The organism is Allobosea sp. 67-29 (assembly GCF_001898115.1).
Classification (GTDB): Bacteria; Pseudomonadota; Alphaproteobacteria; order Rhizobiales; family Beijerinckiaceae; genus Allobosea.
On record NZ_MKSQ01000007.1, the window covers coordinates 223324 to 449687 of the forward strand.

The window sequence follows — 226364 nt, forward strand, 5'->3', positions numbered from 1 at the left end:
GTAACGCCATGAAATTGCGAAGGAAATTTTTGCTTGGACAGAGACGGCTTTTGCTGGCGCGAAAGGCCGGAATAGGGTAGCCAGAAGCCTGAAAACGAACAGGAATCGGGATAGTCCCAGTTGAGCGACGAGAACGACGACAAGCGCGACGACGCCCCGGATTTCGGCGGCGACATCAAGCCGATCGCAATCACCGACGAGATGAAGAAGAGCTATCTCGATTACGCCATGAGCGTGATCGTGAGCCGCGCTCTGCCCGATGTCCGCGACGGCATGAAGCCCGTCCACCGCCGCATCCTCTATTCGATGTGGGAGAACAACCACACGCCGGACCGCAAGCACGTCAAGTCGGCGAACATCGTCGGCGCCGTGATGGGTCAGTATCACCCCCATGGCGACCAGGCGATCTACGACGCCCTGGTGCGCATGGCGCAGCCCTTCTCGATGCGGCTGCCTCTGGTCGACGGCCAGGGCAATTTCGGCTCGATCGACGGCGATCCGCCGGCGGCGATGCGCTACACCGAAAGCCGGCTCGACAAGTCGGCGATGCCGCTGCTCGACGACCTCGACCGCGACACCGTCGATTTCCAGCCGAACTACGACGACAGCCGCAGCGAGCCGAGCGTGCTGCCGGCGAAGTACCCGCAGCTCCTCGTCAACGGCGCCGGCGGCATCGCAGTCGGCATGGCCACCAACATCCCGCCGCACAATCTCGGCGAGGTTATCGACGCCTGCGTCGCCTATATCGACGATCCCGAGATCTCGATCGAGGACCTCAACGAGATCATCCCGGGTCCCGATTTCCCGACCGCCGGCCAGATCATGGGCAGGAGCGGCATCCGTTCCGCCTACCAGACCGGGCGCGGTTCCATCGTGATGCGGGCCAAGACCCATATCGAGGAGCTGCGCAAGGAGCGCGAGGCGATCATCGTCACCGAGATTCCCTATCAGGTGAACAAGGCGACGATGGTCGAGAAGATCGCCGATCTCGTCCGCGAGAAGCGGATCGAGGGCATCTCCGACCTGCGCGACGAGTCGAGCCGCGAGGGTATCCGCGTCGTCATCGAGATCAAGCGCGATGCCGTCGCCGACGTCGTGCTGAACCAGCTCTACCGCTTCACCCCGCTGCAGACCTCCTTCGGCGCCAACATGGTGGCGCTGAACGGCGGCCGCCCGGAGGTGCTGAACCTCAAGGACTTCATCGTCGCCTTCGTCGAGTTCCGCGAGGAGGTGGTCTCCCGGCGCACGCGCTTCCTGCTCAACAAGGCCCGCGAGCGCGCTCATGTGCTTTGCGGCCTCGCCACCGCCGTCGCCAATATCGACGAGGTCATCCGCCTCATCCGCACCGCGCCGACGCCGGCCGACGCGCACGAGTCGCTGATGGCGCGGGATTGGCCGGCCGATGATATCGCGCCGCTGATCGCTCTGGTCGACGATCCGCGCCACCCGATGAACCCGGACGGCACCTACCGGCTTTCCGACGCGCAGGCGAAGGCGATCCTGGAGCTGCGCCTCGCCCGCCTCACCGCTCTGGGCCGGGACGAGATCGGCGACGAGTTGGAGAAGCTCGCCAAGGAGATCGCGGATTATCTCGATATCCTGCGCTCGCGCGTACGCATCCAGGACATCGTCAAGGCCGAGCTCGCGGAGGCCAAGGCCGCCTTCGCCACGCCGCGGCGCACCGAGATTCAGGATTGGGGCTCCGATCTCGACGACGAGGACCTGATTGCCCGCGAGGACATGGTCGTCACCGTCAGCCATGGCGGCTACATCAAGCGTGTGCCGCTCTCGACCTATCGGGCGCAGCGCCGCGGCGGCAAGGGTCGCTCCGGCATGTCGACCAAGGACGAGGATTTCGTCTCGCGCCTCTTCGTCGCCAGCACGCACACGCCGGTGCTGTTCTTCTCCTCCGAGGGACAGGTCTACAAGGAGAAGGTCTGGCGGCTGCCGCTCTCGGCGCCGAACGCCCGTGGCAAGGCGCTGGTCAACATGCTGCCGATCGAGGCCGGTGAGCGCATCACCACGATCATGCCGCTGCCGGAGGACGAGGCGAGCTGGGAGACGCTCGACGTGATGTTCGCCACCGCCTCGGGCGGGGTGCGCCGCAACAAGCTCTCCGACTTCGTCAACGTCAACCGCGCCGGCAAGATCGCGATGAAGCTCGACGAGGGCGACCACATCGTCGACGTGCAGATCTGCACCGAGAACGACGATGTGCTGCTGACCACCGCCGACGGCCAGTGCATCCGCTTCGCGGTGCCGGAGGTGCGCGTTTTCAAGGGGCGCGATTCGACCGGCGTGCGCGGCATCAACCTGGCCAAGGGCGACGAGGTGATCTCGCTCGCGATCCTGCGCCATCTCGATGCCACGCCCGATGAGCGCGCCGCCTATCTCAAGCGGGCGGCGGCGGCCCGCCGGGCCCTGACCGGCGAAGTCGAGGAAGGCTCCGAAGCTGCGGCTGTGATCGAGGCCGATACCGAGGAGAGCGCGGGCGATATCGAGCTCGGCCAGGAGAAATACGCCGCCATGGGCGCGGCCGAGCAGTTCATCCTGACGATCTCGGAACGCGGCTACGGCAAGCGCACCTCGTCCTTCGAGTACCGGGTGACCGGGCGCGGCGGCAAGGGCATCGTGGCGATGGTCGTCAACGACCGCAACGGCAAGCTCGTCGCCTCCTTCCCGGCCATCGACTCGGACCAGTTGATGCTCGTCACCGATGGCGGCCAGCTGATCCGCGTGCCGGTCGATGCCGGGTCGGACAATCGCATCCGCATCGCCGGCCGCTCGACGCAAGGTGTGACGGTGTTCAACACCGCCAAGGACGAGAAGGTCGTGTCGGTCGAGTGCATCAACGACGATGGCGAAGGCGATGACGAAGCCGGCGACGAGCCGGCGGGCAGCGAACCGTCCGAAGGCTGATCGGGACGGTGCCGTCCAACCTCATTCCCGGGCGAAGCGAAGCTTCAGCCCGGGACTCTCGAGCCGGATGAGGCGATGCCCCCGGCCAAGCCCGGCATGATGGACCGGCATTGCGCTTCCGTTTGACTTAAGCCCTGCTGCGCGTTCCCATCCTTTCATGAAAGCCCGCTCCGTCCCCGTGCGCACGCCCGCCATCACGCCGGAGATCATGCTGCGCGCCTACGCGGCCGGCATCTTCCCGATGGCCGAGACCGCCGACGATCCCGGCCTGTTCTGGGTCGAGCCGGAATGGCGCGGTGTCATCCCGCTCGACGGCTTTCATCTGTCGTCGCGGCTCGCCCGCACCCTCCGTTCCGACCGCTTCGAGGTTCGCGTCGACAGCGATTTCGCGGCCGTCATTGCGGCCTGCGCCGAGGAGCGGCCGGACCGGCCGGAAACCTGGATCAACCGCCGCATCCGCGAGATCTTCGGCGAGCTCTTCACGCTGGGCCATGCCCACACGGTCGAGTGCTGGCGCGAGGGGCGGCTTGTTGGCGGACTCTACGGGCTGTCGCTCGGCGCGGCGTTCTTCGGCGAGAGCATGTTTCACCGCGAAACGGATGCCTCGAAAGTGGCGCTCGTCCACCTCGTCGCGCGTCTGCGGCACGGCCGTTACCAGCTGCTCGACACCCAGTTCCAGACCGGCCATCTCGCCCAGTTCGGCACCATCGAGATCCCGCGCGACGCCTATCGCCTCAGGCTGGAAGAGGCGCTGCAGCACCAGGGCAACTGGTTCGCCTGGCCCGCCGCCGCGACCGTGACGGGAGAAGAGGCGCTGGCGGCGCTGCGCGACGGTCCCGCCTGAACCTCAGGCGATGAAGCGCGCCAGCAGGATGACGAGGATCGCGCCCAGTACCGCCATTCCGGCATCGTCGAGGAAGCCGTAGCCTGTGTTCAGCCGCCAGCCGGTCAGGCGCACGATGCCCTGCCCGACCAGCATGCCGAGCACGCCGACCACCGCATGCCGGATCAGCCCGCCGCCGCCGACCACGAGGCTCGCAATGAAGCCGATGACGGTTCCCGAGGCGACCGTCGGCACGATGACGCTCCAGTCGAGCGGCAGGGTTCGGCGCGGCGGCAGGATCTCGACCTCTTCATCGCGGACGACGCGGTCGGGCTTGGGCGATTTGCGGGTGCGTGGCGGCATCGGCGCAATATGATGGCGGGCGCCTTGCTCGCCAAGCGCCGGGAGCCATCATTCTCGGGGCGAAGCGAAGCTTCGACCCGAGAATCTCTGGCCGGATGGGCCTCCGGAGCCAGCTTGTCGCGGGACGCTCGGGTCCAGGTCGAGCAAGACGCGCGTCGAATCAGGCGTTCAGCACCTTGCCATAGGCGTCGAGCACGCTTTCCTTCATCACCTCCGACAGGGTCGGATGCGGGAAGATGGTGTGCATCAATTCTTCCTCGGTGGTCTCGAGGTTCATCGCGACGACGAAGCCCTGGATCAGCTCGGTGACTTCCGGGCCGACCAGATGGGCGCCCAGCAGCTTGCCGGTCTTGGCGTCGAAGATCGTCTTCGCAAGCCCCGAATCCTCGCCGAGCGCGACCGCCTTGCCGTTGGCGACGAAGTTGAAGCGACCGACCTTGATCTCGTGGCCGGCGGCCTTTGCCTTCGCCTCGGTCAGGCCGACGCTGGCGATCTGCGGGTGGCAATAGGTGCAGCCCGGGATCATCAGCTTGTCCATGGGATGCGGATGCAGCCCCTTGATCGCCTCGACGCAGATCACCGCCTCGTGCTCGGCCTTGTGGGCCAGCATCGGCGGGCCGGCGACGTCGCCGATCGCGTAAATGCCCTTCACATTGGTCCGGCAGAAATCGTCGATGACGATGCAGCCGCGATCGGTCTTCACGCCGAGCGTCTCGAGCCCGATATTCTCGATATTGCCGACCACGCCGACAGCCGAGATCATCCGATCGGCGGTGATCGTCTGCTTGCCGCCCTTCTCGTCCTCGATATGGGCGGTGACGGAGTCCGCTGATTTCTCGACCTTCGTCACCTTGGCGCTGGTGATGATCTTCATCCCCTGCTTCTCGAAGGCTTTTCGCGCGAAGGCGCCGATCTCGGCATCCTCCACGGGCACGACCTGCGGCAGCACCTCGACCACCGTCACATCGACGCCCATCGTCCGGTAGAACGAGGCGAACTCGATGCCGATGGCGCCGGAGCCCATCACGAGCAGGGATTTCGGCATCTTGGCCGGAACCATCGACTCGAAATAGGTCCAGATCAGCTTGCCGTCGGGCTCGAGGCCGGGCAGCGCACGCGGCCGGGCGCCGGTGGCGACGATGATATGGTCGGCGGTATAGCTGCCCTCGCCCTTGGCGCCCTTCGGGATCGGCCCCTGCGGTTGCATCGCCGGCTTCTTGGTCGGCGCAACCGTGATCGTGCCGGGCTTGGCGAGCTTGGCCTCGCCCCAGATCACGTCGACCTTGTTCTTCTTCATCAGGAACTGGACGCCGTTGTTCATCCTGACCGCGATGCCGCGCGAGCGCTTCACCACCGCTTCCAGATCGGCCTTGAAGGAACCTTCCAGGACGAGCCCGTAATCCTTGGCGTGCTCGCCATAGTGCAGGATCTCGGCCGAGCGCAGCAGCGCCTTGGTCGGGATGCAGCCCCAGTTCGAGCAGATGCCGGCGAGATGCTCGCGCTCGACGATCGCGGTCTTGAAGCCGAGCTGCGCAGCCCGGATCGCCGCGATGTAGCCGCCGGGGCCGGAGCCGATGACGATGATGTCGTAGTCAGCCATGGTCTCTCTCCCGCAGCCTCAGACCAGCATCGCCATGGGCTTCTCGATATAGCCCTTGAACGCCTGCAGCAGCTCGGCGCCGAGCGCACCGTCGACGGCGCGGTGGTCGGTCGAGAGCGTCACCGACATCACCGTCGCGACGGCCGGCTGCCCGCCCTTGACGATGACGCGCTGCTCGCCGGCGCCCACCGCCAGGATGGTCGCATGCGGCGGGTTCACCACCGCGGCGAAGTCCTTGACCCCGAACATGCCGAGATTGGAGACCGCCGTCGTGCCGCCCTGATACTCCTCGGGCTTCAGCTTGCGGGCCTTGGCGCGGGCCGCCATGTCCTTCATCTCGTTGGAGATCTGCGACAGGCTCTTGTGGCAGGCATCGCGGATGATCGGCGTGATCAGCCCGCCGGGGATCGAGACGGCAACGCCGACATCGGCATGCTTGTGCTTGAGCATGGCGCTTTCGGTCCAGGAGACGTTGGCATCCGGCACGGCCTTCAGCGCCAGAGCCAGCGCCTTGATCACCATGTCGTTGACCGAGAGCTTGTAGGCCGGCTTGCCGTCCTTCTCCGGCGCCGCCGCATTGAGTTCCGCACGCAGCTTCAGCAGCGCGTCGAGCTCGCAATCCACGGTGACGTAGAAATGCGGAATCGTCTGCTTGGCTTCGGTCAGACGGCGCGCGATCGTCTTGCGCATGCCGTCATGCGGGATCTCCTCGTAGGATCCCGGCTCGAACAGCTTCTTGACCTGCTCGTCCGAGGGGCCGGCAGCCAGCGGCGCGGCCGCAGGCTTAGCCGCCGCCGGGGCGGCAGCGGCCGGGGCGACCTTGGCACCGCCACCCTTCTTGGCCGCCTCGACATCCTTCTCGACGATGCGGCCATGCGGGCCGGAACCCGCGATGGCGGCGAGATCGAGCCCGGCCTCCTTGGCGATGCGGCGTGCCAGGGGCGAGGCGAAGGCGCGGTTGCCGTCAGCCTTCGCCGGAGCGGCGGCCGGTGCCTCGGGCGCCTTGGCGGGAGCGGGAGCCGCTGCCGGCGCGGCTTCGGCCTTTGCAGGCTCGGACTTGGGAGCCTCAGCCTTCGGAGCAGCGCCGGCGGCCGGGGCGGAGACGCTCTTGGCGTCCTCGCCCTCGCCGGCGATCACGCCGATAATCTCGTTGACGGCGACGTCTGCCGTGCCTTCCGGCACCACGATCTTGGCGAGCACGCCCTCGTCGACCGCCTCGACCTCCATCGTCGCCTTGTCGGTCTCGATCTCGGCGATGATGTCGCCGGACTTGATCGTGTCGCCTTCCTTCTTCAGCCACTTGGCGAGATTGCCCTTCTCCATCGTCGGAGAGAGCGCGGGCATCAGGATGTTCGTCGGCATCGGTCAGCCCCTTCTCAGCGATAGCAGACGGCCTTGGCCGCCGCGACGACCTCGCCGATATTCGGCAAGGCGAGCTTCTCGAGGTTCGCGGCGTAAGGCATCGGCACGTCCTTGCCGGTGACGCGGGCGACGGGGGCGTCGAGATAGTCGAAGGCCGCCTCCATGATCTTCATGCCGATCTCGGCGGTGACGCCCGACTGCGGGAAGCCCTCCTCCACCGCGACGCAGCGATTGGTCTTCTGCACCGAGGCGACGACCGTCTCGATATCCATCGGACGGATGCTGCGCAGGTCGATGACCTCGGCCTCGATGCCCTCCTTGGCCAAAGCCTCGGCGGCGCCGAGCGCATAGGTCATGCCGATGCCGAAGGAGACGATGGTCACGTCCGTGCCGGGACGCACCACCTTGGCCTTGCCGATCGGGATGAGGAAATCGTCGCCCTTCGGCACGTCGAAGGACTTGCCGTACATGATCTCGTTTTCGAGGAAGATCACCGGGTTCGGGTCGCGGATCGCGCTCTTCAGCAGGCCCTTCGCGTCCGACGCGCTGTAGGGCATCACCACCTTCAGGCCCGGTACGTTGGAATACCAGGCGGCATAGTCGTGGCTGTGCTGGGCGCCGACGCGGGCGGCCGCGCCGTTGGGACCGCGGAAGACGATCGGGCAGCCCATCTGGCCGCCGGACATGTAGAGCGTCTTGGCGGCGGAGTTGATGATCTGGTCGATCGCCTGCATCGCGAAGTTGAAGGTCATGAACTCGACGATGGGGCGCAGGCCCGACAGCGCCGCGCCGACGCCGATGCCGGCGAAGCCGTGCTCGGTGATCGGCGTGTCGATGACGCGCTTGGCGCCGAATTCCTGCAGCAGCCCCTGCGTGACCTTGTAGGCGCCCTGGTACTCCGCGACCTCCTCGCCCATCACGAAGACGTCCTTGTCGCGGCGCATCTCCTCGGCCATCGCGTCGCGCAGGGCCTCTCGCACCGTCTGGCTGACGATTTCGGCACCGGCCGGGAACTCCGACGAGGCGTCATAGGACTTGGCCTGCGCCGGCACGGCTTCGGGCTTGCTGGCAGCCGGGGCGGGCTCGCTCGTGGCGGCCGGCGCTTCCGCCTTCGGCTCCGCCGGCTTTTCCGGCGCGGACGCCGAAGCGGCGCCGCTGGCCGCAGCGCCGACATCCTCGCCCTCGGCCGCGATCACGCCGATCTTGGTGTTGACGGCGACATTCTCGCTGCCGTCCGGGATCAGAATCTTGGCGAGGATGCCTTCATCCACTGCCTCGACCTCCATCGTCGCCTTGTCAGTCTCGATCTCGGCGATGATGTCGCCCGCCTTGACCTGATCGCCTTCCTTTTTCAGCCACTTGGCCAGTTTTCCTTCCTCCATGGTGGGAGAAAGGGCAGGCATGAGAATGTCGATCGGCATGAACGCACCCGGATTCGTAAGACGCGGGGAAAGGCGGAAGCGGCGGCGGCGCGGGCGTCAGCCCTGCGCCGGCTCCAGCAGGATGTCCGTGTAGAGCTCGGACGGATCGGGCTCGGGATCATGCGTCGCGAATTCGGCCGCGTCGTTGACGATCTCGCGGACCTTGGCGTCGATCGCCTTCAGCTCGTCCTCGCCGACCTTGAACTCGCGGATCAGGCGTGCGCGGACCTGCTCGATCGGGTCGTGCTCCTCGCGCATGCGCTGGACCTCGTCCTTGGAGCGGTACTTCGCCGGGTCGGACATCGAATGGCCGCGATAGCGATAGGTCTGCATCTCCAGGATGTAGGGGCCCTTGCCGGAGCGGGCATGCTCGATGGCGCGCTGGCCTGCCTCGCGTACGGCCCGGACATCCATGCCGTCGACCTGCTCGCCCGGGATGTTGAAGGAGATGCCGCGGCGCGAGAAATCGGTCTGCGCCGAAGCGCGGGTCACCGCGGTGCCCATGGCGTAGCGGTTGTTCTCGATCACGAAGACGACCGGCAGCTTCCAGAGCTCGGCCATGTTGAAGCTCTCGTAGACCTGGCCCTGGTTCGCGGCGCCATCGCCGAAATAGGTCATCGAGACGGTGCCGTCGCCGCGATACCAGTCGGCGAAGGCCAGGCCGGTGCCGAGCGAGACCTGCGCGCCGACGATGCCGTGGCCGCCATAGAAATTCTTCTCGCGGCTGAACATGTGCATCGAGCCGCCCTTGCCGCGCGAATAGCCGCCGCGCCGGCCGGTCAGCTCCGCCATCACGCCGCGCGATTCCATGCCGCAGGCCAGCATATGGCCGTGGTCGCGATAGCCTGTGATGACCTGGTCGCCGTCCTTCGACGCCATCTGCATGCCGATGACGACGGCTTCCTGGCCGATATAGAGATGGCAGAAGCCGCCGATGAGGCCCATGCCGTACATCTGGCCCGCCTTCTCCTCGAAGCGCCGGATCAGCAGCATCTCGCGATAGGCGTGGAGATCTTCGTCCTTGCTGAAGGGAGTGACGTTGCTGGGGGCCGGAGCCGCCTGTCCGGCTCCCTCCTTGGCCGAGCGGGCCTTCGCCGGCTTGGCGGCCGCTTTCGATGGGGCGGGAGCTTTCGATTTACGCGCAGCAACAGCCATAGACGATCCTCCAAGGGCCTTCGACCTTTGTTGTAGAGGATCGAAAAAACCTTGGCGAGCACGCTGTCTCGCAGTGCAGCATTAGCTAAGTCACTGTCTTATATAGAGATTCAGATCGTAACTGATTTCGAGTTAATTGATACGACTGGAACTAAAAGCCGGCTTTCCCGCTGGTGTGCGTTCCGCGCGCGAGGGTGCCTCTGCGGCCCCATCGCCCCCGGCGTGCGAGTTTCTGCAACATGGGTTCCAACAGGCGGCCCCATGGGGCGGGCAAAGCGGCACGGCGTTCGCGCCGCCGGCCGATCGAGAGATGCGCCGGAACGCGCTACGGGGTCAGCGCCCCATGATCACCACGTCGTTCTTGTGGGTCCGGCCGAGCATGGCCCGCGTCGTCTCCTCGAGGAGGTCGCGGTCGATCGAATCGTCCCGGACCAGCGTGAGTCTCTGTTCCCAGGATTTGCGCTCGGCGGTCAGCGCCGCCAGTTCGACCTCCATCTCCCGCAGCGATTCACGGATCGCCCCGCGCGCCTCGAGGCCGCGTGCGCCGTGCTGCGCATGGAACAGGAAATAGCTGACCGCCAGCGCCGACACCGCGTACAGTGCGAGCGTCACGAAGACGGAGCGAAGACCGCGACGGATGACCATGGTCAGACGCTAGGACGACGTGGTTTCCGGCCGGTTAACGTTTTTCGCAAACCGCCTTGCATAACGCCGCGGTCGTGGCGTCGCCTGCACCGAACATGTTGACCCCTGCCCCGCTCCTCCGTATGTCAGCGGGCCTGTGAGGGCGGGTAGCTCAGTGGTAGAGCACGTGACTTTTAATCATGTGGTCGTGGGTTCGATCCCCACCCCGCTCACCAGCACAGCCCGGGTCCGGATCGCGGCACTCCCCGGCCCGGCCGGTGGCCGGTGCAAGCTTTCGCGGGCCTGAGGAAGAAGCAAGCGCGCTGCGCCCATGAGCTGACGCGCCCCGTAGCCTGTCAACTCCACGGCCCCTGCTGGAAGCTCCAGCCGTCCCGCACCAGCCTTTGCGCGCCCTCGATCAGGCCCTGCAACGGGTTGTCTGACAGGATTTCGAGAACGACGGGCCCTTCATAGGCCTGCCGCCTCAACTCGCCGCCGATCGCGGTGAAATCGATCTCGCCGCTGCCGATCGGATCGTGACGCCACTGGCCGAGCGGGCTGTCGGACAGGTGCACCGCGCGCAGCCGCGGGCCGAGCGTCGCGAGCCCCGCGACCGGGTCCTCGCCGATGGCGACGGCATTGGCGACATCGTAGATCACGCCGACGTCCCGATACTCCTCCGCATCGAGGAAGCCGCGAATCGTTGCGGCATCGGCGAGCAGGCCTTGCGGATGATTCTCGAGGCCCACGCCGAGGCCGCGGCGTCGCGCCTCCGCGACGATCGCCCGGAATGCGGGCCGAAAGCTCTCCATGAGCCGGTCGTTGGCTCGGGCCAACAGCGCGTGGCGGCGGCCGGAGCCGACGCAGACGTCGACGGCCCCCAGTTCGGCACAACGCGCGACGAGCCGGCGGTAGGCGTCAACGGCGAAACTCACGACCTCGCTGGACGGGCTTGCCAGATTGATGTCGCTGCTGGCGAGGTCGCCGGCCACGACCCGCAGCCCGTAGCGCGCGATGACGGCGCGCAACCGTGTCGTGCGGGGGGCGTCGTCGCGCCAGGGGTCGAAATGCGGCGGCGCGGCCATGAGCTGCACGTCGCGGAAGCCGGCCGCCCCGAGCGTCTCGAACGCGGCCTCGGCGCTGTCCTGCCAGACGAAGCCGAAGGTGTGCGCGGCGAGTTGCATCGGATCACAGGCTTCCATCGCGATAGAAGGTGAAGGTGCGCGCGATGCCGTCCCGCAGCGGCGTGAACGGCACGTCGGGAAGGACATCCCGCAAGGGTCCCTCCGCGATGTCGGGGGCAGAGGGCATCGCTGCGCCGCCGGTGCGGATGTCGCAATCCGGCGCAAACTCGCGCAGCGCCGCGATGACGTCCTCGGGCGTCGCCTGCTCGCCGATCATGTTGAAGACATGGGCTCCGGGAACGTCGTGCCGCAGGGCGCTCTCATAGGCTGCGGCGACGTCGTCGACATAGACCAGCCCGGCCGCCCCTTCATAGGGAAAGACATAGGCCTCGCCCCTTGCCGCGGCGCGGCAGGCCAGGCTCGGCCCCGCGCTCAGGCCGCTCTCGCGCCCGGGGCCGTAGACGACATAGGGCCGGAAACCGATGCTCGAGAGCCCGTGATCGGCGAAATAGGCGCGTGCGCTGCCCTCGCAAGCGAGCTTGAATGCGCCGTACTGGGAGACCGGAACCGGATTCTCGCCGCTCTGCGGGCCGTAGACGCCGGCGCTGCTGGTATAGACGACCTTTGGGATGCCGTGGCGCAAGGCGGCCTCGAAGACGTTCAGCGTGCCGATCAGGTTCACCGCGGCGCCGCGGATCGGGTCCTCCTTGCAGGCCAGCGTCAGGATGCCGGCCAGATGGATGATCGCGTCGCAGCCGCGGGCGGCCGACGCCACCGCCTCGGCGTCGGTGATGTCGCCATGCACCCACTCGCAGTCGGCCGCGAACCGGGCGCCGGCGATCGCCGCCAGGAGGTCGCCGCTCCCGGCACGGTCGAGGATGCGAACGCCGTCGCCCTGGCGCGACAGGCGGCGGCAGATCCAGGCGCCCAGGAAACCGGCACCTCCGGTCACGAGAATCTGCAAGCGAACCTCCTCCTTGAGCCGTCGATCCTGCCCGACGCGACGCCGATGGCTCAACCGAAGAACGGGTCCTGCGACCGCCCTCGCGCCAGGCCGGGGCTCGCCGCCATGGCCAGCGACAGTTCGCGCGCAGCGCTCAGCAATTGCGGGGACAGCGACAGCATCTTGTCTTCGGTCAGCCTGATATGCGGGCCGGCGATGACCACGGCGCCGACAACCTCGCGCGTCTGCGGATGGCGGATCGGCGCCGCCGTCGCGTTCATCCACGGCGAGTAGGTCTGGACGACCAGTCCGAAGCCGCGCTTGCGTGCCTGGCGCAGATATTTGAGCAGCGCGGCTTGCGTCTGCGGGGCACGCGGCCCGAACTCCTCGCGCGAGCCGTAGCCTTGCCGTTCGACCAGGGCGATCGCCTCCTCCTCGGGAAGGCAGGAGAGCCAGGCATGCCCGCTCGCCGAGCAGGAGAGCCGGCCAACCTGCCCCATGTCGGGATCGTAGCGCAGGCCGAAGGGCGAGCCCTGCGACTTGGCCACCCAGACGAGATCGCGGCCATCGATCAACGCGAGACGGACGAGTTCCGCCGATTCCCGCGCGAGACGGTCGAGGATCGGCTGGGCGAGGTCCGAGACGCCCGCTCCGGCCAGGAAGGTAAAGGCGAGCGAGGCGATCTTGGCCGTCAGCTCATAGGTGCCGTGATGGCGCTCCTGTCGCACATAGCCGTGCTCGGCGAGGCTGGCCAGCACGCGATGGGTCGCGCTGCGAGGGATCTTCAGGCGCTCCGCGATCTCGAACAGCGGCAGCCCGCGCGCGTTCATGGCGAGCAGCTCGAGGACGCCGAGTGTGCGCTCCAGCAGACCGCTCGGCGCGGTCTCCGTCGCCTCCGGCGGGACTTCTTCCTCGATCTGCTTCACCATGGTCCTATCCAAAATCCATCTCCAGTCGTCGTCTCTGGCGCGCCGCCTCCTGAACGGCAAGGGTGACTGTGAGCGTCCGGGTGGCGTCGGCGGCGTCGATCAGCGGCCGGACACCATTGCGGGTGACGTCGAGCAGATGCCGAAGCTGGCGCCGGTAGGGGCTTTCCGGCTCGACCGGCAGCACCGCGTGCGTGAGGCCGGCGAACCAGCTCTTCTCACCGTCGTAGCGCCAGTGTTCCAGCGACGGCAACGCGAGCGAGCCTTCGGTGCCCGAGATGAAGTGCGAGTTCACCGGCTTCGCCTGCGGGGGGTAATTCGGCAGTTCGCCGGAAGCCAGGTCCCAGCTCCAGGGCGTCACCGCCGTGTCCGAGAGGCTGATCGTGACCAGGCCACCGTTCTCCAGCTCGAGCAGCACGGCAGCAGTATCCTCGACCGGCAGCCCCCTGACCTTCCCGGACGTAACCGCCTGCACGGCGGCGACCTCGCCGCAGACGAAGCGGATCAGGTCGATCTCATGGATCAGGTTGATCAGCACCGGCCCGCCGCCCGGCTCGCGGCGCCAGGCCAGGTCGAAATAGGCGTCGTGCTTGTAGAATGTGTACAGCACGGTGGCATTCGTCAGCCGCCCGAGCGCACCGCCCCGCACCATCTCGCGGGCCTTTGCGATCACCGGATTGTGCCGTCGGTGATGCCCCACCAGCACCGGTACGCCGGCGCTGGCCGAGGCGGCGGCGAGCGCCTCGCCTTCAGCCACGGTAACGGCGACGGGCTTCTCGATCAGGGAGGGAAGACCGCGGTCGATCGCGGCGAGGCCGATGTCCAGATGGGTCTGGTTGGGCGTCGCGACGATCAGGGCCTCGATTCCGCCGGCATCGAGCAGTGCGCCGTGGTCGGGATACCAGGCGAGGCCGCGCTCCCTGCAGAACTGGCGGCCCGCCTCGGTCGGGTCGGCGACGCCTGCGACCGTCGCGAAGCCGCTCCCGGCGATCACCTCCGCATGCATGCGGCCGATGGCCCCTGCCCCGACGATCCCGATCGACAGTGGGTTCATGGCATTCCTCCCGAGGCATTTATGCCGTGGCGGCGCAGCCGCCGTCAACTGATAATGGAATCCGATTCCAATTTTGAATTTTGAAGTGGAATCAGATTCCATTTATGCTACAGCCCTGCTGCCGGTCGGCCCGCTGCAACGGACGGGAAACAAGAAATCGGCTCCGGCAAGGGAACGCCACAGCAAGGGAGGACGTCGTGACCGACGCTCGCAAACCAATCCTCAATCGTTCGATCGGGCGCCGCAGCCTGCTTCTCGGCGCGGGCTCGCTCGGCGCCGCCGGCCTGATCGCCCCCCGGCTGGGCATGCCGTATATCGGCAACGCCGCCGCGGCCGAGCCGATCAAGATCGGCATGATCTGGGCCAAGACCGGCAATATCGTCGACCAGGCCGAATATCTCGCTCAGGGCGGCATGCTGGCGCTGGAGCAGCGCAACAACATGCTGCTCGGGCGCCCGGCCGAGCTCGTCTGGCTCGACGAGCCCAACCCGCAGGGCGCGCAGCAGAATGCCGAACGGCTGGTCGGCGAGCACAAGGTCGCCGGCATCGTCGGCGGCGCACTGTCCTCCTTCGCGCTGGCGATCTCCTCCGTCGCCAACAAGGCGAAGGTGCCCTATGTCGCCGCGAACGCCGCGGCCGGCGAGATCACCGGAAAATCCTGCAACAAATATACCTTCCGGCTGCAGCCGCCGGTCGAGGTGCATACCCGCGTTCTCGCGCCCTATTGCAAGGACATCGGCAAGAAATGGTACCTCCTGACGGCGGCTTACGCCTTCGGCCAGGACATCAAACGCTCGTTCGAGGAATATGCCAAGGCCAACGGCATCACCATCGTCGGCGCCGACGAGGTGCCGGTCAGCACGCCGGACTACTCGTCCTTCATCCTGAAGATCCGCGCCGCCAAGCCCGATGTCGTCATCGGCGGGCTCTCGGCCAGCGACCTGACCACCTATCTCAAGCAGTGGAACGAGCTCGGCATGCGCGGCAAGATCCCCTTCGCGGAGATCTCGGTCGGCAACACCGATCTGTGGGGCGTCGGGCCGGAGGCCGCCGACGGGCTCTACACCCTGACCTGGTACTACAAGAACCCGAACAATCCGCCCGAAGAGCAGGCCATGGCGGCGGCCTATGAGAAGAAATACAACCGCCCGGCCGCCGACAAGGCCTGGATGGGCTGGCTCGGCATGAAGTCCCTGCTCGACTCGATCGAGGCGGCCAAGTCCACGGACTCCGCGGCGATCGTCGCCGCGCTGGAGAAATGGCACGTCAAGCGCGGCGATCTCGACACCGGCTACCGCCCCTTCGACCACCAGATGGTGAACCGCCTGCTGGTCGCCGGCATCAAGCCGAAGATCACCGACAAATGGGACTACTTCGACATCAAGGCGGAGCTGCCGAAGACCCAGGCCGACATCGACGCGGCCTTCGGCAGCCAGGCCGACAGCGCCTGCAAGATGACGGGCTGACGCCCCGCGACCCGTCGGCCGGGGTCGATGCGATCCCGGCCTCCCTTTCTTCGCGCCTTCGCGGGAGCGTCCGCCATGCTGGACATGATCCTGTCCCAGACCGTCAACGGTCTGGTTCTCGGCTTTCTCTACGTTCTGATCGCGGTCGGGCTGTCGATCATCTTCGGCCTGCTCGGCATCGTGAATTTCGCCCACGGCGCCTTTTTCGCGCTCGGCGCCTATTTCGCCCTGGTCCTCGCCCGTGAGTTCGGCTGGTGGGCCGCTCTGCTGGCGCCGCTTCTCACCGGCGCGGTCGGCATGATCGTCGAGGTCGTGCTGATCCGCCATCTCTACGGCAAGGAGCCGCTGCTCGGCCTGATCCTGACCTTCGCGCTGGCGCTGCTGATCGAGGCGATCCTGCGCATGGTCTTCGGCGGGGCGCCCCTGCCCTTCAGCGCGCCGCGCTTCCTCTCGGGCTTCGTCGAATACGGTCCGATCCTGCTGACCAAATACCGGCTCTTCGTGCTCGGGGTCACGGTCGCGGCACTCGTCGCCTTCTGGGCGTTCCTGACCTACACGCCCTTCGGCCGCATCATCCGTGCCGGCTCGCGCGATGCCGAAATGGTCGGCCTGCTCGGCATCAACCTGCCGGTCGTGTTCAGCTTCGTCTTCGGCATCGGCTGCCTGCTGGCCGGGCTCGCCGGGCTGCTCGCCGCCCCGCTCTGGACGGTGACGCCCTCCATGGCGGCGAGCGCGATCATGCCGGCCTTTGTCGTGGTCACCATCGGCGGTCTCGGCTCCTATGCCGGGGCCATCATCGCCGGCCTGCTCGTCGGCATCACCACCGCGATGACCATCCAGTTCCAGCCCGAATGGGCCGGTGCGGCGATGTATGTGCTGATGGCGGCGATCCTGCTCCTGCGCCCGCGTGGCCTGTTCGGCGAAAAATGGGAGCGCTTCGAATGAGCCTTCGCGCCCTGCTCACCCATCCGGTCCTCTGGGTCGGCCTCGTCCTCTGCGGCCTGACGGCGCTCTGGCTCGCGCTCGGCGCGCCGGTCGGCCTGATCACCCAGATCGCGATCTACACGCTCTACGGCATGGGGGTGAACCTGCTCGTCGGCTATACCGGGCTGGTTCCCTTCGGCGCCTCCGTCTTCTTTGGCTGCGCCAGCTATGCCGCCGCCTTCTTCGTGCTCGGGCGGATCTCCGGCGACCTCGGCGGCATCGTGCTCTCCACCGTATTCTCGCTGGCGCTCGGTCTCGTGCTGGGCGCGCTGATCCTGCGCCGCAAGGGGCTCTATTTCTCGCTGCTGACGCTGGCCTGCTCGCAGATCGCCTTCGAGGTCGCCTTCAAATGGACAGCCGTGACCGGCGGCGAGAACGGGCTCCAGGGCGTGGCGCGCCCGAGCTTCCCGAGCGATCTCGGCTTCCACGGCTTCGTCATCGCCTGCGTCCTGGCGGGCGTCTGGCTGCTCTGGCGCATCCTGCATGCGCCCTTCGGCCGGGCGCTGCAGGCCGTGCGCGACAACGAGCAGCGCGCCCGCAGCCTCGGCTTCAACGTCTATCTGCTGCGGCTCGGCGCCTTCGTGCTGATGGCGGGCTTCGTCGGCTTTTCCGGCGCATTGCTGACCTTCCTGCTCCAGGGCGTCTACGCCAACAATCTGAGCTGGCAGCATGCCGGCGACGCGTTGCTGATGACCGTGCTCGGCGGCGTCCACCATTTCCTCGGCCCGCTCTGGGGCGCGATCGGCTTCATCATCCTGGAGAACCGGCTTTCGGCCGTCACCGAGAACTGGTGGTTGATCTTCGCGCCGATCCTGATCCTGTTCGCGCTGCTCTCGCCGGAGGGCATCACCGGGCTGGCGCAGCGCCTCTTCGGCCGCCAGCGCTGGACGCTGACGCGCAACACGATTCCCCCGCGCCCGGCCGTGATCGAGCCCTATGTCAGCGCCGCGCAGGCGATGGACCCGGACAGGCCGATCCTGGAGACGCGCAAGCTCTCCAAGCAGTTCGGCAGCCTCGTCACCGCCAGGGAGATCGACCTCCAGGTCCGACCCTTCGTGCTGCACTCGATCATCGGCCCCAACGGCGCCGGCAAGACGACCTTCTACAACATGCTGACCGGCGTGCTGCCGCCGAGCGCGGGACAGGTCTTCTTCGAGGGACGCGACATCACCAGGCTCCCGATGCATGCCCGTGCCCGGCTCGGCATCGCCCGCTCCTTCCAGATCCTCTCGATCTTCCCGAACCTGACCGTGTTCGAGAATGTCCGGATCGCGGTGCAGGCCCAGCGCCGCGGCGCCCGTGGCCTGCTGCGCGACGCCCATGCCGATGCCGAGGTCAACGCCCGCACCTGGTCGCTGCTCGATGCGGTCGGCCTCGTCGACCACGCAGCCGAGCCGAGCCAGGACCTGCCGCACGGCGCCAAGCGCCTGCTCGAGATCGCGGTGACGCTGGCGATCGAGTCGAAGCTGCTGCTGCTCGACGAGCCGCTCGCCGGCCTCGCCGAGGCGGACCGCATCGTCGTCGCCGACCTGATCCAGCGGCTGGCGCAGCGCCATGCCGTGCTGCTGATCGAGCACGACATCGACCGGGTGCTGGCGATCTCCGACCGCATTTCCGTCCTGCATCAGGGCCGGATGATCGCGGACGGCAAGCCGGCCGACGTCGCGCGCAATCCCGAGGTGATCGCCGCCTATCTCGGCGCCGCCAAGGATGGCGAGCGGGCGACCGCTCCCGCCGTGGACCGCTCCGGCGCGAAGACCGACGCCGTGCTGCTCGAGGCGAAAGGCATCGCCGTCGGCTATAGCGGCAGCACCGTCCTCTCCGGCGTCGACATCGCGATCCGCGAGGGCGAGGCCGTCGCCCTGCTCGGCCGCAACGGCGTCGGCAAGACGACGCTGCTGCGGGCGCTGACCGGCAGCCTGCCGCTCGACGCAGGCTCGATCCGCTTCGCCGGAACCGACCTGCGCAGGCTCAAGCCCTTCGAGATCAACCGGCTCGGCATCTCGCTGGTGCCGGAGGGGCGGCGCCTGTTCCCGAACCTGACCGTGACCGAGAACCTGCTGCTCGCCCAGCGCCCCGGTGGGATCAGCCTGGAAGAGGCCTTCGCCCTGTTCCCCCGCCTCAGGACGCGCCAGGCGGCGAAGGCGGAGAACCTGTCCGGCGGCGAGCGCCAGATGGTGGCGATCGCCCGCGCGCTGATGGTGCCCAGCAAGCTCGTTCTGCTCGACGAGCCTTTCGAGGGGCTGGCGCCAGCCGTCGTCAACGAGGTCATGGAAGCGCTGGTCAAGCTGCGCGGCCGCGTCGCCATGGTCATCGTCGAGCACCATGCCGAGCTCGTGCTGCCGATCGCCGACCGCGCCTATGTGCTGGTCAACGGCCAGGTCGCATTCGAAGGCGAGGCAACCGAGCTGGAGCATGACGAAGCGACGCAGGCCCGCCTGCTCGGCGTCGTCGAGACCGAACCGCAATGCGCCGCCTGAACGGCGGCGCGTCAGCATCCGAGGACAACGCCATGGACTTCCAGATCACCGGGGCGACCCGCCTCAACGTCATCGTCGGCGAGCCGATCGCGCAGGTGAAATCGCCCGGCGGCATGACCGCGGCCTTCGCCGAGCGCGGCCATGACGGCATCGTCGCGCCGGTCCGCGTGGCGCCCGATCATCTCGAGGCCTTCCTCAAGGCCGCCGACCACGTGCCGAATCTCGATGGAATCATCGTCACGGTGCCGCATAAGTTCGCCTGCCATCGGCACTGCGTCAGCGCGACCGAGCGCGGCGATTTCCTCGGCGCGGTCAATATCATGCGACGGCGCAAGGATGGCGGCTGGCATGGGGAGATGGTCGACGGCGTGGGCTTCGTCGGTGCGGTCAAGGCCAATGGCGGCCAGCCGCAGGGCAAGCGCGCACTGCTGGTCGGTGCCGGCGGCGCGGGCTCGGCCATCGCCCTCGCGCTCGTCGATGCCGGCGTCAGCGAGCTTGCGATCCATGATGCGGACACCGCCCGCCGCGACAGCCTGATCGAGCGGCTGAACAGCAAGGGCAAGGCGAAGGTCTTCGCCGGCTCGCCCGACCCGACCGGATTCGATCTCGTCGCCAATGCCACGCCCGCCGGCATGAAGCCGGGCGACGCGCTGCCGGTCGAGGTCGACAAGCTCTCGCCCGAGACCTTCGTCGGCTGCGTCATCACCGTTCCGGCGATCTCGCCGCTGATCGAGGCGGCCCGCGCCCGCGGCTGCCGCACCTCGACCGGCACGCAGATGTATCAGGCGCTGCAGAACGCGATGGTCGAGTTTCTGCTCGCGGGCGAGCGCATCGGCTGAGGCAGGTCAATGTTCACGACCCTGAAGAATGTGCCGGAGCAACCGGAATACGATCTCGTCGTCGTCGGCTCGGGCGCCGCCGGGCTGTCCGCCGCGGTCTTCGCCGCGATCGAGGGGCGCTCCGTCCTGGTGATCGAGCGCACGGACCATGTCGGCGGAACCAGCGCGCTCTCCGCCGCGACGACCTGGGTGCCGAACTCGCTGCATGCGGAGAAGGTCGCGACCGGCGACAGCATCGAGCAGGCCGCCCGCTTCCTCGACGGCGTCGTCGGCAACCGCACCTCGTCCCGCTTGCGCGACGCCTTCCTGCGCGCCGGCCCCGAGGCGATCGCCACGCTCGAGAGCCGGACCGACGTACATTTCCGGCCCTACCCGACGCATCCCGATTATGAATCCGATGTCGAGGGCTCGACCTTGCGCGGGCGAGCGCTGGAGCCGGTGGCCTTCGACGGCCGGCAGCTCGGCGCCGACATCGACCGCATCCGCCCGCCGATCCCGGAATTCACGCTGTTCGGTGGCATGATGATCGACCGCACCGATATCGGCCACCTGCTCAACCTGCGCAAATCCTGGGCCTCCTTCCGGCATGCCGCGGGCATCATCGGTCGCTACGGCGTCGATCGCCTGCGCAAGCGGCGCGGCACGCGCCTCGTCATGGGCAACGCGCTGATCGGCGGCCTGCTGCTGACCCTCAAGAAGCATGGCGGCACGGTCGTGACCGCCTGTTCGGTCGACGAGCTCCTGACCGGGCCGGAAGGCGTTATCGGCGTGAATGCCGTCCAGGGCGATCTTCGCCGCGAGATCAGGGCCCGGCTCGGCGTCGTGCTCGCGGCCGGCGGCTACAATCGCCATCCGCAGCGGCGCGCCGAGATGCTGAACGAGCCGGTGCCGTCCTTCAGCCCGGCCGCGCCAGGCCATACCGGCGCGATGCAAGATCTGGCGCTCAGGCTCGGAGCGCGCTTCGGCGAGAGCAATCTCGACAACGCCTATTGGGCGCCGGTCTCGACCCGCAAGCGCTCCGACGGCACCACCGCCGTCTTCCCGCATTTCGTGCTCGACCGTAGCAAGCCGGGCACCGTCTGCGTCGACCAGGGCGGGAGGCGCTTCGTCAATGAATCGACCTCCTACCACCTGTTCAGCCGCGCGATGTTCGAGGCCAACCGCAGCCGGCCGACCATCCCCTGCTGGATCGTCACCGATGCCGACGGATTGCGCCGCTATGGGCTCGGTATGGTCCGCATGGGCACGAAGAACCTGCAGCCCTTCCTCGCCGACGGCTATCTCGTCGAGGCGTCCTCGATCGTCGAGCTCGCCGGCAAGATCGGCGCCGATCCGGCGGCGCTGTCAGAGACGATCGCCCATATGAACGACTACGCCCGCACCGGCGTCGATCCGGAGTTCGGTCGCGGCACCACCGACTATCATCGCGTCAATGGCGACGCCTCGCGCGGCCTTCCCAATCCGACGCTGGGACCGATCGCGACCGCGCCCTTCTACGCGGTCAAGCTGACCCCCGGCGATATCGGCGCCGCAACGGGGCTCGTCATCGACGAGGATGCTCAGGTGCTGGGTGAAGGCGACCGTCCGATCGGCCGGCTCTATGCCTGCGGCAACGAGGCGAACTCGATCATGGGCGGCACCTATCCGGGCCCGGGCATCACCATTGGCCCGGCGATCACCTTCGCCTTCCGCGCGGTGCGCCATGCGCTGGGCTCTCCGGTTTCGTCGCGGGCTTCCGCGCCCGGACAGGCCGCCTGATGAAGCAAACCCTGCCGCAATCCTGCGACCTGCTGGTGATCGGCTCGGGCGCTGGAGGCCTTGCCGCGGCCGTGACCGCGGCGGCGCTCGGCCTCGATGTCGTCGTCGTCGAGAAGGAAAGCCGGTTCGGCGGTACGACCGCCTGGTCGGGCGGCTGGATGTGGCTTCCTTGCAACCCGCTCGCCCGCGCCGCCGGCATCGAGGAGGATGAGGAAACCGTCCGCACCTATCTGCGGCACGAGCTCGGCGCGGATTACGACGAGGCCCTCGTAACGACGTTGCTGGAACAGGGGCCGCGCATGGTCGCCTTCTTCCAGCGCGAGACGGCCGTCGACTTCATCGACGGTAACCAGATCCCGGATTTCCACGGCAAGAGCCCCGGTGCCGGCACCGGCGGCCGCTCGCTCTGCGCCAAGCCGTTCGACGGACGCGCGCTGGGCGCACGGCTCGAGGATCTGCGACCACCGCTGGAGGAAGTCGCCCCCTTCGGCATGAATATCGGTTCGGGCGCCGACCTCAGACATTTCCTCAATGCCACGCGCAAGCTGCCGTCCTTCCTTCATGTCCTGCGTCGTCTCGCCCGGCACTTCGCCGATCGTGCGCGGCATGGCCGCGGCCGGCATCTGGTCAACGGCAATGCGCTTGCGGCACGGCTCCTGAAATCCGCCGACGATCTCGGCATCGTGCTGCAGAACAACACCGCGGCCATCGAATTGCTGCGTGACGGAGACCAGATCGCCGGCGCGATCGTCGAGATGGGCGGACGCCGGCAGGCGATCCGCGCCTCGCGCGGCGTCGTGCTCGCCACCGGCGGCTTCCCGCATGACACGGCGCGGAAGGCTGCGCTGTTCCCGCATGCGCCGACCGGGCGTGAGCACTGGTCGGCCGCTCCTTGCGCCAACACCGGCGACGGCATCCGGCTCGGCGAAAGCGTCGGCGGCCATCTCGAAGCCGATCTGCCCGACGCCGGAGCCTGGGCGCCTGTCTCGCTCGTTCCGAAGCCAGGCGGCAAGACCGGCCGCTTCCCGCATCTGATCGAGCGCGCCAAGCCCGGCGCGATCATGGTGCGTCGGGACGGGCGCCGCTTCTGCAACGAGGCGGATTCCTATCATGACGTGATGCAGGCACTTTTCGCCGCCACGACATCCGACGAGCCGGCGGAGTGCTGGCTGGTCTGCGACCATGCCTTCCTGCGTCGTTACGGGCTCGGCCGGGTCAGGCCCCGCCCCTTCCCGATCGGGCCGTGGCTGCGCAACGGCTATCTGAAGCGCGGCGACACGCCCGCGGCGCTGGCCCGGGCCTGCGGCATCGACGCGGCCGGGTTTTCCGCGACGCTCGCCAGCTATAACCGCGACGCCGCGCGGGGGCTCGATCCCGCCTTCGGCCGCGGCGACACGCCCTACAACCGGGTGCAGGGCGATCCGGAGCACCAGCCCAACCCTTGCGTCGCGCCGATCGGCCCCGGCCCCTTCTATGCGGTCAAGATCGTCGCCGGCAGCCTCGGCACCTTCGCCGGCTTGAAGACGGATGCCAGCGCCCGCGTGCTCGGGCCGGGCGATGCGCCGATCCCGGGGCTCTATGCGGTGGGCAACGACATGTCGAGCATGATGGCGGGGCGCTATCCCGCCGGCGGCATCACGCTTGGGCCCGCCATGACCTTCGGCTACGTGGCCGCCCATCACGCCGGCGGCGTGCCCCTGACCAACAACCGCTCCTGAACGACGGGAAGACAGATCATGCGCTATGAAATCGCCACCCTCACCGTCCGCCTCGGCAAGGCGGCTTCCGTGGTCGCCGCCATCGACGCGGCGCTGAAGGAGAGCGGCGCGAAGGGGCAGCTGCTCGGCTGCTGGACGAGCGAGATCGGCAGGCTCAACCAGATCTTGGTGTTGCGCGGCTTCGCCGACGAGCCCGAGCTCCGGCAGGAGCGCGAGCGCATGCTCGCCGGCAGCAATCCCTTCGGCTGCGGCGAGGATATCGAGGCGCTCGCCTTCGACAGCTATGCGCCCTTCCCCTTCCTGCCCCCGGTCGCGATCGGCAAGTTCGGTTCGGTCTATGAGATCCGCACCTACAAGCTGAAGCATGGCGGCGTACCGCCGACCATCGCCGCCTGGGAGGCCGCCGTGCCGGCCCGCGTCGCGCTCTCGCCGCTCGTCATCGCCATGTATGCGCTGGATGGGCCGCCGCGCTTCACCCATATCTGGCCCTTCGCCAGCCTCGACCAGCGCGCCGCTGTCCGGGCCGATTCCGTGGCCAAGGGCATCTGGCCGCCGAAGGGCGGGCCGCAATGGCTGACCGGCGAGATGTATTCGACGATCGCGCTGCCGACCGCGATCTCCCCCCTCGCCTGAGCCGGAACGCGACGATGCCGACGATCTCGCTCGCCTATCTCACCACCGTACCGCTGCCCCCGCCCGAGGCCATCCGCCTCGCGGCCGAGCTGGGCTATCACGCCGTCGGCCTGCGCTCCCTGCCGGCGGCGCCGGGCGGCGATGCCAGCCCGCTGATCGAGGATGCCGCCTTGAGGGCCGAAACGCGCCGGGCGATCGCCTCGGGCGTGCCGGTCTTCGACATGGAGATCGTCCGGCTTGGGGCCGACTTCACGGTCGAGAGGTTCCGGCCTTTCCTCGATCTCTGCGGCGAACTCGGCGTCCGCGCGATCCTGACCGCCGGCGACGACCCGGATGAATCTCGCTTGACCGCCTCCTATGCGGCCTTCTGCGAGGCCGCCGCCGCCTACGATCTCACCGCCAATCTCGAATTCATGCCCTGGACCCGTGTACCGGATGCACGCGCGGCCCTGCGTATCGTCGAGGCCGCCGGACAGCCGAACGGACGCGTCCTGGTCGATGCGCTCCACGCCGGACGCTCGCGCACTACACTGGCGGACCTCGCCGCCATCCCGGCCGGCCGGTTGAGCTATGCCCAGATCTGTGACGCTCCCGGCGAAATTCCGGCGACCGACGAGGGCCTGATCCACACGGCCCGGCAGGCACGGCTGCTGCCCGGAGAAGGCGGCATCGACCTGGTCGGCATCTTCAGCCAGCTGCCCGCCGAATTGCCGATCAGCGTCGAGGTGCCGCATCTCGAGCGGACGGCGCGGCTGGGCGTGCGCGAATGGGCCCGGCAGGCCCTGGATGCGGCGCGCGCTACTCTCGACGCCCGTGACGAAGCGGTCGTCGGCGGCGCCTCGCTGCGCCAGAAAGAAACGACACGATGAACGCGATCGACCTGAACCGGCGCATCGCCCTTTTGACCGGCGGTGGCGGCGGCATCGGCCGCGCCGTGGCCGAACGCTTCGCCGCCTCCGGCGCGACCGTGATCGTCTGGGACCTGGCCGGCCCGGCCGACGAGCGCATCGACGTCACCGACGAGGCGGCCGTGACGGCCGCGATGCAGCGCCTGCTCGCCCGCCATGGCCGCCTCGACATCCTGGTCAACTGCGCGGGCATCACCGGCCCCAATCTGCGGATCGAGGACTACCCGCTGGCAGACTGGCAGCGCACCGTCGACATCAGCCTGAAGAGCACCTTTCTGTGCTGCAAGGCCGCCGTTCCGGCGATGCGGGCGCAGAACAGCGGGCGCATCGTCAACCTCGCCTCGATCGCGGGCAAGGAAGGCAACGCGACGATGACGGCCTATTCCGCCGCCAAGGGCGCCGTCATCGCGCTGACCAAGGCGCTCGGCAGGGAACTGGCCGACACCGGCATCCGCGTGAACTGCGTGGCCCCGGCCGTGATCGCCACGCCGATGAACCAGCAGATGACGCCGGAGGCCTATGCTGCGGTGGTCGCGAAGATTCCGCTCGGCCGCCCGGGCCAGCCGGAAGAGGTCGCGGCGATGATCGCATGGCTGGCGTCCGACGAGTGCTCGTTCTCCACCGGCGCCTGCTTCGATTTGTCCGGCGGTCGCGCTACCTATTGAGTCGCCTCGCCTCGTCGTCCGGGCTCCCTGCCATCGGCGCGGGCCGGAGACGAGACGCGCCCGAACGTCGGCTCATGGAGACAAACCTTGCCCAAGCTCTGCCAATTCACCTCGCCGCGCGACGGCAAGCCGGTCTATGTCAATCCGGACCGTGTCAGCGTGGTCTACACCCACAAGGGTGAGCCGCCCGATACGATCATCGGTTTCGGCAAGGACTTCATGCTCGGGGTGCAGGAAAGCCTCGAGGAGACCGTCCGCATTCTCCGGTCGGTCGAACCGGCCGGCGACAAGGACTGAACCGTCAGCGGGTCATATCGGCCAGCGCCTGGCGCATCGCCACGCTGCGGATGCCGAACAGGCCGCGATAGGGCTCGGCCAGATCGACGATGACGAACATCACGCTCGCGACGCTGATCACGCCGATCCCGAGCACGATGCCGCTGAGCCGGCGCCGCGGAACCTGCAGGCCGAAGCTCAGGAAGACCAGCGCCAGCCAGAACCCGATGATCCCGACGAACACCCCGCCCTGCGGCCCGTTTCCGTCCTCGATGACGGCCCAGCGCCGCCCCTGCACAGCCACGTAGTCCGCCTGACAGCGCGCCGAGACCGCTGCCCGGCCCGGCGCCGGCGCGCCCGTGTCGATCGCGAGGCCGACCGCCTCCATCATCCCGGCCAGCACCGCATCCTCGCCGCGGATCGCCATGCCGCGGACATCCGGCATGCCGGGCACGGCCGGCGCCGGCTCCAGGGGCCACGTACTGGCGATGACCGCGGCGACGTAGCGGCGCAGGGTCTCGCGGCTCCCGGCCAGCTCGGGCCCCATGTCCCGCAGGCAGCGGTCGAGCCGGGCGAGCTGGGCTGCATAGAGCGAGCGATTCCGGGCCGTCGTGTCGAATGTGGCCCTCGCGGTCGACAATTGCAGGCTCAGCACCAGGGCGGCGAAGGTGACGAGCAGCCCGGTCACGAGGCGAACCGCCTCCATGTTCTCCTTCGACAGATGCTCCTCCGGCAGGCGCGCCCGCAGCGCGATCCCCGCCAGCGCACTCAGGCCGAACAGCAGCAGGAAACCGAGACCGTAGAGAAATTCCATGGCGTCGCCGTTCAGGGCCGGTTGCCCGCGCGATGCTCTCACGGTTGGGGCGGCGAAGCGAGCCCTCCGCCAGGCTCCGTGTCAGCCGAGGCGGCGCGTCACGCCCTTGCCGGGCAATCGGCCATGCGGCGGAGGGGCTGCCGGCAGCAGATAGGCGCCGCCGGCGTGCGGAAGCGCCGGCCAGCCCGGATCGGCATAGCCATTCAGCTCCCAGCAACGCAGCTGCTGGCGTTCCATCTCGGTCGTGGCGTCGGAACAGCGCGACACCTGCGAGCGCTGCCAGAAGGCAGCGGCCGGCTGGGCAGCCAGGATTGCCGCCGCGAGCGAGGCCCCGGCGAGAAACCGAGCCATGATCATCCTCCTCCCGACAGGTCGTGGCCATTCATGCGCGCCCTGCCTTGCAGAAAGCTTAAACGGGCGAGGAACAGCAGACGCCCTTGCGGGTAGTCCTGTTGCAGGCAGAGCAGGGAGACGCCCGATGCGATCGAAGGTTCGGCATGGCGCCAACGCCGGCGAGGATACCCGCCCAGTCTTCGAGATCGAGACCGCAGCGGATCACGAGAGCGCGCGCCATCGCATACGCAGCCTGCGGGACTCGACACGCGACGAGGACGAGGAGCATGAATTGCAGGCTCTCCTCGAAGCGGTGCGGCGCTGGGATGCGCGGCGCCCGGCTGCGATGGACGGAAAGCGGAGGAAGACGCCGTGAAGACACCGATCGTCGTCCACACCGACGAGGACTATGAGCGGGCGCAGCAGCGCGTCGCCGAGCTGAATGCGATGGCCGACAGCGCCGAGAAGGACAAGGAGCTGCAGGCGATCGCCGATGCCATGCTCGCCTTCGAACTGCGGCGCGACGAGCCGGAGGATTGAGCGCATCGTCCTTGGGGCCCGGCGGACTCAGGAATCGTTGCTGGCGTTGAGCTCGTCGGGACGAAGGCCTTCGTCCGGCGTCCCGGAAGCGTCAGGCCGCTGCGCCCGGGCCCAGCGTGCCGCAATCTCCGCCATCACCTCAGCGCGCGAATGTCCCGGGCGCTCCGCCGCGATGTAGCGGTCGAGCGTCGCAGCCACCTCGTCGCCCAGCAACACTGTCACGGAAGTCGGCATCTGATTACTCCATGCGGAACGGGAACAACATCGTTTGCAGGGTGTTGTTCGAACGCAGCATCCGATCACGTCATCGCGATGCAAGCAAGTCGGCAGATCGAATACACCCGTTTTTCGGGTGACGGTCGGAATAACGTCACCTGACGGAATTTCGACGGGCACTCCCGCGGCCGATGACAGACAGAAACTCGTTTAAACTGTCGATTTCGTCACGGCTCTGCCGTGAAGACTATGACAAGGAGGACAAGATGCTTTCACGTCACGTTGCACTGACCTCTGTCGGCTTCGCCCTGCTGACAGCGACCGCTCTCGCGCAGACCAGCGCGCCCACTCCGCCGTCCTCGACCACGAGCCCGGCTCCGGCGGCGAAAGCGGCCAACCCGCCCGACACCAACCTGGCCGGCCAGGGCAAATGGCGGACCAGCAAGCTGATCGGCGTCGACATCTACGGCCCGGACGACAAGAAGGTGGGTGATGTCACCGAGCTGATCGTCGACAAGATGGGCAAGGTGGAGATGGTGACGGTCGGCGTCGGCGGCTTCCTCGGCATCGGTTCGAAGGATGTCGCCATCCCGTTCGATCAGGTGACCTGGAGCGATCAGCCGATGGCGGCTGCCGCCCCGGCCCCCGCCCCGGCGGGCAGCGCCAGCAGCACGGGCACGGCAGGCGGCGGCATGGCTTCGCCGCCGGCGGCATCGGCACCCAAGGCGCCGGCCATGTACCCGGATCACGGCAAGATCTCCATGACCAAGGACCAGCTGAAGGCGGCGCCCGCCGTCAGCTATTCCGGCAGCTAGTTCGCCGGCTCGAAACCGCCCCGGAAACGGGGCGGTTTTTATTGGTCGATATCAGCGTCCCAGCAGTTCACGCAGGAGCGCCGGCACAGCTGGCGGCAGGTCGTCAGCGATCAGGCCGAAGCCGAGCTTCTCGCCGGCGCGGCCATGCATCCAGACGGCCGCGCAGGCCGCCTCGAAGGCCGGCATTCCCTGGGCGAGCAGTCCCGCCACCAGGCCCGCCAGCACGTCGCCGGAGCCGGCGGTCGCGAGAGCCGGCGAACCCGTTGCATTGACGGCCGCCCGCCCATCCGGACTGGCGATGACAGTATCCGCCCCCTTGTAGGCGATGATTGCACCCGTGCGTTCCGCCGCCCTGCGGGCGCGCTCGATCTTGGAGCGCTCTCGCTCGATCTCGGGCTGCGCCGCGAAAAGGCGGCGGAACTCGCCCTCGTGCGGGGTCAGAACGGTTTCCGCCTGCCGCTGCCGCAGCGCCGAGGCCAGCGCCTGATCCGCGGACAGGATGGTGAGCGCATCGGCATCGAGCACCAGCGGCTTGTCGCTGGCGACGATGCCGGCGACGAGTTGCCGCGCTCGAGCGTCGAGGCCGAGGGCCGGCCCGGCGAGGATGCTCGACAGGCGCGGGTCCCCCAGCACCGATTCCAGCCCGGCCTCGTCCGCCAGCGAGCGCTGCATCAGGGCGTCCGGCCCCCTGGACGCATGGGCGATCAGCGCCGCCGGAGCGCAGAGGACCGTGGCGAGGCCAGCGCCGACGCGCAAGGCGGCATGGGCGCCGAGCCGGGGCGCGCCGACGCCTGCGACACCGCCTGCCAGCACCGCCACCGCGCCGCGCGCGAATTTATGCGTGCCGCTGCCATGCCGCGGCAGGCGGCTGCGCCAGAGCTCAGGCTGATTGGCGAAGCTAAGGGGCCGCAGCGCGGCGAGCGCCGTCGCCGCCGGGATCCCGATATCGGCCAGCGTCACCGTTCCGCAGAGATCGCGACCGGGCAGCAGCAGGTGTCCGGGCTTCAGCCGAAAGAATGTCACCGTCTCGACGGCGCGGATGACCGGACCCTCCGCCCGCCCCGTGTCGCCGGAGAGCCCGCTGGGAACGTCGACGGCGATCACCGACCGTCCGGACGCGTTGACCGCCGCGACGGCGTCTGCCGCCTCCCCGTCAAGCGGCCGGCTCAGTCCGGCCCCGAACAGGGCATCGATGAACAGGCCGCTCTCCCCGGTGCTCGCTGCCGGAAGCGGCAGGACCGGCCCGGCCCAGCGCGCCGCGGCGATGGCGGCGTCGCCGCGCAGCGCCGCCGCATCGCCGAGCAGGCCGACCACCACCGCGCATCCCTGCTCGCGCAGCAAACGCGCTGCGACGAAGCCGTCGCCGCCGTTGTTGCCCGGCCCGCAAAGCACCGCGACCTGCGTCGCCGCCGCGCCATGGCGCTGCGCCGCTGCGGCGACCGCGGCCCCTGCCCGCTCCATCAGTTCGATGCCGGCGGAGCCGACGGCGATCGCGATGCGATCCGCCTCGCGCATCTGGTCGGTGGTGAGCAGGGCGAGATCGCTGAAGGGCGGCGCGGCGGGCGGGGTGGAGCCGGATGTCATGGCCCATCATGGCGACAGGTCGCGTCGGCCGACAACAGCCGCCTATCCCGGACATGTCCATTTAATAGGCCGTTGCCGTTTTTTTATGCTGTTTTTTGCCTCATGATCAGGCCGGAGATTGCCGCCTGCCACATGGCGGGGTGCAATCGCCGATGCTATGAGCAGTCATGATGTCCTGCGGAGGCGGGGAAGCGGCAAGCCGCCCCGGTTCCGACGGGCGCGAGCCGGCTTCGGCCGGACCCTGGGGGCGCAAAGGAGGCCGGTCGGCGCATGAAGAAGATCGAAGCGATCATCAAGCCCTTCAAGCTGGACGAGGTGAAGGAAGCGCTTCAGGACGTCGGGCTTCAGGGCATCACCGTTCTCGAGGCCAAGGGCTTCGGCCGCCAGAAGGGCCACACCGAGCTCTATCGCGGCGCTGAATACGTCGTCGACTTCCTGCCCAAGGTGAAGATCGAGATCGTGCTGGCCGACGACATGGTCGAGCGCGCCATCGAGGCGATCGTCAAGGCCGCCCAGACCGGCCGCATCGGCGATGGCAAGATTTTTGTATCGAGCATCGAGGGTGCGATCCGCATCCGTACGGGCGAGACGGGCGCGGACGCGATCTGACGTTTTTTCCGCATCACGGGAATCGAGAGCTGCCGGATGATTTGGACCCATCCGCAGCGCGCGAGTTTGAGAAACTGCTGGCAAGAGGAATGCTGAAATGAAGAGCGCCAAGGATGTCCTCAAGGCGATCAAGGACAACGACGTCAAATACGTCGACTTCCGCTTCACCGACCCGCGCGGCAAGTGGCAGCACGTGACCTTCGACGTCACGATGATCGACGAGGACATCTTCGCCGAAGGCACCATGTTCGACGGCTCCTCGATCGCCGGCTGGAAGGCCATCAACGAGTCCGACATGCTGCTGATGCCGGATCCGACCACCGCCGTGATGGACCCGTTCTTCTCGGCTCCCACGATGGTGATCAACTGCGACGTGCTCGAGCCCGCCACCGGCGAGCCCTACGGCCGTGACCCGCGCGGCATCGCCAAGAAGGCCGAGGCCTATCTGAAGTCGACCGGCATCGGCGACACCGCCTTCTTCGGCCCCGAGGCCGAGTTCTTCGTCTTCGACGACGTCAAGATCGCGGCCGATCCGTACAACACCGGCTTCAAGCTCGACAACGTCGAGCTGCCGATCAACGGCATGACCGAATACGAAGGCGGCAATCTCGGCCACCGCATCGCCACCAAGGGCGGCTACTTCCCGGTTCCCCCGCAGGATTCGGCGCAGGACATGCGTGGCGAGATGCTGGCGGCCATGGCCTCGATGGGCGTCGCCGTCGAGAAGCACCACCACGAGGTCGCCTCGGCCCAGCACGAGCTCGGCATGAAGTTCGACACGCTGGTAAAGACCGCCGACCTGATGCAGGTCTACAAGTACTGCATCCACAACGTCGCCCAGAGCTACGGCAAGACCGCGACCTTCATGCCGAAGCCGATCTTCGGCGACAACGGCTCGGGCATGCACGTCCACCAGTCGATCTGGAAGGGCGGCAAGCCGGTCATGGCCGGCAACAAATACGCCGACCTGTCGCAGGAGTGCCTGTGGTACATCGGCGGCATCATCAAGCACGCCAAGGCGCTGAACGCCTTCACCAACCCCTCGACCAACTCCTACAAGCGCCTCGTCCCGGGCTATGAGGCTCCGGTGCTGCTCGCCTATTCGGCGCGCAACCGCTCGGCCTCCTGCCGTATTCCGTGGACGACCTCGCCGAAGGCCAAGCGCGTCGAGGTCCGCTTCCCCGATCCGATGGCGAACCCCTACCTCGCCTTCTCGGCCATGCTGATGGCCGGCCTCGACGGCATCGTCAACAAGATCGACCCCGGCCCGGCGATGGACAAGGACCTCTACGACCTGCCGCCGCGCGAGCTGAAGAAGATCCCGACGGTCTGCGGTTCGCTGCGCGAGGCGCTGGAGTCGCTCAAGAAGGACAACGCCTTCCTCAAGGCCGGCGGCGTCTTCAACGACGACTTCATCGAGAGCTATATCGAGCTCAAGATGCAGGATGTGGCGCGCTTCGAGATGACGCCGCACCCGGTCGAGTTCGCGATGTACTATTCCTACTGAGGGCTCGGCCGGCTCCCGCAGGAGCCGGCCACGGATTCCTCCCGGCCGCAGCGACGCGGCGACCTTGCACCGGGGCGGCGACGCCCCGGTTTTTTGTCGGGCTGTATTGCGACGGGTCAGGCCGGCCTAAAGATAGCGATTATGGCCGAAGGTGACGCTGCCGACGGTGGTGGCGAGATCGTTGCCGTATTCGGCGGTGCCATACCGATTCCACCACGTACCATCGAAGACCGTGGGCACGATACCGCCAACGCTAGCGCTTCTCACGATGTTGCCGGAAACGACTACCGATCGCCCGCTCGCTGATACAGCATAGTTCGACACGCCCACACCGATCTGTGCGCTCCGAATCAAATTTCCAGTGATAACAAGATCTCGGGCGCCTTCATTGGTGCCGGCCTGAATGCCGCCTTTGCCAACATTTTCAATCAAATTACCTGATACTACGCAATCTTGCTCAACAACAATCCCGTTACCACTTTCGGTTATGTTTGAAATTCGATTTCCTTCTACAACTACACTACGAGAAATACCATCATTATAATATCCAGAATTTGCAACATAAACACCGCCGCCTGCTCTATCGACACTGTTATTGGAAACGATGCAACCAGTTAGGTCGACTCCTGCGCCAGGCGCTTCGATAAAAATAGCCACCTCTTCTGCGGAGTAGATATTATTGTTTCCAACATTACACAAACCACCGCCATTACATCGCACCGCGGAATATTTAACATTGAAGACCTTGTTGTCAGTGATCGTGACACCGATAGCTCGGAATACACTGATGCCATTGCCGTTCTGCCCGCTGCCGCCGGCCGCCGCGGCAACGCCATTGATCAGGTTCCCGGTAATCGTAGAGCTATCGCCAGAGACTGCGTCACGCCAAACGGCAATACCGTTATTCTGCACATTGGCAATCGTATTATTCAAAGCTTTGATATTGCCATTCTCACTCCAGATTCCAACTAAATGATTAAAAAAATTACAAGAGCTAATAACAGCATTCGCGCTCCTCACATAGACACCAACTCCCGTCGAATTTATAATTTCACAATTTTCAAAGTAAATTTCCTGTGCATTATCTACGACAGAAATAAAAGCTGGGCGACCGGACTCGTTATTCGTCAAAATTCTGTCTTGTCCATCGAAGGTAACGCCATCGAAATAGACATAGCGCTGCCCACCAATTCGTAAGAACCCGTCTGTTCCGATAAAGCGCAACACTACCGAACCGGGAATTGCTCTTACGAAGAGCGGCTTTCCGTCCCCATTACTGGAAAGAACCGTAACCGTATCAGAATCATAAACGCCGGGCTGAAAAAAAAGAGGCCTCCCCTGACTGCGAGCAAAATTAAAGACGGCCTGAAGGCCGGTGAAATCGGTCCATCCGGAGGTGGCCGCATCTGTCCGTACAATCACAACATCGTCGAACAACGCAAAAGAAGGCATAAAACGATCTCCTCTTGAACAAAACAAGAACATCATTAATGAAGGATTATAATCCTGTCAAGAGACATTGAGCCTACCTGTGGAAGCGTGATACAGAGTGAGAACAGATCGGACCGGGATTCATCGCCCTTGGCCCGACAGCACCGGCTCGCGGCAAGCTGCGGCCCCGGTGGCGTAGCAATCTCAATTTCAATGGATCAAGAGCACGCTTCTGCATGCCTTTAGCCGAGGAGATGGCGGTAGCTCTCCAGCGTGCGCTCGACGTGTCGGACGGTCGTCAGCGGATCGGCCCAGTAACGGCGATAGGCTGCGGTGCCCATCTCATTCGCGCAGGCATCGTCCTTCAGCCGGGCGAGTGCGGCCGATAGCCCGGCGACGTCGCCACCGTCGACAAGAATGCCATCTTCCCCGTCGACGATCCAACTCGCCGGTCCTGTCGTTCGCGCCAGCACGACCGGCACACCGAGCGAACGCGCCTCGGCGATGACCAGCGGGCCGGGTTCGTACCAGAGCGAGGGCAGCACCAGGCAGCGCGCCTGCGCGATCTCGTCGAAAACCCGCTCGGCCGGCACCCAGCCGCGAATCTCGGCCTGTGGATTGATCCGCGCGATATCCCCGGCGAGCGGTCCCTCTCCGACGAAGCGCACCGGCATGCCGGCATCGGCCGCGGCCTGTGCCAGTACGTCGCCGGCCTTTTCCTGAGTGAAGCGCCCGAGGAACAGCGCATGCCGGTTGGCGGCTACGTCGGCGGGCTGGCGCCTCGGCGCCTCCATCATGTTCTCGACAACGACATGGTGTGCCCGCTTCGGCAAAAAAGGTTCGGCGAAGCGGCCGGCGAAATCGCTGACATGGATAAAGAGCGGAGCCTTGAGCTTGCCCATCGCCTCGTCGAAACGCCATTGCCGCGCCACCCGGACGAGCTTGTGAAGATAGGACGCTCGGTCGCAATGGCTGCTGATGCAGCCGGCCGACATCGGCTTCCGACGGCATGGCGCGTTGGCCTTGAAATCGAAATAGCCGCCGACCGGGCAGAAGGAGAAATAGTCGTGCATGGTGATCGCGACCGGCAGCCCGCTTTCGCCGGCGGCCGCGATGGCCGCCGGGCTGAAAGCCTTGGTCCACTGATGCAGGTGTACGAGCGTATCATGGCGCGGCTGGCGCGCGAGAAGTTCGCTCAGGAAGCGATAGGCCCGCGCGTTCCAGATGCCCTGGCGCGCTGCGGCGATCTTGCTACCGACCTGCCAGATTTCCTCCCCCGCGAATTGTTCAACCCTGATCAGGGGATGGAGGAGTCTTTCGGAAACCGGACCGATCGCGCAAGCGAACACGATCTCGACGCCCGCCCCGGCCAAGCCGCGGGCACTCTCGATTGCGACCTTGGCGGCGCCCCCGTTGACCGAACCGAAATCGCTGATGATGACGGCGCGCATGAAAACTCCCTGGTGGTCGCTCCGGCGCATATGCAGAACCGCCGGCGGCCGAGCTAGCTCAGCCGAGCGTCAGGATGCGGCGCGGATCCAACCGCCCGCGAAGCAGGTCCAGTAGCGCAACCAGATTGCCCTTCAGACGCCCGCGCCGATCGACCTGACCTTGGGGGCCCAAGCTGCCGAACAGATTAGCCGCGACATTGCCGAACAAGAACCGCACACCTCGTGGCCAGCGCATCGTACCCTTCCGAATCACATAGACCGGATTGGCAATCTGCGAGTAGCCGAAGCGCAGACCTGAGTTGCGGCCACGCTTTACGCCACAATGCACCCCACGCAGCGCCGTGGAGTGCACGATCCGCCCCCACCCGGCGAGCTGTCCCGAAAAATCAACGTCTTCGTGCCAGCCGTAGAGCGGTAGGTTTTCATCAAAACGCGCCCCGGCGCGGCGGATTGCGGCCATGCGAAACGCCATGTTGCAGCCATGGGTGATCTCGACCGAGGACAGCTTCCCATTTTCCGGCGCCGTGTCGCCCGCCAGGATCGCCAGGGCTTCCGGCCGCTCGATTCCGGGGCCGCGGATGCCGTCGGCCAGGAGAAGGCCTGTTGCCCCGACGACATCCGGGTTCTCCCGAAACAGCCGCTCCGTCTCGGCCAGGAAACGCTCCGCCGGCAGGTAGTCGTCGTCGAGGAACACGATCAGATCCGCATCGCCCGCCGCGTCGAGGATTGCGTTGCGCTGCGCGGTCAATCCCTTCGGACCCGTGACGCGCTCAGCCGGCACAGCCAGCCCCGCCGCATGGTCCCAGTCGACATCGTCGCCGGCGGCCGGGCAGATCAGGATGCGATCCGGCCGGCGCTGTTGGCGGTCGATCTGCGCCAGCGTGTCGCGCAGCACCTCGCGGCGGCCGCTGGTCGCGATTCCGACCACGATGTTCATTGGCTTCGTCGGGGATGTGTCGGTCATGCAGCCTCAGCGTGCGATCCAGCGGACGAGGACGAGCAGCGGCCGGGCGCTGAGGGCCGCGGCCACGGTGAGTGCCAGGCCGGCCGAGACCAGCGGATGCCCGGTGGCGAGCCAGCGCGTCGTCAGCCAGGCCAGCAGCAGCGCCGCCGCCGGCAGCAGTACCGGCTGCCAGGGCATGGCGAAGGAGCGCCAGTGCAGGATCAGGAGGCCGGCCGCAGCCGCCGCGCCCGCACCGGCCGCCGCTCCGGCGACGATGGCCAGATCCGCGCCTCCGGACAGCGACGCCGCGACAAAGGCTCCCGCGCAGGTCAGCAGGCAGTCCAGCGTCGCGAGTCCCAGAATGACGGGCAGTCGTCGTTGCAGATGCGCCGGCGTCGGCAGCACCGTTTGCAGGAAGGCGCGTAGCATCGCCATCATCATCACGAAAGGCGCGGTCCGCAGGAAGGACTCACGCAGCGGCGCCGGGATGACGGTCTCGGTCGCGAGGCCGAGCACGGCGATGATGCCCGCGGCGGCGATCAGCGAAAGGCCGACCAGCAGCGCGTAGTAGCGACCGAGCTCGCCCTGGATCGCGTGCGGGTCGCCCTTGCGGTCGAACTGCGCCACGAGCTCCGGAAAGCGGATCGCCTGGAGCGATGAGGTCACCATGACGAAGGGCCTCTGCAGCAGGTCGAGCGCCAGCATGGGGCCGGCCGCCGCGGAGCCCAGAGAGGCGAGCAGCACCGATTTGAGGCCGAGCGGCACGAGCAGCGTCGCCACGCCCGCACCCGCTGAAATCCCGCCATAGACGAGATTGCGCCTGGCGATCTCGCCCGACCAGCGCGCGGTGAGCGGCATCACCCGGCGCGAGCGTATCCAGGCTGTGACGCAGTAGATGAGGTTTCCGGCCAGCACGCCGGCGAGCACATGGGCGAGGTCGGCGCTGACCGCCGCACCCGCGATCGTCGCGCCTGCGACGATGGTCGCCCGCGCGCCCTGAAGCCAGGAGAACAGCCTGAATTCCTGCCGGAAGCGCAGCATGGTCAGGTGGAGCTCACCCGCGCCTTGAAGGATCGCCGCGAGGGCCCCGATCAGGCCCAGGCCGACGGAGGCGCCGAAGAGCGGGGCGAGCAGGGCCGCCAGCAGGCAGATGCAGGCGCTGCCGGCAAGCTCCGCGACGATGACGCCGCGCTCGACCGTCTCGTTCGCCTCGATCGGCCCCGGATAGAACCGGCTGGAGGCGGCACGGATCCACTGGAAGCAGACGATATCGGCAAACTGGACGATCGAGACGAACAGCGAGTAGGCGGCGTAGTCCGACGCCGGCAGCAGATTGGAGACGACGATCAGCAGTCCGAAGGCGAGCAGCGACTGGTAGAAGTAGGCGCCCAACGCAGCGATCTTGGCCATCAGCGGGCCGCCTTGTCAGAGGCAGGCCCGGCCAATCCGCTTGCTGCCGCGTCTGAGCCAGTGCCGGAACGCATGAACCCTCCCCCCATCGCCAAAAAGGGCTTAGGGCAAAAAGGTTGATACTTCGCGGCTATGGCTCAGGAAAAATGCAGCAGGACCAGCCCCGCCCCGGCGGCGGTGGCGGCCAGCCACCAGAGGCCGCGGGTGTGGAGCCAATCGAGACCGGGCTCCGCCCCGATGCGGGCATCCTCGTAACCGAAGGATTCGCCTGCCATGCGCGCGGCGCGCTGAAGCCCGGCCATTCTCGTCACAGGAACCGACTGACGCGACACCACGACGCCCTCCCCCTTAGGCTAATCCTAGCACGTTGCGAATCGCCGCATAGGCCCGATCACAGGCCCATCCTCGACCCCGGCCCTTAACGCGGCCTGAACGATACCGGTTCCTCCGGATATCGGCTCGCTCGATGACCGGTCCATGACGATCTCGGCGGCGACGCTGCTGACAGATGTGGAAGGCGCGGTTTTTATAGCGGGCGGGGCCGTCTATAAGCGGTGGCGCAGCGCGGTCCGGTCCGGAATGCGCTAGAGTTTCATGTTGCGAATCAGGAAGAACGGCGCGCGATGGCGGATGACGGCGATCTTTTCGGCGTAGGAATGGAACGGCCGGCCCCGGCCGGGCCGAAGCCGGAAGCGCGCATGCCTGCCGAAGCGCCGAAGCTCTCGCGCTCCGGCGCCGCTCCGGCTCGCAGCGGCACGCTCTCCGAGGCCGGCTACGATGCCTCCGCCATCGAGGTCCTCGAAGGGCTAGAGCCCGTTCGCCGCCGGCCGGGCATGTATATCGGCGGCACCGACGAGCGCGCCCTCCACCACCTCTTCGCCGAGGTGATCGACAACGCCATGGACGAGGCGGTGGCCGGCCACGCCACCTTCATCGACGTCGAATTGCTGGAAGATGGATCGGTCGCAGTGACCGATAACGGCCGCGGCATCCCGGTCGATCCGCATCCGAAATTCCCCGGCAAGTCGGCGCTCGAGGTCATCATGACGACGCTGCACGCCGGCGGAAAGTTCGACTCCAAGGCCTATGAGACCTCCGGCGGCCTGCACGGCGTCGGCGTCTCGGTGGTCAATGCGCTGTCGGACCGGCTCGAGGTCGAGGTCGCGCGCGGCAAGACGCTCTATCGCCAGCTCTTTTCGCGCGGCCTGCCGCAGGGACCGCTGGAGACGGTGGGCGCCGTCGCCAACCGCCGCGGCACCCGCGTCCGCTTCCACCCGGATGCGCAGATTTTCGGCGAAGGCGCCCATTTCTCCCCGGCCCGGCTGTTCCGCATGGCCCGGTCGAAGGCTTATCTCTTCGGCGGGGTCGAGATCCGCTGGAGTTGCGCACCCGCCCTGCTCAAGCCCGAGGGCGACGTCGCGGCCGAAGCCGTGTTCCGCTTTCCCGGCGGCCTGCGCGACTATCTCGCCGGCGAGATCGAGGGCAAGGACCTCGTCGCCGAGCCGATCTTCTCCGGCAAGATCACCCGGGAGGGCAGCCACGGCTCGCTCGAATGGGCGGTCGCCTGGCTCGCCACCGGCGAGGATGGCTTCGCCTCCTCCTACTGCAACACGATTCCGACGCCGGAGGGCGGCACCCACGAACAGGGCCTGCGCATCGCCCTGCTGCGCGGCCTGCGCGATCACGCCGAGCGGATCGGCCAGTCGAAGCGCATGGCCCAGGTCACGTCGGACGACGTGATGGCGACCTGTGCCGCCATGCTGTCGGTCTTTATCCGGGAGCCGGAGTTCCAGGGCCAGACCAAGGACAAGCTGGCGACGCTGGAAGCATCCCGCATCGTCGAGGGCGCGGTCCGCGACGCCTTCGACCACTGGCTCGCGGCCGCGCCGCAGCAGGCCCTGCGCCTGCTCGACTGGTCGGTGGACCGCGCCGAGGAGCGGCTGCGCCGGCGCCTCGAGAAGGAGGTCTCGCGCAAGACGGCGACGCGCAAGCTCCGCCTGCCGGGAAAGCTCGCCGACTGCTCGAATGCGGGCGCGGCCGGCTCGGAGCTCTTCATCGTCGAGGGCGATTCGGCCGGCGGCTCGGCCAAGCAGGCACGCAACCGCGCCAACCAGGCGATCCTGCCCCTGCGCGGCAAGATCCTCAACGTCGCCAATGCGACGCGCGAGAAGCTGAACCAGAACCAGCAGCTCGCCGATCTCATCCTCGCCCTCGGCTGCGGCATCGGCACCCAGTTCCGCGAGGACGACCTGCGCTACGAGAAGGTCATCGTGATGACGGACGCCGATGTCGACGGCGCCCATATCGCCTCGCTGCTCGTGACCTTCTTCTGGCGCCAGACGCCGAAGCTGATCGAGAAGGGGCATCTCTATCTCGCCGTGCCGCCGCTCTATCGGCTCCAGCACGGCGGCAAGAGCGTCTATGCCCGCAACGACGCCCATAAGGACGAACTGCTCGAAACGGTGTTCAAGGGCAAGAAGCCGGAGATCTCGCGCTTCAAGGGCCTCGGCGAGATGATGCCGCAGCAGCTCAAGGAAACCACGATGGACCCGAGCAAGCGCATCCTGCTCAAGGTCATGGTGGACCACGAGACCAAGGAGGAGACCTCCGAGACGGTCGAGCGGCTGATGGGCAACAAGCCCGAGGCGCGATTCACCTTCATCCAGGAGCGGGCGGCCTTCGCCGGCGAGCTGATCGACCTGTGAACCGCCGCGAGCCCCGCATCTCTGCAGGGCTGCACGCCATCGTCGCCGGGCTGCCGCAAGGCGTTGCGGCTGGCAGGGTTCGCGCATGTCGAACCCTCTCCGCTTCCTGGACCAGCATGACCGCCAGAACCGCTCGCCCCTCGCCGATTGGCCCGTGACCGCGTGGCTGGGGCTCCTCCACCTGCCTCTCGACCCGATGGCGGCCTCGCGGCAGCGGGGCGGGCCTCATGGGACGATATCCGGATCTTCAACGCCATCGCCGTCGGCGGATCGATGGCCGTGGCGGCGGCGCGGCTGGCCCTGAGCGAGGCGACCGTGACGCGCAGGCTCAAGGCCCTCGAGAAGGACCTGGGCCTCCAGCTCTTCCTGCGCGAGGCGAACCGGCTCGTGCCGACCGCGGTCGGGCTGGAGCTGGCCGCCGAAGCGAGCGCGATCGAGGCTGCGGCGCAGCGCTTCGGGCTGCGCGCCGAGGCCGCCCGCACCCTGGCGGACGCCCCTGTCCGGATCACCGCGACGACCTCGATCAGCCTGTTCCTCACCATGCACGCGACTACCGTCTCGCGCGACGCCGGCGGCATCGAGATCGTCATCATCAGCACGCGCAGCCGGCTGAACCTCGCCCGCGGCGAGGCCGACATCGCCCTCAGGATGAGCAAGCCGCCGCAGGAGCCCGGCTACTACGCCCAGAAGATCGGCCGGCTGATGCAGGCGCTCTACTGCCGCCGCGACGTCGACCCCGCCACGGCCCCGATCATCTCGGTCAATCGCGAGACGTCCTCGCGCATCGACAACCACATCGTGGCTTTCGCTGCGGGCCGCCCCATCGCGGCGCGCGTCGGCGATTCGGCGGCGCGCTACGAAAGCATCCGCTCGGCCGGCGCGTTGTCGATGGCGCCCTGCTTCATGGCCGATGCCGATCCCGGCCTGCGGCGCCTGGAGCCGCCGCCCGAGGCGACCGGCGACGACATCTTCCTGCTTTCGCATGACGTCTCGCGCCAGCGAGCCGGAGTGGGCGCAGTGCTGGCGGCGCTGCGGAAGCTGTTCCGCCAGCACTGCGCCCGGCTGGAAGGGCTACCGCTCGAAGACGGTCCCCCGTCGTGACAATTGTCCGTGTCGCAGAAAGCCCGGGCTAACCAAGCTTTTACCGCTGCTGGCGCATCTTCACCCCGTCCCCGTGCAGTCACGGGATGGGAGAGCGCGATGCGCCTGTTCGAACTGTTCTGGAAGAACAACCGCGGCACGATGGCGGCTGACATCGCCAAGGCCGCCGCCGCTATCGCCTTCCTGTCGGTCATCGCCGCCAACTTCGTCTCCAGCCGCACCGTCGGCCTCGACCGGACCGCCCTTGCGCAAGCGAGCCTTCAGGCCTCGAAGCGCCAGCCCGTGGACCCGATGGTCACGGGCTCGATCGGCGGCACGGCCAACGCCACCCGCCTCGATCCCTGCGCCCTGCCCCGCTGATCGGACGCAGGCGTCAGGAGAGCCAGCCGGTCAACTCGTCCGTCACCCGGTCGGGTGCTTCGAGCGTCGACAGATGGCCGCAGCCGGGAATCACGGCGAGCCGCGCCGTCGGCCCGGCCAGCCCTGCAATCTCCTGCGCTTCCGCGACCGGCGTGATCACATCCTCCGCACCGACGAGGACCAATGTCGGCAGCGCGAGCCCCGCCAGTGCCGGCCGCGAATCCGGCCGCTGCATGATAGCCTTCTGCTGGCGGACGAAACCATCGGCGCCGATCTCGTCGGCCATCCGCCGCACCAGCAGCCGCAGCGGCTCGTCCGTCAGCCGGCCCGGCGCCACCAGCCGTTGCCAGAGCAGCGTGGTGACGTTGTCGTAGGCGCCCTTCTCCGCCAGCTCGATCATCTGCGCGCGCGGCTCGTTGCTGTCCGGGGTCGCGGGCTTGGCGCTGGTGTCGAGCAGGGCGAGACGGGTGACGCGATCGGGCGCGCGGCGCAGCACCTCGAACGCGATATAACCGCCCATCGACAGCCCGCAGAGCGCGAAACGCGGCGGCGCGGCGGCCAGAAGGCGCTCGGCGATCGCACCGAGGCTGTCGTCGAGGCTGTGTTCAGCGACGAGAACGAGGCGGCCATCCGCCAGGGCAGGCCATTGCCGGGCATACAGCGCAGCCGTGCAACTGAGGCCGGGAACGAGAACGAGCGGGTCCTTCATCGGGCAAAAAGCGTCCTTTTCTGGCTACGTGATTGACTTTGCCGCATTTTCTTTGCATTCCACACGGGTCCGAAGGCGCGCAGGTCCTGATGTCGCGCCAGCGTGGCGGTTGATGAGCTCATCCCGCCGCGTGTCACCGCCTCTGAAGAAGCGCCATACGCGATGTCATTTGCCGAACTCGGCCTGAGTGAAAAGGTTCTGACGGCTGTCACGGCCGCCGGCTATAGCACGCCAACTCCGATCCAGGCCCAGGCGATTCCGCATGTGCTTGCCCGCAAGGACGTTCTGGGCATCGCCCAGACCGGCACGGGCAAGACGGCGGCCTTCACCCTGCCGATGCTGACGATCCTTGAGACCGGCCGGGCCCGGGCCCGGATGCCGCGAACGCTGATCCTCGAGCCGACGCGCGAGCTCGCCGCGCAGGTCGAGGAGAACTTCACCCGCTACGGCGTCAATCAGAAGCTCTCGGTCGCCCTCCTGATCGGCGGCGTCTCGTTCGGCGACCAGGACGCCAAGATCACCCGCGGCGTCGACGTGCTGATCGCGACGCCCGGCCGCCTGCTCGATCATGTCGAGCGCGGCAAGCTGCTGCTGACCGGCGTCGAGCTCCTCGTCATTGACGAGGCTGACCGCATGCTCGACATGGGCTTCATCCCGGACATCGAGCGGATCTGCAAGCTCGTCCCGTTCACGCGGCAGACACTGTTCTTCACCGCGACCATGCCGCCGGAGATCACCCGCATCTCCGAGCAGTTCCTGCACAATCCGGTCCGGGTCGAGGTCTCGCGCCCCGCGACCGCAGCCACCACCATCACCCAGCGTTTGATCGCTTCCAATCCCCAGGATTTCGAGAAGCGCGAGACACTGCGCCGCCTGATCAAGGGCGCGACCGACCTGCAGAACGCCATCGTCTTCTGCAATCGCAAGCGCGATGTAGCAACGCTTCACAAGTCATTGCAGAAGCATGGCTTTCCGGCCGTCGCCCTGCACGGGGACATGGACCAGTACGCGCGCATGGCGGCGCTCGAATCCTTCCGCACCGGCGAGAATCCGATCCTTGTCGCGTCCGATGTCGCCGCCCGCGGCCTGGACATCCCCGCGGTCAGCCACGTCTTCAATTTCGATGTTCCGACCCATGCCGAGGACTACGTCCATCGCATCGGCCGCACCGGCCGAGCCGGTCGCGAAGGCGCCTCCTTCACGATCGTCACCCGCCATGACGACAAGCTCGTCGCCGCCATCGAGAAGCTGACCGGCCAGAGCATCGCGTTCGAGGGCCCGGGCCTCGACGCCCTGCCGCCCGGCGAGCCACGCGAGGAACGTCGCGGCCGGCGCGACGACAAGCGCTCGGGCTCGTCGCGCGGACGCAGCGAGCGTGGCCGCGGCCGGGGGGATCGCCCGCAGCGCGGCCATGCCGAGGCCGAGCCGTTGCCCACCCCGGAAGCCGCCGAAGCGCCCCGCGACGCCGTCCGCCGCCAGCGCCCGCGAGACGAGGCCGAACCCGTCCGCCCCGGCGCCCCGGAGCGCGAGGTACGGCGGCGCCATCGCGACGACGATGACGGCCCGCAGGTCAAGGGACTCGGCGATCATGTGCCGGCTTTCCTGCTGCGTCCCGCCCGCATCGGTTGACGTTGCGGCATAAACCCGATTTTAACGGGCAATACTTGATATCTGTGTGGTCGCGGCGTGATTGCGTCGCGATGGACGGGCGCATGCCGCCGTAGATACGGACAGGATGTCCCGCTTCGATTGAATGATCGAAGCTGACGTGGCCGAAAGCCGCGACCCGCTTCGCACGGGATGGCATGACATGGACGAGGCTCCGGATTCCGCCCATCACGATCTGGCCGAACGTGTCGTCGCAGCCATGCGACAGCACGGCTCGCCGAGCTATCCCCGGGCCTTCGAGGTCTGGTACGCCCATCTCAGCGACGAGATGCCGGCGGTCACGCTGGCGCTCAACGCCATCCTCGCCGGCAACGACGGCAAGGTGACCGCCGCGGATATCGACAGTCTCTACGAGCGTTTCATCAACACCGAGCGCTTCTCGCGCCAGGCCGAGCGCACCAGCCTGCAGGTGCTCGGCGAAATCGACGCGATGATGGCGCTCGTCGACAAGGCGCTCGGCTCGAGCGAGCTCTATCACGGCCGGTTGACGGCGATGTCCGAGGAGGTCCCGCCCACGACCGACCGGCAGAAGCTGCGGGAATGGGTCGAGGCTCTCGTGCTGTCGACCCGCGAGGAGGTGACCCGCAAGGCGCAGCTCGAGGCCGAGCTGCGCAACAGCTCGAACGAGATCCGCAACCTGCGCGAGGCACTGGAATCCACGCGCGCGGAAGCCCTGACCGACCCGCTGACCGGGCTGGCCAACCGCCGCCATTTCGAAGAGATGCTGCAGAAGTCGATCGATCAGGCGACGCTGCGGCGCGAGCCCTTCGCACTGGTGATGGCCGATATCGACTTCTTCAAGCGCTTCAACGATGCCCACGGCCATCTGACCGGCGACCAGGTGCTGCGCCTCGTGTCGCGCACGATGAAGGACAAGTTCAAGGACAAGGCCATCATCAGCCGCTTCGGCGGCGAGGAGTTCGCGATCATCCTGCCGGAGGCGGATGTGATCGCCGGCAAGTTCGGCGCCGAGACCGTGCGTCAGGCCCTGCTCACGCGCGAGCTGATCAAGCGCTCGACCAACGAGAACCTCGGCCGCATCACCATATCGCTCGGCGTCGCCATGTACCGGCGCGGCGACACGGCCGGCTCCCTCGTCGACCGGGCCGACCAGGCGATGATGCGGGCCAAGCGCGACGGCCGCAACCGCACGGTCACGGAGGAAGCGGTCGAGGTCGCGAGCCGCGTCGCCTGAGGCGCGCACTGTCCAGCGCCGCCTGAACGGCCAGCTTCGTCCAGCGCGCCAATTCGTCGGGGTCGTCCAGCGCGGCCTCCGGCAGACGCCAATAGCCGAGGTCGCGCTCCCGGCCGCGGCCCCGATAGACAAAAGCGTCGCTTCCCGCCGCGGCGAAGTGCGCTCGCGTGGCCGGCGTCGTCTTGAGGAAGAACGTGCCGTCGAAGACGAGCGCGAACATCATCTCGCCGTCGAAAACGCCGAAGCCGCCGAACATCCGGCGCACGCGGACAGGAATCACCGGCGAGAAGATGTCCTGGATCGCCTGCGCGTCCACCGCCGCTCAGGGCGCTGCCGCCGCCTCCGTGCGCGGCCTGATCTCGACCGATTCGCCGCAGCCGCAGGCCGAAACCTGGTTCGGGTTGTTGAAGACGAAGGTCGAGGAAAAGCGATCGGTTTTGAAGTCGAGCTCGGTGCCGAGCAGGAACAGCACCGCCTTCGCGTCGACGATCACGGTCGCGTCCTTCTCGGTGACGACCTCGTCGCCCTTGTTGACCTCGCGGGCGACCTCGAAGGTATATTCCATGCCGGCGCAGCCGCCCTTCTTGACGCCGACCCGAAGGCCGAGCGCCGGCGCCGCCTCGCCCGAGGTCTGCGCCATGATCTCGCGGATGCGGGCAGCGGCTGCATCGGTCAGCGAAATGACCTTCAGCCCGGGAATCGAAAACATCGTGACATCTCCTCGACCGGGTTCAAGGCCCGGTGAAGCGTGATCCTGACGGATAAGATAGGGATTGCCGGCGCTTCCGTCGAGATGCTCTGCGCAGTCGTGCTGCGCCATGCATCGCTGAGCCGGCATCGTCCCGCCCGGCGCATTGCGGTTCCGGCGCCATCATGCACTCTGAGGCGTCTTCGACCTCAGCGCCAGGGAAGCCATGCCCCACCGCCTGCACCGCCCGGAAGCCCTCCGTTCCCTGATCCGTGACATGGTCACCCGAGCCGGCTGGAGCGAGGCCGAGGCGCAAGAGACCGCGGATCATCTCGTGCTTGCCAATCTGAGCGGTCACGACAGCCACGGCGTCGGGATGATCCCTCTTTATTTCCAGTCTCTTGCAGATGGAAACCTCAAGCCCGAATCGAAGGGGACCACGCGCCTCGACGCAGCGCCCTTCCTGATCATCGACGGCAATGTCGCGCTCGGCCAGCCGAATGCGCGCAACGCCGTCGACCGGGCCGTGGCCATGGCCGGCCAGGGCGGCGTCGCCATCGTGAACCTGCTCGATTCGCATCACATCGGCCGCATCGGCCACTATGCCGAGGTGGCGGCCGCGGCCGGCTTGATCTCGTTCTTCTGGGTCAACGTCGCCGGCCGCCCGCCGATCGTCGCGCCCTTCGCCGCCAAGGAGGCGCGCTTCGGCACGAACCCGCATGCGATCGGCATTCCCGTTCCCGGCGGCGAGCCCCTGATCCTCGACTTCGCCACCAGCCGCATGGCGCATGGCAAGGCCCGCGTGGCGCTTAACAAGGGCGAGCAGGTGCCGCCCGGCTACATCATAGACGGCGAAGGCCGCCCGACGACCGACCCGGCCCATGTCTTCGCCAGTCCGGACCACCCGCTCGGCGCGCTGCTGCCCTTCGGAGACCACAAGGGGGCCGGCCTCTCGCTGATCGCCGAACTGCTCTCGGCCGGGCTGATGGGCGCCGCGCGCATCGACCAGAAGCCGCAGAAGAGCTGGATCATCAATTCGCTCTTCGGCGTGCTGATCGACCCGGCCCGGCTCGAGCCCGATGCCGATCTGCGCAAAGGCCGTATAGACAGCTATCTCGCCTTCGTGCGCGCGGCAAAGCCGCAGGATCCTGCCAATCCCGTGCTCGCGCCGGGCGACAAGGAGCGCAAGGTCCGGGCCGAGCGCGGCGCCGCCGGCATCCCGCTCGACGACGAGACCTGGTCGCAGATCAGGGCCGCTGCGGCGCGGCACGGCATCGACGCCGAAAGCTACTGAGACGATGTCGCCCGCCGCCTACAACGCCTTCTGCGCATCGCTGCCGGCCGCGAGCCATGTCGTGCAATGGGGCGGCGCCGATGTCTGGAAGGTCGGCGGCAAGGTCTTCGCCATCGCGCGGGCGCAGGAGGATGGCGAGATGGCAGTGAGCTTCAAATGCTCGCCGATGGCCTTCGATATCCTGAGCGAGCAGCCCGGCCTCAGGCCCGCGCCCTATCTCGCCTCGCGCGGCATGAAATGGATCCAGTGGCTGACGCCGGAAAGCATGCCGGACGATGCCCTCCAGGACTATCTGCGCGAGAGCCACCGCCTCGTCGCCGCCGGGCTGACGAAGCGGGCGCGCGCGGCGCTCGGGCTCGGCTAGAGCACGACCTCGCCCCGGAACATCGGTGCGCAGGCGCCGCCGACGCGCGAGCGGCAACCATCGGCCGCCCGGCGCGAGGTCACGTTCAGCAGGCTCGCCCGGCCCATCTCGACGCCTTGCGTGATCGTGTAGGCCGCTTCCTCGCCGCCATCGAGCGAGAGCAGCAGAGCGCCGAGCGTGGCGCTGGCGCTGCCGGTCGCGGGATCCTCCCAGGTGCCGGCGAGCGGTGCGAACATCCGCGCCCGGATCCGGTTGCCGTCGCGCGCATAGAGGAAGAGCGACAGCCGTCCCTGCAGCTCGGCATGCTGGCGTTCGAGCGCGCGGAAGGCGGCGAGATCGGGTCCGGCACCAGAGAGCGCATCCGGCGCGACCTGCGCCAGGACGAACTTGACGCCGAGCGAAGCCTGGACGGGAGGATGGGCGGCCGTCAGGATGTCGGCGGGCTTCAGCCCTGCGCAGGCGGAAACGCCGGCGACAGGCAGTTCGATCCCGAGCGAGAGCGCCTGTGGCGCGGCGATCACCGCGCCGCTCACCGCGCCGTCCGCATCGCGCTCGACGGCGATCTCGACGAGCCCCGCCATCTGCTCGAAGCGCAGCACGCCGTTGCGGTCGCGCCCATGCCGCGCCAGCACGCAGGCCGTGCCGACATTGGGATGGCCGGCGAAGGGCATCTCCGCGGTGCGGTGGAAGATGCGGACCCGTGCATCGTTCGCCGGATCGTCCGGCGGCAGCACGAAGGTGGTCTCGCTGTAGTTCATCTCCGCTGCGAGCGCCTGCATCTGTGCATCGCTGAGACCGCGCGCATCGGTGAAGACGGCAAGCGGGTTGCCGCCGAACGGCTTGTCGGTGAAGACGTCGACGGTCTCGTAGGGAAAGCTGGGCATGGCGGCTCCGCGCACTCGTGGCGCGCTATTCCTGCCAGCGAAGCTGCATCAGCACCAATGAAGCGATGAGATGCGTTCCATCACCGCCGCGTGCGGCCGGGCATGACCCGCTAGCCGAGAGCCTGGCTGGCGAGCGCGATGCGACGCGGGCCGCCCGGCACCGCCGGCATGTAGGGCGCCTGTCCGAGTCCCATCGAGGTCGCGCTGTCGTGGATCTGCATGCCGTTGGCGGTCAGGAAATGCGTGTAGGCGACGTTGCAGGCCGGCGTGTCGGCGCGCAGGAAATGGCCGGCGTGCGCCTCGACATTGGGGCGCGAGACGGCGATGGCGTCTTCCTCCGTCGCGGCGACGACCGGTCCGATGACGTGCCCCCGTCCGAACGGCCGGCACAGGGCGAAAGCGACGATCTCGCCGTTGCGGACGAGGACGTATCCTCGCGATACCGGCAACAGACTCTGGAACACGCGCGAGCGATCATGGCCGATCGCGAGGCGATCCAGCCGGATCAGGCTTTCGTGATCGCCGGCGACGGCGGCGCGGACCACACCCTCAAACCTGTTCGAGCGCAGGACGCCCGCAGGACCGGGCGCCTCCGGCGCGGCCTCGCCCTGGCATCGCAGGATCTTCTGCTCGTAACCGTAGCCGAGCGAGCGATAGAGCCGTCTGGCCTCCCGGGTGGCGGTCAGGCCGAAGGCGGCGCCGCGATTGAGTTCGTGCGCCTTGTCCATCAGCCAGCGCCCCGCGCCCTGTTCCTGCAGGCGCGGCAAGGTGATGAGCATGCAGACCATCGCGAAGTCGGGTTCGTATCGGAGCCACATCACCGTGCCGACGACCCGTCCGATCTCGTCGACGGCCGCGACGCCCTGGCCGAGCTCGAGCAGCATCTGCCAGTCCGTCTCGCGATGCGGCCACCTGACCGCGACGGAGAGCGCGTGGAGCTGCGCCGGGTCGATCTCCTTGATGTCGCGCAGGGTCAGCTCGAACGTGTCGAGATGCAGTCGAGCGATCGTCTCCAAATCGCAGCCTCCGCCGTGCCCACGGCCTGCCCCGCCGTCGATCCCGGCCGGGGTACCGGCCGGTTCTAGCCCAATCCCGCAACAGGAAGCACCGTTCTTTAGCCGCAATTCGGCAGGGATCGCTGCATGACCCTGCCGAAACGACGCGACCGGCGCCGCGCCTGCCTTATCCTCTCGTGAACGCAGCCAGCGCGGAGCCGCCCGTGACGCCGGAAGACATCCTGACCGAGCTGATCGCGTTCCGCTCGGTCGTGGGGCAGCCCAACGCCGCCATTGCGACCTGGATCGCGGATTATCTCGGGCGATGCGGCGTCGAGGCGCAGCTTCTCCCCGGCCCGGAGGGCGACCGTTCGAATCTCTTCGCCACGATCGGCCCCCGCAATGTCGCGGGCCTGGTGCTGTCGGGCCATATGGATGTGGTGCCGGCCGAGGAACCGCAATGGAGCGCCGATCCGTTCCAGCTGCGCGCCGAGAGAGACAGGCTGTTCGGCCGCGGCACCAGCGACATGAAGGGCTTTCTCGCGGCGGCGCTCGCGATCGTTCCGTCGCTCGTCGCGTCGAAGCCCGTCCGGCCGATCCATCTCGCCTTCTCCTATGACGAGGAGGCCGGCTGCCGCGGCGTCCCTCACCTCATCGCGGCGCTGCCTTCGCTCTGCGCACGGCCGGCGGCCGCGGTGATCGGCGAGCCGAGCGGGCTGCGGCCGATCCTGGCGCATAAGGGCAAGGCCGCAGCGCGGGTCGAAGTCCACGGCAAATCCGGGCACTCCTCGCGTCCCGACCTCGGTCTCAACGCCATTCATGCGATGGGGCGGGTGATCGCAGCGGCCGACGAAGCCGCCGCGCAAGCCAGCATCGGCCCGCTCGATCCGGTCTTCGAGCCGCCCTACTCCACCGTCCAGATCGGCACGATCCGCGGCGGCGAGGCACTGAACGTCATCCCGGAACGCTGTGTTGTCGAGATCGAGGCCCGCGCTATCGCCGGCGCTTCGCCCGACCTGCTGCTCGAGCCGGTGCGGAGCACCCTTGCAAGTCTCGAGCGGCAAGGCTTCCGCACCGTCTGGCAGCCGATTGCCGCTTATCCAGCCCTGTCGCTGGAGGCCGAGGCGCCGATCGCGCGGCTGCTTTCGCGGGTAACCGGCGAAGCGCCACTGGCGGCGGTGAGCTACGGCACGGAGGCTGGTCTCTACCAGGCGGCGGGGATCGACGCGATCATCTGCGGGCCGGGCGATATCGCGCGCGCCCACAAGCCCGACGAATACATCACACGCGGCGAGCTTGCGGCCTGCGCCGACATGCTCGAACGGCTCTGCATGCAATTCGCGCGGGAACCATCCTGATCTGCCGGTCACCAGGAGTTCGCCTTGACCTTCCTTTTCAACTCGACCGACGAACGGGCGCAGGTATTCGCCGAGCGCTTTGCCGCGGAGCTGCCCGATATCCGCTTCATCCGGAGCAGTGATCCCCACGATCCCGCCGATATCCGCTACCTCATCACCTGGACCGCGCCGGAGAACCTCCATCGCTATTCCAATCTGGAGATCCTGTTCTCCATCGGGGCCGGCATCGACCAGATGAACACCGACGGCCTGCCCGCGGGCGTCCTCGTCGTGCGCATGGTCGAGGAAGGCATCACCCGGATGATGCAGGAGTATGTCACGCTCGGCGTACTCGCCCTGCACCGGCAATGGCCGCTCTACATCGCCCAGCAGAAGGCAGCGCATTGGCAGCCCTACGACCTCGCATCCGCCCCGGACAGGCGGATCGGCATTTTGGGGCTCGGCATGATGGGATCGGCCGTCATCGAGCGCCTGAAGCCCTTTGGCTTCCCGATTTCGGGCTGGAGCCGCTCGCCGCGAACGATCGACGGGACACGCTGCCTGCACGGGTCGGCGGGCCTCTCCACGCTGCTCGCCGAAACCGACATCCTTGTCTGCCTGCTGCCGCTGACCCCGGAGACGTCGGGCATTCTGGATGCGAAGCTCTTCGCACAGCTGCCTGCCGGCGCCGGTCTGGTGCATGTCGGTCGCGGCCGGCATCTCGACCACGCCGCCTTGCTGGATGCCCTGGACAGCGGCCATCTCTCGGCCGCCGTCCTGGATGTCACCGAGCCGGAGCCGTTGCCGGCCGATCACCGCCTGTGGAGCCACCCCAGGGTGATCCTGACGCCGCACATCGCCAGCAAGGTCGAAGCCGCGCCCGCGGCCAGGGCCGTCATCGAGAACCTCCGCCGACACCGCTCCGGCCTGCCGCCGATCGGCGTTGTCGATCGCAGCCGCGGCTACTGAACTGCTTCAACCCGAACGAAAGGCTTTGCCATGTCCCTCCTCGTCAAGCTCGACCTCGCTCCCACCAGCGAGCCCAGGCATTCCAAGGCGGCGCCGGATCGCCTGATTTCCGGCGATCCCTCGTACAAGACTTGGGCGCAGGACGAGTCGCGGGAGGGCGTGGGGAAGGTCCGTACCGGCGTCTGGGAAGCAACGCCGGGCGAGAACCACTCGATCAAGGGCGAGACGATGGAGTTCTGCTACATCCTCTCGGGCGTCATCGAATTGACCGAGCAAGGTCAACCGCCGCGGATCTTCCGTGCCGGCGACAGCTTCGTGATGAAGCCCGGCTTCGTCGGCGTCTGGAAGACGATCGAGACCGTCCGCAAGATCTACGTGATCGCCGGCTGACCCGGGCACGCCGAAGAATCGGCCGCCCGGAACGCCGCAAACAGGATTTCCGGTCGGTCGGGCGGCCTTCACAGGCGCAAACTTCGGGTCCGGCGGAACTAGGCTCGGACGGTCACCATCCGGAGATGCGCCCGTGTCGCTGAGTTTCGATCCCGCTTCCGTCACGCTCCCGCGCGGCCATTTCATCGCAGGCGAATGGGTCGGCGATAGGGACGGCATCGATCTGCGTCGCCCCTCCGACGCGGCCGCCTTCGCCACCTGCCCCGTCGCCGATGCCGACCTCGTCGACCGCGCCGTCGCTGCAGCCAGGCGAGCGCTCGCGACGAGCGGCTGGGCGCGCATCGCGCCGCGCGACCGCGCCCGCGCGCTCCACCGCTGGGCCGATCTGATCGAGGCGGAGGCGGAGACGCTGGCGCGGCTGGAGGCGGTCGCCTCGACCCGGCCGATCTCCGAGCTCATCGCGGGCGATGTTCCCGTGACGGCCGAGCAGATCCGCTTCTTCGCCGAATTCGCCGACAAGGAAGGCGGCGAACTCGTCCCGACCGGCTCCGACAGCTTCGGCATGATCGCGACCGAGCCCTATGGCGTCGTCGGCGCCATCACGCCCTGGAACTTCCCGCTCAACATGGCCGGCTGGAAGCTGGGCCCCGCGCTCGCAGCCGGCAATGCCGTGGTGCTGAAGCCGTCGGAGATGACGCCCTTCTCGACGCTCTATCTGGCGCAGTTGTCGGTGCGGGCCGGGTTGCCGGCGGGGCTGATCAATATCGTGCTCGGCGATGGCCGCACGACCGGCACCGCGATCACCGGACATCCCGACATCGCCAAGGTGAGCTTCACCGGCTCGACCGCCGCCGGGAGCGCGATCATGGAGAATATCGCCCGCACCGGCATCAAGCCGATGACGCTGGAGCTTGGTGGAAAGAGCCCGCAGCTCGTCTTCGCCGATGCCGACCTGCCGCAGGCAGCCGCCGCCATCGCCCGCAGCATCCTCGGCAATGCCGGCCAGGCCTGCGTCGCCGGCTCGCGCCTGATCGTGGCCGAGAGCGTCGCGGAAGAGTTGGTCGGGCTGATCGTCGAGCGGATGCGCGCCGTCCGCCCGGGACCGACCTGGGATGCGGCGAGCGCCTATTCGCCGATCATTTCCGAGCGGCAGATCGGCCGCATGGCCTCCATCGTCGATGCGGCGGTGGCGCAGGGCGCCAGGTGCCGGCTTGGCGGCGAGCGGCTCGACCATGCGGGCTACTTCTACGCGCCGACCGTGCTGGAAGCGGTCGATGCCGCCTCGCCCGCGGTGACCGAGGAAATCTTCGGACCGGTCCTGACCGTCCAGAACTTTCGGGAGGAAGAGGAAGGGCTCGGGCTCGCCGATCACCCGACCTACGGGCTCTGCGCCGGCCTTTATACGCGGGATCTTTCGCGGGCCCTGCGCGCCATCAACCGCCTGCAGGCCGGTACCGTCTGGGTCAATCGCTATGGCCGCTCCCGCGACCACATCCTGCCGACGGGCGGCTACAAGCAGTCCGGCCTCGGCAAGGACCTTGGGCGCGAGGCCTATCTCGCGAACCGCAAATCGAAAAGCGTCCTGATCGCCCTCTGAGGAGCCCTCCCGTGAAATCCTACAAGATCGCCCTGATCCCGGGGGACGGCATCGGAACCGCCGTCACCGAGGCCGCCTGGGAGGTGCTCGCCCGCGCGGCTCGCGGCGCCGGATTCGGGCTCGACGGCACGAGCTTCCCCTGGTCGTGCGACTTCTACGAGAAGACCGGCGCGATGATGCCGGCCGACGGCATCGAGACCTTGCGCGGCTTCGACGCCATCCTGCTCGGCGCGGTCGGCTGGCCGAAGCGCGTGCCGGATTCGGTCTCGCTCCATGGGCTGCTGCTGCCCATCCGCAAGGCCTTCGTGCAATACGCCAATATCCGCCCGCACCGCCTGCTGCCGGGGGTCGAGGGGCCGTTGCGCGCCGGCAGCTTCGACATCCTGTGCATCCGCGAGAACACCGAGGGCGAATATGCCGGAGCCGGCGGGCGCGTCCATAACGGCACCGCCGACGAAGTCGCCGTCGAGACCTCGATCTTCACCCGCAAGGGCGTCGAGCGCATCCTGCGCTTCGGCTTCGAGCAGGCGCGCAAGCGCCGCGGCAAGCTCGCCTCGGTGACCAAGTCGAATGCGCAGAAATACTCGATGGTGTTCTGGGACGAGATCACCGCAAGACTCGCCGCCGATTATCCGGACATCGAGGTCGCCAACTACCATATCGACGCGATGGCGGCGCGCATGGTGATGGCGCCCGAGAGCCTCGACGTGGTCGTCGCCTCCAACCTGTTCGGCGACATCCTGACCGATCTCGGCGCTGCCATCCAGGGCGGCCTCGGCTTCGCCGCCTCCGCGAACATCAACCCGGAGCGCAATGTGCCCTCGATGTTCGAGCCGGTACACGGCTCGGCGCCCGATATCGCCCATCTCGGCATCGCCAATCCGATCGCGGCGATCTGGTCGGGCGCGATGATGCTCGAGCATCTCGGCGAGGCCGGCGCGGCAAAGGCCGTGATGACGGCGATCGAAGCCGCCACGGCCCGCGGCATCGGCATCGAGCCGGGCAAGCACAAGACCGAGGACATCACTGCCGCCATACTATCGGCGCTCGGCTGAAGGAGACTGCACGCATGACCATTCAAGCCCTTCATGACCCCGCTTTGCTGCGCGAGGCCTGCCTCATCGGCGGGCAATGGCGGGCCGCCGGTTCCGGCCGCACGCTCGACGTGATCGATCCCGCCACCCAGGAGGCAATTGGTGCCGTGCCGGATGCCGACGGCGCCGATACCCGTGCCGCGGTCGAGGCCGCGGCTGCGGCCTTCGGCGGCTGGCGCGCCAGGACGGCTGCCGAGCGCGCCGCGCTGCTGGAAGCCTGGCACGCGCTGATGCTGGAGCATGTCGAGGACCTCGCGCTGATCCTGACGCGCGAGCAGGGCAAGCCGCTGGCCGAGGCGCGCGGCGAGATCCGCTACGGCGCGTCCTTCGTCAAATGGTTCGCCGAGGAGGCCCGCCGTGTCGACGGCGCGACGATCCCGGCCCCGACCGCCGACCGGCGCATCATCGTGATGAAGGAGCCGGTCGGCGTCTGCGGCATCGTCACGCCCTGGAACTTCCCGAACGCCATGATCACCCGCAAGGTGGCGCCCGCCCTGGCCGCCGGTTGCACGGTGGTGATCAAGCCCTCCGAGCTGACGCCGTTCTCGGCGCTGGCGCTCGGCGTCCTGGCCGAACGGGCCGGCATCCCGCCCGGCGTCGTCAACATCGTCACCGGCATGCCGGCCGCGATCGGTGCCGAGCTCACCGGCAACCCGACCGTCCGCAAGATCTCCTTCACCGGCTCGACACGAGTCGGCGCCCTGCTGATGCGGCAGGCTGCCGACGGCATCAAGCGGCTCAGCCTGGAGCTCGGCGGCAACGCCCCCTTCATCGTCTTCGACGATGCCGATCTCGACCTCGCCATCGACGGCGTGCTCGTCTCGAAGTTCCGCAATGGCGGTCAGACCTGCGTCTGCGCCAACCGCATCCTGGTGCAGGACGGCATCTACGACCGCTTCGCCGACAAGCTCGCGGCCCGCGTCGCGGCGATGAAGGTCGGCCCCGGCACGCAGGACGGCGTCGATATCGGCCCGATGATCAACCGGGCGGCGATCGAGAAGATCGAGCGCCATGTCGAGGACGCGCTGTCGAAGGGCGCCCGGCGCCTCGCGGCCGCGGCCGACATGCCGAACGGAGCGCAATATGCGACGCCGGTCGTCCTCGGCGGCGCCACGACCGAGATGCAGCTCGCCGAGGAGGAGACCTTCGGCCCGGTCGCCCCGCTGTTCCGCTTCAGCAGCGAGGCGGAGGCGATCCGCATCGCCAACGGCACGCCGTTCGGGCTCGCCTCCTATTTCTTCACGCAGGACATGCGGCGCTCCTGGCGCGTCGGCGAGGCGCTCGAATTCGGGATGGTCGGGCTCAACACCGGCGCGATCTCGATGGAGGTCGCGCCGTTCGGCGGCGTCAAGCAGTCGGGGTTGGGCCGCGAGGGCTCGCGGCTCGGCATCGAGGAATATCTCGAAGTGAAAGCCTTCCATATCGGCGGGCTCGGCTGACCCGCATGGAAAAAGGCGCCGGAGCTCATCCGGCGCCTCGCGGCTGGTCGGGGTAGAGGCGGCGACCTACTGAATGCGGTCGAGCGCCTTGTAGTAGAGCCCGACCAGCGGCAGGAACCAGGGCTTGCCGAAATGGCCCGGCACCGCCGGCCAGGCGAGACCTTCGAGCGGATTGCGATTGGGGCGGCCGAGGATCGCGTCGGCCATGATCATGCCGAGATGCGTCGACATCTGCGCGCCATGGCCGGAATAGCCCATCGCGTACCAGACGCCGTCCTCGTAGCCGGCGCGCGGATAGCGATCCTTGGTCATGTCGACCAGCCCGCCCCAGCAATAGTCGATCTCGACATCCCTGAGCTGCGGGAAGATGCCGGCGAGGCTCGCGCGCAGGATGGCGCCGCTCTTTGCGTCGGAGGTCTGGTCCGACGTGGCGGAGAAGCGAGCCCGCCCGCCGAAGACCAACCGGTTGTCCGGCGAAAGGCGGAAGTAGTTGCCGATATTGAGCGAGGTCACGGCCGTGCGGTTGCCGGGCATGGTCGCCGCGACCTCGGCCTCGCTCAAAGGCCGCGTCGCGATCAGGAACGAGCCGACCGCGATGATCCGGCGCCGGAACCAGGAGAACGGCCCGGATGTGTAGGCGCCGGTCGCCACCAGCACGTCCTTCGCCGAGACGCTTCCGCGCGGTGTGCGGAGGACATGCCGCCCGCCCTCCTGCCGCCGGTCGGTGACGGGCGCGTGCTCATGGATCACCGCGCCGTGCCGGGCGGCCGCCGCGGCCAGGCCTGAAACGAAACGGCCCATATGCATCATGGCGCTCTTCTTCGAGAGCATCGCGCCATGGAACGCGTCGGAGCCGATCTCGCCCGCAAGCTCGGCCCGGCTCAGCATGGCGGTGTCGGGATCGGCCTCGCGATGCAGCACCTCGAAATTGCGGGTGAGCGAGGCGACATGTTCCGGCTTGGAGGCGAGCTTGAGCTTGCCGGCGCGCCGGAAGGAGCAGTCGATCCCCTCCTCCGCGACGATCCGCTCGACCGTATCGACGGAATTGTCGAAGGCCCTGTAGAGGGCGACCGCGCGCTCGCTGCCCAGCGCCGCCTTCGCCGCGATGAAGCTATGCGCCAGGCCGTTGTTGAGGTGGCCGCCATTGCGGCCCGAGGCTCCGTAGCCGACGCTTTCCGCCTCCAGCACCACGACCCGGGCGCCGGCCATGGCAAGCTGGCGCGCGGCGGCAAGGCCGGTGAAGCCGCCACCGACGACGGCCACGTCGTAGGAGCCCTCGACCGGCCCCTTGGCGGCGCCGGTGAAGCTGTCGGCCGTGTCATGCCAATAGGATTTGAACTGCATCGGCCGGGGCCTCAGAGCCCGAACACGCCGGGCAGGCCGCCGATGTCCTTGATCTCGGTGTAGCCGTAATAGGGATTCGCCGGCTCGTGACGGCGATTCACCCAGACCTTGTTCCTGATGCCGAGGTCATGCGCCGTCATCAGGTCGTAGCGGAACGATGACGAGACGTGGCAGACGTCCTCCGGCCCGCAGCCCAGCATGTCGAACATGTATTCGAACCCCTTCATGCGCGGCTTGTAGGAGCGGGCTTGCTCGGCCGTGAAGACGGCGTGGAACGGCGCGCCGAGCCGGGCGACATTGTGCGGGATCTGGGCGTCATCCGCATTGGAGAGGATGACGAGCGGGATCTCCTTCGCCACCTTGGCGAGGCCTTCAGGTACGTCCGGATGCGGGCCCCAGGTCGGGACCTGCTCATAGACCCAGCGCGCATCCTCGGGGCGGAAGGCGACGCCGTTGCTCCGGCAGGTCCGCTCCAGCGAATTGTAGACGACCTCCTCGTAGGGCTTCCAGTCGCCGAGGATCTCGTCGAGCCGGTAGGCCGAGAAGTTCGTGATGAACTGCTGCATCGCCGGCTCGTCGAGCTTGTCGCCATAGAGCGCGCGGGCAGCCTTATCCATCGCGAAGTAGATCAGCGTGCCGTGGCAGTCGAAGGTCACGAATTTGGGCTTGAAGACGGTCATCCGCGGAGATCCCCTGTGGCGAAACGGTTGTGTCCGTTGGCGAGGATCATAGCCGGCGCCGGATCGGCGCGAGCACCGCATTGCCCGCGGCAGGAAGCACAAACTGCCGTCCGTCCATGAGGCTATGGCAGAGAGTTGCGCCCGCATCGCCACTCTGCCCGCCATGCCCGCTGGTCGCCGGCTTCTCCTTGGCCGCCGTGGCATTCCATGCGGTCGCCGCGCATTCCTACGGCCGAAGATATCGCGACGGACCGTTCCTCGGGAGCAACTGCGCCGGCCCAGCGCCTATCCATGATGCAACGGATACGAAGCGAAGAATCTCATGGGCCAGGAAACGATCGATCTCGTCGCATTCGACGAAAGCCATCTCGGCGGCGCCGTCCTGCTCTCGCGAGAGGTCGGGTGGCCCCACCGGCGCGAGGACTGGGCGATGCTCCTGACCCTCAGCCACGGCTTCGTCGCGCTGGAGGGCGATGCCGTGGTCGGCACCGCGATGCTGACGCCGTTCGGTGACGATTGCGCAACCGTCAACACGGTGATCGTGACAGCGCGGATGCGCGGGCGGGGCCTTGGCCGAAAGCTGATGGGTGCCGTCCTGCAAGCCTGCGGCTCGCGGGAATGCCGGCTCACCGCGACCGCAGACGGCCTTCCCCTCTACGAAAAGCTCGGCTTCGCCGCGACCCACGAAATCCGCCAGCACCAGGGCATTCCCGCGCCGCTGCCGGTGGATGCGGCGCGCGATGCCATCGATCTGGGCTGGGTCGGCCCGGAGAGCTTCCCCGCGATCGCCGCTCTCGATCTGGAAGCGCATGGGATGGATCGCCGCCCGCTGCTCAGGCTTCTGACCGAGGCCGGCCGAATGGTCGTGCTGCGGGAAGCCGGACGGACCGTCGGCTACGCCGCGCTGCGCCCCTTCGGCCGCGGCGAGGTGATCGGCCCGGTCATCGCGAGCACGCCGGAACAGGCACGCAGCCTCATGAGCTTCCTGATCGCCAGCCGGCCCGGTGCCTTCCTGCGCGTCGACACGGCCGAATGGCAGACGCTGTCGCCATGGCTGTCCGCGCGCGGTCTCGTGGGCGTCGGCGGCGGCATCGCCATGCGCCGCAACGCGACCGGCCGGTTGCCGCCCGGCCCCGCCAAACCCTTCGCTCTCGCCAGTCAGGCGCTCGGATAGTCTGGAGAACCGCCATGTTGAGCAATTCCCTGATCGAACTCGATCGCGAGCATTGGATTCATCCGGTCGCCTCCTATCGCGGCCATGAGAAGGCGGGAGTGCGCGTGCTGCGCTCGGCCAAGGGCGCGACCATCACCGACAGCTCCGGCAAGCAGCTCATCGACGGTTTCGCGGGCTTGTGGTGCGTGAATGCCGGCTACGGCCAGGACAGCATCGTCGAGGCCGCGGCGAACCAGATGCGCGAGCTGGCCTATGCGACGGGCTATTTCGGCCTCGGCTCCGAGCCGGCGATCCGGCTGGCGGCCGAACTCGCCGAGCGTTCGCCGGGCGACCTCAACCGCGTCTACTTCACGCTTGGCGGCTCCGACGCGGTCGACAGCACGGTCCGCTTCATCCGCTATTACCAGCAGGCCCGCGGCAAGCCGCAGAAGGACCAGTTCATCTCGCTCGAGCAGGGCTATCACGGCTCCTCGACCGTCGGCGCCGGTCTCACCGCCCTGCCCGCCTTCCATGCCGGCTTCGGCGTGCCCTATGACTGGCAGCACAAGATTCCGTCGCATTATACCTATCGCAACCCGGCCGGCTCGGAGCCGGCTGCGGTCATCGCCGCCTCCCTGGCGGCGCTGCGCGCCAAGGTCGAGGCACTCGGCGGAGCCGACCGCGTCGCCGCCTTCTATTGCGAGCCGATCCAGGGTTCCGGCGGCGTGCTCGTGCCGCCGCCGGGCTGGGTCAAGGCGATGCGCGAGCTCTGCCGCGAGCTCGATATCCTTTTCGTCGCCGACGAGGTCATCACCGGCTTCGGGCGCACCGGCCCGCTCTTCGCCTGCGAGGACGAGGATATCGTCCCCGACCTGATGACCGTCGCCAAGGGGCTGACCTCGGGCTATGTGCCGATGGGCGCCGTGCTGATGTCGCAGAAGGTCTACGACGTCATCGCGGACGGTGCGGGCGCGGCGGCGGTCGGCCACGGCTACACCTATTCCGCCCATCCGGTCAGCGCAGCGGTCGGCCTCGAAGTGCTGCGCCTCTACGAGAACGGGTTGCTCGAGAACGGCCGCAAGGCCGGCGCGCGCCTGATGGCCGGCCTCGAAAGCCTCGGCGATCACCCGCTCGTCGGCGAGGTGCGCGGGCGCGGCATGCTGGCCGCCGTCGAGCTCGTGACCGACAAGGCGAGGAAGACGCCGCTTCCTGCGGCTTCGGTGCCGGCCCAGCGCGTCTTCGACCGGGCCTGGAACCACGGTCTCGTCATTCGGGCCTTCGGCAACGGCGTGCTAGGCTATGCGCCGCCGCTGTGCTGCACCGAGGCCGAGATCGACGCGATCGTCGAGCGGACCCGCGCGACACTCGACGAGACGCTGGCCGACCCGGATGTCCGGGCCGCGATGGCCTGAGGATCGCAGGCTCTGCGAGGGCGGAGCGGAAGCGAGGGTCGCATCTCTCCCCGCTCCCCGAGCCGAGATTCCGCCAAGGCTGCGAATTCGGAATTTTGTGCCGCCGGGTTTTGGACATTCAGCGTATCCGGCGAGCCTGCCGTGGGAAACTCGCTTATGGCCGACGCAGAGCGGCCGGGGAACACAGCGCAGCCGTCGCGACCAGCGACCGAATGAGCCGAAGGCGACGCGACCACGCTCGCCGAGGACGACGAGTACCCGCACGCGACAGGCGGGAGAAGCGGAGAGGCGATGGCTCAGGGTTTCAACGACTTCCGCTACATGACATTCGACGTCGTCGGCACGCTGATCGATTTCGAGGGCGGCCTCATCGGCAGCCTGGCAGCCATCGCCCGCGAGGCCGGCGTGCCGTTCGACGGCGAGGAAGCGCTGAGCCTCTACCGTGCCGCACGCTATATGCCCGGTGTCGGGCGCTTTCCCGACGACCTCGTCCGCGTCTACGGCGTCATCGCGCCGAAGCTCGGCCTGCCCACCGGAGAAAGCCAGGGCAGGCGCCTGCGGGATGCCGTCAAGGACTGGCGCCCCTTCCCGGACAGCGCCGACGCGCTGGCCCGCCTGTCGAAGCGCTACAAGCTCATCGCCATGACCAACGCCCAGCGCTGGGCCTTCGAGCATTTCTCCCGCGCTCTCGGCAACCCCTTCTATGCTGGCTTCACCGTCGACGACACCGGCACGGAAAAGCCCGATCCCGCCTTCTTCGAGCAGGTCTTCGCCTTCGTCGAGACGGATGGCGGCTCGCGCGAGCAGATCCTGCATGTCGCGCAGAGCCAGTACCACGACATCGGAATCTCCCGGGAACTCGGCCTGACCAATTGCTGGATCCAGCGGCGCCACGCCCAGCCCGGCTATGGCGGCACGATCGAGCCCGAACGCTTCACCGAGCCCGACTTCCACTTCACCTCGATGGGCGCGCTCGCCGACGCCGTGGAGGCCAGTCTGGTTGCCTGAAGGAACCCGAACCGAAGAAGACCAACGCCGGCACAACGGCGCAAATCAGAACAGGGGAATGAGCATGACCGACAAGATTTCTTCCAGCTGGACGAGCGCCGACGACGCCATCGTCGAGAATGCGATCCGCCGCGGCGCCAGCCGCCGTGATCTCCTGCAGATGCTGATGGCCGGCGGCCTTGCCGCCTCCGCCAGCAGCCTCGTTCTGGCCCGGGCCACCTCCGCGCTCGCGGCGACGCCGGTCAAGGGCGGCAACCTGAAGGCTGCCGGCTGGTCGTCCTCGACCGCCGATACCCTCGACCCGGCCAAGGCCTCGCTGTCGACGGACTATGTCCGCTGCTGCGCCTTCTACAACCGCCTGACCTTCTTGGGCACCGACGGCAAGCTGCAGATGGAGCTCGCCGACAAGTTCGAGACCAAGGACGCCAAGGTCTGGACCGTCACGCTCAAGAAGGGCGTCACCTTCCATGACGGCAAGCCGCTGACCTCCGCCGATGTCATCTACTCGCTGAAGCGCCATCTCGACCCCGCCGTCGGCTCGAAATCGGCCGCGCTGGCCAAGCAGATGACCGGGTTCAAGGCTGTCGATCCGCTGACCGTCGAGATCACCCTCGCAGCGCCCAACGGTGACCTGCCGACCATCCTGTCGACGCATCACTTCATGATCATCGCCGACGGCACGACGAACTTCGCCAAGGCGAACGGCACTGGCGCCTTCACCTGCGAAAGCTTCGAGCCCGGCGTGCGCTCGATCGCCGTCAGGAACAAGAACTACTTCAAGCCCGGCGGCGCGAACCTCGACTCCTTCGAGTTCTTCGCCATCACCGACGACACCGCCCGCGTCAACGCGCTGCTCTCCGGCGACATCCAGCTGGCCGCCGCGATCAACCCGCGCTCGATGCGTCTGGTCGAGAGCCAGCCGGGCGTCGCCCTGTCGAAGACCACCACCGGCAACTATACCGACCTCAACATGCGCCTGGACATGGCGCCCGGCGACAAGGCAGGTTTCGTCGAGGGCATGAAATATCTGCTCAACCGCGAGCAGATTCAGAAATCGGCGTTGCGCGGCCTCGCCGAGATCGCCAACGACCAGCCCATCCCGCCGATGAGCGTCTACCACAACAAGGACTTGAAGCCGAAGGCGTTCGACCCCGAGCGGGCCAAGTCGCTCTTCCAGAAGGCCGGCGTTCTCGGCCAGACGATCCCGATCGTCGCCTCGGATGCTGCCGGCTCCTCGGTCGACATGGCCGTGCTCGTCCAGCAGGCCGGCAACGCGATCGGCATGAAATTCGACATCCAGCGCGTTCCCTCGGACGGCTACTGGTCGAACTACTGGCTCAAGGCCCCGGTCCATTTCGGCAACATCAACCCGCGGCCGACGCCGGATATCCTGTTCTCGCTGCTCTACGCCTCCACCGCGCCGTGGAACGAGAGCCAGTACAAGTCGGAGAAGTTCGACAAGATGCTGCTCGAGGCCCGCGGCTCGCTCGACGAAGCCAAGCGCAAGCAGATCTATGGCGAGATGCAGGTGATGGTCGCCGACGAGGCCGGCACCGCGATCCCGGTCTACATCTCCAATGTCGACGCGATCTCGAACAAGCTCAAGGGGCTGCTTGCGAACCCGCTCGGCGGCATGATGGGCTACGCCTTCGCCGAATACGTCTGGCTCGAAGCCTGATCCTGGGTACTCCTGCGGGCCGGGCGCGTGCGCCCGGCCCCCATTTCGTGCCACACTCCTGTCGGAGGTGTCAGCTGCGGGAGCGTCGATGAACCTTCACCTGTTGTCCCTGCTGGGCGGACGGCTGCTCGTCGCGCTGCTGACGCTGCTGATCGTTTCCTTCGTGGTGTTCTGCGCCACCCAGATCCTGCCCGGCGACGTCGCCGAGATCCTGCTCGGCCAGGCCGCGACGCCGGAGGCCGTGGCCGGGCTTCGCACGGCGATGCACCTCAACGACCCGGCGATCCTGCGCTTCTTCCGTTGGCTGGGCGGCATGCTGACCGGCGATCTCGGCATCTCCTACGCCAACAACCGGCCGATCGCGGAGCTCATCGCCGGGCGCCTGGGCAATTCGCTCCAGCTCGCGGCCGCGACGGCGTTGTTCTCAGTCCCGATCGCGCTCGCGCTCGGCATCACCTCCGCCATGCTGCGCGGCTCGCTCTACGACCGCTCCGTCACCATGGCGACGATCACGGTGATCTCGGTCCCGGAATTCATGATCGCGACCTCCGGCGTGCTGATCTTCGCCGTCTGGCTGAAATGGCTGCCGGCCTTGTCCTTCGCGCGGGACGTCCACTCCTTCGGCGAGATGCTGCGCATCTATGCGATGCCCGTCTTCACGCTGAGCTTCGTCATCTCCGCCCAGATGATCCGCATGTCGCGCGCGGCCGTGGTCGAGACCCTCAACACGCCCTATGTCGAGATGGCCCAATTGAAGGGCGCTTCCCGCACCCGCGTCGTGCTGCGCCATGCGCTGCCCAACGCGCTCGGCCCGATCGTCAACGCCGTGGCGCTGTCGCTCTCCTACCTGCTCGGCGGCGTCATCATCGTCGAGACGATCTTCAACTATCCCGGCATCGCCAAGCTGATGGTCGATGCGGTCGCGACGCGCGACCTGCCGCTCATCCAGAGCTGCGCGATGATCTTCTGCGCCGTCTATCTGTTGCTGATCACGACGGCGGACATCATCGCCATCCTGTCGAATCCGAAATTGCGCTGACATGGCCACCGACGCCACCACCACGTCCCCGTCCCCGCGCCGCGCGGGCTACCGCTTCAACCTCACCGGCCTGGTCAGCCTCGTGATCGTCCTGGCATGGGCTGCGATCGCGATCCTGGCGCCCTACATCACGCCGCACGGCGTCAGCGACATCGTCGACACCGACTATTTCGGGCCGATGAGCCAGTCGTTTCCCCTGGGCACGGACTATCTCGGGCGCGACATGCTCTCGCGCATCCTGTTCGGGGCGCGCTACACCGTCGGCATCTCGCTGGCGGCCACGTTGATCGCTTGTACCATCGGCGTCACGCTCGGCATGGCGGCAGCCGTGACCGGCGGCTGGTTCGATACGGCGCTGAGCCGCTTCATCGATGCGCTGAGTTCCATTCCCAGCAAGCTGTTCGCGCTCGTTGCGGTCGCCGGCGTCGGCTCCTCGATTCCCGTGCTGATGCTGATCCTCGGCATCATCTACACGCCCGGCTCCTACCGTTTCGCCCGGGCGCTCGCGGTCAACGTCAACACCACCGACTTCGTCACGGTCGCGCGCATCCGCGGCGAGAGGCTGAGCTACCTGATCGGCGCGGAGATCCTGCCCAACATCATCGGGCCGGTGCTCGCCGATGTCGGCCTGCGCTTCGTCTTCATCGTACTGCTCCTGTCCGGCCTGTCCTTCCTCGGCCTCGGCGTGCAGCCGCCGGAGGCCGACTGGGGCTCTCTGGTGCGCGAGAACATCGGCGGCCTGCCTTTCGGCGCCCCCGCGGTAATGGCGCCGTCCTTCGCCATCGCGAGCCTGACGATCGCCGTCAACCTGCTGATCGACAACCTGCCGCAGAAGATCCGGGACCGGAGCGAATGATGGGCCCTCTCGTCGACATCCGGGACCTCAAGGTCGAGGCGACGACAGATGCCGGCCGCCGCGTCGAGATCATCAGGGGCGTGAGCTTCGAGATCGCGCCCGGCGAGATCGTCGCGCTGATCGGCGAGAGCGGCTCGGGCAAGACCACGATCGCGCTGACGCTGCTCGGCTATACCCGCACGGGCTGCCGCATCACCGGGGGCAGCGTCCGGGTCGACGGCCGCGACATGGCCGCACTGTCGGAAAAGGAGCGGGCAAAGGTCCGCGGCGTCGCGGTCTCCTATGTGCCGCAGAGCGCGGCCGCCGCCTTCAATCCGGCGCAGCGGATCATGGACCAGGTGATCGAGATCACCCGCATCCACGAGCTGATGCCTCGTGCGCAGGCCGAAGCCAAGGCGATTGACCTGTTCCGTGCGCTCTCCCTGCCCTCGCCCGAGACGATCGGCGGGCGCTATCCGCACCAGGTTTCGGGCGGCCAGTTGCAGCGCTTGTCAGCGGCCATGGCGCTCATTGGCGATCCGAAGGTGGTGATCTTCGACGAGCCGACGACCGCTCTCGACGTCACCACGCAGATCGAGGTCCTGCGCGCCTTCAAATCCGTGATGCGCCAGAGCCGGATGGCCGGCGTCTACGTCTCGCACGATCTCGCCGTCGTCGCCCAGATCGCAGACCGCATCGTCGTCCTCAAAGGTGGCGTCATCCAGGAAATCGGCGCAACAACGCAGATATTGTCGGCACCGAAGCATCCCTACACACAAGAACTGCTGGCCGCCTTCGCGCCGCCCGGCCGCGCCCCCGCGCAGGTAGCGAGCCCGGAAGGCGCGGCTCCCCGCCCCGTGCTGGAGCTTGCGTCCATCAGCGCCGGCTATGGCAAGCTGCAGGCCGATGGAACGCCGCTGATCCTGGCGGTCGACAAGGTGAGTTTCAGGCTGGAGCGCGGACGCAATCTCGGCATCATCGGCGAATCCGGCTGCGGGAAATCCACGCTCGCGCGCGCCATCGCCGGCATCATCCCGCCCTCCTCCGGCACGATCGCCTTCAACGGCAAGCCGATGGCACCGCGGGCACAGGACCGCAGCGCCGACGAGTTGCGCAAGCTGCAGATCGTGTTCCAATCGGCGGATACAGCGCTCAACCCGGCCAAGTCGATCGAGGACATCCTCGGCCGTCCTCTCACCTTCTACCACGGCCTGCGTGGCGCGGCCCGCGATGCACGCATCGACCGGCTGCTCGAGCTGGTGCATCTGCCGCGCGCTCTGAAGCACCGGCTGCCGAGCGAGTTGTCGGGCGGGCAGAAGCAGCGCGTGAACCTGGCACGCGCGCTTGCCGCCGACCCCGAGCTGATCCTCTGCGACGAGATCACCTCGGCGCTCGACACCGTGGTCGCCGCCGCCATCATCGAATTGCTCAAGGACCTGCAGCGCGAACTCGGCCTGTCCTATCTCTTCATCAGCCACGACCTGACGACGGTGCAGGCGATCTGCGACGAGGTCGCGGTGATGTATCGCGGCGTGAAGGTGGAGCAGTTGCCGGCCGACCAGGTCGGCAAGGCTGGCGGCCACCCCTATGCGCGGCTGCTGATGTCCTCGGTGCCCAAGCTAGACCCGAGCTGGCTGGACAAGCTCGAACGCGACCCGGAACTTGTCGCAGCCTTCTCGAAGCGCTGACGTAAGCCCTAGCTCGTCGCCGTGACCGGGAACAGGCTGGTCAGCGGCATATGCGGCTTCACGATCGGCGACTTCAGCACCACGAAGCTGAAATACTTGTCGATGCCGATATCCAGGTCGATCAGCCGCTCCATCAGCGTCTGGTACTCGATGATGCCGCTGGTCACGAACTTGACCAGATAGTCGTAGCCGCCCGAGACCAGATGGCACTCGATCACTTGGTCGAGCTTTTCGATCGCGGCCAGGAAGCGGGCAAAGTCGATCTGCCGGTGGTTCTTCAGGGTGATCTCGGTGAAGACCGTGAGCGTCTGCCCGAGCTTGGCGATGTTGATCCGCGCGGAATAGCCAGTGATGTAGCCGTCCTGCTGCAGCTTCTTGACGCGCATCAGGCAAGGGCTCGGCGAAAGGTTCACCAGCTCGGCCAGCTCGACATTGGTGATCCGGCCGTTCTTCTGCAGCTCGTAGAGGATCTTGATGTCGATCTGGTCAAGCTTCATCGGAGTTCCTCGATCGACAGACAGCCGCGCCGCCAAGGCCTGGGGCCTGCAACCCGACAGCAGATTATGCCGCGAACAGCGTGCCGAGTCTAACAGGGTTGAAGCGCAGATGACGGCAGAATCCGGCCGTCGAAACCGAAGGAAATGCCGCCACGATCGCAACTGCAGCGCACTTTCCTGCGCGTGGTCGCTAACCTTGCCTCCGCAAGGAGAGTGTCATGCCGGCGCCGCTGTTCGAGATCGAGACCAGTCCCATTTTGCCCGATCGCGCCGACGTCGTGGTCATCGGCGGCGGCATCGTCGGCGTCAGTGCCGCCTACTACCTCGCCCGCCGCGGCGTGACGGTCGCGCTCGTCGAGAAGGGCCGCATCGGCGCCGAGCAGTCGAGCCGCAACTGGGGCTGGTGCCGGCAGCAGAACCGCGATGCCCGCGAGCTGCCGATGGCGACGGAAAGTCTGTCGCTCTGGGATCGTCTGGCGGGAGAGATCGGCGAGGATCTCGGCTTCCGCCGTTGCGGCCTGCTCTATCTGAGCGACGACGACGCCCAGCTCACGGCCTGGGCGAAGTGGCGGGATTTTGCCGTCGGTGAGGGTGTCGTCACCCACATGCTCTCGTCCGAAGAAGCCTCGGCTCGCGGAAGCGCGACCGGCAAGCGCTGGAAGGGAGGCGTGTTCTCGCCGACTGACGGCACCGCCGATACCGCCCGCGCCGCGCCGATGATCGCGCGCGGCATCATCGCGGCCGGCGGCAGCGTTCATCAATTCTGTGCCGCGCGCGGCCTCGAGACGATGGGCGGGCGTGTCTCGGCCGTCGTGACCGAGAAGGGCACGATCCGCACCGCGACGGTCATCCATGCAGGGGGCGCCTGGGCCTCGTCCTTCCTCAACCAGTACGGTATCCGCTTTCCGCAATCGGCGGTGCGCCAGTCGATCATGTCGGTTTCGCCCGGGGCAACGGGTCTTCCCGAGGCGCTGCACACCGCCGAGATATCGGTGACGCGTCGCAGCAACGGCGGCTACACCCTGGCGATCAGCGGGCGAGCCCGGGTCGATCCCACGCCGCAGCAATTGCGTTACGCCCGCCAGTTCGTTCCCATGTTCCTGCGGCGCTGGCGCAGCCTCGCCATCGGTAACCTCGAAGGCTGGAAATCCGGCCACGAGACGCTGGCCCGCTGGAAGCTCGATGCGCCGACGCCGATGGAGGCCATGCGCATCCTCGACCCGACGCCCGATCCGCGCCAGATCGCCGAGACCCATGCGCGGGCTCAACGCCTGCTGCCCGGCCTCAAATCCGTGCCGGTCGCGGCGCGCTGGGCCGGCTACATCGATTCGACGCCGGACGGCGTGCCCGCCATCGGCGAGCTTGCCGGCCTGCCCGGCTTCATCCTCGCGGCGGGGTTCAGCGGCCATGGCTTCGGCATCGGCCCCGGCGCCGGGCACATGATCGCGGACATCGTCACCGGCGCGAAGCCGATCGTCGATCCCAGGCCGTACCGGCCCGAACGCCTGGAAGGCTCCGCCTTCGGCAAGGTGGCGGAGTTCTAGCGCAGGATGCCCGGCACGCCATCGCATAAGTGCGTCTTATGGCTCTGGTACGAATCCGTCTTGTCGTTCGCTCGGACAGGTACGGATGCTGCATGGCCCGGTTCCGAAAACCGGTTGGATTCAAAGCAAAGGGGAATGGGATGATCGGATTCAGGACGACGGTTGCAGCACTCGGCATGATGCTCGCCGCGGCGACGGCCCAGGCGCAGACGGTCTACAAGGTGGGCTCGACGCCGACCGGCACGCCCTTCACCTTCCTCGACGCGAAGACCAACACCATCCAGGGGATGATGGTCGATGTCATCGAGGAGATCGGCAAGGACGCCGGCTTCAAGGTCGAGATTCAGCCGATGCAGTTCTCGACCCTGATCGCCGCCCTCACCTCCGGCAAGATCGACATCATCTCGGCCGCCATGTACGGCTCCCCGGAGCGCGCCAAGGTCGTCGACTTCAGCCAGGACGTCTACGCCTATGGCGAGGGGCTGGTGGTGCCTGCCGGCGACGCGAAGGATTATGCCGGCTTCGGCGACCTCAAGGGCAAGAAGGTCGGCGCGCAGATCGGAACGCGCTACATCGACGCCCTCAAGGCCTCGGGCGCGCCCGCCGAGGTCGGCGCCTATGACAGCCTGCCGGACATCCTGCGCGACGTCTCCAACGGTCGCCTCGACGCCGGCATCGGCGACTACCCGATCCTGGCCTACAACCTCGCGCAGGGGCGCTTCCCGCAATTGCGGCTGGTCAAGTCCTACAAGCCGTCGGTTCCGGGCCCGATCAACATCGCCGTCAAGCAGGGCAATGCCGAGCTGCTGACGAAGATCAACGCCAGCCTTGCGAACATGAAGAAGGACGGACGCTTCGAGGCGATCTTGAAGAAGTGGGGTCTGTGAACGCCTGACCGACTGAGCCATGAGCCATTTCCTCAGCCAGGCTGAGACGTTCCTGCCGATCCTGATGCAGGGCGTCTACCTCACCGTGCTGGTCACGCTCGGCGCCTTCGTCCTCGCGACGGGCTTGGGCCTGGTCTGGGCCTTCATGCGGGTGAGCGGCATCGCGCCGCTCGCCTGGACGGCGCGCACGATCATCGTCGTCGTGCGCGGCATCCCGGGCATGGTGACCCTGTTCTACATCTACTTCGTGATGCCCGATCTCGGGCTCTCGCTGACCGCCCTGCAGGCCGCGATCATCGGCCTCGGCATCGCCTATTCGCCCTATATGGCGGAGGTCTTCCGCGCCGGCATCGAGGCGATCGACCGCGGGCAGACGGAAGCAGCGCTCTCGATCGGCATGGGCTGGAGCCTCCTGATGCGGCGTGTCGTGCTGCCTCAGGCGATCCGCGTCGCGCTGCCGCCCTACGGCAGCACGATGGTCATGCTGCTCAAGGATTCCTCGCTCGCCTCGACGATCACGGTCGCTGAGCTCTCGTTGCAGGGCAAGCTGCTGGCGTCCTCGACTTTCGAGAACACCACGATCTTCACGCTCGTGGCGCTGATCTATCTCGCCATGAGCCTGCCGCTCACGGCCTTCAACAGCTGGCTCGAACGCCGCATGAGGCAGGCCCGATGAGCATCATCGAACTGCGCAACGTCAGAAAATCCTTCGGCCAGCACGAGGTCATCCACGACGTCTCCTTCGCGGTCGAGAAGGGCGAGGTGGTCTGCATCATCGGGCCGTCCGGCTCCGGCAAGTCGACGCTCCTGCGCTGCATCAACGGTCTGGAAACCTATCAGGGCGGCGAGATCGTCGTGCATGGCGAGCGGGTCGATACCGGCTCCTCGCGCATCCGCCAATTGCGCACTCGCGTCGCCATGGTCTTCCAGCGCTTCAACCTGTTCCCGCATCGGACGGCGCTCGAGAACGTCGCGGAAGGCCCGATCTTCGTCAAGAAGGAGCCGCGCGAGGCGGTTCTGGCGCGCTCGCGCGACCTGCTGACCCGTGTCGGGCTCGGCGCCAAGATCGATGCCTACCCGGCCCAGCTCTCCGGCGGCCAGCAGCAGCGCGTCGCGATCGCCCGCGCGCTTGGCATGAATCCCGACGCGATCCTGTTCGACGAGCCGACTTCGGCGCTGGATCCGGAGCTGGTCGGCGAGGTCCTCGCCGTGATGCGGTCTCTGGCCGACGAGGGCATGACGATGGTCGTCGTCACCCACGAGATGGGCTTCGCCCGCGAGGTCGCCGACCGCGTGCTGTTCCTCGATGGCGGTGTCCTGGTCGAACAGGGCCCGCCCGAGGAAGTGCTGAGCCGGCCGCAGCATCCGCGCACGCAGGATTTCCTGCGGCGCATCCTGCCGTCCTGAGGGTTGCACGCATGGCACGCCTGTCCGGTCCGTTCTTCAGCGACGACGCGGTCGACACGCCCTATTGGTGGGAAGCCGCGAGGCCGGCGACAGAGCCCGCATCCGAACTGCCGGCGCAAAGCGAGGTCACGATCGTCGGCGCCGGCTTCACGGGGCTCAACGCCGCGCTGACCCTGGCGCGCGCCGGCAAGCAGGTGACCGTGCTGGACGCGGAATCCCCCGGCTGGGGCGCCTCCTCCCGCAATGGCGGCATGCTCGGCCCCGGCTGGGCCACCTTCGACACCGCGATGGCCCATGGGCCGGACAAGGCGCGCGCCATCGTCGAGGAAAGCTTCCTTGCCTTGCAGCACGTCAAGGATGTCGTGGCGCGAGAGGCCATCGCCTGCGATCTCGCTGTGGTCGGCTATTTCCGGGGCGCGATGACGCCGCGTCTCTACGAGGCGATGGGGCGCAACCTCGACCGCATCCGGCAGGTCATGCCCTGCGACGCCTATCTGGTCCCGCGCGCCGAGCAGCAGGGCGAGATCGGCACCGAGCTCTATCACGGCGGCCTCGCCATGCCAGGCTATGCCGGCCTGCATCCGGCTCGCTATATCGCCGGTCTCGCCGAAGCCGCGCGCCGGATCGGCGTTCAGATCGTCAGCGGCGCCCGGGTGACGGCGATCTCGCCGCAGGCGGGCGGGTTCAAGCTCTCGGTCGGCGAGCGCAAGATCGCGACGAAGCAGTTGCTCGTCGCCACCAACGGCTATGCCGGAGCGCTCCTGCCCTTCCTGCAGCGGCGGATCATTCCCATCCGCAGTGCGCTGATCGCGACCGGACAGCTCCCGGCCGAGGTGATGGATCGGCTCATGCCGAAACGGCGCATGCTGGCGGGTAGCCAGCGTGTCGTGACCTATTACCGGCCCTCCCCGGACGGAACGCGCATTCTCTTCGGCGGGCGGGTGCTCAAGGTGACCGGCGAGACTGTCGCCCACGCCAATGCCGCACATCTGCGCAAGCAGATGCTGCAGGTCTTCCCCGAGCTGGGACGGACGCCGATCACGCATTACTGGCACGGCCAGACCGGCTTCACCTTCGACAAGCTGCCCCATCTCGGCGAGCACGAAGGCATCTTCTACGCCTGCGGCTACAACGGCACCGGCATCGCGCGGGCAAGCTGGTTCGGCCATAAGATCGCGCAACGCATGCTGGGCAGCGCAGATGCAGCCAGCGCCTATGCCGACCTGCCCTTCCGCAGCCGCCCGCTCTATTACGGCAAGCCATGGTTCCTGCCGCTGGCCGTGCTGTTCTACGAAATGCGGGATCGCTGGGACCAGCGATAAACTTGGGAGAAGGCCCAACGGCGGTTGAAGGCTGGACATCAGCGCCGGCGGCGGCGATGTCTGCGCTATCGCCGTTGATGGGACGACAGATGCGGGCGCGCCAACTCGAAGTCTTCTGCACGCTGATGCGCTGCGGCACGGTGACCGGCGCGGCCGCGATGCTCAATATCTCGCAGCCGGCCCTGAGCCAGATCCTGCTCCATGCCGAGGGCCAGCTCGGTTTCAAGCTGTTCAACCGCGTGCGCGGCCGGCTGGTGCCGACGCAGGAGGCGGAGGAGCTTTACTCCCAGGCCGAGCATATCTTCGGCGAGCTTGATGCGCTCCGCCGCCGGACCATCGACATGCGGCATGGCCGCACCGGCCTCGTCCGGCTCGCTGCCTCGGCGCCGCCATCCATGTCGATCGTGCCGCGTGCCCTGACCGCGTTCCGGGAAGCCCATCCCGAGATCGTGGTGCGCTCGCTCATCGCCTCGCAGGTCTCCATCGTCGAGATGCTGCGCAGTGGCGAGGTCTCGCTCGGCATCGCCATGAACAACCTGCCTCATGCCGGCATACACGCCGAGACGGTCGGGCGTGCGGCGCTGGTCTGCGTCGTCTCGGCCAAGCACCGGCTGGCGGCACGCGACTGCGTCCGCTTTGCCGATATCAGCGACGAAACACTGATCTCCTATCGCGCCGATACCTTGCCGGGGCGCCTGCTGGCCGCTTCGGCCGGGGCCGAGGACTTCGCCTACGCGCCGGCGATCGAGATCGACCTGTCGATCACCGCCCTGCCTTATGTGCGCGATGGGCTCGGCATCGCCATCGTCGACAGCCTCTTGCCCTGGGAGCAATTCAACGGCGTCGTAACGCGGCCGTTCGAACCTCGGATCGAAGTGCCCATCGCGATCCTCACCAGTAACGACCGGCCGCTCTCGCCCAGTCATGAACTGATGCGCGACTGCCTGCGCGCGGCTTGCCGGGACCTTAATCGTTCGCACGGCACCTGAACACGCAGCGCTATCCGTCTGTAGCCACGTCCTGAACCAGGGCGGAGATCGGGGCCGGCCTTACCGGCGCCTGTCCGCGCAACCGGCCTGCCGCCGCTGCGCAGGCATGGCCCGCGCCATCGGCCACGATCTCTGCTGCGGCCAGTTCGCAATAGCGGCCCTGGCAGCGCCCCATCCCGACGCGCCCGAGCGACTTGACGCGATTGACCTCGCCGCCACCGAAATCGACGGTCCGACGCAATTCACCGGCGGTCACGCCCTCGCAGCGGCAGACCACCGTCTCATCCGGCAAGCCGGCCGCCGCCTCGACAGGCCAGGGAAAGGCCTCCGCGATTCCGCGCGCGAAGCGGCCGAGCCGGGCCAGCCGGCGCTCATCCACCGCCGTATCGGGCGCCGGCAGGTCGAGATCCTGCAAGCAGGCCGCCGCGGCGAGCCGGCCCGCGACCTCCGCCCCATCGGCCCCGAGTATCCTGAGCCCGTCCCCGGCGAGGTACACGCCGCGTCCCGCCCGCCCCATGCCATCGGCCTGCGGCAGCCATTGCCGCCAGGTCTCGTCATAGGCGAAGTCGCATCCGGCGAGGTCCGCGAGACGTGTCTCGGCCCTCAGATGCCAGCCCAGGCCGACCGCATCGCAAGGCGTACGCCGGTTCCGGCCCGCTCCATCGCGCCAGAGCACGGCGACCGGGCCACGCCCGTCCGCCTCGATGCGCTCCAGCCGGACACCGGCATGATAGATCCCGGCCAGGCGCCGGCGCATCATCAGCCCGCGCAAGGCGAAGAGCGGCCGTGCCGACAGGCCGGCGAAGCCGCGCAGTTGCCGGCGCATCGGCGTCGTGTCCAGCACGGCGGCAACCTGCCCGCCCGCCTTGAGCAGTTGCACCGCGAGCAGAGTGAGCAGCGGGCCCGAGCCGGCCAGTACGATGCTTCGCCCCAGTGCGGCCCCTTGCGCCTTCAGCGCGATCTGCATCGCGCCGAGCCCGTAGACGCCGGCGTTCTCCCAGCCCGGCACGGGCATGACGCGATCCATCGCGCCTGTGGCGAGGATCAGCCGGTCATAGGACATCCAGCGCGCCCCTGCGTCGCCGATGACCTGCAATCGCCCGTCCGCAATGGCGATGACGGAGCTGCGGGGGTGATGAACGAGGCGGCCTGCCGCCGCCATGGCATCGAAGGTCTGGTGTAGCGCGACGGCCTTTGCAGCCTCCGAACCGTAGAGAACCTCTGCTGGGCGCGTGAAACCAGGCGGCGGCCGGCGGTAGATTTGGCCTCCCGCGCGCTCGCCCTCGTCGATGACGATGGGCACCAGCCCTCCGGCGGCCAGTATCTCGGCAGCCCTGATGCCAGCCGGCCCGGCACCCACGACGACGATCCGGGGCTTGGCCGCCTCGCTCAAGGCCATTCCCCCGGCGCGGCTGACAGCAGGCGCATGCCTTCGGCCAACGGCGTCGAGCACGCCCGCAGCCTTGGCCCGTCCTCCTGCCAGATCCAGCAATCCTGGCACGCCCCCATCAGGCAGAAGCCGGCGCGGGCTTCAGGTCCGAACTCGGAGCGGCGCAGCGCCGGCGCGACCGAGAGCACGGCGCTGAGCACGGTGTCGCCGGTCAGAGCCTGCTGTTCGGCACCGTCGAGGAAGAAGCGCAGCGGGGCGCGATCGACCTCGGTCAGTCGGACCAGCCGGCCCGCCCCTTCGCCGGCGGCCGTGCTCATTCGGCAGCCTCCGCATGGATGAGCCTTGGCGCCGGCATTTCGGGAAACCTGAGCCTGGCCGCGGCAAAGGCTTCGTCGACGCCCTGGGCGCCAACCCTGCCCTTCATGCGCCTGAAGATCTCGGTCTTGGCGAAGAAGCGCCAATGGATCGGCAGGCCGGCGAGGATCGCCGTCAGCTGGTCATAGGCCTCGCGTGTCCACTGGGCCTCGTAGCCCTCGCGCTCCGGGCCAAAATGGAAGTGGCCGGTGACCGGCCCACGTTCGGCACGGCGCGCCCGTGTCGCCTCCTCGTCGACGACCCCGTCGCGGATAAGGACGCCGTAATCGCGCTCAGCCGCCTCCGGCGAAACGTAGCCGCGCACGACATCCTCCGCCACGCGCCAGGCCTCCCGGTCGAAAGGATGGCCACGGCCACCGCCGCCGGCCGAGCGGATCTCGAGCACGTCGCCCGGCTGCAGAACAGTGGTGTCGATATTGCCGAGCCGCCGTTCCTCCGGCTGGCCCGGGTTGACGACCATGTCGGAGAGCCCCGCCGCCTTGCCGCCCAGCACGCCCCAGGGCCGGAAGAAGCTGCGGTCGCGATTGCGGGCGGTGATGCGGCTGTCGGGCGCGAAGACGCGGAACGCCATCTCGGTGGCGAGCCCGCCGCGCCAGCGCCCGGCGCCGCCGCTATCCCGCGCCAGCCCGTATCTGACGAACTCCACCGGCGTCTCGGTCTCGGTGATCTCGATCGGCGTGTTCCTGAGATAGGCGGCGTCGGCGCCAGAGCCGTTTGTGCCGTCGCGATGCGGCATGCCGCCGCCGCCGCCCACCACCGGATTGACCGCGGCGATGACGGTGCGGTGCGTGCGCTCGTCGGTCGTCATCACGTTGACGATGCAGTTGTTGCCGGCGGGTGCCGCCGGCAGCCGCTCAGGCACCGCCTGCGAGAAGGCGCCGAAGATCACCGAGCGCAGCCGCGCGCAGGTGAGCGAGCGCATGCCGACCGCTGCCGGGAAGACCGGGTTCAGCACGGTTCCCTCCGGCGCGATGCAGGTGAACGGGCGCGTCAGCCCGCTGTTGAGCAGGATCTTCGGGTTCAGCGTGTAGAGGACGTAATAGACCCCGACCAGCAGCATCGTATGCCGAGGGTTGCCGCCGCTCGGCACGTTGAGCGAGGAGGCGAGCTGCGGGTCGGAACCGGTGAAGTCCAGCACCGCCTCGCCGCCGCGGATCGTGAGCTTGAGCTTCAGCCGGCAGGGATTGGCCTCGACCGAATCCTCGTCGGCGTAATCGGCGAATTCCCAGGTTCCATCCGGCATGCCGCGCAGCACCTCGCGCGCCTGCGCCTCGGCCTGGTCGAGCAGCGCCTCGACGCCGCCGAGGAACCCGTCGCGGCCGAACTTCTCGATCATCGCCAGTACCTTGCGCTCGCCGGTATTGAGCGCGCCGACCAGCGCCTTGATGTCGCCGATGTTGAGGTCGGGCTTGCGGACATTGGTGGTCATGATCCTGAGGATCTGCTCGTCGAAGACGCCTTCGTTGACGAGCTTCATCGGCGGGAAGCGGATACCCTCCTGGTGGATCTCGGTCAGGGCGCGGGAGAGCGAGGCCGGCACCGCGCCACCCATGTCGGTGTTGTGGATATGGCCGCCGGTCCAGGCCACGATCTCACCCTCGTGGAAGACCGGCTTCCAGAGATGGGTGTCGGGCGCGTGGGTGGCGACGAAGCAGGAATAGGGATCGTTGGTGAAGGCGACGTCGCCGGGCTTGTAGTCGTCGACCATCTTGATCGCGGGGGCCCAGGAGAGGCCCGGATACCAGGTCGCTCCCAGCTCCATCGGTACGGCGAAGGTATCGCCGCTCCGGCTGATCAGCATGACCGTGAAATCCTCCGTCTCCTTGACGAAGGCGGAGTGCGCCGTGCGGTGCAGCGTATGCGCCATGTTCTCGGCGGCGGCGCGGGCGTGGTTGGCGAGCACCTGAAGCTTCATCCGGTCAAACATCGGCATCACTCCGCGAAGGTCAGGTGCAGGTTGAGATGGCCATCGATCCGGGCGCTTGCACCGGCGGGAATCGCCACCGTGGTGTCCTCCTGCGCGACGACAGCAGGTCCGGCGAAGCGGCTGCCAGCCGCAAGGTCGCCGCGACGATAGAGGCCGACAGCCTGGCGGACGCCACCCGTGTGAACCTCGATCTCGCGCTCCGGCACCGCGGCGACATCGGTCTCCGCCCCCTCCGGGAACGTCAGAACCGGCCCGGCACCGACAGCGGAGAGGCGCAGGTTGACGATCTCGATGCGGCCGTCAGGGTCGTCGAAATCGTAGATCCGCTGGTGAGTCCGGTGGAATTCGCGGGCGATGGCGGCCGGATCGCCAGCCTCGAGCCAGGCCGGCTGCAGGGCGACCTCGATCTCGTAGCTCTGGCCGACATAGCGCATATCGGCCGAGAACCTGAGATCGGCCGGGCCGGCATGGCCCTGCGCCGCAAGCCAGCTTCGCCCCTCCTGAACCATCGCAGCCGAGGCCGCCTTCAGCTCCGGCAGCACGCCGGGCGAGAGTTCGGCGAAGAGCGTGCGGACGAAATCGCCGCGCAGATCGGCGACGAGCCCGCCCAGCGCCGAGACGACCCCCGGCCGGCGCGGCGCGAGCAGCCGGTTCATCCCGAGCTCGCGGGCGAGGAAGGCGCCGAGCATCGGGCCGCCGCCGCCGAACGGCATCAGCGTGAAATCCTTGAGATCGACGCCGGCCCGCGACGACAGCTTCTCGACCTCGACGAACATCTCGGAAACGGCGATGTCGAGGATCGCTTGCGCGGTCTCGTCGAGGGGCCGGTCGAGCTTCTCGGCAAGGCGCGCGACGGCGGCGCGGGCAAGGCCGGCATCCATCTTGAGCTGGCCATAGGCCATCTCGCTATGGCCGAGCCAGCCGCAGACCACCATGGCGTCGGTTACGGTCGCCTGCTCTCCACCACGCCCATAGCAAGCCGGTCCCGGCGTCGAGCCGGCCGATTCCGGCCCGACGCGCAGCACGCCCTGCCCGTCGACGGAAGCGATCGAGCCGCCGCCGATGCCGATCGAGCTGACCGAGACGGAGGGGATATAGAGGGGGAACTCGCCGATCATCTCGCCGGTGCCGTATTGCGGCTCGCCGTCGATGATGAGGGCGAAATCAGCGGAGGTGCCGCCGATATCGAGCGTCAGCACGCGCTTCTCGCCGGCCTGCCGGGCGAACCAGGTCGCGCCGATGACGCCCGAAGCCGTGCCGGAGAGCAGCATGGAGACGCAAGCGCGCTTGCCCTCGGTAGCGTTCATCACGCCACCATTCGATTTGGTCAGGAGCGCGCGCGCCGGCACGCCGCGGTCGGCCAGCCGCTGTTCCAGAGCGGTCAGATAGCCGGCGATGCGCGGATGCACATAGGCGTTGAGGATCGCCGTCGTCGTCCGCTCGTATTCGCGGATCACCGGCCAGACCTCCGCCGAGGTGAAGACGAAGAGCTCCGGAGCCAGCCGCGCAACCTCGGCCTTCACCGCCTCCTCCTGCGCCCCATCGCGCCAGGCGTGCAGGAAGGCGACGACAATGCCGACGGCCCCGCGCGCCTTGGCCGAAGCGATGGCGGCCGCAACCGCGTCGAGATCGGGCTTCACCCTCTCACGCCCGTCCGAGCGCATCCGGGCCGGTATGCCGAAGATGCGATCGCGGGTGATCAACTGCTCGGGGCGGGAGCAGAACAGCGAATAGACCTCCGGCATGCGCAGACGAGCGAGCTCGATCACATCCTCGAAACCGGCATTGGTGAAGAGCGCCAATGACGCCCCCTTGCGCTGGATGATGGTGTTGACGCCGACCGTCGTGCCGTGGACGAAGCGGGTGACCGCCTGCGGATCGAGGCCGTCGCGTTCGGCCAGCAGCGAGAGGCCGGTCATCAGCTCGGCGCCCGGATCGTCGGGCGTGGTCAACACCTTCAGCGAGGCGACCTGGCCAGAGCGTGTCTCCAGCGCGCAAAAATCGATGAAGGTGCCGCCGATATCGACCCCGACTTTCCAGTCCGCACTCGGCACAGTTCCGCCGTCCATATCCGCTCCTCTTGCTGGCGGCCGAAAGCTCGCATGGGGCGAAAGCGCGGTCCAAGAGACATGCAGAGCAGGCCCATAGGCTGGACTTATGGCCTGCCGGCCATCGCGACTTTGACGGCTCCGCCTGCCCACGTCAGGTTCGGCCCCGTGGAGATCTGCCGCCTGTGCGGCAAGAGGCTGGACATGGATGTGATCGTGCTCGGCGGTGGCCTGATGGGAACCGCCGCAACTTTCTTCCTGAGGCGGCGGGGCCTGAAGGTCACGCTGATCGAACGCAACCGCGTCGGAACGGGCGCCACCGTCGCCTCCTTCGGCAATATCCGCCGGACCGGGCGCCATCTCACGCAATTGCCGCTGGCGCATCGCTCCCGCAGCCTTTGGGGCGAGGCCGAACGCCTGCTCGGCCGCGACGTGGAGTTCCGCGCGACCGGCCATCTCCGCCTGATCTTCGAAGAGGATGCTCTGGCGGACATGCGCGCCTATGCCGACGCCGCGCGGCCCTGGGGCCTCGAGCTCGAGGAACTCGGCGCCAACGAGATCCAGGCGCGCTTTCCCGGCCTCGGCCCCGGAGCGATCGCCGCCTCCTTCTCCCCGCATGACGGCTCGGGCAATCCGCGCCTGATCGCGCCGGCCTTCGCCGATGCAGCGCGACGGCTCGGCGCGGAGATCGTCGAGGACTGCGAGGTCGCCAGCATCGACAATACCGTATCCGGCTTCCGCGTCACCGCATCCAAAGGCGTGTTCGAAGCCGGCAGGCTACTCAACACCGCCGGCGCCTGGGGAATGCGGATCGCCGCGCAATTCGATGAGCCGGTGCCCCTCACCCCGCGCGGGCCGCAGATGGGCGTGACCGAACCCCTGCCCCATCGCATCCTGCCGGTCGTCGGCATCTGGACCCGCCGGCATGGGACCGACGCCTATTTCCGTCAGGTCGAGCGCGGCAACATCGTCTTCGGCGGCGCGGCCGAACGGGTCGACGTCGCGCTTGAACCTGGCCACGCCAAGGCCGACCCGGCGCGGCTTCCGGCGCAGCTTCGCGCCCTGACACAACTCCTCCCGGCTCTGGAAAATGTCTCGGTGATCCGCACCTGGTCGGGCTGCGAAGGCTATCTCGCCGACATGCTGCCGGTCATGGGCCCGTCCGGCACCACGCCGGGACTGTTCCATGCCTTCGGCTTCAGCGGGCACGGCTTCCAGCTCGGCCCGGGCGTCGGCGATACGATGGCCGAACTGATCGCGACGGGTGAGACGGATATCCCGCTGCACGACTTCCGGATCGAGCGCTTCGCCGCTGCCGCAGGCGCCCGCAGCTCCGCTGTGGCTTGACCGCGCCGACCGCTCAGAGCTTGGAGCAGAGCCGGTAGGCTTCGTAGATCGCGGAATAGAGATCGCGGCTCGACACGGCGTCGCCGATGCGATGCAGGAGGAAACGTCCCGGTGCCGGCGCCGCCGCCTCTGCGCTGCCCAGCATGAAGGCGATATCGGTCACCCCATCATTGGCGGAGTGCTCGCGCAGGTCGTGATAGATCTCGGCGGCCGGCAGCGTGCCGTATTCGATGACGATCTGACTGGCCTCGACCTGGCTTTCAACACCGGTCAACTCGTTGCGGAACGTCGCCTGCAGGGCGTTGCCCCGGCGCTCGACCTTCTCCAGCCTGACATCGACCAGCGAGCGGATGCCGAGCTCGGCGAAGCGCTTCCGGAAGCTCGACTTGTCGATATAGGACATCTCGACGGCAAGCGCGTCGTCGGGCGTGGCCAGACAGACCGATCGCCCCTGCCGGGCGAGCTGCAACGCGCAGGAGGCCGCGGCCTGACGGCCGGTGCCGTCATAGACGAGCACGTCGCTCTTGCCCGGCACCGTGCCCGTCAGCACGTCCCATACGGTGTCGCAGAGCTCCGAACCTTCGAACCAGTCGGTATCGGGGACGCCGCCGGTGGCGACGATCACGAGGTCCGGCGCCTCGGCGCGAACCGTGTCGGCCTCTGCATAGCTGTTCACGCGCATATCGACGCCGAGCCGTTCGAGTTCGGCAATGCGCCAGTCGACGATGCCGATCAGGTCGCGCCGCTCCTCGGCGGCGGTGGCGACGAGCAACTGCCCGCCGAGCTTCGCGGCTGCCTCGAACAGCACGACCGAATGCCCTCGCTCGGCGCAGACGCGAGCAGCTTCCAGCCCGGCCGGCCCGCCGCCGACCACGACAGCTTTCAGGCGTCGCGAGGCCGGCACGATCTCGTGGCTGAGTGCGGTTTCGCGCCCGCTGGCGGCGTTATGGATGCAGTTGACCTTCTTGTAGAGGCAGTAGGAGGCGCCGACGCACGGCCTGATCCGCTCCTCCTCGCCGCGCCGGATCTTCTCGACCAGATGCGGGTCGGCGATATGGGCCCGCGTCATGCCGACGAGGTCGACGACGCCCTCGCGGATGGTGTGGCGGGCGGTCGCGACATCGCGAATACCGCCGGCATGGATCAGCGGCAGTTTCGTCTCGCGGCGGAACTGCGCCACCGAAGCGAGATAGGGCGCGTTGCGCTGGAACAGACCGGGCATGTTGTCCTCGGCCAGCGCCAGATCGGTATCCATGCGGCCGTAGATGCAATTGAAATAGTCGATATGGCCTTCGCGCTCGAATATCCGGGCGAGCTCAAGGCAATCCTCGAAATCCGAACCGTCCGCCACGCCCTCGTCGATCACGAAGCGGATGCCGACGATCGCGTCGTCGCCGACGCGCTTGCGGATCGCCTCATGGACCATGAGCCCGAAGCGCGCCCGGTTCTCCGGCGAGCCGCCGAAGCCGTCGCTGCGCCTGTTGGTGCGCGGCGACAGGAACTGGCCGATGAGATGGCCGCCGGTCACCGTCTCGACGCCGTCGAGCCCGCCTTCCATGCAACGCAGCGCCGCATCGGCATAATCCCGGACGATGCGCGCGATGTCCGCATCGTCCATCTCCTTGGGAAAATTGCGGTTGCGCGTCTCCCGGACGCGCGACGGCGCCAGCACCGGAAGCCAGTTCCAGCCATAGGAGGTCGCGCGGCGGCCGAGATGCGAGACCTGGCACATCACGGCCGCGCCATGGCCGTGAATGCACTCCGACAGCGCCGCGAGATGCGGAATGATCCGGTCGCTGGAGAGATCGAGCTGGCCGCCGCCCCAGCTCGAATCCGGCGACGTCATGGCCGAGCCGCCGATCATCGTCATGGCGAGGCCGCCGCGGGCCTTTTCCTCGTGATAGCGCTGATAGCGTTCGAGCGGCAGGCCGCCATCGTCCAGCATCGAGGCATGGCTGGTGCTGACGATGCGGTTGCGGAGCCTGAGCTTCTTGATCGCAAACGGCTCGAGCAGCGGGTCTCCCGCCGCAGTGGAAGGGCGAGCGTCGGATGTGACCATGGCGTTCACCGTATAGCTCCTCCGCCGCCGGGCCGGAATTGCGGCGCGGCCCCTCGCCCCGCCGACCGCACGGGCCAAGCCCCGTTTAATCGGATGCCTTGACGCACAGGGTGGCGGGATTTCCGCAGGCTGAGCAGGTTGAAAAAGCCTGGGACAGGCATACGCTCGACGTATGGCTCACCTGTCCCGCCTCGTCCCCTCCGCGCGCGGTCTTCTCGTCTTCGAGGCGGCCGCCCGCACCGGCAGCTTCACCGCCGCGGCGGCCGAGTTCAATGTCAGCCAGCCCTCGATCAGCCGCAGCGTCGCCGAGCTCGAAGCCGCACTCGGCGCGAAGCTGTTCGAGCGGCGTGCGCGGGGCCTCGCGCTGACCGGCGACGGCACCGAGCTGTACGCCGTGGTGGGCGAGGCCGTCGGTCGGATCGCCGGAGCCGTCCAGGCCATCCAGCGCCGTCGCAGCACGGCGAAACCTGTCGTCACGCTCTCCGTTTCGAGCTCCTTCGTGGCGCATTGGCTGCTGCCCCGACTCGGCACGTTCAATGCGGCTTTCCCGGAGATCGATTTCCGCTTCGATCTGATCCCGGGCGTTCTGCGCGGCGTGCCCGACAACGTCGACCTGGCGACGCGCATCGTCGCGGCCGACGATCCCGCCTATCATCGCTGGCCCTTCGCGCCCGAGGTGATCTTTCCGGTCTGCAGCCCGTCATATCTGAAGGAGCGCGGCAAGCTCGATCACCGCGGAGACGGAGCCGGCCATGTGTTTCTCTGGCTGACCGACCACGCCCAGCAGCGATGGGCCCCGGAATGGGGCAACGTCGCCCGACGCGGCAGTTCCCGCGGCATCTGGCACGAATTCACGGATTACTCCGTCATCCTCCAGGCCGCGCTGAATGGAGAAGGTGTCGCGCTGGGCTGGCTCAGCGTGGTTTCGAGCACCCTGCTGAAGGGCACGATGGTGCCGGCTTCGGACCTCATCATTCGTACGGGCCGGCACCACAGCCTGATCGCGCCACGGTCGAGGCCGGTCAGTCCCCTCGTCGAAGATGTCGCCCGCTGGCTGCAGGCGCAGATGGCGCAGGAACTCGACGCGCTCGACGAAGCCTTGCAGCTCGGGCGATCCGTGCTGCCGCGGGACCGCTCCACCCGCTCCCAACCGCCGGTCCCGCCACCCGAGCGGCGATGACTCTCGGGAAGCCCGGAACGCTCGCAGAGATCCGTCATGGAATGGCGCCAGCCGCGCGGCATCCGCTGCCGCCGATGCTTTCCGCGGCAGGCATCTTCGCAAGGAAAAGGGGCCGCCATGGGCAGCCCCTTTCTGTGATCCTGCAACGGCCTGACCCGGCCCGGCGCGGATCCCGCGGCAAGCCCGCTCAGAACGGGATGTCGTCGTCGAGATGGCTCGAAGACGAACGTCCGCCGCCGCCCGACATGGCGGGCTGGCGCGAGCCGCCGCCACTGCCTGCGCCGCCCATCGCGCCCGAACGGCCGAAGGAGCCGCCGCCGCTCGAGCGATCGTCCATGTAGCCGCCGCCACCGCCGCCCTCGCCATATTCGTCTCCGCCGCTCTGGCGGCTATCGAGGATGGTGAGCTCGCCGCGGAAGCGCTGCAGCACGATCTCGGTCGTGTACTTCTCGACGCCGGACTGATCCTGCCATTTCCGCGTCTGGAGCTGGCCCTCGATATACACCTTCGAGCCCTTCTTCAGATACTGCTCGGCGACCTTGGCGAGGTTCTCGTTGAAGATCACCACCGAATGCCATTCGGTGCGCTCCTTGCGCTCGCCCGACTGCTTGTCGCGCCAGGTTTCGGAGGTAGCGATGCGAAGATTGACGACCGGCTCGCCGCTGCCGAGGCGACGCACCTCCGGGTCCCGCCCGAGATTGCCGACCAGAATGACCTTGTTGACGCTGCCAGCCATGACAGGCTCCACTTCCTGCGCACTTCAAACACGAACCGGCCGGATGACCGGAGCCGAACCCTATCGGCCTGTTCCCTCAATATCAACGATGTTCCCGATTTGTTCAAGGGTCGTCAGAGAGGTTTTCCCCGGCTGATTCGCAGGACCTCGCGCGAGCGTCGCTCCCTGTCGGGCGCTGCAGGCAACGCGGCGTTCACGCGGGCGGGCGCCGCTCCACCAGCACCGCCTGGGCCATGCGGTCGAGCAGGATCGCGAGCAGCACGATCGCCAGCCCGCCGACGAAACCGAGGCCGGGATCGGCCCGCTGCAGACCGAGCAGAACGATTTCGCCCAACCCCTTCGCCCCGATCATCGAGGCGACCACGACCATCGCGAGCGCCATCATGATCGCCTGGTTGAGCCCCTGCAGGATCGTTGGCCGGGCCAGCGGCAATTCGATCAGCCAGAGCGTCTGGCGCGGACCGAGGCCGAGCGCGCGCGCCGCCTGCACCAGCTCGGTGTCGATGCCGCGCAGGCCGAGCTCGGTCAGCCGCGCGAAGGGCGGCAGCGCGTAGATCAGTGTCGCGACCAGCGCGGGCGCCCGTCCGAGCCCGAGCAGCATCGCGACCGGGATCAGGTAGACGAAACTCGGGATGGTCTGCATCAGGTCATAGACCGGTGCGAGCGCCTTCCCCAGCCGCGGCAACCGCGCCGCGGCGATGCCGAGCGGCAGGCCGAGCACCGCGACGAGCAGCACGGCGACGGCGACGAGCGCGAGCGACTGCATCGCCTCGGCCCAGACGCCGAGGCCGGCAAGGATCAGCGGCAGCACCGCCATCGCCAGCGCGAAGCCGAGGCTTCGCCGCACCAGCCAGGCCCCCGCGCCGACGGCCAGGACGAAGACCGGCACCGGGATATGCAGCAAAGCCGTCTCAACGCCGCGCACCGGCGCCGTCAGGAGCGCGCTGAACCCGTCGAGGCTATCGCCATAGCCGGTGACGACGGCGTCGACGCCGCGGTTGACCAGCCCCTGCAGCGTCTTGCCGAGATCCGGCAGCCAGCCAGGCGTCACAGGCTGGACGCGACCTTGGCGGCGACGTCCGCCGGCAGCCATGACTTCCAGACGTCGCCCTGCGTCTTGAGGAAGACCAGTGCCTGCTGCTCGGGCGTGACGCCCTTCTCGCGCGCCTCGGCCAGCATCCTCGAGGTCAGGTCGCTGGTCGTGGTGTACTTCCTGAGGAAGCCGGCGAGCTGCGGCGCCTTCTTCACGAAATCGACATTGGCGCCGATGACCACCCGGCTCATCGGATAGGCGGTGGCCTGCTTCGGCGCATCGCTGGTCTTGAGCGCTTCCCAGATCTTCGCGTCGAAGGCCGGCTCCTGGAGCTTGACGAGATCATAGGCGCCGAGCAGCCAGCTCGGCCCCCAATAGTAGAACACCACCGGCCGTTTGCGCTTCAGCGCGGATTCGATCGCGGCGACCAGCGCCTCGCCGGAGCCGCCGCGGACGTTGGTGAAGTCCTCGGCCAGACCGTAGACCTTGAGCTTCTTGGTATTGATGCCCTCGCAGACCCAGCCGGCGACGCAGTTGTAGAAGCGTCCCTTGCCCGGTTCCTCCGGATCGGCGAACAGCTCCTTGTAGTGCTTGAGATCCTCAACCGATTTGAGCTCCGGCGCCTTGGCGTCGGGCCCTGAAACCAGATAGCGCGGCACGAACCAGCCTTCGTTCGCATCCGGGAACGTCGTGCCCAACGGCTCGACCTTGCCCGCCTCCGCCTGCTTGACCCAGGCCTCGACCGGATTCGCCATCCAGATTTCCATGACGACGTCGACATCGCCGCGGCCCATGCCGTTGACCAGCGGCGCGATCGCGCCCGGCACGCGCTCGACCTTGCAGCCGAAGCCCTTTTCGGCGATCGCACTGGCGACGGCGGTGTGGAAGGCGGCGGAATCGTAGTCGAGCCCGGCGATCTTCAGCGGACGGTCGAGTTCGCAGGCGAGGATCGGCGTGGCGAGGCCGAGGCCGAGCATCAGCACGGCGCCTCGCAGAACGGCTTTCATCATCGGATTCCCCCGCTGGTTGCTATACCTGATCGTGCTCCCGACGATCGGTCATGTCCACGAAGCGCAAAGGCCGGTGAAATGTTCCACGTGGCGTGGAACATCGGCACCCCTCGCCGCATCATCGCCCAATCGGCCCGGAACCGCGACACCCCATCCTGTCAGCATGGGTCAGGACCGAGCGCGAGGCGAGGTTTCCGGACGAGGAGCCGGTCCGCCGAGCCGCCGCGCCGGAACACCATCCCGGGCAGGCCTGCCGCGGCTCCTGCTCAGGCGACGCGCCTGTAGGCGAAATATCGGCCGTCCGGCACGCCCTCGGGCAAGGGCACGGCCTCGAGCTTGTCGTGCTCGAGCGGCCAGCCGCTCACCACGATCGCCCCGGTCATGGCCAGTGCGGCGGTGTGGGCCGGCAGCCAGGAGAATGCGATGATGTCCCGTTCGGGCGCGCCGGTGGTGACGTCGACATGCACGAGCACTGCCGCCGCTCCGTGCCGCTCCCCGAAAGCGGGCAGCGTCTGCGCCATGTCGCCGACGACGAGAAAGCGTTCCGGCGGCATCGAACGCGGATTGGGCTGCGGGTTGCGCTCGAAGACATGGATCGCGCGGTCCGGCAGCAGCTCCCGCAGGTGGTCGTAGGTGCGCCCGTTGCCGAGCCCGAGCTCGAGAACGATACCGTCCTTGCCTTCGATGGCCGATGCGGCCCAGTTCAGCACGGTGCGCTGCGCTTCGAGGCGGCGGATGAAGCTGTCCAGGCGGCTCATCGGGTCCCGTTCGTCGGCCTGCCCGCGATCGAGATGGGCGCGGACTCCCCACAGCCGGCTATCCTACCGGCCTCGGGCGCGGCCGCCAGTCCCGGCCGGGATCGTTCTGGCGTCGGGTCACCCCGCACCGGCCGGGATGACGAAATCCCGCACGCCAAAGGCCTGCGGGATCGCGGCCGGCCGCTGCGAGGGATCAGCCGCGCGGGGCGAAGGCCTTGAGCGTGGCGGCGGCCAGCGCCGATTTCAGCACGGCGCCGAGCAGGAAGGGCACGGCCCCGACCGCGATCGCCTTGGGCAGGCCGATCAGGACGCCGAGCCAGGCCACGCCGATCACCAGGCAGAGCGCATTGCCCGCGAGCATCGCCGCGAAGGCGAGCGCGAGCCGGCTGCCGTTCCAGCCGCGCTCGGCCAGCCAGCCCGTCAGGGCCGCGGCGATGGGGAAGGCCACGAGATAGCCGCCCGTCGGGCCGACGAAATAAGCTGCGCCGCCAGCGGCACCGGCCAGGACCGGCAGGCCGATGAGCCCCTCGAACAGCCAGGCGATCACGGTGACCGCGCCGAGGCGCCAGCCATAGAGCGCGCCGATCAGCGTCACGGCGAAGGTCTGCATCGTCATCGGGACCGGATACATCGGCACCTTGATCTGCGAGGACAGCGCCAGCAGGAGGCTGCCGACGATCACGGCGCCGGCCCGCCAGGCGAAGGAGCGGCTTTCCAGGCGCAGCGGGCTGAAGCTGCGGCGGAGGGCGAGATCGGTCATGGTCGCTCCGTAAGCGTGATCGGCGACGGGTGTCGCCATTCCGGATCGCGCCTTGTGGTCCGTTTCGACATCGGGACGCAAGGCCCATCCGTGCCAGATGCCTTGGGCCTCCTGCCGGAGCAGCGTCATGCAGGCCGGGCGGGCGCGCAATGTCGCCTGACGGCTTGCGTCGGCGCGCGATATGTCCGAATGGCCTGCGGTAGGCGACCTTCCCTTCCGAGGATTCCCGATGTCTCTGGCCCAAGGCCGGCCGCTGCTCGCTATGCCCGGCCCGACCAATATCCCCGACCGCGTGCTGCAGGCGATGATGCGCCCCGCCGAGGAGCTGAGCTCCGAGAGCATCGTCGGGCTGACGGATTCGGTTTTGGCCGACCTCAAGCGCATCTTCCGGACCGGCGGCGAGACCTTCGTCTATGCCGCCAACGGTCATGGCGGCTGGGAAGCGGCCTTCACCAACGTCCTCTCGCGCGGCGACAAGGTGCTGGTGCTGGAAAGCGGGCGCTTCGCCGTCGGCTGGGGCGAGATGGCGCGCTTCATGGGCGCCGATGTCGAGATGCTGCCGGGGAGCTGGCGCCGCGCGGTCGATCCTGCGGCCCTCGAGGCCAGGCTGCGCGCCGACACCCGTCACGAGATCAAGGCGGTGATGACGGTGCAGATCGACACCGCCGCCGGCGTGGTCAACGACATCCCGGCCATCCGCAGGGCGATCGACGCCGCCGGCCACCCTGCCCTGTTCATGGTCGACGGCGTCGCCTCGGTCGGCTGCATGGAATTCGAGATGGACGCCTGGCGGATCGACGTCGCGGTCTCGGCCTCGCAGAAGGGGCTGATGTCCTCGCCCGGCCTCGCCTTCGTCGCTGCCAACGCGAAGGCGCTGGCGGCCCACAAGCGCGCCGACATGCGCAGCGGCTACTGGGACTGGAGCGGCCGCATGGATACGCTGGCCTATATGAAGCATTGCGGCACCGCGCCGGAGCATCTGCTCTTCGGCGTGCGCGCCGCGATCGACATGATCTTCGAGGAAGGGCTGGAGGCGGTCTGGCGCCGCCATGCCGCGCTCGCCAGGGCGACGCATGCGGCGGTCGAGGCCTGGGCCGGCGGCCAGGCGCTGGGCTTCGGCGTCGCCGAGCCGGCGGAGCGTGCCCCCTCCGTCACCACGATCCTGACGCCCGGCTTCGACGTCGCCACGGTCACCGACTTCACGCGCGACGTCTGCGGCGTCACGCTCGGCCTCGGCATCGGCGACTATGCGGGCAAGGCCTTCCGCATCGCCCATATGGGCCATTTCAACGCCGCCGCCCTGCTGGGCACGCTCGGCGCGGTCGAGATGGCGCTGCAGGCCAGGGAAATCCCGCACGGCTCCGGCGGCGTCTCGGCAGCGGTGGCCAGCTTGGCGGAAGCGGCCTGAAGCACCCGCCCGATCATCCTCAGCCCTCATCCCGAGGAGCCGTGCAGCGGCGTCTCGAAGGATGCTCCAGATGCCTCACCGGCCTCCTCGGGCCGAGGGCCGTTCCCGACATTTTTGGTTCCCCACACCCATGATCCGGCTCGAAAGCATCAGCAAGCAGAACGGCAAGCAGATCGTCTTCATCGAGGCTTCCGCCGCCTTGCAGAAGGGCGAGAAGATCGGCCTCGTCGGCCCCAACGGCGCCGGCAAGACCACGCTGTTCCGCCTCATCACCGGCGAGGAGGCCCCCGACGAGGGCCAGGTCTCGATCGATCGCGGCACCACCATCGGCTATTTCAGCCAGGATGTCGGCGAGATGGCGGGGATGAGCGTCGTCTCGGCGGTGATGGACGGCGCCGGCCCGGTCTCGAGCGTCGCGGCCGAGCTCGCGATGCTCGAAGCCGCCATGGCCGATCCCGACCGCGCCGACGAGATGGAGGAGATCGTCGCCCGCTACGGCGAGGTGCAGGGGCGCTTCGAGGACCTCGACGGCTATGCGCTCGACGGCCGCGCCCGCGAGGTGCTGGCCGGCCTCGGCTTCAGTCCGGCGATGATGGAGGGCGATGTCGGCACCCTCTCCGGCGGCTGGAAGATGCGCGTCGCGCTGGCCCGCATCCTGCTGATGGCGCCGGACGCCATGCTGCTCGACGAGCCGTCGAACCATCTCGACATCGAGAGCCTGATCTGGCTGGAGGAGTTCCTGAAGGGCTACGAGGGCGCGCTGCTGATGACCTCGCACGACCGCTCCTTCATGAACCGCATCGTCGGCAAGATCGTCGAGATCGACGGCGGGGCGCTGACGACCTATTCCGGCGACTACGAATTCTACCAGCAGCAGCGGGCGCTCAGCGAAAAGCAGCAGCAGGCGCAGTTCGAGCGCCAGCAGGCGATGCTGGCCAAGGAGATCGCTTTCATCGAGCGCTTCAAGGCGCGCGCCTCCCATGCCGCGCAGGTGCAGAGCCGGGTCAAGAAGCTCGACAAGATCGAGCGCGTCGAGCCGCCGAAGCGCCGACAGACCGTGAAGTTCGAGTTCCAGCCGGCGCCACGCTCGGGGGACGATGTCGCGGACCTGAAGGGCGTCGCCAAGCGCTATGGCGAGAAGGTCATCTATGACGGCTTCGACTTCCAGATCCGCCGGCGCGAGCGCTGGTGCGTCATGGGCGTCAACGGCGCCGGCAAGTCGACGCTCTTGAAGCTCGTCACCGGCACCTCCGAGCCTGATTCCGGCATCGTCACGCTCGGCGCCGGCGTCAAGCTCGGCTATTTCGCCCAGCATTCGATGGAGATTCTCGAGGGCGAAAGAACCGTCTTCGAAACCCTGGAGGATGCCTTCCCCCAGGCGAACCAGGGCTCGCTTAGGGCGCTCGCCGGCTGCTTCGGCTTCTCCGGCGACGATGTCGAGAAGCGCTGCCGCGTGCTCTCCGGCGGCGAGAAGGCGCGCCTCGTCATGGCGCTGATGCTCTACGATCCGCCGAACTTCCTCGTGCTGGACGAGCCCACCAACCATCTCGACATCGCCACCAAGGAGATGCTGATCGAGGCGCTCGCCGCCTTCGAGGGCACGATGCTGTTCGTCAGCCACGACCGGCACTTCCTCGCCGCCCTGTCGAACCGCGTGCTGGAGCTGACGCCGGACGGCGTCCACGCCTATGGCGGCGGCTATACGGAATATGTTGAGCGGACGGGGCAGGAGGCGCCGGGGCTGCGGGGCTGAGCGGGCGCCTTATGGGATCGCTCCCGCCGCGGCCTCCGTCAGTGCGCTGCGCCCTCCACAAGGATGTGCTCGGCGCACACAGTGCGGCGGTCGAAAGCCGCTCCTGGCAGCCACTTTTCCAATTTCCTATTCCGACCCCTTGCAGACATAGCGCAATGGCCATTTCATGCCGGAATGATCGGCGACCAAATCCCGCACATCTACGATGAAGTTCCGGGCGGACCAGAGCTACTCCGTTGGTTCGGCCGGGTCCCGAGTTTCCATGATGCAGAGATCATCAGCCTCGACCTGCGTCGGTCCGGGAAGAGCTTTCTTCGCGTTCATGGTTGGATGGGAACAGAGCAGGTGGATGAGAACGGCTACATCGTTCTCGATAAGGACGCTTTCGTAACATTCACTCTCCAAGAAATCATGGACCTGCAACTGGACGGCTTCAGCCAACAGAATGTTATCTTTGGCCTGAAGTTGCAGCGTGCGACAGAGCGTGGCCGATCCAACTATTATGCGCTGCCGCAGTCGCCCGAAGATATTGAGATCGAGTTGGAGCCTTGCTTCGGGCTCGACGGTGTAATCCGCGCCAAGCGCGTGTCCATCTCGTTTGAACCCGGCGTTGCTGATGAGCCGTCGATGGACCGAAACGGCAGCTGACGGCCGGTTGCGGACCTCACGCCCAAGCGGTAATTCGCTGTAACTGGGAGGCGAGACCGTGTGTAACTCAGTCATTGCGGACGGGCGCTCTTATGACACGCCTCGCCAATTGGCGGTGCTGCTTGGCGGGCAAGACAAGCTCATATGGCAGAGCCAAAACCCGTTCGTGCGCTGGCCGCAGGGCAAGGATTGGCGCGACCTCGATTTGTGCCTCTGCGGCATCAACCTGCCTGCCACGCTGGAGAAGACTGGGTTGCGATGGCGTGTTGGCGACGATGATCCGATGGAGCATTTCATCGATTGACTGAGGCACTACAAGGGTCCGCTTCCAACCCTTAGGCGACATTCAAACGCGAGACGATCCTAGCTATTGCAGGGTTCGTGAACTCCACCACGGGATCATCACTTTGATCTTTAGACCTATGGTACTCACCGGCGTCAAACGCCGTGTAGACATCCCATAAGATTGGCGGAGTTATCCGCTCTGTCATATATGCGCTTTCGTATTCCCATAAAAGATTAGCCACTGCGTCGGCCTCCTCGAAAGGAATACGTCCATCATGATATTCGATGGCAATGAACCTGCATACGGCTTCAATTAATTCGATATCTCGGCTTGTCTTGCCTCCCATCCATCGTTTGAATTTCGTTTCCTTTCGAGCAGCTATCTTCTGCTCACTGAATGATGAGCCGAGGCCCACGTTACGGGCTCTCATGCCAGTTCGACCAATTTGAGCATTGATGCGCGTTCGCTCATGCTGCCAAAAACGAGCCATCTCTCTAACGACACGCTGGATGTGGTCGGACGAGAATGCCATTGCGCCAGCTGCCTGCCGTTAAAATCAATGCAGACGATGACAGGGGTTGGCGCTAGTCAAGTCCGCTAACGACCGATCGCAGACGCTAGCCCACGGTCGTTGCACGGTGGTCCGCGATGACCTCGGCGACAACCACCCGAGCTCTCTTCCTCGACAGCTGATCCTGACCGGCTCCGGCAATAGTGATAAGGGCTTTCCATAGCGCCCATCCGCGAGCGCGTTTCCAGGTGTCGTCGTCAAACGGAAGCCTGGTACGGAACACGGTTCGGCTATCGCCGGAGAATTCTGTCCACGCCATGACCAGATCGCAGGCGGGGTCGCCTACGGCCAGTCCCCCGAAGTCAATCACGGCGCAGAGCTCTCCGCCTCTGACCAAAAGATTGCCCAAGGCCATGTCGCCATGGACCCACAACGGGCGGGAGCGCCATTCGGACGAGAGCGCTGCCGCCCACACGTCCGCAGCGGAGGCAACATCGATCTTTCCGGTGAGCGTCGATAGAGCGGCTCGGGCTTCCACATCGTAAACGGCAAGATGCCCGCCGCGATGAAAATTGTGGTTCCCCGCTGCATGTCCGCCGGCTGCGTCGATACGATGCAATGCAGTCAGAAACGACGCGATCGACCGGGCGAAGGCCGTCGGATCAGCGATGCGGCCTGCCGTCGCCGGCTGCCCTTCGAGCCATCGATAGATCGACCAATGCCAAGGATAGCCTTCGGCGGGTTTGCCCACCGCCAATGGGATCGGGATCGGAAGCGGCAAAGTTGAAGCCAGCCGCGGCAGCCAGCGATGCTCCTTTTCAATCTGCGGAGCGTAGCGCGCCGCGCTCGGCAAGCGCACGGACAGCTCCTGGCCGAGCCGAAAGGTCCGATTGTCCCAGCCGCCGGGCTGCACGGCTTCCAGTGGCAACGCGGCGTATTGCGGAAACTGCGCTTCGATCAGCCGTCTCACCAGGTCGACGTCGATAATGACCCGCGCTTGTTCCTCCGATTGGGCCATTACTGCTTCTAACAGTGCCGGTGCTGGCTTTCCACCCTCGGCGCGTCCCGCCCCGATACCGCCACAGCTATCCGGTTGAGCAGGATCGCCAGCAGCGCGATCCCGGGCCCGCCGGCGGCGAGGAGCGCCACGATGCATTCCTGCCATCCCCTGTCAGCACCGCTCCCGGCGGCCTCCCGTCCGGGCCGTCCCGCATGCTAGACATTGCCGCTGCCCGGAGGACCGGGCTGGTATGGCGCGACAATTGCCCTATCTCTAGACCTTCTCCTCGACCGGACGCCCCGATGGCCCGCAAGACCGAAACCGCTGCTGCCCAGGCTGCTGCGCTGGAAGACATGTTCGACCGCAACCGCGCGGCCGACCCGAACAGCCGCGCCATCACCGTGCGCGGCGCGCGCGAGCACAATCTCAAGAATGTCGACCTCGCGATCCCGCGCGACAAGCTCGTGGTCTTCACCGGGCTTTCCGGCTCTGGCAAGTCCTCGCTCGCCTTCGACACGATCTATGCGGAAGGCCAGCGCCGCTATGTCGAGTCGCTCTCGGCCTATGCCCGCCAGTTCCTCGAGATGATGCAGAAGCCCGATGTCGACCAGATCGACGGGCTCTCGCCGGCGATCTCGATCGAGCAGAAGACGACCTCGAAGAACCCGCGTTCGACCGTCGGCACGGTCACCGAGATCCACGACTACATGCGCCTGCTCTGGGCGCGCGCCGGCATTCCCTATTCGCCCGCGACCGGCCTGCCGATCGAGAGCCAGACCGTCCAGCAGATGGTCGACCGCATGACCGAGCTGCCGGAGAAGACGCGCGGCTACCTGCTGGCGCCGGTGGTGCGCGGCCGCAAGGGCGAGTTCCGCAAGGAGATGGCCGACTGGCTGAAGCGCGGCTTCCAGCGCGTCAAGGTCAATGGCGAGTTCTACGAGATCCCGGACGCGCCGAGCCTCGACAAGAAGTTCAAGCACGACATCGACGTGGTCGTGGACCGCATCGTGATCCGGCCCGATCTCGGCGCGCGCCTCGCGGATTCGCTGGAGCAGGCGCTGGAGCTGACCGACGGCATCGCCGTCTTCGAATATGCCGACGAGAAGGAGGAGAACGGCGAGGCGAAGCGCGTCACCTTCTCGTCCAAGTTCGCCTGCCCGGTCTCCGGCTTCACCATTCCCGAGATCGAGCCCCGGCTGTTCTCGTTCAACAACCCGTTCGGCGCCTGCCCGGTCTGCGACGGGCTCGGCCACGAGATGCGGATCGACCCGGACATGATCGTGCCGGATCATTCGCTGACGCTGAAGAAGGGCGCGATCGCGCCTTGGGCCAAGTCGACCTCGCCCTATTACGGCCAGACGCTGGAAGCGCTCGCCCGGCATTTCGGCTTCTCGATGACCAAGCCCTGGTCGGAACTGCCGGAAAGTGCGCGCAAGGCGATCCTGTTCGGCACGGGCAGCGAGCCCGTGCGCATGGCCTATAATGACGGCCTGCGGTCCTACGAGGTGAAGAAGCCCTTCGAGGGCGTCATCACCAATATGGAGCGGCGCTGGAAGGAGACGGAGTCGGACTGGGCGCGCGAGGAGATCGGCCGCTTCATGTCCGAGACGCCCTGCGCCGCCTGCAACGGCTATCGCCTGAAGCCCGAGGCGCTGGCGGTGAAGATCGACGGCCGCCATATCGGCGAGGTCTCGAAGCTCTCGGTCAAGGACGCGCTGGACTGGGTCACGAACCTCCCCGCCCGGCTCTCGAAGAAGCAGAACGAGATCGCCCCGCGCATCCTCAAGGAAATCCGCGACCGTTTGACCTTCCTGCTCGACGTGGGCCTGGAATACCTGACGCTCGCCCGCGCCTCCGGCACGCTCTCCGGCGGCGAGAGCCAGCGCATCCGGCTGGCCAGCCAGATCGGCTCGGGGCTGACCGGCGTGCTCTATGTGCTGGACGAGCCCTCGATCGGCCTGCACCAGCGCGACAATGAGCGCCTGCTCGGCACGCTGCGCCGGCTAAGGGACCTCGGCAATACCGTGATCGTGGTCGAGCATGACGAGGACGCGATCCTGACGGCGGACTATGTCGTTGATGTCGGCCCCGGCGCCGGCATCCATGGCGGCGAGATCGTCGCCAAGGGCACGCCGCAGGACATTCTCGACGATCCCAATTCGCTCACCGGCAAATACCTCACCGGCGAGATGTCGGTCGCGGTGCCGGCCAAGCGCCGCAAGGCCACGAAGGGCCGCAGCCTCAAGATCGTCGGCGCGCGCGGCAACAACCTGCGCAATGTCGATGTCGAGATTCCGTTGGGGATGTTCACCTGCATCACCGGCGTCTCCGGCGGCGGCAAGTCGACGCTGGTGATCGACACGCTCTACAAGGCGGTGGCGCGCAAGCTGAACGGCGCGATCGACCACCCGGCCCCGCATGACCGCATCGAGGGCATCGAGCATCTCGACAAGGTCATCGACATCGACCAGTCGCCGATCGGCCGCACGCCGCGCTCGAACCCGGCGACCTATACCGGCGCCTTCACGCCGATCCGCGAATGGTTCGCCGGCCTGCCGGAGGCGAAGGCGCGCGGCTACCAGGCCGGGCGCTTCTCCTTCAACGTCAAGGGCGGCCGCTGCGAGGCCTGCCAGGGCGACGGCGTCATCAAGATCGAGATGCACTTCCTGCCGGATGTCTACGTCACCTGCGACGTCTGCAAGGGCAAGCGCTACGACCGCGAGACGCTCGAGGTGAAGTATCGCGACAAGTCGATCGCCGACGTGCTCGACATGTCGGTCGAGGAGGCGAAGGGCCTGTTCAAGGCGGTGCCCTCGATCCGCGACAAGATGGAGACGCTGGCGCGAGTCGGGCTCGACTATGTCAAGGTCGGCCAGCAGGCGACGACGCTCTCGGGCGGCGAGGCGCAGCGCGTCAAGCTCTCCAAGGAATTGTCGAAGCGCGCCACCGGCCGCACGCTCTACATCCTCGACGAGCCGACGACCGGCCTGCATTTCCACGACGTTGCCAAGCTCATGGAGGTGCTGCACGAGCTGGTCGACCAGGGCAATTCGGTGGTGGTGATCGAGCACAATCTCGAGGTGGTGAAGACCGCCGACTGGGTGATCGACATGGGCCCCGAAGGCGGCGACGGCGGCGGCCAGGTGGTGGCCGAAGGCACGCCGGAGGACATCGTGCGGATCGGCAAGGGCCACACCGCGCGCTTCCTCAAGGAAGTGCTGGAGCGGCGGCCGATCAAGAAGGGCAAGGTGCAGCGGCAGGCGGCGGAGTAGGACGCAAGCAGACGCTGGACGGTGCAAGCCGCTATTCGCAATCGGGGCTAGGTCTTCAGATCGCGGATCGCCTCATCTGCTCGGCGCTCTAAGCGCTTCACCTGCCGGGCGATAGATTTCGATCCAAATGCTGTCGCGGCGCGGCGCGCGTACGCCGAAAAATTTCTTACGCCCACCGGATAAAACCTGCGCCTCAAGCGCTTAGTATAGATCTTGTCTGCACGCCCTTCGGCGATCGCTAATTCGCCGATCTTACGAGTCTTTTTGATGCTATACTTCAACTTACGCCATTGTCGCGCAAGCGAACTCGGTCTGATCGTTGCTCCGGTCTGTGTTACGTTGAATCCAAGGTACTGGAAAACTGCGTCGCTCTTCGCACCGAAGAGGGCACGTTCCGTCTTCTCGTCTTTTATTTCCAGCTTCGCCTGAGCGATCGCGGCCAACAGAGCAACGCGGATATCGGCTTCATGCTCTGGCTTGCAGATGACGAGAATATCGTCGGAATAGCGCTGATAGAGTGCCCCATATGAACGGCACAACGACGCCATCACGCGATCGAGGTCGATCATGTAGAGGTTTGAAAAGGCACTGCTGATCGGTGTTCCTTGCGGAATGCCATAAGCATTTGGGTTTGGCGTTATCGCGATACCAGCGGCTTTCACCTGGGCGATCGATGCCAGAGGTTCCGGCTTACGTGATTTTAGCCTTGGCCCGAAATCAGGATGAGCGGCGAGCGCGTCCCGACTGACGTAGTGATACCGCGTGACATGACGGAAAACGCGGTACCAATCGTCGGAAAGCTCGGCCGTACCGAGCAAATTCTTGAGCTGATCCTTAAGCAAGCGATGATCAAGATGATCAAAAAACCCACTGACATCAAAGCAAAGTACGACACATGGCGCGTTGGCTTTTGCGAATTTTTGGGCATCTGCCGAAAAATCATAATTAGACTTGCCTAGGCGACGGTAGCCAATCACATGCGACGTGAGGCCTTCGCGTTCGTAGAAATCGTCCAGTCGCCGCGTCAGCTCGAATGCGAATTTGGATAAGATGCACGCATCACGGTGTGAGGCGTACATGATCGGCCGCACCTTATAGACGGTCTGCGCATCGTTCGGCTTATAGCGCTTCAAGCGCTTTTCGTAGTGGATAAGCGGAGACCAGGAATGATTGCGGATGCTGGCGCCCGCCTCGAGGTCGCTGGCATATCGCTCCCCAACCGGCGCATCGAAGTGTTTATACCCACGTTTCGTGAACCAAGCTGGCCGCATCGAACCTCCGAACTTGCAGTGTCTGGGGGGCTAGCTCCGACCCTGAACCTCGGCTTGCGCCGAACGCCCCCCAAACGCACGCCTCAATCCGTCAGCATCTTCCTGTCTCGTCAGATCAGGCTTCTTCCAACGCGGGCCAAATAACGCAAGGCAGTATAGTGTAGTCGTGGAGGTCCGAGCGATGCTCGAAGTCTCGTCGATACGGATCGCGGCGATCGTGCTGACGCTTGTCGGCATCGTCGATGCGGGCCAGTATGAGGTTGACAGTTTCAACGACCGTACCGACGGCCAATTCCGGCGGCACCGGCAACTTGGTGGTTGCCAATCTGTTCCGCAAGGTGCCCTTACAGGCTCTCCCCGATATTTTTTGACGTTGCATGAAAACTCTTCGCGCGCGGCTAGAAGGGTGATCGAACGCGCTCGTCTCGAAGCCAGCTAAACGCCACTGTACACACTGTCGCTGCCCGCTTACGGCAACGTCGCCCTGCCCCAATTGCAGACACCCTCATCCGGCCCACCAGGAGAAAGTAGGAGGCGTCGCGTTCCAGCGCCTTTCGGCTTGGCGGAAGACCGTCCCATGAGTTAGGAGAGCGCCCCCAGAAAACGCGATGGAGGGTGCCATGACCAAGACCAAGCACGACTTCACCGACCAGCCGTCCTTTTGAGGTCACGAGCAAGCGTCGGAAGTCCTACCCGTCCGAAACCCGCGTGAAGCGCGGCGTCCGCATCGTCCATGGCGATGTCGAACTGCATGAAAAGCTCGGCCGCAACGATCTCTGCGTCTGCGGCTCCGGGCGCAGATTTCAAAAAGTGCTGCATGCCGAGCGGTCGTTTCGACGGCTCCGACCGGGATGAGTACTTTCAGGGAGTGACATGACTCCCTCGCCTCGCCGTCATGCTCGGGCTTGTCCCGAGCATCCACATCTTGCGCGAGTGATTTCAGAGCCCGAACTGAGGCTCACAACAGCACTATTAGCGCCGCTCAGGATCGAACCGAGGGATGTCGGCAAACCAACGACTGTTTCTTTCGAAATAGGCGGCAATCTCTAATCCGATTTCAGGTTTGCGATTAGGGTTCGGCGCCGCCGCACTTCCCTCCGGGAACCACATCCCGGCGCCGCGATTCACGTGCGTTACCTCGTCGTCCGTTGCCCCTAGGAACGCGGCTGCTAGGCCGATCTCCGACCGCGTTCTCGCCGATAGCAACCGACCTATGCCACGATCCAATAGTCGTTTTGGCAAGGTATCAACTAACTCGGTCGTCAAAGGTCCGCACAGCCCATCCTCATTGAGGATGGTGGTTCTACCCATCGGCTCCCACGCATGTTCGGGGCTTTGATCTGAAACGATGAGGTGAAGTACCGCCACATAAGGGAACCCTGCGTCCAGGAGTTGTCCCGCTTGCGAAAAGCCCATCTCGTTCGGTGATTTCCCTTGCCGTTGAAAGCTGGCGCGAATGATCTTGATTTCTGCGGCGATCACTCTGCTCAAAAGCAGCTCGTCACCCTCGTAAGGAATAACCAGAAGATCGATATCGCCCGGATTACTTACCTCAGGGAGAATCCGGTTTGTTCGCACGGCGATCGAAACATAAACTCCACTGTCACGCGGCATAACGTCGAAATAGTCCGGTTGGAGCAGACGGTAGACCAAGCCGAACAACTTTCGTTGCAAGATCAACGAAGCGGTCATGAGCTTCTCTTCCCGCTTCAGCGCATCAGTGCGGGATGCGAGCACGCCGATTGAGCCAGCCTTACGATACCAGCCGCGTAATCCTGTCCGGTAGCGATCGGGTACTGCTATCAAATCGGCTTCTTCTGTCACGATAAGACGATCTGCGAGTAACCAAAGCGATGTCAAGACTTTAGCTGTGGGCGCAGTCAGCGCTCCGCGCCGTAGTCTCCCATCCGGGAGAAGGAAGAGAGCGTCGCGGTTTCCATCAAACTTATCCCCGCCTTCCCCACCTCCCCTATCCTGCCCTCGCCCATCACCCAAACGGGGCGGCCGTCCGGAGGTATGCTGGAGGTTGGGTGAGGGTCGGCGCCTGCGGGCGGGGGTTACGCCCTGCTCCCGGGAGGCTTCGGGGCACCGCCCTGGGGACACTACGGTCCCTGTGCGAGGAGCTCGCTGGAAGGCTCGGCGGCGACGGACCGGTGCGGCGAGGACGCGACAACCCGCTGAGGGGAACTGGCATCCGAGCCCGCCTGTCCTGGACCGCAAAGCCGTATAAGCGCGGCCCGGAGTCCGAAATCGCCGAAGGCGGAGCGCCACGGGGCGTGCGACGGGTGGCTCAACCCCGCCGCGCCGCAGCCTGGCTCAATGGTTGCGGATCACTCTCGCGCCTCGCGGCGCTCCGCCAGCCCCGCTCATCCCCGCCGCGCCTCCGGCGCGGGCGGATCGTCCGCGCGCGCCTGCGGGCCGCGCCACCGCGGCAGAGGAGCCGATCATGGCCAGCACCGAGAAATCCCCCTTCAGCGCCGAGCACATCGCCGAGTTCAACCGCATCCAGGCCCTGCGGCCGGTGCTGCTGCGCCGGATGACCGACGCCTTCGAGGCCTATCGCGATTGCGCCAACCCGGCCTGCCGGCGGGCGCGCGGCTGCCAGCGCGACGACGGCGCCTGCCTCACCGCGATCATGCGCGCGATGCCGGAGAGCGAGCGCCGGCTCTTCCGCCATGCCATCGAGAACCGCCTCGCCGGCCTTGCGCCCGAGGAGGCGCTGAGGCGGGCCGCCGTCCGCGTCGAGGAAGAGGAGGCCCGCCTCGCCGCGCAAGGCTTCGGCCGCGCGGCCGGGACGGCCGGCCCCGGCCCGGAGGAGGCGCCGCGCGGCGCCTGAGCCGCCCGCCCCCGGGCGCGGCGGCGCGCGCCCCGGCCGCCCGGCGGCATCATGACGGGCTCTTAACGCGCCTCTGGCATAGCATCGGCATGGCGGCCGCCTCCCGCGGCCGCGCCAGCCGGGATCGCCGCCACGCCATGAGCCGGACGGGACGCATCGCAGAGGCCGCCGAGGCCGCCGCCGCGCAGGGCGACGATGCCGGCGATGCGGGCGCGGAGGCGCGGCTGCGGCGGCTGGCGCTGGCCCTGTCGGGCTTCGGGCTGTTCATCCTGATCCTGACGCTGCAGCCCTTTTCGGTGCCGCCGGAAAGCACGGGGCCGAGCGCGCCCAATACCGGCAACCTCGTCAACCAGATCGGCTATCTCGTGCTGGGCGGGCTGTATCTGGCGGCGATGCTGCGGCTGACGCCGCGGCCGGTGCTGGCCCGGCTCGGCCTCGGCAGCTGGCTCGCGATCTTCGCCGTCGCCCTGCTCTCGACCGCCCAGGCGCCCGATCCGGAGGCCTCGATCCGCGGCCTGCTGCTCGGCGCCATCGCGCTGGTCGTGGTCGCCGGGGTGCTGGTGCTGCCGCGCGACGAGGCGGATTTCGCGGCCGGGGCCGTCGATGCCTGCCTCGCCGTGCTCGTCATCGTCTATGGCGTGCTGGTCTTCGCCCATCCGCTCGCCGTCCATGGCGCCGAGGGGGCCGAGGGCGTCCATGCCGGGGAATGGCGCGGCCATCTCTCGCACAAGAACTTCGCCGCCCCGGTGTTCTCGATGATGGCGATGATCGGCATCTATGGCTGGCGCAGCGGGCTGCGATGGCGCGGCGGGCTGATCGTCGCGCTGTGCCTGGTCTTCGTCGTCAACAGCGGCTCGAAAACGACGCTCGGCTTCCTGCCGGTGGCCGTCGCGGTCGTGCTCCTCGGCCGGCTCGCCGGGCGGCCGGGGCTGGCCGTGGCGCTGCATCTCCTGCTCGTCGCCGCCCTCGCCTGCCTCACCCTCGGCACCGTGCTGTCGCAGCCGCTGCACGGCCTCGCCGCCGCCCTGCTCTCCGACCCGAGCTATACCGGCCGCGACGAGATCTGGCGCTTCGGCCTGTCGCATGTCGCCGCGCGGCCCTGGACCGGCTACGGCTATGCCGGCTTCTGGCAGACCCCCGTCGTCACCGGGCTGGAGGAGAATTACGAGGCGAGCTGGGACGTGCGCGGCATCGGCTCGGGCCACAGCAGCTATCTCGACGCGCTGCTGATGTTCGGCATCCCCGGCGGGCTCGTCATCCTCTGGCTGCTGCTGGTCCGGCCGCTGCGGAACTATCTCGCCGCGGCGCGCCACCCCGCCAACCGCCGGCTCGCCGACCTCTTCGCCATGATCGTGATCTTCATGACCTATGTCGGCATGCTCGAGAGCTTCCTGCTCAACCGCTCCGACCCGCTCTGGATCCTGTTCGCGCTCGCCGTCATGGGGCTCGAGCTGCTGCGCCGGCTGCGGGTGCGGCCCGGCTGAGGCGCCCCGCCCCCCGGCAGAGGCCCGCCCCGGGCAGGCAGGATGAAATTACTCCAATCCAACGGCAATAAAGAAAATCACGCTATCTGACGTGAATTGAAGCAGCTGGAAGCCTGGCCTATTCTCCGCGTTCGGAAAAACGAACGAAGCGGATGCATGCCGTGACGCGCCTCACCACCTTTGCTCGCCTGGCCGGGGCGCTCTGATGTCCGCCGCGGCCAAGCGCGTCCCGCTGCCGGCGATCCTGCTGGCCAACGACCTGCTCGACGGCGACGTGGTCTTCGCCACGGCCGACGGCGCAGGCGCCCTCGCCTGGACGCGCGACCCGGCCGCGGCGCTGGTCGCGGCCGACGACGCCGCGGCCGCCCGGCTCGAGGGCTTCGCCGCGGCCGCGCTCGCCGGCAACCGGGTCGTCGACGCCTATCTGGTCGACGTGGCGCTGGAGAGCGGCCGGCCGGTCCCGCGCCATTTCCGCGAGCGCTTCAAGACGCTCGGCCCCAGCAACCGTCCCGATCTCGGCAAGCAGGCCGGGGACGGCATCGCCTCCGCGCCGAAAGGCTGACCCATGTATCGCTACGACGAATTCGACGAGCGCTTCGTCCGGGAGCGGGTGGCGCAGTTCACCGACCAGGTGGCGCGCCGGCTCGACGGCTCGCTGACCGAGGACGAGTTCAAGCCGCTCCGCCTCAAGAATGGCGTCTATCTCCAGCTCCACGCCTATATGCTGCGGATCGCCATCCCCTACGGCACGCTGAATTCGCGGCAACTGCGCCAGCTCGCCCTGATCGGCGAGAAATACGACCGCGGCTACGGCCATTTCACCACGCGCCAGAACCTGCAGTTCAACTGGCCGAAGCTGCGCGACGTGCCTGAAATCCTCGGGCTGCTCGCCGATGTCGAGATGCACTGCATCCAGACCTCCGGCAACTGCATCCGCAATGTCACGGCCGATCATTTCGCCGGCGTCGCGCGGGACGAGATCGAGGACCCGCGCCCAACCGCCGAGCTGATCCGGCAATGGTCCTCGGCCCATCCCGAGTTCAGCTACCTGCCGCGCAAGTTCAAGATCGCAGTGACGGGCGCCGAAGCCGACCGGGCCGTGATCAAGGCGCACGATATCGGGCTCAGGTTGCGTCGCCATCCCGACACGCATGAGACCTGCTACGAGATCAGCGTCGGCGGCGGCCTCGGCCGCACGCCGATGATCGGCAAGGTCGTGCGCGACTACCTGCCGAAGCAGGACCTGCTCGCCTATCTGGAGGCGATCATGCGGGTCTACAATCTCGAGGGCCGGCGCGACAACAAGTACAAGGCCCGCGTCAAGATCCTCGTCCACGAGATCGGTGCCGAGGAGTTCACCCGCCGCGTCGAGGCCGAGTTCGCCCTGCTCGACGGGCCCTCGATCAATGCCGATCCGGAAGAGGTCGCACGCATCGCCGCCTATTTCGCGCCGCCGCGCTACGACGTGCTGCCGGCCGTCAGCAACACGCTGGAAGCGGCGAAGGCGAGCAACCCGGCCTTCGCCCGCTGGGTCGAGGTCAACACCACGCCGCATAAGATTCCGGGCTATACGGCGCTGACGATCTCGCTGAAGCCGCAGGGACAGGCGCCGGGCGACGCGACCAGCGAGCAGATGCGCGCCGTCGCCGATCTCGCCGAGCGCTATTCCTTCGACGAATTGCGCGTGACCCATGCGCAGAACCTCGTGTTGCCGCATGTGCGCCAGCGCGACCTCTACGTGATCTGGCAGCAGCTCGGCGAAGCCGGGCTCGCCACCGCCAATGTCGGGCTCGTCACCGACATCATCTCTTGCCCCGGCCTCGACTATTGCGCGCTGGCGACCGCGCGCTCGATCCCGATCGCGCAGGCGATCCAGAGCCGCTTCGCCGACGAGGCGCGCCAGCGCGAGATCGGCCCGCTCGGCATCAAGATCTCCGGCTGCATCAATGCCTGCGGCCACCACCATGTCGGCCATATCGGCATTCTCGGCCTGGAGAAGCGCGGCATCGAATCCTACCAGATCACGCTCGGCGGCGACGCCACCGAGAATGCTGCGATCGGCGAGATTCTCGGGCCGGGCCTTGCAGCCGAAGAGGTGCCGGACGCGATCGAGCGGATCGTGGGCGTCTATCTTGCCGCGCGCAGCGAGGGCGAAAGCTTCATCGACAACGTGCGCCGCATCGGCCTGGCGCCCTTCAAGGCCGCCTTCCAGGAGACCGCCCGTGCCGCTGCTTGATCGGAACGGAAACGCCGCGGATCGCTGGACCCGCAGCGAGGGAGCGGCGATCGGCAATATCCCGGCGGCGCTCGTGCGCTGGGAGGTGCTCGCCGAGGCACTCGACGCGCAGGAGCCCGAGCAGGTTATCGGCGTGCTGATCCCCAACAGCGTCGCCTTTGCCGAACTCGCATCCTTCCTGCCGCGGCTTGCGCTCGTCGCGATCGCCTTTCCTGCCTATGCGGACGGGCGCGGCTTCAGCCTTGCGCGTCAGATCCGGCGCGCAGGCTTTGCCGGCGAAATCCGCGCCAGCGGCCCGCTGGTCGCCGATCAGTTCGCCTATGCCCTGTCCTGCGGCTTCGACACCATCGAGCTGCCGGAGGCGAGCGCGGCGCGGCAGCCGGTCGAGCAGTGGCTGCATGCACGCGACGCCTTCAGCCATACCTATCAGCGCGGGTATCGCGCGGCAGGCCGCAACATCCTCGACCGTCGACGCGCCGCGCGCGCCGCCGCGCCGGCGGCAGGCCGATGAACCCGTGGGTTCAGGGTCCGAAGGAGACCATCGCCATGCGTCAGCGCGGCCGCGACCTTTCGGACAGCCTGGCGCGGGAGGCCGACGAGCTCTTGTCGAGTGAAACCGGTAGGACCCGTTGGCTCGATCTGTGCTTTCGCCTTATCATCCTCGCGCTCGCGGCGCTCTGGCTGCTGGCGCCGCCCGCAGGCAGGGGGCATGAGGCGACGGACGGGAAGGCGATAGCGACCACGCCATGAGCGAAAGAAGACCCCAGGCGACCGCGCGGCGCATCGAGCCGCTGGCGACCTTGCCGTTGTTTCACCGGCTGGACGGACGCAAGACCGTGCTGGCCGGCCATGGCGAAGGCGCCTTGTGGAAGGCGGAGCTGCTGGCCGCCGCCGGGGCTGAACTGCACGTCTTCGCCGGGGCCGCCTCGGCGAGCTTTGCGGCTCTTGCCGATGATCCCGCGGTGCGGCGCGTCCATGTCCACGCGCGCGACTGGCTCCCCGCGGACCTCGACGGAGCGGCGCTGGCCGTCGCCGATCTCGACGATGCCGAGGCGATTCGCGCCTTCGTTGCCGCGGCCCGCAAGGCGGGCGCGCCGGTCAACATCGTCGACAAGCCGGAGTTCTGCGATTTCGCCTTCGGCGCGCTGGTCAATCGCTCGCCGCTGGTGGTGGCCATTTCCACCGACGGCGCCGCCCCCGTCTTCGGCCAGGCCATCCGGGCCAAGATCGAGGCGCTGCTGCCGGCCGGGCTGAAGAGCTGGGCGCAGGCTGCCGCGGATTGGCGCCCTTCGGTCCAGGCCCGCGAGTTGCCCTTCGCACTGCGCCGTGCCTTCTGGGAGCTCTTCGCCGGCAAGGCGATGGCGGAGCCGCAGCGGGAGCCGACCCAGCAGGACGCGGCCGAACTCTTCGCGAGGCTCGCCGACCTCGAAGCCGCCCATGACGGCAAGGGCCGCGTCACGCTCGTCGGTGCCGGGCCGGGCGACCCGGAGCTGTTGACGCTGAAGGCCGTCCGCGCGCTGCAAAGTGCCGACATCATCCTTTATGACGACCTCGTCTCCCCCGGCGTGCTCGATTTCGCGCGGCGCGAGGCAAAGCGCATGCTGGTCGGCAAGACGGGCTACGGTCCCTCGGTGAAGCAGGGCGACATCAACGCGCTGATCGTCTCGCTGGCGGGTCAGGGCAAGCATGTCGTGCGGCTGAAGGGTGGCGACCCCGGCATCTTCGGCCGCGCCGGCGAGGAGATCGAGGCCTGCGCTGCGGCCGGCATTCCGGTCGCGATCGTGCCCGGCATCTCGGCGGCGCAAGGCGCTGCAGCTTCGCTCGGCCTGTCGCTGACCCATCGCGACCATGCCAGGCGGCTGCAATTCGTCACCGGCCATTCGCGCAAGGGCGAATTGCCCGATGATCTCGACTGGTGCGCCATGGCCGATCCCGCCGCCTCGACCGTGATCTACATGGCACGCGCCACCCTGCCCGGCTTCCGCGAGAAGGCACTGGCCGCCGGACTCGATCCGCGGACGCCAGCCGTGGCCGTGCTCTCGGCGACGCGGCCCGACGAGCAAAGGGTTGCAGCCACGATCGCGACATTGCCGGAAAGACTGGCGGAACTTTCCCAGCCCGGCCCCGTTCTGGTGCTGCTCGGGCACGCCTTCGGCGCGGCCTTGGTCGCGACCGAAGAAGCGGCCGACCGCCGGAGCGCCTGAGGACAGCTGGATCAGTAATCCGGCCATATATCCGAAGATGAATGTAGAGAGATGCATGTTCTCTCCAGTATAGGATCTTTGGAACGGGATCGCTGCTCGATCCGGTTGTAGCAATATCGCCATTTCAGTACGTTTCGTTTGTTATTCAGAACGCGGTCGAACTTTCAGATGGAAAGTTCTTCCTGAATCGCAACGGAGCCCTGATATGACACGACCCGTGTTTCACTACCTGCTTCGGGCCGGACTGGTTCTGGGAGCCTTCACGGTCTGCTTCGGCGTCGTGGCCGGAGCCCGTGCACAATCGACCGAGTTGCTCAACGTCTCCTACGACCCGACACGCGAACTCTACCGCGACATCAACGCTGCCTTCCTGGCCGAGTGGAACGGCAAGCACCCCGACAGGAAGATTGCGACCATCCGCCAGTCGCATGGCGGCTCCGGCGCGCAGGCGCGTACCGTGATCGACGGCCTCGACGCCGACGTGGTGACACTGGCACTGGCGGGTGACATCGATGCCATCGCCACTCGCTCGAAAAAGCTGCCGCTCGACTGGCAGAAGCGTCTGCCGGACAATTCGGCGCCGTATACCTCGACGATCGTCTTCCTCGTTCGCAAAGGCAATCCGAAGGCGATCAAGGACTGGGGCGACCTGGTAAAACCCGGCGTCCAGATCATCACGCCCAACCCGAAGACCTCGGGTGGCGCCCGCTGGAACTATCTCGCGGCCTGGGGCTATGCCGAAAAGGTCTTCAACAAGGACGAGGCCAAGGTCCGCGGCTATATCGGCAAGCTCCTCGCCAATGTCCCGGTGCTCGATACCGGCGCACGCGGCGCGACCACGACGTTCACCCAGCGCGGCATCGGCGACGTGCTGCTGGCCTGGGAGAACGAGGCCTTCCTGGCGCAGAAGGAGTTCGGCCGCGACAAATTCGACATCGTCGTGCCGAGCCTGTCGATCCTTGCCGAGCCACCCGTCGCGCTGGTCGACGGCAATGTCGACGCCAAGGGCACGCGCGCCGCGGCCCAAGCCTATCTCGAGTTCCTTTATACGCCGAAGGCGCAGGCGATCATCGCCAGGAACTTCTATCGCCCACGCAACCCGGACGCCGCCGACCCGAAGGACCTAGCCAATTTCCCGAAGCTCGATCTGCTGACGATCGACAAGGATTTCGGCGGTTGGCCCAAGGCGCAGCCAGCCCATTTCGGCGACGGCGGCACCTTGGACCAGCTCTACAAGCCGGCGCGGTAAGTCATGACTGTGACGGCATCATTTCGCTGGCGCGAGCCCAGCATACTGCCCGGCTTCGGGCTGGCGCTGGGCGTCACCGTGACGGCGCTGTCGCTGATCGTGCTGATTCCCCTGACGGGTCTCTTCGCAAAAGCCGCCGGCGCCGGGCCTGCCGATATCTGGGCCGTGGCGACCTCGCCGCGGACGCTCGCCGCACTCAGGCTTTCCTTCGCCGGCGCCTTGGTCGCGGCGCTGGTCAACACCGTCTTCGGGCTCATCCTCGCCTGGGTGCTGGTGCGCTACGAGTTTCCCGGACGGCGGCTGATCGACGCTGCCGTCGACCTGCCCTTCGCCCTGCCGACGGCGGTGGCCGGTATCTCGCTCGCCGCGATCTATGCGCCGAACGGCTGGGTCGGCTCCTGGCTGGCACCGCTGGCCTTCCGCGTCACGATTCCCTTCACCGACATCGCCTTCGGTTTTGACGGCAAGGTCGCCTATACGCCGCTCGGGGTGATGGTAGCGCTCATCTTCATCGGCCTGCCTTTCGTCGTGCGCACCGTCCAGCCGGTGCTGGAGGAGTTGCAGGGCGACGTCGAGGAAGCGGCCGCCCTGCTCGGCGCCAGCCGGCTGCGAACCGTATTTTGCGTCGTCCTGCCGCCGGTGCTGCCGGCCCTGCTGACCGGCTTCGTCCTCGCCTTCGCAAGGGCGGTCGGCGAATACGGCTCGGTGATCTTCATCGCCGGCAACATCCCGATGGTCTCGGAGATCGCGCCGCTGCTGATCGTGATCCGTCTGGAACAGTTCGATTACGCCGGCGCCGCGGTGATGGCAGCGATGATGCTGCTGATCTCCTTCGCGCTCATCCTCGCCGTCAACCTCGTGCAGGCGAAGGCGCGCCGGAGATATGGGGATGTCTGACGCCACTCTTCCCACCGCCGCCGCGCCGGCGCGGCGCGAAACCGGCCGCGCCCGGAGAGAGAGTCGGCGCGTTCAGTTCGTGCTGATCGCCGTCTCGCTCGCCTTCTTGCTGTTCTTCCTGCTGCTGCCCCTGGCCACCGTCTTCGTCGAGGCTGCCGCCCGCGGCTGGGAGGCCTATCGCGCCGCGATCACCGAGCCCGATGCGCTGGCGGCAGTCCGGCTGACTCTGCTGGTCGCGGCCATCGCTGTGCCGTTCAACACGATCGTCGGCATCGCGGCTGCCTGGGCCATCGCCAAATTCGAGTTCCGCGGCAAGAACCTGCTGATCAGCCTGATCGACCTGCCCTTCTCGGTGTCGCCGGTGATCGCCGGCCTCGTCTTCGTGCTGCTTTTCGGCGCGCAGGGTTATTTCGGGAGCTGGCTCCAGGCGCATGGCGTGAAGATCGTATTCGCCTTGCCGGGGCTGATCCTCGCCACGGTGTTCGTGACCTTCCCCTTCGTGGCGCGCGAGCTGATCCCGCATATGCAGTCTCTCGGCTCGGCCGACGAGGAGGCGGCGCTGACGCTCGGCGCCTCGCCGTGGCGCACCTTCCTCACCGTCACCCTGCCGAACGTGAAATGGAGCCTGTTCTACGGCATTTTGCTCTGCAACGCCCGGGCGATGGGCGAATTCGGCGCGGTCGCCGTCGTCTCCGGAAAGATCCGGGGCGAGACCAACACCATGCCGCTGCATGTCGAGATCCTCTACAACGAATATATGGGGCCGGCTGCCTTCGCCGTCGCCTCGCTGCTGGCGGGGCTCGCCCTCGTCACGCTCGTGCTCAAGACGCTGCTGGAATGGCATTACGGCGACGCCATCGCCGCCAGCCGTCGCCATTGACGCCCGCACAGGACGAAGGACGTTCCCCATGTCGGTCGCCGTCACCATCGAGGCCATCGAGAAGCGCTTCGAGAACTTCCCGGCGCTGCGCGGCGTCTCGCTCGACATCCAGCCGGGCGAACTCGTTGCGCTGCTGGGGCCCTCCGGCTCGGGCAAGACGACACTGCTGCGCCTGATTGCCGGGCTGGAAGAGGCGGATCGCGGCCGCGTGCTCTTCGGCGAGACCGACACGCGTGACCTCTCGCTGCGCGAGCGCCGCATCGGCTTCGTCTTCCAGCAATATGCCCTGTTCAAGACGATGAACGTCGCCGACAACATCGCCTTCGGCCTGCGCTCCCGCCCGCGCGACGCGCGGCCCGACGCCGCGGAAATCCGCAAGCGCGTCAAGGACCTGCTCGAGCTCGTTCAGTTGCCGGGTCTGGACAAGCGCTATCCCAGCCAGCTCTCCGGCGGCCAGCGCCAGCGCGTGGCGCTCGCTCGCGCGCTGGCGATCGAGCCGCGCGTGCTGCTGCTCGACGAGCCCTTCGGCGCGCTGGACGCCAAGGTGCGCAAGGATCTGCGCGCCTGGCTGCGCGAACTGCACGGCCGCACCGGCCACACCACCGTCTTCGTCACCCACGATCAGGAGGAGGCACTGGAGCTGGCGGACCGTGTCGCCATCCTCAACGACGGCCGCATCGAGCAGGTCGGCTCGGCCGACGACGTCTACGACCATCCGGCGACACCTTTCGTCTGCGAGTTCCTCGGCGAGGTGAACAAGCTGCCGGTCAAGGTCGTCGGCAGCCAGGCCTTCTTCGACAACCGGCCGGTACTGGGCGGGCTGACGCAGAACCAGGGTGGCGCGGCGGCGCTCTATGTCCGGCCGCAGCATCTGCGCATCGTCGACGAGACGCCGCTGGCGCTCCCTGGCACGGTCGAGCATCTGCGCCGCAACGGCCCCCTGCGCCGGGCCGAAGTCGCGATCGATGGCTTGAAGAAGCGCCTCGACGTCGATCTCGCCAGCCAGGTCGCCCCGGCGATCGGCGAGCGCGTCAAGCTGCGCATCACGCACGGCAACCTGTTCGCAGCGGCCTAGAACAAGAAGGGCGAAGGTCAGGACGGCGCACGCCGCGGAGGATGCCCGGGACTGCGGCTGCATCGACCTCCAAGGCCACCGGCAATTGCGACAAGTTCCGGGTCGAGGCATCCGCCCCAAGGACCGGCTCGAACGATGCTGGCGGATGGCTGACATGTCGGCTGCAACGAGGACCGCGCGCCGCACAGCCGCTATAAGTTCGAGGACGGCGACTCGAAGGAAGGACACCCCGGCATGGCCCAGGAATTCAGCGGCAAGCGCGTGATCGTGATGGGCGGAAGCCGCGGCATCGGCCGCTCCATCGCGCTGGGATTTGCGGCCGGCGGCGCCGCCGTCTCGATCTGCGCCCGGGGAGCGGGACCGCTCGAAGCGGCGCGCCGGGAGATCGAGGCGCTCGGCGTCGCCGCTCACGCGGCCAGCGTCGATCTCGCCGACGCCGACGCGATCGCCGCCTATGTGCCGGAGGCCGTGAAGGCTCTCGGCGGGCTCGACGTGCTCGTCAACAACGCCTCAGGCTTCGGCCAGACCGATGACGAGCAGGGCTGGGCCGCCTCGTTCGACATCGACATGATGGCGATCGTCCGCGGCAGCCACGCCGCCATCCCCCATATGAAACCGGGGTCGTCGATCGTGAACATCTCGTCGATCTCGGCCTTGCGGGCGTCGTCGCGGGCCGCGCCCTACGGCGCCATCAAGGCCGCGGTGATGCATTACACGGCGAGCCAGGCGAAGATGCTGTCGCGGCAGGGCATCCGGGTGAACTGCGTCGCGCCCGGCTCGATCGAATTCCCGGGCGGCTCGTGGGAGGACCGGAAGACCTCGAACCCGGCCCTCTATCAGGCGACGCTCGCCAGCATCCCGTTCGGCCGGATGGGCCGGCCCGAGGAAGTCGCCGAGGTCGTGCTGTTCCTGGCGTCCGACAAGGCGAGCTGGGTCACCGCGCAGAGCATCGTCGTCGATGGCGGGCAGCTCGTCGGCCCCTGACCCGGGTCGGCCGGCGGGAAGCGAAAACCGGATTCCACTTTCGCGCGCGATGCCATAGCCTCCGCCTCCGAATCCCGCCGGCATCAAGAGCGGCGGTCCTCGATCCGGACAGGAGATCGCGATGAAGGCACGCGCGAAATGGGTTGAAGGCATGGCCTTCATGGGCGAGGCCGGCAGCGGCCACGCCGTCATGATGGACGGTGCGCCGGAATATGGCGGCCGCAATATCGGCATCCGGCCGATGGAGATGCTGTTGATCGGGCTTGCCGGCTGCACCGGCTTCGACGTCGTCAGCATCCTCAAGAAGGGCCGCGAGGCGGTCACCGGCTGCGAGGTCGAGGTCGAGGCCGAGCGCGCCACGACCGACCCCAAGGTCTTCACGAAGATCCACCTGCATTACCGCATCACCGGCAGGGACCTCTCGCGGGCCAAGGCCGAGCGCGCCGTCACATTGTCGAAGGAAAAATACTGTTCCGCTTCGATCATGCTCGGGGCGACCGCCGAGATGAGCTACGCGCTCGACGTGACCGACGCATCGCAGACGGACGACGACGCATGAGCCGGCCCGCATTCGCAGGACTGATCGCGCCGGACGCCCTCGCCGCGCGGCTCGGCGACGAAAACCTCGTCGTCATCGATATCCGCACCGCCGCCGATGGCGGCCGGGGGGCTTTCGAGGCGGGCCACATCCCCGGCGCCGTCCATTCCGACTACGCGGCCGATGGCTGGCGGGCGAAGATCGGCAACGCGCCGGGCATGCTGCCGTCCACGGCTCATCTCGCAGCACTTGCCGGGCGCCTCGGCATCGGGCCGCATGACGACGTCGTCATCGTTCCGGCCGGCACGGCCGCGACCGATTTCGCCGCGGCGGCACGGGTGTACTGGACGCTGAAGTTCATCGGCCACGGCCAGCAGGCGATCCTCGACGGCGGCTTCAAGGCCTGGACGAGCGATGCCGAGCGCCCGGTCGAGAGCGGCCCGTCGCAGCCGGAGAACGCCGCGCCCTACCCGGTCGTGGCGCAGCAGCAGCTCCGCAGCACGACCGACGCGACCTTCGTGGCCTCCCGCAGCAAGCAGGCTAGCCTGGTCGATGCGCGTGGGCCGGGCTATTTCGAGGGGCGCGAGAAGGCGGCCGAGGCGACGCGCGGCGGCCATATCCCCGGGGCGATCGCACGCGACTATGCAGGCGCCTTCGAGCCGGGCACCGGCAGACTCAAGCCGCGCGCCGAGCTGGAACGGCTCTTTGCTCCGGTGCCGCGGGGACCGGTGATTTCCTATTGCAACACCGGTCATTCGGCGGCCGCGAACTGGTTCGTGCTCTCCGAGCTACTCGGCCGCGACGAGGTCGCGCTCTATGACGGCTCGATGACCGACTGGACGCAGGACCCCGAGCGCCCGGTCGCGACCGGCAAGGCGGCCTGAGCCGCTTTCGATTGCAAATCAGGCTGAAAAGGTTCAAAGGAAGCGCCGATCGCGTGCCCCGACGCGCGGCGCTTCCTGACATTCTGGACATAAGCCATCAGCCGATGAACGCCGTCGCGCCGAAAATTTCCTTTGTTTCTCTGGGCTGCCCCAAGGCGCTCGTCGATTCCGAACGGATCATCACCTCGCTGCGTTCCGAGGGTTACGAGCTCTCCAAGAGCCATGCCGGCGCCGATCTCGTCATCGTCAACACCTGCGGCTTCCTCGATTCCGCCAAGGCGGAGTCGCTCGAGGCGATCGGCTCGGCCATGGCCGAGAACGGCAAGGTCATCGTCACCGGCTGCATGGGTGCCGAGCCGGAGCAGATCCGCGACGCTTTCCCGAACGTGCTCGCGATCACCGGCCCGCAGGCCTATGAGAGCGTCGTCTCCGCGGTGCACCAGGCCGTGCCGCCCAAGCACGATCCCTTCATCGATCTCGTGCCCGACCAGGGCGTGAAGCTGACGCCGCGACACTATGCCTATCTCAAGATTTCAGAGGGTTGCAACAATCGCTGCACCTTCTGCATCATCCCCAAGCTGCGCGGCGACCTGGTCTCCCGGCCGATCGGCGACGTGCTGCGCGAAGCTGAGAAGCTGGCCAAGGCCGGCGTCAAGGAACTGCTGGTGATCTCGCAGGACACCAGCGCCTACGGCCTCGATATCAAATATGCGCCCTCGATGTTCAAGGATCGGGAGATCCGCACCCGTTTCTTCGAGCTCGCCCGCGAGCTCGGCCAGATGGGGATGTGGGTGCGCCTGCACTATGTCTACCCCTACCCGCATGTCGACGAGGTGATCCCGCTGATGCAGGAAGGGCTCGTGCTGCCCTATCTCGACATCCCGTTCCAGCACGCCTCGCCGAACGTCCTGAAGGCGATGAAGCGCCCAGCGCATCAGGACCGCACGCTCGACCGCATCCGGAAGTGGCGCGAGATCTGCCCCGACCTCGCCATCCGCTCGACCTTCATCGTCGGCTTCCCCGGCGAGACCGAGGAGGATATGCAGATCCTGCTCGACTGGCTGAAGGAGGCAAGGCTCGAGCGCGTCGGCGCGTTCAAATACGAGCCGGTCAAAGGTGCCCCCGCCAATGACCTCGGCCTTGCCCTCGTCCCCGAGGAGGAGAAGGAGGCGCGCTGGCACCGCTTCATGAAGGCTCAAGCCGAGATTTCCGCCCGCATCGTCAAGGGCCGCGTCGGCAAGCGCATTCCGGTGATCATCGACGAGGCCGGCCCGACCGTCGCCAAGGGCCGCTCGAAATGGGATGCGCCCGAGATCGACGGCAACGTCTATGTCGCGAGCCGTCGCCCACTGCGCCCGGGCGACATTGTCACGGTCAAGATCGAGCGGGCCGACGCCTACGACCTGCACGGCATCGCGGTTTGAAGCCAGCTTTTCGGAGCCCTCATCCTTCGGGACGCCGCTCCCCACGGCACCTCAGAATGAGGGTTGAGGTTTTGCCTCCAGGTCGGACCATTTTCAATTGAAGGCGCAGAGCCGGCGGATCGTCCGGCCGTTACGGTCATGCGCCGTGCCGAGGCTGCTGCAGCCATCGGCAACCGGAACCGCCTGCGCCTGCTCGGCCCGCTTCGGCGGCTCGGCGCAGATACCGGGAGCGCAACCCATATCCGCATAGCGCAGGAGCACCGGCCTGGTGACACGGACCCGTCCCTGCTCCGCATCCTTGACGACGGCGGCGGAGGCCGCGTCCTGCCCGCCAGGCCCCCGCAATTGCTGTGCCAGCGCAACGCCGGAAAGACCCAAAGTACCGATCAGAAAGATGACTGCCTGAAACCTGGTCGACATGACCGTCGTCCTGAAATGAACGTCAGCATCGCGCTGGCGCTCATTCGTCGCGACGTCGGTCCGCGGGGTTCACGAGGCGGAAGAAAAAACGCCTCGTGCATCGTGGCGCCGGCAAGCGCGGCCTGTTCCATGCCGGGGCCGGCGAACGGGCCCCGGCACGAAGCGGCTGTCAGGGCATCAGCACCGTCGAGCCGGTGGTGCCGCGCGATTCGAGCGCGCGGTGCGCCTCGGCGGCGTCCTTCAGCGGGAAGGTCGCGTTGACCTGGATCTTGACCTTGCCGGAGAGCACGGCGTCGAACAGGTTCTTCGCCATCGCGACCATGGTCTCGCGCTTGGCAGTGTGCGTGTTCAGCGTCGGGCGCGTCACATAGAGCGAGCCCTTGCTGGCGAGGATGCCGAGGTTGAAGGCATCGACGGGACCGGAGGCATTGCCGAAGGATACCATCATGCCGAAGGGCTTCAGCGTATCGAGCGACTTCATGAAGGTGTCCTTGCCGACGCCGTCATAGACGACGTCGCACAGCGCCCCGCCGGTGATCTCCTTGACCCGCGCCGCGAAATCCTCCTCGCGGTAATTGATCACATGATCGGCCTTGTGGGCCTTGGCCAGTTCGGCCTTCTCCTTCGATCCGACGGTGCCGATCACCGTCGCGCCCAGCGCCTTGCCCCATTGGCAGAGGATCAGGCCGGTCGCCCCCGCCGCGGCGTGGACGAGGATCGTATCGCCGGGCTTCACCTTGTAGGTCCGGTGCAACAGATATTCGGCCGTCAGTCCCTTCAGCATCATGCTGGCGGCGGCCTCGTAGGAAACCCCGTCCGGCAACGCCACGACCGAGGCAGCCGGCACGATGCGCTCCTCGGCATAGGCGCCGAGCGCCGACACGACCGCGACCCGGTCGCCGACCTTGAATTCCGTCACGTTCGGCCCGACGGCGAGCACGTCGCCGGCGCTCTCGTTGCCGAGCGTGAAGGGCAATTGCGGCGCCGGATAGAGGCCGGAGCGGAAATAGGTGTCGATGAAATTCAGGCCGATGGCGCGGTTGCGGATGAGAATTTCGCCCGGCCCGGGCTGCGGCAGTACGACGTCCTCGAACACCAGGACCTCCGGACCGCCGGTCTTATGGGCGCGAATGGCTTTGACCATGAGAAGCATCTCCCTCGATGAATGGTTCGAGCATAGTTCATCGCCCATGCAAGCAGCATCCTCGCGTAACGCAAGCCGCCCCTTGCGACTTTGCGGCCCGTGGCCAAAACGCCGCCTATCGGCTAGCGAGGGAGCATGAGCACGCGCGCCGAGCAACCGGTCGATATCGCCATCGTGGGAGCCGGCCCCGTCGGGCTCGCCGCAACCCTCGCCCTCGCGACCGAGGGGCGCAGCGTCGCCCTGCTCGGCCCGCTGGCGACGCCGCGGGATGGGCGCACCGTCGCATTGCTCGACAGTTCCTGGAGCCTTCTCGCCGCGCTCGGCGTTCAGGACAGGCTGATCGAGAGGGCCGCGCCGCTCGCCGTGATGCGGCTCGTCGACGACAGCGGCAGCCTGTTCCGCCAGCCGCCGGTGGAGTTCCGCGCCTCCGAGATCGGGCTGGACGCGTTCGGCTGGAACATCGAGAACGCCGACCTGACCGAAGCCCTGGCCGAGGCCGCCAGGAAGCGGCCAGGCCTGCGCCTGCTGCCCGGGCTCGTCCGTACGATCGAGCCCGGGGACGGCGCGGTGCGGCTGTCCGGCGAAGGCTTCGCGCCGCTCAGGGCACGGCTCGCCGTCGGTGCCGACGGGCGCAACTCCCAGATCCGCGCAGCGGCCGGCATAGCGAGCCGCGAATGGAGCTACCCGCAGGTCGCGCTGACCGGCATCTTCGAGCACCGCCGCGACCACCGCGAGACCTCGACAGAGTTCCATACCCGCAAGGGGCCCTGCACGCTGGTGCCCCTGCCCGGCCGGCGCTCCTCATTGGTCTGGCTGCTCGATCCAGAAGAAGCGGAAGCCGTCGCGGCGCTCGATGATGACGGTTTCGCCCGCCGCGTCGAGCGTCAGGTGCAGTCGCTGCTCGGCGCGATGCGCGTCGCAGGCCCGCGCGGTCGCATCCCGATGGGCGGGCTTTCGGTCGACCGCTTCGCCGCCGGCCGCATGGCCCTCATCGGCGAGGCCGCGCATGTCTTCCCGCCGATCGGGGCGCAGGGGCTGAATCTCGGCCTGCGCGACGTCGCGGCCCTCCGCGATGCGACCGCCGGCTCGCAGGATCCGGGCGCCGCGGCGGCGATGGCGGCCTATGGCGCGGCGCGCAGCACCGATGTCCGCTTGCGGACCGGCGCCGTCGACGCCCTCAACCGCACGCTGCTCACCGACCTGCTGCCGGCCGACCTGATGCGCGGCGCCGGACTTCTGGCCCTGTCGCGGATCGGGCCGTTGCGGCGCTTCGTGATGCGGCAGGGTCTGGCGGGCGGCTCGGCGCCGCGGCGCGGAGCCGCCTAACGCTCCTCCAGCACCGCCGGGGTATCGGCGCCGCTGGCTGGAACGCGACGCACACCCGCCGCCTGCTGCCGGAACACCGGCGCCAGCGGCAGGGGCGTCGAGACGAGGCGGCGACCGCCGGGCTCCTCCGACTGGGCCTCGAGCAGGCCGCGCGCCGCGACCTGCGGATCGGCGATCGCCTCCTCCAAGGTGCGGACCACGGTGCAGCAGCAGTCGAGCGGCTCCAGCGTGGCGCGCCAATGCGCGGCGCTCTTTCCGGAGATGATCGCGGCGATCGCGCTTCGCGTCGCCTGCGGGTTGCGGCGATCGTCGCGCAACGCCTCGTCGAGACCGATGCCGTCGCAGAAGCCCTGCCAGAATTTCGGCTCCAGGGCGCCGACCGCGAGGAACCAGCCATCGGCGGTGGCGTAAAGGCCGTAGCGCGGGCTTGCCCCCGTCAGCAGCCCCTCGCCGCCATCGGGAAAGGAGCCGGTCGCCTGTCCCTGGGCCAGCCCGTACCAGGCGAAGGTCGGCATGGCATCGGCCATGGCGATGTCGAGATGGCAGCCCTGCCCGCTGCGTCCGCGCTGCAGCAGCGCCAGCAGGATGTTGAGCACCGCCGGCATGGTGCCGCCGGCGATGTCGGCCACCAGAGGCGGTGGCAAGGGCGGCGCCGCGCCGCGCTGCAGCGACTGGCCGAGCAGGCCGCCGATCGCCTGGTAGTTGATGTCGTGCCCGGCCTCCTGCGCGCGCGGCCCCGCCTGGCCGTAACCGCTGATCGAGCAATAGATCAGCCGCGGATTGAGCGCCTTCAGCGCCTCGTAGCCGAAGCCGAGGCGCTCCATAACGCCGGGCCGGAACTGTTCGATCAGGATATCCGCGGCGGTGATCAGAGGCGTCAGCTTCTCCAGCGCGTCGGGCGCCTTCAGGTCGATCTCGACGCTCCGCTTGCCGCGATTGAGCACGGCGAAGGGTGCCGCCGTCTCGCCGAAGCGTGGCGGGAAGCCGCGCATGTCCTCCCCGCCCGGCCGCTCGACCTTGACGACGCGGGCGCCAGCCTCCGACAGGAACAGGCTGGCGAGCGGCCCGGGCAGCAGCGTCGAGAAATCGAGGACCAGCAGGTCGTCCAGCGGCAGCATGGCTTCCTCAGTGAAATAGATCCGCCGTTATCCTGCCCGTCTTCACCAGCCACAGGAAGCCCGGCAGCGTGATCATCGACACGATCGTGCCGACCAGGATGCAGGCCGAGGCGCGTTCGACGCCGACCCTGTACTGCGTCGAGATGACGAAGATGTTCAGCGCCGGCGGCAGCGCCGCCATGATGATCGCGGCATAGATCCAGTTCATCGGGATGCCGCCGATGGCCGAAAGCAGCAGCCAGACCAGGAGCGGGTGCAGCAGGAGCTTGATGGCGACGAGCCCCGGCACCTCGCCCGGCATCGACTTCATCGGCCTGAGCGCCACAGTGACCCCGAGCAGGAACAGAGCGCAGGGCGCGGCGGCCTGGGACAGCCAGAGCACCATCCTGTCGATCGCGGTCGGCAGTTCCAGCCTGAAGTAGCTCGCCAGAACGCCGGCCAGCGTCGCGACGTTGAAGGGATGCGTCAGCACCCGCCAGATCACCTCGCCGGCCGTGGCGAGCAAGCTCTTCTTCTCGACGCCAGCGATCGCCATCAGCAAGGGAACCAGCGAGAACAGCAGGACGCTGTCGAAGACGAAGATCAGCACGACCGGAGCGCTGGCGTCCGGCCCCAGCGCGGCCAGGATCAGCGGCGGCCCCATATAGCCGATGTTGGAATAGGCCCCGGCGACGCCCTGCATCACGGCTTGCGGCATGTTGCCGTGGGCGTGCTTGAGCCCGAGCGCGAAGGAGAGGCAGAAGGCGCAGAAGGTCGCGGTGGTCGTGCAGAGGATGAACTTCCAATTGGCGAGCTCGCTCAGCGGCTTGTCGGCGATCAACCGGTAGAACAGCGGCGGCAATGCCACATAGATCAGGAAGAACTGAAGCCAGGCGAGTCCCTCCGCCGGCAACCGCTTGTAGCGTCCGATGACGAAGCCGAGCAGGATCAGCCCGAAGAAAGGCGCGACCAGATTGAAGATGCTGACGAGGTCGGCCATGGCAGGGTTCTGTCCCGATGCGAATGGGCCCGCCCGCGGCCGGGCCATTGCGGATACTTGCCTCTAGCGCATGACGAAAGCCCTGCAAGGCCATTTGCGGCAAGGACACCCTCCCCGGACGCAGGATGAGGACTTTGCACCTAGGATAAAATACCTTTCGTCATGATCAGGTATTATATCCTAGGACGCAATACCCGAAGACGCGACCCCAAGCCCAGCCGAAAGGCCGATGGACGCCCGGCGCGCGGTCCGCCACATTCGCTGCATCGCAGCATGGAGCGCCCGATGACGAGCAAGACGCCCCGCCAGTTCTTCCGGCCCCTGGCTATCGGCGCGCCGGAGCCGTTCCGCGAATTGCCCCTCCGACTCGAACGGATGATCCATTTCGTGCCCCCTCACCTGGAGAAGGTGCGCGCCAAGGTCGGCGAGCTCGCCGGACAGGTCGATATCGTGCTCGGCAATCTCGAGGACGCGATCCCGGTCGAGGCGAAGCAAGCGGCGCGCGATGGCTTCATCGCCATGGGAAAAGCGGTCGATTTCGGCAGGACCGGGTTGTGGACGCGGGTGAACGCTCTGAATTCGCCCTGGTTCCTGGACGACATCACCGCGATCATGGCCGAGATCGGCGGCAAGCTCGACGTCGTCATGGTCCCCAAGGTCGAGGGCCCCTGGGACATCCACTACGTCGACCAGCTGCTGGCGCAGTTCGAGGCACGCCACGCCCTGCCGAAACCGATCCTGATCCACGCCATCCTGGAGACGGCCGAGGGCGTGAAGAATGTCGAGGCGATCGCCACCGCCTCGCCGCGCATGCACGGGATGAGCCTGGGGCCAGCCGACCTCGCCGCCTCGCGGGCGATGAAGACGACCCGCGTCGGCGGCGGCCATCCGGAGTACAAGGTCATCGCCGACCCCTCCCCCGATGGCGGCCCGCGCGGTATCGCCCAGCAGGATCTCTGGCATTACACCCTGGCGAAGATGGTCGACGCCTGCGCCGCGGCTGGAATCAAGCCGTTCTACGGCCCGTTCGGCGATTTTGCCGATGCGGCTGCCTGCGAGGTTCAGTTCCGCAACGCCTTCCTGCTCGGCTGCGCCGGCGCCTGGACGCTGCACCCCTCGCAGATCGCGATCGCAAAGCGGGTCTTCAGCCCCGATCCGGCCGAGGTCGCCTTCGCCCGGCGGATCCTCGAGGCGATGCCCGACGGTTCCGGCGCCGTGATGATCGACGGCAAGATGCAGGACGACGCAACCTGGAAGCAGGCCAAGGTGATCGTCGATCTCGCCCGCCAGGTTGCCGCGCGCGATCCCGACCTGGCCGAGCACTACGGAATGTGATGGGGATTCCGCTGCGGGTCGGTTGATTTCGACGCATTTGCGACGCAATTCTTCCGCAAGGGCGGCAAAGAACCGAGCCGGCTGCGTATCGGGCCGGTGCAGCATGGACGTATCATGGAACCGCGTTCCGCCAAATTCCGCATCGGGCAGGTCGTCAAGCACCGCATCTACCCGTTTCGTGGCGTGATTTTCGATGTCGACCCGGTCTTCTCCAACACCGAGGAGTGGTGGGAAGCGATTCCGGAGAACATGCGCCCGTCGAAGGACCAGCCCTTCTACCATCTCTTCGCCGAGAACGATGAGACGGAATACGTCGCCTATGTTTCCGAGCAGAATCTCGTCGTCGACGATTCGGGTGCGCCCATCCGCCACCCGCGGGCGCGCGAATTCTTCCGGCGCGACCGCAAGGGCCACTATCGGATCGACCGCGCCGAGCTGAACTGACCGGCTCGCGCCCGCACCCTTAGCTCGCGGCCGCGACCGGGCCCACCAGCAAAAAGGCCGGCCCCCGAGGGCCGGCCTTTTCGCTGTCTTGCGTGCTGGCCCGGTCAGGGCTTCGGCGGCGTCGCCGGAGCCGGAGCAGCGCCGCCGGGCGCGGCCGGAGCGGCATCGGCGCCAGCGCCGAGGCGCTTGCGCAGCTCCTCCTGGCGCTTGGCGACCTCGTCCTGCAGCTTCTTCTGCTGCTCCTCGAGCACCTTCGGGTCGATAGGCGCGCCGTCGAAGCCCTTGGTGAAATCAGCGAGCGGGATCTGGAAGGTGACCTCGCGGCCGCCCTGGTTCTGGACGCTGACGTTGAGGTTCGTGCCCTTCTTCATCTGGTTGATGAAGTCGTCCTTGATCTGCGCCTCGGCAAAGCAGCCATTGGGGAAGCAGATCGCATAGCGGCCGCCCGTCGGCTGGGCGTTGTCGACGCCGAAGCGAATGCCCGGCTGCAGCAGCAGGCCGAGCGGCATCAGGAAGCGTACGATCTTGTTGGCGTCGCCCTTGACGTCATAGACGGCGACGGCCAGCACCGGCTGGTCCTGGTCCGAGACGAAATCGCGGGTCGTGTAGCAGATTTCCTTGTTGGCGGCCTGGTCCTTACCGCAAACCTTGGTCCAGCTCGTCTGCTCAGGGTTCGACTTGACCTGGACGACGGTCGGGCCGGTCGGCGCGGCGGGCTGCTGGGCCGGGGCCGCGGGCTGCTGGGCGGGCTTGGCCGGCGGCTTGCCCTGCGCGAAGGCGGGGACCGGCGCAAAACCGACGGCCGCGCTCAGTGCGAGCGCCATGGCGCATGATGACAGGCGAAACGAAGCGGACATTCCTTGTCTTTCCTCACAAGCCTTAACAGGCGAATTCGGGGGCACGACTTCGCAAGCCGCGTGCGTCACCGCCGGCGGCCCAATCGCATGGTTGCGCCGGCCACCGCAAGCCGTGCACATCAGGGGCGATTGAGGCGTTTGAATGACACCTGACCCGCCTTTAACGACTTCGTCCGGCCAATTCCAGCCCGAATAACTGCCTGACGGCCGCACCACCATGCTATTCTTCGGACAGGGAATCAGGTCACGCGATGGATTTGCCTCGATTGACCGTGACGCCATCGCGTCGCGAACTCAGCTTGCTGCTCTCCTTGCTCCCGCTCGCTGCGGCAGCGGGGGAGCGAGCGCGTGCCGATTCGCCGGTCCCCGCCTCCGGTCCGGTCGATCACGCCATCGCCATGCACGGCCTGCCGGCGCTGCCGCCGGGCTTCGACCACCTGCCCTATGCCGATCCCAAGGCGCCGAAGGGCGGGCGCATCGTCTTCGGCATCCAGGGCACCTTCGACAGCCTCAATCCGCTGGTCGTGCTCGGCGTCGCGCCTGACGCGGTGCCGAAATACGTCCAGCAGAGCCTGCTCTACCGCTCGGCGGACGAGCCTTTCACCGCCTATGGCCTGCTGGCCTCGCGCGTCGAGCTCGATCCCGACAGGACGCGGCTCGCCTTCGAGATCGACGAGCGAGCCCGCTTCTCGGACGGCAAGCCGGTCACCGCGCAGGACGTGCTCTTCACCGTCGAGATGCTGAGAACGAAGGGAAAGCCCTATCATCGCGCCAGCCTCGCCGGCGTGACCCGGGCCTCGGCCCCCTCGCCCCGCCGCGTCGAGTTCGAGCTCGGCGACGGCCTCAACCGCGAGCTGCCGCTGGTCATCGGCGCCCTGCCGATCTTCGCCCGCCATGCGACCGATGCCGAGAGCTTCGGCGACACCAGCTTCAGGCCGGCTCTGGGTTCCGGTCCTTATCGCGTCAGCGAGGTCAGGCCGGGCGAATCGCTGACGCTGACACGGCGAACCGACTGCTGGGCCGATTCATTGCCCTTGATGCGCGGCCTCTTCAACGCCGCCGAGATCCGCTACGATTTCTACCGCGACTCCAACGCGCTGTTCGAGGCGTTCAAGGCCGGGCTCTGCGACGTCCGACTCGAAGGCGATCCGACACGCTGGATGACCGGCTACGACATCCCCGCCGTCCAAGACGGCCGCATCGTCCGCGAGACGCTGCATTTCGACGCGCCGAAGGGCATGACCGGCCTCGTCTTCAACACGCGCCGGCCGATCTTCGCCGATATCCGGGTGCGCGAGGCGCTGGGGCTGCTGTTCGATTTCGAGTGGGTCAATCGCAATCTCTTCTACGGCGTCTACCGGCGCGCCGGCAGCTTCTTCTCCGATTCGGAGCTGTCGGCCCTGGGCGTGCCGGCCGATGCCCGCGAAAAGGCGCTGCTCGCCGGCTTTCCGGGCGCCGTCCGCGACGACATTCTGAGCGGGGCCTGGCGCCCGTCGGAGACGGATGGCTCGGGCCGCGACCGCAAGCAGGCTCGCAGGGCGCTCGACCTGCTGAACCAGGCGGGCTTCTCCCTGCGCGAGGGTTCCCTGCGCAATCGCAAGGGCGAGCCCTTCGACTTCGAGATCATGGTGACGAGCCGCCCGCAGGAGCGGCTGGCGCTGAACTACGCCCAGTCGCTGGTGCGGCTCGGCATTGCCGCGCAGGTCCGGCTGATCGACGACGTGCAGTATTGGCGCCGGCTTTCCGCCTTCGATTTCGACATGATCCAGTGGACCTGGCCGGCCTCGGCCTCGCCCGGCAACGAGCAGATCGGCCGCTGGGGCTCGGCCAATGCCGAACGCCGCGGTGCGCTCAACTATGCGGGCGTGAAGTCCCCGGCCGTCGACGCGACCCTGCAGGCGCTGCTGCGGGCACGCCGGCGGGAGGAGTTCGTCGCCGCCGTGCGAACCCTGGACCGCCTGCTGATCTCGGGCTTCTACGTGGTGCCGCTCTACTACTTGCCGGACACCTGGCTGGCCCATGCGCGCGACGTCGTGCTGAGCGGGCGGCAGCCGTCCTATTTCCTGGCCAACGAGACGCTGGCGCGCCTTTCGGCGCCGGCCGCGGCAAACTGAGGGATCGGCGAATGCGGGCTGAACAGGACGAGGCGACCGCCCTGCTCGACGGCCTCGATCTCGACGCGCTGCTGGCGGCGCTGGCCCGCGGGCGCGGCTACGAGACGGCCCTCCGCGACCCGCCGGGCCGGCGCGGCTGGAGCGACGTCAATGCCGCCTCGCTGAATTTCCTGCAGCTCGACCAGCGCATCGACCGCCTGGCCCGCCTGCTGTCGATCAACCGCGGCCAGCCGGGCGCCAGCGTCGCGATCCTCGCCCCGCTCGGCCCCGAGGCGATCGTTTCCGTTCTCGCCTGCCTGCGGGCCGGGCTCTCTCCCGTGATGCTGCCGCTGCATGGCAACGAGATCGAATTGCTCAGGCTCGTCGAGGCGTCGGGCGCGGTGATGGCGCTCGGCGTCAGCCGGATCGGCCCGCTGCGCCCCCTGCTGATCCTGCGTAACCTGGCGATGCGCGCCTTCAGCACCCGCTTCGTCGGGGGTTTCGGCCCGGATGTCCCGGAAGGCGTCGCGCCGCTCGACATGTTGATGGCCAATGCATCCTTGCACCCGCTGCCGCCGGTCTCGGAGCGGCCGCCGATCCAGGTGGCCGATGCGACGACGATGGCGGGTCCTGTCGCACTGCCCGAGCGCGATGTTCTCGCCAAGGCACTGGAGCTGTCCCGGCTGCTGAAGCCCGTCGCGTCGTCGCGCATCGTCACCACGCTGGTCGGGGGCGATCTCGCCGCGCTCGCCAGCGGGCCGGGCATGGCCATGCTCGCCGGGATCGAACTGCTGCCGCTCGGCTTGTTCAACCTGGGCGATCTGCAGGCCTGCATCGAGGGCGGCCGCCACGTTCATCTCGTGCTGCCCGGCGAGATGGAGCCGGCGCTGGCCCATTCGCGGCTGGCGGAGCATCAGGCGCTGGCGAGCGTCATCTTCGTCAGGCGGGCGGAGCACCCGGCATACCCGGCGCTCGACCGGCCGGATCTCGCCATCGTCGAGGTCGAGGCCCGCTCGGCATCGGAGATCTTGATTTCCCGGCGCTGACGGCGGAACCGTATCGGTGCCCGCGCGTTGACGAGGCCGGGCGCGCCACGGGAGGTCCGCAATGCTGATCGCAGGTCTGGTTTCGCTGTCCCTTTCCTCCGGCCTGCTCGTGCCCGTCGCCGACGGCCCCCCGAAATTCAACATCGAGGCGACCTGCCGCGATGTCGGCAAGGCCGGCGGCGGCATCGGCGGCTCGGTCGAGGCCTGCCGCAGCGACGAGACCAAGGCGCGCGATTCGCTCGCCGCGAAATGGACGCAATACCCCGCGGCGAAGCGCAACAGCTGCGTTGCCAGCGCCAGGCTCGGCACGTCGCCGAGCTACGTACAGGTCATCACCTGCCTGGAGATGTAGGACCGCCTGCGCGGCCCTCGCGGGACAGCTTGCTCCCGGCCACCGGTTCCGTCACAACGATCGGGCCGAAGAAGCATGTCGGCCGGAAGGGTCATCGCAATGCCTCATCTTTCCGCGTTCATCATGCCTGCGCTGGCCGGGACCGGGATGCTGGCCCTCGCCATGGCAGCGCCGGCGCCGGCCGCAGCCGAGAGCTGTGCCGATCTGTGGACCGCGCGCAACGAGATCTACAAGGCGCAGGGCTACTGCTTCCGGACGGCGCGGGCGATCGCGGCGTTCGGCAATGCCGGCTGCCAGTACGACGATGTCGAGGATGTGCCGCTCTCGGCCCACGACCGCCGCATGATCGCAGACATTGTGCGCCGCGAACGGGCCTTGCGCTGCCCGCGCTGATCGGCCCGGCCCCGTCATTGCCTGTGGAATGCAGCCCTGCCCTGCACCCGGCGGGAACCATGCCATGCTAGAAGCGCCGGCCGCGCCTTCGCGCGCGCCCAAACGAGACGACGCACGACCGGCATGACGACAGCGATCGAGATGGGAACGACAAGGACCGGCGAACCCGGTCTGATCGATCTCGCCGAATTGCTGGCGACGCGGCTGCTCGTGCAGGGCAATTCCGGCTCGGGCAAGTCGCACCTGCTGCGCCGCCTGCTCGAGCAGAGCGCACCGCTGGTGCAGCAGGCGATCATCGATCCCGAAGGCGATTTCGTCTCGCTCGCCGACCAGTTCGGTCATGTCGTGGTCGATGCCGAATGCGGCGAGGCCGAGTTGCAGCGCGTCGCCTTGCGTGTGCGCCAGCATCGCGTCTCGGTGGTGCTGAATCTCGAGAATCTCGAAGCCGACGAGCAGTTGCGCGCCACCGCCGCCTTCCTCGGCGGGCTCTTCGACGTCGACCGCTCGCTCTGGTTCCCGATGCTGATCGTCGTCGACGAGGCCCAGCTCTTCGCACCGGTGATGGCGGGCGAGGCCTCGGACGAGGCGCGCCGGCTCTCGCTCGGCGCCATGACCAACCTGATGTGCCGTGGCCGCAAGCGTGGGCTCGCCGGCGTCATCGCGACGCAGCGCCTCGCCAAACTCGCCAAGAACGTCGCGGCCGAAGCCTCCAACTTCCTGATGGGGCGCACGTTCCTGGACATCGACATGCAGCGCGCCGCCGACCTGCTGGGCATGGACCGGCGCCAGGCGGAGATGTTCCGCGATCTGGAGCGCGGCCAGTTCGTCGCGCTCGGCCCCGCCCTGTCGAAGCGCCCGCTGCCGATCCGGATCGGCTCGGTCTCCTCGGTCGATCGCGGCGGCGCCCCGGGCTTGATGCCGCTGCCCGAGCAGGCGCCGGAAGAGGCCGGCAAGCTGATCTTCACGCCCGGCGAGGACGAGCCGCCGCCGCTGGCCCGCGCCGTCCGCCCCGCCCCGCGGCCGCGCCCGGATCCCACCGAGGTGCTGCGCCGGATCGAGACCTACCGCCCTGCCCCGCTGCCGGAGCCGGAGCCGGAAATCGAGCTCGAGCCGCACGAGCGCGAGGCCATCATGACCGATATCCTGCGTGAGCTGATGGCCGATCCCGAAAGTCAGTCGCGTCAGACCGCGGTGCTCTATCAGGATTTCACGGTGCGCTGCCGGATGCGCCGGCTCGGCCGCACGCATCTGAGTCTGGAGGAGTTCCGCCGCCGTCTCGCCGTGGCGCGTGCCGGCGTCAGCGACAGCATCGCCACGAGCGAGGGCTGGCAAGCCGCAGTGGCGGCCTCCGGCAGCCTGCCGGAAGATCTGCAGGGGCTCTTCCTGTTCATCGCCCGGACGGCCATTGAAGGCGGCACCTGTCCCAGCGACGCCGAACTCGCGCGGGTCTATGGCAGCCATTCGCCGAGCCGGGCGCGCCGGTTGCTCGGCTACATCGAGGAGCGCGGCCTCATCGTCTGCCACATCGATTTCCGCGGGCAGCGCACGCTCGCCCTGCCGACGCTCGGCGTCGAAACCGCGCCGGGCCTGGCGCAGCCCCGCACGGCCGGCATGCCGCGCAGCGCGCGCGGCTGAGCCGGCGTCGCAGCGCCCGCTCGATGACTTGAACTCACGAATGATGTTCCCGCGCCGGGGCTAATCGGGCCCTCCAAGGGGCGCCATCTTCCTGCTCTCACAGGAGATCAGGATCATGGAATACAGGCGTTTGGGCCATTCGGGATTGATGGTTCCGGCCCTCAGCTTCGGCGCGGGGACCTTCGGCGGACAGGGGCCGCTCTTCGGCGCCTGGGGCAATACCGACGCCGAGGAGGCGCGCCGCCTCGTCGACATCTGCCTCGATGCCGGGCTCAACCTCTTCGATACGGCCGATGTCTATTCGAACGGTGCTTCCGAGGAGGTTCTCGGCGCCGCCATCAAGGGCCGGCGCGACAAGGTCCTGATCTCGACCAAGACGACCCTGCCGATGGGCGATGGTCCGAACCAGGCAGGCTCATCGCGCGGCCGGCTGATCAAGGCGACCGAAGACGCCCTGCGACGGCTCGGCACCGACTACATCGATCTGCTGCAGTTGCACGCCTTCGATGCCGGCACGCCGGTCGAGGAGGTTCTGTCGACGCTCGACGCGCTCGTCCGGGCAGGCAAGCTGCGCCATGTCGGCGTCTCGAACTTCTCCGGCTGGCAGTTGATGAAGGCGCTCGCCGCCGCCGACCGCCATGGCTGGCCGCGCCATGTCGCGCATCAGGTCTATTACTCGCTCGTCGGGCGCGACTACGAGTGGGAGCTGATGCCGCTCGGGCTCGACCAGGGCGTCGGTGCGCTGGTCTGGAGCCCGCTCGGCTGGGGCCGCCTGACCGGCAAGATCCGGCGCGGCCAGCCACTTCCCGCGGGAAGCCGCCTGCACGACACAGCCGAATTCGGCCCGCCGGTCGAGGACGAGCAGCTCTATGCGATCGTCGATGTGCTCGACGCAATCGCGCAGGAAACCGGCAGGAGCGTGCCGCAGATCGCGATCAACTGGCTGCTGCAGCGCCCGACGGTGTCCTCCGTCATCATCGGCGCCCGCAACGAGCAGCAATTGCGCGACAATCTCGGCGCGGTCGGTTGGAATCTGACGGCCGAGCAGGTTGCACGGCTCGACGCCGCAAGCGAGCGCACGGCGCCCTATCCCTACTTCCCCTATCGGCGCCAAGCGGGCTTCGCCCGCCTGAACCCGCCGGCGGTCTGACCAACCATTGGAAGCCGAGCCCTCATCCCGACGAGCGCCGCAGGCGCGTCTCGGAGCATGAGGGCCCGGACGATCGTCGGCCCGCCATCGGCCCTCGCCCTGCGGCGCAAAACTTGACCACCCCGCCCCCGAACGTGCATGACCTGTGGCCATCTACACAGGTCCGGCCATGCGCGTTCTGTTGATCGACAACTACGACAGCTTCACCTGGAACCTGGTCCACCTGATCGGTGGGCTGGGCGCCGAGGTCGATGTCTGGCGTAACGATGCGCTCACCGTCGACGAGGCGCTCGCCGGAGAGCATGACGCGATCGTGCTTTCCCCCGGCCCCTGCACCCCCAACGAGGCCGGCATCTGCCTCGACCTCATCAGGCAAGGCGCTGGACGGAAGCCGATCTTCGGCGTCTGTCTCGGACTGCAGGCGATGGGACAGGCCTTCGGCGGCCAGGTCGTGCGCGCGCCGCTGCCGATGCACGGCAAGGTCTCGCCGATCCGCCACAACGCGCGCGGGCTGTTCCGCGGCATCAACGGCCCGCTGCATGCGACGCGCTATCACTCGCTCGTGGTCGAGCGTGCCTCCTGCCCGGCGGTCTTCGACATCGAGGCGGAGAGCGATGACGGCCTGATCATGGCGCTCTCGCACCGGGAGCTGCCGGTCCACGGCGTGCAGTTCCATCCGGAGAGCATCGCTTCCGAGCACGGAGCGACCATCCTGCGGAACTTCCTCGATCTCGCGGAGCGATGGCAGAGCGAACGCGAAGCCTCCGCCCTGACCCTTTCAGCCTGATTCCGCAGAGTTCCAATGGACGATTTCAAACCTTTCGTCGCCAAGGTTGCGACCGGCGCGAGCCTCTCCCGCGAGGAAGCGCGCGACGCCTTCGACACGATTCTGTCCGGTGAGGTCACTAACGCGCAGTCCGCGGCCTTCCTGATGGCGCTGCGCGTGCGCGGCGAGACGATCGACGAGATCGCCGGCGCCGTCGGCGCCATGCGCGGCAAGATGCTGCCAGTCAAGGCGCCGCCGGACGCGATCGACATCGTCGGCACCGGCGGCGATTCCTCCGGCTCCTACAATGTCTCGACGCTGGCCTCGATCATCACTGCCGCCTGCGGCGTGCCGGTCGCCAAGCACGGCAACCGCGCGGCGTCCTCGCGCTCCGGCGCCGCCGATGTGCTGACCGCGCTGGGCGTCAAGGTGGGGCTCGACCCGGCCGCGACCGAACGCTGCATCCGCGAGGCCGGCGTCGGCTTCATGTTCGCGCCGACGCATCACGCCTCGATGCGCCATGTCGCGCCGGTGCGCACCGAGCTCGGCACGCGCACGATCTTCAACCTGCTCGGCCCGCTCTCCAACCCGGCAGGCGTCAAGCGCCAGCTCATCGGCGCCTTCTCCGAGACCTGGCTGGAGCCGATGGTCAAGGTGCTCGCCTCCTTCGGCTCGACCCGCGTCTGGGCGGTGCACGGCTCCGACGGTCTCGACGAGATCACCACCACCGGGCCGACCCGCGTCGTCTCGCTGGAGAACGGCAAGATCGAGAGCTTCTCCATCAACCCTGCCGATGTGGGCTTGAGCCTCGCGAAACCCGAAGATCTGCGCGGCGGCACGCCGGAAGAGAACGCCGCGGCCCTGCGCGCCGCGCTCGACGGCGGGAAGACCGCCTTCCGCGACATCGCCGCCTTCAACGCCGCGGCAGGCCTGCTCGTTGCAGGCAAGGCGAAGGACCTCCGGGACGGCTTCGCCCAGGCGACGGCCGCGCTCGATTCCGGCAAGGCCAAGGCGGTGCTGGCGAAGCTCGTCGCCGTCTCCAACGCCTGAGGGAGCTGGTCGAATGACCGATATCCTCGCGAAGATCGAAGCCTATAAGCGGCAGGAGATCGCCGCCGCAAAGGCGGCTGTACCGCCGGCCGAGATCGAGAGGCGCGCTCGCGCGGCGGACCGGCCGCGCGGCTTTGCCGCTGCGCTCGCAACCAGGATCGCCGCCGGGACGCCGGCGCTGATTGCCGAGATCAAGAAGGCGAGCCCGTCCAAGGGCCTGATCCGCGCCGATTTCGACCCGCCCTCGCTTGCACGCGCCTATGCGGCGGGCGGCGCGGCCTGTCTCTCGGTCCTGACCGACGAACCCTCCTTCCAGGGCCGCCCCGAATTCCTGACCGCGGCGCGCGCGGCCTCCGGCCTGCCGGCGCTGCGCAAGGATTTCCTCTACGATCCCTATCAGGTCTACGAGGCCCGCGCCTGGGGCGCCGACTGCATCCTGATCATCATGGCCGGCGTCGACGACGCCACCGCCCGGGCACTCAACGAGACCGCGCGCGAACTCGGCATGGACGTGCTCGTCGAGGTCCATGACGATGCCGAGCTCGACCGGGCGCTCGAACTCGAAAGCCGGCTGCTCGGCATCAACAACCGCGACCTGCGCAGCTTCCACGTCGATCTTGCCGTGACCGAGCGGCTGGCGCCGCGTGTCCCGGCCGACCGCATCGTCATCGGCGAAAGCGGCATCTTCACCCATGCCGACGTGCAGCGGCTGAACAAGGTCGGCGTCAACGGCTTCCTCGTCGGCGAAAGCCTGATGCGGCAGGCCGATGTTGCAGCCGCAACCTCGCTGCTGCTGACCGGCAAGGTCCGCGAGACCGCAGCGTGAGCCGGCTCAGCCATCTCGACGCGCAAGGCGCTGCGCATATGGTCGATGTCGGCGGCAAGGCCGAGACCAGCCGCATGGCGGTCGCCGAAGGCCAGGTGGTGATGGCGCCCGAGACCATCGCGATCGTGCGCGACGGCAACGCCAAGAAGGGCGACGTGCTCGGCACCGCCCGTCTTGCCGGCATCATGGCGGCGAAGCGCACCCATGAGTTGATCCCGCTCTGCCACCCGCTGCTGTTGAGCAAGATCGCGGTCGATCTGGAGATCGACGAGGCCCTGCCGGGCGTGCGCGTGCGCGCGGAGGTGAAGATGAAGGGCCAGACCGGCGTCGAGATGGAGGCGCTGACCGCCGTCTCCGTCGCCTGCCTCACCGTCTACGACATGGTCAAGGCGGTGGACCGGGCCATGCGGATCGAGAATATCCACCTGATTCACAAGTCCGGCGGGCAATCCGGCGATTACGACGCCGTGGGCTAGGACCGACAAGCGGGTTTCCGTTTTCGAATGCACCCGATGCGATCCCAAAAGGCATCCTGACATGGCTCTCACTCCGGTCCCGGTCGCGCTCAAGGCCCTGCTCGACAGCGTCCCGGGGCCGACCGGCAGCGAAACCCTGCCACTGGCGCGCTGCGCCTGGCGCGTGCTCGCCGCCGATGTGAAGGCGCTGCGCACCCAGCCGCCCTTCGCCAATGCCGCCATGGATGGCTATGCCGTCCGTGCCGACGACATGGCGGCCGGCCAGCAGCTCCGCGTCATCGGCGAATCGGCGGCCGGCCGGCGCTTCGACGGCAGCCTGGGCTCAGGCGAGGCCGTGCGCATCTTCACCGGCGCACCGATGCCGGAAGGAGCCGACAGCGTCCTGATGCAGGAGAATGCCGAAGGCGTCGGCGGGCCGGTCATCACGGTGCGCGAGCCCGTCGCCAGGGGCCGGCATGTGCGCGCGGCCGGGCTCGATTTTCGCGAAGGCGACGTTCCGCTGATGGCCGGGCGCGTGCTCGACAGCGCCGCACTCGGCCTCGCCGCCGCGATGGGACATCCGCGATTGCCGGTCCGGCGCAAGCCGCGCGTCGCCATCCTCGCCACCGGCGACGAACTGGTCGCGCCGGGGGAACCGGCCGGTCCCGACCAGATCGTCGCATCCAATTCCTTCGCCTTGATGGCGCTGGTCGAAAAGGCCGGCGGCGAAGCGCTCGACCTCGGCATCGCGCGCGACGACCACGACGATCTCGCCGCTCGGATCGGCGCCGCTCGGGCCGCCGATGCCGACGTGCTGATCACGCTCGGCGGGGCGTCGGTCGGCGACCACGACCTCGTGCAGGAGGCGCTGAAGCGGGCCGGCATGAATCTCGGCTTCTGGAAGATCGCGATGCGGCCCGGCAAGCCGATGATGACCGGCCGGCTCGACCGCATGGTGGTGCTCGGCCTGCCCGGCAATCCCGTCTCCTCGATCGTCTGCGGCCACCTCTTCCTGCTGCCGCTGGTCGAGGCCCTGCTCGGCACGCACGACCCGGGTCGCGATCGCTCGATCCCGGCGATCCTCGGAAAAGATATGCCGGCTAATGATGAGCGCGAGGATTATGTCCGCTCCGATCTCGCACTGACTCCCGCCGGATGGGTGACGACGCCCTTCGACAAGCAGGACTCTTCGATGCTCGGCACATTGGCACGCGCCGGCGCGCTGACGATCCGGCCGGCACATGCAAAGCCGGCTAAGCAGGGCGATGCCTGCCGGATCCTGCCATTGCGCTAGCTGCCGCTTGCGGAACACAAGGCGAACAGCTATAGTGTTCTGGCTTTGTTTCGAATCTGCGAGGCGCCGGCGAGGATCATGCTCACACGCAAGCAACACGAACTCCTGCGCTTCATCCAGGAACGCTTGCGCGAAAGCGGCGTGCCCCCGTCCTTCGACGAAATGAAGGACGCGCTCGACCTGCGCTCGAAATCCGGCATCCATCGGCTGATCATGGCGCTCGAGGAGCGCGGCTTCATCCGCCGCTTGCCGAATCGGGCACGGGCGCTCGAGGTCATCAAGATGCCGGACGGGCTTGCCGGCCCGCAGCCGCGCCGCTTCAACCCTGCGGTGGTGCAGGGCGGTCTCGGTACGCACCCCAGCCTCGCCAAGCCGCGCCCGGCCGCGGTCGAGGACGACGGCCGCTCCCCGGTCGCGATCCCGGTGATGGGCCGGATTGCCGCCGGTACGCCGATTTCGGCGATCCAGAGCCGCAGCCACACGGTGTCGCTGCCGCCGGACATGCTGGGCGCCGGCGAGCATTACGCGCTCGAGGTGCGCGGCGATTCGATGGTCGAGGCCGGCATTCTCGACGGGGATACCGTCATCATCCGGCGGCAGGACACCGCCAATACCGGGGACATCATCGTGGCCCTGATCGACGACGAGGAAGCGACGCTGAAGCGGTTGCGGCGGCGCGGTTCCTCGATTGCGCTCGAAGCGGCGAATCCCGCCTATGAAACCCGCGTGCTCGGCCCGGACAGGGTCAAGATCCAGGGTCGCCTGGTCAATCTGCTGCGCCGCTACTGAGCGGTTGTGCCGCCGGGCCGGGGTGTCTGCGGCGATTCTTGCCAGGACGCGAGGCCTTTCGTCTTATCCGGGCGAGACGGCGCGTTGCGGCCGGATGAGTGCGGAACGCCTGGCGGCGTCGGGAGGCATCTCCGGTTTCCGTGTGCTCATGGAGGGCCTTTAGAGACGCTCGGAATCGCTGCTATCGGCCTCGGGCTCTTGCGGTCGATTCGGACGAGTCCGTTCGGGCGGCGGCGGTCTGGGGCGGCTCCATGGCCGCTCGCCGCTGCCGGTCTCTGAGGAGCGGCTGCTCCAGCCGCCGACCGTGGAGTAGAAGGAGGTAGCGCCGTCGCGCGTCAGGGCCATGCGATCGACGAGTCTGGCCTCGCAGGGCGCGCTCCATGGAATGTTGGTGACGACGAGATCGGCGCGGCGGCAATCCTCGATGATCGCCACCCGGTCGCGGGCATAGGATATGCTGCGTCCGCGGGCGTCGTGGACGACGCAGGCGCGGCTGTCGCATTCGATGCCCTTGCGCAGACTCGGGTCCTCCGGCGGACGGCCGTCGCCGTCGGCCACGAGCCATTGCTGGATAACGAAGCGGCTCGGCCGGCCGGCGATGGCGAGGCGGCCGTCGCCGCCGCGGATGGCGAGGCCGGCGCCGTCGCGCTCGATCAGGATGTCAGGTCGTTCCGGCTTGGCGGCGGAGGCGACGCCGAGGACGAGCGGAACGGCCGCGAGCCAGCGCAGCCACGTCGTCCAGAGCGTCAGCCAAAGCAGCGACAGGGCAAAGCAGAGCAGGACGGCCGGGCCGAAGGCGACGACCGAGACGGTCGAATGCTCGATGCCCGCGACCCAATGCGCCACCTTCAGCACGATCTCTGACGCCAGCCCCATCAGCGCCCAGGCCGGCCAGTCCAGCCCGAACGGATAGGCGAGCACGCCGAAGACGGCCGCCGGCATCACGCAGAGCGAGACGAAGGGCAGCGCCATGGCATTGCCGAGCAGGCCGAAGGGGTTGAACGTCTGGAAATGGTAGGCGCCGAAGGGCGCCGTGGCGGCCGTGGCGAGGATCGTCGTCACCAGAATGCCGAGCGTGGCGGTCCAGAGCGTGTGCAGCGGCCAGGGCAAGGCCGAGGGCGGCTGCGATCGGTCGCGCCTGTCCCAGCGCTCGGCGAAGGCGATCAGTGCCGCGACGGCGCCGAAGGACATCTGGAAGCTCGGGCCGAGCAGGGCATCGGGCTCGCGCAGCAGGACGATGATCGCCGCGAGCGCGAGGTTGCGCATGCTGAGCGCCGCCCGGTCGACGAGGATCGCACCCAGCATGACCAGCGTCATGATCAGCGAGCGCTCGGTGGCGACGTCCCCGCCGGAGAAGACGCAATAGGCGGTGGCCCCGAGCATGGCGGCAACCGCCGCTGTCTTTTTCACCGGCCAGCCGAGCGCCAGCGTCTGCGACAGGGCCAGCAGGGCCCGCACCAGCCAGAAGATCGTTCCGGCGGCCAGCACCATGTGCAGCCCGGAGATCGAGACGATGTGATAGATCCCGGCAGCGCGCAGGTCGTTGTTGGTCGCCTCGGTGATGAGGCCGCGCTTGCCGGTGACGAGCGCTGCCGCCACGGCCCCTCCCTGCCCTCCGCCGACATCGGCGATGCGCTGGGTCAGGCCGTTGCGCGCCTTGTCGATCGCGACGTCGAGGATAAGTCGCCACGGTCTTTCGGCAGGTGCCGGGCTGAGCACGATCTTGCCGGCGATGCTGCCCACGGCACCCAGGCCGCGGAAGAAGGCGTCGCGCCCGAAATCATAGCCTCCGGCGCGCGCCGGCCCGGGCGGCGGCAGGAGCCGCGCGGTCGCGGTGATGTGGTCTCCGGCCGCGACCGTGCCGCTGCGGATGTTGACGCGCACCCGTTTCGGCCGCTTCTCAGCCGGCAGACCGGCAATGTCCGTCACCAGCAGGACGAGGCGCGCGCCGGCGTCGCGAGCCTCGACGCTTTCGACGAAGCCGCTGATCCTGCCGATGCGCGGCCGCTCCAGCATCGGCGCCGCGATGTCGGCTGTGCGCCAGATGCCCGCGGCGAAGCCGGCGAACGCCGCCGCGAAGGCGATGCAGAGCGCAGCGGCAACCGGCCGCCCGCGCAACGCCACGGCCAGCCCCGCGATGATCGCGAAGCCTCCGAGCGGTGCCCAGAGCACGGGCTCCCGGTCCGCCGCAAAATACAACAGGATGCCGCAGCCCATCGCCACCGGCAGCCAGAGGAACGGCCGGCGTCGCTCGGCCTCCGTCAGGAAGGCGGCGCCGAGCTGGCCGCGGAGCCAGTCGAGCCAGCCGGCGGCGGGCAGGCCTGCGAGCGCGGCGGAAGGCAGGCGCGCCGGCAGGATGCCGGCCACGGCCCTCAGCGCGCTACGGCGCCCCGGCGCTGCCGGTTGCCTCGCCATCCTCCCGCGACCGCCCCCTGGCGGCGAGCCCCGTGCCGCGCCGCCCTCGAAACCTGCCGGCTGCGCATTGAGCGCTTAACCGCCCGGCGAAGCCATGTTACAGGGCGCGCGCCGATTGTCATGCCTGCTTCGCGGTGTATGGCATTGCCCTTTCCCACGTCTCGCCCCGGGCGGAATTCCGCCCGGCTGGAGTTGCCTTCCATGAGCAATGCCGTCGTCACGCGCTTTGCGCCGTCCCCCACCGGATTCCTCCATATCGGCGGCGCCCGCACCGCGCTGTTCAACTGGCTCTATGCCCGCCGCCATGGCGGCAAGATGCTGCTGCGCATCGAGGATACCGATCGGGAACGCTCGACCGACGCCGCCATCGCCGCCATCCTCGACGGACTGGAATGGCTCGGCCTCGATTGGGACGGCCAGACGGTCTATCAGTTCCAGCGCGCCGCCAGGCACCGCGAGGTGGCCGAGCAGATGCTCGCGGCCGGCAGGGCCTATTACTGCTATGCGACGCCGGCCGAGCTCGAGGAGATGCGCGAGAAGGCGCGCGCCGAGGGCAAGCCGCTGCGCTATGACGGGCGCTGGCGCGATCGCGATCCGGCCACGGCGCCGGACGGCGTCAAGCCGGTCATCCGGCTGAAGGCCCCGCAGACCGGCGAGACGGTCGTGAACGACGAGGTCCAGGGCCGCGTCGTCTGGCAAAACGAGAACCTCGACGACCTCGTGCTGCTGCGCTCGGACGGAACGCCGACCTATATGCTGGCCGTCGTCGTCGACGATCACGACATGGGCGTCACCCACATCATCCGCGGCGACGACCATCTCACCAACGCCGCCCGCCAGACGCAGATCTACGACGCGCTCGGCTGGGACGTGCCGAGCATGTCGCATATCCCGCTGATCCACGGCCCCGACGGCGCCAAGCTCTCGAAACGCCACGGCGCGCTCGGCGTCGATGCCTATCGCTCGATGGGCTATCTGCCGGTGGCGCTGCGCAACTACCTGCTGCGCCTCGGCTGGAGCCATGGCGATCAGGAGATCTTCTCGACGCAGGAGATGATCGAGCTGTTCAATCTCTCGTCGATCGGCCGCTCGCCGGCCCGCTTCGACTACGCCAAGCTGGAGAACCTCAACGGGCTCTACATGCGCCAATCGAGCGATCGTGATCTGCTCGAGGCGCTGAAGGTGATCCTGCCCGAGATCGGCCCGGCGCGCGGCATCGGCCCCGCGCTTTCGCCCGAGCTGGAGGCGAAGTTCCTCGCGGCCATGCCGGGGCTGAAGGACCGCGCCAAGACGCTGGTCGAGTTGCTCGACAGCGCCTTCTATCTCTACGCCGCGCGCCCGCTGCAGCTCGACGAGAAGGCCAAGGGTCTGCTCGACGATGCCGCGCGCGCCCGTCTGCCGGCGATCGCCGCAAAGCTCGCCGCCGTCGCGGACTGGTCGGCCGCACCGCTCGAGGCCGCCGTCCGTGCCTATATCGAGGAAGCCGGCATCAAGCTCGGCCAGGCCGCGCAGCCGCTGCGCGCGGCCCTCACGGGCCGGGCGATGTCGCCTGGGCTGTTCGACGTCATGGCGGTTCTCGGGCGCGAGGAAACGCTGGCGCGGCTGGCCGATCAGGCCTGATCCGGCGCCTGCCCGGCGGGGGCTGCTGCCGCTTGGGCAGGCCATGCTCCGGAGGCGGCACAAGCCGCCTTTCGGCTCGGTTGAATGCGCTGGGCAAATGGTCTAGTGACGCGCAAGTGCATTGCGCCGCAACACGACGCGACGTGCGAATATTGCTTGTACATCAGCCGCATGGATTGCCGTTGCCTCTTCCGCTGACATGCTCTCGTCACGTCAGGCCACTCGGATGACGCACCTTCCGCAGAGCGCCGCGGACGGGGCACGGAAACGCCGGCTGAACAGCAGCGAGCCTTGAAAGGATCGGTATCGATGAGCGGAAATACCAGCCAGCTCCACGTCGGCGACAAGACCGTCGACATGGCGATCAAGGAAGGGTCGGTCGGCCCGGCCGTCATCGACATCGCCAAGCTTTACGCCCAGACGGGCATGTTCACCTACGACCCCGGCTTCACCTCGACGGCGAGCTGCGAGTCGCAGATCACCTATATCGACGGCGATGCGGGCGTCCTGCTCTATCGCGGCTATCCGATCGAGCAGCTCGCCGAGCATGGCGACTTCCTCGAGACCTGCTATCTGCTGCTCTACGGCGAGCTGCCGACGGCCGCGCAGAAGGCCGATTTCGACTACCGGATCACGCGCCACACCATGGTGCACGAGCAGATGGCCCGCTTCTTCCAGGGCTTCCGCCGCGACGCGCACCCGATGGCCGTGATGGTCGGCTCGATCGGCGCGATGTCGGCCTTCTACCACGACTCGACCGACATCTCCGACCCGCAGCAGCGCATGATCGCCTCGATGCGGATGATCGCGAAGGTGCCGACGCTGGCCGCGATGGCCTACAAGTACACGGTCGGCCAGCCCTTCGTGTACCCGCTGAACTCGCTGGACTACACCTCGAACTTCCTGCGCATGTGCTTCGCCGTGCCGGCCGAGGAGTACAAGGTCAATCCGGTGCTGTCGCGCGCGCTCGACCGCATCTTCATCCTGCATGCCGACCACGAGCAGAACGCCTCGACCTCGACGGTGCGCCTCGCCGGCTCGTCGGGCGCCAACCCCTTCGCCTGCATCGCGGCCGGCACCGCCTGCCTCTGGGGCCCCGCCCATGGCGGCGCCAACGAGGCGGCGCTGAAGATGCTCGAGGAGATCGGGACGGTCGAGAACATCCCGAAGTACATCGCCAAGGCGAAGGACAAGAATGACCCCTTCCGCCTGATGGGCTTCGGTCACCGGGTCTACAAGAACTACGATCCGCGCGCCAAGATCATGCAGAAGACCACGCATGAGGTGCTCAACGAGCTCGGCATCAAGGACGACCCGCTCCTCGACGTCGCGGTCGAGCTGGAGCGCATCGCGCTCTCGGACGAGTACTTCATCGAGAAGAAGCTCTATCCGAACATCGATTTCTATTCGGGCATCACGCTGAAGGCGATGGGCTTCCCGACCTCGATGTTCACCGTGCTCTTCGCCGTCGCGCGCACCGTCGGCTGGATCGCGCAGTGGAAGGAGATGATCGAGGATCCGTCCCAGAAGATCGGCCGCCCGCGCCAGCTCTACACCGGCTCGCCGAAGCGCGACTACACGCCGATCGGCCGCCGCTGAGCCGAAGGGCCGAGACTGCTGCTAAGAGGGCGCGGGGCATGACCCGCGCTCTTTCTGTTTTCGGGGACACGCTGCAGGAACGCGTCGACGGCCGGCAGGGGCGGGACACCTGGCCCGGCGCCACGCGCGACGGTCTAAGGCCTTTCGCCGGCCGGCAGGAGCGCGAGCGCGGCCTCGACGGCGTTGACGGCCGGGCTCGGCCCCGCCGAGCGCATGATCGTCTCGACTTCCGCGAAGCCGTCGCATTGTGCCTGCCGGGCCGGGCCTTGCGCCAATATCTCCAGCATGTGCCGGCTCAGGGCGTCGGCGGTGGCCTGCTCCTGAATGAATTCGGGGACGATGTTCCGCCCGAGGATGAGGTTCGGCAAAATGACGCTCGGGAGCTTGACGAGCCGCCGGGCCAGGGCCGCCTCCCAGCTCGCTCCCCGATAGGCCGCGACCGTCGGCACGCCCGAAAGGGCCAGCTCCAGCGTCACCGTGCCGGATGCCGCCAGCGCGCCCCGGGCCGAGCGGAAAGCGGCGAGCTTGCCCGCCTCCCCGACCACGAGCTCGGGCGCAACCGGCCAGCGGGCTGCCGCCTCGGCGATGATCGGCTGCAGCCGCTCGACCGCCGGCAGGATGAAGCGGGCCTCGGGACGCGCAGCGGCGGCCCGCGCCACCGCCTCGCCGAAAACCGGCATCAGGTGATGGATTTCCGACCGCCTGCTGCCCGGCAGAACCAGGACCTGCGGCCGCTCGCTCCGATCCCGCGCCTGCTGCTCCAGCTCATCGGGGCGCAATTCGCCGAGCCGCTCCATGAGCGGATGGCCCACATAGATCGTTTCAGGTCCATGGAGACGGGCGAGCGCGGCCGGCTCGAACGGCAACAGCGCCAGAATGCGGTCGACATGCGGTGCCATCCGGCGTGCACGGCCGGACCGCCAGGCCCAGACGCTCGGGCAGACCCAGTGCACGATCGGAATGCCCGGAGCCCGCGCGCGCACCTTCTTGGCCACGCGCAGGCAGAAATCCGGGCTGTCGATGGTCAGGAGCAGGTCCGGCTGGAAGGCGGCGACGCCGCGCGCCGCATCCTCGATTCGCCGCAGCAGCAGCGGCAGCCTTGCGATCACCGGGCCGAAGCCCATCACCGCGATGTCGGCTTGGGGAAAGAACGGCCGCAGCCCCGCCTCCGGCAAGCCATGATCGCCGACGCCGCGCAGCTCCAGCGGGCGCTCGCCCAGTCGCTCCCGCAGCGCGGCCAGGAAGCGCAGGGCCAAGGCGTCACCCGACGCCTCGCCGGCGATGATGGCCAGGCGGAAGGGGCGCATCAGGCGAAGCCTTCGACGAAGAGACCGAGCTCATCCGCCTGGCGGCCGAGCGCGGCCCGGTCGCCGACCAGCACCTCGCCGGCCCGAACCCCGACCCCGGAGAGCCCGGCTTCAGCGATGTTCCTCAGCGTATCCGGCCCGATGGCCGGCATGTCGACCCGCAGGTCCTGGCCCGTCTTCGGAACCTTGACGAGGAAGCCGTCGCCCTTGCCGATCTTGAGGCGCCCGCGTGCCACCAGATCGGCGACCCGGCGGATCATCGCATCCGTGCCTTCGGCAGCTTCGATCGCGACGACCCGATGATCGGCCAGGATCGCCGCCTGCCCGACATCGAAGGGCGACAGGGCGGCCAGCAACGCGAAGCCGCGCTCGAGCTCGGTGCGCTGCTCCGGCGACACCTGCCGGCGGCCCAGCGGCCCAAGCGGCGCCGTCATCTCGGGAGCGATCTCCGCCGGCCCGTGAACGCGAAAGCCCTGCATCTCGAAGAAGCGGACGACGCCTCGCAGCAGATGGTCGTCGCCGCCCTGAAACGCCTTCGCGAAATGCGGCAGGTGCTTCAGTGTCGAGACCTCGGGCCGCAGCGAGCCGAAGCTCGGCCGTGGCAAGGCCCCGAGCATGACGATATCGGCAATCTCGCGCCGGCGCAGTTCCTTGAGCAGACTGCCGAGCTGGCCGAGGCGATAGCGCCGGACATCGGCGCCTTCGCCGAAGGCTTCGGGGTCGGCCGCGCCGTCCAGCGCCACGATATAGGGGCGCTCGCCATGCCCCGTCACGATGCGGGCGAGCTGAAGCGGGTAGTCGCCGCTTCCCGCGATCATCGCCAGCGGCCCGCGCATCGGGGCCGCTCCTTGCATATCGGCGCTCACCGCTCCGCTGCGGTGGCATCCCGCGGCGTGCAGAGCGGCTTGTCGCCGCCTTCCCTGATGAAATTCAGGATCTCGTCGATCAGGGGATGCTCCGAAAACTCCGCCCCGACATCCTCGACGCGCTCGGCCAGCGTCCCTTCATCGGCGAAAAGCAGCCGGTAGGCGCGGCGCAGCTCGTGGATCTGCTCGCGGGTGAACCCGCGCCGCTTCAGCCCGACGAGATTGAGACCGGCCAGATGCGCCGGGTTGTCACGCACCAGGCCGAACGGAATGACATCGCTCGTCACGCCTGCGCCGCCCCCGATGAAGGAGTGATCGCCGATCCGGATGAATTGCAGCAGGCCGGCGCCGCCGCCGATGATGACGAAATTACCGATCTTGACATGGCCGGCGCACATCGCGTTGTTCGAGAACACCACGCCATTGCCGATCTGCGCATCATGCCCGACATGCGAATTGGCGAGGAAGGCGCAGCTGTTCCCGATGACGGTGGCCATGCCGCCGCCTTCGGTTCCGGGATTCATCGTCACGCCCTCGCGGATGATGCAATCATCGCCGACCGTGAGCGTCGAGGGCTCGCCCCGGTACTTCAGGTCCTGCGGCGGATGACCGATCGAAGCGAACGGGAAGATCCGCCCGCGTGCGCCGATCGTGGTGCGCCCGGCGACCACGACATGGCTGACGAGCTCGACACCGGCGCCGAGGACGACATCCGGGCCGACCAGGCAGAAGGGGCCGATCTTGACCCCCTCCCCGACCTGCGCCTTGGGGTCCACGATCGCGGTGGGGTGGATGGTGCTACTCATCGAAAACTCTTTGACCTAGCTCGCGCGCGGACTGCTCAGGACACCATGGCCGAAATCTCGGCCTCGGCGACGAGGACGCCATCGACTTTCGCTTCGCCGCGGTAGAACCAGATGTTGCGCCGGCGGGCGAGCTTGGTGAGATGGAAGCGGAGCTGGTCGCCCGGAGTCACCGGCTTGCGGAACTTCGCCTTGTCGATCGTGGTGAAGAGCACCGAGTTGACGTGCTGCTCGCCGATGCCGCGCGCGTTCACGACGAGGACACCGGCCGTCTGCGCCATGCCCTCGATCATCAGCACCCCCGGAAAGACCGGCCGCTCGGGAAAATGACCGGTGAACTGCGGCTCGTTGGCGGTGACGTTCTTGATGCCGATGCCGGATTCGTCGCCCTTGATCTCGACGACGCGATCCACCAGCAGAAACGGGTAGCGATGCGGGATGCACGCCATGATCTTCTGGATGTCGATCACATCCAGCGTCGTCGTCGGCTCGCTCATCGCCCCTGTTCTCCACAACTGCGGCGCGCCTGCCCAATCCGCGCGCCGTTTGATCTGTCGCCGCGCCGCCGATCCTTCGCGCCGGGCTGGTTTCTTGCAATGACCGCCCCTTTGCCGGAAACGAGGCCGGTTCGGCAACAGAAATCTCGGCCGCTCCGGGGATAAGGTCCGTGCCGCCCCGCCTGTCCGGTCTCGTCACTCCTGCGGAGCGTCCCCCTTGCGGCCGCGTCGTGCGACCGCCGCCTTGAGCCAGGCGCTCTCGCGCGCCCAGCTCAGCGCCGGCTGGGCCGGGTAGCCGCCGAAGCGGGCGCCGCGCGGAATATCGCCGGCGACGCCGCTCTGTGCGGCGACCTGGGCCCCAGCGCCCACGGTCAGATGACCGGCCAGGCCGACCTGCCCACCCAGCACGACGAAATCCTCCAGCGTCGAGGAGCCCGCCAGCCCGGTCTGGGCGCAGATGACGCAATGGCGGCCGATGACGCAGTTATGGCCGATCTGGACGAGGTTATCGATCTTGGTTCCCTCGCCGATCACCGTGTCGCGGCTGGCGCCGCGGTCGATGCAGCTGTTGGCGCCGATCTCGACATCGTCCTGGACGATCACCCGCCCGATCTGCGGCACCTTCATATGGCCCTTCGGGCTCATGGCGAAGCCGAAGCCGTCCTGCCCGATGCGGGCCCCGGGATGGACGATCACGCGGTTGCCGATCAGCGAGGCCTGAATCGTGCTGCCGGCGCCGATCGAGCAGTTGCGCCCGATACGGACCTGCGGGCCGATCACCGCGTGCGAGGCCACGACCGTGCCTGCTCCGATCTCGGCGCCGGGGCCGATCACGGCTCCGGGGTCGACCGTCACGCCCGGCTCCAGCACCGCCGTGGCATGCACGATGGCGCCGGGCGCCACACCCTGCGAGGCGAAGACCGATTCAGGCCGCAGCGCCGCCGGGAAGAAGCGCGCCAGAACGCGGGCGAAGGCATGGTAGGGCGCAGGCGAAACCAGGGCCACGGTCCCCGCCGGTACGCGGTCGGCGAAGCGCGGCGAGACCAGGCACAGGCCGGCCTTGGTGGCAGCCAGCGCCTCGACGTATTTCGGGTTGTCCATATAGGCGAGATCGGCCGGGCCGGCCATCTCGAGCGCCGCGGCACCCTCGACGCGGCGAGCCGCATCCGCCCCCTCCGGCAGGGAGGCGCCTGAAATGCTTGCGACCTCGCCGAAATCGAGCGAGGTCGCGAAGGGAAAGAAAACGGGATCTGCCATCGCAATATCCGAAGCGGGGCCGGAGCCCCGCCCCGTCAGAACCGCGTGCCGCCGGAGAAGCGGAAGGCCTGGGTGCGGTCGCCACCATACTTGGCGAAGCCGAACGGGCCGTTGCCCCACTGGCCGTCGTCCTTGCTCAGCGCATAGGCGTAGTCGAAGCGGATCGGCCCCAGCGGCGACTGCCACAGCAGGCTCACGCCGACAGACGAGCGCAGCACGTTCTTGTCGCGCACGCAGGCGATGTTTGACTGGCCATAGGGCCCACCGCCAGTCGTGACGTTGAACGCCCTCGCCTCGGAACCCGCGGGGCAGCTGCCCAGCGCCGTCTTGGTGCCGCCGTCGTAGTTGAACAGCGTACCGGCGTCGGCGAAGACCGCGCCGCGCAGGCCGATATCGCGCGGCAGGCCCCAGATCGGGAACTGCACCTCGACCGTGCCGCCGAAATAGGTCGTGCCGCCGAGCGCGTTGGCCGTGGGATCGTTCAGCACGTCGCGCGGGCCGATGCCGGACGGAGCGAAACCGCGAACCAGTGTCGGTCCGAGGAAGTAGTGATCGGCCATACGGAGGTTGCCGCTGGTCGCCTGGACGTGGCCGCCCTGGACGCGGATGAAGCCGACGACGTCGTCGAAGATCTCGCGATAATACCGGGCATCGGCCGCGATGCGCAGGAACTTCGAGTCGCCGCCCACGCCCGCGAACTCCGGCTTCAGCTCCGCGACGAAGCCGTTGCGGGGGTTCTGCACGTTGTCGAGCGAGTTGTAGTTGAAGTTCAGGCCGACGAGCGAGGTCAGCGTCGAGCCCTGGGCTTCCTTGACCGCGACGCTGGCTTCGCCGTTGGTCACGCAGTTGTAGACCGCGTCGGCCGGCAGGCCCGACGTATAGCCGGGGGTGATGCCCGGGATCGGATAGGTACAGTCGTTATAGGGACGCGAGGCCTCGTTCGGGATCTTGATGTTCGTCACGTAGAGCGAATAGCGCGGCGTGACCGAGAATTCTTCCGTGATCGGGAAGGTGAACCGCACCTGACCGCCGGTGACGCGGCTCTCGAAGCGGCCGACATTGTAGTTGTCGTTGTACTTCGAGAACAGGTCGAAGCCTGCCGCCACCCGGTAGCCAAGGAAATACGGCTCGGTGAAGGAGAAGTCGACGCCCTGCGTCCGCTGGCCGAGCGTGCCGGCGATGCGGACGAACTGGCCCTTGCCGAGGAAGTTCGATTCCGACAGCGAGATCTCGCCGATGGCACCGTCCGAGGTCGAATAGCCGCCGGCGATCGAGAACGAGCCGGTCGCCTTGTCCTCGACGTCGATGTTGACCACGACACGATCCGGTGCCGAGCCGGGCTCGTTGGTGATGCGGACCTTGTTGAAGAAGCCGAGATTGGTCAGGCGCCGTTCGGCGCGGTCGACCATGACCTTGTTGTAGGCGTCGCCCTCGCCGAGATCGAGCTCGCGGCGGATGACGTAGTCGCGGGTGCGGGTGTTGCCGCGCACGTTGATGCGCTCGACATAGACCCGCGGCCCCTCGTCGACGACATAGGTGATGCCGATCACGCGGCCCGACGCATCGCGATCGCCGCGCGGGCGAACCTGCGCGAACGGATGGCCCTCGCGATTGACCTCGGTGGTCAGCGCGACGAGCGACTTCTCGACCGCCTCGGCGTTGTAGGTGTCGCCCGTCGAGGTGGCGAGATAGCGCTGCAGCCGCCCCGCATCGACGCCGGGGACCGACGAGTCGACGCCGACATTGCCGACCTTGTACTGCGGACCTTCCTCGACCTGGATGTCGACCACCCAGCCGCCGGCCTGCTCGTCGAAGCGCGCGGTGTTGTTGACGATCTGGAAGTCGGCATAGCCGTTCTTCAGGTAGAAGCGCCGGATCAGTTCGAGATCCGAATTGATGCGGTCCGGATCATAGACGTCCGAGGTCTTGATCCAGCTCAGGAAATTCATCTCGCTCGAGGACATCAGCCCGCGCAGGCGGCCCGACGAATAAGCGTTGTTGCCCGAGAAGTTGATCGACTTGATGCCGGTCTTCCCGCTCTCGTTGATGGTGTAGACGACGTCCTGGCGGCCGTTCGGCAGCGGCGCGATGCGGCCGCTGACGGAGGACAGGCCGTAGCCGGCGCGGCGATAGGCCTCGCGCAGGCGCTCGACGTCGGAATCGATCAGAGCCTGGCTCAGCGGCCCGCCGGCGCGCGACTGCACCACCTGCGACAGCTGCTCGCTCTTCAGGCGGCGATTGCCCTCGAAGGCCACGCGATTGACGACGCCGCCCTGCTCCTTGACGGAGATCACGGTCTGGGCGCCGCGTCGGCTGACCTGGACGCTGCTGAACATGCCCGTCGCCAGCAGGCTCTCGCGAATCTCCTGCGGATTCTCGCGGCCGACGGCGTAGGAGCGGATCGTTTCGGCATCGACTCGCTGATTGCCGTGGACAACCACGGCCTGGGCGAACGCAACACCACCACTCACGGCCAAGATCAGGGCCGAAAGTCCGATCGATCGAGAGAGCCGCGCCTTGGTCGTCCGGCTCTTTTGGGTCGACGTCATCGGGTCGCCTATTCCATTTCTCTGGTCACCACCCCAACAGGGGTCCGCAATCTGGGGGATCGCGGCAGGGCGAGATTTGCAGTGCAATCGCTTCTACAAAGTTTCCCGCAGGGTGCAAACCGCCATCATCGTTAATAAAGTATTTTTAAAGACCTCGTTGCCGGGGTGCCACGCGAGCCGCCGCGATTCCGCCGCAAACGCGGCAGGCGGGGCCGCTCAGAGCAGCCCCTTGACGTGGACGAGGTCGTTCCACGTCACGAACAGCATCAGCATGAGAACGAGCGCCAGCCCGAGCCGGAATCCGATCTCCTGGGCGCGCGGGCTCAGCGGGCGGCCGCGAACCGCTTCGTAGAGATAGAACAGCAGGTGCCCGCCATCGAGCATCGGCACCGGCAACAGGTTCATCAGCCCGATCGAGACCGACAGGATCGCGGCGAGATTCATCAGCCCGAACAGGCCGGCGTTCTGCGCCACGGCGCCCGATACCTGCGCAATCCGAATCGGGCCCGATAGCTGGTCGGTCGAGGCGCGGCCGCGCACCAGCTTGGCGATGTAGTCATAGGTCTGGGTGACGATGAACCAGCTTTCGGTGACGCCCTGCTTGACGGAATCGACCAGCCCGAACCGCTGCGTCGTCCAGTCTTCCGGCCGCGGCGAGGCCTTCACGCCGATCACGCCGATGCGCTGCTTGCCGAGCGGCGAATCCATCTCGACGAGGGCCGGCGTCACCGGCAGGGTCACCGTGCTTCCGCCTCGCTCGACCGTGACGGACAACGTCTCGTCGGGGCGCGTCTGCACGATGCGCTGCATGTCGGAGAAGCTGTGGATCGGCTGCCCGTCGATCGTGATGACCAGGTCGCCAGGCCGCAGGCCGGCGCGCTCGGCCGCGCTGCCGGCCACGATCTCGTCGACGCGCGGGGTCAGCATCGGCTTGCCGAAGATGAAGGCCGAGCCGGCGAAGATCAGGATCGCCAGCAGGAAATTGGCGATCGGCCCGGCAGCCACGATGGCCGCCCGCTCGCCGATCGACTGGGCCGGGAAGGAGCGCGCCCGTTCCTGCGCCGTCATGCGGCTGACGGCCTCGTCGTCCGGGGCGCTGGAGACGTCGGCGTCACCGGAGAACTTGACGTAGCCGCCGAGCGGGATCAGCGCGAAGCGCCAGCGCGTGCCGTGCCGGTCGTTGAAGCCGAAAATCTCGCGCCCGAAACCGATGGAGAAGGTCTTCACATCGACGCCGCACCAGCGTCCGACCAGGAAGTGGCCGAGCTCGTGGATGAAGACGACCAGGGTCAACACAAACAGGAAAGGCACCAGATAGACGAGCACGGAATGCCCGGCGCTGCCGATCGACCCCAGGATTTCCATCGAACTCTCCCGATCCTTTCTTGTTAGGTGACAGTGAACGAGGCTTGCGACAAGAGCGAGGCGGCCCGTCGTCGCGCATCATGGTCAATGGCGAGCGCCTCGGCGACGTCGCGCGGGGCTTTCGCCCCTCCGGCATCCTGCGCGCAGACCTCGGCGACCAGCGCCGCGATCCCGGGAAAGCGGATCCGTCCGGCAAGGAAGGCCGCGACCGCGACCTCGTTCGCGGCGTTGAGAATGGCGGGCTTGGCGCCGCCTTCGGCGAGCGCCGACAGGGCGAGCCCGAGCGCCGGAAAGCGCTGCAGGTCCGGCCGTTCGAAGCTCAGCGGCTCGCCGGCAGCGAGATCGAGGAAGCGCGCCGGCGGTGCGTCGAGCCGGCCGTCGATGCCCAGGCAGTGTGCCGCCGCGACCCGCATGTCGGGCACCGCCATGCCGGCGCTGACCGAGCCGTCGCGGAAGGTGACGAGCCCGTGCACGACCTGTTGCGGATGGACCAGAACGTCCAGCTGGTCCGGCAAGAGATCGAAGAGGAAGCGGGCCTCGATCACCTCCAGCCCTTTGTTCATCAGGCCGGCGGAATCGATCGTGATCTTGGCACCCATGGCGTAGTTCGGGTGCTTGAGCGCCTGCTCGGGGCCGGCGGCCGCGATCCTCTCGGCGCTCCAGGTCCGGAACGGCCCACCCGAGGCGGTGAGCGTCATGCTCCGGATCGAATCGAGCGGCTCCTGGCCGAGCACCTGGAACAGCGCGTTGTGCTCGGAATCGAGCGGCAGCATCCGCGCGCCGGCGGCGGCCGCGCGCGCCATCACCGCCTCGCCGGCGCAGACCAGGCTTTCCTTGTTGGCGAGCGCGATCGTCCGGCCCGGCGTCAGGGCCGCGAAGGTCGCCTCCAGCCCCGCCGCCCCCGCAATCGCGCTGACGACGATGTCGGCCGGTCGGGCCACGGCCTCCAGCACGGCCGCGCGCCCTGCCCCGCTCGCGATCCCGGTCCCGGCCAGCGCCTGCTTCAACACCGCGCCGGCAGAGGCGTCGGCGAGCGCGGCGTATCGCGCGCCGACATCGATCGCGACACGCGCGAGCCCCTCGGCATCCCGGCCGCCCACGACGGTATCGATCGCCAGCCGTTCCGGATTCTCGGCCACCACGTCCCGGACGGAGCGGCCGACGGAGCCGGTAGCCCCCAGAAGCGTGACGGTGCGAAGCGGCATCGGCTCAGAGTTCGATATGGAAGGCGAAAAGAGCGAGCCCCGCGAGGACCAGCACGGCCCAGTAGCCGTCCAGCCGGTCGAGGAAGCCGCCATGGCCCGGGATGAGTCCGCTCGAATCCTTGGTGCCGAAACGCCGCTTCAGCGCGGATTCGTAGAGATCGCCCGCCTGGCTCGCGACGGAGGCGGCGAGCGAGGCCGCCAGGACGCGGCCGTTCACGCCGAACCCGCCGGTCGCCGCCCAGCTCCAGATCAGCGCGCCCGCGACCGTTCCCGCCAGCGTGCCGCCGATCGCGCCGGACCAGGTCTTCTTGGGGCTGACGCGCGGCATCAGTTTGGGGCCGCCGAGCGTCCGGCCGGTGAAATAGGCGGCGATGTCGGTCAGCCAGACGACGGCGAAGCTCCACAGGATCAGCGCGAGGCCGGCCACCGGCCAGTCGCGCAGGGCCGGCGTGATAATCGCGAAGGCCAGCGCATAGGCGACGCCGCAGAGCTCGAGCGGCAGGCGTCCCCGGACGAAGGGAGCCGACAGGGCACCGAGGAGCGCGGCCGCGGCCGTCACCCCTACGACGGCCGCGGAGGACAACGGCAGGAGCGCCAGGGCGAGGCCTGCCACGGCGACGCCCGCTCCGGCCGCGACGGCGTTGGCACGGCTGACGATCGAGAGCCATTCATAGGCGACGATGCCGGCGACCAGCACCCAGACCAGACGGAACGGCCAGCCGCCCCACAGCGTGACGGCGAGCACAGCGGCCGCCAGCACCAGCGCCGAGACGACCCGCCGCTTCAGCTCGCTGGCGCCCGGCCCGGGCGCTGCGGAGGCAGGTTCATTCACGCGACGTCCACGCTGCGGTCTGCCGGAGCCGCGAGCCCGCCGAAACGACGCTCGCGCTGCCGGTACTGTGCCAGCGCATCCTCGAAGGCGGCGCGGTCGAAATCCGGCCACATCACCGGGGTGAAGACGAATTCGGCATAGGCCGCCTGCCACAGCAGGAAGTTGGAGATGCGCGTCTCGCCGGAAGTGCGGATCACGAGCTCCGGATCCGGCAGGTCCCGCGTGTCGAGCCGCGCGGCGAGCGCGGCCTCGTCGATGGCCGATGGATCGATGCGCCCGGCCGCGACATCAGCGGCGAGCTCGCGAGCGGCCCGCACGATCTCGTCGCGCGAGCCGTAGTTGAAGGCGATCGCCAGGATGAGGCCGGTATTGCCGCGGGTGCGCGCCTCGGCATGCTCGACGAGGCGGCGCAGCTCCGGCGCCAGGTCCTGCCGGCTGCCGATGATGCGCACCTGCACGTTGGCGCCGGCGAGCTCGGCCAGATCCTTCTCGACGAAATGCTTGAGCAGCCCCATCAGGAAGCTGACTTCGGCATGGGGCCGACGCCAGTTCTCGGTCGAGAAGCTGTAGAGCGTCAGCACCGCGATGCCGAGATCACTGGCATTGCGCACCGTACGCCGCAACGCTTCCAGCCCGCGCCGGTGGCCTTCCTGCCGCGGCAGACCGCGCATCTGCGCCCAGCGGCCGTTTCCATCCATGATGATGGCGACATGGTTGGGGGTCGATCGCCCCGCATCGCGCTGGCCAGATGACATTCGGATGAGCCTCGCTGGGCCGAACTGGGACATCACCCCGTCCACGGACGGAGCCGGATCAGACGTGCAGGATTTCCTTTTCCTTGGCCGCCAGCGCCTGGTCGATCTCGGCGATGTGCTGGTCGGTCGCCTTCTGGACCTGGTCGGACTGGCGCTGGGCGTCGTCCTTGGTCATGTCGCCGTCCTTCTCGAGCTTCTTGAGGATGTCGATGCCGTCGCGGCGGACATGGCGCACCGCGACCTTGGACTCCTCGGCGTATTTATGGGCGACCTTGACCATCTCCTTGCGGCGCTGCTCGTTGAGCTCGGGGATGCGGATGCGCAGCACCTGCCCTTCGGTCTGGGGATTGAGGCCGAGGTCGGATTCGCGGACCGCCTTGTCGACGGCCTGGACCATCGAGCGGTCCCAGACCTGGACGCTGAGCAGGCGCGGCTCGGGCACGGAGACCGTGGCGAGCTGGCTCAGCGGCGTGCGTGCGCCATAGGCCTCGACCGTGATCGGATCGAGCATGTTGGCGGAGGCGCGGCCGGAACGCAGCGAGGCGAGATCGCCCTTGAAGGACTGCACGGCACCAGCCATGCGGCGCTTGAGGTCGGCGAGGTCGAACGTCGTCTGGGCCATTTCAATCAGGACCTTGCAGATAATCGAAAATCGGCGCGACCATGGCGGCGAGGCCGCACAGGGTCAAGATTTACCTGTCCGAACAGCATTTTCCTTGCACGGGAGCAAGGAGAAAGCCGCCCGAAGCGGGGAAACCGCGGCGGGTGGCTGGAACCAAGCTTGGCAGCCGCCTCCCGCACACCCATCTCCACATTACCGTCTCGCCCCGCTGCGAGCCAGTTCCCGTTCGCATAAAGCCTTGGAGAAACGGCGTGCCCCGGCTGAACCGCATCATCGAGACCGCGCTCTATGTCGACGACCTCGAACGCGCCCGCACCTTCTACGAAACCAAGCTCGGTCTCGAGCCGCTGCTCAAGACCGCGACGCTGTTCGCCTATGATGTCGGTGGCCAGAGCGTCCTGCTGCTGTTCCAGCGCGGTCAGTCGCTGCATACCCAGTCCTCTGCCGGCGGCAGCATTCCGCCGCATGACGGGCATGGGCCGCTTCATATCGCCTTCGCCGTGGAGGAGAGCGAACTCGCCGCCTGGGACGAGAAGCTGCAGCAGCTCGAAATCGCCGTCGAGGGCCGGATGGACTGGGACCGGGGCGGCAGGAGCCTCTATTTCCGCGATCCCGACGGTCATCTGCTCGAGCTGATGACGCCGGGAATCTGGCGCACCTACTGAGAGTTCGCCGGGTCTTCAGCGCTCCCCATTCTTCGAGATGCCGTTCCTCGCGGAGCGGCATCTCGGGTCGAGGGCTTCGGAAGTCTCGGGCAGAACCTAGAAATGCCGCCGGCTCAGGGCGTCACATAGGTCGCCCGGCCTTCACCGCGCAGCACCGCGGCGAGCGCGCCCTTCTCGGCGATCGAGAACACGACGATGGTGAGCAGCGCATCGCGGGCCAGCGCGAAGGCGGCCGTGTCCATCACCTTGAGGTCGCGCCGGATCGCTTCCTCATGGGTGAGCGTGTCGTAGCGGGTTGCGCTCGGATCCTTCTTCGGATCGGCGGTATAGACGCCGTCGACCTGCGTCGCCTTGAGCAGATGGCTGCAGTCCAGCTCGGCGGCGCGCAGCGCCGCGCCCGTATCGGTGGTGAAGTACGGATTGCCGGTGCCGCCGCCGAGGATGACCACCTTGCCGTTGCTGAGATGGTCGAGCGCACGCTTGCGGGCATAGCTCTCGCAGAGCGAGGGCATCGGCACCGCGGACATGGCGCGGGCCGGCGCACCGGCCGCCTCGATGGCATGCTCCAGCGCGAGCGCATTCATCACCGTGCCGAGCATCCCGATCGAATCGGCGGTCGTGCGGTCGAGCCCCTTGTTGAGGCCCTGCACGCCGCGGAAGAAATTGCCGCCGCCGACGACGATACCGACCTCGACGCCCTCGCGCGAAGCATGGGCGATGTCGGCGGCCAGCGCGACCAGCGTGCCGCCATCGAGGCCGGAACCCTGCGGCCCGGCCAGGGCCTCGCCGGAGAGCTTCACGAGAACGCGTTTGGGTCTCATCGATGGTCTCTCCGTGATTGTGGCGGCCGCGGGGATCGGCGGCTCGTCCTCCTACAAGAAAGGCCGCGCGATGCGCGGCCTTTCTGTCACCTCGTCAGGGGCTTGTCAGCCCGTCTTTGTCCGGGCGGGTCGCTCAGCCCGTGGTGCCGCCGGCGGCGGCGACCTCGGCGGCGAAGTCCTGCTCTTCCTTCTCGATGCCCTCGCCGAGCGCGAAACGGGCGAAGCCGGTGAGCTTCACCGGAGCGCCGACCTTGCCCTCGATCTCCTTCAGGACCTGCGAGACCGACTTCGAGCCGTCATGGATATAGGCCTGCTCCAGCAGGCAATATTCCTTGGCGTAGCTCTTCAGGCCGCTCTCGGTGATCTTGGCGAGGACATGCTCGGGCTTGCCGGCGTTCTTCTCGGCCAGGATCGCCTTCTCGCGCTCCAGGACCTCCGGAGCGACCGAGGCGAGATCGAGCGCGACCGGGTTGGTCGCTGCGACATGCATGGCGAGCTGGCGACCGAGCATGGCGAGCTCGTCGCCCTTGCCGGTCGACTCGAGCGCGACGATGACGCCGATCTTGCCGAGCCCGTCGGCGATCGCGCCATGGACGTAGGAGCCGATCACGCCCGACGACACCTTGAGCGAAGCGACACGGCGCAGCGTCATGTTCTCGCCGATGGTGGCGATGGCGTTGGCGATCGCGTCCTGCACGGTGCCGCCACCCGGATAGTGATGGCCGAGCAGCGCCTCGACATCGCCGCCACGCTCGAGCGCGACATCGGCGATGGTCTTGGCCAGCGCCTGGAACTCGGGGTTGCGCGCGACGAAGTCGGTCTCGGAGTTGACCTCGACGACGACGCCCTCATGGCCCTGCACCGCGACGGCGACGAGGCCTTCGGCGGCGACGCGGTCAGCCTTCTTGGCAGCCTTGGACAGGCCCTTGGCGCGCAGCCAGTCGATGGCGGCTTCCATGTTGCCGTCGGTCGCCGACAGCGCGGCCTTGCAATCCATCATGCCCGCGCCGGTCTTGTCGCGGAGTTCCTTCACGAGTGCGGCGGTGATCGCTGCCATGGTCTCAAATCCTTGCTGTCGTTGCGGCGCAGGTCCGGTGACCGGCCGCGGATCATCTCATTGCGAGGCCGCTGATGGTGAAACGCCGACGCTCCGTTTCCGGCCGTCGGCGCTGGTCGGCATCACATCAGAAGCCCGATTGCGACGCGCCGATGACGCGTCGCAATCGTGAGGCCTAATTACGCGTCGGCGAGCTCGCGCGCCTGGGCGACCCAGCCCTCGCGCTCGATCTTGCCGCCGAGCTTCAGGTCGTGATCGACCTTGGTCACGTCGGCCGGCGACATCGCCGCGATCTGCCAGAAGTGGTAGATGCCGCCGTCGTTGAGCTTCTGCACCGCGTCCGGGCCCATGCCCGAGAGCTTGGTCAGATCGTCCGGCGCGCCGCGCGGGGCGGTCAGCGTCTCGAAAACCTGGCCGTCGGCCGCGACCGGCTCGAGAGCCTCCTCGACGACCGGCGCCTCGGCGGCACCGACGTCGATGCCCTGGTCGCCCGAGGCGCGGCCGATGCCGTCGATCGCCGAGCGGGCGATCAGGTCGCAATAGAGCTGGATCGCGCGGCCGGCGTCGTCATTGGCCGGGACCGGGAAGGTGATGCCGTCCGGATCCGAGTTCGAATCGACGATGGCGGCGACCGGGATGCCGAGGCGCTGGGCCTCCTTGATCGCCAGCTGCTCCTTGTTGGTGTCGATCACGAAGATCATGTCCGGCGTGCCGCCCATGTCCTTGATGCCGCCGAGCGCCTTCTCGAGCTTGTCGCGCTCGCGCGACAGCATCAGGCGCTCCTTCTTGGTCAGGCCGGTGCCGCCGCCGTTGAGCAGCTCCTCGACCTTGCGCAGGCGCTGGATCGAAGCCGAGATGGTCTTCCAGTTGGTCAGCATGCCGCCGAGCCAGCGGGAGTTGACGTAGTACTGCGCCGAACGCTTGGCCGCATCGGCGATGGCATCCTGCGCCTGGCGCTTGGTGCCGACGAAGAGGACGCGGCCGCCACGGGCGACGGTGTCCGAGACCGCCTGCAGGGCGCGGTGCAGCATGGGCACCGACTGCGACAGGTCGAGGATGTGGATGTTGTTGCGGGTGCCGAAGATGTAGGGCGACATCTTCGGGTTCCAGCGGTGAGCCTGGTGGCCGAAATGGGCACCGGCTTCGAGGAGCTGGCGCATGGAGAGATCGGGCAGAGCCATGGTGTTCGTGTCCTTCCGGTTGAGCCTCTGGGGAGCGAATGAAACGGCCATAGGCTGGCCGATCACCGGAACGCCTCGGTGTCGAGGTGATGCTCCCCATGTGGAATGCGGTGCGCCATACACGCGATCCCGCCGGATTGCAACCCGCCGGGAGCGGCACGCCCTACTCTCGCCCGGCGGCAACCGGCTGCGCCGCCATGGCCTGCGCGATCGTGGCGAAGTCGCCCTCCTCCACCGCAAGCACGCCGAAGCGCAGCCGGTAACCCCAATTCGGCGCGCCCTCGCTGAAACGCAGGACCGGAAGCAGCGGTCGTATCGGGGCCGGCCGCGCTGAAGACCAGTTCACGTCCCGCCGGAACGGCTCGAAACCTGCGGCCATCACGCCCCGATACGGCTCGCCTGCCCCGATACGGCCGATCGCGGTGAAGGATTGCAGCCCGTCGGGCTGGCCCATCTTCTCGCTCGGCGAATAATAGACGATGCCGTCACCGGGCTCCATCCTCCGCAGCGGACCGGCCTTGCCGTGATTGACCTGCATGAAGCCGCCGGCAACGCCGCGCCGGACATGTGTGGCGCAGGCGACCGCGATCCAATGCCCCGTCACGACATCGCCTCAGGATTCGGACGGCCAGAATACGCGCAGGCGGTGTCCGTCGGGGTCCGCCGCGGTGAAGGTCCGGCCGAAATCGAGATCGGTCGGCTGCTGCAGGATCGTGATGCCGCGCCCGCTCCACGCGGCGCAGGTCGCATCGACCGCCTGCGCCGAGGGCGCGACCATGGCGATCTCTGCAGCTCCGCCCTGCGCTGCGGCGGCGGGCTCGACCGTATGCCGCGACCATAGGCCGAGGCGAGCCCCCGACGGCAGCGCGAACATCGCAAAGGTCGGCGACTGCTCCAGCGGCGGCTGGCCGATGAGATCCGCATAGAAGCGCGCGCTGGCCGCCGGGCTTTCGACATGCAGCAGGATGAAATGGGCATCGAACATGGTGGGCTCCCGCGATCCGTCCGGAGTGGACAGGACGGAACGCTAGAATCAGATGCTGCCAATTTCCGGCAGCGTCCCTCACCGGGGCGACGGAATGCCTTCCTTCTCGCGCCAGGCCTTGAGCAGCGCCGCGCGCCGCTGCGGGTAACGCTCTTCCAACGGAACGAAGGCGGCGATCCTGTCGGTGCGGAAATGCCGGAAATCCCGCCTGAGCTCGCACCAGGCGACGAGGACGCGGACATGGTCGAAGAAGGAGAGCGCCAGCGGCCAGACGACGCGCTCGCTCGCCCGCCCCTCGCCGTCACCATAGGTGATCCGCGCCCGGCGTCCGGAGCGGATGGCGCGGCGGACGGCCGAAAGATCGACGGTATCGCCGGCGGCGATGGCGGAACCCGGCCCGAGCATCAGCACCGCATCGTCGACTCGGCCGGCGAGATCCGGCGGCAGCACCGCGACGATCTTGGCCATGGCATCCCGCGCCGCGAGCGCGAGCGGTCCATCGGCCCGGTCGGCAACCCAGCGCGAGCCCAGCAGCAACGCCTCGATCTCATCCTCTCCGAACATCAGCGGCGGCAGCATGAATCCGGGCTTGAGCACGTAGCCGAGCCCCGGCTCGCCCTCGATCGGTGCGCCCTGCCCCTGCAGCGTGACGATGTCGCGATAGAGCGTGCGGATGCTGACGCCGAGCTCATCTGCAAGCTTGCGGCCCGACACCGGCCGCCGGTGGCGGCGCAGGAGCTGGACAAGATCGAGCAGCCGCTCGGTGCGCGACAAGGCGGCTCCTTCAGCCCGGCAGATCGGCCGTCTTGATCCGGCTCACATCGTTCTCCGCCATCTCGGCCCAGGCACGGGCCAGCGAGCCTTCGAGATCGATGGCGCGGCAGGCGTCCTCGACGACATAGGCGTCGAAACCCGCCCGCGCCGCATCCTGCGCCGTCCAGTTGACGCAGAAATCGGTGGCAAGCCCGACGATGACCGTGCGCAGGATGCCTCGCTCGCGCAGATAGCCGGTGAGGCCGGTCGGCGTCGTGCGATCCGCCTCGACGAAGCCGGAATAGCTGTCGACCTCCCGGCGATAGCCCTTGCGGATCACCGCCTGCGCCGGCGTCATGTCGAGACCGGCATGGAACTCCGCTCCCTTGCTGCCCTGGACGCAATGCTCCGGCCAGAGCACCTGCTGGCCATACGGCATCGCGATCACTTCGAAAGGCCGCTTGCCGGTATGGCTCGAGGCGAAGGAGGAATGCCCCGCCGGGTGCCAGTCCTGCGTCATCACCACATGGGAGAAGCGCTTCGCCAGCGCGTTGATGACCGGCACGACCTCGTCGCCGCCGGGAACCGCCAGCTTGCCGCCGGGACAGAAATCGTTCTGGACGTCGACGACGATCAGAGCGGTCCGCGCATCGATCACCGGTATCTCCTGTGCCCTGGCGCCGCGCGCGGCTGCCGCGGCGCCGACTGCCACCGCTCCCGCCATCAAACTGCGCCGGTCGATCCCGAAAGCTTCCGCCATGGCCGCCTCCCGCGACACCGGCCGGGATGCCTTGCCACCCCGTGGAGCCGATGCGACGCCGGTCCAGCCTGCGTCAGCCCGGAAGAGACGGCAAGAGGCGGGCTGCGGCACGACGCTCAACTGTGCGAGAGCGCAGAACCGCCTGTCAGCGCAGCTCGACCGAAACCACGCCGGGCGCGGCACGCACCGCATTGGCGACCTGCTGGCTGACCGGATACTTGCCCGGCAACTCGATCTCGACCTCCTGCGCGCCGTCGTCGAGGATCATCACGATCGAGACCTTGCCGTCGGAGCGCGAGGCCTCGCCGCGCGGCCGGATGCGCTCGGCGATCGAAGACACCGCCTTGTCGTCGCGCAGATAGATCAGCAGATCCTGCTTCTGGCGCGAGGCGAGGTCGTCGAGCACCTCGACATCCTCGATCCGTGGCCGAACCTCTTCGCCGTCGAGCACCGCCGACAAGCGCAGCACCAGCGCCCTGCCCGGCTCCAGCAAATCGCGGTAGCGCATCAGCCCTTCAGAGAACAGCACCGCCTCGAACTGGCCGCTCGGATCGGACAGGTTGACGATGCCCATCTTGGAGCCGGACTTGGTGCGCCGCTCCGATTTATCGATGACGGAGACCGCGACCTTACCGACGCCGGTGCCGTTGACGCGCACGGTCTGGGAGAAATCGGCATAGCGTTGGACGCGCAGGCGCTTGAGCACATGCTCGTAATCGTCCAGCGGATGGCCCGAGAGGAAGAAGCCGACAGCCTCGTGCTCGCGCTTCAGCTTCTCGGCCGGCGCCCAGGGCTCGACCTGCGGGATGCGGAAGGCCTCCTGCACCACGCCGCCGCCGAGCAGGTCGAACTGGCCCGCTGCCGCCTCGTCACGCGTGCGGTTGGAGAGCGCCAGCATGCCGTCCAGCGCCGCGACGGCCCGGGCACGATCCGCCTCCAGTTCATCGAGCGCTCCAGCCGCGATCAGCGCTTCCAGCGTGCGGCGGTTGACCAGCCTGGTGTCGATGCGACGGGCCAGATCGGCGAGATCGCGGAACGGGCCGGCGGCCTGTCGCGCCGCGACCAGCGATTCCACCGCTGCCCGGCCGACGCCCTTGATGGCGCCGAGCGCGTAGAAGATCTTGCCGTCGGCGACATCGAACTCGACGCCGGACTGGTTGATCGCCGGCCGCTCGACCTTGATCCCGAGACGCTCGGCATCGCGGCGGAATTCCGAGAGCTTGTCGGTATTGCCCATGTCGAGCGTCATCGACGCGGCCAGGAACTCGACCGGGAAATTCGCCTTCAGATAGGCGGTCTGGAAGGCGACGACGGCATAGGCCGCCGCATGGCTCTTGTTGAAGCCGTAATCGGCGAACTTGGCCAGCAGATCGAAGATCTCGGAGGCGGTTTCCTTCTTGATCTTGTTCTCGATCGCGCCCTTGACGAAGCGATCGCGCTGGGCGTCCATCTCCGCCTTGATCTTCTTGCCCATGGCGCGGCGCAGAAGGTCCGCCTCGCCGAGCGAATAGCCCGAGAGCGCCTGCGCCACCTGCATCACCTGTTCCTGATAGACGATGATGCCGTGGGTCTCGCGCAGATAGGGCTCCATGCCGGGATGGAGATAGGTCGGATCCTCCAGACCGAGCTTGCGGCGGCAATAGGTCGGGATGTTGTCCATCGGGCCCGGCCGGTACAGCGCCACCAGCGCGATCAGGTCCTCGATGCGGTCGGCCTTCATCTCGACCAGCGCCTTGCGCATGCCGACCGATTCCACCTGGAACACGCCGACCGTCTCGCCCCGCGCCAGCATGGCGTAGGTCGCAGGGTCGTCGAAGGGGAGCTGCGCCAGATCGATATGGATGCCGCGCTGGGCGATGAGCTTCACCGCGGTCGTCAGCGTCGTCAGCGTCTTGAGGCCGAGGAAGTCGAACTTCACCAACCCGGCCTGCTCGACCCATTTCATGTTGAACTGGGTCACGCGCATGCCGGTGCGCGGATCGACCGAGAGCGCGACGAGCTGTTCGAGCGGCCTGTCGCCGATCACCACGCCTGCGGCGTGAGTCGAAGCATGGCGGTGAAGCCCCTCCAGCTTCTGGCCGATTTCGAGCAGGCGCGCGACGATCGGCTCGTCCTGCGCCGCCTGCTGGAGCTTGGGCTCGCCCTCGATCGCGTCCTTCAGCGAGATCGGCTTGGCCGGGTTCTGCGGTACGAGCTTGGTCAGCTTGTCGACCTGGCCATAGGGCATTTCCAATACGCGGCCGACGTCGCGCAGCACGCCACGCGCGAGCAGCGTGCCGAAGGTGATGATCTGCGCGACGCGCTCCTGCCCGTAATGATGCTTGACGTAGTCGATCACCTCTTCGCGCCGGTTCTGGCAGAAGTCGATGTCGAAGTCCGGCATCGAGACGCGGTCGGGGTTGAGGAAGCGCTCGAACAGCAGGCCGAAGCGCAGCGGGTCGACGTCGGTGATGGTCAAGGCATAGGCGACGAGCGAGCCCGCGCCCGAGCCGCGGCCCGGCCCGACCGGAATATCATGGGCTTTCGCCCATTTGATGAAGTCCGAGACGATCAGGAAATAGCCCGGGAACTTCATCCGCGTGATGATCGAGAGCTCGAAATCGAGCCGCTTCTCGTAATCCTCGACGGAAAAACCCTCCGCCGGGCCGTGCTTGGCGAGCCGCGCCGCGAGGCCGGCGCGGGCCTGCGCCTCCAGCTCCTCGGCCTCGTCGCGCCCCTCCTCGCCGAAGCGCGGCAGGATCGGCTTGCGGGTGGTCACGCGCCAATGGCAGCGCATCGCGATCTCGACCGTGTTGGCCAGCGCCTCGGGCAGGTCGGCGAAGCGCTTCTGCATCTCGGCGCGCGAGGCGAAATAGTGCTCGGGCGTGACACGACGGCGCGTGCCATCCGAGACGAGCCGCCCCTCCGCCACCGCGAGCAGCGCGTCATGCGCGTCGAAATCCGCGGGCTTAGCGAAGAAGGGTTCGTTGGTCGCGACGATCGGCAGATCGGCATCATAGGCGAGGCGCAGGAGATGCGCCTCCAGCGCCGCTTCGTTCTCGCGGCCATGGCGCTGGATCTCGACATAGAGCCGGTCGCCATAGATGCCGGCGAGCGTGGCGAGGCGGGTCGCCGCCACCGGAAGCTGGCCATTGCGCAAAGCCGTGTCGATCGGCCCGTCGCTGCCGCCAGTCAAGGCGATGAGATTGTCGTGATAGGCCGCGAGGCGTTCGACCGTCGTCACCGGCTGGCCGGCGCCACCCGTCGCCAGCGCCGCGTCGCTGACGAGCTTCATCAGGTTGCCGTAGCCGGCCTCGTCCATGGCGAGCAGGACGATATGCGGCAGGCGCTGCGGCTGGACCGGCTTGCGGCCCCCTTCGCCCTCGTCGGCGAAATCGACCGAGAGCTGGACGCCGGCGATGGGCTGCAGGCCGGAGCCCGAGAGCTTTTCGGAAAACTCCAGCGCCCCGAACAGATTATCGGTATCCGTCAGCGCCAGCGCCGGCTGGCCATCGGCCGCGGCGAGCTTGGCGATGGTCGCGACCGTCATCGCGCCTTCGAGCAGGGAGTAGCTCGAATGGACATGGAGATGCACGAAGCCGATCTCCGACAGGATGCGCGCCTCGCCTGCTTCCCGTCCCATGTCCCTCTCCTGCCGCGGCGCCGCGACTCGTCCAGCCGCCTCTATCGCTTATGCCGCCGCGGCCCTGCCGGCGTCGAGGCCGATCCCGCCGGCACGGGCCGGCTGTGGATGACTCCTGCCGCGATCAGACATGCGGGCCGGAGAGAAGTGCGGCCCAGAGCCAGATCATGCCCAGGAACACCGCCAGCGAAGTGATCTCGGCCAGCCCGGCGGCGAATTTTCGCGCTGCAGTCATGACGAACCTCCGTCGTTCTCGATAGGTTCATTTTAGTTCATGTTTTGTTCTGGTCAATCGCACTCGTTGAAACGCGCGGCCGCCCGGCTCGAAAGAGTCAATGATCGCTTAACGACTCGGATATTCAGCGTGGTTTCGCCAGCGACCGCCCAGCCTGAAAATTCATCGCGCCCTCATTCCGGGGAGCCATTTCATCGGCAATGGCGTCTGGAAGGACGTTCTGGAAGGCTCCGGAACCATCGGACGCATCCTTCGAGACGCGCTTGACCGCGCGCCTCAGGATGAGGGCTGCCGTGCGTGTCGTCCTTTCGGATTCCCGGGCCGCCGCTGCGGGCGATCCCAGACTGCAGCCGCTCAGCGCAGCGGAACGACCAGCCCGTCGCGGATCGTCACCTGGCGATCCATCTGACGCGCGAGTTCAAGGTTGTGCGTCGCGATCAGGGCCGCCAGCCCGGAGGCGCGGGCGAGCGCGATCAGCGTGCCGAAGACATGCTGCGAGGTGTGCGGATCGAGATTGCCCGTCGGCTCGTCGGCCAGCAGCAGGCGCGGGCCGTTGGCGACGGCCCGGCCGATGGCGACGCGCTGCTGCTCGCCGCCGGAAAGCTCTCCGGGCAGATGGTCGAGCCGCTGGCCGAGGCCGAGGAAGCTCAGGAGCTCGGTCGCACGCTCTTCGGCCTCGCCCCGGTCGAGGCCGCGGATGCGCTGCGGCAGCACCACGTTCTCCAGCGCCGTGAACTCCGGCAGCAGATGGTGGAACTGGTAGACGAAGCCGATCTCGGTGCGGCGCAGCCGCGTGCGCCCCTTGTCGTCGAGCTTGGTCGTCGCGAGCCCGCCGACGAAAACTTCGCCGGCATCCGGCTTCTCGAGCAGCCCGGCGACGTGCAGCAGGGTCGACTTGCCGGTGCCGCTCGGCGCGACCAGCGCGACGACCTCGCCTGGCCAGAGCGCGAAATCGGCCTTGCGCAGCACCTCGAGCGGCGCGTCGGCCTGTGGATAGAAGCGCTCGACCTGCGAGAGGAAGAGCGTCGGCGTCTCCTGTGCCATGCTCAGCCCATCCTCAACGCTTTGACCGGGTCGAGGCGGGCGGCCTTCCAGGCCGGGTAGAGCGTCGCCAGCAGCGACAGCACCAGCGCCATCAGCACCACGCTCGACACGTCGCGCCAGTCGAGCACGGACGGGATGTCGCTGAGGAAGCGCACCGTCGGGTCCCAGAGATTGGCGCCGGTGATCCAGTTCAGCGCGGCCATGATCGACTTGATGTAATGCGAGAAGAGAACGCCGAGGATGAAGCCGGCGAGCGTGCCGACGACGCCGATCGTGGCGCCTGTGATCAGGAAGACGCGCAGCACCGTGCCGGCGGTCGCACCCATGGTGCGCATGATCGCGATGTCCTCGGTCTTGTCCTTCACCAGCATGATCAGGCCGGACACGATGTTCAGCGCCGCCACCAGAACGATCAGCGTCAGGATGATGAACATCACGTTGCGCTCGACTTCCAACGCATTGAAGAAGCTGCGGTTGCGCTGCCGCCAGTCCGAGAGCACGAGCGGGCGCGGGGCATCGGCCTCGATCGCGTCGCGAACCTTCTGCGTGTTGTCGGGATTATCGACGAAGATCTCGATGACGTTCACGTCACCGTCCCGGTTGAAATAGGCCTGGGCCTCCGAGAGCGGCATGTAGACGAAGGTGCCGTCGAACTCGGTCATGCCGATCGAGAAGATCGCCTTGATCGGATAGGCCTTGATGCGCGGCGCGGTCCCGAACGGGGTGGAGGCCCCCTGCGGTGTTACCAGGGTGATGGTGTCGCCGACCTGGACGCCGAGCGCATTGGCCAGCCGGATGCCGATCGCGACGCCGGGCGGCGCGGCGTCGAAGCCTTCGAGCGTGCCGGACTTGATGTTGCCACCGATGAAGGGGATCGCCTTGATGTCGGCCTCGCGCACGCCACGCACGAGCACGCCGCTGTTCCCGGTCTGCGAGGAGGCGAGCGCCTGCCCCTCGACCAGCGGAATGGCGAGCTTGATGCCCTGCACCTTGCGCAGCTTCTCGGCGACGCTGTCGTAATCGTCGAGCGGGCGGTCGATCGGCGTGGCGAAGATGTGGCCGTTCACGCCGACGATCTTGCTCAGGAGTTCGATCCGGAAGCCGTTCATCACCGACATCACGATGATCAGCGTCGCGACGCCGAGCATGATGCCGAGGAAGGAGAAGCCGGCGATGACCGAGACGAAGCCCTCGCGCCGGCGGGTCCGGAGATAGCGCCCGGCGAGCGTCCATTCGAAGCTGGCGAAGGGCTTCGTTCCGGTCGGGATATCGGCGTTGTCGGCGACGGCGCTCACATCCGCGCTCCGGCCCTGCGAGACGTCATGACGGCGGGTTTCCTCACGCCGCCCGGCCCTTGAAGCGGTCGAGCGCGGCCTCGAGCGAGACGGTCTCGCGCTCGCCGCCGGCACGGCGCTTGATCTCGACCTTGCCCTCGGCCAGCCCCTTCGGGCCGATGATGATCTGCCAGGGCACGCCGATCAGATCGGCGGTGGCGAATTTCGCGCCGGGGCGATCGTCGGTGTCGTCGAGCAAGGCATCGTAGCCCTTGGCGAGCAGGTCCTTGTAGATGCGCTCGGAGGCGCCGTCGGTCGCCGCATCGCCGGCCTTGAGGTTGATGACCGCGACGTCGAAGGGCGCGATCTCCTCCGGCCAGACGATGCCGGCGTCGTCATGGCCGGCCTCGATCAGCGCCGCGACGAGGCGGCTCGGGCCGATGCCGTAGGAGCCGCCATGCAGCAGCACCGGTTGGCCGTCAGGCCCGGCCACGGTCGCGCCCATCGGCTCGGAATATTTCGTGCCGAAATAGAAGATATGCCCGACCTCGATGCCGCGCGCCGAGACGCGCTTGTCTTCCGGAACCGCCTCGAAGGCGGCCTTGTCGTGCATCTCCTCGGTCGCGGCGTAGAGGCTCGTCCACTTGTCGAAGATGCCCTGCAGTCCGGCGACGCTGTCGAAATCGGTGTCCGCCGCCGGCGTCTCGAAATTCAGGTAGTCGCTGTGGCAGAAGACCTCGCTCTCGCCGGTCGAGGCGAGCACGATGAATTCATGCGAAAGGTCGCCGCCGATCGGGCCGGTATCGGCCTTCATCGGAATCGCCTTGAGGCCGAGCCGCGCGAAGGTGCGCAGATAGGCCGCGAACATGCGGTTATAGGCGTGGCGCGCCGCGTCCTTGTCCAGATCGAAGGAATAGGCGTCCTTCATCAGGAACTCGCGGCCGCGCATCACGCCGAAGCGCGGGCGGACCTCGTCCCGGAACTTCCACTGGATATGGTAGAGGTTGAGCGGCAGATCCTTGTAGGACTTGACGTAGGCGCGGACGATCTCGGTGACCATCTCTTCGTTGGTCGGCCCGTAGAGCATCTCGCGGTCGTGCCGGTCCTTGATGCGCAGCATCTCCTTGCCATAGGCATCGTAGCGCCCGCTCTCGCGCCAGAGATCGGCCGACTGGATCGTCGGCATCAGGATCTCGATGGCGCCCGAGCGGTTCTGCTCCTCGCGGATGACGTTGCTGATCTTGTTCAGCACGCGCAGGCCCAGCGGCAGCCAAGCATAGATGCCGGCCGATTCCTGGCGGATCATGCCGGCGCGGAGCATCAGCCGGTGCGAGACGATCTCCGCCTCCTTGGGCGTATCGCGCAGAAGGGGCAGGAAGTAGCGGGAGAGACGCATCGGGAAACCTGTCGGAGGGCAGTGCGCGAACAACCGCGCCGGAAACTACGCAACGAGTCGCTTGACCTGAGAGACACCATCGCTCTCGGCAAATTGCAAACCAAAATGAGCAGGAAGCGGCGGAAGATGGCGAAGTTATGTGCCTTTCGCCGCGGCCCGGTCAGCGCCGGGCGAAACGCGCCTTGAGCGCGGCCAGCACCGGGCGCGGCACGAAGGCCGAGACGTCCCCGCCCATCGCCGCGATCTGCCGGACGAGCGTCGCGGTGATGTGCCTCGCGGCCGGGGAAGCGGGGAGGAACACAGTCTGCAGTTGCGGCGCCATGGTCGCGTTCATGCCGGCCATCTGCATCTCGTAATCGAAATCGCTGCCGTCGCGCAGGCCGCGCAGAATGATGCCCGCCCCTGCCCGCTTCGCCGCATCGACCGCGAGGTCGTCGAAGGTCACGACCTCCAGCGCCGTGCCATGCCGGGCCAGCAGCGGCATGGCCACCTCCTTCAGCAGACCGGCGCGCTCCTCGGCGGAAAACAGCGGCGTCTTGCCGGGATGAACGCCGATCGCCAGCACCAGCCGGTCGCAGAGGCTGGCGGCGGCGGCGATCACGTCGGCATGACCGTTGGTCACGGGATCGAAGGAGCCGGTATAGAAGGCGATGCGGGTCATGCTGCAGCGTTAGAGCATCGGATCGAAAAGGGGAATCCGCATTTCGACGCCGTGCCAGGTCATGCCGCCCGAACCTGGACGATGAACTCGCCGACCCGGGCGTTCAGCCGGTTGGCCAGCTCCGAGAGATCGGCGGAGGCCCGCTCGACCGCCGCAGCCGCTTCCGCCGTCTGGGCCGAGGCGGCCGAAACCAGGCTGGTCGCCTCACCGATGCGGACGAATTCGTCGGTCGCGGTTCCCACGTCGAGGACGATCTCATGGGTCACGCCATGCTGATGACGCATCGTCTCGGCGGACCGGCAGACGACCTCGCTGAGACTGGCGATCATCTCCCTGATCCCGGCAATGGCATCGACGGTCGCGGTGGTCGCCTGATTCATCGCCGCGATCTGACGGGCGATATCGTCGGTCGCGCGCGCCGTCTGGCCCGACAGCCCCTTCACCTCGGAGGCGACGACGGCGAAGCCGCGGCCCGCCTCTCCGGCACGGGCGGCCTCGATGGTGGCGTTGAGCGCCAGCAGGTTGGTCTGCGCCGCGATCTCGGAAATCAGGCCGACGACGTCCGACACCCGCGCCGCGCCGACCGCGAGCGAGTCGACCACGGCGCCCATGTGATCGGCATAGTCCCGGGCGGTCCGGGCCGAGCGGTCGGAAGACTGCATGTCGCCGTCCAGCCGATCGATGACCACGCACAGGCCTTCGGCCGCCGAGCCGATGGAGCGGATGCTAGAGACCGCCCGCGCCGCGGAATCGTGAACGGTCCCGGCGCTTTGCCGGGTTTCGTTCACCCCGCTGTTCAGTTCCGCCGCCGTGACCTTGAGCCCCTCCGCCGCAGCCGAGACGGCCGTGGTGGCGCTGAGCACGGAGCGTTCGAGATCCTCCGCGAGATCCGACAGCAGCAGCTCGCGCTGGCGCCGGCTCTCCAGATCGCGCTCCTCGCGTTCCCGCAGGCGCAGGCTTTCCTCCTCGCGCACGCGCTGGCGGATGTGCTGGACGGAAGCGGCGATGGCGCCGATTTCGTCGCGCCGATGCGCGCCCGGTATCGGCATCGCCGTGCGGCCGGCGGCTGCTTCCGCCAGCGCCAGCGCCAGACCGCCGATCGGCCGTGCGACCGAGATGCCGAGCAGCAGAGCGACCGCCGCGATCGGCACCAGCGCGCCGAGGCCCGCGACGATGATCGCATTGTCGATCTGGTCGACCACCGCGAAGACGTTCTTTTCCGGCTCGGTCAGCCAGAGAAGCCAGTGCAGGTCGCCCAGCTGGATCTCGCGCCCCTTGGCGACCAGCGCTTCGCCGGCACGGCTGCGCAGCTTGAGGAGGCCGCCTTCGGCGGCATCGAGCCGGCGCTGGTCGAGCGTGCCCTCAGGCGCCCGCGCGTCACGCCGCGCCGCGGGGTCGGAGCGCATGAAGCCGTCCCGGCCGAGCACATAGCTGCGGATCTGCGGAGAGCTGGCGGAGAGCGCCGACAGGCTCTCGTCGATGAAGCGCGGCCCCACCGAGACCACGAAGGTCCCCATCACCTCGCCGCCGCCGTCGGCATTGCGGAATTGCTGCGCGATGAACGCGCGGGGCGGCCCGCCGATCAGGTCGTAGGGCGCGAAATCCACGGTCGCCTGCTGGTTGGCCGGCAGCCTTGCGGCGGCCGTCACGGCCTGGGCGAGCCCGGTTCCGGCCAACTCGGGGGCGCTCAGCAGCCGGCCGAATTCCGGGCCCTTGGTCACGCTGTAGACGACGCGCCCGTTCGGGGCGACGAGGTAGATGTCGGCGTAGCCGAATTGCTGGAGCACGGAGAGATAGGTTTCGTGGATCGGCACGTGCCGCCAGGAATAGGCGGTCCTGTGGTCGACGCCGCTCCTCCTGCGCCTGTCCGCCGGTGCGACGGCGGGGTCGTCGCGGAAATAGTCGGTGATGTCGCGCAGGCTCTGCGGGTTGATCTCCATCCATTGCGCCAGCGCGTCGATCATGCTGACCGCATAGGCGCTGCGCGCCTGCACGGCGACTTCGGCATGAAGCCGCTGCCAGCGCTGCTCGATCACCTGAGCGTGGCTGTCGGCGAGGAGGCTCAGATGCTCGCCGGCCGCCGTCTCCGCCCATGATGATACCGTCCGGTAGGCGGCCCACCCCACCGAAAATGCCGACAGGCAGGCGAGCGCCAGCATGGCGAGGGGAAGCCTAACCCTGAGACTGAACAAGCTCCCCGCCCTCGACCTTGCAGAAACGCTGCGTCATCGAAGCAGAGCCATGTTAAATTTCGCTGAAACAGCGGCCGGCCAAGCAAGCCGACCGGTCGCTGCCAGCCCGTGCCGGGCGGCCGGTCTCGTCGGCACCGAAGCCCTCCTTCGGCACCAGCCCGTCGAAAAGCCGGCCAGGCGGTTCAGGAAAGCGGAACGAAGGTTGCGAGCGCGGCCAGGCTGGCGGCGACGATCGACGCGAAAACGAGCAGCGACGCGCAGACCGAGACACGACGCGGATAGGCATAAGGCTGACCGGCGAACATGGGCATGATCTCGACGAATCACGAATTACTTCCGTTCCGCTAGGTGAGGATCCGGGCGGGCCGCGCCAAGGCAACAACGTGACGAAACGGTGACATCGCCGGCGTTTCGGCGGCTTTCGATTGGCTTTTCGCGCCGGGCACCCTAAATCGCCCGCCATGCTCACGCTCAACGACATCACCTATCGACTCGGGGAACGCCTGTTGCTCGACCATACCGGCGTCGCGATTCCCGACGGCGCCCGGGTCGGCTTCGTCGGCCGCAACGGCACCGGCAAGACGACGCTGTTCAGGATCATCACCGGCGAGCTCGGCACCGAGAGCGGCAATGTCAGCCTGCCGAGGGGCCGTCGCATCGGCGGCGTGGCACAGGAGGCGCCCGGCGGCCCGGAGACCCTGATCGAAGTCGTGCTCGCAGCCGATACCGAGCGCACCGCCTTGATCACGGAATCCGAAACCGCGACCGACCCGCACCGCATCGCCGAGATCGAGACGCGGCTCGCCGACATCGGCGCGCATTCGGCCCCGGCGCGGGCCGCGATGGTGCTGCACGGCCTTGGCTTCGACGAGGCGGCCCAGCAGCGCCCCTGCGCGGATTTCTCCGGCGGGTGGCGCATGCGCGTCGCGCTCGCCGCCGTGCTGTTCTCCGAGCCCGACCTGCTGCTGCTCGACGAGCCGACCAACTATCTCGACCTCGAAGGCACGCTCTGGCTCTACGACTACCTGGAGCGCTATCCGCACACCGTGATCGTCATCAGCCACGATCGCGAATTGCTGGACACCTCGGTCGACCACATCATGCATCTCGACCAGGGCAAGCTGACGCTCTATCGCGGCGGCTACTCGTCATTCGAGAAGCAGCGCGCCGAGAAGCAGATGCAGCTTGCCCGTGCACGGGAGAAGCAGGAGGCCGAGCGCAAGCATCTCCAGTCCTTCGTCGACCGCTTCAAGGCCAAGGCGACCAAGGCCCGGCAGGCTCAATCGCGCGTCAAGCGGCTGGAGAAGATGCAGACCATCGCCGCGATCGTCGATCGCGACGTGCAGCCTTTCATGTTCCCCGGCCCGGAGAAGCCGCTCTCGCCGCCGATGATCGTGCTGGAGGATGCCGCCGCCGGCTATGGCGAACGCAAGGTTCTATCGAAGCTCAATCTCTCGCTGGCGCCTGACGATCGCATCGCCCTGCTCGGCTCGAACGGCAACGGCAAGTCGACCTTCTGCAAGCTGATCGGCGGGCGGCTCGACGCCATGTCCGGCGAGATGAAGAAGTCGAGCAAGCTGGAGACGGCCTATTTCGCCCAGCACCAACTCGACGAGTTGCGCATCGAGGACACGCCGGTCGGCCATCTGCGCGACCTGATGCCGGACGCGCCCGAGGCCAAGGTGCGCGCCAAGGCGGCGCAGATCGGCTTTCCGGCCTCGAAGGCCGATACGCCAGTGAAGCTGCTTTCGGGCGGCGAGAAGGCGCGGCTGATGCTCGGACTCGCAACCTTCCACGGCCCGCATCTGCTCATTCTCGACGAGCCGACCAACCATCTCGACATCGACAGCCGGACCGCGCTGGTCAGCGCGATCAACGACTATCCGGGCGCGGTCATCCTCGTCAGCCACGACCGCTTCCTGATCGAGGCTTGCGCCGACCGGCTCTGGCTCGTCGGAAATGGCTCGGTTAAAAACTTCGACGGCGACATGGACGACTACCGCGCCTATGTGCTGGGCGCCGCCAAGGCCGAGAAGCGCGGCAAGCCGGCCCCGGAGGCGGCAGCCAGGCCGAAAGCCGACGAGCGCAAGGAAGCGGCGACGAAGCGCGTCGCGCAGGGTCCGCTGCGGCAGAAGCTCAACCTCGCGGAGGCGCGCATCGCCAAGCTGACCGGCTTGATCGAAAAAGTCGACGAGGCACTCGCCAACGGCGCTTTCGCGCGCGATCCCGACAAGGCGCTGCAAATTTCGCGGCAGCGGGCTGAGCTGGCCGAGGCGCTGACGGCGGCGGAAGAGGAATGGCTGCTGTTGGGTGAGGAGCTGGAGAGCGCCTGAGGCGTCCGCCCGGCCGCAAGCGGGCCGCGGCGTTTGCCTCTCTGAAACGACTGTCGGGCCATGTTTGACGGGTCGCCCGGAGAGCCGATGTGGAAACGTCCCTTTATCTGCCCGTCAAAAGCTTCCTCGAGGGCCTGGGCTACGCCGTCAAGGGCGAGATCGGGCATTGCGATCTCGTCGGGCTCCGGGATGGCGACCCGGCCGTGGTGGTGATCGGCGAGCTCAAGCTGACATTCAATCTCGAGTTGATTCTCCAGGGCGTGGATCGCCTGAGCCTCGGCGACGAAATCTGGCTGGCCGCCCGGCTTTCTGCCAAGGGCAAGGGGCGCGAAAGCGATCCGCGATACCGCAATCTCTGCCGCCGTCTCGGTCTCGGACTATTGGGCGTGTCCCCGTCCGGCCGCGTCGACGTCCTGGTGTCCCCGAGCGCACCCGAACCGCGCAGGAACCATCGCCGGCGATCGAGGCTGGTCGAGGAGCACAGGCGGCGGCAGGGCGACCCCGTCGCAGGCGGAGGCACGCGCAAGCCGATCATGACGGCCTATCGCCAGCAGGCGCTCGCCTGCGCGGCCGCAATGTCGGAGGGCCCGCAACGGCCGCGCGATCTCAAGCCGGCCTTCCCGGATGCCCAGAAGATTCTGCGGCGCAATGTCTACGGCTGGTTCGAGCGGTCGGCGCGCGGTGTCTATGCGCTGACGGAAACGGGCCGGAGCGCCTTGTCGACATGGCTGCCGGAAGCAAGGCAGGGCAGCGATCCGGGCGCCGAGGTTGAGGCTCGCGCCTGATGGGAGGGGCGGCTCAGCCTTCTCCGCCCGGCTTCACGATCCGCCCCAAGCGGTTGTCGGTAAACAGATAAAGCTCGCGGCCGCCGGGCTCGGCATAGAGCACCTGCACCTCGCGCTGGCCCTTGCCGCTCTCGCCGATCAGCACGTCGGTCGGCGGCTTGCCCTTGAGCTTGACCAGCTCGCATTCGGTGATCCCCGGCGCGATCTCTTGCGGCAGCGGCCGGGTCGAGGGGTCGAGCGAGACGCCGACGCTGCATTCCCCCTCCGGCGTCAGCACGGGCTCGCGCGTCGAAATGCCGGCACTGGCCGTGCTCGTCGTCGTCGTGGTGACGCCGCCCTTCGTCTCCGATTGAAAGGCGAAACCCCCCATGTCGACCGAGCAGCCGCCGAGCGCCGCGGCGCAAAGAAATAGAACGGGCAGTCTCACGCTTTTTTCTCCCAGCGCCCCGCTTCGTCCTGCTGCCAGTAGCTGGCCGCATGTCCGGAGGCCCGCGCCTTCTTCCAATCCGCACGGGCGGCATCGAGCGCCTCGGGATCGTCGCCATCGAATATCAGAACGACGCGCTCGTAGTCCTGCAATGCGTCGGGAATGCGGACTCCGTCCGCGCAGACCCGGACGTGCGCCGCATTGGGATTGTGTGCCTGCGTCGTCAGCACGACCGGGTTCTGCGGCGCATCCGCCTCCAGCGCCGTGACATGCGGCAGGAAGCTCTCGTCGGCATAGGTCCAGAGATGATCGTCGACGGCGCTCAGGCGCTCCTGGCTGGAGACTTCCACCACGACCTTCTGCTCGCGCGCCAACGCCCGCTCGAGAATGGTCGGCAGGACCTGCTCGAGCGGGCGCGACTGCAGATGAAAGAACAGGATCTCAGCCATGTGCGACAGTCGGCGGTGGGCCATCGGCAGTCCGGATCTGCCGGCGCCGGAATCCCGGCCACCGACGGCCCATTGCCGACCGCCGACCCCAGCCTCTCCATGTCCGCGACGAGAGCATCACCCAGCCGCCTTCAGCTCTCGTAATGATCCCTCACCAGCCGGTCGAGCAGACGCACGCCCCAACCGGGCCCCCAGGAGCGGTTGATCTCGCTGTCCTTGGCTGCCATGCCGGTCCCGGCGATGTCGAGATGCGCCCAGGGCACGTCGTTGACATGGCGCTGCAGGAACTGCGCCGCCGTGATCGAGCCGGCATAGCGCCCGGCGGAGTTCTTCATATCCGCGAATTTCGAATCGATCATCTTGTCGTAGGCCTTGCCGAGCGGCATGCGCCAGACCGTCTCGCCGGTGGCCAGCCCCGCCGCCGTCAGCCGCTGCGCCAGCTCGTCGCTGTTGGTGAACAGGCCGGCATTCTCCTGCGCCAGCGCCACGAGGATGGCGCCGGTCAGCGTCGCCAGGTTGATCATGAAGCGCGGCTTGAAGCGGTCCTGCGTGTACCAGAGCACATCGGCCAGGACGAGGCGCCCCTCCGCATCGGTATTGATGATCTCGATGGTCTGGCCGGAGAGCGAGGCGACGATGTCGCCGGGCCGCTGGGCATTGCCGTCGGGCATGTTCTCGACGAGGCCGATGACACCGATCGCGTTGACCTTGGCCTTTCGGGCGGCGAGCGCGTGCAGGAGCCCGACGACGCAGGCGGCGCCCGCCATGTCGCCCTTCATGTCCTCCATGCCGGCACCGGGCTTCAGCGAGATGCCGCCGGTATCGAAGGTGACGCCCTTGCCGATGAAGGCGACCGGCTCGTCGCTCTTGCCCGCACCGTTCCAGCGCATCACGACGACGCGGCTCTCGCGGCGGGAGCCCTGCCCGACACCGAGCAGCGCCCGCATGCCGATCTTCTTCAGGTCCTTCTCGTCGAGCACCTCGACCTCGACGCCGAGCTTCTCGAGCTTCTTCGCGCGATCGGCGAACTCTTCGGGATAGAGGACATTCGGCGGCTCGTTGACCAGGTCTCGCGCCAGCAAGACGCCCGCGGCGATCGCCTCGGCCACCTTGAGCGCCTTCCGCGTCGCCGCCGGATCGGTGACCCGAAGCGTGACCGAAAGCGTGCCGGCCTCGTCCTTGTCCTTGCTCTTCGTCTTGTAGCGATCGAACCTGTAGCTGCGCAGCCTCAGCCCCAGCGCGAGCTCGGCCGCCTGCTTCGCCTCGATCTCGGCGCCGGGCATGGCCGCCACCACATCGGCATCGCGGCCGCCGCCGAGCCGGCCGGCGATCGCACCGCCGAGCTTCACGAAATCGAGCTCGCCGCGCTCGCTCGAAGGCCCCAGGCCCACGACGATCAGCCGTTCATAGGCCGCTCCCTCCGGCGAGGGCAGCGTCAGACCGGAGAACGCCTTGCCCTTGAAATGCGAGGCCGCCGCCATGCGCGCCAGCAGCGAAGCCGCATCGCGGCCGGCCAGCGCCTCCGCCGGCCCCGACAGCACGAGGTCTTCGCCGACGAGGACGACGAGATCGCGCCCCTCGACGGCGTCCAGGGCTTTGATCTCGAGCTTCAGGCGCTGCGACATGGTCCGCTCACAATCTTGCGAAAGTCGTCGGGAAGAGACAGTTGAAAGGCACGGCGCGGGCGATTCCCGTTTGCGCCGCAAATCCGCCTATACCATAGGGTGTGTTCGACGAACCACCTTGGGGAGTTCCTCTCCCCGCCTCCCGGAAAGCGACGCGTGCTCCTCAACCGTCTCGACCGATACATCCTGAAGATCGCGGCGGTCGCGGCGATCGTGCTGCTGCTTGGCCTGACGGGCGTGATCTGGGTGACGCAGGCCCTGCGCGAGGTCGACCTGATCACCGGCAAGGGCCAGACCGTCCTGATCTTCTTGACCGTCACGCTGCTCTCGCTCCCGGCGCTGCTCGCCGGCATCGCCCCCGTCGCGCTGTTCATGTCGACCCTCTACACATTGAACAAGCTCAACGGCGATTCCGAGCTGATCGTCATGAACGCCGCCGGCGTCGCCCCGCATCGGGTCACCCGGCCCTTCCTCGTCCTGACGATGGCGACGGCGGTCATCGTCGCCTGGATGACCATCTCGGTCATGCCCGCAAGCTTTCGCACGCTGCGCGACCTGATCACCCTGATCCGAGCCGATTTCGTCGCCAACGTCGTCAAGGAGGGCCAGTTCGTCTCGCTCGATTCCGGCGTGACCTTCCACTATCGGGAGAAGGTCGGCGACGCGCTGGTCGGCATCTTCATGCAGGACCGCCGCGACCCGACGCAGCCCTCGATCTATCTCGCCGAGCGCGGCCGTACCGTCGAGGCCGAAGGCCAAAGCTTCCTGATGCTGGAGAAGGGCACCATCCAGCGCGAGGCCAAGAACACCAACACCACCTCGATCATTTCCTTCGAGCGCTACGCGCTCAACCTGTCGGCCCTGACCGGCGACAGCAGCGGCGGCCCCGGCGAGGGCGACGGCGACAAGGTGGTCTACAAGCCGCGCGAGCGCTCGACCTGGGAACTGCTCAACCAGAACCCGAACGAACCCTATTACAAGATCCAGGAAGGCCGCTTCCGGGCCGAGCTGCATAACCGCCTCTCGGCTCCGCTCTACCCCTTCGCCTTCATGCTGATCGCCTTTGCCGCGATCGGAGAGGCGCGCACGACGCGCCAGGGCCGGGCCCTCGCGATCCAGGCCGCGATCATGATCGTCGGCGCGACCCGCCTCGCAGCCTATGCGGCCTGGACGGCGAGCGTCCGCTCGCCTTTCGCCGCCGCGCTGCTCTACATCCTGCCGATCGCCGCCATCCTCCTCGCGATCGCCTTCATCTTCTACGGCGAGCGGCTGCGGCCGGTGCTGTCACGGGTGATGACCCCGCTGACCCTGCCCCTCGCCCATCTCGCATCTCGTTTCCGGCGCGCCTGATGCTGCTCTTCACCACCCTCGGCCGCTACCTGACGCTGCGGTTCACGCGCGCCATCCTCAGCGTGTTCAGCACCTTCTTCTTCCTGATCGGCACGCTCGACTTCGTGGAGCTGATGCGCCGCGCCGGCGACTCGCCGATCGCCACCACGCCGAAGATCATCATGCTCGCGCTCTATCGCGTGCCGAGCGTCGCCGAGCAGATCTTTCCCTTCGCGGCGCTGTTCGGCGGCATGTTCGCCCTGCTGACGCTGAGCCGGAAGCTCGAGCTGGTCGTGGCGCGCTCCGCCGGCGTCTCGGCCTGGCAGTTCCTGCAGCCGGCGGTCGTCGTGGCCGGCGTGATCGGACTCGTTTCGGTGATGGCCTACAACCCGCTCGCCGCCGAGATGAAGCGGCGCGCCACCGCGCTGGAGACGAGGCTCTTCGTGCGCGCGGGCGGACAGTCCGCCGCAAGCCTGCCGGAGATCTGGCTGCGCCAGACCAGCGTCGACGGGCAGGCCATCATCCGCGCCGCCGGAGCACGGCCGGATGAAGACGGGCTCTCGGGCGTGACCGTCTTCAATTTCAACCACGACGGCTCGTTCCGGGATCGAATCGACGCTCGCCAGGCCGTGCTTCGCCCGGGACATTGGGAGCTCAGCGACGCGCGGCTGACCTCCGCCACGGAAGAGCCACAGAGCTACAAGAATTACACGCTGGCGACGACGCTGGAGCCCGACCAGATGCGGCAGAGTTTCACGCCCCCCGAGGCGGTCGGCTTCTGGGCGATGCCGTCGGCGATCGAGCGGACGCGTCGCGCCGGCCTCGACATCACGCCCTATGAGCTTCGTTATCAATCACTTATGGCGCGCCCGCTGCTGCTGGTCGCCATGGTGCTGGTCGCCGCATCCGTTTCTTTAAGATTTTTCCGGTTTGGTGGAGTGACCAAACTGGTGGTGGCTGGCGTCACGGCGGGGTTCGTGCTCTATGTGGCGACGCAACTGTCGGAGGAACTCGGATCGTCGGGAATCGTCAATCCGGTCGTCGCGGCGTGGCTGCCCGCAGCATTGGGAACGATGCTGGGGGCGCTGGCCCTCCTCCATCAGGAAGACGGGTAGAACGTACTGTGCCTATGGTTAATTTTGTGTTGAACGGACAGGTCGGAGCGTGACGAGCGTGGCGCGATTCGCTGCGGCGACTGCCCTCGCCTCCAGCCTTGCCTTTCTGCTGGCGGGTCCGGGCTTCGCCCAGGGCAAGCCTGCGGCCGGCGGCAAGCCTGCGGCTGCGGCTGCGGCCAAGCCGCAGGACCGGATGGTCGTCGACGCCCGCGAACTCGTCTATGACAACGACAAGAAGACGGTCGCTGCCGTCGGCAACGTGCAGATCCTCTACCAGGGCCGTACGATCGAGGCCGACCGCGTCGTCTACGACCAGGCCAACAAGCGCGTCATCGCGGTCGGCAACGCGCGCATCACCGAAACCAACGGGTCGGTCATCACCGGCGACCGCTTCAACCTGACCGACGACTTCCGCGACGGCTTCATCGACTCGCTGCGGGTGGTGAATCCCGACAAGACCCGTTTCTCGGCGCCGCGCGCCGAGCGGACCGACGGCGAGACCTTCGTCTTCGACAAGGGCATCTACACCGCCTGCGAGCCCTGCAAGGAGCATCCCGAGCGGCCGCCGCTCTGGCAGGTGCGCTCGGCCCGCATCATCCACAAGAAGTCCGAGCAGACGATCTACTACGAGGATGCCAGGCTCGAATTCGCCGGCATTCCGATGGCCTACATCCCCTACATGTCGGGCCCGGATTCGACGGTGAAGCGCAAGACCGGCTTCCTGGCGCCGAAATTCATCAACACCTCGGCGCTCGGCTACGGCGTCGGGCTGCCCTACTTCATCAATCTGGCGCCGAACTACGATCTGACGCTGACGCCGACCTACCTGACGCGCCAGGGCCTGCTCGGCCAGGTCGAGTGGCGCCACCGCCTGCTCAACGGATCGTACACGATCCGGGCCTCCGGCATCTTCCAGCAGGACAAGGACGCCTTCCTCGCAGCTCCGCTCGGGCCGCGCGACAAGGAATTCCGTGGCGCGCTCGAAAGCACCGGCAAGTTCTTCATCAATCCGCGCTGGACGATCGGCTGGAACGTCGCCATGTCGACGGATCGCTGGTTCTACAAGAACTACCGCATCCTGAACGCGAGCCTCAGCAACACGACCTATCTGCAGGAATCGATCTCGACGGCCTATCTGAACGGCCAGAGCCCGACCGCCTGGTTCGATCTGCGCGGCTACTACTTCCAGCCGCTGAACTATCAGGACTGGCAGAAGCAGCAGCCGGTCGTCATGCCGGTGCTGGACTACGACAAGCGCGTCCACAAGCCGTCCTTCCTCGGCGGCGAGCTCGAATTCAACGTCAACGTCACCAGCCTGCACCGCGACACCGCCGCCTTCGCGGAGCTGCCGCAGCAGAAGGCCTATCTCGTCAACGGCACGACGAGCAGCGGAACCGGCTACTCGCTCTATGACGGCTGCGCCGTCTACGACAAGAATCACTGCCTCGTGCGCGGCCTGGCCGGCAACGTCTCGCGCGCGACGGCGCAGGTCTCGTGGCGGCGCAACATCATCGACCCACTCGGACAGATCTGGACGCCCTACGCCTCGCTGCGGGCCGACGTCTTCGCGGTCAATCCCGATACCAGCGGCATCATCAATTCCCACGTCGCGACCATCGCCGACACCTCGGACGAGGTCTTCGGGCGGGTGATGCCGGCGATCGGGCTGATGTACCGCTATCCCTTCGTCGCCAAGACGGATTGGGGCACCCATATCATCGAGCCGGTGGCGCAGATCGTCGCCCGCCCGAACGAGACCAATAGCCTGCGCGTCGCCAACGAGGACGCCCAGAGCCTGGTCTTCGACGCCAACAATCTGTTCGAGTGGAGCGGCAAGTTCTCGGGCTATGACCGGCTCGAGGGCGGAACGCGCGCCAATGTCGGCGCCCTCTATACCGGGCGCTTCGGCAAGGAGGCCTATGCCAACGTCCTGATCGGCCAGTCCTTCCAGCTCGCCGGCCGCAATTCCTATGCGACGGGCGACCTGCTGAACACCGGCCTCGACTCGGGCCTCAACACGGACAGCTCGGATTACGTCGCCCGGGCCCAGTTCTCGCCGGCGAAGGGCTTCTTCCTGACCGGCGCCACCCGGCTCAACGCCACGACTTTCGAGGCGCAGCGCATCGACGCCGCCGCGACCTATTCGAACAGCGTGATTTCGGCCTCGGTCGGCTACGGCCGCTACGAGCCGCAGCCCAATCTCGGCATCTTCCGCCGCCGCGAAGGTCTTTCGCTCAACGGCTCGCTGCTCGTCGCCCAGAACTGGCGCGTCAGGGCCGGCGTGCTGTTCGACCTCGACAAGTACAAATACGACCGCGAGCTCTGGCGGACGGCCTATGCCGCCGCCCAGGCAGCCTCGACGGCGGTGCCGGCCTATCCCAACACCGGGCCGTTCCAGACCGCCTCGACCTCGTTCGGCATCAACTACACCGACGAGTGCACGGTCTTCGACGTCTCCTACACGCAGAGCTATGCCGACCGGCAGGCGGGCGCGACCAAGGACACGCGCACCATCATGTTCCGGCTCGAGCTGCGGACCCTCGGCGAGATCAACTACTCGCAGAATCTCGGCAACAGCTCCGCGTCGAGCGACGGCATCAGCAGCAGCAATTGAGGCGCCGCGGGGCGCCCCGTGCAATCGCCAGACCGGAGCATTCCTTGCCGCGCCTGCCGCTAGCGCTGACCCAGGGCGACCCGGCCGGCATCGGGCCGGAGCTCAGCCTGCGCGCCTGGCTGGAGCGGCGGGAGCGGGCGCTGCCTGCCTTCGCCTGCGTCGCCGCCCCCGCCGAGCTCGCTCGGGCCGCCGGGCGGCTGGGCTGGCAGGTTCCGATCAGGGCGTCCAGCTGGGAAGAGGCAACGGCATTGTTCGCGCAGGCGCTGCCGGTCATCCCTCTCGCGCAGAGCGTCGCGGCCACGCCGGGCGAGCCGGACCCTTCTTCCGCCGCAGCGACGATCGACTCCATCGACCGGGCCGTCGCGGCCGTGCGAACCGGCAGGGCCGGTGCCGTCGTGACCAACCCCATCGCCAAGTCGGTCCTTTATGCGGCCGGGTTCAAGCATCCCGGCCATACCGAATACCTCGCGCATCTCGCGGCGGAAGCCGGCACCGAACCTCTGCCGGTGATGATGCTGTGGTGCGAGGAACTCGCGGTGGTTCCGGTCACCATCCATGTCCCGCTGCGGCGCGTGCCGGAGCTGCTGACCCGGAAGCTCATCGTCGATACGGCCCGGATCGTCGCGGTGGGCCTGCGCCGGCAGTTCGGCATCAAAAGCCCCCGGCTCGCCATCAGCGGGCTCAATCCCCATGCCGGTGAGAACGGGACGATGGGCCGCGAGGACGAGGAGATCGTCAAGCCGGCGATCGCCGAGCTCCAGGCCGAGGGCATCGATGCGCGCGGACCCTATCCGGCCGATACGATGTTCCATGCCAGGGCGCGGGCCGGCTATGACGCGGCGTTGGCAATGTATCACGACCAGGCGCTGATCCCGATCAAGACCATCGCCTTCGACGAGGGCGTCAACGTCACATTGGGACTGCCCTTCATCCGCACCTCGCCCGACCACGGCACCGCCTTCGACATCGCCGGGCAGGGCATCGCCCGGCCGGACAGCCTCTGCGCGGCCCTGAGACTCGCGGCTCGCATGGCCGAACGTCAGGAAGCCGCGCGATGAGCCAGATCGATGATCTGCCGCCGCTGCGCGAGGTCGTCGAGCGCCATGGCTTGATGGCCCAGAAGGCGCTCGGCCAGAACTTCCTGTTCGACCTCAACCTGACGAGCCGGATCGCGCGCGCGGCCGGCCCGCTCGACGGCGAGACCGTCGTCGAGATCGGCCCCGGCCCCGGCGGGCTGACGCGCGCGCTGCTCGCCAACGGCGCCGGCCGCGTCATCGCGATCGAGCGCGACCGGCGCTGCCTGCCGGCGCTGGCTGAGATCGCGGCACGCTATCCGGGGCGGCTGGAGGTCGTCGACGGCGATGCGCTCGCGACCGACCTTGCACCCTATCTCAAGGGCGAGCCGGCCCGCATCGTCGCCAACCTGCCCTACAATATCGGCACGCCGCTGCTGGTCGGCTGGCTGAGCCTGGAGCCCTGGCCGTCCTGGTGGACGTCCCTGACCTTGATGTTCCAGCGCGAGGTGGCCGAGCGCATCGTCGCCTCCCCGGAAGAGCGGGCCGACTATGGCCGGCTTGCCGTGCTGGCGAACTGGCGCTGCCGGACCAGAATCCTGTTCGACGTGCCGCGTGGCGCCTTCGTGCCGCCGCCGAAGATCACCTCGTCGGTGGTTCAGCTCGTGCCGCGGCCGGAGCCCGAGCCCTGCGACCGGCGCCTGCTGGAACGGGTCACGCTCGCCGCCTTCGGCCAGCGCCGCAAGATGCTGCGCCAGAGCCTGAAGGCGGTGCTGCCGGACCCTGCGCCGATCATCGCGGCGGCCGGCCTCTCCGAGACGGCCCGCGCCGAGGAGGTGCCGGTCTCGGGCTTCGTGCGGCTCGCCAACGCGCTCGCCGCAACGCTTCAGGCCAATTCCTCCGCCAGGAGCTGATCGACGAAATCGCCGAGGCCGACGGCGCGGCTGCGCTTCAGGCGCTCGGCCGTGAGGATCGCCTTGATCGCGTCATAGGCGGCATCGAGATCGTCGTTGATGATGACGTAGTCGTACTGGCTCCAGCGGGCGATCTCGTCGCGGGCATTGGCCAACCGCTTGGCGATCACATCCGGCGCGTCCTCGGCGCGGCGCACGAGGCGCGAGCGCAGCTCGGCCATCGACGGCGGCAGGATGAAGATGGTCACGACATCCGCCCGCGCCTTCTTGACGATCTGCTGCGTGCCCTGCCAGTCGATGTCGAACAGCACATCGCGCCCGGCCGCCAGCGAGGCCTCGACCTCCTTGCGGGGCGTGCCATAGCCGTTGCCGTGGACCTCCGCCCATTCCAACAGGTCATTGTGCTGGCGCATGGCGTCGAAGGTGCCGCGATCGATGAAGCGGTAGTGGACGCCGTCGATCTCCGAAGGGCGCCGCGTCCGCGTCGTCACGGAAATCGACAGGTCGAGGTTGTTCTCGCTCTTGAGGTTGCGGGTGAGCGTCGTCTTGCCGGCCCCGGAGGGCGACGACAGGATCAGCATGAGGCCGCGGCGGGCCGGACGATGGCTCTCGGCCGTCATGTCTCACTCCACATTCTGAACCTGCTCGCGCATCTGGTCGACGACCGTGCGCAGGTCGAGGCCGATCCGCGACAGGTCGGGGTCGTTCGCCTTGGCGCAGAGCGTCGAAGCCTCGCGGCCGAACTCCTGGGCCAGGAAATCGAGCTTGCGGCCGATCGGCCCGCCCTTCGCCAGCAGCTCGCGCAGCGCTGCGACATGGGCATGGAGCCGGTCGATCTCCTCGCGGATATCGGCGCGCACGGCGATCAGCGCCGCCTCCTGGTGAAGGCGCTGCGGATCGAGCCCGTTCGCGGAACCGAGCAGTGCCTCCACCTGGGCGGCGATACGGGCGCGGATCGCCTCGGACCGGCGGGCGGGATGGTGCTCGGCCTCGCTGGCCAGGCGCGAGATCGTCTCGACATGACCCAGCACGATCGCTTCGAGCGCCCGGCCCTCGTCGGCGCGGGCTTCCTGCAGCGCCTCGACTGCAGCCTCGAGCCCGGCGAGCGCCGGCTTCTCGACGGCTCCGAGCACATCCTGCGCCTCGTCGGCGTATTCGACCACGCCGCGGACGGCGAGGAGCCCGTCGAAGGTCGGCCGATCGATGCCGCTGGCCGGCAACGCCTCGATCGCCGCCAACAATGCGGCGAGCACGGTTTCGTTGACGCGCGGGCGCGGCGGCCCGGCATCGCTGGTCACGGCGAGATTGACGTGCAGCGTGCCGCGGGCGAAGGCCCCGGACAGGCGCTTGCGGGCGGCTTCGGCGAGGATTTCAAGGCCCGGCGGGACGCGAACGCGCACATCGAGCCCGCGGCCGTTGACGCTGCGAATCTCCCAGGCCCAGCCATGGACGCCGGTGGTTCCTGCCGCGCGGGCGAAGCCCGTCATGCTCTCGATGCCCATCAAGCTCCCCACTCCGCAAGCCGGTCGACACGGCCGGCGCGGCGGGACCCTAGAGCACGGGCCGATCAGATTGCAACGCTGCCACGGCCGGCCAGGCGCTTGCTATCAACATGTTGGAAGGCCCGGCCGTCCCGCGGCCGGGCGAACTGTCACTGGAACAGCCGACGCGCCGTCTTGCCGATCAAGGCCCCTTGAGCTGCGGGACCTGCTTGGGAGAGTTGAGATCGAAGGTCTTGTTCAGCAGCGGGTCGCGCGCCGTGCCTTCCGAAGCGTCGAAGGCGCGGGCACGGGTCCCGGCCACGCCGGCAGGCTGCGCGATCGGCGCGCCGCCGGATCCGATATCGGAGGCCGGCTGCGTCGTCGCCGGCGCCTCGGTCCGGTTGTCCGGACCCGCGGGCGGCTCGACCTTGTCGATCGCATCGGCCGGCGGCTTGCCCTGCTGGGTTCGCGTCGTCTCGATCTGGCGCCAGCGCGAGACGTTGCGATTGTGCTGGTCGAGCGTCTCCGAGAAGACGTGCCCGCCGGTGCCGTCGGCCACGAAGTAGAGGTCCTTGGTCCGGGAATGATTGACCACGGCCTCCATCGCGGCGCGGCCGGGATTGGCGATCGGTCCGGGCGGGAGACCGGAAATGACATAGGTGTTGTAGGGCGTCGGCTGGGTGATCTCGCTGCGCTGGATCGGACGGCCGAGCGTGCCCTTGCCGCCGACGAGGCCGTAGACGATCGTCGGATCGGACTGCAGCTTCATCTTCTGGTTCAGCCGGTTGATGAAGACCCCGGCCACGCGCGGGCGCTCGTCGGCGCGCCCGGTCTCCTTCTCCACGATGGAAGCGAGGACGACCAGCTCTTGTGGCGTCTTGATCGGCAGGTCGGCCGGCCGCTTGGCCCAGATTTTCTCCAGGACCACGTTCTGGTCCCTGGCCATGCGATCCAGGATGCCCTTTCGCGAGAAGCCGCGCGGGAAGCGGTAGGTGTCGGGAAGGATGGATCCCTCCTTCGGAATCTGGGCGATCTCGCCGGTCAGCAGATCGTTCTCGCGCAGCCTCTCGACGATCTGCTCGCTGGTCAGGCCTTCCGGAATGGTGATGGAATGCTCGACCACCTTGCCGCTCGAGATCACGTCCAGGATCTCCTGCGGGCTGACGCGCGCCTTGAACAGATACTCGCCCGCCTTGAGCTTGTGCCAGTCGCCGCCGATGACCGCGGCGATCCGGAAGGAGAGCGGGTGCTCGATCAGCCCTTCGCGCTGCAGCAGTTCGGCGATCTCGGTCAGGCCGCTGTCCTTCGGAATGATCACGGCGCGGTCGCTGGCCAGCGGGCCGGGCGCCTTGCTCTGGTTCGAGACAATCGCGATACCGGCGCCGACGACGCCGGCTGCGACCAGGAGCAGCGTGAACAGGCCGCTCAGCATGGCCAGGAAGGGGCTGCGCCGGCGGCGACGAAGTTTGGGAGGCGGCGCCGGTGGCGCGACCGGCTTGAGGGCCTCGCTCGGGCTCTTCGGGGCGACGCGGGGCGTATCGTTCACAGTTTCAGCGCTCGCAGCACAAGGTAGACAACCTCGGCACGATGCGCTCGAGCACATCGCGCCGGATGGAGAACCGGGCATATCGGGCCCCGGATCGTGGCGCGCCCCACAGGTGCGCCTGACGATCCATCACACCTGAAGCATCGGGACGTCCCCGGCTTCGGGCCGTCGCATTAGAGCCCGTTTCGTCACGGCTGTGAACGCGGAATCGCGCATCCATCAGCACCGGCGGCGAACTCTACCCAACATTATGGCGAAACCGCGCTTCACCGCCGGCAGGCCATGCAAGCGCCCAGTCGCAGCGCAACGGACGGCCCGGTTGCCGGACGGGCACGGCGCGGCCCGGAGCGCGACGAAACGATGCCGCCCCCAACGGGCCGGGCGATCAGTTCGCGGCCGCGTAGCGCCGCAACACCAGCGAGGCGTTGGTGCCGCCGAAGCCGAAGGAGTTCGATAGCGCGTACTCGATCTCGCGCTTGCGCGCGACATGCGGCACGAGGTCGATCTCGGTCTCTACGGAAGGGTTGTCGAGATTGATCGTCGGCGGCGCGACCTGATCGCGGATCGCGAGCACGGTGAAGATCGCCTCGATCGCGCCCGCCGCCCCGAGCAGATGGCCGGTCGCCGACTTCGTCGAGGACATGGACGGGCGCTTCGGCGCGTTCGCCAGCAGGCGCTCGACGGCGCGCAATTCGATCTCGTCGCCGAGCGGCGTCGAGGTGCCGTGGGCGTTGACGTAATCCAGGTCGGAGGCGGCGATGCCCGCGCGATCGAGCGCCATGCTCATGCAGCGATAGGCGCCGTCTCCGTCCTCGGCCGGCGAGGTGATGTGATAGGCGTCGCCCGACAGCCCGTAGCCGATGACCTCGGCATAGATGCGCGCTCCGCGAGCCAGAGCATGCTCCAGCTCCTCGAGCACGACGACGCCGGCGCCCTCGCCCATGACGAAACCGTCGCGGTCCTTGTCGTAGGGGCGCGAGGCCTTCTCCGGCGTGTCGTTGAATCCGGTGGAGAGCGCCCGGCAGGCGCAGAAGCCGGCGATGCCGATGCGGTTGATCGCCGATTCGGCCCCGCCCGCAACCATGACGTCGGCATCGCCGAGCGCGATCATGCGGGACGCGTCGCCGATGGCATGCGCGCCGGTCGAGCAGGCGGTGACGGCCGAATGGTTGGGGCCCTTGAGCCCGTGCTCGATCGAGACGTAGCCCGCGGCAAGGTTGATGAGGCGGCCCGGGATGAAGAACGGAGAAAGCCGGCGGGGGCCCCGCTCCTTCAGCAGCAGCGAGGCCTCGTAGATGCCGCCAAGCCCGCCGATGCCGGAGCCGATGGCGACGCCGGTGCGGATCTGGTCCTCGTAGGTTTCCGGCTTCCACCCGGCATCCGTCAGGGCCTGCTTGGCAGCCGCCATGGCGAAAACGATGAAATCGTCGACCTTGCGCTGCTCCTTGGGCTCCATCCAGTCGTCGGGATTGAAGGTCCCGTCGCTGCCGTCACCCCGCGGGATATTGCAGGCGATCTGCGCCGGCAGGTCGCTGGCGTCGAAGCTGGTGATGGGGCCGGCGCCGCTGGCGCCGGCGAGGATTCGCGTCCAGGTCGGCTCGACGCCGCAACCAAGCGGCGTCACCATGCCGAGGCCGGTCACGACGACGCGCCGCATCGAAACAGTACGAGGAGCCATGATGCCTTCTGCAGGAAACGACCCGGAAGGGTCGATCGGGCGCCCGATCAGGCGCTCTTGGCGGACAGGAACTTGACCGCGTCGCCCACCGTCACGATCGTCTCGGCCGCATCGTCCGGGATCTCGACGCCGAACTCTTCCTCGAAGGCCATGACGAGCTCGACGGTGTCGAGGCTGTCCGCACCCAGGTCCTCGATGAAGTTGGCGCTATCGATGACCTTCTCGGGCTCGACGCCGAGGTGCTCGACCACGATCTTCTTCACGCGCTCGGCGACATCGCTCATGAGTCTCTTCCTTAGAAACTGGAAACGCACCGCGGATCCGCGACACGCATATGGATCTTCATTCCGACCCGCCGCGCCATCGGGGTGATGCACGCGATCCGGAAAGCTAGAAGCCTGCACAAACGCAACAACCGGGTTTTCGTCAAGTCCCCGAGCGTTCGAAAGGCAGCGCGACGGCGCTAGTTAACATACACTGTCCACAGAGGCGAGAGCGGCCAACAGCTTCTGGAACGCTTCCAGAATGCGTCGTAACGCCTTCAGATCATGGCCATTCCGCCGTTGACGTGCAGGGTCTGGCCGGTCACGTAGCCGGCTTCGTCGCTGGCGAGGTAGGCGACGGCGGCCGCGATGTCGGCCCCGGCGCCGAGCCGGCCCATCGGCACGTCGGCCAGGATGCCGTCGCGCTGCTTCTCGTTCAAGGCCTGGGTCATCGGGGACTCGATGAAGCCCGGCGAGACGACATTGACGGTGATGTTGCGGCTCGCGACCTCCGCCGCGAGCGCCTTCGACATGCCGATCAGCCCGGCCTTGGCGGCGGCGTAGTTGCCCTGGCCGGGGTTGCCCGTCGTGCCGACGACCGAGCCGATCGCGACGATTCGGCCATAGCGGCGGCGCATCATCGACTTGACGGCCGCGCGCGAGAGCCGGAAGGCCGCGGTGAGGTTGACCGCGAGCACGCTGTCCCAATCCTCGTCCTTGAGGCGCAGGAACAGGTTGTCGCGGGTGATCCCAGCATTGTTGACGAGGATGTCGAGCCCGCCGAGCTTTTCCTCGGCCGCCGGCACCAGCGCCTCGACCGAATCCTTGTCGGCAAGATTGCAGGGCGTGACCACGACCCGCTCGCCGAGCTCCGCGGCGAGAGCTTCCAGCGCCTCGGCACGGGTGCCGGAGAGCGCGACGCTCGCGCCCTGGGCATGAAGGGTTCGCGCGATGGCTCCGCCCAGCCCCCCGGTCGCGCCGGTGACCAGGGCCTTGCGGCCGGTCAGATCAAACATGTCGTTTCCCCTTCTGCGGCCTTCTGCCGTGCTTGTACGTCCGCTTCTTGGCCGGCGCGATCCCGTCAGCCCTGACGGGTCTTGTAGGCTGCGATGTCGTCGGCCGTGCCGATCGAGGCCGTCGTGGTCCCGGCGGCGATGCGCTTAACCAGACCGGCGAGAACCTTGCCGCTGCCGAGCTCGACGAAATCGGTCACGCCCGCCGCCGCCATCGCCTGAACGCATTCGCGCCAGCGCACGGTACCGGTGACCTGTGCCACCAGCGAGGCGCGGATCGCATCCGGATCGCTCAATGGGGCTGCGCCGACATTGGCCATGACCGGCACGACCGGCGGCTGCATCGCGACCTTCGCCAGAGCCTCCTGCATCGCCTCGGCGGCCGGCTGCATCAGCGCGCAATGGAAGGGCGCGGAAACCGGCAGAAGCATGGCGCGCTTGACGCCGCGCTCGGTCGCCAGCGCGATGGCGCGCTCGATCGCCGCCTTCGCGCCGGAGAGCACGACCTGTCCGCCGCCATTGTCGTTGGCCGCCTCGCAGACCTCGCCCTGGGCTGCCGCCGCCGCGATCTCGCGAGCGAGATCGAGCTCGGCGCCGAGCAGGGCCGCCATGGCGCCCAAGCCGGCCGGCACGGCTTTCTGCATGGCGTCGCCGCGGATGCGCAGCAGCCGGGCGGCATCGCCGATCGAGAACGTTCCGGCCGCGGCCAGCGCCGAATATTCGCCGAGCGAATGCCCCGCCACGAAGGCGGCGTCGCGCTTCAGCTCGAGTCCCGCCTCCGCTTCGAGGACGCGCACGACCGCGAGGCTGACCGCCATCAGGGCCGGCTGCGCATTCGCGGTCAGCGTCAGTTCTTCGGCCGGGCCGTCCCACATCACGGCCGATAGCTTCTGCGACAGTGCCGCATCGACCTCGTCGAACACCGCCTTCGCCTGCGGGAAGGCTACGGCCAGGCTCTTGCCCATGCCGACGGCCTGCGAGCCCTGGCCGGGAAAGATGAACGCTGTGGTCATGCTGGAGGCGCCTCGTCCTTAACGATCTATGTATTTATGACGCGGCTGTCACAACGGTTTCGCTGTCGAGTCAAGCATGGAGCCCGGATTTTCCGCTCCTCCTGCAGGTTTTGCCGCCAGATTCCGGTTGCCATGGCGGCGCGGACACTGTAACGACCGCCTCCTGCTTGTTCGGCCGGAGGCTGAACGGATGGCGCTTGCCCGTAAGGATCAAGCGCAGGTTCTTCGGAACCGGCATCCCGTGTCTCCGCCTTCGATGAAATCCTGTCGGGCCTTATCCAGGGCTCGAAGGGCTCCGCGCCGGACGAAGCAGGGTGAAACAAGGAAGGCCACATATGGCATTGTACGAGCATGTGCTGCTCGCGCGGCAGGATGTCAGCGCGCAGCAGGTCGAAGCCCTCGTCGAGCAGTTCAAGGGCGTGATCGAAGCGAATGGCGGCGCCATCCGCAAGGTCGAGTACTGGGGCGTCAAGTCCCTCGGCTACCGCATCAAGAAGAACCGCAAGGCGCACTACACGCTGCTGAACATCGAGGGCCCCTCCGCCGCCGTGCTGGAGATGGAGCGCCAGATGCGCATCAACGAGGACATCCTGCGCTTCATGACCGTCAAGGTCGACGAGCTGGAGGAAGGTCCCTCGGCCATGCTGCAGAAGCGCGACCGCGACGACCGTCCGGAGCGTGGCGGCGACCGTTTCGAGCGCGGCCCGCGCCGCGACCGCCCGCGTCGTGAAGACGAAGCGACCACCGAAACCGCCGAAGCGGAGGCCTGAGAATGTCGACTGCATCCGCCGGCGCCCGCCGCCCCTTCTTCCGCCGCCGCAAATCCTGCCCGTTCTCGGGCGAAGGCGCCCCGAAGATCGACTACAAGGACGTGCGCCTGCTCTCGCGCTACATCTCCGAGCGCGGCAAGATCGTTCCGTCCCGCATCACGGCGGTCTCCGCCAAGAAGCAGCGCGAGCTCGCCCAGGCGATCAAGCGCGCCCGCTTCCTCGGCCTGCTGCCCTACGTCATCCGCTGATCCGTTCATTCGGATCTGGATACCGCTAATTCCCGGAGGCGCATCTCGCGCCTCCGGTTCTCGCTTTCAAGATCAACCAGTCGCCCGGCGGTGAAACTCCATCGGGTTCGTTGAGGCCAGCAGCCTCTCACCCTGCCGAGCCGAAAGGCTTGCGAGCAGCGGGACAGCAGGACGGACCATGATTCCGATTGTCGGCATCGGCGCGGGCCTCGTTGCGGCCCTGCTCTTCTCAGTGGTGATCACCGGATCGCCGCTGGCCGCGCTGCTATATTCCGCCGCTCCCCTCCCGATCTTCATCGCCTCCCTCGGCTGGAACCATCGCTCCGGGCTGTTCGCTACGGCGGCCGGCGCGCTGGCTGTCGCGGTGGCGCTGGCCCCGACCGGCGGCATCGCCTTCGCGCTGATCATCGGCCTGCCGGCTTGGTGGATCGCCTATCTCGCGCTGCTGGCCCGCTCCGATGCCCAGGGCGCCGTCGAATGGTATCCGCTCGGCAATCTCATGGTCTGGATCGCCGCGACCGCCGCACTCGCCACCGTCGGCAGCGCGCTGGTGATGACGACCGACTACGAGACCTATCGCTCCGTGATCGCGCGGATGATCGAAGGCCTGCTCAACGAGATGGTACGCAGCCGCCTGGTCTCGCTGCCGGCCGGGATCGAGGTCGGCGAACTGGCGCACAGCCTGGCCCCCGCCGTGCCGCTCGGCATCGGCGCCTCCTTCGTCACCACCATCACGGCCAATCTCTGGCTCGCCGCCCGGGCCGTGAAGGTCTCCGGCCGGCTGCCGCGGCCCTGGCCCTTCATCCCGGCGACGACCTTGCCGCGAAAGGCGCTGCTGCTCTTGCTGCTCTGCATCTTTCTGGCACCGCTCGGCGGCTTCCTCGGCGTCGCGGCCACGGCCTTCGCCGGCGCACTGCTCGCCGCTTTCATGTTCAGCGGGCTCGCCCTGCTGCACGACATCTCGCGCGGCCGCCCCTGGCGGGGGCCGCTGCTGATCTCGGTCTATGTCGCGCTCGTCGTGATGCAGGCCGTGCTGACACCGCTGCTCGCGCTCATCGGGCTCGCCGATTCGCTGTTCGGCCTGCGCAAGCGCGCGGCGCTGCCGCCTCCGCCGACCCAAGCCTGAAATCCGAAGACCAACTCAAGGAGAAGACAAAATGGAAGTGATCCTGCTCGAACGCGTCGCCAAGCTCGGCCAGATGGGCGACATCGTCCGCGTCCGCGACGGCTTCGGCCGCAACTTCCTCCTCGCCCGCGGCAAGGCGCTGCGCGCCACCGAGGAGAACAAGAAGCGCTTCGAGAGCCAGAAGCTCGAGCTCGAGACCCGCAACCTCGAGCTGAAGTCGGAAGCCGATGCCGTCGCCGAGCGCCTGAACGGCCAGAGCGTCATGATCCTGCGCCAGTCGGGCGAGTCCGGCGTCCTCTACGGTTCGGTCTCGACCCGCGACATCGCCGAGGCGCTGTCGGCCGAGGGCTTCAAAGTCGCCCGCAACCAGGTGACGCTGAACACCCCGATCAAGACGCTCGGCCTGCACACCGTCCCGGTCGTGCTGCATCCGGAAGTCGCGGTCACCGTCACCGTCAACGTCGCCCGTTCGGCCGAAGAGGCCGACCGTCAGGCCGCCGGCGAGAACGTCACGGCCCGCGAGGAGTTCGACCTCGACGATCTCGGCCTCGAGGTCGGTGCGGCGCTGGCCGAGGCCGGCGACGACGAGCGCTGAGCCCTATTGCTCGGCCGACGAGTCAAGGGCGCCGTGGCAACACGGCGCCTTTTTCGTCCTTGGCCTCTGGAGAACGGGGGTAACCGCATTCCGCTGCTGGCGCGGGCTGACAAAGTGCTAAGCTAGGCCATTCCCGACAGAGTCGCTGTGACACCGTGCGCGAGCGGCCAATTGTCGGCTTGAAGTATCGATCAGCCCTGCTTTATCGGGATGGCCATGGCCACCGCTACCGCCCTCGTTGCCCGCCTCGACAACCGTGAGGCCGAGTACCGCGTCCAGCCTCACAATATCGAGGCAGAGCAGGCGCTGCTGGGCGCGATCCTGGTCAATAACGACGCCTTCTACCGCGTCTCCGACTTCCTGCTGCCCGACCATTTCTTCGAGCCCATCCACCAGCGCGTCTTCGAACTGACGGCGAGCCTGATCCGGGCCGGCAAGATCGCGACGCCGATCACGCTCAAGACCTTCGTCAACGACCTCGATCTCGGCGAGATCACGCCGAGCCAGTACCTGGCGCGGCTCGCTGCCGAGGCGACGACCGTCATCAACGCCGGCGACTATGGCCGCACGATCTACGATCTCGCCGTGCGCCGGCAGCTCATCGGCGTCGGCGAGGATCTGGTGAACGTCGCCTACGACGCCCCGGTCGAGATGGCGCCGCGCGAACAGATCGAGGACGCCGAGCGCAAGCTTTACGAGCTGGCGGAAAAGGGCCGCTATGAAGGTGGTTTCCAGAAATTCGACGGGGCCCTGCGCCTCGCCATCGACATGGCCGCGAGTGCCTATCAGCGCGCCGGCGGCCTCTCGGGCATTTCGACCGGCCTGCGCGACGTCGACCAGCGCATGGGCGGTCTGCAGCGCTCGGACCTGCTCGTGCTCGCCGGCCGCCCGGCCATGGGCAAGACCTCGCTCGCCACCAACATCGCCTTCAACATCGCAAAAGCCTGGCGCGGCGAGCGCCAGGAGGACGGCTCGATCAAGTCGGTCGACGGCGGGATCGTCGGTTTCTTCTCGCTCGAAATGTCGGCCGACCAGCTCGCCACCCGCGTCGTCGCCGAACAATCCGGCATCTCCTCCTACAAGATCAGGCAGGGCCGCATCACCGAGGGCGACTTCGCCCGATTGACGGACGTCGCCGCGCAGATCGAGAAGCTGCCGCTCTACATCGACCAGACCGGCGGCATCTCGATCGCGCAGCTCATGGCGCGCGCCCGGCGGCTGAAGCGCCAGAAGGGGCTCGACGTCCTGTTCATCGACTACCTGCAACTGCTCTCCGGCTCGTCCAAGAACAGCCAGAACCGCGTGCAGGAGCTGACCGAGATCACAACCAGCCTGAAGGCGCTGGCCAAGGAGCTGAACGTCCCGATCGTCGCGCTCTCCCAGCTCTCGCGCCAGGTCGAGAACCGCGACGACAAGCGCCCGCAGCTCTCGGACCTGCGCGAATCCGGCTCGATCGAGCAGGACGCCGACGTGGTGATGTTCGTTTACCGCGAGGAATACTACCTCAAGGGCAAGGAGCCGCGTCCCGGCACGGAAGAGCACAACAAGTGGCAGATCGAGATGGAGGCGGCCCACGGCCTCGCCGAGCTGATCATCGGCAAGCAGCGCCACGGCCCCACCGGCACGGTTGCCTTGCAGTTCGACGCCGATGTGACACGCTTCTCCGACCGCGCCGACGAATTGCGCCTTCCGGACCGTGAATGATGACCGCCGACACCACCGATGCCGCTTATGGCGCGACGCTGACCATCGACCTCGACGCGCTGGTCTCGAACTGGCGCTTCCTCGGCCGGCGCGCCGGCACGGAAGCCGGCGCGGTCGTGAAGGCGGACGCCTACGGCATCGGCATCGAGCCGGCCGTGACGGCGCTGAACCGGGCGGGCTGCCGAAACTTCTTCGTCGCGCATCTCTCCGAGGGCATTCGTGCCCGCAAGGCCGCGCCCGAGGCGACGGTCTACATCCTCAATGGCCTCCTGCCCGGCAGCAGCGGCATCTACGCCGAGCATGGCCTCTCGCCGGTGCTCGGCTCGCACGAGGAGCTGCTGGAATGGGCTTCCTTCCGGCAGACCGGCGCGCAGGTGCGCTCGGCGGCGCTGCATGTCGATACGGCGATGAACCGGCTCGGCCTCTGGCCGGGCGAAGGCCTGAACCTCGCCCGCGAGAAGTCGGGCGCGATCGCGGCCGCCGATATCGGGCTGGTGATGAGCCATTTCGCCTCCTCGGAGGATGAGGCCGATCCGGCCAATGCCCGCCAGATCGCCGCCTTCGCCGAGATCGCTGCCGCCTTCCCGGATCTGCCGGCCTCGCTCAAGAACTCGTCCGGCCATTTCCTGAAGGATTGCCCGTCCTATCAGCTCACTCGGCCTGGTTACGCCCTCTATGGCGGCAATCCGACGCCGGGCAAGCCGAACCCGATGCAGCCGGTCGTCGGACTCGAAGCCACGATCATCCAGACCCGCGAGGTCGAGGCCGGCACGCAGGTCGGCTACAACGGCCGCTGGACGGCCAAGGGCCGGCGCAGGCTCGCCACGATCTGCCTCGGCTATGCCGACGGCTATCCGCGCAATGGCAGCTGGACCGATACGGTGACCGGCGGCTCGGCGCTGGTCGGGGGCGTGACCTGTTCCTTCGTCGGTTCGGTCTCGATGGACCTGATCATCGTCGACGTCACCGATGCACCGGAAGGCTCGGCCGTCCGCGGCGCGACGGTGACGCTGATCGGCGGCCCGCTCGATCTGGAAACGGTCGGCGCCGGCGCGAAGACGATCGGCTACGAGATCCTGACCAGCCTCGGCCGCCGCTATCGCCGGCACTATATCGGCGGCTGATGGCCAAGCGCGGACCGACCTATCACTGCCAGGCCTGCGGCGCGGTCTACCATCGCTGGCAAGGCAAGTGCGACGCTTGCGGCACCTGGTCGTCGCTGGTGGAGGATGCGCAGGCCGCGCCCGTCCCCGGCGGCGGCAGGCCCTCTTCCGGCGGCCGGGCGCGCGGCCGCGTCTTCGCACTCGAATCGCTGAAGGGCGAGACGCAGGACGCGCCGCGCATCGTTTCCGGCATCGGCGAGCTCGACCGTGTCACCGGCGGCGGCTTCGTGCCGGGCTCGGTACTGCTGATCGGCGGCGATCCAGGCATCGGCAAGTCGACGCTGCTGATGCAGGCCTGCGCCGCGCTCGCCAAGGCCGGCCGGCGCGTCGTCTACGTCTCGGGCGAGGAATCGACGGGCCAAGTCCGGCTCCGGGCCGAGCGCATGGGGTTGGCCGAAGCACCGGTCGAGCTCGCCGCCGAGACCAATGTCGAGGATATCGTCGCGACACTGGGCCAGGGCCAGCGCCCTGCCCTGGTGGTGATCGATTCGATCCAGACCATGTGGTCCGGCGAGGTCGAGAGCGCGCCCGGTACGGTGACGCAGGTGCGCGGCTCGGCCCAGGCGCTGATCCGCTATGCCAAGACCAGCGGCGTCTGCCTGATCCTGGTCGGCCATGTCACCAAGGACGGCCAGATCGCAGGCCCGCGCGTGGTCGAGCACATGGTCGATGCGGTCCTCTCCTTCGAGGGCGAAGGCGCCCATTCCTTCCGCATCCTGCGCGGCCAGAAGAACCGCTTCGGCGCGACCGACGAGATCGGCGTCTTCGAGATGACCGGCAAGGGTCTCTCGGAAGTCACCAACCCCTCGGCGCTCTTCCTCGCGGGCCGCGACCAGCCGGCGCCGGGCGCGGCCGTCTTCGCCGGAGTCGAGGGTACCCGCCCCGTGCTGGTCGAGATCCAGGCGCTGGTCGCGCCGACCGCGCTGGGCACGCCGCGGCGCGCCGTCGTCGGCTGGGAGAACAGCCGGCTCGCCATGGTCCTCGCGGTTCTGGAAACCCATGGCGGCCTGAGGCTCGGCCAGCACGACGTCTATCTCAACGTCGCCGGCGGGCTTCGCGTCAACGAGCCCGCGGCAGATATCGCGGTGGCGGCGGCGCTGGTCTCCTCGCTGACGGGGGCAGTCCTGCCGCAGGAGGCGGTCTATTTTGGCGAGATCGCCCTGTCGGGTTCGATCAGGCCGGTCTCGGTCTCGGCGGCACGGCTGAGGGAAGCGGCGAAGCTCGGCTTCGAGTCGGCGCTGATGCCGGCCGGCGGCGCCGACCATGGCGACGGCAACGGCCTGTCTTTGCGGCGTTTCGGCCATGTCACGGAACTCGTTGCCGATATCGCCGCACGCGCGCCGCGCAAGAGTGTGAAATGACCTTTGCGGATGGGTGACGCAGAAGCCCGGAACGCGTATAGCAAAGCCGAAACGGTGGCCCGCCTGCGGGCCGCTGCGCCTTGAGTCATCAGCAAAGCGGCCCTCCCATGCCTGTCACCATTCTCGATCTCGTCGTCATCGGCGTGGTTCTGATCTCGGCTTTGCTGGCGGCAGTCCGGGGTTTCACCCGGGAAGTGCTCGCGATCGTCTCGTGGATCGCCGCGGCGGCCGTGGCCTGGATGTTCCACCCGCAGCTCGTGCCCTTCATCCAGCAATATATTCCGGCGAGCTCGGCTCAGCCGACCATTGCCCTCGTCGCCTCGATCGCAGCGCTGTTCCTGGGCACGCTGATCGTCGTCTCGCTGGTCACGGCGCGCATCTCCGACTTCGTGCTCGACTCGCGCATCGGCGCTCTCGACCGCACGCTCGGCTTCGTCTTCGGCGCGGCGCGCGGCCTGCTGCTCGCCGTGATCGGCTATCTCTTCTTCGCGGCGCTGGTCGGCAACGAGAAGATGCCGGTCTGGGCCAAGGAGGCCAAGGCCAAGCCGATGCTGGAGGAAACCGGCCGCTCGCTGATCGCCATGCTGCCGCAGGATGTGAACGCCGACTTCATCAAGAACCTGCTCAAGAAGCAGGCGGCGGAGCCCGCCACCGAGGCCCCTGCGGAGGAACCGCGTACGCCGGCGACGCCGGCCCCGGTTGCACCTGCCCCATCCCGTCCCTAATTAGCGCGTAAGAGAGTTCGCCCGCAGCCCTCGTGGAGCTCGCCATGATCCCGCAGACCGAGACGGATGCCGCCTTCGACCCCAACGCCGACAGGCTGCGGGAGGAATGCGGCGTCTTCGGCATCTATGGCCACGCCGATGCGGCGGCGCTGACGGCGCTCGGGCTGCACGCCCTGCAGCATCGCGGCCAGGAGGCGGCGGGCATCGTCTCCTTCGACGGCAAGCGCTTCCATTCCGAGCGCCGCCTCGGCCTTGTCGGCGATGCCTTCTCGGAAGCGAGCGTCATCGACAAGCTCCAGGGCAGGCAGGCGATCGGGCATGTCCGTTATTCGACCACCGGCGAGACGATCCTGCGCAACGTCCAGCCGCTCTTCGCCGAATTGCATGGCGGCGGCTTCGCCGTGGCGCATAACGGCAACCTGACCAACGGTCTGACGCTGCGGCGCAACCTGGTTCGCGACGGGGCCATCTACCAGTCGACCTCCGACACCGAGGTGCTGCTGCATCTCGTCGCCCGCAGCCGCAAGCAGAATTTCGTCGACCGCTTCATCGAGGCGATCCGCCAGATCGAGGGGGCCTACGCCTTCGTCGGCATCACCAACAAGAAGCTGATCGGCGCCCGCGACCCGCTCGGCATTCGCCCGCTGGTGCTCGGTGAGCTCGACGGTTGCCCGATCCTGACCTCCGAAACCTGCGCGCTCGACATCATCGGTGCCAAGTTCATCCGCGAGGTCGAGAACGGCGAGGTCGTGATCGTCTCGGAAAACGGCATCGAGAGCCACAAGCCCTTCCCGCCCGTGGCGGAACGGCCCTGCATCTTCGAGTACATCTATTTCGCCCGGCCGGATTCCATCGTGAAGGGCCGCAGCATCTACGAGCGCCGCAAGGCCATGGGCGCCGTTCTGGCCCAGGAAGCGCCGGCCAATGCCGACGTCATCGTCCCCGTCCCGGATTCCGGCGTTCCGGCCGCGCTCGGCTACGCCCAGGCCAGCGGCATCCCGTTCGAGCTGGGCATCATCCGCAACCACTATGTTGGCCGCACCTTCATCGAGCCGACGCAGAAGGTCCGCGAGCTCGGCGTCAAGCTGAAGCATTCGGCCAACCGCTCGGTGGTCGAGGGCAAGAGCATCGTCCTGGTCGATGATTCGATCGTGCGCGGCACGACCTCCTTCAAGATCGTGAAGATGATGCGGGAGGCCGGCGCCCGCGAGGTGCATTTCCGCATCTCCTCGCCGCCGATCACCCACCCCGACTATTACGGCATCGACACGCCCGACCGCGAGAAGCTGCTCGCCGCGACGCACTCGCTCGAGGAGATGCGTCAGTTCGTCGGCGCCGACTCCCTCGCCTTCATCTCGGTCGACGGGCTCTACCGAGCGATGGGCCATGAGCGGCGCGATCCGTTACGGCCGCAGTTCACCGATCACTGCTTCACTGGCGACTATCCGACCTCGCTGACCGACGTGATCGGCGAAAGCGCCAAGCAGCAGATTTCCCTGCTGGCCGAAGCCGGCTGAACCGGCGGCCCTCTCGATGTCCAAGACGCTTCAGGGGCGCATCGCGCTCGTCACCGGCGCTTCACGCGGCATCGGCCGGGCGGCCGCGCTCGCCTTCGCCGAAGCCGGAGCCCATATCGTCGCGCTCGCCCGCACGACGGGCGCCCTGGAGGAATTGGACGACGAGATCCGCGCCATCGGCGGCAGCACCACCTTGGTGCCGCTCGACCTTTCCGACGCCGGCGGTCTGGAGAAGCTCGGCCCGGCCCTGCTGGAGCGCTGGGGCAAGCTCGATATTCTTCTCGCCAATGCCGGCATGCTCGGCCCCCTGACGCCGCTCGGCCACGCCACCGAGAAGGAGTGGGCGAAGACCTTCGAGATCAACGTCACCGCGAACTGGCGGCTGATCAAGTCGCTCGACCCGGCACTGCGCGCATCCGAAGCCGGGAGAGTCATCCTGATGTCGTCGGGCGCGGCCCATAAATGCACGGCCTATTGGGGGCCGTATTCGATCTCGAAGGCGGCGGTGGAAGCGCTGGGGCGCACCTATGCGGCCGAGACGGCGACGACGCCCGTCAAGGTCATGCTGGTCAATCCCGGCCCCCTGCGGACCCGGATGCGCGCCGAGGCGATGCCTGGCGAGGATCCGAAGACGCTGAAGACGCCGGAAGAACTGGCGCCGCATCTGGTGCGGCTAGCCTCGCCCGACTGGATGGAGAGCGGCAAGATCTTCGACTTCCCGCAAGGCAAGGTGCTGACGCCGCAGATGCCGGCCTGAGCGGTTTCCCTTCCCCCTGGGGAATAAGGCCTCTACGGAGCAGACGGTTAGGGAAGGGTCGCGCATGCGGCCCTTTCTTGTTTCGGATCGAGGGTCAGCCCTGATCCGTGGGCGCAGCGCGCTACCGCCTTCTCGCCCGAGGAGAGACGGAAAGCCCCCGCGCTAACCCTTGCCCTTGTCGTAGGGATTGTGCCCGCCGCGCCGGTGCAGGCGGATCGGCGTGCCCGGCAGCTCGAAGGCCTCTCGCAGGTTGTTGACGAGATAGCGCGTATAGGACACCGGCAGATGCTCGAGCTGGTTGCCGAACAGCGCGAAGGTCGGCGGGCGCGCCTTGGCCTGCGTCATGTAGCGGATCTTGATGCGTCGACCTGCGACGGCCGGCGGCGGATGTGCCGAAAGCACGCCTTCGAGCCAGCGGTTGATCCGCGCGGTCGAGACGCGGCGGTTCCAGACCCCGTAGGCCGAAAATACCGCCTGCATCAGCCGGTCGATGCCCTCGCCCGCGAGGCCGGACAACGGCACGATCGGGACACCTCGCACCTGCGCCAGCAGATGGTTGGCCTTTTCCTTGAGCTCGGCGAGCAGGCCCTGCTTGTCGGCGACCAGGTCCCATTTGTTGAGGCCGATCACGACGGCCCTGCCCTCGCGCTCGGTCAGGTCGACAAGCGTCAGGTCCTGCTTCTCGAAAGGGATGGTCGCGTCGAGCAGCACCACGACCACTTCTGCAAAGCGGATAGCGCGCAGCGAATCAGCAACCGAGAGCTTCTCCAGCTTCTCCTCGATGCGCGCACGCTTGCGCATGCCGGCGGTGTCGAACAGCTTGACCTTGTGGCCGCGCCATTCCCAGTCGACGGATATGGTGTCGCGCGTGATGCCGGCTTCGGGACCCACAAGCAGGCGATCCTCGCCGATCATGCGGTTGACCAGCGTCGACTTGCCCGCATTCGGGCGGCCGATGATGGTGACGCGCAAGGGCCGGTTCGGGTCGAGATTATCCTCGGAATCATCGCCCGCGGTATCGTCCCAGGCCGCCTGCTCGTCTCCGTCCTCGTCTTCGGGCTCATCCGCGACGAAGGGCGCGAGCGCCTCCAGCAGGTCGGCCGTGCCCTCGCCATGCTCCGCCGAGAACGGGACGGGATCGCCGAGGCCGAGCGAATAGGCGTCGATGATGCCGTCCGCGCCCTTCTTGCCCTCGGCCTTGTTGGCCAGCAGGATCACCGGCTTGCCGGACCGGCGGACGAGATCGGCGAAGGGCTGGTCCATCGGGGTGAGGCCGAGCCGGGCGTCGATCATGAACACCACGACATCGGCCTGGGCGATGGCCGTCTCGGTCTGGGCGCGCATGCGGCCGGCGAGCGAATCCTTGTCCGCCTCTTCCAGCCCGGCGGTGTCGATCACCTTGAAGCGCAGATGACCCAGCGTCGCGTCGCCCTCGCGGCGGTCGCGCGTGACGCCTGGCCGGTCGTCGACCAAGGCCAGCTTCTTGCCGACCAGCCGGTTGAACAGCGTCGACTTGCCGACATTGGGCCGGCCGATGAGGGCGACGATGGCTGTCATTTCAGTCAATCAATGCGTCGGCCGAGGAAGCGCCGACCGGAGAGCGCGTCAGATCAGTTCTGTACCGTCACGGGGCCGCCGCGGACCAGCGCCAGATAGAGGTCGGCGCGCTGGCGCTCGGCCTGCGGCGTCGCCGGGTCGGTGACGATCGCGTCGAACCAGCGCCCGGCATCGTCGAACAGGTTGTGCTTCAAGGCCGAGATGCCGAGAAATTCGCGGGCCGAATGGCGCCAGACTCCCGTCGGCGTCGCCAGCGGCTCAAGCGCCTGCTTGATCTCGGCATAGGGCACGAGGTCGACACGCAGGATGCCGGCCCGCAGACGGGCGAGATCGCGATAGGTCGCGTCGAGCGAGGCGTCGTTGGCGAGCGCGTCGAAGGCGGTCGCGCCGGCCGCCGGATCGCCCTTGGCGGTCTCGGCGGCGAGGCGGAAGCGGGCGATCTCGCGATAGCCGGCCGGCGCATTGGCGGCGAGTTCCTTCAGGATCGACTCAGCCTGGCCGCTGTCGCCGTCGCGCGAGGATTTCAACGCAGCCTCGAGGCGCGCGCCGACGGCGGCGGCGGCCTGGTTGCGTTGATGCTGCCAGAACTGCCAGCCGGCGACGCCGACGACGACAAGCACCGCCAGCGCGGTGACGACCCAGCCATATTTCTTCCAGAGCTCCGCCGCCTTGTCCCGGCGAACCTCCTCATCGATCTCGCGAAAAATATCGGCCATCTGACTGTCAAAATCCCTGTTGGGAGCCCGGTAGCATTTTCGTGCGGGGAATGCGAGCGGGAACGGCTCTTCAGGCTTGCGGCCGGCTTGCCCTGAACAGCAGGCTGCCGTCGCCATAGCTGTAGAAGCGATATTGCTCGGCGATCGCATGGGCATAGGCCCGTTTCATCACGTCGAGGCCGCAGAACGCGGAGACGAGCATGAACAAGGTCGACCGCGGCAGATGGAAATTGGTCATCAGCACGTCGACGGCGCGGAAGCGATAGCCCGGCGTGATGAAGATCGCCGTGTCGCCGGAGAACGGTCCGACGACGCCGTCCTCGCCCGTCGCGCTTTCGAGCAGCCGCAGCGAGGTCGTGCCGGCGGCGACGATGCGCCCGCCTCGCGCCCTCACGGCATTGAGCGCGGCCGCGGTCTCGGCGGAAACGGTGCCCCACTCCGCATGCATGCGGTGCTCTTTGGTGTCCTCGGCCTTGACCGGCAGGAAGGTGCCCGCGCCGACGTGCAGCGTCACGAAATGGCGCGATACGCCGCGCGCATCCAGCGCCGCGAACAGCTCCGGCGTGAAGTGCAATCCGGCCGTCGGCGCCGCGACGGCGCCCTCGTGCCGGGCATAGGCCGTCTGATAGTCGGAGGCATCGGCGCTGTCGGCCGGGCGCTTGCCGGCGATATAGGGCGGCAGCGGCAACTCGCCCAGCCGCGCGATCGCCTCGTCGAGCCAGGCGCCGGTCAGGCTGAAGCGCAGCTCGACCTCCCCGCCCTCGCCCCTGGCGACGACTTCGGCCTGGAGGCGGCCGAGCTCGCAGGCATTGCTGGCGCCTTCGGAATCGAAGACCACCGTCTCACCCGGCGCGAGCTTCTTGGCCGGGCGGGCGAAGGCCAGCCAGCGATCCTCGCTCTCACGCTTGTGCAGCATGATCTCGACGCGGGCAGAATCCTCGCCGCGATAGCGTCGGCCGCGCAGCCGCGAGGGAATGACGCGCGTATCGTTGAGCACCAGCGCGTCCCCCGGCTGAAGCAGCGCGGGCAGGTCGCGGATTCCCATATCCGCGAAAGGCTCGGGCGTATCCGGCCGCACGACGAGCAGCCGCGCCGCATCGCGAGGGCTTGCGGGCCTCAGCGCGATACGGTCTTCCGGCAGATCGAAATCGAAAAGATCGACATTCATCGGTGTTTACCGGACCCAGGCCCGGTTCTCGAGCACGACCCGATAGCCGTCGGCATCCTCGAAGGTCCGCCCATGCGTCGACCACCAGGGGTTGGCAGGTTCGACGGGGTCGAAACCGGCCGCCTCCATGCGGACGACCGCACGGGTCCAGTCCGCAGCATCGGGGAGATAGAACACGAGCAGGTTCTCAGGCGTCGACGCGCCGGAGACATAATGCCCGTGCCGAACGGTGAATTCGAGATGATAGGGCCATGCGGGATGGCCCATCATCGCGCCGTCGAAGCCGTCATGGTTCTCGAAGCCCGAGATTTCCTCGAAGCCCAGCCCATCAGAATAGAAGCGGCGCAGCGGCGCGAGATCGTTCGTCGCTCGCGCCACCCGCATGACAGGGACAGATCCCTGAGCCGTCTTCATCAGGCCGCGTCGGCCATCACCTTCATCGAGACGATGGAGTCGGGATCGCGCACCGGCTCGCCGCGCTTGATCTTGTCGACGTTCTCCATGCCTTCGACGACCTCGCCCCAGACGGTGTACTGCTTGTCGAGGAAGCGGGCATCGTCGAACACGATGAAGAACTGGCTGTTGGCCGAGTTCGGGTTCTGGGCGCGAGCCATCGAGCAGATGCCGCGGACATGCGGCTCGGCGTTGAACTCCTGCTTCAGGTCCGGGTAGCTCGAGCCGCCGGTGCCGGTGCCATGCGGGCAGCCGACCTGGGCCATGAAGCCGTCGATGACACGATGGAAGACGATGCCGTCGTAGAAGCCCTCACGGGCAAGCAGCTTGATGCGCTCGACATGGCCGGGCGCGAGATCGGGGCGCAGCTTGATCACCACGCGGCCCTTGGTCGTCTCCATGACGATGGTGTTTTCCGGATCGAGCGACATCAGCTCTGCCTTTCGTTGAGCGGCACATGGCCGTGGAAGCGTATGGTGAAGGGTCGCCCCGCGATACTCGCTCCGAGGCCCTTCGACAACCTCATCGGCGTGCAGGCGTCCACCGCGGCGACGGCGGACTCGCTGAAGCGCCGCTGGAAAGCGGCATCGCCCCGGCGGGTTTCCCAGGTGACGCGGGGCTGGCCGAAGAGAGTCCCGTCGCGGCGCAGGCTGAAGCGCAGCGAGACCATCGCGCCGGTCAGGTCCCCCGGCAAGGCCGGCGGCTGCCAGCAACGGCGCAGCGCCGGGCCGATATCGACGAGCTTGTCGACGGTGCCGCCCTGCTCGGCCGGCGTCTGGGGCGAGACGTCCCCGACGAGCCCGATATCGCCGCTGCCGCTCCTGAGGCGCGGTGGGCCGATGCGGCGCTGATCCAGGCCGGGAATGTCGCTGCCGCTGAACGGGCCACCGACGCCGGGAGCATAGCGCTGCCCGCTCGGCGGCGGCAGGATCGGATTCTGCGAGCCGGAGGGCGGCGGCAGAACGGGGTTTTGCGAACCGGAAGCCGGCGGCCGTCCGAGATCGAGCGTCTCCTGCGCCTCAGCCGGCGAAAGCGCCGCGGCGAGGACGATGGCGGTCAGGGCGAGATGGCGCATGCTTCACTCCTTTGCACCAGAACGCCCTGCCTCTTCCGATGTTCGCAGCGGCTTACTTGGCGTCCGACAGCATCCGCATCGAGATGATCTTGTCGGGATTCGTCACCTGGCCGCTGCCGGACGCCCCCTTCTTGATCTTGCGGACCGCATCCATCCCGGAAACCACCTCGCCGAACAGCGTATAGCTGCCGGTCAGCGAGCCGCAGCCCTCGTAGCAGATGAAGAACTGCGAATTGGCCGAGTTCGGCGACTGCGAGCGCGCCATGCCGACCGACCCGACCTTATAGGGCGTCTGGCTGAACTCGGCCGGAATGTTCGGCAGGTCCGAGCCGCCGGTGCCGGTGCCCGTCGGGTCGCCGGTCTGGGCCATGAAGCCGTCGATGACACGGTGAAAGACGATGCCGTCGTAGAAGTGGCGCTTCACCAGGGTCTTGATCTGCGCGACGTGCTTCGGCGCGAGATCGGGCCGAAGCCGGATCGTCACCGGGCCATCCTTGGTGGTCAGCACCACCGTGTTCTCCGGGTCGAGCTTCGGGGCCGGGGCGGCGGTCTGCGCCTGGGCAAGGCCGAGCGAGGCGACGAGGGCTAGGGCGGCAAGCGGGCTGCGCAGCATGAACATCTCCATGGCCGCCAGATCCCGGCGGCGCTGCCCCGGTGAGTAGCCGCATCCTTTGGCCGGAACAAGGCGCGACCGCGCCTCTGATTCCGCCTTTGTTGCACTGCACAAGTGCAATCGAGATTGAATTTGCAAAAAGTTGAGGCGCGACGTGCCTAAACTGATGACAGCTCCGTCACAATCGGCTAATCCTTCCCGGGCTGGGCACGCTTTGTTAGGCAGAGCGCCGCGGACCAGGTCTCGGGAGGAACGAACGCCCGCTAGTATACAAGTCGTACGCTTTTGAGACGTGCGCCGATACTGCGGAAAAAAGCGTACTTACCAAGGCAAGGCATCGGCCTTGCCTTTTTCTTTGGCCGCTTCCCCTGAGGCGTCACCCTGCGGCATCCCCGCACTGAAGCGATGCTGCAGTTGCGCTCGATGCGCGTGCTTTTGCTCCGATTCGGACGAAACAGCTTCTCGCGGGAGGCTTTCGGCACATTGCCGAGCGAAGACGCCGCTGACGGGGCGCATGCCCTCAGAAATCGTAGGCCGACCAGATATACCAGACGAAGACGAAGATGACGGCGGCGATGACCGAGGTGATCGCTGCCTTCTTCAGCAGGCCCGGCAGCACCGGGGCACCGGGCTCGGTGCCATCGACGACATCGCCGCTCTCCTGCTGGCTCCGAATGCCGAAGGGCAGCACGGCGAACAGCACCGTCCACCAGATGATGAAATAGACCGCGAGCGCGCTGGCGATTGTCATGATGCGGCTCCCGCCAGGGCGATGCAGGAAAAGGCGACCCGCGCCTCGGTCGGGACGCCGAAGCGGGCGGTATGGCGCGCCGGCAGGCCGCCGGGGAAGTGCGTCACATACGCGGCGTTGCAGGCGGCATAGTCGGCCGGATCCGTGATCAGCATCGTCATCTGCACGACGCGATCCAGCGAGCTTCCCGCCTCCGCCAGGATTTCCGCAACGCGGCCCAATGCATTGCGCACCTCCTCGGCCGGGGTCGCGCCGCGGTGGATGCCGCGGGCCGGATCATGCGGTGCGGAGTGCCCGGAAACGAAGACGAGGCCTCCGGCAACGGTCGCGGCACTGAACGGGCGCGGCGAACCGGCCTCCGGCTGACCGAAGAAGACGATGTCGGACATGGGCTCAGGCCTGTTCCAGCTCGACCAGCGTGCCGAGGAAATCCTTCGGGTGCAGGAAAAGCACCGGCTTGCCGTGAGCGCCGATGCGCGGCTCGCCGGAGCCCAGCACGCGCGCGCCCTGCTCCTTCAGCCGGTCGCGGGCGGCGAGGATATCGTCGACTTCGTAGCAGATGTGATGGATGCCGCCATCGGGATTGCGCTCGAGGAACTTGGCGACGGGAGAGTCAGCCCCCAGCGGTTCCAGCAACTCGACCTTGGTGTTGGGCAGTTCGACGAAGACCACGGTGACGCCGTGATCCGGCTCGGGCTGCGGCTGCGAGACGCGCGCGCCGAGCGTGTCGCGATAGAGCGCCGTCGAGGCCGCGAGATCCTTCACGGCGATGGCGACATGGTTGAGGCGTCCGATCATGGCAGCTCCGCTCAGGCAGTCGGCAATGGGCAGTCGGTAGCCGCAGTGGCGTTCGCGTCCCGACTGCCTACTGCCTACTCCCGACCGTCCTACACCTCAATCACCAGCGCATGCACCAGCGGCTTCTTGCCCCATTCCTCGTTGACGGCACTGCGCACGCCGCGCTCCAGCGCGTTGCGCAGGGCTTCAGGGTCGCGTCGGCGGGCCTCGGGGATGCCGTCGAGGAGTTCGGCGACGGTGTCGGCGACATATTCGTCGAAATCCGTGCCGTCCTGGGTCCGCGGCGGCAAGCCGAGGATCGCGATCTCCGGCTCGCCGGCGATGCCGCCCTTCTCGTCGACGGCGACCGCCACCGAAACCATGCCGGCGAAAGACAATCGGCGGCGCTCCTGGATGGTCTTCTCCAGCGCGTTCACCAGCAGGCTGCCATCCTGATAGAGCCGGCCATGCGGCGCCTCGTCGGCCTTGCGGGCGCCGTCGCCCGAGATCGCGACCACGTCGCCATTGCCGGCGCGCAGCACGTGCCTGACGCCGAGACTGCGGGCGAAGCTCTCATGCTCGGCCAGATGCAGATCCTCGCCATGGGCGGGGATCGCGATCTGCGGCTTCAGCCAGCCATAGAGCCGGGCCAGCTCCTCGCGGCGCGGATGGCCGGAGACATGGACCAGATGGGTGCGGTCGGTGATGATCTCGATATTGTCGCGGGCCAGCGCGTTCAGGATGTTGCCGACCGATTTCTCGTTGCCGGGGATGGTGCGCGAGGAGAAAATGACCCGGTCGCCCGGCGAAAGCGCGATCTCGGGATGGTCGTCGGCAGCGATGCGCGAAAGCGCCGCACGCGGCTCGCCCTGGCTGCCGGTGAGCAGCGCCACCACCTTGTCGCGCGGCAGGTAGCCATAGGCGTCGACCGGGCGAAAACCCGGTATGCCGTCGAGATAGCCGCATTCGCGCGCCACGTCGATCACCCGCTCCATGGCGCGGCCGACGACAACGACCTCCCGCTCGTTCGCCATCGCCGCCTCGGCCACCGCGCGCAGGCGTGCGACGTTCGAGGCGAAGGTGGTGACGGCGACCCGGCCCGGCGCCGACTGCACCAGCTCCTTGAGCTTGGCCGCGACATCGGCCTCGCTCGGGCTGATGCCTTCGCGCATGACGTTGGTCGAGTCGCAGATCAGCGCGAGGACGCCCTCCTCGCCGAGCTCGCGCAGGCGCTTCTCGTCGGTCGGCAGGCCGACGCGCGGGGTCGGGTCGATCTTCCAGTCGCCGGTATGGACGAGCAGCCCGGCCGGGGTCCGGATGGCCAGCGCGTTCGACTCGGGGATGGAGTGCGCGACGGGCACGAACTCGATATCGAAGGGGCCGAGCGTGATCCGCCCGCCCTGCGGCACGACGTTGATCTCGACCTTGGGCGCGCCCGGCTCCGACAGGCGGCGCGTGCCGAGCAGGCCGGCGGCGAACGGCGTGCAGTAGACCGGCGCGCGCAACGAGGGCCAGAGCGCCGCAAGCGCGCCGATATGGTCCTCATGGGCGTGGGTGATGACGATCCCGAGAAGGTTCGCCCGCTCCTCGATGATGTAGCGCAGGTCGGGCAGGACGATATCGACGCCCGGCGCCTCCGGCCCGGCGAAGGACAGCCCGCAATCGACCAGGATCCATTTTCGCCGGCCCTCGGGCCCGAAGCCGTAGAGAGCGGCGTTCATGCCGATCTCGCCGAGGCCGCCGAGGGGAACGAAAACGAGCTGGTCGCTGGAACGGGTCACTGGCAATCCTGATTCTGGCAATGGCTTGATCGATGCCGCGTGATGGCAACGAGCGGTATAGCATCGGAAGGCGGAATTCACATTTCCGCGGATTCCGATGCGATAACAATCCGATAGAGCATCACAACCGCGTCCGGTCGAGCGCCCGATGATCTAGCACGCCGGCGGCTTCGTCTCCAGATCGAAGCAGGTCGAGCCGGGGCCAACGATCAGGCGGGACGTCCGAAGAACAGGTCGCCAGCGTCGATCAGGCGCCGTCCGGCCTCGGTTTCGAGTTCCAGGCGCCCGATCGGATCGAGGCCGATGAAGATGCCGGCGAGTGGCCCTTCCGGCAGTCGGATCGTGATGGTCTCGCCCAGGAAGGCGGCCCGCTCGAGCCAGGCGGCACGCGTCGGGCCGAAGCCGCCGGGCTGCGACCAGACGGCGAAGCGCCTGGCCCAGGCGTCGCTGAGGGCGCCGAGCAGCGCCTCGACGCTCGCCTCCGGCGCAACCGCCTTGAGATAGGTCGCGGGATAGGGCGTATCGGACGGGCAGGAGGCGATATTGACTCCACAGCCGAGAATGACGTTGAGCCGCCCGCCGCGGCTCTCGCCTTCGAGCAGCAGGCCGGAGGTCTTGGCGCCGCCGAGCAGCAGGTCGTTGGGCCATTTCAGCCTTAGGCCGGAGGCCGCAGGTCCGAGCAGCCCGGCTGCGGCATCGTGCAGCGCGAGGCCGGCGACGAAGCCGAGCTGCGGCGCGAGCGCCGGCTCGCAGGGGTCGGTCAGGAGCAGGCTGGCGTAGAGATTGCCGGGCGGCGAGCCCCACTGCCGGCCGTGGCGCCCGCGCCCGGCATGCTGGCTGCGGGCGACGATCCAGAGCTTGCCGGGCTCGCCCTGCTCGAGAGCCCGGCGGGCCTCGTCCATCGTCGAGGCCACCTCGTCCCGGACGACCAGCCGGTAGCTCGCAGCACGAGCCGCTTCGCCGAGCACGCGCTGCGAGCTCAGAACAGCGACTTCGCCGCCGCGGCAGCCGAGTCGAACAGGGGCGCCGGAACGAAGGACAGCACCAGCACGAACAGCGCCGAGATCAGCAACACCGTGCGCACCCCGAGATCGGCCTCCTCGAAGGCCGGTTTCGGATCGTCGAAATACATCACCTTGACCAGGCGCAGATAGTAGTAGGCGCCGACCACGCTGGTCAGCACGCCGACCACGGCCAGCACGTAGAGCTTGGCGTTGATCGCGGCGAGGAAGACGTACCACTTCGCCCAGAAGCCGGCGAGCGGCGGGATGCCGGCGAGCGAGAACATCATCATCGACAGCGCAAACGCCATCCAGCCATTGGTCCGCGACAGGCCGGCGAGCTCGGAGATGTCCTCGACCAGCTTGCCGTCGCGGCGCATCATCAGCACGCAGGCGAAGGCGGCGAGCGTCGTGGCGAGGTAGATCGCCATGTAGGTCATCACGCCCTGCACGCCTTCGGGCGTGCCGGCGGCGAGACCGACCAGCGCATAGCCCATGTTGGCGATCGAGGAATAGGCCAGCAGGCGCTTGATGTTGCGCTGGCCGATCGCGGCGAACGCGCCGAGCGCCATCGAGGCGATCGCGATGAAGATGATGATCTGGCGCCAGTCGTGGATCGCGCCCGGGAAGGCGCCGATGAAGATCCGGATCACCATCGCCATGGCGGCCATCTTCGGAGCCGAGGCGAAGAAGGCCGCGATCGGGGTCGGAGCGCCCTCATAGACGTCCGGCGTCCACATGTGGAACGGCACGGCCGAGATCTTGAAGACGACGCCGGCCGCGATGAAGACGATGCCGAAGATCAGGCCGAGCCCGGCGTGGCCGCCCTGCGTCGCCGCGGCGATCCCGGTGAAGCTGACCGTTCCGGTGAAGCCATAGACCAGCGAGCCGCCATAGAGCAGCATGCCGGAGGAAAGCGTGCCGAGGATGAAGTACTTCAGGCCGGCTTCCGTCGATTTCGCATTGTCGCGGTCGAAGGCCGCGACGACGTAGAGCGCCAGCGACTGCAGCTCGATGCCGATATAGAGCCCGATCAGGTCGTTGGCCGAGATCATCATCATCATGCCGATGGTGGCCAGCACGACGAGGACCGGGAACTCGAAGCGCATCACGCCGTCACGGCGCAGCGGGCTGGAGGCGAGCAGGATCGCCGCGCCGGCGCCGATCAGCGTCAGCACCTTCATGAAGCGCGCGAAGCCATCGACGATGAAGCCGCCGTTGAAGGTCAGGAGCTTGCCCGTTCCCGACAGGACGAGCACCAGCGCCACGGCCAGCAGGACCAGCGCCGCCCCTTCCAGGAGACGGGCGGAGCGCTCGCGCTGGATGGCGCCGACCAGCACCATGGCGATGGCGCCAAGCGCCAGAATGATTTCCGGCAGGGCCGGGCCGAGAGCGGGCAGAGCCATGTCCGAGACCTTACTGCGCGGCCGCGAGCGCCGTCTTCGCGACGGTGAGCGCGGCCTGATAGTTCTTGATCAGCATTTCGGTCGGCGCCGCGAAGGCGTCGAGGATGGTGTGCGGCTGGATGCCGTACCAGATCGTCAGCAGGACGAGCGGGACCAGGATTGCGACCTCGCGGCCGTTCAGGTCCTGGATGTCCTTGAGCTCGGGCTTCACCAGTTCGCCGAACACGACGCGGCGATAGAGCCACAGCGCATAGCAGGCCGAGAGGATCACGCCCGAGGTGGCGAAGAAGGCGACCCAGGGATTGGCCCGGAACGAGCCGAGGAGCGTCAGGAATTCGCCGACGAAGCCCGAGGTACCCGGCAGGCCGACATTGGCCATGGTGAAGACCATGAAGACGACCGCATAGAGCGGCATCCGGTTCACCAGCCCACCATAGGCGGCGATCTCGCGGGTATGCATGCGGTCGTAGATCACGCCGACGCAGAGGAAGAGCGCGCCCGAGACCAGCCCGTGGCTGACCATCTGGTACATCGCGCCCTGGATGCCCTGCGGGGTCAGCGTGAACAGACCCATGGTGACGAAGCCCATATGCGCCACCGAGGAATAGGCGATCAGCTTCTTGATGTCCTCCTGCATCATCGCCACCAGCGAGGTGTAGACGATGGCGATGACCGACAAAGCGAAGACCAGCGGCGCGAAATAATGCGACGCCTCGGGGAACATCGGAATCGAGAAGCGGATGAAGCCGTAGCCGCCCATCTTCAGCAGGATGGCCGCCAGCACGACGGAGCCCGCGGTCGGCGCCTCGACGTGGGCGTCGGGCAGCCAGGTATGGACCGGCCACATCGGCATCTTCACCGCGAAGGATGCGAAGAAGGCGAGCCAGAGCCAGGTCTGCATGCCGGCCGGAAACTTGTGCGCGAGCAGCGAGGGAATGTCGGTGGTGCCCGCGTTCCAGTACATCGCCATCACGGCCAGCAGCATCAGCACCGAGCCGAGGAGCGTGTAGAGGAAGAACTTGTAGGAGGCGTAGACGCGCCGCTTGCCGCCCCAGATGCCGATGATCAGGAACATCGGGATCAGGCCCGCCTCGAAGAACAGGTAGAACAGCACGAGGTCGAGCGCCGCGAAGACGCCGATCATCAGCGCCTCCAGCACCAGGAAGGCGACCATGTACTCGGCCACCCGCTTCTCGACCGAGGTCCAGGATGCGCCGATGCAGAACGGCATCAGGAAGGCCGTCAGCACGATGAACGGGAAGGAGAAGCCGTCGACGCCGAGCTTGAAGCGGATCGCCTCCGAGATCCAGGCATGGCTCTCGACGAGCTGGAAGCCAGGATCGGCCGGGTTGAAGCGGCTCCAGGCGATCCAGGCGAGGATGAAGGTCAGGACCGTCGTGAACAGCGCGATCCAGCGCGCGTTCGAGCCGACCGAGGCCTCGTCGCCGCGCAGCACGAGGATCAGCGCCGCGCCGACCAGCGGCAGGATCAGGAGACCGGTGAGGATACCGAAACCGAACATCATCTCACCCGCGGGTCAGGAGATACCAGGTCACCAGCCCGGCGACACCGATCAGCATGGCGAAGGCATAGTGATAGAGATAACCGGTCTGCAGCCTGACGACGCGGTTGGTCACGTCGACGACGCGGGCCGAGACGCCGTCCGGGCCGAAGCCGTCGATGACGAAGCCGTCGCCCTTCTTCCACAGGAAGCGGCCGAGCCACTTCGCCGGACGCACGAACAGGAAGTCGTAGATCTCGTCGAAATACCACTTGTTGAGCAGGAACTGGTACAGCGCCGGGTTCGCCGCAGCGAGCCTGCCCGGGATGTCCGGCCGGCTGACATACATCCAGTAGGCCAGCGCGAAGCCGATCACCATCGCCGCGAACGGCGACCAGACCACCCATTTCGGCACCTCGTGCATCGCGTGCAGGATGTGGTTGTCCTTGCCCATGAACAGCGCCGACTTCCAGAAATGCTCGAAGTCGTGGCCGACGAAATACTCCTTGAAGGCGTAGCCGGCGAAGATCGCCCCGGCCGAGAGCATGGCGAGCGGCAGCAGCATCACCCACGGGCTCTCATGGGGAGTGTGGTCATGGCCGTGGCCGCCATGGCCGTGATCGTCATGCGCCTGCTCGTCATGACCGTGCGCGGCATGAGCGTGGTCGTCGTGGCCATGCGCGGCATGGCCCCAGCGCGGCGCGCCCTCGAAGGTCATGAAATAGAGGCGCCAGGAATAGAACGACGTCATCGCCGCCGCGACCACCAGCAGCACGAAGGCATAGGAGGAGGCGAAGCCGCCATGCTCGACCGAGGCATAGGCGCTCTCGATGATCGCATCCTTCGAGAAATAGCCGGCGAAGCCGGGAAAGCCGGTCAGCGCCAGCGTGCCGATCGTCATCGCCGCGGCCGTGAAGGGGATGTATTTCCGCAGGCCGCCCATGTTCCGCATGTCCTGCTCGTGATGCATCGCGTGGATGACCGAGCCGGCGCCGAGGAACAGCAGCGCCTTGAAGAAGGCGTGGGTGAAGAGGTGGAAGATGCCGGCGCCGTAATTGCCGACGCCGAGCGCGACGAACATGTAGCCGAGCTGGGAGCAGGTCGAATAGGCGATGACGCGCTTGATGTCGTTCTGCACCAGGCCGACGGTCGCGGCGAAGAAGGCCGTGGTGGCGCCGATGACGGTGACGACCGTGAGCGCGACCGGCGCATATTCGAAGATCGGCGACAGGCGCGCCACCATGAAGACGCCGGCGGTGACCATGGTCGCGGCATGGATCAGCGCCGAGACCGGGGTCGGGCCTTCCATCGCGTCCGGCAGCCAGGTGTGCAGCAGGAACTGCGCCGACTTGCCCATCGCGCCCATGAACAGCAGCAGGCTCGCGATCGTCAGCGCGTTCCAGTCATAGCCGAGGAAGTGGAAGGGCTTGCCGACGAGCTCGCCGACATGCGGGAAGATCGAGTCGAAGGCGACCGAGCCGAACAGCACGAAGACCAGGAAGATGCCGAGCGAGAACCCGAAATCGCCGACGCGGTTGACGATGAAGGCCTTCATCGCCGCGGCGCAGGCAGAAGGCTTCTGGTACCAGAAGCCGATCAGCAGATAGGAGGCGAGGCCCACCCCTTCCCAGCCGAAGAACATCTGGACGAGGTTGTCCGACGTCACCAGCATCAGCATGGCGAAGGTGAAGAGCGAGAGATAGGCGAAGAAGCGCGGCCGGTGCGGGTCCTCGTGCATGTAGCCGATCGAGTAGAGGTGCACGAGCGACGACACGGTGTTGACCACGACCAGCATCACCGCCGTCAGCGTGTCGACGCGGAAGGCCCAGTCGACCTGCAGCTCGCCGGAGGAGATCCAGCTCGCCACCTGGACGCGCGTCGTGCCGCCGCCGAAGCCGACCTGGGCGAAGGCGACCCAGGACAGCACCGCCGAGACGACCAGCAGGGCCGTGGTGACGATCTCGGAGCCGCGGGGGCCGATCAGCCGGCCGAACAGGCCGGCGATCAGGAAGCCGATGAGAGGGAGGAAGACGATCGCGTGATACATGGCCGTGAGGTCCAGGCGCCCTAAAGCGCTCAGCCTTTCATCATGTTGATGTCTTCCACCGCGATCGAGCCGCGGTTGCGGAAGTAGACGACGAGGATGGCGAGGCCGATCGCGGCCTCGGCCGCCGCCACCGTCAGCACGAACAGGGCGAAGACCTGGCCGAGGATGTCGCCGAGATAGCTCGAGAAGGCGACGAAGTTGATGTTCGCCGAGAGCAGGATCAGCTCCAGCGACATCAGGATGACGATGACGTTCTTGCGGTTGATGAAGATGCCGAGCACGCCGAGCGTGAACAGGATGGCCGCGACGGCGAGATAGTGGCCCAGTCCGATCATCATGCCATCTCCTCGGGAACGCCGGCGCGCGAGGGCACCTGCTTGACCGCCATGGCGGTCTCCTTGGTGCGGGCGTTCTGGGTGGGAACGTCCTGGCGCTTGATGCCTTTCCGCTCGCGCAGCGTCAGCACGATCGCGCCGATCATCGCGACGAGCAGCACGAGGCCCGCCGCCTGGAAGTAGTAGACGTATTGCGTGTAGAGCACGCGGCCGAGCGCCTCGGTATTGGTCATGCCCGCCGGGATCGCGGCGACCGGCGCCTTGACGAGCTGCGGGTCGATCGCCCAGGCGCCAACCACCATCAAAAGCTCGACGGCGAAGATGAAGCCGATCAGCGCGCCGATCGGCAGGTAGTTGAGGAAGCCCTGGCGGAATTCGGCGAAATCGACGTCGAGCATCATCACGACGAAGAGGAAGAGCACTGCGACCGCACCGACATAGACGACGACCAGCAGCATCGCGAGGAACTCGGCCCCGAGCAGCACGAACAGCCCGGCCGCGTTGACGAAGGCCAGGATCAGATAGAGCACCGAATGCACGGGATTGCGCGAGGTCACCACCATGAAGGCAGATGCCACGGTCACCCCTGCGAAGAGATAGAAGAAAGCCGCTGCGGCATTCATCTCGGCCAGCCCTTCCCGCCCCTTCTCGGCGCGGTCCTCGTTTGGTTCGTGCGCCGGGACTCAAGAGCCCGGTGCAATTTGGAGCGTCTATAATCAGGCCCGCCGGGAGGGACAACCGCACGGCGGGTCTATGAATTCAATCGCATCCTGCGGCATCGTCGCGGGACGACGCCGGAGGTCGGTCAATCACCGATACGGCGCGTCCATCGCGATGTTGCGCGCGATCTCGCGTTCCCAGCGCGCGCCGTTCGCAAGCAGCTTGTCCTTGTCGTAGAACAGCTCCTCGCGGGTCTCGGTCGCGAACTCGAAATTGGGCCCCTCGACGATGGCATCGACCGGGCAGGCCTCCTGGCAGAAGCCGCAGTAGATGCACTTGGTCATGTCGATGTCGTAACGGGTGGTGCGGCGCGTGCCGTCGTTGCGGCGCGGACCGGCCTCGATGGTGATGGCCTGCGCCGGGCAGATCGCCTCGCAGAGCTTGCAGGCGATGCAGCGCTCTTCACCGTTCGGATAGCGGCGCAGCGCATGCTCGCCCCGGAAGCGCGGCGAGAGCTGGCCCTTCTCGAACGGGTAGTTCAGCGTCGCCTTCGGCTTGAAGAAATAGCGCATCGACAGGCCGATCGCCCCGACGAACTCCTTCAGCAGCAGGCCCCTTGCGGCTTGCGCGAGTGACATCGCCTTCGTCCTTTGCATCCTCAGCCGGACAGCGTCCGGCCGATCACGAAACCCAGGATCGGCATGACGCCGATCGTCATCACGACCAGCACCGCCCGCAGGATGCGGATGCGGCGCTCGTAATCAGCCTTTTCGGCCTCCGTCGTCGAGCGATCCGTGCGCCTGAGCGCCCCGATCACCACCGCCGACATCAGCCGGTATTCCAGCAGGCCCAGCCCGAAGCCGATCAGGGCGCCGAGCGGGCCGGCACTGCTCATGGCGCCACCAGCCCGAGCCAAGCAACGCTTTTGTATCCAACGAGCCCGCCGACGAAAGCCGCGACGGCGAGTTCACCAAACCCATCCGTGGGAGTGTAGCCCCATCGCCAAGACGCGAAGCCGACACAAACCACGTAACATATTCCGCCGACGACCATGCCCGCTGCCGGGCCCACGATCGCCGGGTTGATCATCCGCCGACCGGGCCCCAGCCCGTCAGCTGCAGCACCAGCGCCACGATCACCACGCTCGCGATCGACAACGGCAGGAAGACCTTCCAGCCCAGGCGCATCAGCTGATCGTAGCGGTAGCGCGGCACGAAGGCCTTCACCAGCGCGAACATGAAGAACACCAGGCAAACCTTGAGCGCGAACCAGAACACGCCAGGCAGCCAGGTGAAGGGCGGCAGCGCTACCGGCGGCGCCCAGCCGCCCAGGAACAGGATCGTGGTCAGCGAGCACATGGTCATGATCGCCACGTATTCGCCGAGCATGAACAGCAGGTACGGCGTCGAGGAATACTCGACCATGAAGCCCGCAACGAGCTCCGACTCGGCTTCAGCCAGATCGAAGGGCGGCCGGTTCGTCTCGGCCAGCGCCGAGATGAAGAAGACCACGAACATCGGGAAGAGCGGGATGAAGTACCAGTTCAGGATCGAGAGCCACGGAACGCCCAGGGCATGGGCAAGGCCGCGGTTCTGCTGCGCCTCGACCACGGCCGAGAGGTTGAGCGAACCGACGCAGAGCAGCACGGTGATGATCACGAAGCCGATCGAGACCTCGTAGGACACCATCTGCGCCGCCGAGCGCAGCGCGCTCATGAACGGGTATTTCGAGTTCGAGGCCCAGCCGGCCATGATGATGCCGTAGACGCCGAGCGAGGAGATCGCGAGGACATAGAGGATGCCGACATTGATGTCGGCGATCGCCCAGCCTTCCGCCACCGGGATCACCGCCCAGGCGCCGAGCGCCAAGAGGCAGGAGATGAAGGGCGCCAGCAGGAAGATGCCCTTGTTGGCGCCGGCCGGGATGATCGGCTCCTTGAGCGCGAACTTGATCAGGTCCGCGAAGCTCTGGAACAGCCCGAAGGGGCCGACGACGTTCGGGCCGCGGCGGAGTTGCACCGCCGCCCAGACCTTGCGGTCGGCCAACAGGATGTAGGCGATGAAGACCAGGAGGCAGACCAGCAGCAGCAGGCTCTTGCCCAGAACGATCGCGATATCGAGGACGAGGTCCCAGTTCATGGCCGCTTACTCCGCCGCCTGCCGGTGCCGGCCGGAGGCCAGCGCCGAGCATTCCGCCATCACGGCGGAAGCGCGCGCGATCGGGTTGGTCTGATAGAAATCGCCGACGGGCGAGACGAATCCCGCCTTGTCGGTCTTGCCGCCGAGGCCGGCGAGACCGCCGATCGCGCCCGCATCGCCTGCGGGCAGCCCGTCGATGGCGGCGAATTGCGGATAGGCCTCGTAGAGCGCCCTGCGCAGGCCCGCCAACGAGTCGAAGGGCAGCGTCTTGCCGAGATGGCCCGAGAGCGCGCGCAGGATCGCCCAGTCCTCGCGGGCGTCGCCCGGCGGGAAGGCGGCCCGGTCGCCCATCTGGACGCGGCCTTCGGTGTTCACATAGGTGCCGGACTTCTCGGTATAGGCCGCCCCCGGCAGGATGACGTCGGCGCGGTGCGCGCCCTTGTCGCCATGGGTGCCCTGGTAGATCACGAAGGCGCCTTCCGGCACCTCGATCTCATCGGCACCGAGCAGGAAGAGCAGATCGAGCGCGCCCGGCTTGACCATCGCGGCAGCGTCCAGACCGCCCTCGCCCGGCACGAAGCCGAGATCGAGCGCCCCGACGCGGGCGGCGGCCGTGTGGATCACGCCGAAGCCGTTCCAGCCTTCGGTGACGGCGCCCAGCGCCTGCGCTGCCTTGGCGGCGAGCGAAAGCACCGCCTCGCCGTCGGCGCGGGCGAGAGCCCCCTGCCCGACCAGCACCATCGGCTTGCCGCCACCGGCCTGGGCGGACTTGACGACCTCGGCCAGCGTCTCCGGGCCGGCGCCGAGATAGTCGTAGGGGTAGGTCAAATCGGCCTTCTCGCCGATCAGGCTGACCTTGAAGTCGCCGCGCAGCCAGCGCTTGCGGATGCGGGCGTTCAGGATCGGCGCCTCGCGGCGCGGGTTCGAGCCGACGATCAGCAGCGAGGTCGCATCCTCGATCCCGGCGATGCCGGCATTGAGGAGGTAAGATGCGCGGCCGAACTTCGGATGCAGCTTCGTGCCGTCCTGGCGGGCATCGAGATTGGCCGAACCGAGCGAGGCGATCAGGCTCTTCAGCGCGAACATCTCCTCGACCGCGGCGAGATCGCCGGCAATCGCGCCGATCTTCTCAGGCGCGGTCGCCTTCACCTTGGCAGCAACCGCGGCGAAAGCCTCGTTCCAGCTCGCCGGGCGCAGGCGGCCATGCTCGCGGATATAGGGCCGGTCGAGGCGCTGGGTCTTGAGGCCGTCGACGATGTGGCGGGTCTTGTCGGAGATCCACTCCTCGTTCACCGCCTCGTTGAGACGGGGCAGGATGCGCATCACTTCCTTGCCGCGCGAGTCGACGCGGATCGCCGAGCCGACCGCGTCCATGACGTCGATGCTCTCGGTCTTGGTGAGCTCCCAGGGCCGCGCCTTGTTCTGGTAGGGCTTCGAGGTCAGCGCGCCGACCGGGCAGAGGTCGACGACGTTGCTCTGCAGCTCCGACGACATCGCCTGCTCGAGATAGGTGGTGATCTCCATGTCCTCGCCGCGGCCGATGGCGCCGAGGTCGGAGGCGCCGGCGACCTCGGTGGTGAAGCGGACGCAGCGCGTGCACTGGATGCAGCGCGTCATCGTCGTCTTGACCAGCGGGCCGATATACTTGTCCTCGACGGCGCGCTTGTTCTCCGCGAAGCGCGAGGAATCGGTACCGAAGGCCATCGCCTGGTCCTGCAGGTCGCATTCGCCGCCCTGGTCGCAGATCGGGCAGTCGAGCGGGTGGTTGATGAGCAGGAACTCCATCACCCCCTCGCGCGCCTTCTTGACCATCGGCGACCGGGTGGAGACCACCGGCGGCTCGCCGTTCGGGCCGGGGCGCAGGTCGCGCACGCCGATGGCGCAGGAGGCCTGCGGCTTCGGCGGGCCGCCCTTCACCTCGACGAGGCACATGCGGCAATTGCCGGCGATCGAGAGCCGCTCATGGAAGCAGAAGCGCGGGATCTCGGCCCCGGCGGCCTCGCAGGCCTGGAGCACCGTGTAATCGGCCGGGACGTCGACCTCGATGCCGTCGATGACGAGTTTGGTCATGGTCTCACTCCGCCGCCATCAGTCGCACAGGCTCGCTGTGCGGGTTGGCGGCATAGTCGTCGATGCGCTGCTCGATCTCGTGACGGAAATGCGCGATCAGGCCCTGGATCGGCCAGGCCGCGGCGTCGCCGAGCGCACAGATCGTATGGCCCTCGATCTGCTTGGTGACGTCGAGCAGCATGTCGATCTCGCGCTTCTGGGCGCGGCCCTCGGCCATGCGCTCCATGACGCGCCACATCCAGCCCGTGCCCTCGCGGCAGGGCGTGCACTGGCCGCAGCTCTCATGCTTGTAGAAATGGCTGATGCGGGCGATGGCGCGGACGATGTCGGTCGACTTGTCCATCACGATCACCGCCGCCGTGCCGAGGCCTGAGCGCAGCTTCGAGAGCGAGTCGAAATCCATCGGCGTGTCGATGATCTGCTCGGCCGGGACCATGCGCACCGACGAACCGCCGGGGATGACCGCCTTGAGATTGTCCCAGCCGCCGCGGATGCCGCCGCAATGCTTGTCGATCAGTTCGCGGAAGGGAATGCCCATCGCCTCTTCGACGTTGCAGGGCTTGTTCACATGGCCCGAGACGCAGAAGAGCTTGGTGCCGACATTGTTCGGCGTGCCGATCGAGGAGAACCAGGCAGCGCCGCGGCGCAGGATGGTCGGCGCGACCGCGATAGACTCGACGTTGTTCACCGTGGTCGGGCAGCCATAGAGGCCCATATTGGCCGGGAATGGCGGCTTCAGCCGCGGCATGCCCTTCTTGCCCTCGAGGCTCTCCAGCAGCGCCGTCTCCTCGCCGCAGATATAAGCGCCGGCGCCGTGATGCACATAGAGATCAAAGGGATAGCCATGGACGTTGTCCTTGCCGATGAGCTTCGCTTCATAGGCCTCGTCGACGGCGCGCTGCAGCGCCTCGCGCTCGCGGATGTATTCGCCGCGGATGTAGATATAGGCCGCATGCGCGCCCATTGCGAAGGAGGCGATCAAGCAGCCCTCTACCAGCGTATGCGGGTCGTTGCGCATGATCTCGCGGTCCTTGCAGGTGCCCGGCTCCGACTCGTCGGCGTTGACGACGAGATAATGCGGGCGCCCGTCGCTGACCTTGGGCATGAAGGACCATTTCAGCCCGGTCGGGAAGCCGGCGCCGCCGCGGCCGCGCAGGCCGGACTTCTTCATCTCGTCGATGATCCAGTCCCGGCCCTGCTCGAGCAGGAACTTGGTGCCGTCCCAGGCACCGCGCTGGATCGCACCCTTCAGGGTACGGTCATGCAGGCCGTAGAGATTGGTGAAGATGCGATCGCGATCTGCGAGCATGTCCTGGTGCCTCACTCTGCCGGCTTGTCGCCAAGCTTCGACTCCGGGCGCCAGCCCGTCGCGAGCTTCTTCGACTGAGCGATCCAGTCGTCGCGCAGCGCCCGGCCCTTGAAGCCGGTCAGTCGCGCATCGACCCAGGCGAGCTCCGCCGGTGTCCATTTGGCGATCTGGTCATAGTGCCAGACCCCCATCTCGTTGAGCATCCTGGCCAGCTTCGGCCCGACGCCCCAGATCAGTTCGAGATCGTCGCCCTTGCCGCCACGCGCGGCGGTCAGCAGTTCGGGTTTGCTCTCGTCAGCCGCCGGCTTGGCCGCCTCGGCAACATCCTTCTTGTCCATCTTGCCCTTGGCGGCCGGCGTGTCGTTCGCAGCGCCCGAAGGCTGGACGGGCTCGGAGGGCTTCGGGCGACCGGCAGCGGCTGTCTCGCTCGCCGGCTTGGCGGCGACGGCCGACGGGGTTGCCTCGGCCTTCTTGGCTTCCGCCTCGGCGGCGGCCTTGGCGGCGGCGGCCTCGGCAGCGGCCTTGCGCTGCTCGCCGATGCGCTTCCGCCAGTCGCCGGCGCCGATCATAGAGCCGTCGTAGAGCGTCTTGTCGGTCAGGGTCTGCGGGCCGCCTTCGGGCTCGGAGCCGATGCGGCCGTTCTGCGGGCCGGGCTTGGTCGGCCGGCCGTTGCGCATGTCGTCGAGAAGCTGGCGGAAGGAAGCCGGCGTCAGGTCCTCGTAATAGTCGACATTGATCTGCGCCATCGGGGCGTTGCAGCAGGCGCCGAGGCACTCGACCTCGAGCCAGGACAGCTTGCCGTCGGCGGTGACGGTCGATTGCGGGCCGATGACCTCCTCGCAGACCTTCTTCAGCGCTTCCGCACCGCGTAGCGCGCAGGGCGTGGTGCCGCAGAGCTGGACGAAATATTCGCCGACCGGCTGCAGATTGAACATGGTGTAGAAGGTCGCGACCTCCAGCACCCGCATCGGAGCCATGCCTAAGCGCTTCGCGACGGTCTCGATCACGGCGCGCGAGACCCAGCCCTCCTGCTCCTGCGCCTTCCACAACAGCGGGATGACGGCGGACGCCTGCCGGCCTTCGGGATATTTGGCGATCTGCTGGTCGATCCAGTTCTCGTTCGCCGCAGTGAAGGCGAAGGAGGCGGGCTGGACGGGATCAGGTGCGAGACGACGGACGGACATCAGCGGTCAACTTCACCAAAGACGATATCGAGGGAGCCGAGGATTGCGGAGACGTCGGCGAGCATGTGCTTGCGGCACATGAAATCCATGGCCTGGAGATGGGCGAAGCCCGGGGCCTTGATCTTGCAGCGATAGGGCTTGTTGGTGCCATCCGAGACCAGATAGACGCCGAACTCGCCCTTCGGAGCCTCGACGGCGGCATAGACCTCGCCGGCCGGCACCTTGTAGCCTTCGGTATACAGCTTGAAGTGGTGGATCAGCGCTTCCATCGAGCGCTTCATCTCACCGCGCTTGGGCGGCACCATCTTGCCGTCGAGCGAGGAGACCGGGCCGCCGCCATCGGGCGCCAGCAGCTTGTCGCAGCACTGCTTCATGATGCGGACCGACTGGCGCATCTCTTCCATGCGGATGTGGTAGCGGTCGAAACAGTCGCCGTTCTTGCCGACGGGGATGTCGAATTCCATCTCCTCGTAGCACTCGTAGGGCTGCGACTTGCGCAGATCCCAGGGTGCGCCGGAGCCGCGCACCATCACGCCCGAGAAACCCCATTTCCAGCAGGTCTCGAGATCGACCACGCCGATATCGACGTTGCGCTGCTTGAAGATGCGGTTGTCGCTGAGCAGGCCTTCGAGGTCGTCGCAGACCTTGAGGAACGGGTCGCACCATTCGGCGATGTCGTGGATCAGCGAGACCGGAATATCCTGGTGCACGCCGCCCGGCCGGACATAGGCTGCGTGCATGCGCGCGCCGCAGGCCCGCTCGTAGAAGATCATCAGCTTCTCGCGCTCCTCGAAGCCCCAGAGCGGAGGCGTGAGCGCGCCGACGTCCATCGCCTGCGTGGTGACGTTCAGCAGATGCGAGAGGATGCGGCCGATCTCGGAATAGAGCACGCGGATGAGCTGGCCGCGGCGCGGCACGGTCACGCCGGCGAGGCGCTCGACCGCGAGCGCATAAGCGTGCTCCTGGTTCATCGGCGCGACATAGTCGAGCCGGTCGAAATAGGGCACCGCCTGGAGATAGGTCTTGGCCTCGATCAGCTTCTCGGTGCCGCGATGCAGCAGGCCGATATGCGGATCGACACGCTCGACGATCTCGCCGTCGAGCTCCAGCACGAGGCGCAGCACGCCGTGCGCCGCCGGGTGCTGTGGGCCGAAATTGATCGAGAAGTTGCGGATATTGTGCTCGGTCATGCCGTGCCGCCCTGCTTTGCCGCGACGCGGGCCAGGAACTCGTCCCCGGTCAGCCGTGGCCGATCGCCGGCAAACGCATAGAGCGCCGGCTTTTCATCGATGAAGATCTCCGCGACGAAGTCGAAGGGCGATTGGTCGTCGAAGGCCTGGAAGGCCACCGCGACATGACCGTTCGCACCTTCGCGCAGGCGCCAGAACAGGCTCGTCCCGCAGGTCTTGCAGAAAACCCGCTCACCCCAGTCGGACGATGGATAGACGCCGAGCGCCTGCTCGTCCGCAACGGACACGCCGGAGCACGACACCGCCATGAAGACGCCGCCGCTCCATTTCCGGCACATGCCGCAATGGCAGACATCCATCTCCTGCTTCTCGGGCGCCGCGGTGAAGCGCACCGCGCCGCAGAGACAGCCGCCGGACAGGGGTTGGTGGCTGGACGCCATCACGCCCCCTTCGCCTTCTCGTCGCCCGGCAGCACGTAATCCGTGCCTTCCCAGGGCGAGAGGAAATCGAAGTTGCGGAATTCCTGGTTGAGCTTCACCGGCTCGTAGACGACGCGCTTCTGCTCGTCGTCATAACGAACCTCGACGAAGCCGGTCAGCGGGAAGTCCTTGCGCAGCGGATAACCCTCGAAGCCGTAATCGGTGAGGATGCGACGCAGGTCCGGGTGGCCGGAGAACAGGATGCCGTAGAAATCGTAGGCCTCGCGCTCGAACCAGTTCGCCGCCGGGAAGACCTCGACGACGGAGGGAACGGGCGTCGCCTCGTCGGTCTGCACCTTCACGCGGATGCGGCGGTTATGGTGCGGCGCCAGCAGATGGTAGACGACGTCGAAGCGCTTCTCGCGGCCGGGATAGTCGGCGCCGGCGATGTCGGTGAAGTTGACGAAGCGGAAGCGCGGATCGCTGTAGAGCGTGCGCAGCACCGCGACGATCGACGCCGTCTCGGCATGAACAGTCAGTTCCTCGAAGGCGACGACCGCCTCGGTGACCGCGCCGGGCAGCGCGGCCTTGATCTCTTCGCCGAGTTGTACGAGCGCTTCGCTCATCGTCTCACCTTCATCGCCTGCAGCATCGACCGACAGAGCGCTCAGCGCTCGATCGTGCCGGTGCGGCGGATCTTCTTCTGCAGCAGCAGGACGCCGTAAAGCAGCGCCTCGGCCGTCGGCGGGCAGCCCGGGACATAGATGTCGATCGGGACGATGCGGTCGCAGCCGCGCACCACTGAGTAGCTGTAGTGGTAGTAGCCGCCGCCGTTGGCGCAGGAGCCCATCGAGATGACATAGCGCGGCTCCGGCATCTGGTCGTAGACCTTGCGCAGCGCCGGGGCCATCTTGTTGGTCAGCGTGCCCGCCACGATCATCACGTCCGACTGGCGCGGAGAGGCACGCGGCGCGAAGCCGAAGCGCTCGACATCGTAGCGCGGCATCGAGAGCTGCATCATCTCGACGGCGCAGCAGGCGAGACCGAACGTCATCCACATCAGCGAGCCCGTGCGGGCCCAGTTGATCAGATCGTCGGTGGCGGTGACGAGAAAGCCCTTGTCCGCCAGTTCGTTGTTGATCTCGACGAAGAACGGATCACGCGTTCCCACGGGCTTGCCGTCCGGGCCGAGCAACCCTTTCGGGGCCGGCGCGACGAGCGGATCACCACGATCGATCGCTGTGACTGCCATGTCCTAATCCTCGTGAACGTCAAAACTGCCAGATAGGAAGCGGCGCGCCGCGTCGCGATCGGACAGTCAGTCCCACTCCAGCGCGCCCTTGCGCCACTCGTAGACGAAGCCCACGGTGAGCACGCCGAGAAAGATCATCATCGACCAGAAACCATACCAGCCAAGGCTGCCGAAGGCGACGGCCCAGGGGAACAGGAACGCGACCTCGAGATCGAAGATGATGAAGAGAATCGCGACCAGATAGAACCGGACGTCGAACTTCATGCGGGCATCGTCGAAGGCGTTGAAGCCGCATTCGTAGGCGGAGAGCTTTTCGGCGTCCGGCTTCGAATAGGCGATGGCGAAGGGCGCGATCAGCAGCGCCAGGCCGATGACCGCCGAGACGCCGATGAACAACACCAGCGGCAGATAGTCGGTCAGAAGGGAGTGCACCGGGAGAGCTTGCATCATCGAACTCGCTTCGCGCGCGGCCACGCAGGCCTGCCGCCCCGTTCGCTTAGACCGTCGATTAGAATGAAGCAAGACTCCGCCGCGCCGCACAATCGCGCAGGCGGGTTGAATGCGGCGCAGGATGAGGCAAAAGCGGCCCGCTTCCGGAGCCTTCCCCGAACATGCGGCGAAATTCCATCGTAAACGCCGGTTTTTTTGCTATCCGCGCATGGGCAGGCTCTGCCCTCGCCGAATCGCCGGTGGACGGCTTGCTTTTTTTGAAAGGCATCCCATGCATTTCCGGATCCCGATCCGATCCGGCGCGGCCGCCATCGCGCCGCGCCCGGCGTGACGCCCGCCTGCCTGCCGGCGAGCCTGACCCTCGCCATGCTTCTCGTGCTGTCGGGCGCCGTTCGCGCCCAGACCGGCGAGAGCGTGCGTGCACCCCTCCCGCCGCAGCGTCCTTTCGACCTCGATCTCGAGGGCACCCCCAGGCTGCCCACCATCGTCGTGCCGCCGCACCAGCGCTCCCCGCGGGAGACGCCGGCAAGCGCCGCCGACGAAGGGACGCCGCCGGCCGCTCCCTCACCCGAAACGCCCGGGTCCGACGTCCCGCTCCCGGAAACGCCACAGGCCGAAGGAACCTTGCCGGCGATCGAGCCGCCGGACGACGACGAGGGCCCGGAATGGCCGAAGCTGACGCCCGGCCAGAAGGCCGGAGCCGAGCCCCAGTTCGATCCGAACGAGAAGCCGGACCGGCCGGGCATTTCGACCGATCCGGGAACCTCGATCGCCTGCCTGCCGGAACGGTTGAAGACGATCCTCGGCAGGATCGCGGGGAAATACGGAGCGGTGAAGGTGACCTCGACCTGGCGCCCGCCCTGGCGCGCGCGCCGCGGCTCTTATCACAGGCGCTGCGAGGCAGTGGATTTCCGCGTTCCCGGCGTCAGGCCGCGACTCGTCCTGGAATGGGCGCGATCGTTGCCGGAGGTCGGCGGCCACCACGTCTACTGGAACGGTTTGATCCATATCGACACCGGCCCGCGCCGGCCCTGGTAAGCCGATGCGGGCCTGCGCGACCGTCAGGCCGCGCGCCGCGTCGCAACGATGAACAACCGCGGGAACCGCAGCAGTACCTTGCCGTCGGGCTCGGCCGGATAGGCGCGCGCGATGCGTTCCCGGTAGCTCGCCAGAAAGCCTTCGCGCTCGCCGGCCGGCAGCAGATCGAGATAGCGCTTCAGGGCCGTGCTCTTGAACCATTCGATGATCGCCGTGCAATCGGCGAGAGCGTGGACATAGGTCGTCTGCCAGAGATGGACGGTGCAGCCCGCCTCCATGAGCCAGCGGCGATAGTCGGAGAAGCTGCCGAGCGGCTCCCGTGCTTCCGTGGCATGCGCGAAGCGAACCGCCCAGGGCCCCTCCGCCGCGGTCTCCGCCATCGCGACATGCGATGGTTCGGCCAGATTGTTCGGCATCTGCACGGCCAGAACGCCGCCCGGCTTCAGCGCCGCTGCCAGCCGTGCGAACAGGGCTTCGTGATCCGGCAGCCATTGCAGCACCGCATTGGCGAAGATCAGGTCGTAGCGCTCCTCCGGCGCCCAGCCGGCAAGATCGGCCTGGACGAAAGACAGCCGTGGCAGTCGCTTGCGCGCCTTTTCGATCATGTCGGGCGAGGAATCGAGACCCGTGACCGCGGCCTGCGGAAACCGCGCCGCCACCAGTTCCGTGC

The 226364-nt window shown here is 67.5% G+C and carries 214 protein-coding genes and 1 tRNA gene (1 of these 215 running past the window's edge); 104 read left to right on the forward strand and 111 right to left on the reverse strand.

Annotation, left to right across the window (positions count from 1 at the left end; genetic code table 11):
• Positions 1-201 precede the first annotated feature (201 nt).
• Both gyrA and aat read left to right on the forward strand, forming a co-directional pair.
• Positions 202-2919, forward strand: a complete 2718-nt coding sequence (gene gyrA, locus BGO20_RS04760; protein ID WP_465246003.1) for a DNA gyrase subunit A — start codon at positions 202-204, stop codon at positions 2917-2919.
• Between the two features lie 157 nt (positions 2920-3076).
• Positions 3077-3763, forward strand: coding sequence for a leucyl/phenylalanyl-tRNA--protein transferase (gene aat, locus BGO20_RS04765; RefSeq protein WP_291662270.1), 687 nt, complete (start codon positions 3077-3079; stop codon positions 3761-3763).
• Positions 3764-3766: 3 nt separating this feature from the next.
• Here the strand turns inward: aat and BGO20_RS04770 are convergent, their stop codons facing one another.
• The 6 genes from BGO20_RS04770 to BGO20_RS04795 form a co-directional block, all read right to left on the reverse strand.
• On the reverse strand, positions 3767-4105 hold the full coding sequence (locus BGO20_RS04770; protein WP_291662268.1) for a GlsB/YeaQ/YmgE family stress response membrane protein: 339 nt from the start codon (positions 4103-4105) through the stop codon (positions 3767-3769).
• A 160-nt stretch (positions 4106-4265) separates the two neighbouring features.
• A complete protein-coding gene (lpdA, locus tag BGO20_RS04775; RefSeq protein ID WP_291662266.1) occupies positions 4266-5705 on the reverse strand; it encodes a dihydrolipoyl dehydrogenase in 1440 nt (479 codons plus the stop codon).
• Between the two features lie 18 nt (positions 5706-5723).
• Entirely contained in the window at positions 5724-7067 is a 1344-nt protein-coding gene (locus BGO20_RS04780) for a pyruvate dehydrogenase complex dihydrolipoamide acetyltransferase (protein ID WP_291662264.1), read from the reverse strand.
• Between the two features lie 14 nt (positions 7068-7081).
• Positions 7082-8488: a pyruvate dehydrogenase complex E1 component subunit beta gene (locus BGO20_RS04785; protein WP_291662262.1), complete on the reverse strand. Its 1407-nt coding sequence runs from the start codon at positions 8486-8488 to the stop codon at positions 7082-7084.
• Between the two features lie 57 nt (positions 8489-8545).
• Positions 8546-9643, reverse strand: coding sequence for a pyruvate dehydrogenase (acetyl-transferring) E1 component subunit alpha (gene pdhA, locus BGO20_RS04790; RefSeq protein WP_291662261.1), 1098 nt, complete (start codon positions 9641-9643; stop codon positions 8546-8548).
• 333 nt (positions 9644-9976) lie between these two features.
• Positions 9977-10288 carry an FtsB family cell division protein gene (locus tag BGO20_RS04795; protein WP_291662259.1) on the reverse strand — a complete coding sequence of 104 codons (312 nt, stop codon included), beginning with the start codon at positions 10286-10288 and terminating at the stop codon, positions 9977-9979.
• Positions 10289-10428: 140 nt separating this feature from the next.
• On the opposite strand from BGO20_RS04795, the gene BGO20_RS04800 reads away from it, so the two are divergent.
• Positions 10429-10503: transfer RNA gene (locus tag BGO20_RS04800), tRNA-Lys, on the forward strand.
• Positions 10504-10623: 120 nt separating this feature from the next.
• Here the strand turns inward: BGO20_RS04800 and BGO20_RS04805 are convergent.
• From BGO20_RS04805 to BGO20_RS04820, 4 genes are read right to left on the reverse strand one after another with little or no spacing between them, the layout of a single operon-like run.
• Positions 10624-11451 (reverse strand): sugar phosphate isomerase/epimerase family protein, encoded by an 828-nt coding sequence (locus BGO20_RS04805; protein ID WP_291662257.1) that lies wholly within the window; start codon positions 11449-11451, stop codon positions 10624-10626.
• Positions 11452-11455: 4 nt separating this feature from the next.
• Positions 11456-12355: an NAD-dependent epimerase/dehydratase family protein gene (locus BGO20_RS04810; RefSeq protein ID WP_291662255.1), complete on the reverse strand. Its 900-nt coding sequence runs from the start codon at positions 12353-12355 to the stop codon at positions 11456-11458.
• 50 nt (positions 12356-12405) lie between these two features.
• Complete coding sequence (locus BGO20_RS04815; protein WP_291662254.1) at positions 12406-13263, reverse strand: IclR family transcriptional regulator; 858 nt, start codon at positions 13261-13263, stop codon at positions 12406-12408.
• 4 nt (positions 13264-13267) lie between these two features.
• Entirely contained in the window at positions 13268-14314 is a 1047-nt protein-coding gene (locus tag BGO20_RS04820) for a Gfo/Idh/MocA family protein (protein ID WP_291662253.1), read from the reverse strand.
• Between the two features lie 197 nt (positions 14315-14511).
• Here BGO20_RS04820 and BGO20_RS04825 point away from each other — a divergent pair, with 197 nt between their 5' ends.
• The 10 genes from BGO20_RS04825 (at position 14512) to BGO20_RS04870 (ending at position 26062) form a co-directional block, all read left to right on the forward strand.
• Positions 14512-15780: an ABC transporter substrate-binding protein gene (locus BGO20_RS04825; RefSeq protein WP_291662251.1), complete on the forward strand. Its 1269-nt coding sequence runs from the start codon at positions 14512-14514 to the stop codon at positions 15778-15780.
• Positions 15781-15855: 75 nt separating this feature from the next.
• Positions 15856-16725, forward strand: coding sequence for a branched-chain amino acid ABC transporter permease (locus tag BGO20_RS04830; RefSeq protein WP_291662249.1), 870 nt, complete (start codon positions 15856-15858; stop codon positions 16723-16725).
• Positions 16722-19244 carry a branched-chain amino acid ABC transporter ATP-binding protein/permease gene (locus BGO20_RS04835; RefSeq protein WP_291662247.1) on the forward strand — a complete coding sequence of 841 codons (2523 nt, stop codon included), beginning with the start codon at positions 16722-16724 and terminating at the stop codon, positions 19242-19244. Before BGO20_RS04830 ends, BGO20_RS04835 begins: the two co-directional genes overlap by 4 nt.
• 32 nt (positions 19245-19276) lie before the next feature.
• Positions 19277-20083 (forward strand): shikimate dehydrogenase family protein, encoded by an 807-nt coding sequence (locus tag BGO20_RS04840; RefSeq protein WP_291662245.1) that lies wholly within the window; start codon positions 19277-19279, stop codon positions 20081-20083.
• Positions 20084-20092: 9 nt separating this feature from the next.
• A complete protein-coding gene (locus BGO20_RS04845; protein WP_291662243.1) occupies positions 20093-21841 on the forward strand; it encodes an FAD-dependent oxidoreductase in 1749 nt (582 codons plus the stop codon).
• Positions 21841-23559, forward strand: coding sequence for an FAD-dependent oxidoreductase (locus tag BGO20_RS04850; protein WP_291662241.1), 1719 nt, complete (start codon positions 21841-21843; stop codon positions 23557-23559). The genes BGO20_RS04845 and BGO20_RS04850 overlap by 1 nt, the downstream gene beginning before the upstream one ends.
• 18 nt (positions 23560-23577) lie before the next feature.
• Entirely contained in the window at positions 23578-24192 is a 615-nt protein-coding gene (locus tag BGO20_RS04855; protein WP_291662239.1) for an NIPSNAP family protein, read from the forward strand.
• Positions 24193-24206: 14 nt separating this feature from the next.
• Positions 24207-25061 (forward strand): sugar phosphate isomerase/epimerase family protein, encoded by an 855-nt coding sequence (locus BGO20_RS04860; protein WP_291662237.1) that lies wholly within the window; start codon positions 24207-24209, stop codon positions 25059-25061.
• A complete protein-coding gene (locus BGO20_RS04865; protein WP_291662235.1) occupies positions 25058-25765 on the forward strand; it encodes an SDR family oxidoreductase in 708 nt (235 codons plus the stop codon). Before BGO20_RS04860 ends, BGO20_RS04865 begins: the two co-directional genes overlap by 4 nt.
• An 87-nt stretch (positions 25766-25852) precedes the next feature.
• Positions 25853-26062, forward strand: coding sequence for a hypothetical protein (locus BGO20_RS04870; protein WP_291662233.1), 210 nt, complete (start codon positions 25853-25855; stop codon positions 26060-26062).
• 4 nt (positions 26063-26066) lie between these two features.
• On the opposite strand, the gene BGO20_RS04875 is transcribed toward BGO20_RS04870, so the two are convergent.
• Together BGO20_RS04875 and BGO20_RS04880 are read right to left on the reverse strand one after the other, a co-directional pair.
• A complete protein-coding gene (locus BGO20_RS04875) occupies positions 26067-26855 on the reverse strand; it encodes a bestrophin-like domain (RefSeq protein ID WP_291662231.1) in 789 nt (262 codons plus the stop codon).
• Between the two features lie 81 nt (positions 26856-26936).
• Entirely contained in the window at positions 26937-27206 is a 270-nt protein-coding gene (locus BGO20_RS04880; RefSeq protein ID WP_291662229.1) for a hypothetical protein, read from the reverse strand.
• Between the two features lie 127 nt (positions 27207-27333).
• On the opposite strand from BGO20_RS04880, the gene BGO20_RS04885 reads away from it, so the two are divergent.
• Both BGO20_RS04885 and BGO20_RS04890 read left to right on the forward strand, forming a co-directional pair.
• Positions 27334-27564, forward strand: coding sequence for a hypothetical protein (locus tag BGO20_RS04885; RefSeq protein ID WP_291662227.1), 231 nt, complete (start codon positions 27334-27336; stop codon positions 27562-27564).
• A complete protein-coding gene (locus BGO20_RS04890; RefSeq protein ID WP_291662225.1) occupies positions 27561-27728 on the forward strand; it encodes a hypothetical protein in 168 nt (55 codons plus the stop codon). The genes BGO20_RS04885 and BGO20_RS04890 overlap by 4 nt, the downstream gene beginning before the upstream one ends.
• Before the next feature lie 27 nt (positions 27729-27755).
• On the opposite strand, the gene BGO20_RS04895 is transcribed toward BGO20_RS04890, so the two are convergent.
• Entirely contained in the window at positions 27756-27962 is a 207-nt protein-coding gene (locus BGO20_RS04895) for a hypothetical protein (protein WP_291662223.1), read from the reverse strand.
• Positions 27963-28210: 248 nt separating this feature from the next.
• Here BGO20_RS04895 and BGO20_RS04900 point away from each other — a divergent pair, with 248 nt between their 5' ends.
• Positions 28211-28759 (forward strand): PRC-barrel domain-containing protein, encoded by a 549-nt coding sequence (locus BGO20_RS04900; RefSeq protein WP_291662221.1) that lies wholly within the window; start codon positions 28211-28213, stop codon positions 28757-28759.
• 51 nt (positions 28760-28810) lie between these two features.
• On the opposite strand, the gene BGO20_RS04905 is transcribed toward BGO20_RS04900, so the two are convergent.
• Positions 28811-30343: an NAD(P)H-hydrate dehydratase gene (locus tag BGO20_RS04905; RefSeq protein ID WP_291662219.1), complete on the reverse strand. Its 1533-nt coding sequence runs from the start codon at positions 30341-30343 to the stop codon at positions 28811-28813.
• A gap of 270 nt (positions 30344-30613) precedes the next feature.
• Here BGO20_RS04905 and BGO20_RS04910 point away from each other — a divergent pair, with 270 nt between their 5' ends.
• Together BGO20_RS04910 and glnA are read left to right on the forward strand one after the other, a co-directional pair.
• Complete coding sequence (locus tag BGO20_RS04910) at positions 30614-30952, forward strand: P-II family nitrogen regulator (protein WP_089175390.1); 339 nt, start codon at positions 30614-30616, stop codon at positions 30950-30952.
• Positions 30953-31049: 97 nt separating this feature from the next.
• Positions 31050-32459 (forward strand): type I glutamate--ammonia ligase, encoded by a 1410-nt coding sequence (gene glnA, locus BGO20_RS04915; RefSeq protein ID WP_291662215.1) that lies wholly within the window; start codon positions 31050-31052, stop codon positions 32457-32459.
• A 126-nt stretch (positions 32460-32585) separates the two neighbouring features.
• Here the strand turns inward: glnA and BGO20_RS04920 are convergent, their stop codons facing one another.
• The 5 genes from BGO20_RS04920 to BGO20_RS04940 form a co-directional block, all read right to left on the reverse strand.
• Positions 32586-33911 (reverse strand): TIGR03808 family TAT-translocated repetitive protein, encoded by a 1326-nt coding sequence (locus BGO20_RS04920; RefSeq protein WP_291662213.1) that lies wholly within the window; start codon positions 33909-33911, stop codon positions 32586-32588.
• A 221-nt stretch (positions 33912-34132) separates the two neighbouring features.
• Positions 34133-35341, reverse strand: coding sequence for a glycosyltransferase family 4 protein (locus BGO20_RS04925; RefSeq protein WP_291662212.1), 1209 nt, complete (start codon positions 35339-35341; stop codon positions 34133-34135).
• A gap of 58 nt (positions 35342-35399) precedes the next feature.
• Positions 35400-36305, reverse strand: a complete 906-nt coding sequence (locus tag BGO20_RS04930; RefSeq protein ID WP_291662210.1) for a glycosyltransferase family 2 protein — start codon at positions 36303-36305, stop codon at positions 35400-35402.
• 6 nt (positions 36306-36311) lie between these two features.
• Positions 36312-37694 carry a polysaccharide biosynthesis protein gene (locus BGO20_RS04935; protein WP_291662208.1) on the reverse strand — a complete coding sequence of 461 codons (1383 nt, stop codon included), beginning with the start codon at positions 37692-37694 and terminating at the stop codon, positions 36312-36314.
• A gap of 137 nt (positions 37695-37831) precedes the next feature.
• Complete coding sequence (locus tag BGO20_RS04940) at positions 37832-38029, reverse strand: hypothetical protein (RefSeq protein WP_291662206.1); 198 nt, start codon at positions 38027-38029, stop codon at positions 37832-37834.
• A gap of 288 nt (positions 38030-38317) precedes the next feature.
• Between BGO20_RS04940 and parE the strand changes: the two genes are divergently transcribed.
• The 3 genes from parE to BGO20_RS04955 all read left to right on the forward strand — a co-directional run bounded on the left by parE (position 38318) and on the right by BGO20_RS04955 (position 41860).
• A complete protein-coding gene (gene parE / locus BGO20_RS04945; protein WP_291662205.1) occupies positions 38318-40399 on the forward strand; it encodes a DNA topoisomerase IV subunit B in 2082 nt (693 codons plus the stop codon).
• Positions 40400-40561: 162 nt separating this feature from the next.
• Positions 40562-41500, forward strand: a complete 939-nt coding sequence (locus tag BGO20_RS04950) for a LysR family transcriptional regulator (protein ID WP_291662203.1) — start codon at positions 40562-40564, stop codon at positions 41498-41500.
• Between the two features lie 99 nt (positions 41501-41599).
• Positions 41600-41860 (forward strand): hypothetical protein, encoded by a 261-nt coding sequence (locus BGO20_RS04955; protein WP_291662202.1) that lies wholly within the window; start codon positions 41600-41602, stop codon positions 41858-41860.
• 13 nt (positions 41861-41873) lie between these two features.
• Here the strand turns inward: BGO20_RS04955 and BGO20_RS04960 are convergent, their stop codons facing one another.
• Positions 41874-42569 (reverse strand): alpha/beta fold hydrolase, encoded by a 696-nt coding sequence (locus BGO20_RS04960; protein WP_291662201.1) that lies wholly within the window; start codon positions 42567-42569, stop codon positions 41874-41876.
• Between the two features lie 162 nt (positions 42570-42731).
• Between BGO20_RS04960 and BGO20_RS04965 the strand changes: the two genes are divergently transcribed.
• Positions 42732-44198: a DEAD/DEAH box helicase gene (locus tag BGO20_RS04965; RefSeq protein ID WP_291662200.1), complete on the forward strand. Its 1467-nt coding sequence runs from the start codon at positions 42732-42734 to the stop codon at positions 44196-44198.
• 181 nt (positions 44199-44379) lie between these two features.
• A complete protein-coding gene (locus tag BGO20_RS04970) occupies positions 44380-45432 on the forward strand; it encodes a GGDEF domain-containing protein (protein WP_291662199.1) in 1053 nt (350 codons plus the stop codon).
• Here BGO20_RS04970 and BGO20_RS04975 read toward each other — a convergent pair.
• Both BGO20_RS04975 and BGO20_RS04980 read right to left on the reverse strand, forming a co-directional pair.
• Positions 45392-45748: a TfoX/Sxy family protein gene (locus BGO20_RS04975; protein WP_291662198.1), complete on the reverse strand. Its 357-nt coding sequence runs from the start codon at positions 45746-45748 to the stop codon at positions 45392-45394. The two genes, BGO20_RS04970 and BGO20_RS04975, sit on opposite strands and share 41 nt — an antisense overlap.
• Positions 45749-45754: 6 nt before the next feature.
• A complete protein-coding gene (locus tag BGO20_RS04980) occupies positions 45755-46141 on the reverse strand; it encodes a HesB/IscA family protein (protein WP_291662197.1) in 387 nt (128 codons plus the stop codon).
• A 205-nt stretch (positions 46142-46346) separates the two neighbouring features.
• On the opposite strand from BGO20_RS04980, the gene BGO20_RS04985 reads away from it, so the two are divergent.
• Both BGO20_RS04985 and BGO20_RS04990 read left to right on the forward strand, forming a co-directional pair.
• Complete coding sequence (locus tag BGO20_RS04985; RefSeq protein ID WP_291662195.1) at positions 46347-47414, forward strand: malate/lactate/ureidoglycolate dehydrogenase; 1068 nt, start codon at positions 46347-46349, stop codon at positions 47412-47414.
• Between the two features lie 4 nt (positions 47415-47418).
• Complete coding sequence (locus BGO20_RS04990; RefSeq protein WP_291662194.1) at positions 47419-47778, forward strand: MmcQ/YjbR family DNA-binding protein; 360 nt, start codon at positions 47419-47421, stop codon at positions 47776-47778.
• Here BGO20_RS04990 and BGO20_RS04995 read toward each other — a convergent pair.
• On the reverse strand, positions 47775-48662 hold the full coding sequence (locus tag BGO20_RS04995; RefSeq protein ID WP_291662192.1) for a PhzF family phenazine biosynthesis protein: 888 nt from the start codon (positions 48660-48662) through the stop codon (positions 47775-47777). The genes BGO20_RS04990 and BGO20_RS04995 overlap by 4 nt on opposite strands.
• A 110-nt stretch (positions 48663-48772) precedes the next feature.
• Complete coding sequence (locus BGO20_RS05000; protein ID WP_291662191.1) at positions 48773-49678, reverse strand: GNAT family N-acetyltransferase; 906 nt, start codon at positions 49676-49678, stop codon at positions 48773-48775.
• A gap of 203 nt (positions 49679-49881) precedes the next feature.
• Here BGO20_RS05000 and argE point away from each other — a divergent pair, with 203 nt between their 5' ends.
• The 6 genes from argE to BGO20_RS05030 all read left to right on the forward strand — a co-directional run bounded on the left by argE (position 49882) and on the right by BGO20_RS05030 (position 56483).
• Positions 49882-51015: an acetylornithine deacetylase gene (gene argE, locus BGO20_RS05005; protein WP_291662190.1), complete on the forward strand. Its 1134-nt coding sequence runs from the start codon at positions 49882-49884 to the stop codon at positions 51013-51015.
• A 24-nt stretch (positions 51016-51039) separates the two neighbouring features.
• The gene (locus BGO20_RS05010; RefSeq protein ID WP_291662189.1) at positions 51040-51963 is read left to right on the forward strand and encodes a 2-hydroxyacid dehydrogenase; all 924 of its coding nucleotides are present in this window, start codon (positions 51040-51042) and stop codon (positions 51961-51963) included.
• A gap of 30 nt (positions 51964-51993) precedes the next feature.
• Positions 51994-52353 (forward strand): cupin domain-containing protein, encoded by a 360-nt coding sequence (locus BGO20_RS05015; RefSeq protein WP_291662188.1) that lies wholly within the window; start codon positions 51994-51996, stop codon positions 52351-52353.
• 133 nt (positions 52354-52486) lie between these two features.
• A complete protein-coding gene (locus tag BGO20_RS05020) occupies positions 52487-53950 on the forward strand; it encodes an aldehyde dehydrogenase family protein (RefSeq protein ID WP_291662187.1) in 1464 nt (487 codons plus the stop codon).
• An 11-nt stretch (positions 53951-53961) separates the two neighbouring features.
• On the forward strand, positions 53962-55005 hold the full coding sequence (locus tag BGO20_RS05025; protein WP_291662185.1) for a tartrate dehydrogenase: 1044 nt from the start codon (positions 53962-53964) through the stop codon (positions 55003-55005).
• Between the two features lie 14 nt (positions 55006-55019).
• Positions 55020-56483 carry an NAD-dependent succinate-semialdehyde dehydrogenase gene (locus BGO20_RS05030; protein ID WP_465245994.1) on the forward strand — a complete coding sequence of 488 codons (1464 nt, stop codon included), beginning with the start codon at positions 55020-55022 and terminating at the stop codon, positions 56481-56483.
• 66 nt (positions 56484-56549) lie between these two features.
• On the opposite strand, the gene BGO20_RS05035 is transcribed toward BGO20_RS05030, so the two are convergent.
• The gene (locus BGO20_RS05035; RefSeq protein WP_291662183.1) at positions 56550-57827 is read right to left on the reverse strand and encodes an NAD(P)/FAD-dependent oxidoreductase; all 1278 of its coding nucleotides are present in this window, start codon (positions 57825-57827) and stop codon (positions 56550-56552) included.
• Between the two features lie 11 nt (positions 57828-57838).
• On the reverse strand, positions 57839-58507 hold the full coding sequence (locus BGO20_RS05040; protein ID WP_291662182.1) for a haloacid dehalogenase type II: 669 nt from the start codon (positions 58505-58507) through the stop codon (positions 57839-57841).
• Positions 58508-58829: 322 nt separating this feature from the next.
• Here BGO20_RS05040 and BGO20_RS05045 point away from each other — a divergent pair, with 322 nt between their 5' ends.
• From BGO20_RS05045 to BGO20_RS05075, 7 genes are all read left to right on the forward strand, one after another.
• Complete coding sequence (locus BGO20_RS05045) at positions 58830-59681, forward strand: GNAT family N-acetyltransferase (protein WP_291662181.1); 852 nt, start codon at positions 58830-58832, stop codon at positions 59679-59681.
• A gap of 14 nt (positions 59682-59695) precedes the next feature.
• Positions 59696-61072: an aspartate aminotransferase family protein gene (locus BGO20_RS05050; RefSeq protein WP_291662180.1), complete on the forward strand. Its 1377-nt coding sequence runs from the start codon at positions 59696-59698 to the stop codon at positions 61070-61072.
• Positions 61073-61363: 291 nt separating this feature from the next.
• Positions 61364-62080: an HAD-IA family hydrolase gene (locus tag BGO20_RS05055; RefSeq protein WP_291662179.1), complete on the forward strand. Its 717-nt coding sequence runs from the start codon at positions 61364-61366 to the stop codon at positions 62078-62080.
• A gap of 64 nt (positions 62081-62144) precedes the next feature.
• A complete protein-coding gene (locus BGO20_RS05060; protein ID WP_291662178.1) occupies positions 62145-63758 on the forward strand; it encodes an ABC transporter substrate-binding protein in 1614 nt (537 codons plus the stop codon).
• A gap of 88 nt (positions 63759-63846) precedes the next feature.
• Positions 63847-64797: an ABC transporter permease gene (locus BGO20_RS05065; RefSeq protein WP_291662177.1), complete on the forward strand. Its 951-nt coding sequence runs from the start codon at positions 63847-63849 to the stop codon at positions 64795-64797.
• A gap of 1 nt (position 64798) precedes the next feature.
• Positions 64799-65653 carry an ABC transporter permease gene (locus BGO20_RS05070; RefSeq protein ID WP_291662176.1) on the forward strand — a complete coding sequence of 285 codons (855 nt, stop codon included), beginning with the start codon at positions 64799-64801 and terminating at the stop codon, positions 65651-65653.
• Complete coding sequence (locus tag BGO20_RS05075; RefSeq protein ID WP_291662598.1) at positions 65653-67320, forward strand: ABC transporter ATP-binding protein; 1668 nt, start codon at positions 65653-65655, stop codon at positions 67318-67320. Before BGO20_RS05070 ends, BGO20_RS05075 begins: the two co-directional genes overlap by 1 nt.
• 8 nt (positions 67321-67328) lie before the next feature.
• On the opposite strand, the gene BGO20_RS05080 is transcribed toward BGO20_RS05075, so the two are convergent.
• Positions 67329-67817, reverse strand: coding sequence for an Lrp/AsnC family transcriptional regulator (locus BGO20_RS05080; RefSeq protein ID WP_291662175.1), 489 nt, complete (start codon positions 67815-67817; stop codon positions 67329-67331).
• Between the two features lie 218 nt (positions 67818-68035).
• Between BGO20_RS05080 and BGO20_RS05085 the strand changes: the two genes are divergently transcribed.
• The 6 genes from BGO20_RS05085 to BGO20_RS05110 all read left to right on the forward strand — a co-directional run bounded on the left by BGO20_RS05085 (position 68036) and on the right by BGO20_RS05110 (position 73966).
• Positions 68036-69361, forward strand: a complete 1326-nt coding sequence (locus BGO20_RS05085; RefSeq protein WP_291662174.1) for an NAD(P)/FAD-dependent oxidoreductase — start codon at positions 68036-68038, stop codon at positions 69359-69361.
• Between the two features lie 140 nt (positions 69362-69501).
• The gene (locus tag BGO20_RS05090; protein WP_291662173.1) at positions 69502-70248 is read left to right on the forward strand and encodes an ABC transporter substrate-binding protein; all 747 of its coding nucleotides are present in this window, start codon (positions 69502-69504) and stop codon (positions 70246-70248) included.
• Positions 70249-70267: 19 nt separating this feature from the next.
• Positions 70268-70924, forward strand: a complete 657-nt coding sequence (locus BGO20_RS05095; protein WP_291662172.1) for an amino acid ABC transporter permease — start codon at positions 70268-70270, stop codon at positions 70922-70924.
• 2 nt (positions 70925-70926) lie between these two features.
• A complete protein-coding gene (locus tag BGO20_RS05100; RefSeq protein ID WP_291662597.1) occupies positions 70927-71655 on the forward strand; it encodes an amino acid ABC transporter ATP-binding protein in 729 nt (242 codons plus the stop codon).
• Between the two features lie 11 nt (positions 71656-71666).
• Positions 71667-72977: an NAD(P)/FAD-dependent oxidoreductase gene (locus BGO20_RS05105; protein WP_291662171.1), complete on the forward strand. Its 1311-nt coding sequence runs from the start codon at positions 71667-71669 to the stop codon at positions 72975-72977.
• An 89-nt stretch (positions 72978-73066) separates the two neighbouring features.
• Complete coding sequence (locus BGO20_RS05110) at positions 73067-73966, forward strand: LysR family transcriptional regulator (protein ID WP_291662169.1); 900 nt, start codon at positions 73067-73069, stop codon at positions 73964-73966.
• A 10-nt stretch (positions 73967-73976) separates the two neighbouring features.
• Here the strand turns inward: BGO20_RS05110 and BGO20_RS05115 are convergent, their stop codons facing one another.
• Genes BGO20_RS05115 through BGO20_RS05130 form a run of 4 tightly spaced genes read right to left on the reverse strand, consistent with a single transcriptional unit; the run spans position 73977 to position 79727 of the window.
• Complete coding sequence (locus BGO20_RS05115; RefSeq protein ID WP_291662168.1) at positions 73977-75359, reverse strand: FAD/NAD(P)-dependent oxidoreductase; 1383 nt, start codon at positions 75357-75359, stop codon at positions 73977-73979.
• Positions 75356-75673, reverse strand: coding sequence for a (2Fe-2S)-binding protein (locus BGO20_RS05120; RefSeq protein ID WP_291662167.1), 318 nt, complete (start codon positions 75671-75673; stop codon positions 75356-75358). Before BGO20_RS05120 ends, BGO20_RS05115 begins: the two co-directional genes overlap by 4 nt.
• On the reverse strand, positions 75670-77658 hold the full coding sequence (locus tag BGO20_RS05125; protein ID WP_291662165.1) for a hydantoinase B/oxoprolinase family protein: 1989 nt from the start codon (positions 77656-77658) through the stop codon (positions 75670-75672). Before BGO20_RS05125 ends, BGO20_RS05120 begins: the two co-directional genes overlap by 4 nt.
• A 5-nt stretch (positions 77659-77663) precedes the next feature.
• A complete protein-coding gene (locus BGO20_RS05130; protein ID WP_291662163.1) occupies positions 77664-79727 on the reverse strand; it encodes a hydantoinase/oxoprolinase family protein in 2064 nt (687 codons plus the stop codon).
• A 183-nt stretch (positions 79728-79910) separates the two neighbouring features.
• On the opposite strand from BGO20_RS05130, the gene BGO20_RS05135 reads away from it, so the two are divergent.
• Positions 79911-81053 carry an NAD(P)/FAD-dependent oxidoreductase gene (locus tag BGO20_RS05135; RefSeq protein ID WP_291662161.1) on the forward strand — a complete coding sequence of 381 codons (1143 nt, stop codon included), beginning with the start codon at positions 79911-79913 and terminating at the stop codon, positions 81051-81053.
• Positions 81054-81066: 13 nt separating this feature from the next.
• Here BGO20_RS05135 and BGO20_RS05140 read toward each other — a convergent pair whose 3' ends face one another.
• On the reverse strand, positions 81067-83112 hold the full coding sequence (locus BGO20_RS05140) for an NADH:flavin oxidoreductase (RefSeq protein ID WP_291662596.1): 2046 nt from the start codon (positions 83110-83112) through the stop codon (positions 81067-81069).
• A gap of 172 nt (positions 83113-83284) precedes the next feature.
• On the opposite strand from BGO20_RS05140, the gene BGO20_RS05145 reads away from it, so the two are divergent.
• Positions 83285-84292, forward strand: a complete 1008-nt coding sequence (locus tag BGO20_RS05145; protein WP_291662160.1) for a LysR substrate-binding domain-containing protein — start codon at positions 83285-83287, stop codon at positions 84290-84292.
• A 187-nt stretch (positions 84293-84479) separates the two neighbouring features.
• On the opposite strand, the gene ssb is transcribed toward BGO20_RS05145, so the two are convergent.
• From ssb to BGO20_RS05170, 5 genes are all read right to left on the reverse strand, one after another.
• The gene (ssb, locus tag BGO20_RS05150) at positions 84480-85028 is read right to left on the reverse strand and encodes a single-stranded DNA-binding protein (protein WP_291662158.1); all 549 of its coding nucleotides are present in this window, start codon (positions 85026-85028) and stop codon (positions 84480-84482) included.
• A gap of 193 nt (positions 85029-85221) precedes the next feature.
• Positions 85222-86079: an ABC transporter permease gene (locus BGO20_RS05155; protein ID WP_291662157.1), complete on the reverse strand. Its 858-nt coding sequence runs from the start codon at positions 86077-86079 to the stop codon at positions 85222-85224.
• A complete protein-coding gene (locus tag BGO20_RS05160; protein WP_291662155.1) occupies positions 86076-87071 on the reverse strand; it encodes an ABC transporter substrate-binding protein in 996 nt (331 codons plus the stop codon). Before BGO20_RS05160 ends, BGO20_RS05155 begins: the two co-directional genes overlap by 4 nt.
• Positions 87072-87337: 266 nt before the next feature.
• Positions 87338-87829 carry a class I SAM-dependent methyltransferase gene (locus BGO20_RS05165; RefSeq protein WP_291662153.1) on the reverse strand — a complete coding sequence of 164 codons (492 nt, stop codon included), beginning with the start codon at positions 87827-87829 and terminating at the stop codon, positions 87338-87340.
• A 193-nt stretch (positions 87830-88022) separates the two neighbouring features.
• Positions 88023-88589: a biotin transporter BioY gene (locus tag BGO20_RS05170; protein ID WP_291662152.1), complete on the reverse strand. Its 567-nt coding sequence runs from the start codon at positions 88587-88589 to the stop codon at positions 88023-88025.
• A 229-nt stretch (positions 88590-88818) separates the two neighbouring features.
• Between BGO20_RS05170 and BGO20_RS05175 the strand changes: the two genes are divergently transcribed.
• The 4 genes from BGO20_RS05175 to BGO20_RS05190 all read left to right on the forward strand — a co-directional run bounded on the left by BGO20_RS05175 (position 88819) and on the right by BGO20_RS05190 (position 92702).
• The gene (locus BGO20_RS05175; protein ID WP_291662151.1) at positions 88819-89997 is read left to right on the forward strand and encodes a pyridoxal-phosphate-dependent aminotransferase family protein; all 1179 of its coding nucleotides are present in this window, start codon (positions 88819-88821) and stop codon (positions 89995-89997) included.
• A gap of 130 nt (positions 89998-90127) precedes the next feature.
• Complete coding sequence (locus BGO20_RS05180; RefSeq protein ID WP_291662150.1) at positions 90128-91750, forward strand: ABC-F family ATP-binding cassette domain-containing protein; 1623 nt, start codon at positions 90128-90130, stop codon at positions 91748-91750.
• 174 nt (positions 91751-91924) lie between these two features.
• Complete coding sequence (locus BGO20_RS05185; RefSeq protein WP_291662148.1) at positions 91925-92398, forward strand: Imm50 family immunity protein; 474 nt, start codon at positions 91925-91927, stop codon at positions 92396-92398.
• 109 nt (positions 92399-92507) lie between these two features.
• Positions 92508-92702 carry a hypothetical protein gene (locus BGO20_RS05190; protein ID WP_465245995.1) on the forward strand — a complete coding sequence of 65 codons (195 nt, stop codon included), beginning with the start codon at positions 92508-92510 and terminating at the stop codon, positions 92700-92702.
• A gap of 31 nt (positions 92703-92733) precedes the next feature.
• Here the strand turns inward: BGO20_RS05190 and BGO20_RS05195 are convergent, their stop codons facing one another.
• Together BGO20_RS05195 and BGO20_RS05200 are read right to left on the reverse strand one after the other, a co-directional pair.
• Positions 92734-93216, reverse strand: a complete 483-nt coding sequence (locus BGO20_RS05195) for a hypothetical protein (protein ID WP_291662147.1) — start codon at positions 93214-93216, stop codon at positions 92734-92736.
• Positions 93217-93301: 85 nt separating this feature from the next.
• On the reverse strand, positions 93302-94213 hold the full coding sequence (locus tag BGO20_RS05200) for an aminoglycoside phosphotransferase family protein (RefSeq protein WP_291662144.1): 912 nt from the start codon (positions 94211-94213) through the stop codon (positions 93302-93304).
• Between the two features lie 335 nt (positions 94214-94548).
• Here BGO20_RS05200 and uvrA point away from each other — a divergent pair, with 335 nt between their 5' ends.
• A complete protein-coding gene (uvrA, locus tag BGO20_RS05205) occupies positions 94549-97467 on the forward strand; it encodes an excinuclease ABC subunit UvrA (protein WP_291662591.1) in 2919 nt (972 codons plus the stop codon).
• Between the two features lie 47 nt (positions 97468-97514).
• On the opposite strand, the gene BGO20_RS05210 is transcribed toward uvrA, so the two are convergent.
• Positions 97515-98738: a reverse transcriptase/maturase family protein gene (locus BGO20_RS05210; protein WP_291662143.1), complete on the reverse strand. Its 1224-nt coding sequence runs from the start codon at positions 98736-98738 to the stop codon at positions 97515-97517.
• Between the two features lie 181 nt (positions 98739-98919).
• Between BGO20_RS05210 and BGO20_RS05215 the strand changes: the two genes are divergently transcribed.
• Positions 98920-99177, forward strand: coding sequence for a hypothetical protein (locus BGO20_RS05215; RefSeq protein WP_291662141.1), 258 nt, complete (start codon positions 98920-98922; stop codon positions 99175-99177).
• A 269-nt stretch (positions 99178-99446) separates the two neighbouring features.
• Positions 99447-99593 carry an SEC-C metal-binding domain-containing protein gene (locus tag BGO20_RS05220; RefSeq protein WP_291662138.1) on the forward strand — a complete coding sequence of 49 codons (147 nt, stop codon included), beginning with the start codon at positions 99447-99449 and terminating at the stop codon, positions 99591-99593.
• A gap of 117 nt (positions 99594-99710) precedes the next feature.
• Here the strand turns inward: BGO20_RS05220 and BGO20_RS05225 are convergent, their stop codons facing one another.
• Positions 99711-100562 (reverse strand): hypothetical protein, encoded by an 852-nt coding sequence (locus tag BGO20_RS05225; protein ID WP_291662135.1) that lies wholly within the window; start codon positions 100560-100562, stop codon positions 99711-99713.
• 622 nt (positions 100563-101184) lie between these two features.
• On the opposite strand from BGO20_RS05225, the gene BGO20_RS05230 reads away from it, so the two are divergent.
• From BGO20_RS05230 to rimO, 15 genes are all read left to right on the forward strand, one after another.
• Positions 101185-101574: a hypothetical protein gene (locus BGO20_RS05230; RefSeq protein ID WP_291662133.1), complete on the forward strand. Its 390-nt coding sequence runs from the start codon at positions 101185-101187 to the stop codon at positions 101572-101574.
• A 137-nt stretch (positions 101575-101711) separates the two neighbouring features.
• On the forward strand, positions 101712-103058 hold the full coding sequence (locus tag BGO20_RS05235; RefSeq protein ID WP_291662130.1) for an O-antigen ligase family protein: 1347 nt from the start codon (positions 101712-101714) through the stop codon (positions 103056-103058).
• Between the two features lie 205 nt (positions 103059-103263).
• The gene (locus BGO20_RS05240) at positions 103264-103620 is read left to right on the forward strand and encodes a DUF2849 domain-containing protein (protein WP_291662128.1); all 357 of its coding nucleotides are present in this window, start codon (positions 103264-103266) and stop codon (positions 103618-103620) included.
• Positions 103621-103623: 3 nt separating this feature from the next.
• Positions 103624-105294, forward strand: a complete 1671-nt coding sequence (locus BGO20_RS05245; protein WP_291662125.1) for a nitrite/sulfite reductase — start codon at positions 103624-103626, stop codon at positions 105292-105294.
• On the forward strand, positions 105281-105805 hold the full coding sequence (locus BGO20_RS05250; protein WP_291662123.1) for a DUF934 domain-containing protein: 525 nt from the start codon (positions 105281-105283) through the stop codon (positions 105803-105805). The genes BGO20_RS05245 and BGO20_RS05250 overlap by 14 nt, the downstream gene beginning before the upstream one ends.
• Before the next feature lie 35 nt (positions 105806-105840).
• A complete protein-coding gene (locus tag BGO20_RS05255) occupies positions 105841-106044 on the forward strand; it encodes a hypothetical protein (RefSeq protein WP_291662121.1) in 204 nt (67 codons plus the stop codon).
• Positions 106041-107498, forward strand: coding sequence for a siroheme synthase CysG (cysG, locus tag BGO20_RS05260; RefSeq protein WP_291662119.1), 1458 nt, complete (start codon positions 106041-106043; stop codon positions 107496-107498). Before BGO20_RS05255 ends, cysG begins: the two co-directional genes overlap by 4 nt.
• A gap of 205 nt (positions 107499-107703) precedes the next feature.
• Complete coding sequence (locus BGO20_RS05265; protein WP_291662117.1) at positions 107704-108747, forward strand: sulfate ABC transporter substrate-binding protein; 1044 nt, start codon at positions 107704-107706, stop codon at positions 108745-108747.
• A 3-nt stretch (positions 108748-108750) separates the two neighbouring features.
• Complete coding sequence (gene cysT / locus BGO20_RS05270) at positions 108751-109644, forward strand: sulfate ABC transporter permease subunit CysT (RefSeq protein ID WP_291662115.1); 894 nt, start codon at positions 108751-108753, stop codon at positions 109642-109644.
• Positions 109637-110524 (forward strand): sulfate ABC transporter permease subunit CysW, encoded by an 888-nt coding sequence (gene cysW, locus BGO20_RS05275; protein ID WP_465245996.1) that lies wholly within the window; start codon positions 109637-109639, stop codon positions 110522-110524. The genes cysT and cysW overlap by 8 nt, the downstream gene beginning before the upstream one ends.
• A 28-nt stretch (positions 110525-110552) precedes the next feature.
• Entirely contained in the window at positions 110553-111599 is a 1047-nt protein-coding gene (locus tag BGO20_RS05280) for a sulfate/molybdate ABC transporter ATP-binding protein (protein WP_291662111.1), read from the forward strand.
• A gap of 234 nt (positions 111600-111833) precedes the next feature.
• Complete coding sequence (locus tag BGO20_RS05285) at positions 111834-112583, forward strand: SDR family NAD(P)-dependent oxidoreductase (protein WP_291662110.1); 750 nt, start codon at positions 111834-111836, stop codon at positions 112581-112583.
• Positions 112584-112704: 121 nt separating this feature from the next.
• Positions 112705-113142, forward strand: coding sequence for an OsmC family protein (locus BGO20_RS05290; protein WP_291662109.1), 438 nt, complete (start codon positions 112705-112707; stop codon positions 113140-113142).
• Positions 113139-114005 carry a sulfurtransferase gene (locus tag BGO20_RS05295; protein ID WP_291662108.1) on the forward strand — a complete coding sequence of 289 codons (867 nt, stop codon included), beginning with the start codon at positions 113139-113141 and terminating at the stop codon, positions 114003-114005. The genes BGO20_RS05290 and BGO20_RS05295 overlap by 4 nt, the downstream gene beginning before the upstream one ends.
• A 104-nt stretch (positions 114006-114109) precedes the next feature.
• Positions 114110-115429, forward strand: coding sequence for a 30S ribosomal protein S12 methylthiotransferase RimO (gene rimO, locus BGO20_RS05300; protein ID WP_291662107.1), 1320 nt, complete (start codon positions 114110-114112; stop codon positions 115427-115429).
• 93 nt (positions 115430-115522) lie between these two features.
• Here the strand turns inward: rimO and BGO20_RS05305 are convergent, their stop codons facing one another.
• The gene (locus BGO20_RS05305) at positions 115523-115849 is read right to left on the reverse strand and encodes a hypothetical protein (RefSeq protein WP_291662106.1); all 327 of its coding nucleotides are present in this window, start codon (positions 115847-115849) and stop codon (positions 115523-115525) included.
• Between the two features lie 169 nt (positions 115850-116018).
• Entirely contained in the window at positions 116019-116993 is a 975-nt protein-coding gene (locus BGO20_RS05310) for a quinone oxidoreductase family protein (protein ID WP_291662104.1), read from the reverse strand.
• A gap of 135 nt (positions 116994-117128) precedes the next feature.
• Here BGO20_RS05310 and BGO20_RS05315 point away from each other — a divergent pair, with 135 nt between their 5' ends.
• Positions 117129-118319, forward strand: coding sequence for a UbiH/UbiF family hydroxylase (locus tag BGO20_RS05315; RefSeq protein ID WP_291662102.1), 1191 nt, complete (start codon positions 117129-117131; stop codon positions 118317-118319).
• Here BGO20_RS05315 and BGO20_RS05320 read toward each other — a convergent pair.
• Both BGO20_RS05320 and BGO20_RS05325 read right to left on the reverse strand, forming a co-directional pair.
• The gene (locus BGO20_RS05320) at positions 118316-119437 is read right to left on the reverse strand and encodes a CaiB/BaiF CoA transferase family protein (RefSeq protein ID WP_291662100.1); all 1122 of its coding nucleotides are present in this window, start codon (positions 119435-119437) and stop codon (positions 118316-118318) included. The genes BGO20_RS05315 and BGO20_RS05320 overlap by 4 nt on opposite strands.
• A 7-nt stretch (positions 119438-119444) precedes the next feature.
• Positions 119445-120416 carry an AEC family transporter gene (locus BGO20_RS05325; protein ID WP_291662098.1) on the reverse strand — a complete coding sequence of 324 codons (972 nt, stop codon included), beginning with the start codon at positions 120414-120416 and terminating at the stop codon, positions 119445-119447.
• Between the two features lie 285 nt (positions 120417-120701).
• Here BGO20_RS05325 and BGO20_RS05330 point away from each other — a divergent pair, with 285 nt between their 5' ends.
• Together BGO20_RS05330 and hspQ are read left to right on the forward strand one after the other, a co-directional pair.
• Positions 120702-121751: an HpcH/HpaI aldolase/citrate lyase family protein gene (locus BGO20_RS05330; RefSeq protein WP_291662097.1), complete on the forward strand. Its 1050-nt coding sequence runs from the start codon at positions 120702-120704 to the stop codon at positions 121749-121751.
• Between the two features lie 114 nt (positions 121752-121865).
• Positions 121866-122195: a heat shock protein HspQ gene (gene hspQ / locus BGO20_RS05335; RefSeq protein WP_291662096.1), complete on the forward strand. Its 330-nt coding sequence runs from the start codon at positions 121866-121868 to the stop codon at positions 122193-122195.
• A 104-nt stretch (positions 122196-122299) separates the two neighbouring features.
• Here the strand turns inward: hspQ and BGO20_RS05340 are convergent, their stop codons facing one another.
• A complete protein-coding gene (locus tag BGO20_RS05340) occupies positions 122300-123052 on the reverse strand; it encodes an invasion associated locus B family protein (protein ID WP_291662094.1) in 753 nt (250 codons plus the stop codon).
• Positions 123053-123324: 272 nt separating this feature from the next.
• Here BGO20_RS05340 and BGO20_RS05345 point away from each other — a divergent pair, with 272 nt between their 5' ends.
• From BGO20_RS05345 to lexA, 12 genes are all read left to right on the forward strand, one after another.
• On the forward strand, positions 123325-125166 hold the full coding sequence (locus BGO20_RS05345; protein WP_291662092.1) for an extracellular solute-binding protein: 1842 nt from the start codon (positions 123325-123327) through the stop codon (positions 125164-125166).
• An 11-nt stretch (positions 125167-125177) separates the two neighbouring features.
• The gene (locus tag BGO20_RS05350) at positions 125178-126191 is read left to right on the forward strand and encodes an AMP-binding protein (RefSeq protein WP_291662090.1); all 1014 of its coding nucleotides are present in this window, start codon (positions 125178-125180) and stop codon (positions 126189-126191) included.
• 61 nt (positions 126192-126252) lie between these two features.
• The gene (locus BGO20_RS05355) at positions 126253-126543 is read left to right on the forward strand and encodes a hypothetical protein (RefSeq protein WP_291662089.1); all 291 of its coding nucleotides are present in this window, start codon (positions 126253-126255) and stop codon (positions 126541-126543) included.
• Positions 126544-126642: 99 nt separating this feature from the next.
• The gene (locus BGO20_RS05360; RefSeq protein WP_291662088.1) at positions 126643-126936 is read left to right on the forward strand and encodes a YARHG domain-containing protein; all 294 of its coding nucleotides are present in this window, start codon (positions 126643-126645) and stop codon (positions 126934-126936) included.
• Between the two features lie 123 nt (positions 126937-127059).
• A complete protein-coding gene (locus tag BGO20_RS05365; RefSeq protein ID WP_291662087.1) occupies positions 127060-128571 on the forward strand; it encodes a helicase HerA domain-containing protein in 1512 nt (503 codons plus the stop codon).
• A gap of 115 nt (positions 128572-128686) precedes the next feature.
• Positions 128687-129721, forward strand: a complete 1035-nt coding sequence (locus tag BGO20_RS05370) for an aldo/keto reductase (RefSeq protein ID WP_291662085.1) — start codon at positions 128687-128689, stop codon at positions 129719-129721.
• Positions 129722-129890: 169 nt separating this feature from the next.
• Positions 129891-130508: an anthranilate synthase component II gene (locus tag BGO20_RS05375; RefSeq protein WP_291662084.1), complete on the forward strand. Its 618-nt coding sequence runs from the start codon at positions 129891-129893 to the stop codon at positions 130506-130508.
• 15 nt (positions 130509-130523) lie between these two features.
• Positions 130524-131537: an anthranilate phosphoribosyltransferase gene (gene trpD / locus BGO20_RS05380; RefSeq protein ID WP_291662082.1), complete on the forward strand. Its 1014-nt coding sequence runs from the start codon at positions 130524-130526 to the stop codon at positions 131535-131537.
• 13 nt (positions 131538-131550) lie between these two features.
• Positions 131551-132363 carry an indole-3-glycerol phosphate synthase TrpC gene (trpC, locus tag BGO20_RS05385; RefSeq protein WP_291662081.1) on the forward strand — a complete coding sequence of 271 codons (813 nt, stop codon included), beginning with the start codon at positions 131551-131553 and terminating at the stop codon, positions 132361-132363.
• On the forward strand, positions 132360-132839 hold the full coding sequence (gene moaC / locus BGO20_RS05390; protein WP_291662080.1) for a cyclic pyranopterin monophosphate synthase MoaC: 480 nt from the start codon (positions 132360-132362) through the stop codon (positions 132837-132839). Before trpC ends, moaC begins: the two co-directional genes overlap by 4 nt.
• Before the next feature lie 61 nt (positions 132840-132900).
• Positions 132901-134112 (forward strand): molybdopterin molybdotransferase MoeA, encoded by a 1212-nt coding sequence (locus BGO20_RS05395; protein ID WP_291662079.1) that lies wholly within the window; start codon positions 132901-132903, stop codon positions 134110-134112.
• Between the two features lie 78 nt (positions 134113-134190).
• Complete coding sequence (lexA, locus tag BGO20_RS05400) at positions 134191-134901, forward strand: transcriptional repressor LexA (RefSeq protein WP_291662078.1); 711 nt, start codon at positions 134191-134193, stop codon at positions 134899-134901.
• 159 nt (positions 134902-135060) lie between these two features.
• On the opposite strand, the gene BGO20_RS05405 is transcribed toward lexA, so the two are convergent.
• The gene (locus tag BGO20_RS05405; RefSeq protein ID WP_291662076.1) at positions 135061-137268 is read right to left on the reverse strand and encodes a ComEC/Rec2 family competence protein; all 2208 of its coding nucleotides are present in this window, start codon (positions 137266-137268) and stop codon (positions 135061-135063) included.
• A gap of 249 nt (positions 137269-137517) precedes the next feature.
• Here BGO20_RS05405 and gltX point away from each other — a divergent pair, with 249 nt between their 5' ends.
• Both gltX and gltA read left to right on the forward strand, forming a co-directional pair.
• Positions 137518-138936, forward strand: a complete 1419-nt coding sequence (gene gltX, locus BGO20_RS05410; protein ID WP_291662074.1) for a glutamate--tRNA ligase — start codon at positions 137518-137520, stop codon at positions 138934-138936.
• Between the two features lie 309 nt (positions 138937-139245).
• Positions 139246-140535, forward strand: coding sequence for a citrate synthase (gltA, locus tag BGO20_RS05415; protein ID WP_291662072.1), 1290 nt, complete (start codon positions 139246-139248; stop codon positions 140533-140535).
• Between the two features lie 134 nt (positions 140536-140669).
• On the opposite strand, the gene lpxB is transcribed toward gltA, so the two are convergent.
• From lpxB to frr, 11 genes are all read right to left on the reverse strand, one after another.
• Positions 140670-141842: a lipid-A-disaccharide synthase gene (gene lpxB / locus BGO20_RS05420; RefSeq protein ID WP_291662071.1), complete on the reverse strand. Its 1173-nt coding sequence runs from the start codon at positions 141840-141842 to the stop codon at positions 140670-140672.
• Complete coding sequence (locus BGO20_RS05425) at positions 141842-142678, reverse strand: LpxI family protein (RefSeq protein ID WP_291662070.1); 837 nt, start codon at positions 142676-142678, stop codon at positions 141842-141844. The genes lpxB and BGO20_RS05425 overlap by 1 nt, the downstream gene beginning before the upstream one ends.
• 26 nt (positions 142679-142704) lie before the next feature.
• Entirely contained in the window at positions 142705-143514 is an 810-nt protein-coding gene (gene lpxA, locus BGO20_RS05430) for an acyl-ACP--UDP-N-acetylglucosamine O-acyltransferase (RefSeq protein ID WP_291662069.1), read from the reverse strand.
• A gap of 35 nt (positions 143515-143549) precedes the next feature.
• Positions 143550-144008 (reverse strand): 3-hydroxyacyl-ACP dehydratase FabZ, encoded by a 459-nt coding sequence (fabZ, locus tag BGO20_RS05435; protein ID WP_291662068.1) that lies wholly within the window; start codon positions 144006-144008, stop codon positions 143550-143552.
• A gap of 195 nt (positions 144009-144203) precedes the next feature.
• Entirely contained in the window at positions 144204-145265 is a 1062-nt protein-coding gene (gene lpxD, locus BGO20_RS05440; RefSeq protein WP_291662067.1) for a UDP-3-O-(3-hydroxymyristoyl)glucosamine N-acyltransferase, read from the reverse strand.
• A gap of 35 nt (positions 145266-145300) precedes the next feature.
• Positions 145301-147814, reverse strand: coding sequence for an outer membrane protein assembly factor BamA (gene bamA / locus BGO20_RS05445; RefSeq protein WP_291662065.1), 2514 nt, complete (start codon positions 147812-147814; stop codon positions 145301-145303).
• 216 nt (positions 147815-148030) lie between these two features.
• Complete coding sequence (gene rseP / locus BGO20_RS05450) at positions 148031-149179, reverse strand: RIP metalloprotease RseP (RefSeq protein ID WP_291662063.1); 1149 nt, start codon at positions 149177-149179, stop codon at positions 148031-148033.
• Positions 149180-149202: 23 nt separating this feature from the next.
• Positions 149203-150384, reverse strand: coding sequence for a 1-deoxy-D-xylulose-5-phosphate reductoisomerase (dxr, locus tag BGO20_RS05455; protein ID WP_291662061.1), 1182 nt, complete (start codon positions 150382-150384; stop codon positions 149203-149205).
• A gap of 4 nt (positions 150385-150388) precedes the next feature.
• Positions 150389-151216, reverse strand: coding sequence for a phosphatidate cytidylyltransferase (locus BGO20_RS05460; protein ID WP_291662059.1), 828 nt, complete (start codon positions 151214-151216; stop codon positions 150389-150391).
• A complete protein-coding gene (locus BGO20_RS05465) occupies positions 151213-151971 on the reverse strand; it encodes an isoprenyl transferase (RefSeq protein WP_291662058.1) in 759 nt (252 codons plus the stop codon). The genes BGO20_RS05460 and BGO20_RS05465 overlap by 4 nt, the downstream gene beginning before the upstream one ends.
• A 58-nt stretch (positions 151972-152029) precedes the next feature.
• Complete coding sequence (gene frr / locus BGO20_RS05470) at positions 152030-152593, reverse strand: ribosome recycling factor (protein WP_291662057.1); 564 nt, start codon at positions 152591-152593, stop codon at positions 152030-152032.
• Positions 152594-152844: 251 nt separating this feature from the next.
• Between frr and BGO20_RS05475 the strand changes: the two genes are divergently transcribed.
• A complete protein-coding gene (locus tag BGO20_RS05475; protein WP_291662055.1) occupies positions 152845-153258 on the forward strand; it encodes a VOC family protein in 414 nt (137 codons plus the stop codon).
• 113 nt (positions 153259-153371) lie between these two features.
• Here BGO20_RS05475 and pyrH read toward each other — a convergent pair whose 3' ends face one another.
• From pyrH to BGO20_RS05545, 14 genes are all read right to left on the reverse strand, one after another.
• Positions 153372-154079 (reverse strand): UMP kinase, encoded by a 708-nt coding sequence (gene pyrH / locus BGO20_RS05480; RefSeq protein WP_291662053.1) that lies wholly within the window; start codon positions 154077-154079, stop codon positions 153372-153374.
• A gap of 133 nt (positions 154080-154212) precedes the next feature.
• Positions 154213-155136 carry a translation elongation factor Ts gene (gene tsf / locus BGO20_RS05485; RefSeq protein ID WP_291662051.1) on the reverse strand — a complete coding sequence of 308 codons (924 nt, stop codon included), beginning with the start codon at positions 155134-155136 and terminating at the stop codon, positions 154213-154215.
• Between the two features lie 179 nt (positions 155137-155315).
• On the reverse strand, positions 155316-156317 hold the full coding sequence (locus tag BGO20_RS05490; RefSeq protein WP_291662050.1) for a 30S ribosomal protein S2: 1002 nt from the start codon (positions 156315-156317) through the stop codon (positions 155316-155318).
• Positions 156318-156480: 163 nt separating this feature from the next.
• Positions 156481-156921, reverse strand: coding sequence for an EVE domain-containing protein (locus BGO20_RS05495; RefSeq protein ID WP_291662048.1), 441 nt, complete (start codon positions 156919-156921; stop codon positions 156481-156483).
• A gap of 9 nt (positions 156922-156930) precedes the next feature.
• A complete protein-coding gene (locus BGO20_RS05500) occupies positions 156931-157302 on the reverse strand; it encodes a VOC family protein (protein ID WP_291662046.1) in 372 nt (123 codons plus the stop codon).
• Positions 157303-157380: 78 nt separating this feature from the next.
• A complete protein-coding gene (locus BGO20_RS05505; protein WP_291662044.1) occupies positions 157381-158076 on the reverse strand; it encodes a helix-turn-helix transcriptional regulator in 696 nt (231 codons plus the stop codon).
• A 10-nt stretch (positions 158077-158086) separates the two neighbouring features.
• On the reverse strand, positions 158087-158815 hold the full coding sequence (gene pncA, locus BGO20_RS05510) for a bifunctional nicotinamidase/pyrazinamidase (RefSeq protein ID WP_291662042.1): 729 nt from the start codon (positions 158813-158815) through the stop codon (positions 158087-158089).
• A 145-nt stretch (positions 158816-158960) separates the two neighbouring features.
• Positions 158961-162437, reverse strand: coding sequence for a DNA polymerase III subunit alpha (gene dnaE, locus BGO20_RS05515; protein WP_291662040.1), 3477 nt, complete (start codon positions 162435-162437; stop codon positions 158961-158963).
• 589 nt (positions 162438-163026) lie between these two features.
• A complete protein-coding gene (locus BGO20_RS05520; RefSeq protein WP_291662038.1) occupies positions 163027-163716 on the reverse strand; it encodes an ABC transporter ATP-binding protein in 690 nt (229 codons plus the stop codon).
• 2 nt (positions 163717-163718) lie between these two features.
• Positions 163719-165011 (reverse strand): lipoprotein-releasing ABC transporter permease subunit, encoded by a 1293-nt coding sequence (locus BGO20_RS05525; protein WP_291662037.1) that lies wholly within the window; start codon positions 165009-165011, stop codon positions 163719-163721.
• Between the two features lie 43 nt (positions 165012-165054).
• Positions 165055-166386, reverse strand: a complete 1332-nt coding sequence (gene proS / locus BGO20_RS05530; RefSeq protein ID WP_291662034.1) for a proline--tRNA ligase — start codon at positions 166384-166386, stop codon at positions 165055-165057.
• A 160-nt stretch (positions 166387-166546) separates the two neighbouring features.
• Complete coding sequence (coaD, locus tag BGO20_RS05535) at positions 166547-167047, reverse strand: pantetheine-phosphate adenylyltransferase (protein WP_291662032.1); 501 nt, start codon at positions 167045-167047, stop codon at positions 166547-166549.
• A 59-nt stretch (positions 167048-167106) separates the two neighbouring features.
• Positions 167107-169206, reverse strand: a complete 2100-nt coding sequence (locus BGO20_RS05540; protein ID WP_291662031.1) for a methyl-accepting chemotaxis protein — start codon at positions 169204-169206, stop codon at positions 167107-167109.
• Positions 169207-169421: 215 nt separating this feature from the next.
• Positions 169422-169544, reverse strand: coding sequence for a hypothetical protein (locus tag BGO20_RS05545; protein WP_291662029.1), 123 nt, complete (start codon positions 169542-169544; stop codon positions 169422-169424).
• Positions 169545-169700: 156 nt separating this feature from the next.
• Here BGO20_RS05545 and BGO20_RS05550 point away from each other — a divergent pair, with 156 nt between their 5' ends.
• Entirely contained in the window at positions 169701-171572 is a 1872-nt protein-coding gene (locus tag BGO20_RS05550) for an ABC-F family ATP-binding cassette domain-containing protein (protein ID WP_291662028.1), read from the forward strand.
• An 89-nt stretch (positions 171573-171661) separates the two neighbouring features.
• The gene (locus tag BGO20_RS05555) at positions 171662-172357 is read left to right on the forward strand and encodes a DUF2161 domain-containing phosphodiesterase (protein ID WP_291662027.1); all 696 of its coding nucleotides are present in this window, start codon (positions 171662-171664) and stop codon (positions 172355-172357) included.
• A gap of 13 nt (positions 172358-172370) precedes the next feature.
• On the opposite strand, the gene BGO20_RS05560 is transcribed toward BGO20_RS05555, so the two are convergent.
• The 3 genes from BGO20_RS05560 to BGO20_RS05570 form a co-directional block, all read right to left on the reverse strand.
• The gene (locus BGO20_RS05560) at positions 172371-172784 is read right to left on the reverse strand and encodes a hypothetical protein (protein WP_291662025.1); all 414 of its coding nucleotides are present in this window, start codon (positions 172782-172784) and stop codon (positions 172371-172373) included.
• Positions 172781-173233, reverse strand: coding sequence for a DNA polymerase III subunit chi (locus tag BGO20_RS05565; protein WP_291662024.1), 453 nt, complete (start codon positions 173231-173233; stop codon positions 172781-172783). Before BGO20_RS05565 ends, BGO20_RS05560 begins: the two co-directional genes overlap by 4 nt.
• A gap of 131 nt (positions 173234-173364) precedes the next feature.
• On the reverse strand, positions 173365-174858 hold the full coding sequence (locus BGO20_RS05570; RefSeq protein ID WP_291662022.1) for a leucyl aminopeptidase: 1494 nt from the start codon (positions 174856-174858) through the stop codon (positions 173365-173367).
• A 156-nt stretch (positions 174859-175014) separates the two neighbouring features.
• Between BGO20_RS05570 and lptF the strand changes: the two genes are divergently transcribed.
• Genes lptF through rsmA form a run of 5 tightly spaced genes read left to right on the forward strand, consistent with a single transcriptional unit; the run spans position 175015 to position 181843 of the window.
• On the forward strand, positions 175015-176208 hold the full coding sequence (gene lptF, locus BGO20_RS05575; protein ID WP_291662020.1) for an LPS export ABC transporter permease LptF: 1194 nt from the start codon (positions 175015-175017) through the stop codon (positions 176206-176208).
• Positions 176208-177302, forward strand: coding sequence for an LPS export ABC transporter permease LptG (gene lptG / locus BGO20_RS05580; RefSeq protein ID WP_291662018.1), 1095 nt, complete (start codon positions 176208-176210; stop codon positions 177300-177302). Before lptF ends, lptG begins: the two co-directional genes overlap by 1 nt.
• A 58-nt stretch (positions 177303-177360) precedes the next feature.
• Positions 177361-179916, forward strand: a complete 2556-nt coding sequence (locus BGO20_RS05585; RefSeq protein ID WP_291662016.1) for an LPS-assembly protein LptD — start codon at positions 177361-177363, stop codon at positions 179914-179916.
• A gap of 44 nt (positions 179917-179960) precedes the next feature.
• A complete protein-coding gene (pdxA, locus tag BGO20_RS05590; protein ID WP_299856907.1) occupies positions 179961-180974 on the forward strand; it encodes a 4-hydroxythreonine-4-phosphate dehydrogenase PdxA in 1014 nt (337 codons plus the stop codon).
• A complete protein-coding gene (gene rsmA / locus BGO20_RS05595; RefSeq protein ID WP_291662013.1) occupies positions 180971-181843 on the forward strand; it encodes a 16S rRNA (adenine(1518)-N(6)/adenine(1519)-N(6))-dimethyltransferase RsmA in 873 nt (290 codons plus the stop codon). The genes pdxA and rsmA overlap by 4 nt, the downstream gene beginning before the upstream one ends.
• Here rsmA and gmk read toward each other — a convergent pair.
• The 7 genes from gmk to fabD all read right to left on the reverse strand — a co-directional run bounded on the left by gmk (position 181816) and on the right by fabD (position 188837).
• Positions 181816-182463 carry a guanylate kinase gene (gene gmk / locus BGO20_RS05600; RefSeq protein WP_291662011.1) on the reverse strand — a complete coding sequence of 216 codons (648 nt, stop codon included), beginning with the start codon at positions 182461-182463 and terminating at the stop codon, positions 181816-181818. The genes rsmA and gmk overlap by 28 nt on opposite strands.
• Before the next feature lie 3 nt (positions 182464-182466).
• Complete coding sequence (locus tag BGO20_RS05605) at positions 182467-183345, reverse strand: YicC/YloC family endoribonuclease (RefSeq protein ID WP_291662009.1); 879 nt, start codon at positions 183343-183345, stop codon at positions 182467-182469.
• A 181-nt stretch (positions 183346-183526) separates the two neighbouring features.
• Positions 183527-184870, reverse strand: a complete 1344-nt coding sequence (gene mltG, locus BGO20_RS05610; RefSeq protein WP_291662007.1) for an endolytic transglycosylase MltG — start codon at positions 184868-184870, stop codon at positions 183527-183529.
• 385 nt (positions 184871-185255) lie between these two features.
• A complete protein-coding gene (fabF, locus tag BGO20_RS05615; protein WP_291662590.1) occupies positions 185256-186527 on the reverse strand; it encodes a beta-ketoacyl-ACP synthase II in 1272 nt (423 codons plus the stop codon).
• A gap of 68 nt (positions 186528-186595) precedes the next feature.
• Positions 186596-186832, reverse strand: a complete 237-nt coding sequence (locus BGO20_RS05620; RefSeq protein WP_089175248.1) for an acyl carrier protein — start codon at positions 186830-186832, stop codon at positions 186596-186598.
• Between the two features lie 257 nt (positions 186833-187089).
• A complete protein-coding gene (fabG, locus tag BGO20_RS05625) occupies positions 187090-187827 on the reverse strand; it encodes a 3-oxoacyl-[acyl-carrier-protein] reductase (protein WP_291662005.1) in 738 nt (245 codons plus the stop codon).
• Positions 187828-187892: 65 nt separating this feature from the next.
• Positions 187893-188837, reverse strand: coding sequence for an ACP S-malonyltransferase (gene fabD, locus BGO20_RS05630; RefSeq protein WP_291662003.1), 945 nt, complete (start codon positions 188835-188837; stop codon positions 187893-187895).
• A 335-nt stretch (positions 188838-189172) separates the two neighbouring features.
• Between fabD and rpsF the strand changes: the two genes are divergently transcribed.
• From rpsF to BGO20_RS05680, 10 genes are all read left to right on the forward strand, one after another.
• Positions 189173-189607, forward strand: coding sequence for a 30S ribosomal protein S6 (rpsF, locus tag BGO20_RS05635; protein ID WP_291662002.1), 435 nt, complete (start codon positions 189173-189175; stop codon positions 189605-189607).
• Positions 189608-189609: 2 nt separating this feature from the next.
• A complete protein-coding gene (gene rpsR, locus BGO20_RS05640; RefSeq protein ID WP_038367644.1) occupies positions 189610-189855 on the forward strand; it encodes a 30S ribosomal protein S18 in 246 nt (81 codons plus the stop codon).
• Between the two features lie 178 nt (positions 189856-190033).
• On the forward strand, positions 190034-190981 hold the full coding sequence (locus BGO20_RS05645; protein ID WP_291662000.1) for a DUF2232 domain-containing protein: 948 nt from the start codon (positions 190034-190036) through the stop codon (positions 190979-190981).
• 31 nt (positions 190982-191012) lie between these two features.
• Positions 191013-191576: a 50S ribosomal protein L9 gene (rplI, locus tag BGO20_RS05650; RefSeq protein WP_291661998.1), complete on the forward strand. Its 564-nt coding sequence runs from the start codon at positions 191013-191015 to the stop codon at positions 191574-191576.
• A 216-nt stretch (positions 191577-191792) separates the two neighbouring features.
• Positions 191793-193280: a replicative DNA helicase gene (locus BGO20_RS05655; RefSeq protein WP_291661996.1), complete on the forward strand. Its 1488-nt coding sequence runs from the start codon at positions 191793-191795 to the stop codon at positions 193278-193280.
• On the forward strand, positions 193280-194404 hold the full coding sequence (alr, locus tag BGO20_RS05660; RefSeq protein ID WP_291662589.1) for an alanine racemase: 1125 nt from the start codon (positions 193280-193282) through the stop codon (positions 194402-194404). Before BGO20_RS05655 ends, alr begins: the two co-directional genes overlap by 1 nt.
• Positions 194404-195804, forward strand: coding sequence for a DNA repair protein RadA (gene radA / locus BGO20_RS05665; protein WP_291661995.1), 1401 nt, complete (start codon positions 194404-194406; stop codon positions 195802-195804). Before alr ends, radA begins: the two co-directional genes overlap by 1 nt.
• 107 nt (positions 195805-195911) lie before the next feature.
• Positions 195912-196529 carry a CvpA family protein gene (locus tag BGO20_RS05670; protein WP_291661994.1) on the forward strand — a complete coding sequence of 206 codons (618 nt, stop codon included), beginning with the start codon at positions 195912-195914 and terminating at the stop codon, positions 196527-196529.
• Positions 196530-196573: 44 nt separating this feature from the next.
• On the forward strand, positions 196574-198046 hold the full coding sequence (purF, locus tag BGO20_RS05675; protein WP_291661992.1) for an amidophosphoribosyltransferase: 1473 nt from the start codon (positions 196574-196576) through the stop codon (positions 198044-198046).
• 16 nt (positions 198047-198062) lie between these two features.
• Complete coding sequence (locus tag BGO20_RS05680) at positions 198063-198803, forward strand: SDR family NAD(P)-dependent oxidoreductase (protein WP_291661991.1); 741 nt, start codon at positions 198063-198065, stop codon at positions 198801-198803.
• Between the two features lie 162 nt (positions 198804-198965).
• Here BGO20_RS05680 and der read toward each other — a convergent pair whose 3' ends face one another.
• The 28 genes from der to BGO20_RS05820 form a co-directional block, all read right to left on the reverse strand.
• The gene (gene der / locus BGO20_RS05685) at positions 198966-200360 is read right to left on the reverse strand and encodes a ribosome biogenesis GTPase Der (RefSeq protein ID WP_291661990.1); all 1395 of its coding nucleotides are present in this window, start codon (positions 200358-200360) and stop codon (positions 198966-198968) included.
• Between the two features lie 53 nt (positions 200361-200413).
• Positions 200414-201076 (reverse strand): tetratricopeptide repeat protein, encoded by a 663-nt coding sequence (locus BGO20_RS05690; protein ID WP_291661988.1) that lies wholly within the window; start codon positions 201074-201076, stop codon positions 200414-200416.
• Positions 201077-201146: 70 nt separating this feature from the next.
• Positions 201147-202244 carry a tRNA preQ1(34) S-adenosylmethionine ribosyltransferase-isomerase QueA gene (queA, locus tag BGO20_RS05695; RefSeq protein WP_291661987.1) on the reverse strand — a complete coding sequence of 366 codons (1098 nt, stop codon included), beginning with the start codon at positions 202242-202244 and terminating at the stop codon, positions 201147-201149.
• Positions 202245-202250: 6 nt separating this feature from the next.
• Positions 202251-202628 (reverse strand): VOC family protein, encoded by a 378-nt coding sequence (locus BGO20_RS05700; RefSeq protein ID WP_291661985.1) that lies wholly within the window; start codon positions 202626-202628, stop codon positions 202251-202253.
• Positions 202629-202657: 29 nt separating this feature from the next.
• Positions 202658-203128, reverse strand: a complete 471-nt coding sequence (locus tag BGO20_RS05705) for a peptidylprolyl isomerase (RefSeq protein WP_089175232.1) — start codon at positions 203126-203128, stop codon at positions 202658-202660.
• Positions 203128-203772: a hypothetical protein gene (locus BGO20_RS05710; RefSeq protein ID WP_291661983.1), complete on the reverse strand. Its 645-nt coding sequence runs from the start codon at positions 203770-203772 to the stop codon at positions 203128-203130. The genes BGO20_RS05705 and BGO20_RS05710 overlap by 1 nt, the downstream gene beginning before the upstream one ends.
• A gap of 52 nt (positions 203773-203824) precedes the next feature.
• Positions 203825-204385, reverse strand: coding sequence for a peptidylprolyl isomerase (locus tag BGO20_RS05715; protein WP_291666504.1), 561 nt, complete (start codon positions 204383-204385; stop codon positions 203825-203827).
• A 520-nt stretch (positions 204386-204905) separates the two neighbouring features.
• Entirely contained in the window at positions 204906-205136 is a 231-nt protein-coding gene (locus BGO20_RS05720) for a DUF1467 family protein (RefSeq protein ID WP_291661978.1), read from the reverse strand.
• Positions 205133-205525, reverse strand: coding sequence for a RidA family protein (locus BGO20_RS05725; protein WP_291661976.1), 393 nt, complete (start codon positions 205523-205525; stop codon positions 205133-205135). The genes BGO20_RS05720 and BGO20_RS05725 overlap by 4 nt, the downstream gene beginning before the upstream one ends.
• A 4-nt stretch (positions 205526-205529) precedes the next feature.
• Positions 205530-205934 (reverse strand): methylmalonyl-CoA epimerase, encoded by a 405-nt coding sequence (gene mce, locus BGO20_RS05730; protein ID WP_291661974.1) that lies wholly within the window; start codon positions 205932-205934, stop codon positions 205530-205532.
• A gap of 89 nt (positions 205935-206023) precedes the next feature.
• Positions 206024-207694, reverse strand: a complete 1671-nt coding sequence (locus tag BGO20_RS05735; RefSeq protein WP_291661973.1) for a ribonuclease J — start codon at positions 207692-207694, stop codon at positions 206024-206026.
• A 209-nt stretch (positions 207695-207903) separates the two neighbouring features.
• Positions 207904-208662 carry a biotin--[acetyl-CoA-carboxylase] ligase gene (locus BGO20_RS05740; RefSeq protein ID WP_291661971.1) on the reverse strand — a complete coding sequence of 253 codons (759 nt, stop codon included), beginning with the start codon at positions 208660-208662 and terminating at the stop codon, positions 207904-207906.
• A gap of 11 nt (positions 208663-208673) precedes the next feature.
• The gene (gene nuoN, locus BGO20_RS05745; protein ID WP_291661969.1) at positions 208674-210101 is read right to left on the reverse strand and encodes an NADH-quinone oxidoreductase subunit NuoN; all 1428 of its coding nucleotides are present in this window, start codon (positions 210099-210101) and stop codon (positions 208674-208676) included.
• 10 nt (positions 210102-210111) lie between these two features.
• Complete coding sequence (locus BGO20_RS05750) at positions 210112-211623, reverse strand: NADH-quinone oxidoreductase subunit M (RefSeq protein WP_291662588.1); 1512 nt, start codon at positions 211621-211623, stop codon at positions 210112-210114.
• 4 nt (positions 211624-211627) lie between these two features.
• On the reverse strand, positions 211628-213649 hold the full coding sequence (nuoL, locus tag BGO20_RS05755) for an NADH-quinone oxidoreductase subunit L (RefSeq protein WP_291661968.1): 2022 nt from the start codon (positions 213647-213649) through the stop codon (positions 211628-211630).
• 29 nt (positions 213650-213678) lie between these two features.
• Positions 213679-213987, reverse strand: coding sequence for an NADH-quinone oxidoreductase subunit NuoK (gene nuoK / locus BGO20_RS05760; protein ID WP_291661967.1), 309 nt, complete (start codon positions 213985-213987; stop codon positions 213679-213681).
• Entirely contained in the window at positions 213984-214607 is a 624-nt protein-coding gene (locus BGO20_RS05765; protein ID WP_291661966.1) for an NADH-quinone oxidoreductase subunit J, read from the reverse strand. The genes nuoK and BGO20_RS05765 overlap by 4 nt, the downstream gene beginning before the upstream one ends.
• A 186-nt stretch (positions 214608-214793) precedes the next feature.
• Entirely contained in the window at positions 214794-215282 is a 489-nt protein-coding gene (gene nuoI, locus BGO20_RS05770; RefSeq protein WP_038367698.1) for an NADH-quinone oxidoreductase subunit NuoI, read from the reverse strand.
• A 20-nt stretch (positions 215283-215302) separates the two neighbouring features.
• Complete coding sequence (locus BGO20_RS05775; RefSeq protein ID WP_291661964.1) at positions 215303-215539, reverse strand: hypothetical protein; 237 nt, start codon at positions 215537-215539, stop codon at positions 215303-215305.
• 190 nt (positions 215540-215729) lie between these two features.
• Positions 215730-216782, reverse strand: a complete 1053-nt coding sequence (gene nuoH / locus BGO20_RS05780) for an NADH-quinone oxidoreductase subunit NuoH (protein WP_291661962.1) — start codon at positions 216780-216782, stop codon at positions 215730-215732.
• Positions 216783-216788: 6 nt separating this feature from the next.
• On the reverse strand, positions 216789-218852 hold the full coding sequence (gene nuoG / locus BGO20_RS05785; protein ID WP_291661961.1) for an NADH-quinone oxidoreductase subunit NuoG: 2064 nt from the start codon (positions 218850-218852) through the stop codon (positions 216789-216791).
• A 4-nt stretch (positions 218853-218856) separates the two neighbouring features.
• The gene (gene nuoF, locus BGO20_RS05790) at positions 218857-220161 is read right to left on the reverse strand and encodes an NADH-quinone oxidoreductase subunit NuoF (protein WP_291661960.1); all 1305 of its coding nucleotides are present in this window, start codon (positions 220159-220161) and stop codon (positions 218857-218859) included.
• 11 nt (positions 220162-220172) lie between these two features.
• The gene (gene nuoE, locus BGO20_RS05795; protein ID WP_291661958.1) at positions 220173-221345 is read right to left on the reverse strand and encodes an NADH-quinone oxidoreductase subunit NuoE; all 1173 of its coding nucleotides are present in this window, start codon (positions 221343-221345) and stop codon (positions 220173-220175) included.
• Positions 221345-222535: an NADH-quinone oxidoreductase subunit D gene (locus BGO20_RS05800; protein WP_047578401.1), complete on the reverse strand. Its 1191-nt coding sequence runs from the start codon at positions 222533-222535 to the stop codon at positions 221345-221347. Before BGO20_RS05800 ends, nuoE begins: the two co-directional genes overlap by 1 nt.
• The gene (locus BGO20_RS05805; RefSeq protein WP_291661955.1) at positions 222532-222975 is read right to left on the reverse strand and encodes a GFA family protein; all 444 of its coding nucleotides are present in this window, start codon (positions 222973-222975) and stop codon (positions 222532-222534) included. Before BGO20_RS05805 ends, BGO20_RS05800 begins: the two co-directional genes overlap by 4 nt.
• Positions 222975-223580, reverse strand: coding sequence for an NADH-quinone oxidoreductase subunit C (locus BGO20_RS05810; protein WP_291661954.1), 606 nt, complete (start codon positions 223578-223580; stop codon positions 222975-222977). Before BGO20_RS05810 ends, BGO20_RS05805 begins: the two co-directional genes overlap by 1 nt.
• A 41-nt stretch (positions 223581-223621) precedes the next feature.
• Positions 223622-224206, reverse strand: coding sequence for a NuoB/complex I 20 kDa subunit family protein (locus BGO20_RS05815; RefSeq protein ID WP_291661953.1), 585 nt, complete (start codon positions 224204-224206; stop codon positions 223622-223624).
• A gap of 66 nt (positions 224207-224272) precedes the next feature.
• On the reverse strand, positions 224273-224653 hold the full coding sequence (locus BGO20_RS05820; protein ID WP_465246004.1) for an NADH-quinone oxidoreductase subunit A: 381 nt from the start codon (positions 224651-224653) through the stop codon (positions 224273-224275).
• Between the two features lie 330 nt (positions 224654-224983).
• On the opposite strand from BGO20_RS05820, the gene BGO20_RS05825 reads away from it, so the two are divergent.
• A complete protein-coding gene (locus tag BGO20_RS05825; RefSeq protein WP_291661952.1) occupies positions 224984-225694 on the forward strand; it encodes a YcbK family protein in 711 nt (236 codons plus the stop codon).
• Between the two features lie 23 nt (positions 225695-225717).
• Here the strand turns inward: BGO20_RS05825 and tam are convergent, their stop codons facing one another.
• On the reverse strand, positions 225718-226364 hold the 3' portion of the coding sequence (gene tam / locus BGO20_RS05830; protein ID WP_291661951.1) for a trans-aconitate 2-methyltransferase. The gene runs 142 nt beyond the window's last position; 647 of the gene's 789 nt are visible here — the last part of the coding sequence; the start codon falls outside the window, past its right edge; the stop codon is at positions 225718-225720.

Bases quoted from the DNA above. Each gene is read 5' to 3' on its own strand.
- BGO20_RS05180 (WP_291662150.1), top strand. From the start codon at position 90,128: ATGATCCGGCTCGAAAGCATCAGCAAGCAGAACGGCAAGCAGATCGTC.
- BGO20_RS04905 (WP_291662219.1), bottom strand. From the start codon at position 30,343: ATGACATCCGGCTCCACCCCGCCCGCCGCGCCGCCCTTCAGCGATCTC.
- nuoH (WP_291661962.1), bottom strand. From the start codon at position 216,782: ATGAACTGGGACCTCGTCCTCGATATCGCGATCGTTCTGGGCAAGAGC.
- trpC (WP_291662081.1), top strand. From the start codon at position 131,551: ATGACCGATATCCTCGCGAAGATCGAAGCCTATAAGCGGCAGGAGATC.
- mce (WP_291661974.1), bottom strand. From the start codon at position 205,934: ATGATCGGACGCCTCAACCATGTCGCCATCGCCGTGAAGGATCTCGCG.
- BGO20_RS04850 (WP_291662241.1), top strand. From the start codon at position 21,841: ATGAAGCAAACCCTGCCGCAATCCTGCGACCTGCTGGTGATCGGCTCG.
- radA (WP_291661995.1), top strand. From the start codon at position 194,404: ATGGCCAAGCGCGGACCGACCTATCACTGCCAGGCCTGCGGCGCGGTC.
- trpD (WP_291662082.1), top strand. From the start codon at position 130,524: ATGGACGATTTCAAACCTTTCGTCGCCAAGGTTGCGACCGGCGCGAGC.
- nuoL (WP_291661968.1), bottom strand. From the start codon at position 213,649: ATGTATCACGCGATCGTCTTCCTCCCTCTCATCGGCTTCCTGATCGCC.
- BGO20_RS05210 (WP_291662143.1), bottom strand. From the start codon at position 98,738: ATGCGGCCAGCTTGGTTCACGAAACGTGGGTATAAACACTTCGATGCG.
- BGO20_RS04985 (WP_291662195.1), top strand. From the start codon at position 46,347: ATGCCCCACCGCCTGCACCGCCCGGAAGCCCTCCGTTCCCTGATCCGT.
- BGO20_RS05360 (WP_291662088.1), top strand. From the start codon at position 126,643: ATGCCTCATCTTTCCGCGTTCATCATGCCTGCGCTGGCCGGGACCGGG.
- gltX (WP_291662074.1), top strand. From the start codon at position 137,518: ATGAGCAATGCCGTCGTCACGCGCTTTGCGCCGTCCCCCACCGGATTC.
- BGO20_RS05170 (WP_291662152.1), bottom strand. From the start codon at position 88,589: ATGACCGATCTCGCCCTCCGCCGCAGCTTCAGCCCGCTGCGCCTGGAA.
- tsf (WP_291662051.1), bottom strand. From the start codon at position 155,136: ATGGCAGCGATCACCGCCGCACTCGTGAAGGAACTCCGCGACAAGACC.
- BGO20_RS05540 (WP_291662031.1), bottom strand. From the start codon at position 169,206: ATGCTGGCGCTCGCCTGCCTGTCGGCATTTTCGGTGGGGTGGGCCGCC.
- BGO20_RS05240 (WP_291662128.1), top strand. From the start codon at position 103,264: ATGTCCGCCGCGGCCAAGCGCGTCCCGCTGCCGGCGATCCTGCTGGCC.
- gmk (WP_291662011.1), bottom strand. From the start codon at position 182,463: ATGACGGCCGAGAGCCATCGTCCGGCCCGCCGCGGCCTCATGCTGATC.
- hspQ (WP_291662096.1), top strand. From the start codon at position 121,866: ATGGAACCGCGTTCCGCCAAATTCCGCATCGGGCAGGTCGTCAAGCAC.
- BGO20_RS05070 (WP_291662176.1), top strand. From the start codon at position 64,799: ATGGCCACCGACGCCACCACCACGTCCCCGTCCCCGCGCCGCGCGGGC.
- BGO20_RS04860 (WP_291662237.1), top strand. From the start codon at position 24,207: ATGCCGACGATCTCGCTCGCCTATCTCACCACCGTACCGCTGCCCCCG.
- BGO20_RS05465 (WP_291662058.1), bottom strand. From the start codon at position 151,971: ATGTCATCTGGCCAGCGCGATGCGGGGCGATCGACCCCCAACCATGTC.
- fabZ (WP_291662068.1), bottom strand. From the start codon at position 144,008: ATGAGCGAGCCGACGACGACGCTGGATGTGATCGACATCCAGAAGATC.
- BGO20_RS05330 (WP_291662097.1), top strand. From the start codon at position 120,702: ATGACGAGCAAGACGCCCCGCCAGTTCTTCCGGCCCCTGGCTATCGGC.
- dxr (WP_291662061.1), bottom strand. From the start codon at position 150,384: ATGCCGCTTCGCACCGTCACGCTTCTGGGGGCTACCGGCTCCGTCGGC.
- BGO20_RS04920 (WP_291662213.1), bottom strand. From the start codon at position 33,911: ATGCCTTCTTTTGCGTTGTTCGACGATGTTGTGATTGTACGGACAGAT.
- BGO20_RS05040 (WP_291662182.1), bottom strand. From the start codon at position 58,507: ATGACCGTCTTCAAGCCCAAATTCGTGACCTTCGACTGCCACGGCACG.
- BGO20_RS05305 (WP_291662106.1), bottom strand. From the start codon at position 115,849: ATGTCGACCAGGTTTCAGGCAGTCATCTTTCTGATCGGTACTTTGGGT.
- BGO20_RS05765 (WP_291661966.1), bottom strand. From the start codon at position 214,607: ATGAATGCCGCAGCGGCTTTCTTCTATCTCTTCGCAGGGGTGACCGTG.
- BGO20_RS04955 (WP_291662202.1), top strand. From the start codon at position 41,600: ATGCGCCTGTTCGAACTGTTCTGGAAGAACAACCGCGGCACGATGGCG.
- BGO20_RS05120 (WP_291662167.1), bottom strand. From the start codon at position 75,673: ATGAGCACGGCCGCCGGCGAAGGGGCGGGCCGGCTGGTCCGACTGACC.
- nuoK (WP_291661967.1), bottom strand. From the start codon at position 213,987: ATGATGATCGGACTGGGCCACTATCTCGCCGTCGCGGCCATCCTGTTC.
- BGO20_RS05715 (WP_291666504.1), bottom strand. From the start codon at position 204,385: ATGCTGCGCAGCCCGCTTGCCGCCCTAGCCCTCGTCGCCTCGCTCGGC.
- BGO20_RS04865 (WP_291662235.1), top strand. From the start codon at position 25,058: ATGAACGCGATCGACCTGAACCGGCGCATCGCCCTTTTGACCGGCGGT.
- BGO20_RS04900 (WP_291662221.1), top strand. From the start codon at position 28,211: ATGCTTTCACGTCACGTTGCACTGACCTCTGTCGGCTTCGCCCTGCTG.
- der (WP_291661990.1), bottom strand. From the start codon at position 200,360: ATGACAGCCATCGTCGCCCTCATCGGCCGGCCCAATGTCGGCAAGTCG.
- BGO20_RS04885 (WP_291662227.1), top strand. From the start codon at position 27,334: ATGCGATCGAAGGTTCGGCATGGCGCCAACGCCGGCGAGGATACCCGC.
- BGO20_RS04960 (WP_291662201.1), bottom strand. From the start codon at position 42,569: ATGAAGGACCCGCTCGTTCTCGTTCCCGGCCTCAGTTGCACGGCTGCG.
- BGO20_RS05055 (WP_291662179.1), top strand. From the start codon at position 61,364: ATGGCTCAGGGTTTCAACGACTTCCGCTACATGACATTCGACGTCGTC.
- BGO20_RS04970 (WP_291662199.1), top strand. From the start codon at position 44,380: ATGGACGAGGCTCCGGATTCCGCCCATCACGATCTGGCCGAACGTGTC.
- BGO20_RS05570 (WP_291662022.1), bottom strand. From the start codon at position 174,858: ATGTCGCAGCGCCTGAAGCTCGAGATCAAAGCCCTGGACGCCGTCGAG.
- BGO20_RS05370 (WP_291662085.1), top strand. From the start codon at position 128,687: ATGGAATACAGGCGTTTGGGCCATTCGGGATTGATGGTTCCGGCCCTC.
- BGO20_RS05655 (WP_291661996.1), top strand. From the start codon at position 191,793: ATGGCCACCGCTACCGCCCTCGTTGCCCGCCTCGACAACCGTGAGGCC.
- BGO20_RS05365 (WP_291662087.1), top strand. From the start codon at position 127,060: ATGACGACAGCGATCGAGATGGGAACGACAAGGACCGGCGAACCCGGT.
- BGO20_RS05350 (WP_291662090.1), top strand. From the start codon at position 125,178: ATGCGGGCTGAACAGGACGAGGCGACCGCCCTGCTCGACGGCCTCGAT.
- BGO20_RS05075 (WP_291662598.1), top strand. From the start codon at position 65,653: ATGGGCCCTCTCGTCGACATCCGGGACCTCAAGGTCGAGGCGACGACA.
- fabG (WP_291662005.1), bottom strand. From the start codon at position 187,827: ATGTTTGATCTGACCGGCCGCAAGGCCCTGGTCACCGGCGCGACCGGG.
- cysG (WP_291662119.1), top strand. From the start codon at position 106,041: ATGAGCGAAAGAAGACCCCAGGCGACCGCGCGGCGCATCGAGCCGCTG.
- BGO20_RS05705 (WP_089175232.1), bottom strand. From the start codon at position 203,128: ATGTCGCTCGATCCGGAAAACACCATCGTCATGGAGACGACCAAGGGC.
- proS (WP_291662034.1), bottom strand. From the start codon at position 166,386: ATGCGTCTCTCCCGCTACTTCCTGCCCCTTCTGCGCGATACGCCCAAG.
- nuoG (WP_291661961.1), bottom strand. From the start codon at position 218,852: ATGACCAAACTCGTCATCGACGGCATCGAGGTCGACGTCCCGGCCGAT.
- BGO20_RS04820 (WP_291662253.1), bottom strand. From the start codon at position 14,314: ATGAACCCACTGTCGATCGGGATCGTCGGGGCAGGGGCCATCGGCCGC.
- BGO20_RS05355 (WP_291662089.1), top strand. From the start codon at position 126,253: ATGCTGATCGCAGGTCTGGTTTCGCTGTCCCTTTCCTCCGGCCTGCTC.
- BGO20_RS05175 (WP_291662151.1), top strand. From the start codon at position 88,819: ATGTCTCTGGCCCAAGGCCGGCCGCTGCTCGCTATGCCCGGCCCGACC.
- BGO20_RS05130 (WP_291662163.1), bottom strand. From the start codon at position 79,727: ATGGACGGCGGAACTGTGCCGAGTGCGGACTGGAAAGTCGGGGTCGAT.
- BGO20_RS05690 (WP_291661988.1), bottom strand. From the start codon at position 201,076: ATGGCCGATATTTTTCGCGAGATCGATGAGGAGGTTCGCCGGGACAAG.
- BGO20_RS05700 (WP_291661985.1), bottom strand. From the start codon at position 202,628: ATGCGGGTGGCGCGAGCGACGAACGATCTCGCGCCGCTGCGCCGCTTC.
- uvrA (WP_291662591.1), top strand. From the start codon at position 94,549: ATGTTCGACCGCAACCGCGCGGCCGACCCGAACAGCCGCGCCATCACC.
- coaD (WP_291662032.1), bottom strand. From the start codon at position 167,047: ATGACCCGCATCGCCTTCTATACCGGCTCCTTCGATCCCGTGACCAAC.
- BGO20_RS05645 (WP_291662000.1), top strand. From the start codon at position 190,034: ATGATTCCGATTGTCGGCATCGGCGCGGGCCTCGTTGCGGCCCTGCTC.
- BGO20_RS05105 (WP_291662171.1), top strand. From the start codon at position 71,667: ATGGCACGCCTGTCCGGTCCGTTCTTCAGCGACGACGCGGTCGACACG.
- BGO20_RS05065 (WP_291662177.1), top strand. From the start codon at position 63,847: ATGAACCTTCACCTGTTGTCCCTGCTGGGCGGACGGCTGCTCGTCGCG.
- BGO20_RS05095 (WP_291662172.1), top strand. From the start codon at position 70,268: ATGAGCCATTTCCTCAGCCAGGCTGAGACGTTCCTGCCGATCCTGATG.
- BGO20_RS04845 (WP_291662243.1), top strand. From the start codon at position 20,093: ATGTTCACGACCCTGAAGAATGTGCCGGAGCAACCGGAATACGATCTC.
- lexA (WP_291662078.1), top strand. From the start codon at position 134,191: ATGCTCACACGCAAGCAACACGAACTCCTGCGCTTCATCCAGGAACGC.
- BGO20_RS05160 (WP_291662155.1), bottom strand. From the start codon at position 87,071: ATGATGAAAGCCGTTCTGCGAGGCGCCGTGCTGATGCTCGGCCTCGGC.
- cysT (WP_291662115.1), top strand. From the start codon at position 108,751: ATGACTGTGACGGCATCATTTCGCTGGCGCGAGCCCAGCATACTGCCC.
- BGO20_RS05195 (WP_291662147.1), bottom strand. From the start codon at position 93,216: ATGGCATTCTCGTCCGACCACATCCAGCGTGTCGTTAGAGAGATGGCT.
- rpsF (WP_291662002.1), top strand. From the start codon at position 189,173: ATGGCATTGTACGAGCATGTGCTGCTCGCGCGGCAGGATGTCAGCGCG.
- BGO20_RS05165 (WP_291662153.1), bottom strand. From the start codon at position 87,829: ATGAGCCGCCTGGACAGCTTCATCCGCCGCCTCGAAGCGCAGCGCACC.
- BGO20_RS05050 (WP_291662180.1), top strand. From the start codon at position 59,696: ATGTTGAGCAATTCCCTGATCGAACTCGATCGCGAGCATTGGATTCAT.
- BGO20_RS05090 (WP_291662173.1), top strand. From the start codon at position 69,502: ATGATCGGATTCAGGACGACGGTTGCAGCACTCGGCATGATGCTCGCC.
- queA (WP_291661987.1), bottom strand. From the start codon at position 202,244: ATGAATGTCGATCTTTTCGATTTCGATCTGCCGGAAGACCGTATCGCG.
- ssb (WP_291662158.1), bottom strand. From the start codon at position 85,028: ATGGCTGGCAGCGTCAACAAGGTCATTCTGGTCGGCAATCTCGGGCGG.
- pdhA (WP_291662261.1), bottom strand. From the start codon at position 9,643: ATGGCTGTTGCTGCGCGTAAATCGAAAGCTCCCGCCCCATCGAAAGCG.
- BGO20_RS05285 (WP_291662110.1), top strand. From the start codon at position 111,834: ATGGCCCAGGAATTCAGCGGCAAGCGCGTGATCGTGATGGGCGGAAGC.
- BGO20_RS05340 (WP_291662094.1), bottom strand. From the start codon at position 123,052: ATGTCCGCTTCGTTTCGCCTGTCATCATGCGCCATGGCGCTCGCACTG.
- BGO20_RS04830 (WP_291662249.1), top strand. From the start codon at position 15,856: ATGCTGGACATGATCCTGTCCCAGACCGTCAACGGTCTGGTTCTCGGC.
- alr (WP_291662589.1), top strand. From the start codon at position 193,280: ATGACCGCCGACACCACCGATGCCGCTTATGGCGCGACGCTGACCATC.
- gltA (WP_291662072.1), top strand. From the start codon at position 139,246: ATGAGCGGAAATACCAGCCAGCTCCACGTCGGCGACAAGACCGTCGAC.
- BGO20_RS05085 (WP_291662174.1), top strand. From the start codon at position 68,036: ATGCCGGCGCCGCTGTTCGAGATCGAGACCAGTCCCATTTTGCCCGAT.
- rpsR (WP_038367644.1), top strand. From the start codon at position 189,610: ATGTCGACTGCATCCGCCGGCGCCCGCCGCCCCTTCTTCCGCCGCCGC.
- BGO20_RS05110 (WP_291662169.1), top strand. From the start codon at position 73,067: ATGCGGGCGCGCCAACTCGAAGTCTTCTGCACGCTGATGCGCTGCGGC.
- BGO20_RS05185 (WP_291662148.1), top strand. From the start codon at position 91,925: ATGATCGGCGACCAAATCCCGCACATCTACGATGAAGTTCCGGGCGGA.
- BGO20_RS05750 (WP_291662588.1), bottom strand. From the start codon at position 211,623: ATGTTCGGTTTCGGTATCCTCACCGGTCTCCTGATCCTGCCGCTGGTC.
- BGO20_RS05235 (WP_291662130.1), top strand. From the start codon at position 101,712: ATGAGCCGGACGGGACGCATCGCAGAGGCCGCCGAGGCCGCCGCCGCG.
- nuoI (WP_038367698.1), bottom strand. From the start codon at position 215,282: ATGTCACTCGCGCAAGCCGCAAGGGGCCTGCTGCTGAAGGAGTTCGTC.
- BGO20_RS05670 (WP_291661994.1), top strand. From the start codon at position 195,912: ATGCCTGTCACCATTCTCGATCTCGTCGTCATCGGCGTGGTTCTGATC.
- BGO20_RS04785 (WP_291662262.1), bottom strand. From the start codon at position 8,488: ATGCCGATCGACATTCTCATGCCTGCCCTTTCTCCCACCATGGAGGAA.
- BGO20_RS04835 (WP_291662247.1), top strand. From the start codon at position 16,722: ATGAGCCTTCGCGCCCTGCTCACCCATCCGGTCCTCTGGGTCGGCCTC.
- BGO20_RS05425 (WP_291662070.1), bottom strand. From the start codon at position 142,678: ATGCGCGGGCCGCTGGCGATGATCGCGGGAAGCGGCGACTACCCGCTT.
- BGO20_RS05255 (WP_291662121.1), top strand. From the start codon at position 105,841: ATGCGTCAGCGCGGCCGCGACCTTTCGGACAGCCTGGCGCGGGAGGCC.
- BGO20_RS05565 (WP_291662024.1), bottom strand. From the start codon at position 173,233: ATGGCTGAGATCCTGTTCTTTCATCTGCAGTCGCGCCCGCTCGAGCAG.
- BGO20_RS04880 (WP_291662229.1), bottom strand. From the start codon at position 27,206: ATGGCTCGGTTTCTCGCCGGGGCCTCGCTCGCGGCGGCAATCCTGGCT.
- BGO20_RS04770 (WP_291662268.1), bottom strand. From the start codon at position 4,105: ATGCCGCCACGCACCCGCAAATCGCCCAAGCCCGACCGCGTCGTCCGC.
- BGO20_RS05500 (WP_291662046.1), bottom strand. From the start codon at position 157,302: ATGTTCGATGCCCATTTCATCCTGCTGCATGTCGAAAGCCCGGCGGCC.
- rsmA (WP_291662013.1), top strand. From the start codon at position 180,971: ATGAGCCAGATCGATGATCTGCCGCCGCTGCGCGAGGTCGTCGAGCGC.
- BGO20_RS04840 (WP_291662245.1), top strand. From the start codon at position 19,277: ATGGACTTCCAGATCACCGGGGCGACCCGCCTCAACGTCATCGTCGGC.
- BGO20_RS05325 (WP_291662098.1), bottom strand. From the start codon at position 120,416: ATGGCCGACCTCGTCAGCATCTTCAATCTGGTCGCGCCTTTCTTCGGG.
- BGO20_RS05295 (WP_291662108.1), top strand. From the start codon at position 113,139: ATGAGCCGGCCCGCATTCGCAGGACTGATCGCGCCGGACGCCCTCGCC.
- rseP (WP_291662063.1), bottom strand. From the start codon at position 149,179: ATGGAAATCCTGGGGTCGATCGGCAGCGCCGGGCATTCCGTGCTCGTC.
- BGO20_RS04855 (WP_291662239.1), top strand. From the start codon at position 23,578: ATGCGCTATGAAATCGCCACCCTCACCGTCCGCCTCGGCAAGGCGGCT.
- BGO20_RS05310 (WP_291662104.1), bottom strand. From the start codon at position 116,993: ATGGTCAAAGCCATTCGCGCCCATAAGACCGGCGGTCCGGAGGTCCTG.
- lpxA (WP_291662069.1), bottom strand. From the start codon at position 143,514: ATGAGTAGCACCATCCACCCCACCGCGATCGTGGACCCCAAGGCGCAG.
- rimO (WP_291662107.1), top strand. From the start codon at position 114,110: ATGAACGCCGTCGCGCCGAAAATTTCCTTTGTTTCTCTGGGCTGCCCC.
- BGO20_RS05030 (WP_465245994.1), top strand. From the start codon at position 55,020: ATGACCATTCAAGCCCTTCATGACCCCGCTTTGCTGCGCGAGGCCTGC.
- BGO20_RS05320 (WP_291662100.1), bottom strand. From the start codon at position 119,437: ATGCTGCCGCTGGACGACCTGCTGGTCCTCGATTTCTCGACGCTGCTG.
- BGO20_RS04780 (WP_291662264.1), bottom strand. From the start codon at position 7,067: ATGCCGACGAACATCCTGATGCCCGCGCTCTCTCCGACGATGGAGAAG.
- BGO20_RS05800 (WP_047578401.1), bottom strand. From the start codon at position 222,535: ATGACCGAGCACAATATCCGCAACTTCTCGATCAATTTCGGCCCACAG.
- BGO20_RS05680 (WP_291661991.1), top strand. From the start codon at position 198,063: ATGTCCAAGACGCTTCAGGGGCGCATCGCGCTCGTCACCGGCGCTTCA.
- BGO20_RS04935 (WP_291662208.1), bottom strand. From the start codon at position 37,694: ATGGCCAAGATCGCTGCGTTGGGCGCCTACTTCTACCAGTCGCTGCTC.
- BGO20_RS05125 (WP_291662165.1), bottom strand. From the start codon at position 77,658: ATGTTTGACCGGATGAAGCTTCAGGTGCTCGCCAACCACGCCCGCGCC.
- BGO20_RS04930 (WP_291662210.1), bottom strand. From the start codon at position 36,305: ATGACCGACACATCCCCGACGAAGCCAATGAACATCGTGGTCGGAATC.
- lptG (WP_291662018.1), top strand. From the start codon at position 176,208: ATGCTGCTCTTCACCACCCTCGGCCGCTACCTGACGCTGCGGTTCACG.
- nuoE (WP_291661958.1), bottom strand. From the start codon at position 221,345: ATGTCCGTCCGTCGTCTCGCACCTGATCCCGTCCAGCCCGCCTCCTTC.
- BGO20_RS04910 (WP_089175390.1), top strand. From the start codon at position 30,614: ATGAAGAAGATCGAAGCGATCATCAAGCCCTTCAAGCTGGACGAGGTG.
- BGO20_RS05015 (WP_291662188.1), top strand. From the start codon at position 51,994: ATGTCCCTCCTCGTCAAGCTCGACCTCGCTCCCACCAGCGAGCCCAGG.
- pncA (WP_291662042.1), bottom strand. From the start codon at position 158,815: ATGGCGGAAGCTTTCGGGATCGACCGGCGCAGTTTGATGGCGGGAGCG.
- BGO20_RS05810 (WP_291661954.1), bottom strand. From the start codon at position 223,580: ATGAGCGAAGCGCTCGTACAACTCGGCGAAGAGATCAAGGCCGCGCTG.
- BGO20_RS05520 (WP_291662038.1), bottom strand. From the start codon at position 163,716: ATGGCACAGGAGACGCCGACGCTCTTCCTCTCGCAGGTCGAGCGCTTC.
- cysW (WP_465245996.1), top strand. From the start codon at position 109,637: ATGTCTGACGCCACTCTTCCCACCGCCGCCGCGCCGGCGCGGCGCGAA.
- BGO20_RS05545 (WP_291662029.1), bottom strand. From the start codon at position 169,544: ATGTTCGCCGGTCAGCCTTATGCCTATCCGCGTCGTGTCTCGGTCTGC.
- BGO20_RS04805 (WP_291662257.1), bottom strand. From the start codon at position 11,451: ATGCAACTCGCCGCGCACACCTTCGGCTTCGTCTGGCAGGACAGCGCC.
- BGO20_RS05605 (WP_291662009.1), bottom strand. From the start codon at position 183,345: ATGGGCATCGAGAGCATGACGGGCTTCGCCCGCGCGGCAGGAACCACC.
- pyrH (WP_291662053.1), bottom strand. From the start codon at position 154,079: ATGAGACCCAAACGCGTTCTCGTGAAGCTCTCCGGCGAGGCCCTGGCC.
- BGO20_RS05060 (WP_291662178.1), top strand. From the start codon at position 62,145: ATGACCGACAAGATTTCTTCCAGCTGGACGAGCGCCGACGACGCCATC.
- BGO20_RS05720 (WP_291661978.1), bottom strand. From the start codon at position 205,136: ATGACAATCGCCAGCGCGCTCGCGGTCTATTTCATCATCTGGTGGACG.
- BGO20_RS05820 (WP_465246004.1), bottom strand. From the start codon at position 224,653: ATGCAAGCTCTCCCGGTGCACTCCCTTCTGACCGACTATCTGCCGCTG.
- BGO20_RS05135 (WP_291662161.1), top strand. From the start codon at position 79,911: ATGGATGTGATCGTGCTCGGCGGTGGCCTGATGGGAACCGCCGCAACT.
- BGO20_RS05725 (WP_291661976.1), bottom strand. From the start codon at position 205,525: ATGTCCGACATCGTCTTCTTCGGTCAGCCGGAGGCCGGTTCGCCGCGC.
- BGO20_RS05805 (WP_291661955.1), bottom strand. From the start codon at position 222,975: ATGGCGTCCAGCCACCAACCCCTGTCCGGCGGCTGTCTCTGCGGCGCG.
- BGO20_RS04895 (WP_291662223.1), bottom strand. From the start codon at position 27,962: ATGCCGACTTCCGTGACAGTGTTGCTGGGCGACGAGGTGGCTGCGACG.
- bamA (WP_291662065.1), bottom strand. From the start codon at position 147,814: ATGACGTCGACCCAAAAGAGCCGGACGACCAAGGCGCGGCTCTCTCGA.
- BGO20_RS05395 (WP_291662079.1), top strand. From the start codon at position 132,901: ATGGCTCTCACTCCGGTCCCGGTCGCGCTCAAGGCCCTGCTCGACAGC.
- lpxB (WP_291662071.1), bottom strand. From the start codon at position 141,842: ATGCGCCCCTTCCGCCTGGCCATCATCGCCGGCGAGGCGTCGGGTGAC.
- BGO20_RS04795 (WP_291662259.1), bottom strand. From the start codon at position 10,288: ATGGTCATCCGTCGCGGTCTTCGCTCCGTCTTCGTGACGCTCGCACTG.
- BGO20_RS05200 (WP_291662144.1), bottom strand. From the start codon at position 94,213: ATGGCCCAATCGGAGGAACAAGCGCGGGTCATTATCGACGTCGACCTG.
- BGO20_RS04990 (WP_291662194.1), top strand. From the start codon at position 47,419: ATGTCGCCCGCCGCCTACAACGCCTTCTGCGCATCGCTGCCGGCCGCG.
- BGO20_RS04925 (WP_291662212.1), bottom strand. From the start codon at position 35,341: ATGCGCGCCGTCATCATCAGCGATTTCGGTTCGGTCAACGGGGGCGCC.
- BGO20_RS05145 (WP_291662160.1), top strand. From the start codon at position 83,285: ATGGCTCACCTGTCCCGCCTCGTCCCCTCCGCGCGCGGTCTTCTCGTC.
- BGO20_RS05140 (WP_291662596.1), bottom strand. From the start codon at position 83,112: ATGGTCACATCCGACGCTCGCCCTTCCACTGCGGCGGGAGACCCGCTG.
- BGO20_RS05815 (WP_291661953.1), bottom strand. From the start codon at position 224,206: ATGGCAGTCACAGCGATCGATCGTGGTGATCCGCTCGTCGCGCCGGCC.
- BGO20_RS05215 (WP_291662141.1), top strand. From the start codon at position 98,920: ATGCTCGAAGTCTCGTCGATACGGATCGCGGCGATCGTGCTGACGCTT.
- BGO20_RS04980 (WP_291662197.1), bottom strand. From the start codon at position 46,141: ATGTTTTCGATTCCCGGGCTGAAGGTCATTTCGCTGACCGATGCAGCC.
- BGO20_RS05265 (WP_291662117.1), top strand. From the start codon at position 107,704: ATGACACGACCCGTGTTTCACTACCTGCTTCGGGCCGGACTGGTTCTG.
- gyrA (WP_465246003.1), top strand. From the start codon at position 202: ATGAAGAAGAGCTATCTCGATTACGCCATGAGCGTGATCGTGAGCCGC.
- BGO20_RS05775 (WP_291661964.1), bottom strand. From the start codon at position 215,539: ATGAGCAGTGCCGGCCCGCTCGGCGCCCTGATCGGCTTCGGGCTGGGC.
- BGO20_RS05045 (WP_291662181.1), top strand. From the start codon at position 58,830: ATGGGCCAGGAAACGATCGATCTCGTCGCATTCGACGAAAGCCATCTC.
- BGO20_RS05375 (WP_291662084.1), top strand. From the start codon at position 129,891: ATGCGCGTTCTGTTGATCGACAACTACGACAGCTTCACCTGGAACCTG.
- BGO20_RS05245 (WP_291662125.1), top strand. From the start codon at position 103,624: ATGTATCGCTACGACGAATTCGACGAGCGCTTCGTCCGGGAGCGGGTG.
- BGO20_RS05315 (WP_291662102.1), top strand. From the start codon at position 117,129: ATGAGCACGCGCGCCGAGCAACCGGTCGATATCGCCATCGTGGGAGCC.
- BGO20_RS05280 (WP_291662111.1), top strand. From the start codon at position 110,553: ATGTCGGTCGCCGTCACCATCGAGGCCATCGAGAAGCGCTTCGAGAAC.
- rplI (WP_291661998.1), top strand. From the start codon at position 191,013: ATGGAAGTGATCCTGCTCGAACGCGTCGCCAAGCTCGGCCAGATGGGC.
- BGO20_RS04875 (WP_291662231.1), bottom strand. From the start codon at position 26,855: ATGGAATTTCTCTACGGTCTCGGTTTCCTGCTGCTGTTCGGCCTGAGT.
- fabD (WP_291662003.1), bottom strand. From the start codon at position 188,837: ATGACCACAGCGTTCATCTTTCCCGGCCAGGGCTCGCAGGCCGTCGGC.
- nuoN (WP_291661969.1), bottom strand. From the start codon at position 210,101: ATGGCTCTGCCCGCTCTCGGCCCGGCCCTGCCGGAAATCATTCTGGCG.
- BGO20_RS05080 (WP_291662175.1), bottom strand. From the start codon at position 67,817: ATGAAGCTTGACCAGATCGACATCAAGATCCTCTACGAGCTGCAGAAG.
- glnA (WP_291662215.1), top strand. From the start codon at position 31,050: ATGAAGAGCGCCAAGGATGTCCTCAAGGCGATCAAGGACAACGACGTC.
- BGO20_RS04965 (WP_291662200.1), top strand. From the start codon at position 42,732: ATGTCATTTGCCGAACTCGGCCTGAGTGAAAAGGTTCTGACGGCTGTC.
- frr (WP_291662057.1), bottom strand. From the start codon at position 152,593: ATGGCCCAGACGACGTTCGACCTCGCCGACCTCAAGCGCCGCATGGCT.
- BGO20_RS05620 (WP_089175248.1), bottom strand. From the start codon at position 186,832: ATGAGCGATGTCGCCGAGCGCGTGAAGAAGATCGTGGTCGAGCACCTC.
- dnaE (WP_291662040.1), bottom strand. From the start codon at position 162,437: ATGGGACGGGAAGCAGGCGAGGCGCGCATCCTGTCGGAGATCGGCTTC.
- BGO20_RS04995 (WP_291662192.1), bottom strand. From the start codon at position 48,662: ATGCCCAGCTTTCCCTACGAGACCGTCGACGTCTTCACCGACAAGCCG.
- purF (WP_291661992.1), top strand. From the start codon at position 196,574: ATGATCCCGCAGACCGAGACGGATGCCGCCTTCGACCCCAACGCCGAC.
- lpdA (WP_291662266.1), bottom strand. From the start codon at position 5,705: ATGGCTGACTACGACATCATCGTCATCGGCTCCGGCCCCGGCGGCTAC.
- BGO20_RS05230 (WP_291662133.1), top strand. From the start codon at position 101,185: ATGGCCAGCACCGAGAAATCCCCCTTCAGCGCCGAGCACATCGCCGAG.
- lpxD (WP_291662067.1), bottom strand. From the start codon at position 145,265: ATGGCAGATCCCGTTTTCTTTCCCTTCGCGACCTCGCTCGATTTCGGC.
- BGO20_RS05710 (WP_291661983.1), bottom strand. From the start codon at position 203,772: ATGCGCCATCTCGCCCTGACCGCCATCGTCCTCGCCGCGGCGCTTTCG.
- BGO20_RS05290 (WP_291662109.1), top strand. From the start codon at position 112,705: ATGAAGGCACGCGCGAAATGGGTTGAAGGCATGGCCTTCATGGGCGAG.
- BGO20_RS05035 (WP_291662183.1), bottom strand. From the start codon at position 57,827: ATGCAGTTCAAATCCTATTGGCATGACACGGCCGACAGCTTCACCGGC.
- aat (WP_291662270.1), top strand. From the start codon at position 3,077: ATGAAAGCCCGCTCCGTCCCCGTGCGCACGCCCGCCATCACGCCGGAG.
- parE (WP_291662205.1), top strand. From the start codon at position 38,318: ATGGCGGATGACGGCGATCTTTTCGGCGTAGGAATGGAACGGCCGGCC.
- BGO20_RS05490 (WP_291662050.1), bottom strand. From the start codon at position 156,317: ATGGCTCTGCCCGATCTCTCCATGCGCCAGCTCCTCGAAGCCGGTGCC.
- BGO20_RS05550 (WP_291662028.1), top strand. From the start codon at position 169,701: ATGCTCACGCTCAACGACATCACCTATCGACTCGGGGAACGCCTGTTG.
- BGO20_RS04815 (WP_291662254.1), bottom strand. From the start codon at position 13,263: ATGGTGAAGCAGATCGAGGAAGAAGTCCCGCCGGAGGCGACGGAGACC.
- nuoF (WP_291661960.1), bottom strand. From the start codon at position 220,161: ATGCTCGCAGATCGCGATCGCATCTTCACCAATCTCTACGGCCTGCAT.
- fabF (WP_291662590.1), bottom strand. From the start codon at position 186,527: ATGCGGCGCGTCGTCGTGACCGGCCTCGGCATGGTGACGCCGCTTGGT.